The following is a 224,465-nucleotide window of genomic DNA, read 5'->3' on the forward strand; positions in this document are numbered from 1 at the left end:
TCCCTGGATCCTCCGACAGCCGCCCCGCAATGGTGCAGCCGCCCGAGCCCGCGCCCACGACGACGAAATCGAATGTGTCGGTCAATGTTGTTTCCCCCGTTTACCGTCATTCTGGGGCGCGCGAAGCGCGAACCCGGAATCTCGAGGTTCGCTTCGCCTCCCGGAACGGCACCCCGGCGTTTTCGGCCTTAATCTTGTTGCCGCAGGCTGGCCGTTTGTGGAACTTCTGGCAAGAGCGCGCGGAACGGCGCGGAAACTCGTCCATTCCCCTGTCACAAAGTCGAAAAAAAAACGTTCCCGCAGCCCTTTCCAAAGGCAGTCCGCCTTGATACATACCCCCCGCACCCGACGGGCATTGCCCCTCGGGTCGCCTTCCAAGGAAGCCTTTGGGACGGAAGCGAAAAGCCAGCGCGGCCAGCGCCGGCCCTCAACCGACCGTCCCCAGGATTTAACCGAAGGCGCGCAAAGGTTTAACGCGGGGTGGAGCAGCCCGGTAGCTCGTCAGGCTCATAACCTGAAGGTCATAGGTTCAAATCCTATCCCCGCAACCAAATTCGGATTGACCGGATCCGAGACGACAACGGCCCGCTTGATGCGGGCCGTTTTTGTTTGGCGATGGGATCGCCGCGCTACCTCGCCGCGGTCTGCCAGGCGAGTAGCCGCTGCTCGACCAGTGACATCGCAATCGACGTCAAATATCCGGTCGCACCGAGCAGGATGACGCCGGCGAAGAGGTCGGCGGACCGGAACGCGCGTGCCGAGAGCAGCACCCAGTGACCAAGGCCGTCGAGGCCGGCCAGGATCTCGCAGACCACCGAGAGGATCAGCGCAACCGTCAGGCTGAGCCGCATGCCCGCGAGAATATCCGGCAATGCCGAGGGCAGGGCGATCTTGGCGATGATTGCGGTGCGCGACATCTGCAGCGAGCGGGCGACCTCATAGAGCCGCGGCTCGACGGCGGCAAAGCCGTGGATGGTGGCGAGCATGATCGGCCAGATCGCGCCGAAGGCGATCACGAACAGCGCCATGCCTTGCGTCAGCCCGAGCATCGCGATCGCGACCGGGATGATCGCCGAGACCGGCAGGGGCCGCAAAAATTCCAGCGACGGCGCGACATAGGCGCGCATCATCCGGGACGAACCGATCAGCGCGCCAAGCGCAATGCCGGCGATCGAGGCGGCGAACCAGCCATAGGCCATGTGCTCCAGCGTGCCGATGAGCTTGCCCGCGAGATCGCCGCTGGAAAAGCCGCGCACCAAAGCGGCCCAGGCGCGGTCCGGACCGGGCAGGAACACCGGCGACACTAGCTTCAGATTGGCGACGAGTTGCCACGCCGCGATGAAGCCGGCTGCGACGAGGGCGCTTGCCAAACGCCAGAGGATCGCGGTGCGCTTCATGGATGGTCTCCGGCGAGCGCGGCGCGGCCGAACAGACGGCGCTGGGCGGCGATCAACAGCATGTTCAGCGCGTAGCCGATCGCGCCGATCCAGACGAGATAGGCGAGCATCAGGTCGGCGCGCAGGGCCTGCTGTGCCAGCATGATGCCGGCACCCAAGCCGATCGGGTTGATGGCGATCTCGACGGTGACCGCGACGATCAGGGCGATCCCGGCCGACAGGCGGAAGGCGACAAAGATCCGCGGCAGTGCGGCCGGGATCACGATCTTCGCGATCCGTTGCGGCGCGCTCAGCCGCAAGGCCCGCGACACTTCCATCAATCGCGGCTCGATGCTACGCACCGCGCTGCGGGTCATGATCAGCATCGGCCAGACGCAGGCGAACGCCACGATCACGATCTCCATCCGGTAGCCGAAGCCGAGCGCGATCAACGCAATCGGCAGCAGCGCGATCGAGGGAATCGGGCGGATCGCCTCGACCGTCACCTCCATCAGCCGGTCGAGCGGACGCGAAATGCCGAAGGCGATGCCGAGCGCAAGCCCGATGGCGCTGCCGATGGAAAGACCCGCGAAGGCAGCGAACAGCGTGTCGCGGGTCGCGATCGGGATCGAGAGATCGGCGAGCGCCGTGGCCAGCGCCGCGAGGATTGCGCTCGGCGGCGCCAGGCTGTCGCTTTGCAGATGGGTGAGGCGCGCCCAGAGCTCAAACGCCAGCACCAGCGCCAGCGGCAGCAGCAAGGGCTTGGTGCGATCGAGGCTCAATGCTCGGTCGCCTTGATGAAGTCGAACAATTGCCGGCGCAGCCGCAGGAATTCCGGATGCTCGCGGGTGGCGAGCTGGTCGCGCGGACGCGGCAGGTCGACGTCGAGCTCGATCCCGATCCGGCCCGGATGCGGCAAGAGGCCGATGACGCGGTCGCCGAGATAGATCGCCTCGTCGAGATCGTGGGTCACGAAGATCACGGTGGTCTCGCTCGCCTGCGTCAGCGACAGGACCTCGTCCTGCAAGCCCTGCCGCGTCATCGCATCCAGCGCGCCGAACGGCTCGTCCATCAGCAGGGTGGTCGGCTCCTGCGCAAGGCAGCGCGCGATCTGCAGGCGCTGCTGCATGCCCCCGGACATTTCGGCCGGATATTTGTCGGCATGGCCGGGCAGTCCGACCTTGCGCAGCAGCGCCTCGATGCGCGCGCCGCGTTCGCGCGCCGGCACACGCGAGGCTTCCAGCGCCAGCGAGATGTTTCCGGCCGCGGTCCGCCACGGCAACAGCGCCTTGCCGTAATCCTGGAACACGATCGCGACCTCACGCCGCGGCTCGGTGATCGGCTCGCCCTCAAACGTCACCGCGCCGCTCGTGGGGCGATAGAGACCTGCGGCGAGCCGCAGCGCCGTGGTCTTGCCGCAGCCGGAGGCGCCGACGATGCAGAGGAATTCGCCCGGCCGCACCTGAAGATCGAGATTCTCGATGATGGTCTTGCCGCCGAGCCGCAGCGTCGCGGCATTGAACGCGATCAGCGGTTTCTGCCGCCGCGCGGCGCGCGCCTCAATGAGCCTTGCAACGACGCTCATGATTGTTCCCCGCCCGCCTGCGGATAGACGAAATCGATGGTCGAGTGCAGATGCGCCGCCAGCATTTTTTGCGCGGCGGCCACGTCGCGGGCGAGCACGAGGTCGGCGAGCATCTGGTGACTGCGGATGAATCTCTCGCCGCTGTCGATGGCGCCCATCATCACGCGGCGGTAGCGGTAGGCCTGGTCGTAGAGGTCGGAGTGGGCGGCCAGCATGCGCCGCGAGCCGCAGGCGGCGAGCAGCGCGGTGTGGAAGCCCTTGTGCAGCCGGTCGAACTCCGCCGCGCCCTCGCGGAATTCGTCGCCGGTGCGCTCGATGTGTCGGCGCATCTGATGCAGCGCGCTGATGATGCCGGCCTCCCAGGCAGCATCGCCGTGGAGGATGGCGAGCTTGACCGCCTCGATCTCGACCGCCGTCCGCATGCAGGTGATGTCGGCGAGATCCTCGCGGCTGACCTCGGCGACGCGGAAGCCGCGCTGGCCGATGCCGACGATGAGGCCGCGCGACATCAACCGCGAAAGGCCTTCGCGCAGGGGCGTGGCGCCGATATCGTAACGTTGCACGAGGTCGAGGATGCCCAGCCGCGATCCCGGTGCGAGATCTCCCGCCAGGATGTCCTGCTCGATGAGGTTTGCGGCACGCTCGCTCAAGGTGCCGGCTTCCGTCGGCAGGCGTTCGAGAGTGCGCTCGGGAGCTGGCATCGTCGATATCCCTTAGTTCAGCACCAGTTTCGCGGTGTCGAGCTTCGATTGCAGCATCTTCTGCGACGACATCACCTCGATCCACCAGCTGAGGTTTTGCGGCTTGAGGTTCGGCTCGGACTGGTTCGGCGGCGTCGCCTTGACGAGATCGAGCGGCTGCTTGGTGAACTTGGCGATCGAGGCCGAGGCCTTCTCGCGGTCGCTGTTGACGATCGCGGCGGCCTCCGCGACGGCCTCGCGAAACTTCTTCACGGTGGCCACATTCTTCTCCGCCCAGTCGCGCGATGCGGCATAGAAGATGATCGGATCGGTGCGGCCGAGCTCGGCGCCGTACCGCGCGCCAACCGAGCCGAGCCCCGCATTGCTCATGCGCGTGACGAACGGTTCGGCCGTGAGCACCGCATCGACGCCGCCTGATTTGATGATGTCGGCCATGGTCGGGAAGGTGACCTCGACGAAATTGACGCTTTTGGGATCGACGCCTTTCTCGACCAGCCATTTCACGAAGAGTACGTGCAGGAAGGCGTTCAGGCCGGGCGCGCCGACCTTCTTGCCGATGAAATCCTTGGGATCCTTGATGGTGATGCCGTTGCGGACGAAGGCCGCGATCGCGGTGTTGGAGGTCGGGTTCATGACCGAGGCGCCGGCGATCGCGACGAGGTCGAGGCCGCCGTCCACGGCTTGCAAGAAGACGGTGGAGGTGGGGCCGCCGACCTGAATCGAATTCGACAGGATCGCCGCCGGGATGTTGGAGTTGATCGCGATCGGCGTCATCTCGACCTCCAGCCCGTGCTTTTTGAAGATGCCTTCGTCGACCGCGACCATGGCCGAGGCGCAGTCGGAGGTCGCGGTGCAGCCGATCTGGATCTTGGCCTGCGCCAGCGCGGGTGCCGTCAAGCCAGCAGACATCCCCAACACGAGACCTGCCAACATCGCTGTGATCTGCGTTCGCCCCACTGCGCTCCTCCTCATTTTATATTTTTCGTTCTTGTTTATCGATATTTTATCTGATCATATATTCGAAACGATGACAAGGGGTGCCCAAGGTGAAGCTCGCAACATTCAGATCGGCCGGTCAGGAGAAGATCGGAGCCGTCCACAGCAATGACAGCCAGGTGTTCGACCTCGTTGCCGCGGCCGCACGGGACGGCGGGGCCGATCCGGCCTTCGGCTCGATGCTGGCGCTGATCGACGCCGGGCCCCGTGCGCTGGATCGGGCCCGGGCTCTGCTGGACAAGCACGGCCAGGACGCGACGCTGTCGGCGGCGGTCAGCGCCGTCGACATCCTCGCGCCGGTGCCGGAGCCCAGGCAAATGCGCGACGGCATGTCGTTTCCCCTGCACATCCTGCAGGCGCCGCGCGGGCAGCTGAAGCTCGCCGCGCGTGCCAAGGGCGACATGGCAGAGTTGGCGCGCATCGACGCCGAGCCGCTCGGCGAATTGCCCGAGGTCTATCGCAAGCAGCCGATCTTCTACATCACCAACCGCTTCAGCGTCCGCGGCACCAACACCACAGTGAAATGGCCGCGCTACAGCAAGGTGATGGACTACGAGCTCGAATTCGGGATCATCACCAAGAACAAGGGCGCGAACATTTCCGCCGCGAAAGCCAAGGATCACATCTTCGGCTACACCATCTTCAATGATTTCTCCGCGCGCGACGCCCAGCGCATCGAGATGGAGGGACGGCTCGGCCCTGCCAAGGGCAAGAGTTTTGACGGCGGCAACGTGATGGGGCCCTGGATCGTGACACCGGACGAGATCGGTGATCCCTACAAGCTGAAGATGGAAGCGCGCGTCAACGGCGAGACCCGCTCGAAAGGCGTGAGTGAGGGCATGCTGTTTTCGTTCGAGGAGATCATCGCGCACGTCTCCCAGGACGAGACGCTGATGCCCGGTGAATTCATCGGCTCCGGCACGGTCGGCAATGGCTGCGGCCTCGAGCTCGGCTGGTTTCTCGAGCATGGCGATACGATCGAGCTCGAGGTCGAGAAGATCGGCATTTTGAAGAATCGCGTCGAGCGGCAAGAAACCTGAAGGGGGCGTCTGAAGGCGCGCTTGAAGCGACGCCTGACTGCCGCCAACGAGAACAATCAACGAGGAAGCGCCATGACGAGCAAGCTGATCGACATCTCCGTCCCCCTCCAGAACGACGTGCCGGCCGACCCGCCTGGCAATCATCCGACGATCCAGTACATCAATCATCAGCAGGGCCTGCCGCGCATGCTGCAGTTCTTCGATGGACTGAAGGCCGAGGATCTGCCTGATGGCCAGGGCTGGGCGGTGGAGCAGGTCAGCCTCTCCACCCACAACGGCACGCATCTCGATGCGCCCTGGCATTTTCACCCGACCATGAATCGCGGCGAGCGGTCCTGGACCATCGACGAGGTGCCGCTGGAATGGTGCTTCCAGCCCGGCGTGAAGCTCGACTTCCGGCACTTGCCGGACGGCTATGTCGCGACGGCCAAGGACGTCGAGGCCGAGCTCAAGCGCATCGGCCACGAGCTGAGGCCGCTCGAGATCGTCGTGGTCAACACCAGCGCCGGCGCCAAATATGGCCGGCACGACTACGTCACCTCGGGCTGCGGCATGGGCTATGAGGCAACCATGTACCTGCTCGAGCGTGGCGTGCGCCTGACCGGCACCGACGGCTGGAGTTGGGACGCGCCGTTCGTTCACACCGCGAAGAAATATGCCGAGACGAAAGACGCCAGCCTGATCTGGGAAGGCCACAAGGCCGGACGCCATATCGGCTATTGTCATCTCGAGAAGCTGCACAATCTCGAACAGCTGCCGCCAACCGGCTTCAAGGTGTCATGCTTCCCCGTGAAGATCGAGCGAGCCTCGGCCGGATGGACGCGGGCGGTCGCGATCTTGGAGGGGTAGACTAGGTTCTGGAGCCCGCGTTGGGCGCCCATGGCGTCAAAAGGTCGAGCCACCCCGCCCGTCGCTTGTTGGCTCTACCCTTGATGGAATCGAACCCGGTAGTCATGCGGCAGCACGTTCAGGCGGCGGCGGAACGCGCGGCGTAGATGCTCCTCGCTCTGAAAGCCTGCGCGCGCGGCGATTTCCTTGATAGGGGAGGCGGACTCTTCCAGCGCGCGCCGGGCAGCCTCGACGCGAAGCTCTTCCACCGCCTTGGCAGGGGTGCGGCCGGTCTTCTGGCGAAACACGCGCGCGAAGGTGCGCGGGCTCATACCCGCTCGTTCGGCGAGACTTTCGACACGCAAATCGCGGCCGAGATTTTCCTGCATCCAGCTCGAAATTGTTTCGAAAGCCCGGTCTTCCGAGGCCTGCATTGACAGCGGCACGCTGAATTGCGCCTGCCCGCCGGGCCGCTTGAGGAAAACGACGAGGCGGCGCGCGATGCGCATGGCCTCGCGATGGCCGAGATCGTCTTCCAGCAGCGTGAGCGCCAGATCGATGCCGGCCGTCACGCCTGCCGATGTCCAGATGCCGCCGTCATGCACGAAGACCGGATCGACCTGAACCGAAACGTCGGGATGCTTTGCGCGCAGCAGGTCACAGGAACCCCAATGGGTGACCGCGCGCCGCCCGCGCAGCAGCCCGGCCGCAGCCAGGATGAATGTGCCGGTGCAGACGGAGCAGACGCGCCTTGCCTTCGGCGCTGCCAGGCGAAACCAATCGACCAGCGCGGCTTCTGCAGCGGCGCGGTGGACGCCGGGACCGCCACCCACCATGAGGGTGTCGATGTTCTTGTGGTCGCAGTCAGCGAGAGCGGTCGTCATCACCTCCAGACCGGACGAGGTTTTGACCGACCCGCCTTTCAACGAGCAGATCTGCCAGACATAGGGCGCGCGCCCCGCTTTCGACGTTTCGCAGGCCAGTTCGAAGGCCTGTAGCGGTCCGGCAAAGTCGAGCAGCAGACAGTCGTCGAAAAGGACGAAGACCACGCGGCGGGGGGCGGAACGGGCCATTAGCAGCGCCTTGAGTAGGGAAGGCTTGGCAGGAATTGCGTGTGTTATGACATTTCGGCAAAGGCCCTCCGCTGTCAACATGGGTTATCCAACGGAGGAGGGCTCCATGTGCGGCAAGCGGATCGAGATCGGAATTCTGTACTATCCCGGGATGACGCAACTGGACGTCACCGGACCATTCGAAGTTTTTGCCCGTCTGCCGAACGTCCGCATGCACCTGCTGTGGAAGCGCCTCGAGCCCGTCGTCAGCGACGTCGGCCTGCCGCTGCTGCCAACCACGACCTTTGCCGACTGCCCGGATCTGGACGTGTTCTGTATCGGCGGCGGCCCGGGACAGGTTGCCACCATGGACGATGACGAGGTGATTGACTTCGTTCGCAACAAGGGTGGATCGGCGCGATACATCACCTCGGTTTGCGCCGGCTGTCTGATCCTCGGCGCAGCGGGCCTCATCGATGGATACAGGTCAGCCTGCCATTGGCTGATGAGCGACCAGCTTGCTGCCTTTGGCGCCATCGCTGTCGACGAACGCGTCGTGGTCGACCGCAACCGCATCTCCGGCGGCGGTGTCACTGCCGGTATCGATTTCGGTTTTCAGGTTGCCGCCGAACTCTGCGGCGAAGACGTCGCAAAGAACCTCCAACTGATGCTGGAATATCAGCCGCAGCCGCCGTTCGATATCACCGTGCAGAATGCGCCGCGTGAGCTGATATCCCGCATGCGCCGCGAGGCCGAACCTTGGCTGCAAAAGCGCGCAGCCGCGGTGCAAAAGGCGGTATCTAAACTGAAGGCGAAAGCAACGGCGGCTTAAGCTCGTTCGCAAACAGGGAGGAAAGCAACAGACGCTGTTAGAAAGGTGTTCGCATGAACTGGCACGGCCGCATCGCTACCCTTCTCGTCGTTGGTACTTTCATCGCATCTTTTCCGGCCACTCGCGCCGCCGAACTCTCCGGTGGCGTGGTGCGGATCGGCATCATCAATGACCAGACCGGGCCATTGTCGGATCTGTCGGGATCGGGCTCCGTCACGGCAGCCAAGATGGCGGCGGAAGATTTTCAGAAGTTGGTGCCGTCGATCAAGGTCGAGATTTTGGCCGCCGATCACCAGAACAAGCCCGATATCGGAGTCGGCATTGTCCGCAAATGGTTCGACGTCGACGGCGTCGACATGGTCGCGGACGTGTCCAATTCGGCCGTGGGGCTGGCGATCCAGTCGCTGGCGCGCGACAAGAACAAGATTGCGGTCTATTCGGCGGTGGCGACCACCGAACTGACGGGCAAGCAATGTTCGCGAAACGGCCTGGCCTGGCTGCACGATTCCTACAATCTGGTATCGGGACCGATCCGCACCCTGGTCAGCCAGGGTTACGACACCTGGTTCTTCATCGCGGCCGACTACGCGTTCGGCAAGAACATGGTGTCGGAATCGCAGCGCGTGCTGGCGGCGGCCGGCGGCAAGTCGCTCGGCGCGGTGTATCACCCGATCGGCAACGCGGACTACAGCTCGTTCATCCTGCAGGCGAAGGCCTCGGGCGCCAAGGCGGTCGCCTTCGCCAATGCCGGCGACCAGCTCGTCAATCTGATGAAGCAATGGAACGAGTTCGGCATGAACACGGGAAGCCAGAAGCCGGTGGCCGAACTGATGTTCGACACCGATGTTCATGCGATGGGCCCGAAAACCGCCAAGGGCCTGACCACGCTGACGGCATGGTACTGGGCGTTGGATGACGAGAGCAGGGCGTTCGGCCAGCGCTTCTTCAAGCTTCGCAGCGCCATGCCCACGGCACCGCAAGCCGCGGTCTATTCCGGCGTCAGCCACTATCTGAAAGCAGTCGCTGCCGTAGGCACGGATGCAACTGATCCAGTGCTGGAGAAGATGCGCGCGACGCCCGTCGACGACTTCTACGCACGCGGCGCGAGGTTGCGCGAGGACGGCAAGCTCGTGCACGACTTCTACCTGGTACAGGTGAAGGATCCGTCCGAGGTCAAGGCGCCCTGGGAGTACTATAACGTGCTCGAGAAAATCCCAAGCGGCGAAGTCTACGCTTCGCTGGCTGACAGCGAATGCCCGCTGGTCAAGCGGGGCAATTGAGGTTGGAGTGCCAAACCCGCGATCTGATGGATAATCGTGATCGCGGGCTTGGTCGGCGCGCATTACGGTGACGGTGCTGGACCGCACCCCTGAAGGGTGGAGTCCAGTGCACAAAATTGACCCGAACCAGCGCTCCAGACAGCGCGGCGTGCGGGAGTAGTGCACCGCCTCCGTAATTCCTTACGCCGAACGCAATGCTCCTGCCACGGACGGTTGGTCGAGCATCACCCAGAGCTGCAATCACCCGTTTCGCGCCAGGAAAACCGCAGAAGGCTCCACCTCGATGAGGAACTCATCTCTGGCAAGGCTTGGCACTCCAATCCAGGTCGTACACGGCGGATTGTCGCCGAACGCCGCCTTGAGGGCGCTGCTGATGGCTTTGCCTTCGTGGAGGTGACTCTGCTTGATGTAGAGCCGCAACGCACCCACCTGATCGAGTTTCGCACCGACCGATCCCAGCGCAACGCTAAGGTTTTCTAAGCTCTTGCTGAGTTGACGGCCGATGTCGCCAGCGCCAACGACGTTCTGTTCTGCGTCCCAAGCAACCTGGCCGGACACATACACAACGTCGCCAAACGGTGTGGGGACAGTCGCAACCTGCGCAAAGCCGTAGCGCAGACTATCGAAAGTTCCGACAGGAACATGCACCGATCGACTCATGAACGCTTCCCTTGGCCAGAGCGCCAGTCGGCGGCGCCACCAGTAGTAGAGCAGAAAGCCAGCAAGCGGCGAAACGCACGCCGGCCGGGTAGGCTCTCTTTTGTCGAAGGCAATCAATTAACTTGATCAAGAGGCGAATGACGGTGACAGTGTTGGACTGCACCAACTCCGACTGTGCATCGGCCAACGTCGGAGAAAGCAAAGCCCTAACGAGCCTCGACCGCAACTCGCTCGCCGGCGAAAGGCGCAGCCAGACCCCGGCCTGTCCGACCTTCTGCGATGATGCCACTATGCTCCTGTTTTGCCCGACGAAGCAAATCACGGGAGACGTCATTCGGAATGGCGGCAACGATCGCGGCCAATTCTCCTTGGCGCGCTTGGGCGAGCCGGACGGGCGAGTCAAACCACGATCCGTCGGCCTTTTTGGCTCTGAAATCGTGCCCGATCCCACTCCCCACCTAACCCATTGATCTTGCAACCACCGTCTACTGTGCATGGGGTTGTTTTCGCGAGTTTTGATCTGCGCGCGCTATTTGACGCCGCTGACAGCGCTGACTACGCTCCGCGGAACACGAACGAGCGCGGCCTTTGTGCCGAGCGAAAATTCCACGGGGAAGAAATGACCGGCGACATTGCAGCCACCATCTCGAAAGCGCGCGAGCATTCCATCGGCGATCTCCTGCGCCGCTCCGCAGGCCGCGAGCCGAACAAGCTCGCGGTGAGCTGCGGCGATATCGGCTGGAGCTTTGCCGAGATGGATGCGATCTGCAACCGGCTCGGCCGCGGCCTGCTCGGCCTCGGCGTCGGGAAGGGCGACCGCCTCGCCGTGCTCTCGCGCAACTCGCACGCCTTTGCGGCGCTACGCTTCGCGGCGGCGCGGATCGGCGCGGTGCTGGTGCCGATCAACTTCATGCTCAATCCGGACGAGATCAATTTCATCCTGAAGAGCTCCGGCGCAAGGCTGCTCGCGACCGGTCCCGATTTCGTCGGGCCGGCACGCGCGGCGAGCGCGAAGGATTGCGCGGTCGAGAAGATGATCTGGCTGCCGGGCGAGGATCCGGCCGCGGCGCCTGCCGACCTCACCACCTTCGATGATCTATTGCATCCCGACGGGTCGTTCCTGGACGCCTCGGTCGATAGCCGCGATCTCGCGCAGATCGTCTACACCTCGGGCACGGAATCGCTGCCCAAGGGCGCGATGCTGACCCATGAAGCCGTGATGTGGCAGTATGTCAGCTGCATCATCGATGGCGGCATGAGCGTGGACGACAAGTTCCTGCACGCTCTGCCGCTCTATCATTGTGCGCAGCTGGATGTGTTCCTGGGTCCGCAGGTCTATCTCGGCGCCTCCGGCGTGATCACGGGCAAGCCGACCGCCGACAACATCCTGGCGCTGATCCAGGCGCACAGGATCACCTCATTCTTCGCGCCGCCGACGATCTGGATCGCGATGCTGCGCTCGCCGAACTTCGACAAGACCGACCTGTCGACGTTGCAGAAGGGGTATTACGGCGCCTCGATCATGCCGGTGGAGGTGCTGCTCGAACTGCAGCGCCGGCTGCCGGCCGTAAAGTTCTGGAATTTCTACGGCCAGACCGAGATCGCGCCGCTCGCGACCGTGCTCCGGCCGGAGGATCAGCTCCGCAAGGCCGGCTCCGCCGGCAAGCCCGTGCTCAACGTCGAGACGCGCGTCGTCAACACGGCGATGGAGGATGTCAAGGTCGGCGAAGTCGGCGAGATCGTGCATCGCTCGCCGCATCTGCTCTCCGGCTATTACAACGATCCGGTCAAGACCGCGGCGGCATTCACCGGCGGCTGGTTTCATTCCGGCGATCTCGCCACGGTCGACGAGGAAGGCCACATCACCGTGGTCGACCGCGTCAAGGATATGATCAAGACCGGCGGCGAGAACGTCGCGAGCCGCGAGGTCGAGGAGATGGTCTATCGCATTCCAGAGGTCTCCGAAGTCGCGGTCGTCGGCCTGCCCGATCCGCGCTGGATCGAGGCGGTGACCGCCATCGTCGTGGTCAAGACCGGGGCAAAGCTCGACGAAGAAACCGTCATCAGACATTGCGCCGGCCATATGGCCCACTTCAAGGTGCCCAAGCGCGTGATCTTCGTGGACGCCCTGCCGAAGAATCCGAGCGGCAAGCTGCTCAAGCGCGAGCTGCGCCAGCGCTTCGTCGGCGGCGAGACGCTCGACAAGGCGGTGCAGAAGAGCTTTGGGACGTAGCAGGCGCCGTTCCGGCGCCGTCGCGCCGAACTCGCCTATTCGGCCTCGCCAGCCAGCTTCCTGACGTCGTCGGGCGTCGCTCCGAAACGGCGGCGAAACGCGCGATGGAAGTAAGAGACGTCGTGAAATCCGGCGAGGTGCGCGATCTCGATGATCTTGCGGCTGCGCATCGCAGGATTTCGCAGCAGTCGTTCGGCGCGCAGCAATCGTTGCTCCAGCACGAAGCCGCTATAGGTGATGCCGGCCTTCTCGAACAGTAACTGGATCGTGCGCGCGCTGATGCGGTGCGTGGCTGCAAGGTCGGACAGCGACAATGCGGGGCTGTCCAGCTGCGCCAGGATGTCGGACTTGAGCGCTTCGAAGCGCGCCGCCGCAAGGCCGCGCAATTGAGCCTCTTCGGCGGCATCGCCGCGTGCGCCGAGCATCAGGACGGCGAGGTCGAACAGGTGCTGCGAGACCGCATCGAGCTCCGCCGGCGCGAGCTTGTCCGCGTGCGCGTGCGCGAGGTCGTAATATCGCAGGAACATCGATGTGATCGGGTTGGCGCCGGAGATCGACCGCGCGATCAGGTCCTCGGCATTCGGGCAGGCGCGCAGCAGGGCCTTGCGGGGCAACAGTGCAGTCTGGAAATTGCCGTGCGCGATCTGGGTGATGCATGCACCCTTGATCGAGGGGTCGCCGATCGTGATGTCGCCGGCGGCGATCTCCAGCGGGCGTCTTCCCATGGCCCCGCTCAGCGCCGAATTGGGCGACATCGTAATGATCAATTCGTCGTTCGTCCCCAATGACACGAAAGACATGGGGGTGCCGAACGAGGCCGAGAGCCTGAGGCGGGGAAGAATGGCCGGCGCAATGACACGGTGAACTCGTCCTTCGCCCACCGGCACGAAATCGACGTTTGCCACCTGACGACAGAACTGCTCGCGCCATTGCTCATAGGCCGCACCGTTCGGGTCGCCATCGAATGAGAGCTGCGGCTGGGTCATCGATCGCCGGAACGCCAATTGCCGATTCATTGCGGTCCGCACTTTCGTCGGCGCGCCGGGGATGCGGCAACTGGAAAAGCGCCAGATTGCGCAAAAAACCACTCGCGCCTACGCGCTGAGCCAGCGACCAGGTGCCGCAGCCTGCTTATTGGGCAGATCGAAGGCGGGCACGTTGCGCCGCGACCGCCATACGGCGCTGTCGCTCAATACTTCTTCACCGCCGCACTGAAGGCCAGCCAAAGCGCGATCGACGCCAGGCCAAAGCCGCCGAGCAGCAGGAAGGTTGGCCCATAGCCGATCCATTGCGCGATCCAGCCGCCGAGAGCCGGGCTGAGGCTCGCGCCGACGCCCTGCACGGTGATCACGGCGCCCTGGCCGAGATTGATGCGGCCGGTGCCGTTGAGCGAGCGCGCGACCATGCCGGGGACGGCGACCGTTTGCAGTCCGGTGCCGATGCCGTCGAGCACCTGCATCGGCACGACGCCCCACCATCCCGTGACGAAGAAGGCGAGCACGCCGCGGACCGGCAAGAACATGAAAGACACCAGGATCACCGGCCAGTAATTGCGCTTGCTCGCGGCCTTCATCGCGATCAGCGACGTGACGATCATCACGCCCTGTGCGATCACCACGGTGGTTGCGACGAAGCTCGGGCCGTTGGCCTGTCCCTCGGCGACCGCGGCAAGTCCGTACAGCGGCACGATCGCGGCATTGCCGAGGTGGAACAGCGCGAGGGCGAGAGCAAGCACGAGCAACGCCTTGTGCTTCAGCAGCATCGTCATCGCATCCGGCGGCGCCTTGGAATCGTCCTCCTTGCTGCCGCGCGCGGCGCGATCGTCGATCGCCTTGGCTGGAATCATCAGCACGCAAGCGATCGCGATGGCGCCGAACAGGGCCGCCAGCGCGAACACGGCAAAATAGCCATACTTGTAGCCGAGATAGCCTGAGAGCGCGGCTCCGACCATGTTGCCGGCGTGGTTGTACGCCTGGTTGCGGCCGTTGAGCGCATTGAAGCCCTTCTGCTTGGCGATGCCGAGCGTGATGCCCGTGACGGCCGGCACGATTGCGGCGCTCGCCAGCGATTGCGCCACTTGCGAGAACGTCACCGCCCAGAAGTTTTGCGAGATCAGGATGATTGCGGACGCCGAGACAACGCAGATGCCGGGAATGATCACCCACAGCCGCTTGTTGCGGCTGGAATCGATGAAGCCGCCGATCGGAGTCGTGACCAGCATGCCCGCGACGTTGCCGATCGTCATTGCCGTGCCGATCAGGCCGGTCGCCCAGCCGCGTTCCTGAAGGAAGACCCCGACGAACGGCCCGATGCCCGACTGCATGTCGGCCATGAAGAAATTGAGCGCGAACAGGGGCCAGATGCGAGACGTTGAAGGGCGAGATGTCATCGAGACGCTGAACTTGATGCTGCCGATCGAATCGGATCTCGCATGATGCGGACTCGGCGGGCGGGTGCCCGGGCGGACCAGAACTTAACCTGCTCTCAACCCGTTGGTTCCGGTTGCTCTTGCGATCCGGCGAGTGCGACGTCATGTCTTGCAAGACTGGATCATGATGGATCAGCGCGATGCCCCTCTGGACCTGCGCAACCTGCGGCGCTCAATTCCCGGATAGCGGAAAACCCCCTGCGGCCTGTCCGATCTGCGAGGACGAGCGCCAGTTCGTCGGCTGGGACGGTCAAGCTTTCCTCACGCGCGAGGAGCTCGCGCGCAAGCACCGACTGGTGGGGCGCGACGATCTCGGCCTGACCGGGATCGGCATGGAGCCGAGCTTTGCCATCGGGCAGCGAGCGCTGCTGGTGCCCGACGGCGGCGGCTGCGTAATGTGGGACTGCATTCCACTCGCGAGCGACGAGGCCATCCATCACATCACAGCACTCGGCGGTCTCAAGGCCATTGCGATCTCGCATCCGCATTATTATGGCGCGGCCGCCGACTGGAGCGACAGGTTCGGCGGCGTGCCGGTCTATCTGCATGCCGACGATCGCGCCTTCGTCACGCGGCCTTATCCGGCGATCGTGCACTGGACCGGCGACAGCCATCGCGTCTCCGGCGACGTGCTGCTGCTGCGCACCGGAGGCCACTTCGCCGGCGCCACCGTGCTGCATTATGCGCGTGGTGCGGACGGCAAGGGCGCGCTGCTCACGGGAGATATCGCGCAGGTGACGATGGACCGGCGCTTCGTCAGCTTCATGTATTCCTATCCGAACTACATGCCGCTCAACGCCGCCGCGGTGCGGCGGATTGCGTCAGCCGTCGAGCCGTTCGCCTTCGATCGGATCTACGGCGCCTGGTGGGGCCGCAACATCGCCAGCGGTGCCAAGGCGGCGTTTGCTGCGTCGGTCGCGCGCTATCTCGCGGCCATCGCCTGAGCCGGGTTGCGGACCGGATTTATCTTGCCGGCCTCTAATTAGTGTACTATAAGTACATTATAAGACCGGCCGCAAACGGCGCATCTGCGGGGGTCGGCATGATCGATGCATCGAAGAAGCCGGTGAGGTCTAGCGGCCTCCGTGAGCGGGAGCTGAGTGCATGACGGCGCAGCGCGACTACGACATCTTCGACGCTGGCGACGTCACGCTCCAATCCGGGTCCGTGTTTCCCGCGCTGAAGCTCGCCTACAAGACCTACGGCACGCTGAGCCCGGCCAAAGACAACGTCATCCTCTATCCGACCTCGTTCAGCGCCCAGCACACCGACATTGAATGGCTGATCGGGCCCGACGGCGTGCTCGATCCCACGCACTACTTCATCATCATCCCGAACCTGTTCGGCAACGGCCTGTCGTCGTCGCCCTCGAACACGCCCGCGCCTTTCCCGGAAGTGAGCTATCACGATGCCGTCGCGGTCCAGCACCGGCTGCTCACCGAGCGCTTTGGCATCTCGAAGCTCGCGCTGGTCTATGGCTGGTCGATGGGCGGCATGCAGGTCTATCACTGGTCGGCGCTGCATCCGGACATGGTCGAGCGCGTCGCGGTCGTCTGCGGCAGCGCCCGCTGCGCACCCTACAACTACGTCTTCCTTGAAAGCGTGAAGGCCGCGCTCACGGCCGATCCCGCCTTCCGCGATGGCCTTTTCCTCGAAAAACCCGTCGCCGGCTACCGCGCCATGGGACGCGTCTATGCCGGCTGGGCGATGTCGCACGGCTTCTACCGCGACGAGCTCTGGCGCGAGGCCGGCTTCACTTCACTCGAGGATTATCTCGTCCGCGCCTGGGATGCGACCTTCGCGCGGCGCGATGCCAACGATCTTCTGGCGCAGATCGGCATCTGGCAGCGTGGCGACATCAGTCGCTGTGCAGCATTCGCCGGCGATCTCGATCGCGCGCTGGCCGCGATCAAGGCCCACATGCTGCTGATGCCGGGCGCGACCGACCGTTATTTCGACGTGCACGACAACGAGGACGAGCTCGGCAAGCTCGTCAACGCGAGATCGGCGGTGCTGCATCCGATCCCGTCGCTGCATGGCCATCGCGCCGGCAATCCCATCAACAATCCCCGCGACCAGGCCTTCATCAAGGCCGAGATCGCCGAGCTTCTCCGCAAGTAGGGCACGCAACCGACCATGAGCGACGCAACCATTCCGGACGCCGGCCATCGCCTGAAGCCCCTGACGCCCACCACGCTGCGCGAATTGTCGGTTCGCTCCAACATCAGAGGTGCGGTGCAGAGCCTCGGCCATTACAGCGTGATTGTGCTGGTGGGCGTGCTGATCTGGACGGTTTCGTCGAGCTGGGGCGCGCTCTGGGCGCTGCCGCTGATGGTGGTGCAGGGCTATGTCGTTGCCTTCCTGTTCATGGCGGTGCACGAGACCGCGCACAAGACGGCATTCAGGAGCCGGGGCCTCAATCTCGGCGTCGGCTATCTCTCGGCGTTCATCATCGGGCTGCCTTACGAATATTATTGTCTGTTTCACTGGGACCATCATCGCTTCACGCAGGACCCGGAAAGGGATCCCGAGCTGATCGTTGGCGTGAAGCCGACGTCCGACACCCAGCTTGCGCTCGCCTATAGCGGCCTGCTCCAGGTCGCCGGCCGTCTGCGGCTGATGCTCGGCCACGCGATCACCGGCAAGGTCGTCGTGCCATGGATTCCCGAGAGCAAGCGCAGCACCATCGTTGCCGAGGCGCGCGCCTATGTCGCGCTCTACGCCCTGCTGCTCGCGCTGTCGCTGTGGTTCTCTTCAGCGCTGCTGCTCTGGGTCTGGATCGTGCCGCTCGTGATCGGGCAGTTCTTCCTGCGGCCCTATCTCTACGCCGAGCATACCGGTTGCGACCGCACCCGCAGCGCCTTTCAGAACACCCGCACGACTTACACCGGTGCTATCGTCAAATGGTTCGCGTGGAACATGCCGTATCATGTCGAGCACCACGCTTATCCCTCGATCCCCTTTCACGCCCTGCCGAAGCTGAACGCGATCGTCGACGGCGAGATCGTCCATCGCGGCCGCGGCTACATCAGAACGACGCGCGAGACCTGGGCCTGGTTTCGCCGGCAGCGGCAGGCCGGCTAGCTCAACGCAAAACTCCGGCCGCGATGCGACCGGAGCTTTGTCGTGATATCGAGATATCAGTAGATCCCGTAGGCGCAGACGTTCACGACGCGCACGCGCAGGCCGTGACGGGTCCGGACCAGGCGCTCCTGATAGCAATTGCTGACGCCGGTGTTGAGGTAGATACCGCCAAAGCCCCAGCCGGGACCCCAGTGGTGATGACCATGATGGTGATGGAAGCCGCCGGCCGAGGCCGCGGTGGGGGCGAGAGCGGCAACGCCGAGCGAGCCGGCGGCGATCAGACCAAGTGCAAGCTTACGAAACATCTTCATTCTCCATTCGGCGCTAGGGCCATTGTTGCGTCCCTGCATTTCCGTCGAGACGAGACGCGATCGCGTTCATGGCAAGCGGGAAGAATCGTGTTTCAGGAATGTTTCGTCGGCTGCGGCAGAATGCGCCGCGATCAGGCTTTCTGCGCCGCGCGATAGCGCACGGCCATCGCCTGCGTCAGCTCGGCCATCTTGTCGCGGAGATCGGCCGGTTCAAGGACTTCGGCTTCCGGGCCGAGCCGCAGCAGTTCGGCCGCGGCATGCCACGATGTCTTTCCGACCGGCACGCGCGCAATGCGCCAGCCGTCTGCATCGGCTGTCTCCTCGAACTGCGTGCGTGCCTTGACATAGGGCTGGCTGAGCGCGTCGAGCAGCTTCACGCCGAACGGCGACAGGCGGACGATCGCGACATTGGGGTGCATCTCCGCTTCGAGCCGCAGCGTCGCGGCCCGCCAATGGGCGGCGAGGTCGAAGCCGGCCGGACGATCGAAGCGGTCGCCGAGGGCTGTGCAGTCGAGCACGCGTGCGACGCGATAGGTACGCACGCTGCCATCGACTTGTCCTGCGAGATACCAGCTGCCGCCCTTCAGCACGAGGCCGAGCGGCGCGACGCGGCGCTGCTTCTCAGCACGCCAGCTCTGGTACCGAATCCTGATCTGCGTCCCGCGCAGCACAGCGCCGGCGATGGTGCGCAGGTGCTTCGGGTCTTCCGCTTCACCGAACCAGCCGGGCGCGTCCAGGTGGAAACGCTCCTGCATCCGCCCGGCATCCTCACGCAAATTCGGGGGCAGTGCCGCCATCAGCTTGTTTTGGGCGGCGATCATCGCAGCATCGAGCCCGAGTGCGGCGGCTGGGCCCGGCAATCCCGCCAGGAACAACGCGCCCGCCTCGCTCTGCGACAGCCCGTTCAGCCGCACGCGATAGCCGTCGAGCAGCCGATAGCCGCCTTCCGCGCCGCGGTCGGCGTAAACGGGAACGCCGGACGCCGCGAGCGCGTCGATGTCCCGATAGATCGTGCGCACCGACACTTCGCAGGCCTCCGCGAGCTCGGGCGCGGTGACCTGTCCCCTGGCCTGGAGGGTGGTGAGGATCGACAGCATCCGACTCGCGCGCATGATCCCTTAGAGCATACCTGACACAAGATTTCAGGTATGGTCCGCTACAAGCAGCGCCATCGCCAGCCGGCCAGATGGAGACTGCCATGACCGATCCAAACCGCATCACCCTGTTCTATTCGCCGCAGACGCGCGCCACCGGCACGCGCGTGCTGCTGGAGGAGCTGGCGGCACCTTACGATCTCCATGTCCTCAATATGAAGGCCGGCGATCAGCGCAAGCCCGCCTATCTCACCCTCAACCCGCTCGGCAAGGTGCCGGCGATTCGCCACGGCGAAGCGCTGGTGACCGAGCAGGTCGCGATCACCATCTATCTCGCCGACCTGTTCCCGCAAGCGGGGCTGACCCCCGCCCTGAACGATCCGCTGCGCGGGCCTTATCTGCGCTGGATCGCCTATTATGGGTCGTCGTTCGAGCCGGCCTTGATCGACAAGTTCATGCAGCGAGAGCCGGCGCCGATCACGCAATCGCCCTATGCCGATTACGATACGATGCTGGGTGCGCTCGAGGCCCAGCTGGCGAACGGGCCCTATCTGCTCGGCGAGCGCATGACGGCGGCCGACGTATTGTGGGGCGTCGCGTTCAGCTGGACCATGATGTTCGGCATCGTGCCGAAGAAGGATGTCTTCGTCCGCTATGCGGAGCGCATGACGGCGCGGCCGGCGTTCCAGCGCATCAATGCCGCAGATGCGGAGATGGCGGCGCAGCATGCCGCCGCGGCGGGTGGATGAGAGGGCGTCAAAATCGCGGTGCCCGCTTGTCGGCGAACGCCTTGATGCCTTCCTTGATCTCGTCGCCGCGCATGCTGTCGCGGTGGCGCCGGTCGGCGGCGCCTTCATCGAGCTCGCCGCGGGCGAACTCGTTGATCGCGCGCTTCATGCCGCGCATCGCTTGGGGGGCGTTGCCGGCGAGGATCGCAGCGAGCGTGTCGACCTCCTCGTCCAGGAATTCCACCGGCACCATTGTGGTGAGATAGCCGATGCGCAGCATCTCCGGGGCGTCGATCTTCTGCGCGGTGAGGAACAGCTTCTTCGCATTGTCGACGCCGAGGCGGGTCACGTAGCGCTTGATGCCGCTCGGGTAGTAATGCAGCCCAAGGCGCGCCGCCGGCATGAACATTTCCGCGGTATCGACGCCGACGCGGAAATCGCAGGCGAGTGCGAGGTCGGTCGAGCCGCCATAGACGCCGCCATTGAGCCGGCAGATGGTCGGCACGCCGAGATCCTCGAGCCGGTTGACGACGGCCTCGAAGGCCGAGCCCGCGCTCTGCTGCTCGCCCGCGCTGACCGCGCGTTCCGCGACCGAATTGAGATCGTAGCCGGCGGAGAAGGCGCGCCCGGTTCCGGTCAGCACCAGCACGCGAATATCGGGATCGGCCTCGACCCGGTCGAACAGTCTCGTCAGCTCGTCGAGATCCTCCGCCTGCAGCCGGTTGAGATGTTTCGGCCGGTTGAGGCGGATGGTGGCGCGGGCGCCGATGATTTCGAGCAGGGGGCTAGATGCTGCGTCGGCTGTGTCCGACATTCTCGTCTCCGTTGTCGGCGCCAAAGTGCCCGCCCGGGCGGAGGCCGTCAACGACGGCGCCGGTCGTTTGCCGCGCCGCTGCAGCGGGCCTGCCGTCCACGCCGCCGTCCCTGGCGGGGTGCCTTACCTGAAATGTGGCGGCTCGTCGTAGCCGCGGCGGCTGCTGAAGAACAGCAGCACCATCAGCCCGACGCCGACAATGACGGAAAACCCCGCGCCCAGCGCCAGTGCCACATAGCCTTCCGTTGGGATCGGCTCACCTTCGACCGCCATTGCGGAATAGGCGAAGTAGCCGGCCGCCGCCAGCATTGCCAGAAGGAGGATGATGAGGAGTGCACGCATGCCGCGTTCTCCGGTTGCAACCAGAAACCAACGGTTGCGGGTGGGCAGGGGTTCCAGACTGGCTGGCGATCGGACGGGTAGCCTCCGTCTCGTGCCCCGGACGCGGCGCAGCACGAAGTGATGCACCGCAGGACCGGGGTCCATGTGGTCACGGATATTGTGCCGGTTCCTGGGTCCGGCTCATCGCTGGGATGCCTTCGGCATTGCAGCTTGTCCGGGACACGACAACGGTGGGGGCGGCTGTCAGGCGCTCTGGGCGGTCTTCACCACCACGACATTGCTGTCGTCTGACGGAGCCGGGCCGGCATCGCATACCGTCTTGTCGGCTTCGCCGGCATGACGTTTCAGATAGTCGCGGCGCATGCCGATCTCGTCACGGACGAATTCGTAGCCGAGCTTGAAGGTGTCGAGCCCGTCGGTACTGATCGTGCCGTCCCTGAGGCCGATGACGGCACCGCGCAAGATGGTCTCGAGCTCATCCTGGAGACATTCGAGCTGATCCAGCGAATGGGCGTGCTCGATCCGCTCGCCGATGTCGAGGATGGCGGTCGAGAGCTCGCTGGCCTTCTCCGGCGCGATGCGGGTGATCTTGGCGTAGATCGCGGCGAAGATCGAGCCGATGACGCTGAGCGCTGCGGCGGCCAGATACATCAAGTCGCTGTACTTATCCATGAACGACTTGGTGTCGTCGTTGATGTAGTCGGCGGCGCCCCGATGCGCGACCACGAAGGCGTCCTTCTCGACCGAGGCAGGCTCGATCCTGGTGGCAAAGCCGTTGTCGAGCCCGAGCGCCGCCTTGTTCTCGTAGACGATGCGGGCGAGCTCGCCGGCCGTGCTTGGGGACATCCGGGATTGCGCGACCAGCAGCCATTCGAGACCGATCGTGTCGAGATCGTCGTCGGGAATCTGCGGGGATGTCGACACCGAGCCGGCTGTCACAGTCTCGTCGGAAATGCCGGGAAATTTGCGCGCCAGCGTCTTGGCTTCTTCGATGGTTTTCAGTGTGAAGCCGCCGCGCTTGGCGGCTTGCTCATAGGATTTGTCCCGGACCGCCTTCGAGGCGTGGACGATCGCGATCACCGCGCTGAAGCCGTTTGCCGGGGCGAACAGCTTGTCGAGCGTCGCGCCCTGCGGCGCCATCTGGATCTTCGCAGCCTCAGGGCCATCGGGGACGTCGAGGATGCTGCGGACGAAGGCGAGCGAGGATTCGTTCTCGGCGACGACCGCGACCTTCTTCTTCTTCAATTCGGCCAGCGACTTGATCTTCTTGTTGCCGGGACCGAGCAGGAGCACGAGATCATGCTCGAGGATCGCGAGCGTGCGCGCCCGCAGCGGCACCTTGGCGTCGGTGCGCAGCACGGCGAGGTCGGCCTGCCTGCGGTCGAACTGCGCGAGCGCCTTGGCATTGTCGGCGTTGTTGACGATGTTGATCCGCAAGCGCGAAGCGTTGTTCTTCAGGAGGGCGGCGAGCTTGGCCGCGAACAGCGCCTCATCGCTGTTGGGGCCGCCGACGGCAAAGGTCAGCGTCTCCGAATTGTGCACCAGCGTGCGGCCGGCCCAGACGGTGGCGAACGACAGCAGCAGGGTCAGCACGACGTAGAGGAGAACCTGCTGCTGGTTGGTCTTGATCACCTTGGGGCGCCGGGGCGGCGGCATGGTCGGCGATGCGATGGGGCCTTCGGTACTCATGGCGGCACTCTGGCCTTATCGTTTGGCTGGCGGCGGCGCGTGGCTTGGAAGCGCGGCGGGCCCGGTAATTCGTAAACGCCTGAAAAAAGAACGATATTCCCGATCGCCGATGATAGCGCGAAGGCAGCGGAATGCAAATTTCGAGCCGGAGGTAACCTTAGTCGATATGTCCGCGGCGATTGGCCATCCTATCACCGGTTAGCCACACTTGGCGATTTTCCGGTTCCACCCGGCTGCATTCCGCCGCGGGAGATGTCATAAATTGCGCGTCCCGGCGATTTGACCGGTCCAAGAAGAAGTTGCGCTGAACGCTCCAATTCTTCTCGTCACGTCAATGAGGGCGTCAGCTTTGTCGTTTCCACCCATGTCATCGGCGATTCCGGTTGAAGCGCTCATTGGCTGGATGTTGCTGCTCACCTTCAAGCACGTCATCGCCGATTTCGTTCTTCAAACCGCCTGGATGGCGCACGGCAAGGATCAGAAGCATGGCTGGGCCCTGCCGCTCCTGGTGCACTGCCTGGTCCACCTTGCCGTCGCGCTGCCGCTGATCGTGATCGTGGCGCCACGATTCTGGTTCGTGGCCTTCATCGACTTCCTGATCCACATCACGATCGACCGCGCCAAGGGATACGTCTCCGCCAATTTCGGCGTCGACCTCGCCCATCCCTGGTTCTGGACGCTGATCGGCGTCGACCAGGCGCTGCACCACCTGACCGGCTTCGGCCTCGCGATCTTCATGGCGGCGAACTGAAGGTCGCCTTTGGGCCTTTCGGGGAGAGGCAATCGCCATCAGCACGAGGGATCATCATGCCCGGGCTTGTCCCGGGCCTCCACGTTCTTCGTGCCTCCTGGCTTTCCGTGAAGGGTCGGGACAAGCCGGGCCATGACGCCGCGGAAGTCTTTGAAAACCCCACCAAGGCGTCCCACCGATTCGCGGCGGACGCGCAACCACCCCGGGTGACTACCGGGCAGCGTGGTTAACCTTTCGTTAGAGAATTGCGCTGCATCTTCCTTACACGAGGGAGAACTGCAATGTTTTCAAGCCGCGACGCCTTTGAAAGCGATTTCTGCCCGGTCCGCGACGAGCTCCTTGGCGAGATGTATCGCGCCAGCGAGAGTGGCCTGCCGAGGCTGGTTGAGAGTGTTTCCCCTGACGTGCGCGCCAGGCTGGCGCTGTTCTGCTACCGCCGTAGCCATTTGCACTCGCTGGCGGTCGCGATCGCAGCGAGCTGCAGCGAGCGCGACCTGATCGAGAATGGCGGCCGCGTCGGCTCGACGCTCTTCGCGCTGTCGCGCGAAGGCACCGCGAAAGCTTCGACGTCGCTGACGGGTGGGCGCAAGCCGATCACGCTGTCGACCAAGCCGCTCTCGGTGCTCGCACCGCTCGATGACGAGCTCGACGACGAGATCGGCGAAGCCGTCCCCGCCTAAGCGGCCTCGATAACGGGCAGGCCGAACTTCCGCCGCGCCATCGCGCATTCGGCGTCACCAGGCATGCAGGTGCGGCACACCTCCGGCCGCACGTCATAGATGCCGCAGGCCGTCATCCTTCCGATCTCGCCTTGCAATGCCGCGCAGCGATCGCCCTCGCAGCGCATGCCCGATTGCCGGTCGTTGACGAGCGCCTCCGGGATCAGCGCAAGCTCCTCGTCGCTCTCGATCGAGAAGCGCGGCCAGTTCTGCGAATAGCCGCAGCAGGCGCCGCAGCCCTGGCAACAGCTCGACAGCTCGGTCTCGTCCATCGTTCTCACGTGTCCTTCGGCGGACCCCACACCAGGCTCTGCCGCCATCTCGCGCGCAGCACGTCGCGCCGTTCCGGATATTTCTCGTCGAGATAGGTCGCCTCGACCACGCGGTCGGTGCGGAAGCTGCGGAAGTCGCCGCGCAGCTCGCACCAGGCCGCCAGCAGCCGCACGGCTTCGAGATAGCCGACCGAGATCGGCCAGATCATGCGCTCGCTGGGGCGGCCCTGTTCGTCGCGATAGCGCAGCATGATCTTCTTGCCTTCGTGGATCTGGGTCCGGGTGCGCGCCATGTCCAGGCGGTCCGGTTCCCGGTTCCAGCTCGGACGCGCCCGGCTCGCCGGCTCCAGTACGAAGGGGCGCAGGCGCTCCGGGACGGTATCGGCGATCTTGGCCATCAAGTCTTCGGCCGCGCGCGCCAGCGCGGAATCGGCGTGGCCTGCGACCCATTGCGCGCCCAGCACGGCCGCCTCGATCTCGTCCGGCGTCAGCATCAGGGGCGGCAGGTCGAAACCCTTTTCGAGGATGTAACCCATGCCGGCTTCGCCGCGGATCGGCACGCGCTGGCCGATCAGGGTTGCGATGTCGCGATAGATGGTGCGCTTCGAAGTCTCGAGCTCGGCCGCGATCGCGTCTGCCGTCAGCGGCTTACGCGTGCGCCTTAGCACCTGGATGATTTGAAACAGCCGGTCGGCGCGTCTCATGACAATTCTCTTCTCGAACGACGGATCAGAAATCGGCGCGCGGCTGCTGACAGGATGTTGGCAGCAGGGGGGTTCTATACCGGGACAACACATCGACTGAAGAGGATTTGTCCATGATCATTCCAACCCATTTCGGCCAAGCCGGTCCACTGTGGCGGGCGCAGCTGTGGCACGGCCAAATGTTGCGGGCTTGGGCGTTTGGCCGCCTCGTTCCGCTCGATCTCATGGCCGTTGATCTCCGATTTGCGCTCGCAAGCGTGGTGACACGCTCGCTGAACCATGCCGCGGATGCGCTGGTCCGCCATCTGATGGGCCGCGCCTGGCGCGGGGCCCGCTTCGCAGAAGATATCACGGCTGCTGCCACCATGGTGGCAGCAGCCGGCCGCTAGGTTCCTTCCACTCGTTCGACAGGTTCAGGAGAGCTTGCATGATCACGCTTTACGGCTTTGGCGCCGGCTTCGGCCTGCCGGAAATCAGCCCCTTCGTCACCAAGACCGAGGTGCAGCTCAAGATGGCGGGACTGCCTTATCGGAAAGAGCGGGCGATGCCGCCGGCCTCGCCCAATGGGCAGCTGCCCTTCATCGACGACGGCGGCGAAGCAGTGGCCGATTCCACCTTCATCCGGGCCCATATCGAGCGCCGCTACGGCTTCGATTTCGATGCCGGCCTCACCTTGGCCGAGCGTGCGCAGGCCTGGGCGTTCGAGCGCATGATCGAGCACCACGTCTATTGGGCGCTGGTGGGCGCGCGCTGGGTCGATCCGGTCAATTTCGCCAAGGGGCCCGCGCATTTCTTCGACGGTGCGCCGGAGCACAATCGCGAGAAGCTGCGCGAGGACGCTCAATTCCGCGTCGCCGAGAACTATCTGCTCTCTGGCCTCGGCCGCCATGCGCCGGATGACGACGTCGATCTTGCCGTGCGTTCGCTGTTCGCGCTGTCGGTGCAGCTCGGCGACAAAGCCTTCCTGATGGGCAACAGGCCCTGCGGCGTCGATGCCACTGCGTTCGGTATGCTCGCCGGCGTCCTCTCACCGTTCTTCGAATCCGCCTTGCGCGAGCGGGCCGAGGGATTTCCGAACCTCACCGCCTATGTCGACCGCATGATGGACGACTATTATCCGGAATTCGCCTGGACGCCGCTACGGCAGGCGGCGTAGCCGCGGTGCATCGGCTGACTCGGTGCAACCTCTCCCGCTTGCGGGAGAGGTCGGCGCGAAGCGCCGGGTGAGGGTTTTCTCCTCTAGGGGGTTTCTCCGTAAGTCTCGGAGGGTCCCAACGTGGAGGCACCTCTCCCCAACCCTCTCCCGCAAGCGGGAGAGGGGGCGCACCGGTGCCGGAGCTGCAGCTCACTCCACTAACCAAAACAAAGAGCCGGCCCAGTGGGCCGGCTCTCGTTGTCTCGAATCTTGGCGACGCCTACTTCACCAGCGTGTACTTGCCGTCCTTCACCGTGAGCAGGATGCGCGAGCGCTCGTCGAGGCCGTAGCGGTCCTTTTCGGTGAAGTTGTAGACGCCCTGGCTCGCCGCCAGCTCCTTCTCCGTCAGCAGCGCCTGGCGGATGGCCTCGCGGAATTCCGGCGTGCCGGGCTTGGCCGTCTTCAACGCCGCCGGAATGACGCGCTTGAGGATCTCGAACGCATCAAAGGAATGGCCGGCGAACTGGCTGCGGCTGTTGGGGCCGTACTTTGCCTCGTAGGCGGAGTTCAGCGCGAGGCCGGGCTTCTTGGTCAGCGCGCTGTCCGGCTGTTCCTCGGGGGCCATCACGGGACCCGAGGCCATCAGCACGCCTTCCGCTGCTTTGCCGGCAATGCGGATGAAGTCCATGCTGGCGGCGCCGTGGGTCTGGTAGATCAGGCCCTTGTAGCCGCGCTCGCGCAGCTCGGTCTGCGGCAGCGCGGCCGCGGTGCCGGACGCGCCGACCAGGATGGCGTCGGGATTGGCGGCGACGAGCTTCAGCACCTGGCCGGTCACCGAGGTGTCGGGACGAGCGAAGCGCTCCTCGTCGACGATCGTCATCCCCATCGGCACGGCCTGCGCCTTCAAATCGTTGAACCAGAGGTCGCCGTAGGAATCGGAATAGCCGATGTAGCCGAGCGTCTTCACGCCCTTGGCCTTCATGTGATCATACAGCACCTTGCCGACGATCGGAATCGGCTGCGGCATCGCCACCGACCACTTCATGCGCTCCGGCGTGATCGGGAAGGGCGCCAGACCGAAGTGCGGGATACCGGCCTCGTTGGCGACGTTGGAGACCGCGATGGTCGGCGGCGTCAGCGCCGAGCCCATGATGATGTCGGCCTTGGATTCGGTGACGAAGCGGCGGGCGTTGGTGGTAGCGGTGGTGGGATCGCCGCCGTCGTCGAGCACGATCACCTTCAGCGGCACGCCGCCGATCTCCTTCGGCACGAATTCCAGCGCGTTGCGCTCGGGAATACCGAGTGCCGCACCTGGACCGGTCGTGGTCGTGGTGATGCCGATGGTGACTTCGCTGGTCTGGGCCAGCGCGGGCAATGCCGGCAGGGTCAGCGCAGCCGCAGTGATGGCAGCGGTTAAATAAAAGCGTTTCATCTATTCCTCCCTTGACGTGTTTATCTGAAAGCAGAAATCGGGGGGTAATTCAGCCCCCTCTTTTGGTGATGCGGCGATTTAGCTTCCCGTGAACTTGGCTACCATTTCCGCCGGGAACGGTGCCGATTTCAACTTGTCTGGGTTAACGGGATCGCGGCCGACCAGGACGCGGGTCTCGAAACCCTCGATCGCGAGCGCCTCGCCCTTGTAGACGTTGTGCTTCACCTCGAAGCTCGAGCGCTTGATGCTCTCGATCTTGGTTTCAATGGTGATCCAGTCGCCATAGGTCGAGGGGATGTAGAACTTGGCACGCGTGTCGACCATGGGTATGCCCACCAGGCCGTATTTGCGGACCAGGTCCTGCTTGGAGAAACCGGCGGCCTCGAACAGGGTCGAGGTCGAATCGTCGAACATCGCGAAATAGCGCGGGTAGTAGACGATGTTCGCAGGGTCGCAATCGCCCCACTGGATCTGGACCTCGCGCCGGTTCACGAACATCTGGCTGGCCTTGCTCGACGAATCTACTTGGGCGCCATGCGCAGCGAACCGTCGAGGCGCACCACTTCGCCGTTCAGGTAGGCATTCTCGACCATGTGCAGCGCGAGCGCGGCGAACTCGTCGGCCTGGCCGAGCCGGCGCGGGAAGGGGATGGCGGCGGCGAGCGAGTCCTGAGCCTCCTGCGGCAGGTTCGCCAGCAGCGGCGTCAGGAACAGGCCGGGGGCGATCGTCAGCACGCGGACGCCGAACTGCGCGAGCTCGCGCGCGATCGGCAGCGTCATGCCGACGATGCCGCCCTTGGAGGCCGAATAGGCGGATTGGCCGATCTGGCCGTCATAGGCGGCAACGGAGGCGGTGTTGATGATGACGCCGCGCTCGCCGGTCGCCTGCGGCTCAAGCTTGGACATTTCGGTGGCGGCGAGGCGCAGCATGTTGAAGGTGCCGATCAGGTTGACCTTGATCACCTTGTCGAAATCCGAAAGCGCCATCGGGCCGTCGCGGCCGACCACGCGCTTGGCGACGCCGATGCCGGCGCAATTGACCAGCACGCGCGCCGGGCCGTGGGCCTTGGTCGCCTGCGCGATCGCGGCTTCAGCGGAGGCGGCATCGGAAACGTCGCAGGTGACGGCCACGCCCTTGATCTCCGCCGCGACCGTTTCGGCCAACTTGGTGTTGAGGTCGCACACCGCGACCTTGGCGCCCTGCGCCGCCAGTTTTCGCGCGGTGGCCGCGCCCAGTCCCGATGCGCCGCCGGTGACGATGGCTGCCTGATCCTTCAACAACATGGCGTTCTCCTTTGGCGATATTTTTCTAGGTGACCGATATCACACGGTTCGACGGATTGGCAGCGTAGAGCTCCTCGATCAGCTCGCCGCGATGCTCCAGCACTGCGCGCTGGTTGATCGAGCCCTTGTCGGTGACTTCGCCCTTGTCGATCGAGAGCGGCGTGTCCATCAGGATCGCGCGCGTGATCCGTGTCGAGGATCCCGTGGCCTGGCCGAGGAAACGGGTCAGACGCTCGCGGAACGCCTCGCGCACCAGGCGGTCGCGCGTCGCGACGACGAGATCGTCGGGCGGCAGCGTCGGGTTGATCAGCCGGCAGCCGTCGAGATCGAGCACGACCAGCGCGGAGATCTCGTCGCGATTGATGCCGGCGATGACGACGTCGCGCACCAGGGGCGCGCAGGCCGCGGTGAGGCGCGCGCGCAAGGGGCCGACGCTGACCCAGGTGCCGCTCGCGAGCTTGAAGTCCTCGCTGACGCGGCCGTCGAAATCGAAGCCGGCGTTGAAATCATCGGGATCGGCGGGCTTGAGCGCATCGCCCATCTTGTAAAATCCTTCCTCGTCGAAGGATTTTGCCGTGATGTCGGGTTGGCGCCAGTAGCCGGGCATCACGTTCGGCCCCTTGGCGCGCACTTCCAGCTTGCCGTTGTTCGGCACCAGCTTGGCGTCGTTGCCGGAGACGGGCAGGCCGACATGGCCGGAGCGGCTGGTGCGCGGATTGACCGACATGAAGAACGGCGCGGTCTCGGTCGCGCCGAGACCGGTCAGCATCGGCACGCGATAGCCCTTCTCCTTCGCCGCGAGCTCGTCGAGGCTGTCCCAGACGAACGGCGACAGCGCCGCGCCCGAGAAGAACATCGCATGCAGCCGGTCGAAGAACTTGGCGCGTAGCCCCTGGTCGTCGCGCAAATAGGGCAGCAGCGATTCGTAGCCCTTGGGCACGTTGAAATAGACCGTCGGTGAAATTTCCCGGAGATTGCGCACGGTCTCCTCGATGCCCCCAGGCACCGGCTTGCCGGCGTCCAGATACATCGAGCCGCCGTTGTAGAGCGTCAGGCCGATATTGTGATTGCCACCGAAGGTGTGATTCCACGGCAGCCAATCGATGATGACCGGCGGCTCGTCCTTCAGGAAAGCGAGCGTCTCGCGCAGCATCACCTGATTGGCGCAGATCATACGCTGGGTGTTGACGACGGCCTTGGGATTGCCGGTCGAGCCCGAGGTCAGCAGGAATTTTGCGATCGTGTCAGGGCCGATCCTGCCGTGAACGTCGTCGAGATCGCCACGGATCGGCGTCGCCATCAGGTCGGCGAGCAGGGTCACGTCGCGGCCCGGCACGTGGCCATAGGACGCGGCGATCTCGGTGCCGAGCGAGACGTTGGCGGCGAGCGCATCGGCGAACTTGTCGGCATCGTCGGCGAAGACGAGGCCCGGCGTCAGCAGCTTCATCAGATAGGACAGCTTGCCGTAATCCTTCGACACCAGCGAATAGGCCGGCGACACCGGGCAGAACGGAACGCCGGCATAGAACGCGCCGAACGCCAGGAGCGCGTGGTCGATCGAATTACCGGAGAGGATGACGACCGGCCGCTCGGCCGACAGGCCGCGCTGGATCAATGCGGAGGCGATGTGACGGCTCGCGGTGAGCAGCTCGGCATAGGTGATCTTGCGCCAGCCGCGGCCGCCTTCGCGCTCGGCCATGAAGACGCGGTCCGGCGTCGTCGTGGCCCAATGATGCAGGCGGTCGGTGATGCGGACCGGATAGTCGCCGAGCGGCTGCTTTGGCCGCAGGTAAATCGTGCCGTCGTCGCGCCGCTCGATGTTGACGACGGGATCGCCGAACGAGATGGGCCGCAGCGGGAAATTGCTCGCGCCGCGCTCCATGCCGGAAGAGGACGGCTGGGCGCTCATGACTTTACGCTCATGATTTGGGCTTCACCTTCGCGGTCTTGTGCTCGAGGAATTCGCGGATCCGCCGCTTGGCCTCCTTGTCGCTCTGCGCGACGGTGGCCATCAGCGACTCCATCAACAGGCCGGTCTGCGGATTGGCCTCTGCGATCATCGGCAGCGCCTGGAGCACGGCAAAATTCGTCAGCGGGGCGTTGGACGCCACCTTGGTCGCAAGCTCCAGCGCTTTGCCGAGCCCGTTGCCGGCCTCCGTCAGATATTGCGCAAAGCCGTAGGACGCGCCCTCGGTCGCGCTGTAGACGCGTCCCGTCAGCATCATGTCCATCATCCGGGCAACGCCGATCAGCCGCGGCAGCCGCACCGAGCCGCCGCCGCCGACGAAAATGCCGCGCTGCCCCTCCGGCAGCGCGAAATAGGTCGAGGGCTCGGCGACGCGGATATGGGCCGCGCAGGCAAGCTCCAGCCCGCCGCCGATCACGGCGCCCCGCAGCGCTGCGATCACGGGCACGCGGCTGTACTGGATGCGGTCGAACACCCGGTGCCACATCTGGGAGTGCAGGAGCCCGCCGGTGGCGTCGTGCTCGGTCAGCTCGGAGAGGTCGAGGCCACTGGAGAAATGGTCGCCAATACCGTGGATGACGACCGCGCCGATATCCTCGGGCAGGTTCGCAAAACACTCGCCGATTTCCAGGATGATGCCGTCATTGAGCGCATTGCGCTTGGCCGGCCGGTTCAGACCCACGGTCAGAACCCGGTCCGCCCGCTCGATCCTCAAAAGCCCGGAGGGACCCGCATTCGCGGTCTCGGCGTTTCCTTGTGTCATTTGCGTCCTTGTCAGAATAGTTATGTTGTATAACGAATTTTGGGGGAGTCAAGGTGGGGCAAGGCCAGGTGGCCGTGACCCCACCCTCCCGGGAGGCCGAGGCGAGCGCAGGGCTATCGCATTTGAGATTTCCCTGCGGCCATCCTTCGAGACGCCCGCTTGAGGCGGGCTCCTCAGGATGAGGTCGGAGTGCGCGGCAGCAGTTTCAACGGGCACTGACGCCGATTAGCCTCATCCTGAGGAGGCGCGTCAGCGCCGTCTCGAAGGACGAGGCGTGCGCGCAGACCGCCGCCACAAGTCATATGCGATAGCCCTGGGGGCGAGCGAGAAAGCGGTGCAGGCCTACTCTCGCGTCACAAACTTCGCGAACGCATCGGCGTAATCCGGATGCCAGCGCGATAATGGCGGGCGGTTCTCGACGATATCGCCGGCCGCCCAGAGCATGCGCTTCTCGTCGAGCGCGCGCGGCACGTCATTGTCCGGGCAGAGAATGTAGAAGTCGCCAGCCTCCAGCCGCGCCAGCATGAAATCGACCGTCTGCTCCGGCGTCCAGGCGCCGGCCGGCTTCTCGGTGCGTCCCTTTGCGGTCAGGCCGGTGAAGACGAAGCCCGGGATCAGCAGGTGCGCCGTGACGCGACAGTCATTCGTGTTGCGCAACTCGTGCTGGAGCGCCTCGGTGAAGGCCTTCACGCCGGCCTTGGAGACGTTGTAGGCGGGATCGCCGGGCGGCGTGGTGATGCCCTGCTTGGAACCGGTGTTGATGATGAGGCCGCGCCTGCCACGGGCGATCATGTTTGGCGCGAAGATGCGCGAGCCGTTGATGATGCCCCACATGTTAACGGCGATGATGCGTTGCCAATTGTCCGGCGCGTCGAACAAGGTGCTGCCGGGCTGAATGCCGGCATTGTTCATGAGGACGTCGGCGCCGCCGAACCGCTCGTGGACGGCGCGCTCGAGTTCCGTCACGCTCTCGATCCTGCTGACATCGACGGCCGAGGTCATGAAGTTTGCGGCCGATGTTACGGATGACAATTTTGTTGCAGCTTCTGCCAAGCGTGTCTCGTCGACATCCGCGATACACACCTTCATTCCAGCGCGCGCAAATGCCGCGGCGGCGGCAAATCCGATGCCGGCTGCGCCACCCGTGATCACGGCAACATTGTCCTTGACGATGGCGGGATGTGACATCGAGCGTCTCCGTGGAAAGCCTTCAGCCGAGCTATAGCATGGCAGCCGTGCGACCCTGCACAAGTCGGCATGGGAGGTCTTCGTTCCCCGCTGCCTTTACGCCTATCAGGCGCGGCTGTATCCTCGGCCGAACGATCCCGCCCAGATCGAACCAATCAATCACCTGACAGGGAGTGCAGCCATGGCTGTGTCGCAGGCTATTCCGATCACGCGCCATCCGTTCGCCAACGGGTCCTACAAGCAGATGCTGATCGACGGCAAGTGGGTCGATGCAGCCTCGGGCAAGCGCTTCGAGACCCGCAATCCCGCCACCGGCGAGCTGCTCGCAACCGTTGCCGAAGGCGACAAGGAAGACATCGATCGTGCGGTCGCGGCCGCGCGTCGCGCTTTCGAAGGCCCGTGGAGCAAGGTCAAGCCGTTCGAGCGGCAGAACCTGCTCCTGAGGCTCGCCGATCTCGTCGAGAAGAATTTCGACGAATTGTCGCAGCTCGACACGCTCGACATGGGCGCGCCGCTGAGCCGCACCCGTGCCTACCGCCTGCGCGCCGTCGGCATGCTGCGCTATTACGCCGGCCAGACCACCGCGATCCACGGCGAGACCATCGAGAACTCGCTACCCGGCGAGATATTCTCCTACACGCTGAAGGAGCCGATCGGCGTCGTCGGCGCCATCATCCCGTGGAATGGACCGCTGACCGCGACGATCTGGAAGATCGGACCGGCGATCGCGACCGGCTGTACCGTGGTGCTCAAGCCCGCCGAAGAGGCGCCACTGACCTCGCTGCGCATCGCCGAGCTCGCGATGGAAGCGGGCATCCCGCCCGGCGTCATCAACGTCGTGCCCGGCTATGGCGAGACCGCGGGCGCGGCGCTCGCCTCGCATCACGACGTCGACAAGGTCGCCTTCACCGGCTCGCATGTCACGGGCCAGTCGATCATCCGTGCCTCGGCCGGCAACCTCAAGCGCGTCTCGCTCGAGCTCGGCGGCAAGTCGCCGGACATCGTGTTCGCCGATGCCGATCTCGACGCCGCCGTGCCCGGCGCGGCGATGGCGGTGTTCGCCAATTCAGGGCAGATCTGCAGCGCCGGAACGCGCCTGTTCGTCGAGCACTCGATCTACGACGAGTTCGTCGGCCGCGTCGCCGAGTTCGGCAAGAAGCTGCAGGTCGGCAACGGCCTCGATCCCAACGTGCAGGTCGGGCCGCTCGTCTCCGAGCAGCAGCTCGAACGCGTCACCGGCTATCTCGACATCGGCCAGAAGGAGGGCGCGAAGGCGCTTGCCGGCGGCGGACGGGTCACCGAAGGCGCGCTGTCGAAGGGCTTCTTCGTCTCGCCGACGGTGTTCGCGGGTGTCGAGGACAACATGCGCATCGCGCAGGAGGAGATTTTCGGCCCCGTCATCTCCGCAATCGCGTTCAAGGACATGGACGAGCTGGTCAAACGCGCCAACAACACCACGTTCGGCCTCGGCTCCGGTCTGTGGACGCGCGACGTCAGCAAGGCCCATGCGGTGGCGAAACGCTTGCGTGCCGGCTCGGTGTGGGTCAACTGCTACCAGGCGATGGATCCGGCCGTGCCGTTCGGCGGCTACAAGATGAGCGGCTACGGCCGCGAATCCGGCAAGCAGCACGTCGAGGAATATCTCAACGTGAAGGCCGTCTGGATCAAGACGGCGTAAGGCCGGCTCTCCTTCGCCTCTCCCCGCTTGCGGGGAGAGGCGGAATTCGCGCAACGCGCGGATTCCGGGTGAGGGGGACTCTCCGCGAGTCCACTCTCACCGCGATTGCCGAGGCAGCCCCTCACCCCAACCCTCTCCCCGTAAGAACGGGGAGAGGGAGAACAACCACCGCCTTCAGGCGGTCAGTCTCCCTCACAATCATCTGCATCCTTTCAAAGACATCCGGGGACCACATGAAATTCGAAGCCTTGTTCAAGCCGTTGCAGGTCGGTCCCTACCAGCTCGCGCATCGCGTCGCGATGGCGCCGCTAACGCGCATGCGGGCCGAGCGCGACACTTTCGCGCCGCGGCCACTCAACGCCGAATATTACGGCCAGCGTGCGACGAAGGGCGGCCTGATCATCGCCGAAGCCTCGCCGGTGCTCTCGCACGGCCGCGGCAATCCGGCGACACCCGGCATCTATTCGGAGGCGCAAGTCGCGGGCTGGCGCAAGGTGACGGATGCCGTGCACGCCAAGGGCGGCATCATCTTTCTCCAGCTCTGGCATGTCGGCCGCGTCTCTCATTCCTCCTTCCACGGCGGCGAGCTGCCGGTTTCGGCCTCGGCAATTCCGATCAAGGCCGAAGGCATGAAGGCGATGACGGCCGACGGAAAGATCGCCGACTACGAGACGCCGCGCGCGCTGGAGACTGATGAGGTGAAGGGCATCGTCGAGGCGTTCCGGCAGGGTGCCAAGAATGCGCTCGCCGCCGGCTTCGACGGTGTCGAGATCCACGGCGCCAACGGCTATCTGCTCGAGCAATTCCTGCAATCGCGCAGCAACCAGCGCACCGATCAATATGGCGGCGGAATCGAGAACCGTGCGCGCCTTCTGCTCGAGGTCACGCAGGCGGCGATCGACGTCTGGGGCTCGAACCGTGTCGCTGTGCGGCTGTCGCCCTACGGCATCGCCAATGATTCCGGCGAGCCCGATCCGATGCCGCTCTATACCCATGTCGTGAAGGCGCTCGAGAAGCTGGGTTTGGCGTACCTGCATTTCATCGAACCGCGCTCCAGCGGTTCGGGCCGCGCCGAGGTCAACTGGCAGAACGTGCCATCGGCGATGGTGCTGTTCCGTCCGCTCTACAGCGGCGTGCTGATGACGGCCGGCGGCTTCACCGGGGAGACCGCGAATGCGGCGATCGCCGACGGACATGCGGACATCATCGCCTTCGGCCGCATCTTCATCTCCAATCCTGATCTGCCGCGTCGTCTCGAGCACGGCTACCCGATCACGCCGTATAATCGCGCGACGTTCTACAGCGGCGAGGAGAAGGGGTACACGGATTATCCGGTGTATGACGAGCTGACGCCGGCTTGATCTGTCATTCCGGGGCGCGACGAAGTCGCGAACCCGGAATCCATCGGGCCGCATACCTGGACGTGGGATGGATTCCGGGCTCGATGCTTCGCATCGCCCCGGAATGACGAGCTTGCTTCGCTGCGCTAGCAATGACGACGGAGAGACGTCCATGGCCAAAGCCGCAGCCGCCGCAGGGATCGCCACCGGCCAATGCCTCTGCGGCAAGGTCGCCTTCGAGATCGACGTGCCCGCGCGCTGGGCCTGGCACGATCATTCCGCTGCCAGCCGCCGCGCCCATGGCGCGGCCTACGCCACCTATGTCGGAAGCTGGAAGAAGCGCTTCCGCATCACCTCAGGCAAGACCGCGCTGACCCGCTACGAGGACAAGGCGACGAAGATCGCGCGCAGCTTCTGCTCGCATTGCGGCACGCCGATCATGTACGAGCGCCCGCGCGGGCCGCACATGGTCAACATCCCGCGCGCCCTGTTCAACGAGCGCACCGGCCGCCAGCCGCTCTATCACATCGCCATCGAGGAGCTGCAGGAATGGGCCTATACCGGCGAGCCCCTGGTGCCGCTGAAGGGCTTTCCCGGCGTCGTCTGGCAGCGCTCGAAAAGGAAGAAGCGCGCTGGCGGGGACGACCCGTTCGAACTCGGGCGGGAGGAGATGTAGCGCCTCTCCCGCGCAACGCAGCCATGACCGCGCTTCCTTGCGCCTCTGCCAGCATCTCGGCCATCATGCTTTCGGTCCTTGCGGCAACGGTCCGCTCCTGGAGGAAACATGAAGAACAAGATCACCGGCCGCTCCGCCTTTCTCGCGCTGCTCAAGGACGAGGGCATCACGCATCTGTTCGGCAATCCTGGAACCACCGAGCTGCCGATCATGCATGCGCTGAAGGACCATCCCGATCTCACTTATGTGATGGCGATGCAGGAGAGCCTGGTGGTCGCGATCGCCGACGGCTACAGCCGCGCTTCGGGCAAGCTCGTCGCCTGCAACGTTCACGTCGCGCCCGGCCTCGGCAACGCCATGGGCTCGCTCTACAACGCCCAGTTCACGGGCACGCCGATGATCCTGACGGCGGGCCAGCAGGAGCAGGGCCACGGTCTGATGGAGCCGGTGCTCTATGGTCCGCTGGTGCGCATGGCCGAGCCGCTGGTGAAATGGGCGGTCGAGGTGACACGGCTGGAGGACCTGCCGCGCATCGTGCGCCGTGCCGCCAAGGTGGCGATGACGCCGCCGACCGGGCCGGTGTTCATCTCGCTGCCCGGCGACATCCTCAACAGCGAAGCCGGGATCGATCTCGGCCGCTCCACCCGCATCGATGCGCGCACGAAACCGTCGGACGAGGCGCTGAAGGCCTTTGCCGCACGCCTGCTCAAGGCTGAGCGTCCCGTGATCGTCACCATGGACGAGGTGGTCAAGAGCGATGCTTTGACGGAGGCGGCTGAACTGGCCGAGCTGCTCGGCGCTGCGGCCTATCAGTCCTCGACGCCCTACGGCTCGCACTTTCTGTCCGAAAGCCCGAGCTTCGTCGGCACGCTCGCGCGCGTGCAGAAGGTCGCCCGCGATACGCTCGCGCCCTACGATCTCTTGATCGCGCTCGGCGGCGATCCCTTGCGGATGTCGGTCTATAGCGAGGTCGATGCGCTGCCTGAGGGCCTCGGCATCGTGCAGATCGGCCTCGTCGATTGGGAGATCGCCAAGAACTACGGGGCCGAGATCGCGCTGAAGGCGGATCTGAAGGAAACGCTGCGCGCGCTGATCCCGGTACTCAAGGAGATGGGCGGCGCAGCCCTCGCGAGCCGCGCCAAGCAGCGTCTCGCCGAGCTCGCGCCGAAGAACTGGACCGCGCGCCGCGCGGCGCTGGTCGAGCAGATCGGCAAGAGTGCCGGCCGCACACCGATCGATCCGGACTTCCTCGTGCTGCAAATGGTCGAGGCGATGCCTGACAACGCCATCCTGGTCGATGAAGGTCTCACCTCCAGCCGCCAGATCACGGCCCTGCATCCGCATCGCGACCGCTACGGCTATCACGGGCTCGCCTCCGGCGGCATCGGCTGGGGCCTGCCGGCCTCAGTCGGCGCCAGCATTGCCAATCCCGATCGCCCCGTGGTGTGCTTCTCCGGCGATGGCAGCGCGATGTACTCGATCCAGTCGCTCTGGACCGCGGCGCATCACAAGCTGCCGCTCAACGTCGTCATCGCCAACAATGGCGGCTATCGCATCATCAAGCAGCGCCTGCTCGCCTTCCACGGCGATGACAATTACGTCGGCATGGATTTCGTCAATCCGCCGGTCGATTTCGCCGGCGTCGCCAAGGCACTCGGCTGTGAGGCGATCAAGGTCAGCGATGTCAGCGAACTGAAGGCAACGCTGACGTCAGCGTTCAATCGGCCGGGAACCAAGCTGATCGAGGTGATGGTGGACGGGAAGGTGTAGCCCCGCAGTCGTCCCCGCGAAGGCGGGGACCCCATACCGCGTGATCTATCGACTGCGGCTGGTAGGCGTATCGAGCTCCCGAGTCTTCGCCAAACTACTTCCTGTGGTTATGGGTCCCCGCCTTCGCGGGGACGACAGCCTGGCTGTGGCGCGATCTTCCGCCTACCCCTTCTTCCCCACGCGATACTCCGCCGCGGGATGCGGCGCGTCGAGGCGCGCGCGGCCCTCGCCGAACAGTTTTTCCCGCAACGTGCCCTTGGCGTACTCGCTCTTGTACCTTCCGCGCCGCGTCAGCTCGGGCACCAGCATGTCGGCGATATCCTCGAAATCGCCGGGCGAGATCGCGAACGCGACGTTGAGGCCGTCGACATCCGTCGCCTCGAACCATGCTTCGATCTTGTCTGCGACCATCTCGGGCGTGCCGACCACGACCGGGCCAGCGCCGCCGATGCCGACATGCTCGATGACGTCGCGCACGGTCCAGACGCGGTCAGGGTCGGCGCGGGTCACGTTGTCCATCGCGCTGCGGCCGGCATCGTTCTGGACGTGGCGCACCTGCTGGTCGAGGTCGTAGCCGGAGAAGTCGACGCCGGTCCATCCCGACATCAGCGCCAGCGCGCCTTCTGGGCTGATGTGGCGGCGGTAGTCGGCGTATTTTTCCTTCGCCTCGGCTTCCGTCCGTCCGAGGATGATCGTCATCATCGAGAACATCAGGATCTCCGCCGGATCGCGGCCGAGTGCGGCCGCCTCCTGCCGGATCGCGGAGACGCGCGGCGCGATCACCTTGGCTGACGGTCCCGACATGAACACGCACTCGGCGTGCCTGGCCGCGAACTGCCGGCCGCGCGGCGAGGTGCCGGCCTGGTACAGCACGGGCGTGCGCTGCGGCGAGGGCTCACTGAGGTGAATGGTGTTGTTGATGCGGTAGTTCGCGCCCGCATGATTGACGCGATGAACTTTTGCCGGGTCGGTGAAGATGCCGCGCTTGCGGTCGCGCAGCACGGCATCGTCTTCCCAGCTGCCTTCCCAGAGCTTGTAGACGACCTCCATATATTCGTCGGCGATGTCGTAGCGGTCGTCGTGCCCGGTCTGCTTGTCCTTGCCGGCACCGCGCGCGGCGCTGTCGAGATAGCCGGTGACGACGTTCCAGCCGATCCGCCCCTCGGTGAGATGATCCAGCGTCGACATCCGCCGTGCGAACGGATAGGGCGGCTCGAAGGACAGATTGCTGGTGACGCCGAAGCCGAGATTTTGCGTCACCGCCGCCATCGCCGACAGCAGCAGCAGCGGCTCGTTCGACGGCGTCTGCGCTGCATTGCGCAAGGCTGCGTCAGGGCTGTTGCCATACACGTCGTAGACGCCGAGTACGTCGGCCAGGAACAGCCCGTCGAAACGGCCGCGCTCCAGCGTCTTGGCGAGATCGGTCCAGTAGGGCAGGCGGTTATAATCGGCGGTGCGGTCGCGCGGATGGGTCCACAGGCCCGGTGATTGGTGTGCGACGCAATTCATCGCAAAGGCGTTGAGCCTGATCTCTTTGGCCATGCTGGTCCCTCGGCGCCCTGTACTGAGCGCTCTTCGAATGATAGATGTGCGCCCCAACTTGGCGAAGTTCTTGCATATTCTTGGTCCTTGGCAAGGGCCAAGAATAGAAGGCTTGCGCTTGGCAAGGCCAAAGTCAGCGTCGCAGCTGCGCTTGGCAAGTCAGTCTCAAGGAAGCAAGAACGAAAATCCCAAGAGAGCTACAAGAGAACTACAAGAAACCATCCAAGTCCCCGCCACTTTCGAGGGCCAACCCATGTCGGGTAAGGTCCTTCGTCTCACAGTCTCGAAAAGCAAGCATGACCAGAGCCGACGCCATCGCCCGCGCCCGTGAGGATTTCAAGTCCGGCGCGTTCCTCGCTGAACTCGATCGCCGCGTCGCCTACAAGACCGAGAGCCAGAATCCGCAGCGCGGCCCCGAGCTGCGCGCCTATCTGGAGCAGGAGATGCAGCCGGCTTTCGCCGCGCTCGATTTTTCCAGCCGCATCGTCGAATCCCCGAGCGGCAAGGCGCCGTTCCTGTTCGCCGAGCATCACGAGAGCGCGTCTGCGCCGACCGTGCTGGTCTACGGCCATGGCGATGTCGTCGACGGCATGGAAGGCGAGTGGCGTGATGGCCGGGATCCCTGGCGCACCAATGCTTCCGGGACGCGCCTCTATGGCCGCGGCACCGCCGACAACAAGGGGCAGCACAGCATCAATATGGCCGCGCTGCGTGCGGTGCGCGAGGCGCGCGGCGGTAAGCTCGGCTTCAACGCCAAGTTCATCATCGAGATGGGCGAGGAGATCGGCTCGCCCGATCTCGGCAAGGTCTGCGATCTCCATCGCGACGCGCTCAAGGCCGACCTGTTCATGGCCTCCGACGGGCCGCGCCTCTCGGCCGATCGGCCGACCCTGTTTCTCGGCTGTCGTGGAGGCATCCGCATCCATCTCGACGTGAACTTGCGCGACGGCGGCCACCATTCCGGCAATTGGGGCGGCGTGCTCGCCAACCCCGCGACCATCCTGGTCAACGCGATCTCCACCCTGGTCGACGGCCGCGGCCGTCTCCAGCTCGATGCCTTGAAGCCGCCGCGGCTGACCAACCAGATCCGCTCCTATCTCGCCGACGTCGAGGTGGTGCCGACTGCGGACGAGCCGGCGCTGGCCGAAAATTGGGGCGAGGAGGGTCTATCGGCCGCTGAACGGCTCTACGCCTGGAACACGCTGGAAGTGCTGGCGATGTCCTCAGGCAATATCGAGAAGCCGGCCAACGCGATTCCGGGCCAGGCCAATGCCGTGCTGCAACTGCGTTTCGTGGTCGGGACGAAGGTTGAGGGGCTGATCGACGCTGTCCGCGCGCATCTGGTCGGACGCGGTTTTCCGATGGTCGAGGTGCGCGCGGCGCAGAGTTTTGCTGCATCGCGCACCGATTTCGACAGCCCGTGGATCAAATGGGCGGCGGATTCGGTGCGAGAGACCACCGGCAAGGCGCCGGCCGTGCTGCCGAATTTCGGCGGTTCGCTGCCCAACGACGTGTTTTCCGAGATCCTGGGACTGCCGACGATCTGGGTGCCGCATTCCTATCCCGGCTGCTCCCAGCATGCGCCCAATGAGCACATCCTGCTGCCATTGACCGAAGAGGCCTTGACGGTGATGGCCGGGCTGTTCTGGGATCTCGGCGAGTTGCCAAAGCCACCGACTGGCCCGTTAACCTGAGCCGATAATCCAGCCGAAAGTTACATTCTAATCCGGCCCGATTTGTGCTTGCATCCGGGCCGCATCATCCGAAAGGGGAAGAAAAACGTGAAACATTTCCGTCACATCGGGCTCGCGCTCGCCGCGACCCTCGTCGTCAGCCAAGCCGGGGCCCAGGAGCTGACCGGCACGCTGAAGAACATCAAGGACACCGGCGCCATCACGCTCGGTTTCCGCGATTCCTCGATCCCGTTCTCCTATCTTGACGACAACCAGAAGCCGGTCGGCTTCGCGATGGACATCTGCTACAAGATCGTCGACGCCGTGAAGAAGGAGCTCAAGCTCGACAAGCTCGAGGTCAAGCTCAACCCGGTGACCTCGGCGACCCGTATCCCGCTGATGGCCAACGGCACCATCGACCTCGAATGCGGCTCGACCACCAACAATGCCGAGCGCCAGAAGCAGGTCGCCTTCACCAACACCCACTACCTGACCGCCAGCCGCTATGTCTTCAAGAAGTCGAGCGGCCTGAAGTCGATCGATGACCTCAAGGGCAAGACCGTGGTCTCGACCGCCGGCACCACCAACATTAAGCAGCTCACCGAAGCCAATGTCGCCAAGGGCCTCGGCGCTAACATCATTCCGGCCAAGGATCACGCCGAAGCCTTCCTGATGGTCGAGACCGACCGCGCGGTCGCCTTCGTCATGGACGACATCTTGCTGGCGAGCCTCGTCGCCGGTTCGAAGAACCCGGACGACTACGTTATCTCCAAGGACGCGTTCTCCAAGCCCGAGCCCTACGGCATCATGCTGCGCAAGGACGATCCCGCCTTCAAGAAGGTGGTTGATGCGGCGACCGCCGCGCTCTACACCTCCGGCGAGGCCGAGAAGATCTACAACAAGTGGTTCACCCAGAAGATCCCGCCGAAGGGCCTGAACCTCAACACGCCGATCTCGGCCGAGCTGAAGAACGAGTTCGCCAAGCCGACGGACTCGCCGAACCCGGACGACTACAAGTAAGATAAAACCTCGATTTTTCGATCGGGATCATGTCCGGCCACTCTTGACACCAGGGTGGCCGGACATTTGCATAGGCGCTCAAGACGTCCAATGACGGGCGCGTTCGCGCGGGGGACACGTGAACTACAACTGGAACTGGGGAATCTTCTTCCAGCCGAATCCGATGGGGACCGGCACCTACCTCGACATGCTGCTGTCGGGGCTGGCGCTGACCCTCAAGACCGCGGCGCTGGCCTGGGTGATCGCGCTGATCACAGGCTCGATCGTCGGCGTCATGCGCACGCTGCCGTCGAAGGGCGCCAATTGGTTCGGCTTCGCCTACGTCGAATTCTTCCGCAACATGCCGCTTCTGGTGCAGCTCTTCCTGTGGTTTTTCGTGCTGCCGGAAATTCTGCCGAGGGCGGCCGGGCTGTGGCTGAAGCAATTGCCGAACGCGCCGTTCTGGACGGCGGCGATCGGGGTCGGCTTCTTCATGTCGGCGCGCGTAGCCGTGCAGCTGCAGGCCGGCATCTCCTCGCTGCCGCGCGGGCAGAAGATGGCGGCGACTGCGCTCGGCCTGACCACCGTGCAGGGCTATCGCTACGTGCTGCTGCCGATGGCCTTCCGCATCATCCTGCCGCCGCTGACGTCTGAATTCCTCAACACCATCAAGAACACCGCCGTCGCCATCACCATCGGCCTGCTCGAGCTGACCGGACAGGCGCGCTCGATGCAGGAATTCTCTTTCCAGGTGTTCGAGGCCTTCACCGCCGCGACCATCCTCTATCTCCTCGTCAACGCCGTCGTCGTGACCGCGATGCGCTTCCTCGAGCGCTGGGTTGCGATCCCCGGCTACATCACGGGGAAATAAGCGATGCTCGGCAATCTCGATTTCGACGTCATCCGCCGCGCGCTGCCGTATCTGTTCTACGAGGGCATGACGTTCACGCTGACGCTGACCTTCCTCGCAGCTCTCGGCGGCCTAGTCTTCGGTACGGCGCTCGCCCTGATGCGCCTGTCCGGATTCAAGATTCTGGGCCGCATCGCCGGCATCTATGTCGACTTCATGCGCTCCCTGCCGCTGGTGCTGGTGATCTTCTGGTTCTACTTCCTGGTGCCCTATATCGGGCAGTGGGTGACAGGCGCCTCGCGTCCGATCAGCGTCGGCGCGTTCACGTCCTCGCTCGTCACTTTCATCATGTTCGAGGCGGCATATTTCTCCGAGATCATGCGCGCCGGCATCCAGTCGATCTCGCGCGGCCAGCCGGCCGCGGCGAGTGCGCTGGGGCTGACCTACGCCCAGAGCATGCGCTACGTCGTGCTGCCGCAGGCCTTCCGCAACATGCTGCCGGTGCTGATAACGCAAACCATCGTGCTGTTCCAGGACACCTCGCTGGTCTACGTCCTGTCGATCACCGACTTCCTGGGCGCGGCGAGCAAGGTGGCGCAGCGTGACGGCCGCCTGGTCGAAATGTATCTGTTCGCCGCCGTGGTCTACTTCACCATCTCCTGTATCGCGTCCTACGGCGTCCGCCGCCTCCAGGCGCGCATCGCCATCATTCGCTAGGGCTCCCCGCTCATGATCGAAATCAGCCACGTCAACAAATGGTACAGCCCCACCTTCCAGGTGCTGACCGACTGCACCACCAATGTCACCAAGGGCGAGGTCGTCGTGGTCTGCGGCCCCTCCGGCTCGGGCAAGTCGACGCTGATCAAATGCGTCAATGCGCTGGAGCCGTTCCAGAGCGGCGACATCCTCGTTGACGGCACCAAGGTCAACGACCCCAAAACCGATCTGCCGAAGCTGCGCTCGCGCGTCGGCATGGTGTTCCAGCATTTCGAGCTGTTTCCGCACCTCAAGATCATCGACAATCTCTGCTTGGCGCAGGAGAAGGTGCTGGGCAGGGGGCATGACAAGGCGCAGGCCAAAGGCATGCAGCTGCTCGAGCGCGTCGGCTTGAAGGAGCAGGCGCAGAAATTCCCGGCGCAGCTCTCCGGCGGCCAGCAGCAGCGCGTCGCCATCGCTCGCGCGCTCGCGATGGATCCGATCGTGATGCTGTTCGACGAGCCGACCTCGGCGCTCGATCCGGAAATGGTCAGCGAGGTGCTCGACGTCATGGTCGATCTCGCCCGCGAGGGCATGACCATGATGGTCGTCACCCACGAGATGGGTTTTGCCCGCAAGGTTGCCAACCGCGTCATCTTCATGGACCGCGGCGAGATCGTCGAGGACGCAGCAAAGGACGATTTCTTCGGCAAGCCCCGCAGCGACCGCGCGCAGAAGTTCTTGTCGAAGATTCTGTCGCATTAACTCCTCTGTCATTCCGGGACGCGCCTTGGCGCGGGCCCGGAATCCATAATCACCAGCCGGGGTTATGGATTCCGGGCTCGTCGCTTCGCGCCGCCCCGGAATGACAAATAGAGGGATGATCCGTCCCTCTAACTGGCGTATAAGCGCGCCAAATTCCCCCTCCCAGGAGACCTGCCTTGGACTCGATCGCCTACGTCAACGGCTCATTCGTCCCGCTCTCGGAAGCCAAGATCTCGGTGCTCGATCGCGGCTTCCTGTTCGCTGACGGCATCTACGAGGTCTCGGCCGTGCTCGACGGCAAGCTGGTCGACAATGCTTCGCATCTGGCGCGGCTGGAGCGGTCCGTCGGCGAGATCAAGTTGAAGCTGCCGGAGACCATCGAGCGCATCACCGAGCTGCAGAAGGAGCTGATCGCGCGCAACAAGCTCGTGAACGGCCTCGTCTATCTCCAGGTGACGCGCGGTGCCGACAAGGGGCGCGACTTCCCGTTCCCCAAGGCCGACGTCAAGCCGAGCCTGGTGATGTTCACGTCCGAGAAGGACATCATCAACGCCGCGGTGGCAAAGTCCGGCATCAATGTCATCACGGTGCCCGACATCCGCTGGGAGCGCCGCGACATCAAGAGCGTGGCGCTGCTGGCGCAGGTGCTGGCAAAGCAGGCCGCGGCGGAAGCCGGCGCCGGCGAAGCCTGGATGCTGCAGGATGGCTATGTGACCGAAGGCGGCTCGTCCACGGCATTCATCCTGACCAAGGACGACGTGATCGTCACCCGCCAGAACTCCAACGCGATCCTGCCCGGCTGCACCCGCAAGGCCGTGATCGCGCTTGCCGAGGAGCGCCAGCTCCGCGTCGAGGAGCGTTCCTTCACGGTCGCCGAAGCGCTCGCCGCCAAGGAAGCCTTCATCACCAGCGCATCCTCCTTCGTGCAGCCGGTGGTCGCCATCGACGGCAGGACGATCGGCGACGGCAAGCCCGGCCCGATGGCGACGCGTCTGCGCGAGATCTACGTGGACTTCGCCAAGGCGACGGCGGTGTAAGCGGCATACGTGGCTGTCGTAGGGTGAGCAAAGGCGCGGTTGCGCCGTGCCCACGCCTTCTCACGTTTTTGCTGAAGAATGGTGGGCACGCGTACGCTTTGCCCACCCTACGAGACTGTCCGTTGCCGTCGGTTTAAGCCACTGACGCCTTCACCTTCACCGGATGCACGGCGCGGAATGCGATCGCGATCCTGTTCCAGGCATTGATGGCACCGATCAGCATGGTCAGGTTCACCGTCTCCTCCTCGGAGAACTGCGCACGGACCTGTTCGTAAGTCTCGTCGGGCGCATGCGTCTCTGAGATCAGCGTCACCGCTTCGGTCCAGGCGAGCGCGGCGCGCTCGCGGTCGGAATAGAGCGGGGATTCGCGCCAGGCATTGAGCAGGTAGATGCGCTGCTCGGTCTCGCCGCGCTTGCGGGCGTCCTCGGTGTGCATGTTGATGCAGAAGGCGCAGCCATTGATCTGCGAGGCCCGGATCTTGACCAACTCGATCAGCGATTTCTCGAGGCCCGTCGACTGGATCTGCGCCTCCAGCGCCATCAGCGCTTTGATCGTATCGGGTGCGGCCTGATAGTAGTTCATGCGGGGCTTCATGGTCGTTCTCCTTTTCGTTGGTTGATCAGTGGGCTCCGCCGGCCGAGACCTGGCCAGGCTTCTTCAGAAAGAATACGGCGATGAGAGCGACGATCAGCGCCATGCCGAGCAGGTAGAACGTGTCGCTGAAGGCGAAGATGAAGGCCTGCTTCTGTACGGTATGGCCGATCGCGACATAGGCGCGATGCGCGGCGTCCGCACGGTCGATAACGCCGTGATTGACGAAATATTGCGTGAGCTGCTCGAGCCGCGTTCGTGTGGCCTCCTCGAACACAGAGACCGACTGCATCAGCACATTGGAGTGATATTGCTCGCGCTTGGACAGCACGGTTTGCAGCAGCGCGATGCCGACGGCGCCGCCGAGATTGCGCATCATGTTGAACAGGCCGGAGGCCGAGCCCGCATTCTCCGCTTCGATGCCTGCGGTCGCGACCGCCGACAACGGCGGCATCACCAGCGCCTGGCCGATGGCGCGCACGATATTGGGCCACAGCAGCTGGTCGGCGGCATAGTCGTTGGTCATGTTGATGTTCATGAAGTTGGATGCTGCGAACAGAACGAAGCCGACGCCGATGATGATCCGCGCATCGAACTTCTGCATCAGGCGCGGCACCAGCGGGATCAGCACGAGTTGCGGCAGCCCGGTCCAGGCCAGCACCATGCCGATCTGCTCGGCATTGTAGCCCTGAATACGCGCCAGATATTGCGGCAGGATGAACACGGAGCCGTAGAGTGCAATGCCGAGCAGGAAGTTCGCGAGCATGCCGAAGCCGAAATTGCGACGCACGAGCAGACGCAGATTGAGCAGTGGCTTCTTCACCGTGAGCTCGATGATCAGGAATGCCGTCAGCGCAACAGCGGCGATGATCGAGAGCTTGACGATGAACGGCGAGCCGAACCAGTCGTCCTTGTTGCCTTCCTCCAGCACAGTCTGGAGCGCGGACAGGCCGATCGCCATGGTGATGATGCCGGCCCAGTCGCCCTCGCGAAGCAGCGCCAGCTTCATCGGCTTGGGCTCGAGCGCGTACCAGAGCATGCCGACCATGATCGCGCCGGGAACCAGGTTGACGTAGAAGATGTATTGCCAGCCGAAATTCTCGGTGAGATAGCCGCCGATGGTCGGGCCGATCGCCGGCGCGAAAGTCGCCGACAGCGCGAACAGCGCAAGGCCGACCGGCTGCTTGGCGCGCGGCAGCAGCATGATGATCAGCGTGAAGGCCATCGGGATCAGCACGCCGCCGGTGAAGCCCTGGATGGCGCGCAGCACGATCATCTGCGACAGATCCTGCGCCAGTGCGCAGGCCGCGGACAGAACCAGGAACAGGATCGCGTTGGTGAGCAGATAGATGCGGATCGAGAACACCTGCGCGAGCCAGCCCGACAGCGGGATGACCACGATCTCGGCGATCAAATAGGAGGTCGAGATCCAGCCGCCGTCGTCGATGCCGGCGCCGATCGCGCCCTGAATGTCCGCGAGCGAGGCGTTGACGATCTGGATGTTCAGAACCGCCATAAAGGCGCCGAGCGTGGCGCCGATCACCGCGATCCAGGTCTTTGTCGACACCGCCGGCGCGGCGGATGCTACGGGGGCGGGAAGATTGGCGGAGGTGGCGTTGAGGGCCGGTTGGAGCGTGCCCATGGCTTCAACCCCCATTCGCGCGGGACGTATTGTCGGCAAGGCGCTTGGCCGTCTCGCGCTCGGCCAGCACCGTCTGTTTGGTGTCGACGGTCGGTACCGCGGACATGCCGGGCCGTAGCAAGCCGGTGAGGCTGTGGTCGTCGAGGACGATCTTCACCGGAACGCGCTGCACGATCTTGGTGAAATTGCCGGTGGCGTTGTCGGGCGGCAGCAGCGCGAATTCGAGCCCGCTCGCCGGCGACAGGCTGTCGACATGGCCGCGCAGGGTGGTGTTGCGGAAGCTGTCGACGTGCAACTCGACCGGCTGGCCCGGCCGCACATGCGTGAGCTGGGTCTCCTTGAAATTGGCGACGACGTAGACGGCGTCGAGCGGCACCACCGCCATCAATTGCGTGCCGGCCTGCACGTATTGGCCGACACGCAAGCTGCGGGCGCCGACCGTGCCGTCCACAGGCGCGGTGATCTCGGTATAGGACAGGTTCAGCGCCGCCTGCTGCGCGACCGCGCGGGCGCGTTCGAGCTGGGCGGTGGCCTGAGCGCGCTGGGTGGTGAGCACGTCGACCTTGCGCTGCGCGGCGACGAGGCCGGACTTGGCATGCTGCAATTGCGCGCTGCTGGCGCGCAGCGCCGCGTCGGTCTGCTGCGCGCGCTGGATCGTGCCGGAGCCCGACTTCATGAGGTCGTCGTAGCGGACGCGCTCCTCCTGCGCGAATTTCAGATTGGCTTCTGCAGCTGCGACGTCGGCGGTGCTCTGTTCGATGATCGGCTGCTGCAGTTCGAGCTGGGCGTCGATGTTGCGGACCGAGGCTTCGCCGGCGGCGACGTCGGCTTTCGCCTGATCGAGCGCCGCCTTGAAATCGCGGTCGTCGATCTTGGCCAGCAGCTGGCCCGCCCGAACCTTCTCATTGTCGCCGACCAGCACCTTGGCGATGTAGCCGGAGACCTTCGGCGCGACGATCGTGGAGTCCGCCTTCACATAGGCGTCGTCGGTGGATTCGAGGTAGCGGCCGTTGGTCCAGTAATCGTGTCCGTAGTAGGCCATGGTTGCAGTGCCTGCGAGCAGCGCGAGCACCAAGGCCGCGCGCCGGACCCTGTTCCGGGCTGGCATAGCGGGCGGCGCCTTGGCGTAATCGCGCGTGATTTCAGTGGCTTGCTGGAAGGTCTCGGCGCGGGGCATTTCGGACATTGCAGTCTCCTGTCGGCTCGCTGAGACTATCGGTCTTGCTGGCCCGGATGATAATCGGCTAGATTCTGGAAGGATTATCCATTCAAGGTGGATAATCTGAGCGGTCACCCTGGTTCGTGATGTCTACCGGGTCAGGCGAGCGGCTACGCCAGCGCGATTGCCGCGCGATTGCTGCTGAGGCGCACATCCCAGTCAAGGAAAGCCATGGATCGATTGACCAGCCTCGAAGTGTTCAGCCGGGTGGTCGAGACCGGCGGCTTCTCCGCGGCAGCCCGCAAGCTCAACATGTCGACCACCATGGTGAGCAATCACGTGCAGGCATTGGAAGACCGGCTCGGGGTGCGGCTGCTTCACCGCACCACGCGCAAGGTCAATCTGACCGAGATCGGGAAGGCCTATTACGACCGCTGCGTCCAGATTCTCGCCGACATCGAACAGGCCGACGACATCGCGAGCGAATTGCAGTCGGTGCCGCGCGGCACGCTGCGCATTCACGTCGCCACGCACATGGTGCCGTTCGTCGCGCCGATTGCGGCCAAACTGCTGTCGACCTATCCGGAGCTCAAGATCGATCTGCGCATGGGCGAGGCCGAGGTCGACCTCATCGAGGAAGGCTATGACGTTGCCCTGCGCATGACACAGCCACCGGATTCAAGCCTGATCGTGCGCAGCCTTGCCACCTGGCGCCACGTGCTGTGCTGCTCCCACGATTACATCGAGAAGCACGGCCGGGTGCAGAAGCTCGACGAGCTCACCGGGCACAATTGTGGTCGGCACTTGAACTATCCGTTCGGCGACGAATGGCGCTTCCTCGATCGTAAGGGCACGCCGGCCTCGGTGCGCGTCTCCGGCAGCTTCGTCACCAATAGCGGAGAAGCGCTGCGCGAGGTCGCGCTGGAGGGCGCCGCAATCTGCCTGATGGCGGGGTTCCTCATTCAGGATGATCTCGAAGCCGGCCGCCTCGTGCGCCTGTTGCCGGAATATCGGACGGTCGAGCTCTCCATGAACGCGGTCTATCCGCATCGTCATCATCTGTCGGCGAAAGTGAGGACCTTCATCGACCTGCTCGTGCACCACAGCGCCGAGCAGCAGAAGCTGATCAACCCGTATTCATGAGACCTTTCACCGCCGGCTCCACGTGCGGCAGAAAGCGTGTTGACAACGCCGAGTTGTCTGCAACAATACAACCTGAGATATGAATGATGTATTTGGGGCCGAGGCAATCGGTTCGATCCTTTTTTGATACGACGTTTCGTCCAGGCCAGGTTTCTAGCTTCTCCTCTTCCATCTGTTGCTCTTCCATGTTTGACGGATCGACCGGCGGCAAGCCGGTCAACGTTCGCTTGCGTGAGAGCTTCGCAAGGGATTGGCGGCATCATCCTGTGATGGAGCTGGATGGCTTGATCTGGCCCGACTGCCGCTCTAGGGAGGCTTCGATGACCATTGCCAGAGCAGGATGGATTGCGACTTTGCTGCTCGGCCTCGTGATGGCGGGTGGCGTGCAGCCTTCTCCTGCTGCGGCCGACGATGCGTGGCCGGTCAAGAACAAGCTGATCGGCAAGGACGGAGGCAAGTCGAAGGATGTCAGCGGCATCGCCTGCACGACCGCTGATGGGTTTCCCCGTTCGTGCCTCGTTATCGACGACAATCTCCAGGGCGCTCAATTCATCGAATTGACCGACGGCAAGCTCGTCGCCGGCAGCCCCGTGAAGTTGATCAACAACACGTTCAATGGCAAGGCGCTCGAACTTGATGGCGAGGGCGTCGCCTTCTCCAAACGGCAGTATTACGTCATCGGCTCGCATGGTCATCCGCGGGACAAGGACCACAAGCTCGACCCCAAGAAAGATGCCGATAAGATTCGGGCCAGGATTGCCGCAAGCAGCCAGATCGTTCGGTTCCGCACGACGGGGGCAGATGGCAATGCGTCGGGCCTCGAGCGTACGGGGCAATTGCGAGAGGTCATCGCGGCCGAACCTGCGCTTCTCGAGTTCATGGATATCAGGCTGGAGAAGAACGGCTTGACCATCGAGGGCGTGGCGATCAAGGACGATCGGACGTTGCTCGCAGGATTCCGGGGCCCCGTCTTGAACGACAATCGCGCCGTCGTCCTCTCGGTAGAGATAGACGCGCTGTTCGGTGATCGAAAAAGCACGACTCACCGGCTGTTCCGACTTCCGCTCGGTGACAACAGGGGTGTACGCGATCTCGCCGCGTTCGGCGATCGCACCCTCATCCTGGCCGGTCCTGTTGCGGACGGGCCGGGAGCCTACGCAATATATTCTTGGGACGGAGCGTCCGAGACCGTACGGCTATTGAAGGAACTCCCGTTCGATCCAAAGCGAAAGCCGGAGGGACTGCTGCCGTTGGGCGCGACTTCCGCCGGACTGCGGGTCCTGATCGTATTCGACAGCGATAAGGAAGGTACCCCCACCCCCATCGAAATACCACGATGAAAGGGATCGGACCTCCCCGCCTTGTCCAGCCGGTCGAACGAACGAGGCGCCACCTTCCAGCATTTCCGGAGGGAGTCCGTCAGCGAGCCGGTGGCGGCAAGCGCCCGAACGCAGCCTCGAGCGCCATGCCGATCGCGAGCAGGCGGGGATCGCTGCCGGCGGGGCCATCGAGCTCAAGCCCGATCGGCAATCTGCTGCTGGCGCCGAGCGCGATCGGGATCTGGATGCCGGGAATCCCGGCATTGCTGCCTGGGTCCGTGTTCTGAATGAACAGGCCGAAATTCTCGAGGCTGCTGGACTCCGGATTGGAGGGAATGGCGACGCGCGGCGTGGTCGGGAAGGCGATCGCATCGAGCCGGTTGTCGGCAAAGCTCCCGGCGTACAGCGCCTGCAGCGCGGGGCGCGCAATCTCGATCGCGGCGTCGTAGATCGGCTTGGCGTCGACCAGGGTGCCGTCGGGACCAGGCAGCTTGCGCGGGATCACCAAGCCGTCATAGGTGCCCTTCACATCGGCGCTGGCGATCTGCTCCGCCAGTGCCGCGATGGAGAGGCCGGTGCCGGTGTGCCTGAGATAGGCGACCAGATCGTCATAGGCCTCGTACAGCGCGACGGGAAAGCTGACCTGGGCGTCGAGCTCTGCCAGTTGCGGCATCTCGATCCCGACGACCGTGACGCCTTGCACCTTCATTTTCGCGACGGCTTCCTGGAACGCGGCCTCGGTGTCGGCATCGAGATTGGCCAGCATCGATCTCGCGAGGCCGACGCGGACCTGCGTCAGATCCGCCGGCGCAAGCGCATCGCCACCGGCGATGACGCGGTCGAGCAGCGCGACATCCGCTATGGTCGCAGCCATCGGGCCTGCGGTATCGCGGGTGTGCGAGATCGGTGCGATGCCGTCTTGCGGGTAGCGGCCGACCGTCGGGCGCAGCGAGGCGCATCCGTTCAGGGCGGCAGGCACCCGCACCGATCCGCCGGTGTCCGTGCCGAGCCCGCCGGCGACGATCCGTGCGCCGATCGCCGCGCCCGTGCCTGACGAGGAGCCGCCGGCGATCAAAGTGCGATCATAGGCGTTGCGCACGCCGTACTCGGCGCCGGTCTTGAACGCGGTGTTGTAGCCGGAGATGCCGAAGGCGAGCTCGTGCATGCTGGTCTTGCCGATGATGACCGCCCCGGCATCGCGCAGCTTTGTCACGACAGGCGCGTCGGCCTTCGGAATGTAATCCTTCAGCGCCGGTGTGCCGGCACTACAGGGCAGTCCCGCGACCTCGATATTGTCCTTGATCACGATGGGTACGCCGCCGAGCGGCTTTGTCTTTTCGCCTGCCGCGTCGAACGCGGCCGCGGCCTTCAAGGCGCCGGCTTCGTCCAGGGTGACAAAGACATTGAGTTCGGCGTTGGCCTTGGCGCGGGCCAGGGCTTCCCGGGTGAGTGCGGTGCTCGTGAATGTCCCGGCGGCGAGGCCGGCCGCGGCCTCGGTCAGTGTCAACTGGTCGAAATCCATGATGCATCACCCGATCGCAGGAGGCCATCAGAGCGTCCCTTAAGGAGCAGAGGCTGAAGCGTCCGCGGCGCCGCGTCAACCGGTGGCGTGCATCCTTGCCGGCGATGGCGTGTCCAGTTCGGCGAGCAGCCGCTCGACGTCGGCCTTCACCTTCAAAATCGCGATGTCCTTCACCGGGCCATAGCCGCGGATATCCATCGGGCCTTTGGCGATCGCCACGAGATTTGGCAGATGCGCCGCATCGAGCTCGCCCAGCATCCGCTCGATCAGGCCTTCATACCAGGCGATCAATTCACGCTCCGCGCGCCGTTCCGCGGTGTAGCCGAACGGATCGAAAGGCGTTCCGCGCAGTGCTTTCAAGCGCGCGAGCATGGCCAGAGGCACCTGAATCCACTGGCCGAAGGCGCGTTTGCGCGGACGTCCCCGTGCATCGCGCCGCGACTTCAGGAACGGCGGGGCGAGGTGGTACTGGATGCTGAAGCCGTCCTCGAATTCACGCTTCAGCTCGTCGAGAAAGCCGCTTCGCATGTGGAGCCGCGCCACCTCGTACTCGTCCTTGTAGGCCATCAGCTTGAACAGGCCGCGAGCGACCGCCTCCGTCAGCGCCTCACTGTTCAGCTTGGCCTCGGCATTGCGGACCTTTCCGACCATCGCCCGGTAGCGCGCCGCGTAGGCGTCGTCCTGATAGGTCGTGAGGAACTCGGCGCGCCGGGCAATGATCTGGTCGAGCGTCTCGGCTTCAGGTGCCTTGTCCGAGGTCGGCAGAAAATCCGGATCGGCAGCGGCGATCCGGCCCCAGGCAAAGGCCTGCTTGTTGCGCTCGACCGCGACGCCGTTGAGCTCGATCGCGCGGAGCAGCGCCTGCAGCGAAACAGGGACGAGACCGCGCTGCCAGGCAAAGCCCAGCATGATGATGTTGGCGTAGACGGCATCGCCGAGCAGGCGCTCGGCCAGCGCATTGGCACTGAACGTGTCGAGATTGTGCTCGCCGATGACCTGACCGATTGCGCGCAGGCGGCTTGGCGCAGCGAGATCGGCGTCGCGGAAGCGGACCACGTCGCCGGTCGGCATTTCCGCGGTGTTGACGGCGGCACGGGTGCCGCGGCGATATGTGCCTGAGGCCTTGGGCGAGGAGCTGACGACGAGGTCGCAGCCGATCAGCGCATCGGCCGCGCCCTGGTCGATGCGGACCTGGTGCAGCGCCTCAGGGCTCGCGGCCAGGCGAATGTAGCTCAGCACAGGCCCGAATTTCTGCGCAAAGCCCGTGAAGTCGAGCACCGAAACGCCGCGGCGTTCCAGATGCGCGGCCATGCCGATCAGCGCGCCGACGGTGATCACGCCGGTGCCGCCGACGCCGGTCACCAAGAGATCGTAGGGCCGCTCGAGCGTTGCGGGCGCGGGCAGGGGTAGTGTGGCGGCGCGGTCGGCCGCGTCGATATGGCTCGCGCTCTTCGTCCGCCGCGTCGCGCCTTCGACCGTGACAAAGCTCGGGCAGAAGCCGTTGAGGCAGGAAAAATCCTTGTTGCAGGCCGACAGATTGATCTGCCGCTTGCGGCCGAACGGCGTCTCCTTCGGCTCGACGCTGAGGCAGTTGGATTCGACCGAGCAGTCGCCGCAGCCTTCGCAGACGAGGTCGTTGATGTAGGCGAAGCGCTTGGGATCGGCCATCTGCCCGCGCTTGCGCCGGCGCCGCTTCTCGGTGGCGCAGGTCTGCTGGTAGATCAGCACCGAGACGCCGGGCACCTCGCGCAGCTCGCGCTGCACGGCATCCATCTCCTCACGCGGATGGATGGTCACGCCGGATGGCAGGTCGGCCGGCCTGAATTGCGCGGGATCGTCCGACACCAGGGCGATGCGCTCGACACCTTCGGCGCGGACGCTGTGGGCGATGGCATGGACGCTGACGGGCCCATCGACCGGCTGGCCGCCGGTCATGGCGACCGCGTCGTTGAACAGGACCTTATAGGTGATGTTGGCCTTGGCCGCGATCGCCTGCCGGATCGCCATCGAGCCGGAGTGATAATAGGTGCCTTCGCCGAGATTCTGGAACACGTGCTTGCGGCCGGTAAATCGCGATGAAGCAGCCCAGTTCACGCCCTCGCCGCCCATCTGGATCAGCGAGGAGGTCTCGCGGTCCATCCAGCTCGCCATGAAGTGACAGCCGATGCCGGCGAGCGCCTTCGATCCTTCCGGCACTTTGGTCGAGGTGTTGTGCGGACATCCCGAGCAGAAATAGGGCGTGCGCGTCGCGCCGCTGACATTGATCGTGCGCGCGGCTTCCGGCATCAGGGCGGCCGCGCGCGCGGCGAGATTGAGACCCGGAAACATCGGATCGAGCCGGCGCGCGAGCACGTTCGCGAGCGCGCGAGGCGACAATTCGCCGATCCAGGAGATCAGCCGTGCGCCGGTTTCGTCGTGCTTGCCGACCATGCGCTCGGGCTTGCTGCCGGGATAATCGTAAAAATATTCCTTGAACTGGCTCTCGATGATGCCGCGCTTCTCCTCGACCACCAGGATCTCGCGCTTGCCCTTCACGAACTCCATCGCGTCGTGCAGCGCCAGCGGCCAGACCATGCCGACCTTGTAGACGTCGATGCCGAGGCGGCGGCAGGCGGCTTCATCGAGGCCCATCAGCCGCAGGGCTTCCATCAGGTCGAGATGCGCCTTGCCGGTGGTGACGATGCCGTAGGTGGCGTTGGGGATATCGTAGATGTGGCGGTCGATCGGATTGGCCTTGGCAAAGGCGTAGACGGCGTGCTTCTTGGCTTCCAGCCGTTCCTCGATCTGCGGGCCCGGCAAATCGGGCCAGCGATAGTGCAGGCCGCCGGGCGGCGGCGTGAAGTCTGGCGTGCGGAAGAGGCGCGGCGGGCGCAGCGCGACGGATGCGCCTGATTCCACGATCTCGGAGATCGCCTTGAAGCCGACCCACATGCCGGAGAAGCGGCTCAGCGCGTAGCCATATTCGCCGAACGCCAGATATTCGCCGACGTCCGAGGGGTGCAACGTCGGCATGAACCAGCTCATGAAGGCGACGTCGGACTGGTGCGGCATCGAGGAGGAGACGCAGCCATGGTCGTCGCCGGCGACCACCAGCACGCCGCCATGCGGCGAGGAGCCATAGGCGTTGCCGTGCTTGAGCGCATCGCCGGACCGATCGACGCCCGGGCCCTTGCCGTACCAGAGCCCGAACACGCCATCGACCTCGCGGTCGCCTTGCGTCTCGACCTGTTGCGAGCCGAGTACAGCTGTCGCCGCGAGGTCCTCGTTCACGGCGGGAAGGAATTCGATGCGGTCCTGCTTGAGCCGCTGCTGGATGCGCCAGAGCTCGAGATCGATGCCACCGAGCGGCGAGCCGCGATAGCCGGAGATGAAGCCGGCGGTGTTGAGCCCGGCCGCACGGTCTCGTCGCGCCTGGTCGAGTGCGATGCGGACGATGGCCTGCGTGCCCGTGAGGAAGACGCGGCCCTCCTCGCGTTCATAACGATCGGAGAGCTCGTAGGTGTCGAGTGACGGAATGGCGTCCATGGCGGACCTCGCGCGGCATCCTGCCCAGTGATGGAAAGTTATGCCCGGGCCGCTGGTAGGTCTTACCTATTTATCCCTTCTGTTACGGAAATTCGGTACAATTTTGCATGCAGGCGCGCAATCTGGTAGATCTGCTCGAACTGGAGCCTCCCATGATCGAAGAGCAGGATACCCGCATTCTCGCCCATCTCCAGCGAGATGGCCGCGCCACCAACCAGCAACTCGCCGACGGGGTCGGCATGTCCACCTCGGCCTGCTGGCGGCGGGTGCGGGCGCTGGAGGAGAGCGGCGTCATCCAGGGCTATGCGGCGCTGGTCGCGCGCGAACGGGCAGGCTTTGCGATGTCCGCCATCCTCCACGTCTCGCTGGAGCGGCACGATGCGAAGTTCGTCGATGAATTCGTGGCGAGGGTCACGAAGCGCCGCGAGGTGCTGGAGTGTTTTGCGACCACCGGGGACGCCGATTATCATTTGCGCGTCGTCGTGCAGGACATGGCGGCCTACAACCGCTTCCTCGACGAGTTCATGTTCCGCATCCCCGGCATCCGTTACGTCCGCAGCAACGTGGTGCTGAAGGAGATCAAGACCAGCGTGGCGCTGCCGTTTTGAAGGAGGTGCTACGGCACCGCGATATCAACCTCCCGTAAACCAACACAGGCTGCAAAGTGGTAACTGAACATGCCATTCGTAGGCGGTTCGGCGTCGCAGCGGTATTCCGGTCAGTTTTGTCGCGCTCGTTCGCAACTCGTTCACTTTGATCGACGGTTTGCGCCGCGCAATAACGACCACTTAGGCGATCGCCGCGCATAAAGGTCCCGGGATAAATAGGCAGAAATGCCTGGGAGCTGAGATCGTGCCGACGACACTCGCGCGCACCTTTGCGGCGTTGAGCGCCATCAATGAAGCGATCCTGTACGCGAGATCGCCGGAGGAACTGTACCAGAAGGTCTGCGACGCCGGGTTTTCGAGCGGGGATTTTCTGGCCGTTGCCGTTTTCCTGGTCGAGCCGGACGGCCGAAGGCTGCGCTACGCGGCCGGTTGTGGCGATGACGTTGCGCGGCTCCGCTCGATCGTGATCACGACGGAAGCCGGCACGCCAGAAGGAGCCGGCGTCGGCGGCGAGGCGTTTCGCGATCAGAAGCTGTGCGTCAGCAACGACTATCTGAACGATCCGCGCTCGCTGGCGTGGCGCGAAGGCGCCGCCAAGGCGCATATCGGTGCGGCCGCGGCGCTGCCGCTGCTCTGCAATGGCAAGAGCGTCGGCGTATTGTATGTGACGCGGAGCGAGGCCAACTCGCTGAACGAGCAGATGGTGTCACTGTTCGAGCGCATGTCGGCGAACATTTCCTACGCGCTGGACAATTTCGCCCGTGAGACCGCGCGGCAGACCAGCGAGCGGGCGACGCGGCGGCTCAACCGCATGTTCGGCGCCATCAGCGCCACCAACGAAGCCATCCTGCGCGCCAAGACCGAGCGGGAGCTATACCAGCTCGTGTGCGACGCTTCGGTCCACAGCGGCAAGTCGCTGGCGACCATCGTGCTGCTTCGCGAGCCGGACTCGCACTGGATGAAGCCTGTCGCCGCCACCGGGCAGAACCTCGATCTCGTCACCCAGGCACGCTATTCGGTCGATCCGGACAATCCTTACGGCAAGGGTATCTCGGGCGAGGTGTTCCGGACGCAGAAGGCCATTGTCGAGGACGATCTCGCCAGCCGCACCAGGGGCACGCCGTGGGAGCAGGCCAACGTCAACACCGGCGTCGCCGCCTGCGTGGTCGCGCCGTTGATCAGGCACGGCGAGAGCGTCGGCGTGCTGCTGTTCTTCATCAGCCGGTCCTGGGCCAAAGACGAGGAGATCGTCGCGCTGCTGCTGCGCATGGCCGAGAACGTCTCCTTCGCGATCGAGAATTTCGGCCGCGAGGCCGAGAAAGCCCGGATCTCCGCCGAAGAAGAGTGCCTGGCGCGCATGTATGCAGCGCTCAGCGCCACCAACGAGGCGATCCTGCGGGCACGGTCGCGGGCTGAGCTGTTCGACCTCGTCTGCGAGGCGACCGCAACGGGAGCAAAGTTCACCTCAGCCACCGTCGCGCTGGTCGACGATCGGACCGGGCTGCTGCGCGTCGTCGCCTGCTACGGCCCGAATGCGGATCAGGTTCGCAGCTTCACGTTCTCCACCTCCGACCAGGTGCCCGAAGGGCGCGGCTTGACCGGCACCGCGTTTCGCACGCGCCAGCCCGCCGTCAGCAACGACGTGCTCGCCGACGACCGCATTGCGCCCTGGCAGGCCAGCGCCCGCCGCACCGGCATCGCATCCTCTGCGGCCTTGCCGCTGTTCAACGGCGACCGGGTCGAGGGCGTCTTTCTGTTCAACTCCCCGGAGCGCGGCACCTTCACGCCGGAGCTCGTCGAGCTGCTGCGCAAGCTTCAGGCCAACGTCGCCTTCGCGCTCGAAAGTTTCGACCGCGCCGACGAGAAGGCGCGGGCGGACAAGCAGCGCAATCGTCTGAGCGGAATGTTCGAGGCGCTGAGCGCGACCAATGAAGCCATCATGCGCGCCAAGACGCGCGAGGAGTTGTTCGAGGCGGCCTGTCAGGCGGCCGTGCTCGGCGACCTGTTCGCCTCGGCGACGATCGGCATCATCGACGAGGCACGCGAGCTCGTCCGCGTCGTTGCCGTCAAGGGACGCTTGCAGGAGCGCATGAGCGGGCGTACCTGCATCATTTCCGCCGATCATCCCGAAGGCCAGGGCATCATCGGCACTTCGCTGCGGACGTGCCGGCCCAGTGTGATGAACGATTATCTGAACGAGCCGCGCTCCGCATATTGGCGCGCGCAGGCCATCGAGGATGGAACGCGGGCTGCGGCGAGCTTCCCGCTTCTGAGAGCGGGACGGGAACCGGTCGGCATTCTGCTCTTCCTCGCACCGGAAGAGAATACGTTCACGCCCGATCTGGTCGAACTGCTCGGGCGGCTCGCGGAGAACGTCTCCTTCGCACTCGACAATTTCGAGCGCGCCGAGGAGAAGGCCCGCACCGAAGCGCAGAAGGAGCGCCTGACGCGCATGTTCGCGGCCCTGAGCGCGACCAACGAGGCGATCATGCGCGCGAAGTCGCGGGCCGAGCTGTTCGACCTCGTCTGCCTTGCGGCGTCGAACGGCGCCAAGTTCACCTCGACCACGATCGCGCTGGCAAGGGCCGGCAGTGATCGGCTGGAAATCGTAGCGAGCGCGGGCCCGTCCGCCGACACCACCCGTAATGTGCGGCTCTCCGTCGATCCGGAGCGGCCCGAAGGACGTGGGATGAGCGGCACGGCGTTCCGCACGCGCCAGCCCTGCATCAGCAACGACTATCTCAACGACGGCCGCGTGAGCGCCTTCCACGCCATCGTGCGCGGCGACGGCGCGCGGTCGGGGGCCGCGTTTCCGCTGATCGCGCATGACCACGCGGTCGGCGTCATGATCTACATGTCCACCGAACCGGCGACCTTCACGCCCGAATTCGTCGACCTGCTGCAGCGCCTCGCCGACAACGTCTCCTTCGCGATGGAGAATTTCGATCGCGCCGACGAGAAGAACAAGGCCGACGAGCGCATCGAATACCTCGCCTCGCACGACAGCCTGACCGATCTGCCGAACCGCGAGACCTTCAACGCCCTGCTGCGCGAGGCGATCGATGCGGCGCAACGCCACGATCACCGCTTTGCGGTGCTGTTCATCGACCTCGACCGCTTCAAGGTCATCAACGATTCGCTGGGTCACGAGGCGGGCGACCTGCTCCTGCTCGAGGTGGCGAACCGTCTGCGCGGCGCCCTGCGGGCGAGCGACGTGGTCGCGCGGCTCGGCGGCGACGAGTTCGTAGTGATCCTCGACCAGTGCGGCGAGATCGAGGACGTCCAGCGCATCGCCACCGGGCTGCTCGCCGCGCTCGCCGAGCCCATGCAGCTGGCCGGCCACGAGTGCCATTCCACCGCCTCGATCGGCATCGCGATGTATCCGGCCAACGGCTCCGACGCCCAGACGCTGACCAAGAACGCCGACATGGCGATGTATCTCGCCAAGGAGGACGGCAAGAACGGCTATCGCTTCTTCTCCAACGAGGTGAAGACGCAGTCGATCGAGCGGCTGTCGCTGGAGAGCGCGCTGCGCCGCGCGCTGGAGCGCGAGCAGTTCTCGCTCAACTACCAGCCCAAGGTGGACATGGCGACGGGTCAGATCACGGGCGTCGAGGCGCTACTGCGCTGGGCGCATCCTGATCTCGGCAACGTCTCGCCGGCACAGTTCATTCCGCTTGCGGAGGAAACCGGGCTGATCGTGCCGATCGGCCGCTGGGTGCTGGAAGAGGCCTGCGCGCAGGCCATGGCCTGGCAGCGCCGCGGCCTGCTGCCGCTGTCGATGGCGGTCAACCTGTCGCCGCGGCAGTTTGCCGACGAGCATCTGTTGCAGGACGTCGACGAGGCGCTGGCGGCCTCCGGCATGTCGCCGGTGCTGCTCCAGCTCGAGGTCACCGAGAGCATGATGATGCGCAATGTCGGCCGCGCGCTCAAGGTGCTCGACTCCATCCAGAGCCGCGGCATCCGTCTCGCCATCGACGATTTCGGCACCGGCTATTCGTCGATGTCGCTGATGAAGCACTTCCCGATCGACACGATCAAGATCGACCGCTCCTTCGTGCGCGACCTGCCGCAGGATTCGGAGGATCAGGCCATCGCGCAGGCGATCATCAGCATGGGCAAGGCCCTCGGCATGACCGTCGTCGCCGAAGGCGTCGAGAATGCCGAGCAGGAGGCGTTCCTGCGCGCCCATGGCTGCGACGAGATGCAGGGCTTCCTGATCTCCAAGCCGCTGCCGGCGCGGCAGATGGGCGAGCTGCTGCGGCCCATGGCGCTGCCCGTCGCGCCGCCGCTCCAGCCGGAAGCGGCCGGCGAAGACGCAGCCTCAGGGCTGAAACGCGCCGTCGTCTGACGGCTGCGGGTGCAGCTCGCGCACCTCGTGCTCTTCCCCCTCGGTCTTGCTCGGAAAGTCCTGGGGACCGGTCAGTGACGTCTGCTCGGTGAACAGCGCGAGAATGGCGCGCGCGCCCTCGGCGAAGCTCGTCCCTTCGCTCACGTTCAACGCGCAGCAGCTTGTTGCGCTCATCGGCTCCTGGTCGTCGACCACGGCCATCGCGGGCCCCCACCACCAGGCGGGCGCGGGCGAACGCTCGTCCTGCGGCACCACATGCCAGCGGACGAACTCCTCCATCACGCGCTCGAATTCCAGGCGGACAGCCTGATGCATGTGGTCGATGCTCCCAGAATCGCGTCCGACGACGGGTCGACACGCTGACTTGATCGTCACGTCGTTCGGAAAAATCGGCTCGTGCAAGCGAGCCGAACCATGCAGGCCGACGTCGTCGTCGGCAATGCGGAACGTGCGGCTGCCGGCAATGTGCCGGCGCAGCCGCGATGGTTCATTCTAGCCGCTGCAGGGCACGGCAAGCAAGCGATTGGAGCCGCGATTGCCTAACGCGGCCTGAACGGATGCGCCTTCTGATGCCAGGCCCAGGCCGTGCGGACGATCGTCGGCAGGTCGGAGTGACGCGGCACGAAGTTCAGCACCGTTCTTGCAGCAGAGGGATCGGCGACCAGAAAGGTGGGATCGCCGGCGCGGCGCGGCTTGATCGTGTGCGGCACCTCGCGCCCGGTCTCCTGCCTGATGGCGTCGAGGATCTCGCGCACGGAAAAGCCGGAGCCGGTGCCGAGATTGAAGCTGCCGCCGGCATGGCCTTGCTCCAAGAGCCTCAAGGCCGCCACATGCGCCGCCGCAAGGTCCGTGACATGGATGTAGTCGCGGATCGCGGTGCCGTCGGGCGTGTCGTAATCGTCGCCGAACACCGCGAACTCGACATGGCCCTGAAGCGCCATCATCGCGCGGGGAATGAGGTGGGTTTCGTTGTCGCGCAGCTCGCCGATGCCGCCGGCCGGATCGGCGCCGCTGGCGTTGAAATAGCGCAGGCAGAACGCGCCGAAGCCATAGGCCGTGCGGTAGTCGGCGAGCATGCGCTCGATCATCAATTTCGACGCGCCGTAAGGATTGATCGGCGCGCAAGGAAAGTCTTCCGGCAGCGCCTTGGAATCGGCGTTGCCGTAGACGGCGCCGGTCGAGGAGAACACGATGCGATGGCAGCCCGCGTTGCGCATCGCCTGCAGCAGCGACAGCGTGCCCTGGACGTTGTTGATGTAATATTTCTGCGGGTCGGACATGGATTCCCCGACGAGGCTCGCCGCCGCGAAATGCATCACCGCCGTGATCTTGTGGTCGGCGAAGGCGCGCGCCAGCGCCGTGCCGTCGAGCAGATCGCCCGTCACCAGCGGGCCCGATACGAAGCTGCGATGACCTGTCGAGAGATTGTCATAAACGACGGGCTGATAGCCGGCGGCGGACAATGCACGGCAGGCATGCGAGCCAATATAGCCAGCGCCCCCGGTGACGAGGACGGTCGGTCGGTCGGTCATGTCGTATTCTGCTCTTCTCTTAACGGAGGGGCCGGTTGCGGCTGAAGAGAAGATAGAGCGCGCGGGGGTTGGTGGTCAAATAACGCCAGAGCAGACGGCGCGGCTCGAGCAAGGTGCGCCAGGCCCATTCGAGCCCGATCTTCTGCATCCATTGCGGCGCGCGGGAACGACTGCCTGACAAGAAGTTGAACAATCCGCCGGATGTCTTGATGACGCCAACATTGGTCAGATGCGGCGTGAATTCCTTCACGAATGCCTGTTCGTTGGGCACACCGAGCGCGACCCACAGATAGTCCGGTGCCAGGGCGTTGATCTCCTCGACCTTGGCACGCAGCGCCTCGCCGCGCAGATAGCCGTGGCTGTGCCCGACGATCTTGAGATGTGGATACATTTTCTGGACGTTCGCGACCGCCGCGGCGTTCTCGGCCTCGCTTGCGCCGAACATGTAGAAGGTGCGGCCGGCGGCTTCGGCCTTGCGCGCGACGACGTGGAACAGGTCCGTGGTTGCGACGCGCTCCGGCAGCGGGAACCAGGATTGCAGCTTTGAAGCGGCGACCAGCGGCTGTCCGTCGGCGTTGATCAAATCGGCGGCACGGAACAGCTGCTCGGTCTGCGGCTCGGTCGAGCAGCGCGCCAGCACCTCGCCATTGGCCGAGGTCAGGAACAGCGGACGGCCGATGCGATGGTCGGGATTCGTCGCCTCGATCATGAAATCGGCGGTCTCTTCCAGGTCGATCGCGGCCATGCGAAGTCCGCCGACGGTGATTCTCGGCACCTCGGCAGTTGCTGCCCGTCCGTCGAGGTTGACGCGGCGCTCAAGCATATTGTCTGCCTCGCTGGCGCGTTTGCATTGCAGGGGTGAGCTCGTCGAGCACGACGCCGACGAGCTTGCGCTCGGCCGGGCCGAGCGCGGCTAGGATCTCTTCCAGGCTGTCGTTGATGTCGAGGCTGGTCGGCAGCACGGCCACCAGCGAGTCGACGTCCTCAAGCAGCTTGCGGCCGCCGGCCGCGAGCGGAATGGCCGGGCCGTCGAGGATCACGAGATCATAGCCGCCCGCGGAATGGGCCTGCACAATCGCCTTGTGGATGGCATCGGCGGCTTTGCCGGCGTCGCCGTCGGCGGCCGGCAGCACCGAGATGCCGTTGACCGTCTTGATCTCGCGCGCGTCCTTGCTGCCGATCGAGAGCCAGCCGAGCCTGCTCGGCTCGCTCTTGCCTGGACGGATGACCCTGTTCGTGAGCGAGCGCGCCTGATGGTCGGCATCGATCATCAGCACGCGGGCGCCGTCGCGTGCGGCCGCCAGCGCGAAGTTCAGCGCGGCCACGCTGCGGCCGCTGGTCTTGCCGGTGCCGACGAGCGCGACGACCGGGATCGCCTTGCCGCCGGCGCGCCGCGTTACCGCGGCGCGCATGTCGCGCCAGGCGTTGAGCAAGCTCGTCATGGGAAAGCCGGGGCGCAGCGTCGGCCAACCCAGCCGCGTGAGATCGACGCCGCCGCCGGTGGGAAGTATGGCGCCGAGCGTATGGATGACGTCGGCCTCCTGGAAGCGTGCGATCAGCGGCTTCTCGATCATTGGCTGCTCGACCATCGAAGGCTGCAGCGGGGGCGCGGCAAGTTCCGGCATCGACGGCGCAGCTTCAGGAGCGCGCGGGGCCTGGCGCGGCTGAGCAACCTCCGCAGCGCGCGGGAGCTCCGGTGCTCGGGACGCCTGCGGCGCCGGCGAGCGCTCACGCCGGGCGGGTGTCGGCGTCGCGGGCGCGGCTGCACCGGCGAAAAGCAAATCTGCCACGACGAACCAGCTCGACGCCGCGATCGCCCCGAAGATGAAGCCGATCATGGCGAACAGGCTCATGGCTGGCGGGAACGAGCGCCGCTGCGGCACCGTCGCCTCGCCGATGACGCGGGCGGCCGAGGTGTTCAGGCTCTCCTGCTCCTCGGTCTCGCGGGAGCGCTTGAGAAAGGACTGATAGACGTCGCGGCTGGCATCGGCTTCGCGCTCGAGCTCGCGCAGGCGCACGGCGGCCTGGCTGAGCTGGACGCTCTGCCGCTTCTGCGCTTCCAGCGCGCGGTTCAGCGAGGCCTCGAAGTCGCGGGCGCGCGTCAGATCGTTCTTGGCGGACTGGGCGAAGCGGTCGATCTCCTCGTTGATGGTGCGCTTGAGGTCCTCGACCTGCTTCTCGGTCTGGCGCAGCGCCGGATGGCGCGGCCCGAGCTCACCGGCCTGCTCCGCATATTTCTTCCGGGCGTCGGCATATTGCGCGCGCAAATTCGCAATGGTCGGCGATTGCAGCGCCTCCGGAATCGCGCCGGCATCGGCAGCGGTGCGGCGGCTCGCCTCGATCTGGTCGAGCCGCGCCTGCGCGTCCATCGTCGCCGCGCGGGCCGCGGAAAGCCGCTGGTTGCTGGCGGAGAGCTGCTGATCGCTGATCAGCGCATCCTGGGTGCCGACGAAATTGTTCTGGGCCTTGTAGGTCGCCAGCGCGGTCTCGGCGTTACGCAGCCGGTCGCGCAGCTCCTTCAGACGGCTGGAGAGATCGTTGGTGGCGCGCCGTGCCGCCGAAGCCTGCGACTTGCGGGATTCGGAGAGATAGGCATTGGTCAGCGTGTTGGCGAGCATCGCCGCCTTGGCGGGATCCGTCGACCAGACCTCGATGTCGACGATGAAGCTCTTCTCGGTTTTGCGGATCGCGATGTGCTTGTTCAACGCATCGAGCGCCGCGAGCTCCACTTCCCTCTTCTCCGCAGCGGAGGGCGCGCGCGGTTGCAGGCCGATCAGGCCGAGCAGCGACGACATCAGGCTCCCAGCCTCGCCGCCTCCGAATTCCGGATCCTTGTCGAGGCCGGCCTGCTGGATCACCTGGAGCAGCACGCTGTTGGAGGTGATCAGGCGCGCCTGACTCTCCACCACCATGGCCATGCCGGTGACGTCCTGGGCCCGGGGCGTGAGCTCGCGGTCGACGAGCTGAAGCTCGCGCGGGTCGACATAGAGCTGAGCGGTGGCGGTGTAGCGGGGCGTCACGCTCTTGCCGATCGTGACGGCAAGCGCCGCACCGAGCAGGGCGGCCGCGGCGATCGCGACCTTCCGCCGCCAGAGCAGATTGGCGAGCTCCAGCACGTTGAAGCCGGCCTGAGGCTTCCGTTGCGCGGCCTCCGGTCTGGCTCGATCGATCGGCTGGCTATAATCAAGCATGATCCCCAGCTTTCATTCCAAGTGCCGCGGGCTGAGGGGTTACTCTTCGCTTTACGCCACGCACCCGGGATATAGGTGCCCAATCAACGCAACAGGGAAAATTAACCATACTCATTGAGGGACTATTCACCGAAATGGCAAACAAAGCGTTTAAGCGCATGCCATCCCTCGGCGCCTTCCTGTGAACCTCGCGATACCCGCTCCTTAACGGTTCGTTACCGCGCGCAGCATGGCCGCGAGCCGTCGTTCGTCCGTTGATGGGCCGCGCACGTGCCATCGCCGTCAGATCCTCCGAAGGATGACGTGATAGTCGCCGCGGCGGACGTCGGTGCCGCGCGGCAGCACGGCGTTGAGCACCGCGGCCCCGGCGTCGACCAGGGCCGCAAACAGCGGCTTGCGCCGGCGCATCTCGGGATAGCGCGGACTCTCGACCTCACGACGATAGATCATCTCAAGGCCGTTGGCGGCCGCGAATGCTTCCAGCCGCGGCAACGTCACCAAGGGATGGAAGAACGTCGGGAACGGCGGCTCGCCCGGCAGGCCGGCGTCCTTGATGCCGCGGATGTGCCGGTAGAACCAGACGTGAAACCAGTGCGGCGAATATTTGGTGACGAACCCGGAGAGCGAGCGCGGATTCGGCGCGCCGATCAGGATCATCCCGCCGCGCCTCAGCGCATCGCGGAAGTTCAAGAGCGCGGCGTCGACATGGGGCAAGTGCTCGATCACGTTGTAGCAGATCACGAGATCGAAGGTCTCGCGGGCGAAGCTGTAGGTCTGGACGTCGCCGAGGATCGCCTCGTCGGCGTAGGTGTTATTGCGGACCTGGTCCTCGTCGATGTCGACCACGGTGACCTTGCTGCGGCTCAGCAATTCCGGTGGCAGAACGCTGCACGAGCCGCCGCCCGCCTCATAGATCGCGAGGCGGCCCTGCGGGAGCTCGCGGCACAGCACGTCGTGGACGGCGAGCAGGCTGTCGCGGGCTTCGCCCGGAACGAGATCATGGAGCGCCTCGGCATATGGTGCAGCCGCGGGGAATTGGATCGCCGTGGCTGTCGCGAAATCGATCGGGGCTGGCTTGTTCATGGATTCTGACCGCGCTTGTTCTATTCAAATTTACAGGAAAAAATGCGCCTGCCCGAAGAGCAAATCCGATGCCGCACCGTCTCACCGGTCGCAGTGCTTACGGCCCGGTTAATGCGCATGCGCATTAACTACGGTATTGTTCATGTTGGAGCGTTGTCGGCGCATGGACCGCCAATTGCAGCACGACGCGCGGCGAACTTGGTGGCTATGTGCCGCGCGGCAGCCGTTCATTTTGAAACGCATCTGTCCCGCGGCGATGTGCCGTCGTGGGACGCGCGATCGAAGCAGGGATTCTTCAATACATCTCGGACATCTAGATCTCATGACATTGATCCCGACAGACCTGTCTGCGGCCCGGATCGCGGATGCCGTGCGCGATCCCAACCGGGAGATCGTGGCGAGCTCTCGCGTCATCGACCTGTCGGTCGGCATCGTCGTCTGCGTTCCATGCTTCCGTCGTCCGCAACACCTGCGCCTGACGCTGGAGTCGCTCGCGAACCAGCGCACCCCGCGTTCCTTTGCCGTCGTCATGGTCGAGAACGATGCGGTGCGGCGCGAAAGCGCGCCGGTTGCCGCGGAGTTCTTGGCCGATGGGAGGCTTCAGGGCGTCTGCCTGATCGAGAAGCGACAGGGAAATTGCCAGGCGATCAATGCTGCCTTCGAGACGGCGCAGCAGCTGTTTCCCGCCGCCACCCGTTTCCTGATGATCGACGACGACGAGATCGCATCAAGCGACTGGCTCGAACTGATGGTCCGCACCGCGGAGGCGACCGGCGCCGAAGTGGTTGGCGGGCCGGTGCTGCCGGTCTTCGACGACGACAGCAAGCCCTGGCTTTCGCGTCATCCCGCCTTCTGTCCCGCCTACGACTACAGCGGTGCGGTGCCGCTGATCTACGGCTGCGGCAATTGCCTGATCACGCGGGCCGCCTTCGAGCGGTTCGACCGTCCCGCGTTCGACCTGCGCTTCAATTTTCTTGGCGGCGGCGATTGCGATTTCTTCGTGCGGTGCCGTGACGCCGGTATGCTGTTCCACTGGACGGCGGAGGCCGTCATCACCGAGACCGTGCCGCGTAGCCGCACCAGCCTCGGCTGGATCGCAAAGCGCGGCTTGCGCATCGGCGCGATCAATTATCGTGTGCAGTACAAAGCCGCCCCGAGCGCAGCAGCGCGGGCGCGGGTGTTTGCGCAGATGCTGGGCCGCTTGCCGCTGTCGCTGCTTCGCGGCGCCGCCTTGTTGCCGTCGTCGAAAGCCGTCGTCGCGATGCATCCCGTGATGGTTGCGTTTGGCGCCGCCCTGGCGGCCCTCGGCCTCGAGCCGAAGCCTTACGAGGCCTCGAAGATCGCGTCCTGACGCGGCGAGGATTAGATACCGAAACGGGCGAGGGCGACCCGGATTGCCGAGCGTGGCAGCGATTTGAGCGACTGCCGGCCGATCATCGCGACATAAGCGAACGCCTGGCGATACCTGCCGAAGCGGACCGCTTGCATCGCCGAGTAGGTGACGAGATGAATCTCGGCGGCAAGGCGCAGCCCGGCTGTCATGTGCTCGGGCAATCTCGCTAGGATCAATCCGTCATCGAACACCCGCGCGATGGCCGGGAAGAAGTCCTTCGGCGTCCGGACCGCGGCGTTCATGGTGTTGGTGGTGTGAAGACGATAGTCGAGCAGCAGCTCTGGCGCGAACGCGAACTCCCCGATGGCAGCGAGGCGGCACCAGCAATGCCAGTCCTCGCAATATTTGAGGGACGTATCGAAGCCGCCGATGGCACGGAAAGCTTCCGCGCGTGCGAGCGCGATGCCGCCATTGACGATGAAATTGCCGGCGGCGAGCCGCGTCAGGACGTCTCCGGACGGCTTCCGGCGCCCCTTCAAGAGGCCGCGCCGGCCGATCTGGCGGCCTTCGCTGTCGATGGTGTTGTAATCGCCATAGACGAGAACGGCGCGCGGCGCGCTACGCGCTGCAGCGAGCAGCGCCGCTACCGCGCCGGGGCGCAGGCGGTCGTCGGCATCGAGGAAGAGCAGCCACTCGCCGCTTGCCTGTCTTGCGCCGAGATTGCGTGCGGCCGATACGCCCGCGGAATCGTTGTGGAACAAGTGCAGCCGCGGGTCACGCATGCCGCGGACGATCGCAACGGTTTCGTCGTCCGAGCCGTCGTCCACGACGATCACCTCGGTGACCTCGCGCTGCGCCAGTGCGCTGGCAAGCGTTTCGCCGACATAGGCCGCAACGTTCTTGGCGGGAATGACGACCGATACCGATGCGCTCGATCCGACCTGAAGCGGCAAGCGCGCGGGCGCTGCCGCGGGGGAGGCGGCTGGCAGTTCGAGAACCTCTTCGGCGGTGATCAAGCTACGGCTCGCCTTTAATGATCCGTTAACCAGGACCCATGTGCCGCGCTGGTAACGCGCGCGATCTACAAGTCCAGCGTGCGCGCATGATACTCGCATTGCGCTCGAGCGGTTGCCGAGAAGGCTCGTGTGCCGCCGGTTTCGTAGAATAACGTTAAGCCGCTGGCATTAAGCCTGTGGCAAATTTGGAAGAGTGCGGCGGCCTGTCCCGTGCGAGAATACGCATCGGAATGCCGCGGATGGAATCCCGTGCCCGCAAACAGGTTCGAACACGCCCCCGATACGATGATCCTGAACCTCTTTTACGAGGACAAGGATGACCGCTGGTTTCCGGGCGACCGGCATCTGCGTCGAATCGCCCGCCGGTTGTTGCTCGGCGAGCCGCGCATGAGTGGCCAGCTGCGCGTGTTCCTCAATCTCTGTTCGGGGCTCGACCGGCTCGGCATCCGCTACCGCGTCAACGATTACGGTTACATCGCGGAACATCCCGACGAGCTTGCCTGTATCGTCGGGCGCACGTTCCTGCTCGACAAGTTCCTATGGAAGAACCCGATCCTGCTCGGCGCAGCCGTCCACAATCATCCGCTCGACGACCCTGATCTATTCAAGCGTCTGCCGGTGAAGAAGGTCGTGGTGCCCGGTCCCTGGTACGTCGATATGTACCGGCCATATTGGCCCGAGACCGAGGCCTGGCCTGTCGGCATCGACACGAATCTCTGGGCGCCGTCGGCTCGAGCGCAAAAGACCGTCGATGTCTTGATCTACGACAAGGTCCACTGGGACCGCGAGCGCTACGCGTCGGAGATGATTGAGCCCGTGCGCGCCCGGCTCGTCAAGGAAGGCCGCTCGTTCACGGAGCTGCGCTACGGCAGCTACAAGGAAGCCGATTTTCAGGCGGCGCTCGCGCGTTCGCGCGCGATGATCTTCCTGTGCCAAAGCGAGAGCCAGGGCATCGCCTATCAGCAGGCCTTGTCCTGCGGCGTGCCGGTGTTTGCCTGGGATCCGGGCGGGCCATGGCGCGACCCCGACTATTATCCGCATCGCGTGCAGTTCGCGCCGGTGTCGTCGGTGCCGTACTGGGACGAACGCTGCGGGGTCAAGTTCACCGACATCGCCGGCTTCGAGACGGGCTGGGACAATTTCTGGGCCGGGTGCACCGCGGGCGCGTTCGATCCGCGCGGCTACATCCTGGACAATCTCACGCTGGAGCAACGGGCGCTGCAATATTACGAGATCGCGCGGAGCATCATGCGGCAGCCCGCGATGTCGCAGACCTCCGCAAGACCCGTTGACGAAGCCTCGGAAGGGTTGAGCCGCGACCCCAAGCTTCACTGGCGTTACCGAATGTCTTGAGCCATGGACCGCAGTGCCGCCAACATGACCGATGTCGAGGCCCGATCGTTCGGCCATATCCTGCGTGATCGCCTCGCAGGGCTCGATGCCGTGCAGGTGGCGCGCTGCCTCGTCGCGGTCGGGGCGCTGCTGCTGGTGCTGGTGACACTCGATCCATTCCCGGACCTGCGCAATCCCGACGTCACCATGATCGTCGGCGGACGAATGGCGCTGACCTATATCGCCTGGGGCCTGCTGGCTGCGGTCGCTATCCTGTGTGTCGCTGCCACCGATGCGCTCGCGCTGAAGAGCCTGGTGACGCCGCTGCATCTCTGCCTGCTGGTCTGGCTTGTGATCAACATCGTGTTCTCCGAAAGCCGCGGCGTTTCGATGCAGCGATTCGTGCTCACGGTTAGCGTGACGTCGCTCGCCATCGTGTTGCCGTTGCTGCCGCCGACGCGGCGCAGCTTCAACCTTTGCCTGGGCGGCGCCGCGCTCGTGCTGCTCGCGCTGTGCTATCTCGGCGTCTTCCTCGCGCCGCAATATGCGGTCCACACGGCGCTCGACGTCACCGAGCCGCAGCTTGCCGGCGACTGGCGCGGCAGCTTTGGCCACAAGAATATCGCCTCCGCCGTGATGACCATCCTGGTCTATGTCGGCATCTACCTGTCCGCCGTCGGCTCGTTCGTGATGGGGCCTGTGATCGCCGTGCTGGCCGGCACCTTCCTGATCTTCACCGGCGGCAAGACGTCCTCGGTGCTGTGCCTTGCGATCTACGTGCTCGCTTCGCTGGTCTATGTCACGCCAAGCCTGTGGCTGAAGCGGCTCATCTGCTTCGTGCCGCTGGTTGCGATGAACCTGTTGACCGTCGGCAGTGTCGTCAGTCCGGTGCTGGCGGCGATGACACGGCTGCTTCCGCTCGATCCCACCTTCACCGGACGCTCCGCGATCTGGGACTTCGCGCTCGCGGCCGTCGCGGAGAAGCCGATCATCGGCCACGGCTATTCTGCGTTCTGGGACGACGTGAGTGCGCGGGCCACCGCGGAAGGAGCCGAATGGGCGACATCGGCGGCGCACAGCCACAATAGCTACCTCGATCTCGCGGTCACGATCGGTCTGCCGGGGCTGCTGCTGGTGATCCTCATCTTCGTGCTCGCCCCGCTCCGCAATTTCCAGACGGCGCAGGCTCACAGCCGCAGTGGCGCACTGGCCAAGCTGTTCCTGACCGTGTGGCTGTTCGGCCTGTACTACGGTGCCACCGAGACCTTCCTGCTCGAACGACAGAATCCGATCTGGTTCATGTTCGCGCTGGCGGCGGCCGGCCTGCACTTCCTGGCGAGGTTCCAATGCATCGAGCAGACCGAGCCCCGCGCATGACCTTCCTCAGCGTTGATCAGCCCGATGATCTTGCGTCCAGCGCGTCGGCCATCGCGGTCGATTTCCTGCGTGACTGGCGGCACGCGGCCTCGCGCCTGAGCGCCGGGCACCGCACCGCCTTCCAGCATGCTAACTGGCTCGGCGCCTGGTACGAGTCGTTTCACGACGTCGCGCCACTGATCGCCGTGATCTCCGATGCTGCCACCGGCAAGGACATCGCAGTCGTGCCGATGATCAGCCATGTCAGGCGCGGCATCCGCATCGTCGAGTTCGCGGACCTCGGCGTCTCCGACAACAACGCACCGATCCTGGCGCTCGATGCCGCGTTGGACGCGGGAACGGCGGACGCGATCAACACAGCGCTGATCGGCGCGTTGCGCGCGCTGCCCGACCGTTTCGATCTGCTCCGCCTGAAGAAGATGCCGGCGGAGGTCGGCGGCAAGCCGAACCCGCTGGTATCGCTCGGCCGGATCGGATCCTCCTCGCTCAACGGCAATCTCGTGTTGATGGGCGACGACTATGGCGGCTATCAGGCCGCGATCAAGCGCCTGCAGATGCCGCGCTGCTGGCGGGTCTTCAGCCGTCTTGCCGGTGCGCGGTTCGAGATCGCCGCCGATGTCGGGCGTGCGCACGAGCTGTTGGACGTGATGGATCTCCAGCAGCAGGCACGCATGCAAAAGCTCGGCTCGCGGTTCGTTCTCAACGACGAGACCCATGCGCGATTCTATCGCGAGGTCGTCCGCCGGGGCCTCGCGGGAGGTCATGCCATGGTCTCGGCACTGGTGTGCGAGGAAGGCATTGTCGCCACCGCGCTCGGCGTCAAGCATGGCGCGACCTATGTCCTGCTGCGCATCAGCCATGGCGGCGATCAATGGTCGAGCTGCTCGCCGGGTCTGCTCGTCACCGAGCGCACCCTGGCGGCGCTGCATGCGCAAGGCCTGCGCCGTTTCGACCTCAGCATCGGCAATCAGGACTACAAGCGGCGCCTCGGCGCCGAGAGGGTGCCGCTGACCGATGTCAGCGTCGCGCTGTCCTGGCGCGGTCTGCCCTTCGCCTGGCGCGATCACGCCGCGCAGGGCCTTCGGCGCTATCCGAAGCTCGCCTCCCTCGCGGCGAGGGCGATGGGCAAGGGAGCGCGCTGACGGGCGCCGTCTGTTTCGCCATCACCTCGGAAGGCCCGCCCGGAAAGCATCCAGCAACGCGCGTCCTTGCGGCCAGTCGCCGAGCCCGCTCGCGGCATTGATGTGGCCGAGCGCGCCCGGCACGATCAGGCCGGACTGCCAGTCCTGCGCCCGCCGCCGTGTCACTTCGACGGCTCCATATGGATCATTCGTGCTCGCGATGATCAGCGCGGGAAAGCGCAACGCGCGGCCGGGGACCGGCTTGAACGCTGCGGCCTCCGCGGGAAAATGGCCGCCATCAGGATCGGGCACGGCGACCAGAAAGGCGCCCGCAATCGCGGAAGGGAAGCGCGCGGCCCAGTGCGCCACCAAAAGGCAGGCGAGGCTGTGTGCGACCAGGAGGGGCGGCCTGGCGCAGCGCGCGACCACGTGCTCCAGGGCTTGCTCCCAGTCGTCGAGCTCCGGCTGGTCCCAGCTCGCCGGCTGGAATCGCGTGAAGCGCGCGTCAGCGCGCTCCCATAGCGTCTGCCAGTGGGTATCTCCGGAGCCGCCGAGCCCGGGCAATGTGATGATGTCGTGCATGAACGTCCCGTGATATCTGAGTTGACCGCAGTGTGACCGATCGCGGTCCTGCATCACATGGCAAGTCATCGGCGAAATCGACCATCTGCCGATGATCTCAAGGTGGAACGGAGAATTGAGTTTGGATCGCTTCGGGAGCATCGATGCCAAGGATTTGAAGATCCTCGAGGCGCTGCAGGCCAATGCGCGCGTACCGTTGTCCGAGCTCGGCCGTTCCGTCGGGCTGTCCCAGCCGGCCGTGTCCGAACGCGTCAAGCGGCTCGAGGAAGCCGGCATCATCGAGGGCTATGGCGCCCGCATCAACCCGCGCGCTCTCGGGCTCGGCCTGATGGCGCTGGTGCGCCTGCGCACCTCGCACGAGCACATCAAGACCTGCCTCAAGCGGTTCAGCGAAATCCCTCACATCATCGAAGTCTATCGCGTCACGGGCGATGACTGTTTCGTGCTCAAGGTGCTCGTTCCGGCGCCGGAGGATCTCGAGACCATCGTGGATCGCATCGCCGGTTTTGGCGCTGTGACGACCTCGCTGGTGCTACGGAGCGAACCCGTGCGGCCGATCGGCAAGGACCTCGTCAGGAAGAAAATGGAACGGAGTTGAGGCGTGGCTACGTCACGGCGCCGTCACAAAAGGCCGCGATTGCGCAAGCCTTCCGATGATCGTCCTCGTTGTGTTATCGTCGCTTCCATTCCGCGGAGGCGACATGGAAGACCGTTCGGCAAAATATCGTGCATTCTATGCGCAGTTGATTTGCGGTGCTGCGAAGGCTGCAGACCCTCGCCTCGAACAGGCCTTTCGGACCATCAGGCGCGAGCCGTTCGCCGGGCCCGGGCCGTGGTCGATCTGTCTCGGCGGTCATCCCTATGTGGTCACGCCTGACGATGATCCCGCCTTCCTCTATCAGAACGCGCTGTTGGCGCTGGACCCGGCGCGCGGTCTCAATATCGGAATGCCCGGTGCGCACGCCTACTGGCTCAATGGCTGCGCCGTGAAGGAAGGCGAGACCGTGGTCCAGATCGGCGCCGGCAGCGGCTATTACACCGCAATTCTCGCGCATCTCGTCGGTCCCGACGGTCGCGTTCACGCCTATGAGATCGATGAACGTCTGGTGGGACTTGCGCGCGACAATCTGAAGGACGTCGCCCATGTGGACGTGCGCGGACGCTCGGGCATCGCGGCGGATCTGCCGGAGGCCGACGTGATCTATGTCTGCGCGGGCGCGGCGCAGCCGGCGGCGGAATGGCTCGATGCGCTGCGGCCCGGCGGGCGGCTGGTGTTTCCGCTCGCGCCCGAAGGCATGTACGGCGGCATGTTGATGATCACGCGGCCGGATGACGGTGCGATCTGGCCGGCGAAATTCCTCAGCCGCGCCCAATTCATCGGCTGCGCGGGATTGCAGGATGCCGAGGCCGGCGGGCGATTGGGCGAGGCGTTCACGAAAGGTTGGGAAGGGGTGCAGTCGTTGCGGAGAGAGGGCGTCCCCGACGAGACATGCTGGTTTGCCGGCGAGGGCTGGTGGCTTTCGACGGCGCCCGCACCTCTACCGACGGAGCCGGTTCGGCCTCACGCCGACATCACGCAGATTTAGCGGTGACCGTATCCCAATTCCGGATTGGGGCGGCATTCCCCGACTGAGAATGCCGCCCGGGTTGCATCAGCCATGCAGCTTTTTGGCGGTCTCCGCGATCTGGCGGCCCTGATAACGCGCGCCGGCAAGCTCGTTGGCGCTGGGCTGGCGGCTGCCGTCGCCGCCGGTGATCGTGGTGGCGCCATAGGGCGCACCGCCCGTGACCTCGTCGAGCTTCATCTGGCCGGCAAAGCCGTAGTTCATGCCGACCACGACCATGCCGAAATGCAGCAGGTTGGTGATGATCGAGAACAGCGTGGTCTCCTGGCCGCCGTGCTGGGTCGCGGTGGCCGTGAAGGCACCGCCGACCTTGCCGTGCAGCGCGCCCTTGGCCCAGAGCCCGCCGGCCTGGTCGAGGAAGTTCGCCATCTGCGAGGCCATGCGGCCGAAACGGGTGCCGGTGCCGACGATGATCGCGTCGTAATTGGCGAGGTCCTCGATCTTGGCGACCGGCGCGGCCTGGTCGAGCTTGTAGTAAGAGGCTTTCGCGACCTCGGCCGGCACCAGCTCGGGCACGCGCTTGATGTCAACGGTCGCGCCGGCCTCGCGCGCGCCTTCGGCGACGGCATTGGCCATCGCCTCGATATGGCCATAGGCGGAATAATAGAGGACGAGAACTTTGGTCATGGTGGTCTCCGTTGGGATTGGGTGAGGTGATTGGTTGCTTGTTCGTCACGCCGCGTCGACGAGCACGAGCTCGGAATCTTCGAGCGCCGTGATCTTCAGCTTGGCCTCGTCGCGGATCGCGGCGCCGTCGCGGGCATTGACGCGGACGCCGTTGACCTCGACAACGCCTGCCGCCGGCACCAGGTAGAGATGCCGCGACGTCTGCGGCTCATACTCCGCGCTCTCGCCCGCCTTCAGCGTGGTGGCGAGCACCCGGGCATCGGCGCGGATCGGCAGTGCGTCCGTGTCGCCCGCAAAGCCGCTCGCGATGGTGACGAGCCTGCCGGAGCGGTCTGCCTTCGGAAACGGCTTCGAGCCCCAGGTCGGCTGTCCGCCGCGCATCGCCGGCTCGATCCAGATCTGGAAGATCCGCGTCCTGGTCGGCTCGAGATTGTACTCGGAGTGGCGGATGCCGCTGCCGGCGCTCATCACCTGCACGTCGCCCGCTTCGGTGCGGCCCTCGTTGCCGAGGCTGTCCTGATGGGTGATCGCGCCCTCGCGCACATAGGTGATGATCTCCATGTTGGCGTGGGGATGGGCGGGAAAGCCGGTGTTCGGCGCGATCTCGTCGTCATTCCACACCCGCAAGGCGCCGTGGCCCATGTTGTTCGGGTCGTAATGGCCAGCGAACGAGAAATGATGCTTGGCCTTGAGCCAGCCGTGATCGGCGCCGCCGAGCTTTTCGAAAGGTCTGAGTTCGATCATCTGTGCAATTCCTTGATGTCGGATTGACCTGTTGGATAAGCCTTCGCCTGTGGTATAGAAATAGAAACTGTCGAAACGCATTGTTTCCTTAAATGCCCCATCAGGACCGGCTGCCATGGCAAAACTTCCAGATTTCGAAGCGCTCGCGATCTTCGCCAAAGTCGTGGAGCTGCGATCATTTGCGGGGGCTGCGAGCGAGCTTGGGATGTCCAAGGCCACGGTGTCCAAGGCGGTCACGCGATTGGAGGAGCGGCTCGGCGCGCGGCTGTTCAACCGCACCTCGCGCCGGCTCGCGCTGACCGATGCCGGCCACAAGCTGGCCGAACGCGCGACGCGCCTCTTGGCCGACGGCGAGGCCGCTGAGAACGAGGCCTTGGCGCAGTCGGTGGCGCCGCGCGGCCTGGTGCGGCTCGCCGTCCCCATGACGTTCGGCATCAAGGCGGTGGCGCCGCTGCTGCCCGAGTTCTTCCAGGCCTATCCGGAAGTCTCCGTCGATCTGCATTTGAGCGATGCGACCGTCGACCTGATCGGCGAAGGTTTCGACATGGCGGTGCGGATCGCGCGGCTGCCGGACTCTTCGCTGATCGCGCGGCGGCTCTTCACCATGCCGCGCTACACGGTCGCCGCGCCGTCCTATCTCAAGAAGCACGGCCGGCCGACGCACCCGATGCATCTCGCCGCGCACAAATGCTTCAGCTACGCCTATCTCTCCACGCCCAACGCCTGGCACTACACCAATTCGGCCGGCGAGCAGGCCAGCGTGCGCCCGGGCGGCCAGCTTCGCGTCAACAACGGCGAAGCCGTGATGCCGGCGTTGATCGCGGGGCTCGGCATCGCCGAGCTGCCGGAATTCATCGTCGGCGAGGCGATCTCGTCGGGCGAGGTCGAAGTCATCCTGAAGGACTGGAAGCAGGCCGAAGGCGCCGTGCACCTCGTTACCCCGCCCGGCGGCCCCCGCCCCGCGCGCGTCGAAGCGCTCGCCGATTTCCTGGCAGCGAAGCTGCCGGGCACATGCAAGCGGCGGCCGCGCGGGAAAAGCAAAGCGTCGTAGGAGCGCGCGCGGCTTCAACGCTCTCCGTCATTGCGAGCGCAGCGAAGCAATCCAGCATGTCTCCTCGGAGAGATTCTGGATTGCTTCGTCGCAAGAGCTCCTCGCAATGACGAACTACGACACCTTCACGCCATGGATCGCGACGACGCGCAGGCTTGGCTTCAGCGTCCCCTCCAATTGCGCCTTCAATTCGTGAACGCGTGGGTCGCTCGACCGCGCCGCACACACACCATATTGATGGACGGATCGCGCCAGCGCGCGCCGCGCTTCCGGCGTTCCCGTCAATTCGGGCGTCGAAAGCCGCAACACGATCGCTGCGAGATTCACCAGCATCTCGTCCAGCGCAACGTCGATAGTCGCCAGATTCCGCATCATCCACTCTCCCTGGGAAGGCAACAGCGGGCCCGGACATGCGTTCCTGAAGGAGCCCGATATGGCTAACGGTTCGTAAACGTCTTGTTCTTGCCGCCTGGCGCGTTAGCCTGGCAGCGAAACAAGAAAATCAGGCGAGGGCAAATCATGGATCGACGCGGTCTCTTGCGTGCGGCTGCGGCATTGCCGCTGACGGAGTTTTTGCCCAGGCAGTTTGCCAAGTTGAAGAAACGCTAGGGCCCTCGCGTTGCGGTCATGAACTTTGTTGTCTATACCCGCGCCGCGTTCTGTTTCCTGCTTCCCGTTTCTCAACAACCCGACGACCGCTACATGATGCTTCGTCTTATTTGCCTCTTCCTCTTCGCACTGTGCCTGGCCGGCCCCGCGCAGGCGCAAACCAACCAGCCGGCGACGGTTGCCAAGCCGGCAAAGAACGCGCCTCCCAAGCCGGCACCTGCTTCGCAGTCCACGCCGCAAGCTGCAGGACCGTGCGTCGGCGTGATATCGCTGCTGGGCGATCGCTTCATCGTGAAGAAGATCGGCGTGACCGTGTTCGGCAACGAGAACAAGGAGGTTCCGGTCGACGGTTTCGGGCTCGATGACCTCGTTGTCGAACGTGTGAGGGCCGCGGTCGGCTCTGGTTTTGTCGTCCGCAGGATCGCTGCCGATAGATCCGCATTCAGTTCCTACGATCCCGGGCTTGGCATGTTCGTTCGCAGCGACAAGGCCGGCGCCATCGTCCGCCAAGTTGCCGGTCAGGCCGGATGCAAACGCTATGTCGTCGTGATCAAGGGAATACGCCAGGGTGGATTCTTCGGCATCGGTGTCATGAAGGTCAGCCCGCTGTACGACATCGCCGACATCTACGCGGTCATACGGATCTACGTTCATGACGGGCAAAGCTTCGATATTCTGAAGAGCGGCGAAGGCTCGATCAGCGGAAGCAACTTTATGACCGGGCCGCCGACGCTGCGTATCGATTGGGCGCAGTGGCCAGAACCGCCGGAAGCCGCCAACAATCCAGTGATGCGCGCGTCGACGCGGCAACTGCTCGGCAACGTCCTCGACAAGAGCCTGCCCACCCTGTTGCAGTCGCAGTAGTTGGGGAGATGCGGCCAACCGGCCGCCCCCTCCAGGCCCCGCCGGGGAGGGTGCAAGCGCACGGCTATCGCAACACAATCCATTCCGGTTAGGCTGCCTCCCAATCACGAAAACAATCGGGGAGGTACCCACCAATGAACCGCCGCGAACTTCTGAAGGCCGCTGCCGTGCTGCCCCTAGCACAGGCCGCTTGCTCTCGATCAAGCTTTGCCCAAGCTCTTTACCCCTCGCGCAACATCACCATGATCGTTCCGTTCCCGGCCGGCGGACAGGCCGATCTCGCTGCGCGACCGGTCGCGACGGCATTGGAGCGGATCCTCGGCAAGCCTGTGATCGTCGACAACCGGGCGGGAGGCGGCGGCGGATCGGTCGGCAATGCCGCGGCCGCGCGTGCCGAGCCCGACGGTTACACGCTGCTGATGACGCTGTCCTCGCTCGCGGTGCTCCCCGAGGCCGACCGGCTGTTCGACCGACCCGTCGCCTACGAGGTCTCGCAGTTCATGCCGATCGCGCGCGTGCTCGCCGATCCCACGCTGCTCGCGGTGCCGGCCTCGGCGCCCTGGAGAACCGCGCAGGATTTCGTCGAGGATGCGAAGAAGCGGCCGGGCCAGATCGCCTATGGCTCGTCCGGGCCGTACGGCACGCTGCACGTGGCCATGGAGATGTTCGCAAACAGCGCTGGCATCAAGCTGCTGCACGTGCCGTTCCGCGGTGCAGGTCCTGCGCTGACCGCGATCCTCGGCGGCACCGTGCAGGCGATCGCCGCCGCACCTGGCACGCTGAAGCCGCAGGTCGAAGACGGCAGGCTGCGCGTGCTCGGCAATTGCGGCGCGCAGCGCATCGCGAGCTTCCCTGATGTGCCGACCTTCCAGGAGCTCGGCTACAAGGATGTCGAGTTTTACATCTGGGCCGGGCTGTTCGCGCAGAGCGCTCTCCCTGCGCCGATCGCGATCCGCCTGCGCGAGGCGATGACGCAAGTGATGACGAGCCCTGATGTGCTCAAGGCATTCGAGACCTCGGGCAGCCTCGTCGCCTATCAGGACGCGCCGGCCTTCTCTGAGTTCGTCGCGACCGACAGCAAGCGGCTGATCGCGGCGGTGAAGAAGATCGGCAAGGTGGAGTAGGGCCGTTCAGAATTCGCTGCGGACCAGGCCGCGCAGCGTGTGACGGTCGTATCCCGGCGCGAACGCGCCCTCGTACGAGGCCTTGAACGATGTCGCGGTCGTCAGGTCCCACCGGATTTCGGCGCCGGCAAGCGCCACCGTGCGCGCGCGCTCGACGCCGGTGATCGCGAACGGAATGCCGGGTGCGCCCTCCAGCGCCGCCGTCGTGGTTGCCGCGCTGCCGGTAAACTCATGACGAACGGCAATGGTCGCGCCGAACTGTGCCGCGTGGCCATTCGGCATCATCATGCGCTGGCTGCCGCGCAGGCCGGCCGTGCCATAGCCGAGGTCGAAACTGCCGCCTCGCACCAGCTGATTGACCCCCGGCGCACCTGCCTCTGAAAAACTGCCCTGGCGTGTCGCGTACCAATCAGCCTTGGCAAAGGGCTCGGCGACAAGACCCCATCCGGTCTGGAACGGCCGCGAGATGCCCAGCGAAGCGGCAAAGGTGTTTGCACGCGAGGCGGCAGTTGCCGTCTCGCCGAGGAACGCGATCGTGCGCGAGGAGTCGAGCGCCGCAAAGGAATAGCTGATCGCCGATGCGAGATTGAAGCCGCCGGCTTCGCCGCGCGCGTAGACGCCGGCATGCCCGGCATTGGCCTCGATACGGTCGGCGCGGCCGGTCATTCGCAGTTGGCCGGTCGATGCGCCGACCGCGAGGCCTGCCGTAAAGCCCGGCATGTGCCAGAGGTCGGCACCGAGCGCGGCGCCGGCGATGGTCGTGTTGGTTCCGAAGGCAATGTCGCTCGCGGCCACCTTGTCCCAATTACCATAGCCGCCAAACCAGACGCTCTGCATCGGCGCCGCGCGGCGGCGGTTCAACGCCTTGCCGATCGGGTCCCTGGGCTCCGGCGCGTAGGCGGACGCGGTCATCCGAACGGTCTCGCCGCGCGACTGCGTCCCGGCATTCCACATGAAGCTCTGGAACATGTCGGCCTGATCCGCAACGAAGCGGCGTCCATCGGCGTGGATTTGACCGGCCAGGTCGTCGAGGCCGGCCTTGATGCCTGGCGTATTGAGCGCGGCGAGTGTGTTGATCGCAGTGGCCAGCGGTCCCGATGCGCCGCCGAGCTGTACCTGGTCGAGTGCGCCGGCCACCGCGGCCTGGTTCGGCGTCAGCCCCGACAACGTTCCGAAGCCGCCGATCTGCTGCAGCAGGAAGTAGACGTTGTTGGCGTCATAGCTGAGCTGCCCTGTGACTAGCGGGCTGCCAGAGCTCGTGAGCGCGGCGAACGTGCCGCTGACGCCGCCCGCCGCCGTGAGGATGGTGTATTGCGTGTTGGCGATAAAGCCTGCGCCGAGCGGCACGATCTGCACCGTACCGCCGTTGAGCGTGGCGGTCCCGGTCGCTGCGATCCTGTGGGACTGGCCGCCGGGGTTGATCTCGACCTGGAAGGTCGAGCCGGCATTGAAGGCGACGTTGCCGTTGACGTTGAGCGTCCCGATCGAATTGCCGGGCGCGACCATGCCGCCATTGTTGACGACGAGTCCGCCGACGGTGCCGGTGCCGCCGAGATAGCCGCCATTGATCGTGACGACCGAGGGCAATGTGCCGTTCACGACCAGGCCGCCCGCGTCCACTGTCGTCGCGCCGTTGAAGGCGGTGGTGCCGGTCAGCGTCCAGACGGAGTTGCCGTTCTTCTTCAGTTGCTCGAACTCGTCATATTGCAGGCCGGGGCCGAGATTGCCGAGGTCGAACATGGCGCTGCCAATGCTGCCGAAGTTCAGCGTATCGGTACCGCTCCCGCCGCGAACATTCCCGGTGATCGTCGCGCCCGGCGCGAGGCCGAGCTGATCATCGCCGCCATTCAGCTCGATCGCTCCGCTGCCGCCGCCCGAGATGGTGCCGGCGTTGAAGATGGTGTCGCTGCCGGAAGAGCCCTGGATGGCGAGGAAGAAGCCGCCGGAGATCGTGCCGCCATTGACGAGCGAATTGCCGCCGGCGATGAATTGCACGCCGGTATGGCCGCCGCCGATCGATCCGCTGTCATAGACGAGGACGACATTGCCGCTCGACGTCCCGCTGATCCGCAGTCCCGTCGTGTTTCCTCCGGTGCCGACGGCCGTCCCGCGAATGTTGAGGAGGTTGTCGTTCGAATTGTCGATGACGATGGCTGCTTCGGCGTTGCCCGTACCCTCCGCGATCGCACCGGCGGCGACCGTCACATTGTTGTGGGTCGATCCGTTGGAGAGCAGGACCGCTCCGCTGGAGGTCGAGACTGTCGCCTGATTGTTGACGGTGACATGCGAGGCGATGGTGGCGTCGAAAACGATCGCAGGTATGCCGGCGCCGGGCAGCAGCGATGTCGTGGTGCCGTCGCCGACATTGACGGTGACGTTGGTGCCGCCGGTGGCGTTGATGTGATCGGTGTTGCCGAGGCCGGTGCAGGTTGCGACATCGCCCGAATTGAGCGCGCCGATCGTGCCGGTGCCTGCCACGGTGCAGGCGGCGCGCGCCGGGCTGGACGTCAGGACCGGGAAGGCAAGCACGAGGGGCGCCAGCGCGGTGGTGACCAGTAGCTTGCGGCGAAAGATTGCGGCCGTGGCGACGTTTTGCGCACAGACCGGTCTTGCAGTCGGCATCGACATTCCCCTCATTGCAGCCCATTGCTAGCGGGAGCGCCGTCATGATTCTTGGCGTCAGGCGAAATGCCTTATGGCGAAAGGCGCAAGAGGCCGGTTTGCTTCTGCCCTGTTGCTGGGGCGCCACGGACCAAGGCGTTAGCGGGAGCTGCCATGGTTCCAGTCGCGCTTTTCACATTTTGTTGTTGGTCCAGAACAAGCTCGCGTCTCATTGATTGAAGAGAATTCGAGAGACTTGGGAAGGATCTGGACATGCGAACAGAGCGGATCGCGCTAGGTGTGGCGCTTGCGGTCGGCGGCATCATGGCGCACAGCGCTGCATCCGCGCAGGAATACCGCGGCACGATGGAACAGCAGATGGCCTGCACACCTGATGTGTGGCGCCTGTGCAGCGATCAGATTCCCGACGTGAACCGCATCGTGGCCTGCTTGCAGCAGAATACGCCACAGCTCTCGAGCGGCTGCCGTGCGGTGTTCCAGTCCAGCAACCAGATGCCGCCGCAGCAACAGGTTCCGCGCGGCCGGGCCGCACCGCCACCACGCTACATTGCTCCGCCGCCTCCACAGCGGCCTTACGACGAGGACGAATAGCGCCGCTCAGGGCCTGTGCTCGCAGACGTCGACCCATTCAGCCGCGGTCAGCTCGGCCATCCGCTCCGGTGTGATGCGCACCGCGCTATGGGTCGAGCCGGCAGCCGGCACGACGACGTCGAATGCCTTCAGCGAGATGTCGCAATAGATCGGCAGCGGCGACTTCAGGCCGAACGGGCAGACGCCGCCGACCTCGTGTCCGGTGATGTCGGCGACTTCCTCCAGACCCAGCATCTTCGGCTTGCCGCCGAACTGCGCCTTGACCTTCTTGTTGTCCATGCGCGAGGTGCCGGCCGCGACGATCAGGATCACGCGCTCGCCGATCCGCAAGCTCAGCGTCTTGGCGATCATTCCCGGCTCGACGCCATAGGCCTCGGCCGCCAGCGCCACGGTCGCGGAGCTGATCGGGGATTCAATGACGGAGATGTCGGGGGCATTCTCGGCGAAGAAGGCGCGAACGGATTCCAGGCTCATTCCGGGCAGCTCATTCCAATCTTACAGGCGGGCGACGACCCCTAAGCGATTCCCGGCAGCTCGGAGAGGGCGCGGACGCGATGATCCGGCTCAAAGCCGAGCTCGTCCATCTGGGTGCGGATCGCCTTGAACATGGTGAGCGGTGCCACGAGTTCGTTCTCGACGCAAGCCAGCGCCATCGCTTCGGGCGTCACCCGCTCGATCCAGGCAACCTTCAGTCCGAACGATTTTGCCCCGGCGGCGTCCCAGGGATTGGAGGAGACGAACAGAACCTCATCAGGCGCGGTGCCGAGCACCTCGCTGATCAGCTCATAGGCCTGCGGGTCCGGTTTAAAGACCTTCTTCGCGTCGACGCTGATGGTGGCATCGAGCAGGGCATCGAGCCCGGAATTGCGCACCAGCGCATTGAGCATGTCCGGGCTGCCGTTGGAGAGGATGGCGAGCTTGCGCGGTCTCAAGGCCGCGAGCGTTTCCGCCGCATCCGGATAGAGATCGAGATGCAGATACTTCTCGATCACGCGCTCGAACGTCTCGTTCTCATATGCCAGCCCGAGCACGCGCAGCGTATAGGCGAGCGAGTCGCGGGTAACAGCGTCAAAATCCTGGTAGCGCCGCATCAGCGAGCGCAGCCAGGTGTATTCGAGCTGCTTGATGCGCCAGACCTGCGTGATGATCGCGCCATAGCCCGGAAATGCGTCCTCGGTGACGTCAGCGACTGATTGGATGTCGTAGAGCGTTCCATAGGCGTCGAAGACGACGGCTTTGATGGGCATCGGCTGTCCTTCCGGGCGGTCTGGTGACAAGAGCTCCCCTTGCGCTTCAATTCCGGCACCGCTGTTCGAGCTGATCTACCCCAATTTCCCCGGAAACGATCCTTGGAACAAGCTATCATTCTTGCATCATCGGCCGAGGCTCTGCCCGTAGGCGTCGATGGCTGAGAGACCCTTGCGCTCCTGCCTTCACAGCCAGGGAGCGCAGCAGTCCTAGCATGTGCTCCGGTGGCTCACGTGGAGAGCGGCTCGGGGCGCGGGCGGGCTTGGCCTAACGCCGTTAGGCTGTAGTCCACCCGCGGCGCACTTCCTTCCAGTCGAAGTCGGTTCGTCCGATCGACGCAGCTTTCTAAGACTATTCGCCGCCGCAACGGTCCGAAGAGCGCGCTCGGTAAGTTTCACACCATTCAAATCTTTCCTGCTTGCACTTCGGAACCAATCGGTCTATATTGCGTGGATCATGCCCGGCAATTCTCAACTCCCCGTAGGTCGCCCCCGTGAGTTCGATGTCGATGAGGCGATAAGGCGCGCAATGCAGGTCTTCTGGGATCGCGGCTATCACGATACATCGTTGCCTGACCTCCTTGACGGAATGAAGCTTTCGAAGGGCAGCTTCTACAAGGCTTTCGGCGATAAGAAATCTGTCTTTCTGCGCGCCCTCAAACTCTATACGGACGAGGGCGTGCGGAACGTCGAAGAAGTTCTTCGGTCGGATCCTTCGCCGAAGGCGGCAATCCGCAACGCCTTGGTACGGTATGCGGATTTGTCTTCTGGAAGCAAAGGTGTTCGCGGATGTTTCGGGGTATTGACCGCTACTGAGATGTTGCCTGGAGATCCGGACGTCGCAGACCTGATCAAGCGTCTTTTCACCAGGCTTCAAGTCCTGTTCGCTGCCACGGTAGCGAAAGGGCAAGCCGCCGGCGAAATCAAGAACCGTAGCGACCCTGGTGTTATAGCGCACTTTATCGTCTCCCATGCCCAGGGCATGAGGGTCCTTGGAAAAGTTGGATCACGTCGCGACGAAATGCTGAAAAATATCGACCTCCTGATGGAAACTGTTTTTTAAAGCGTAATTAGGAACCAATCGGTCTCTATTTCAGTTGCATCGAAGGTCGGCTTTGCGGCCTTAGGAGGTGAAATGCTCGAAGATCTCACAAGAGAAACGGCGGCGCGCCCGCGGCGATGGCTTGAGCTGAGTGTGCCGTTGCTGGTCGCGTATTTGCCGCCAAGGGATTTCTCTCGTCGGCATGGCTTGGCCTTCCATTCGAGATGGTTGGAGGCTTCGGCGTCACTCATGCAACTCGTCATATCCGGTTAGACGCGCATAAGTTCGGGAAGCGAGATGACGAACTCACACGCAATCCTTGCACGCCTCTCAGTGATCGGTGCAATGGCGGTCCTTCTATCGGGCTGCGCCAGTAGCAGCGGTCTGGTTGAGAAAGAAATCAGCAGAACGTCTGCCTCGTACGCGCAGCTGATCGATGGACTTCACACAATACCAGCGGTCGACATATCCGGCATCGATTCAGCGATGCCGCGCCAGCGCGTGGACTATCCAACGGGTGAGCCGGCCGGGACGATAGTTGTAGATACGGCTGCTCGTCACCTCTACTTGGTGGAAGGTGGCGGGAAGGCCATGCGCTACGGCATTGGGGTTGGCAAAGAGGGTCTTGCCTTTGCGGGCACTGCTACCATTAAGCGGAAGGCAGAATGGCCGCATTGGAGTCCGACTAAGAACATGATGGATAGGGAGCCGGCGCGGTATCGACATCTCGCCAGCGGAATGGCGGGCGGCCTTGGCAATCCGCTTGGTCCCCGCGCTCTATATCTTTATCAGGGCGATCGGGACACATTGTTCCGCATTCATGGAACGATCGAGCCAGAGACAATCGGCGGCGCCGTTTCAAGCGGATGCATTCGACTGATCAACCAGGACATCGTCGATCTTTATAGCCGGGTGAAGATCGGAAGTCGCGTCGTCGTTATTCAGGGCAGCAGAACGCGGGCTCCCGATGCTTGAAGCTGTGCCGCTAGGAGCTCCAGCAAAGCTGTCCCGGCCTGCCCCGGCAGAAGCACTGGTCGATCATGCCGGACATGACGGCTCTCGACGGCGCCAGCGTGGCGTCGGCTGAAACAACTAGGAGAAGAAGCAATGAAAACCTGGCTCATCACAGGCTGCTCCAGCGGCTTCGGCCAGCGGCTCGCGCTCGCTGCGGCACAGCGCGGGGATCAGGTCATCGCGACGGCGCGCAATGTCGAGACGATCGAGGAATGGCAGAGCCTTTCGAGGGCCGCATGATCACTCTACCACTCGACGTGACCGATGCGGCGGCAGCCAAGGCAGCGGTCGAGAAGGCGGTCGAGACCTTCGGCGGATTTGACGTGCTTGTGAACAATGCCGGCTACGGACTGTTCGGCGCGATTGAGGAAGGCACGCCCGAGGAATATCGGCCGATGTTCGAGGTGAACGTGTTCGGTCTGGTCGAAATCACCAGAGCCGCCCTGCCGGTCCTGCGACGATCGGGCGGAACGATCGTCAACATGTCGTCCGGCGCGGGCATCGCGGGCGGCGGTGGCGCGGGTTATTACAACGCGGCCAAGTTTGCCGTGGAAGGGATTTCCGAAGCGCTCGCCGGCGAGCTGAAGCCCTTCGGCATTCGCGTGCTGATCGTGGAGCCTGGGCCGTTTCGCACCGATTTCCTTGGCCGTTCGATCACGATGGCCGCCAACGAGATGCCGGAATACGCCGCGAGTTCGCGCAAGCATTATCGCGAAACCAACAACGGCAGCCAGGCGGGCGATCCCGACAAGGCGATCGCCGTGCTCCTGCAGGCAGTCGACGCCGATGACGCCCCGCTTCATCTGCCGCTCGGTCCGATCGCACACGCGATCGCCGAGCGAAAGCTCGCAACCTTCCGCAACGATATCGACGCGTGGCGCGACATCACGATCGCCACCGATTTCGACCGGCCCTGAGCGCTGGCCATGAGCTCTGTTTGAGCGTCAACATCTGACTGGAAAGCGACCATGATCGCAGCTTTGAAGGGGTTTACCCAGCAACTGGTGCCGGTGAATGGAATCAAGATCAACGCCGTCACGGGAGGTTCAGGCCCGCCGATCCTTCTGCTTCACGGCTGGCCGGAAACATGGTGGGAATGGCACAAGGTGATGCCGCTGCTGGCCGAGCACTTCAGCGTGGTGGCCATGGATCTGCGCGGCGCGGGCTTTTCCGACTGCCCGATCGACGGCTATGACAAAGCGACAATGGCGCGCGACGCGCATGAAGTGATGGTTGCCCTTGGGCATGAACGCTACGCCGTGTGCGGACATGACATCGGCGGGATGGTGGCCTTGCCGCAGGCCGCCAACCATCGGGAGGCTGTTACCCAGCTGGCCGTCCTCGACGTTCCACTTCCCGGGTGGACCGGATGGGAGGCGACCACCGCAAGGCTCTGGCACTTCAGCTTCCATATGAACCGGGACCTGCCCGAGCGCCTGATTCACGGCCGTGAATATGACTACGTTTTCACCTTTATGGCTGAGCGGTTCTACGACCACGGCACCTTCAACCCGGCGGACATCGAGATCTACGCCAAGGCGATGGCGCTTCCTGGCCGCACGCGTGGCGGCATGGAATGGTACCGCACCCTCGCCGCCGATCATGCGACTGCGCTCGAGTACAAGAAGCAACCGCTCGAGATGCCGGTGCTTGGCCTGGGTGGGGACCAGCGCTTCGGTGCGCAGATGGTGCCGATGCTCAAGGAGTTCGCCACCGATGTGAGGGGCGGCTCGATCGCGCGGTGCAGCCACTATGTCGCGGACGAGCGGCCGAATGAAGTCGCAGCCGCTCTGATCGAGTTTCTCAGGGCTAGTTGAAATCGGCGTCCGCGCCCTCATGGGGGAGGATACCGCAAGCTGCGGGCGAACTGCGCCGGAGCGATCGCGATGGATCGAACGAAAAAGCAAAGGAGACTTGTCATGACCACACCCGTCATTCGCGGCGTCAATCATATCGGCATCACGGTGCCCGACATCGAAGCAGCAAAATCGTTCCTGGTGGAAGCTTTTGGCGGCCAGGTGATCTACCAGTCCTTCGGACCGCAGGATCCGCCGCGGCAGGGACCCGAATTCGAGCGGGCCGTCGGTGCGTTTGCCGGAACGGTCGTGCGTGCGCAGGCGATGGTCAAGATCGGAACCGGACCCGATATCGAGCTCTTCGAAATGCACGGCCCCGAACAAGCTCAGCCGATCCGCGCGAGCGACTTCGGCATCACGCATTTCGCGCTCTACACCGACGACATCGACGCGTCTGTCGCGTGCTTCGAGAAGGCGGGCGGAAAGTCGCTCACGGCGCCGCGGGCAATCCCCTATGCGACTGAAAAAGGCCCGGGCAACAAGGTCTGCTACTGTCAGATGCCTTGGGGCACGACGATGGAATTCATCACCACGCCGGATCGTATGCCCTACCACGATCAGACGGACTTGCGGAGGTGGCAAGACCAGGATTGAGAGGAGCGGGGTGAGCACCGGCTTGAACAGTCGACATACCAGATGCATGGCCTGGCTCGGCGCCGGGCCAGCGTACCCTTCGGGACAGCGGTCCATCGGGGCCCGTTGCCTTATCCGAGATATGCGCCCGATCCGGCGGAGCGAGGTGACACCGGGCGATTTCCAATGGTTTGGGTTGAATCGGGTAGCGGCGCTCCTTTGCCTGCGAAGGGGCGGAACGACCGACATGTCGATCGTGATCATGAATAGCAGCGGCCGCCGCGTCCCAAGTGCGAACATGGCGCAGGGTTCTATAAGTTTACAGGCAATGTCGATGAGTGAGAAAGCCGGTCCATGACAAATGCAACAATGGTAGTGATCTGCAGCGGCGGCACGTATTTCGATCGTGACTATTATGTCGATGTGCACCTGCCGTTGGCACTCGCAAGCTGGCAGAAGCATGGCCTCGAAAGTGCCGCCGCCTTCTTCCCCCGAGACGCCGATGCGGCAGATGTTTCCGTGGGAATTTATCGGTTTCGCGATGAGGCTGCGCTTCACGCTGCGCTTGCATCCGCCGAAACAGACGCAGTTATGTCCGACGTCCCCCGGTTTACTGACGCCAACGTCTCCCGAATTGTCGGAGCCCCGCTCTGATTGCTTGCTGTCGCAATGCATAGTTCGGTCACACATCGATTTCGACAGATCAGGATCCCGCCCCACTGATCGGAAAAGGTGGCATTGACGCCTATCGAGTGCTCAGTGCCGCCCTTGCGCTTCACTCAGCGCACCTTCGCTTGTGGCCCAAGCGGACTCCGGCTGAGCTGTGGCAACATGCTGCTATCAGGGGCGTAGCAGACCCCGCACGAAGCGCAGCGCAAGCTAGCCAGTCGGCTGACGTCCTGGCCGCGGCCAGGTCGCCCTTTCAGCAAACACCCGGCTGACCTCCGCCATGTGCTCGGTGCCCCATGTGCAGAGCGGCACCAGCGCCTCGGCGAGGCTCTGGCCCAGAGGCGTGAGGCTATAGTCCACCCGCGGCGGCACCTCCTTGTAGTCGGTCCGCTTCACCAGGCCATCGGCCTCCAGCTCCTTCAGCTGCTGGATCAGCACCTTGTCGCTGACGTCGCGTATGGCGCGCCGGAGTTCGCCGTAACGGGTCGGTCCGTCCTGGGCGACGAAGTACAGGATCAGCGGCTTCCACTTGCCCGCGACGACCCGCAAGGTCGCATCGAGGCCGCACGTGAAGCCGGGCAGGTTCGGCGTGCAACGTTGGACGTCTGCTTGGGCTTGCGCTGGCGAGGAGATGAGGTCTGAACGATCTGACGACATTTTTCGGGTACTTACCAAAAGGTGCATACTTGTGTTTAGGTAGGTACGCCGCCAGCTCAGTGCAACCTCAATGAAGGGAGCACATCATGAGCAGACTACAAGGCAAGACGGCGGTGGTGACGGGCGGCGGGACTGGCATCGGGCTCGGAGCCGCCAAACGGTTCGTCGATGAAGGCGCGTTCGTCTACATCTTCGGGCGGCGGCAGGCGCAGCTCGACGCTGCGCTCGCGCAGCTGGGGTCCTCGGCGCGCGCCGTGAGGGGATCGGTCACCGATCTGTCCGACCTCGACCGACTCTATGCGACGGTGAAAGCCGAACGCGGCAATGTCGACGTCCTGTTCGCCAATGCCGGGACCGGGGCGTTTGCGCCGCTCGGCGAGATCACGGTCGAGCATTACGATCACATCTTCGACGTCAATGTGAAAGGATTGGTGTTCACCGTGCAGAAAGCCCTGCCGCTGATGCGGAGGGGATCGTCCATCATCCTGACCGGCTCGAGCACGGGCGTGATGGGAACGCCGCAATTCAGCATCTACAGCGCAACCAAGGCGGCAATCCGCAATCTGGCGCGGAGCTGGGCGCTGGACCTGCGCGGCACGGGCATCCGCGTCAACGTGCTGTCGCCGGGACCGACCAGGACCGAGCTGGCCCTGGAGGTGGTGGGCGAGGAAGCATTCGATGCACTCGGCAGCTCGACGCCCATCGGGCGCGTCGGTGACCCCAGCGAGACCGGGGCAGTGGCCGCATTCCTGGCGTCCTCCGACAGCAGCTACATGACCGGCGGTGAGGTCTTTGTCGATGGAGGCCTCGCGCAGGTCTGAGGCTCTTAAGCAAGAGGGCTTCGATCACAGGGATCGAAGCCCTCAATGCGGTGCGCAGATCGTTGAGCGCCTATTCAGATCCCCAATAGCTTCCTTGCGTTCGCCTTCAGCACCTTCGGCCGGATCTCGTCGCGGATCTGGATCTTGGCAAAGTCCGACAGCCAGCGGTCCGGCGTGATCACCGGCCAGTCCGAGCCGAACAGCATCTTGTCCTGGAGAATCGAGTTGATGTAGCGCACCAGGATCGGCGGGAAATACTTTGGCGACCAGCCCGACAGGTCGATGTAGACGTTCGGCTTGTGGGTCGCGACCGAGAGCGCCTCTTCCTGCCAGGGGAAGGATGGGTGGGCGAGAATGATCTTGAGGTCGGGGAAATCGGCCGCGACATCGTCCATGTACATCGGGTTGGAATATTTCAGCCGCATGCCCATGCCGCCGGGCATGCCGGAGCCGACGCCGGTCTGGCCGGTGTGGAACAGCGCGATCGCGCCGCCATTGTTGATCTCTTCGTAGAGCGGATAGGCCATGCGGTCGTTGGCGTAGAAGCCTTGCATGGTCGGATGGAATTTGAAGCCGCGTACGCCGTATTCCTCGATCAGCTTGCGCGCCTCGCGGGCCCCGAGCTTGCCCTTGTGCGGGTCGATCGAGACGAAGGGGATGAGCACGTCGAGATGCTCGGAGGCGATCTCCAGCATCTCCTCGTTCTTGTAGCGGCGGAAGCCGGTCTCGCGCTCGGCATCAACAGGGAAGATCACCGCGGCGATGTTCTTGGAGCGGTAATAGGCCGCGGTCTCCGGCACGGTCGGCGGATGCTTGTGCGGCGACTTGAAATACTCCGCCATCTGCGCCTGGAAATCGTCGTAGCCGTCGTCGGGATGGGTGCCGCAGGGCTCCTCGGCATGGGTGTGGATGTCGATGGCGACGACTTTGTCGATATCAGGCAGCTTCAGCTTCGGCATGGGTGTCCTCCCGACGGGTTGCCGAATTGATTATAGGATATAACGAATTTGGCAAGGCGCTGGTGGCGGCGAAAGCGCAGGTAGCGACAGTCTTTGCCGGGCCTGACCTCCAATGGGCCGGATCGGGCCGATCCGGCCGCTTCTACTGTGCATGGGGTTGTTTTCGCGATTTTGCTCGTTGGGAGCCTGGCAGTTAACATTGACATGACCTCCCGCCATGCCTTAAGAACCGCTCCGTCCCGGGCGGTCGGTCCGCCAGCGGGAAAAATCTCATTTTGCCACATTCGCGCGTGCCGAAACGGTAGTGCCGAACACGGCCTTTCGAACGTTCAGGATTCTGCCATGAAGGTCCGTAACTCGCTGAAATCGCTGCGCGGTCGCCATCGCGCCAACCGCCTGGTCCGCCGCAAGGGCCGGGTCTATGTGATCAACAAGGTGCAGCGCCGCTTCAAGGCGCGCCAAGGCTGATCTGAGCGGCTGATCACGCCCCGCCGGGAGCCTTCGCGCGCCCCGCAAGATCACGGTCTCACACGAGTTTGACGCCGCCTTTGCTTTGCAAGGGCGGCTTTGCGCGTTTAGACTTCCACCATGGCAGTGAGATTCCGTTTCGCGCGCACCCTGTGTCTGGCCCTCGTGCTGGGAACCGCCGGCCTTGCGCCGGCGGCCCTGGCCCAGCAGGTCGAGCCGCCCGGCAAGCAGAAGAAGCTGCCGGAGGCGCCGTCAAAGCTGCCGAAGGTCGACCGCAGCAAGAATCTCGATTTCCTGTTCGGCGCGCTAAAGGCGGCGCCCGACGAGGCCAGCGCCAAGCATGTCGAGGCGCGGATCTGGGCGATCTGGCTGCAGACCCCGAGCGACACCGCCGCGCTCCTGATGTCTCGCGCCAAGACCGCCGTCGATGCGAAGAAGATCGACGTCGCGATCAAGCTCCTGGATTCGATCATCAAGCTCAGGCCCGATTACATCGAGGCCTGGAACCGGCGTGCGACGCTCTATTACATGCAGAACGATTATGGCCGCTCGCTCGCGGACATTCAGCAAGTGCTGATCCGGGAGCCCCGCCATTTCGGCGCGCTCGCCGGCCTCGGCATGATCATGCAGGAGGTCGGGGACGAGAGGCGCGCGCTCGAGGCCTACCGCAAGGCGCTCGCCGTCAATCCGCACCTGGAAAAGATCCCCGACCAGGTCAAGGCGCTGACCGAAAAGGTCGAAGGCCGCGACATCTAGCTATAACTCGATCATTTCTTGAGCGATCGCGGCCGGCGCGGATTAACCACGATCCGAGCCGGGGCGTTGCAAGGACTATTGCGGGGCCTGTTGCAGGCCTACCTGCATGGCAGGAGCGAAAGCCATGAAGGATTTGATGGTCGCAGCGACGTTGCTGCTCGCGTCGGGGACGGTGAGCTTCGCCGACGGACTGTTCTGGGTGGTCGGCAACCGTGCCACCGGCAAATGCGCCATCGTGACCAGCAATCCAGTCATCATTGGCGACATCTGGTTCGGCGACGGTCCCTACAAGTCCAGGGCCGATGCCAAGCTTGCGCGCTCGACGATTCGCGTCTGTCCCCCGGTCACGCCCGAGGAAGAAAAGCAGGAGGAGGGGGCGAACTAGGCTGCGCTTAATGCAGCACGCTGCTGCCGCGCTCGACCAGGCCGCGGTCGGCGGCTGCGGCGTAGGCCTTTGCCAGCTCGGTCTCGAGATGCTCGTTGATCAGGAGCAGCGCCCGCACCGCACCGCGCAGGTCGCCGTTGCAGCTCGCGACGATTTCGTCGATTGCAGTATCGTTCGATCTGAAGCTCATCGAAATTCTCCGGTTCAAACCAGGACAATCCTGCCGGTCTTTCCCGCATCCCCCTGATGTTGCGGGGAGGATCGGCGCCCACCCGCGCCTAGATGGCGGAACCGACCATGGCGATTATATGGAAGCTGCGATGACGCCCGCATGAAGCTGGTCCGAAGCTTGCGTGCGGCTTTGAATAGCCCTGATTTCATTGAGTTTTCTCGATCGGCAATTATGCACATATCCACAGCCCCTGCATTTTCAGTGGAAGCGCGCACCGCCGGCGGCGAAACTGCCGGCCGAGCAGACCCGTAACTGCCCCGTGCCCAGGATCACCCGGATTCTCTCCATGATCGTGATGTCAGTCGTGACGGCGCTGGTCCTGCTGGCGCTGCTCACGCAGGCCGGAATCGTCGCCGTGCAGCGGGCCTTTCCGCCGCAGGGGCGCATGGTCGATGTCGAGGGCGCCGCGCTTCACGTCGTCGAGATCGGCCCGCGCGAGGCCGCCCCGCCGATCGTGATGCTGCACGGCGCGAGCTCCAACCTCGAAGCGATGCGGCGGCCGCTCGGCGATCTCCTCGCCCGGGATCATCGCGTGATTCTGATCGACCGCCCCGGCCATGGCTGGAGCACGCGCGCAAGCCGGCAGGATTCGACGCCGCAGATTCAGGCGCGCATGATCGACGAGGCGCTCGGCAAGCTCGGGATCGATCGCGCGGTCTTCGTGGTGCATTCCTGGAGCGGCGCCCTCGGCGCGCGGATCGCGCTCGATCACCCGCGCCGCGTGGCAGGTCTCGTGATGCTCGCGCCCGTCACGCATCCCTGGCGCGGCGGTGTCGGGCGCTACAACGAGATCATCGCAACGCCCGTGATCGGCCCGCTGCTCGCCTACACCATCACGCTGCCGCTCGGCTATTTCATCACCGAAGCCGGGGCCCGCAACGTGTTCCTGCCGCAGACCATGCCGGATGGTTTCGTGCAGGACTCCGCGACGCCGCTCTTGCTGCGCCCGCGCGAGTTCATCGCCAATGCCTATGATCTGGTGACGCTGAAGGAGTCGGTCGCCGCGCAAGTCGCGCGCTATGGCGCGATCACGGCGCCTGTTACGATCATCGCCGGCGAGCCCGACAAGACGGTGAGAACCAATATCCACGCGCGTCCGTTCGCCGCGGCGGTGTCGAATGCAAAGCTGATCGTGCTGCCCGATCTCGGCCACATGGTGCAGAACGCCGTGCCGGATCTCGTGAAGGCGGAGATCGAGACGATGATCGGAAACATCGCCCCGGCGCAGGCGGTCGCCGACTAAAGCGTTTTCGAGCGAAGTGGAAACCGGTTCGCGCGAAAAAACGTGTCAGAACAAGAAAGCCAGAGCTTCGATTCTGGTCCGATCAGAACCGAAGCTCTAGCGTCCGCCTCGTGCGCTTACTGCTTGATCTTCCCGTCCTTGTCGTATTGGGCAAGGAAGGCCCAGAGATTGTTGATCTCGGTCTCGTTCTTGATGCCGGCGAACGCCATCTTGGTGCCGGGGATCTTGGCCTTGGGATCCTTGATGTATTCCTTGAACGTGGCCTCGTCCCAGGTGATGCCGGAATTCTTGTTGGCGTCCGTGTAGCTATAGCCCTCAACCGCGCCCGACTTGCGGCCGTTGAGGCCGTTGAGCTCCGGGCCAACCTTGTTCTTGGCGCCTTCGCCGATCGCGTGGCAGGCCAGGCACTTGTTGAACGATGTCTTGCCGGCCGCGACATCCTGCGCCATCGCGGCGGGTGCGGTGGCAATGACGGTGAGGATTGTCACCGCGCCGAAAGTCAGTTTTGTCATAAGTGTGCTCTTCGTCTCTTCCCGGGTCAGATGGAGGGTCGTGGTTTTGGCAGGTCCGGTGCAAGTGGACAAGCCGCGAAACTCTGACAGGTTTCCTGCTAGCAGACTTGCCCCAGAGAGAACTTGCGCTGCAACAAAGCAATGCGACCTTCGGAGGACCTACCCAAAGTCCGCAAGACATGATTGATTTGCCGAGATAATTCCATCCGTCGGACGAAGGCTTCTTAAAATGGCCATCATGATGCCCGCAAGCGACCAGGCCGTGCTGGCGCGTCGCAGCGAAATCGTCGCCGCCTTGCGCGCAATCGTGCCGGGCGAGGGCGTGATCGACAGCCTCGCCGAGATGCGGGCCTATGAATCCGACGGGCTGACCGCCTATCGGCAGCCGCCGATGGTCGTGGTGCTGCCCGATACGACCGAGCAGGTCTCGCTCGTCCTGAAATATTGTGCCGCGCAAGGCATCAAGGTGGTTCCGCGCGGCTCCGGCACCTCGCTGTCCGGTGGCGCGCTGCCCCTCGAGGACGGCGTGCTGCTCGGCCTCGGCAAGTTCAAGCGCATCCGCGAGATCGATTTCGACAACCGCGTCGTCGTCACCGAGCCTGGCGTCACCAACCTCGCAATCAGCCAGGCGGTCGCCCATGCCGGCTTCTATTACGCGCCCGATCCGTCCTCGCAGATTGCCTGCTCGATCGGCGGCAACGTGGCGGAAAATTCCGGCGGCGTGCACTGCTTGAAATACGGCATGACCACCAACAACGTGCTCGGCTGCGAGATCGTGCTGATGAGCGGCGAGATCCTGCGCATCGGCGGCAAGGGCTGCGAGAATCCCGGCTATGACCTGATGGGCGTCATCACCGGTTCCGAGGGCCTGCTCGGCGTCATCACGGAGATCACGGTGCGCATCCTGCAGAAGCCCGAGACGGCGCGCGCGCTGATGGTCGGCTTCGCGCAGGTCGAGGCGGCCGGCGAATGCGTGGCGCGCATCATCGGCGCCGGCATCATCCCCGGCGGCATGGAGATGATGGACAAGCCCGCGATCCACGCCGCGGAGGCCTTCGTCCATGCCGGCTACCCGCTCGATGTCGAGGCACTGCTCATCATCGAGCTCGACGGGCCCAAGATCGAGGTCGACGAGCTGATCACGCGTGTCGAGACCATCGCGAGAGGCTGCGGCTCGGTGACGCTGCAGATCTCCAATTCCGAGGCCGAGCGCAACCTGTTCTGGGCCGGCCGCAAGGCCGCATTCCCCGCGGTGGGCCGCATCTCGCCTGATTATCTCTGCATGGACGGCACCATCCCGCGCGGCGCGCTGCCGAAGGCGCTGGCGCGCATCCGCGAGCTCTCGGAAAAGTACCAGCTCGGCTGCGCCAACGTGTTCCACGCCGGCGACGGCAATCTGCATCCCCTGATCCTCTACGATGCCAACAAGCCCGGCGAGATCGAGCGCGCCGAAGCCTTCGGCGCCGATATCCTGCGCGCCTGCGTCGAGTTCGGCGGCGTGCTCACCGGCGAGCACGGCGTCGGCATCGAGAAGCGCGACCTCATGCCCGACATGTTCAGCGAGATCGACCTCAACCAGCAGCAGCGCCTGAAATGCGCCTTCGACGCGCAGGGCCTGCTCAATCCCGGAAAAGTATTTCCGACCCTGCACCGCTGCGCCGAGCTCGGCCGCATGCACGTCCACGCGGGCAAGCTGGCGTTCCCGGATTTGCCGCGGTTCTAGGTCGCCTACTGCGCCAGCGCCAGGATGCCGCCGGCAAATGCGTGCCACGCCGCCGTTTCGCTGACCGGCCAGTTGAGCACCTTCACCGCCAGAAGCGCGAGCGTGCCCGTGATGTATACCGGATGCACGCGGCCCTCGGCGCGCCAGTCGCGCACCATGGCGACGACGAGCAGAAGGGAGGCGACCACAGCAGGCGCGATCGTCACGGGCACCGGCGGCGGGCCGGACGGTCCTGATGGTGCGAGGAAGGTCAGGAACCAGCGCGCGATCGCGGCGTCGAGGATCGAGACCGCCGCGAGCAGCATCAGGCGCTTGTGAACCTCGAGCCTGCGCGTGTTCATGATGGCGAGCGCGAACACCACGGCAAAGAATGTGATGCCGCTCAGCGGCACGATCGAGAAGGCGATGCCTGCATCGGCCTGTCCGAGCGCCGCGGCGTTCTTCATCGAGGTCACGGACGCGAAGAAGCCAGAAATGACCATCGCGGTCGCAAGCGAGACGCCGACGATGCCGAACGAGCGGTGATTGACCACACGGCCGGAGGCTGCGAGCCAGGTCTGGAGCACGAAATAAAGCGACCAGGTGAAGAACAAGAGTCCGTGAAAATGGATCACCGGGCTTGCGGACAATGTCCGGTGAGCGAGCGGCACCCAATAGGTCGGTGCGAAGCCGAGAAAGGCAGTGGCGGCGCAGGCGAGCGCCATGTGGAGATAAAAATATCGTGCAGGCGACGCATCACGCGCGCGTACACGACGGTCGTCAATCAGGGTCGTCATCAGGGGTGAGTCTGGAGAGGCGGGGTTTGGTTCAAGCTGCGGGATGCTGCGTGTGACTCGGCGCACATTGCAGAGCGCCCAAACTCTTGTCGGGACGACAGCGGAGAGACATCATCCGCCGGCGCTCAATTCTGCGCGATCGAGCTCCTCCTCGAGCCGATGAAACGCATCGTCGCCGATCACCTCGGTGGCGCGCAGGTCGAAGATCGCCTTGCGCGCGGCCTCGATAGCGCGGCGGCGCAGGGGATCGGCGGGCAGTTCGCCGTTGCTGATGCCGCCGTTGGGATCGGTCTCGGCCTGCATCAGGATGGCGCGATATTCGAGCCGCAGGATTTCCCCCTCCTCCGACGGATCGCTCTCGATCGCATCGAGCGCGGCGCGATAGGCCACGGCGCGGCCGCGGGCGACCTCGATGCCGACGGGATCGTCGTCCTTGAGGTTGAAAGCGAGGATCAGCGGCCGCAGCGTCAGGCCCTGGATCACCAGCGATCCCAGCACCACCGCAAACGCGATGAAGACGATGAAGTCACGATAGGGAAAGTTTTCCGGCAGGGCAAAGGCGGTGGCGAGCGTGACGAGGCCGCGCATGCCGCACCAGGAGATGATGAGCCCGCCCTTGGGCGAGGCCACCTGCTGCGGATCCTTGGGATGATAGAGCCCCTGCGCGATCAGCACCCGCAGGCTCGTGCGATAGAACGTCACCCAGAAAAGGCGTACCAGGATCACCGTAAGCAGGATCCAGGCGGCGGCCACGCAATATTCCCAGCGCACGTCCGCATCCAGCCGCGTCCAGATCGGCCGCATCTGCATGCCGATCAGCATGAAGGCGAGCACGTTGAGCACGAACACGGTCGTCTCCCACACCGCATAGGACGGCACCCGCAGCCGCGCCGGGATGCGCGCCGGTGCGGTGCGCGCGACCGTGATGGCGTAGACCACGATGGTGAGGATGCCGGAGAGACTGAGATGCTCGGCGGCGATCCAGACCATGAAGGTGGTGGCGAACTGCACGATGATGGCGCTCGGCGCCTCCGTCACCCGCTCCATGAACAGCGGAATGATGCGGCCTGCGGCCAGACCAGCGATGACGCTGCCGACCAGCGCCAGCGCCATGGTCGGGGCGACCTGGCTCCAGGTCAGATGCTCGGTGGCGACCGCGCCGACGGCGATGCGATAGATCAGCAGCGCGCTGGCATCGTTGAGCAGGCTTTCGCCCTCCAGCACCTTGACCATGCGGTGGGGCAGCTTGACCTGGCTCAGGATCGCAACCGCAGCGGCCGCATCCGGCGGCGCCACGATGGCGCCGAGCGCGACCGCGGCGGCCCAGGGCATGTCGGGCATCAGCCGGTGCGCGACATAGGCCACGGCGGCCGTGGTGAGGCCGACCGCAGCCACCACCAGGGTCGAGACCGGAACCCAGTTCTTGCGAAGGTCGCGCAGCGACGTGTCGAAGGCGGCATCGAGCAGGACCGGCGCGACAAAAAGGGCAAGGGCGAGGTCCGGCTCCAGCGTCCAGGACGGGCTCGACGGCACGAAGGCGATCAGCGCGCCGCCGATGGCGAGAAAGGTCGGGTAGGGCACCTTGATCCGCCGCGCCAGCGCCGATAAGCCAACCGCGCCGAGCAGCAACACAATGATCCATTCGAATGTCGACACGATGATCCCCGAAGCCGATTTCAGCGGCGCCACAAGCTAGCACCAATCCGGCCGTATGATGGATAGTGCGGCTTCAAGGCAAGAGCTTAACATCGACGACAAGGCTTCGACTGCAACGCATGCGTTTTCTCATTCAGCTGATCGGCGCCGGACTGCTCTATGCGCTATCGTTCGCCCCGGCCGATGCCGCGACCGGCGGCGAGCCGGTGGCTGTGACGCAGGTCGATGTCGCGCCCTGCCTCGCCGCGGCCGCAGCCGATGACATGGACAAGGCCGCCACTGCCTGCGCCGAAGTGATCGACAACGAGAAGACGACGAAGGCCGATCTGATCAAGGCTCTGATCGCGCGCGGTGCGCTCTATGCGCGGCACAATCAGGTGGACCATGCCATCGCCGACGACAGCCGTGCTCTTCTGCTCGATCCCGGCCTTGCCGACGTCTTCAATGCGCGCGGCGAACTCTGGCTGAAGAAGGGTGACAAGCCGAAGGCGGTGCAGGATTTCGGCGCAGCGCTCAGGATCGATCCGAACCACGAGAAGGCCAAAGCCAATCACAAGGCGATGGCGCGCGAGATCGAGCGGATCGGCGCGCAGATGGCGGTCGCCGGCAAGCCCAGCTTCAATTGCGGGCGAGCGCGTCGGGCGGTGGAACGGGCGATCTGCGGCAATCGCGAGCTCGCCGATCTCGATCGCGAGGTCTTTGCCTCCAATGCCCGTGCGATCCGGGAGGCGCGCAATGCGGCCGAGGCCAAAGCGCTCCAGCGCGAGCAGGTCGAGTTCATCGCGCGCCGCAATGCCGATTTCGGCCGGCCGGGATACGACCTGAAGAAGGCGATGCAGCAGCGCTTGCAGCGGCTGAACGGTGTGGATGGATATTGAGATTTTCGCCTCTCCCCGCAAGCGGCAGGGCAATCGCATTTGAATATTGCAGGGGTCGTCATGCCCGGGCTTGTCCCGGGCATCCACGTTCTTTGTGCCCTGTGAAAAGGCGTGGATGGCCGGGACGAGCCCGGCCATGACGCTGTGGAGACAGCCGGTGCCCATAGCCACATCTCATATGCGATAGTCCTGCCCAAGCAGGGCGAGGGAGAGCCGGCAGCGCTCCGTCCCTCCCAGGCCCGGTTTGAACCCATCGCTTGCCAGCTGCGACAACGGTGAGAACCCGACGTCACGGAGCCCTATGTCATGTGCGGCACTCACGCCTCCGCGCAAGCGCTTTCGCCTGCCAAAATCTCGCTTCGCGCCCTCTTTCTCGGCGCGGCCATGAGTTTCGTTCTCGCGGCTCCCGCCGCGGCGAGCACCGAGTGCGTGCTGGGAAGCAAGGCCGCCCCGGTTGAGTTGATCTCCGCGTGCAGCGCCATCATCGACCAGACCGCCAATTCGGCCGCCGAACGCAGCGCGGCCCTCGTCGTCCGCGCCGAAGCCAATGCGCAGACCCTTGGAGGCCAGTCACAGGCGCTGCGGGATCTCGACCGCGCCATCGCGCTCGACGGCAAGAACGCGAAGGCCTGGCGCGTGCGAGGCGATCTCCTGCGCGAGGCCGGCGGCGATCTCAATCGCGCCGCGGCGGATCTGACCAAGGCGATCGAGCTCGACCCGCAGGATGCCGAAGCTTACGAGCTGCGCGGCGTCGTCTACACCAATCAGCGCCGCCTCGACCGCGCACTCGCCGATTACGACCAGGCGATCAAGCTGAAGCCGGACGATGCGCAAGCCTGGTCCGACCGTGGTGTGGCCTATTATCTCGGCGGCGACAACGAGAAGGCGATCAGAAATTTCGACGAGGCGCTGCGGCTCGATCCCGACCGCGCGCGCACCTACACCAACCGCGGCGCGGCCTACAAGAAGCTCGGCCAGCTCGAAAAGGCGGTCGCCGACGACGGCGAGGCGATCAGGTTCGACCCGAAGGTGCCGGAATATTACGACAACCGCGGCCTGACCTATGCTGCGATGGGCGAGTACGACAAGGCGATTGCCGATTACGACCAGGCGATCCGGCGGGAACAGCGCGCCAACTTCCTGACCAACCGCGGCGACTCCTACCAGTTCAAAGGCGAGCTCGGGGCGGCGCTGAGCGACTACGAGGCTGCGCTGAAGCTCGATCCGAATTTCGCGAAGACCTACAACAACCGCGCGGTGCTCTACAAGAAGATGGGCGAGCGCAAGAGGGCGCTTGCCGATTATGAGACGGCGCTGAAGCTGGATCCCGGCAACGAGAATGCAGCGAACGGCCGCCGCAGCATGATTGCCGAGATCGCCAGGTTCGGCGCGGCGTCGCCGGGCCCAATGCATGCGCGCTCGGCCGACGATAGCGGTCCGTCCTTCAAGTGCGCCACCGCCAAGCGTGAGGTCGAGAAAGTGATCTGCGCCGATCCGCAGCTCGGCGTGCTCGACCGTCAGATCGCCGAGACCTATGAACGCGTGCTGAGGGCTTCCAAAGGACGTTCCGCTAGCGACCTGCGCAAGAACCAGCGCGAGTTCCTCACTACGCGCAATGCGAGCTTCCGCCGCCCCGGGTACGATCTGAAGAGGATCATGCAGGACCGCTTGCAGCGGCTGAACGCGATGGAGAGCTGAGAGGCTCTTCTTCGCCTCTCCCCGCCTGCGGGGAGAGGCCGGAATTTGCGCCAGCAAATTCCGGGTGAGGGGACTCTCTGCGAGTCCAATTTGCACGATGATTGCGGATGCAGCCCCTCACCCCAACCCTCTCCCCGTAAGAACGGGGAGAGGGAGCGCACCGCCCGTGCCGCAGCCGCGCGCCTCCGCCAAAAAACCTATCCTTTTCAGCTTGAACCGCGGCCCGTTCCCGGGAAAATGGCTCCAAACAAGGCCGGCAATTGATCCTGGTCATGGCGGGGCGCCTGTCCTGCCACGAGGTTCAAGCCAGGTGAATCAAGGGAACGGGAGCGCGGGAATGAATATCCAGGGCAAAAGCAGCTATCATGAAGTCCATGCGCGCTCGCTGGCCGATCCCGAGGGCTTCTGGGCCGAGGCGGCGAAGGAGATCGACTGGATCGAGCCTGCGACGAAGGTCTTCGATCCCTCGCAAGGAACCTACGGCCGCTGGTTTGCCGGCGGCGTCGTCAACACCTGCTACAACGCCCTCGACCGCCACGTCGAGCGCGGCCGCGCCGACCAGGTCGCGCTGATCCATGATTCGCCGCTGACGGGCTCGGTCACCAAGCTCACCTATGCCGAACTGCTGAACGAGGTCCAGGCGCTCGCCGCAATCATGCAGGATTTCGGTGTCGCCAAAGGCGATCGTGTCATCCTCTATATGCCGATGGTGCCGGAGGCGGTGGTCGCGATGCTCGCCTGCGCGCGGCTCGGTGCGGTGCACTCGGTGGTGTTCGGCGGCTTTGCCGCGAAGGAGCTTGCCACCCGCATCGACGATGCGCAGCCCAAGCTGATCCTGTCCGCCAGCTGCGGCATCGAGCCCGGCCGCATCGTGCAGTACAAGCCGCTGCTCGACGAGGCGATCAAGCTTGCCAGCAGCAAGCCGAAGGCCTGCATCGTGCTGCAGCGTCCGCAGCTCACCTGCGAGATGACGCCGAGCCGCGATTACGACTGGGCCAGCCTGCGCCGCAAGGCGCTGAACGACGGCAAGCGCGCGGCTTGCGTGCCTGTCGCCGCGACAGACCCGCTCTACATCCTCTATACCTCGGGCACAACAGGCGTGCCGAAGGGCGTCGTGCGCGACAATGGCGGGCATCTCGTCGCGGTGAAATGGTCGATGTTCAACCTCTACGGCGTCAAGCCGGGCGAGGTCTGGTGGTGCGGCTCCGACATCGGCTGGGTGGTCGGCCACAGCTACATCGTTTACGGCCCGCTGCTGCATGGCGCGACCACGATCATGTACGAGGGCAAGCCGGTCGGCACGCCCGACGCCGGCGCGTTCTGGCGCGTGATCTCCGAGCACAAGGCGGTGGCCTTCTTCACCGCGCCGACGGCCTTCCGCGCCATCCGCAAGGAAGACCCGGAAGGGAAATTCATCCGGCAGTACGACCTCTCGAAATTCCGTACCCTGTTCCTCGCCGGCGAGCGCGCCGATCCGCCGACCGTGGAATGGGCGGAGCAGCAGCTGAAGGTACCGGTGATCGACCATTGGTGGCAGACCGAGACCGGCTGGTGCATCGCCGGCAATCCGGTCGGCCTCGGCATGCTGCCGGTGAAGCACGGCTCGCCGACGGTGCCGATGCCGGGCTATCAGGTCGATGTCGTCGACGAAGCGGCAAAGCCGGTCGGCCCCAACACCATGGGCTCGATCGTCATCAGGCTGCCGATGCCGCCGGGCTGCCTGCCGACGCTGTGGAATCAGGACGCGCGCTTCAAGGAGGCTTACCTGAGCGAATTCCCCGGCTATTACAAAACCTCCGACGCCGGCTACAAGGACGAGGACGGCTATGTCTTCGTGATGGGCCGCACCGACGACATCATCAACGTCGCCGGGCATCGCCTCTCCACCGGCGGCATGGAGGAGATCCTGGCCTCGCATCCCGATGTCGCCGAATGCGCCGTGCTCGGCGTCAAGGACGCGATCAAGGGCGAGGTGCCCTGCGGCTTCCTGGTGCTGAAAGCGGGCGTGAAGCGCCCGCCGGCCGAGATCGAGAAGGAGATCATCGCGCTGGTGCGCGACAAGCTCGGCCCGGTCGCGGCGTTCAAGCTCGCCATCACCGTCGGCCGCCTGCCCAAGACGCGCTCCGGAAAGATCCTGCGCGGCACCATCAAGAAGATCGCCGACGGCGAATCCTGGACCATGCCGGCGACGATCGAGGATCCCAAGGCACTCGACGAGATCGGCGAGGCCCTGAAGGGACGGATGTGAGGCGAAGCCTCATCCCGGGGCGGGAAGGGCGTTGCTTCACCGCTCTCCACTGTCATCGCCCGCCCGTGCGGGGAACGACAGCGAGCGTGGAACGGCGTCCAGGGACTTACAATCTCCGCATTCCGCGCTAAACAGGGCCGGCCGATAGGGAACCTCGTATGCCACTTGCCGCCGCGCCACGCCTGCTGACCGCCTTAGCTCTCGCCGTCGCTCTCTCCGCCTGCTCGGCACGCTACCAGAATCCGGTGGCGGCGGGCGGCGATGATGACGACGCCGTCTGCCAGAGCCGCGGCTATGCGCAGGGCTCGCCGGATTACGTGGCTTGCCGCAAGGACCGCGACGTCCAGCGCAACGCGGCCACCGCGCGCGCCGACCGCCGCCAGCGCGATCTCGGCGAGTACATGCTGAACAACCCCGTGCGCCCGTGATGTGAGCTGCGGCACTATGCTGCCGCGCCACCCGCTTCGCATTCGCGGTTTCCGTGACACATCTGCAACGCCGGGGCCAAATCGCGTCGCGATAGTCCTGGTTTGATCGGCATCAAATCCTTCACCATTCTCTTTCTGCTCTGACGCTGATGTCGCGCAACGACGCGTCGACATGGTTGAAGGGGATTGAAAATGGATGGAACGATAAGAAACTTGGCGCGGGTCGCGACGCTCGGCGCGATGCTCGTGGGCACTTTTGCATCAGTGCAGGCGGCAGATCTGCCGGTCTACAAGAAGGCGCCGGTGCCGGTGGAGGCGTTCAATCCGTGGATGATCCGCCTGCGGGTGCTCGGCGTATTGCCGGATGCGGGCGGGAGCACCGTCAATGTCGCGGGCGTGCCTTCGCTGTCGTCGCCGAATTCAGGCCTGTCGATCAGCGACCAGGTCGTCCCCGAGCTCGACATCAGCTATTTCTTCACCAAGAACATCGCTGCCGAATTGATCCTGGGCGTGACCAGGCATTCGATCAGCGGCACCGGCTCGCTCGCGAATCTGCCGATCGGCAAGACCACGCTGCTGCCGCCGACGCTGACGCTGCAATATCACTTCGACCAGTTCGGCGCGTTCAAGCCGTATGTCGGCGCGGGCGTGAACTACACCGTGTTCTTCAACAATTCCGCGGCCAATGCGCCTTCCGCGATCGCCGGTCCGCCCGCGATCGTCGCCACCACCACCAACCTGCACGTCAGCAACGCCTGGGGCGGCGCCGTCCAGTTCGGCTTCGACTACATGATCGACCGGCACTGGGGTCTCAATGTCGACGTCAAGAAGCTCTGGCTGCGCCCGAACTACAGCGCCATCGTCTCCGGCCTGCCGGTCACCGGCACCGCGCATATCGATCCGTGGCTGGTCGGCGCGGGTGTGACCTACAAGTTCTGACCTGAAGCCCAGCTCGGGCGTACAAACAAAACGCGGCAGGTTTTCCTGCCGCGTTTGCGTTGATGGTGGATGAACGGGAGGAATTACTCCTCCTCGTCCTCGTGCTTCTTGCCGCCGAGCGTCTTCAGCTTGGCGAACACGGCGTCGACGTTGAGGTCGTCGCTCGACTTCTCCGCGGGCTCGTACTCGTCCTTGCGGGTGGTCTCGGATGCCGGCAGCAGGGTGGCGCCGCCATAGGCTGCGTCGATCGGCTTCTCCTTCGCCGCGCGCTGCACCTCGAAATCGAGCTCGATCTGCGAGCACAGGCCGAGCGTGACCGGGTCGATCGGGGTCAGCGCCGAGGTGTTCCAGTGGGTACGGTCGCGCACGCTCGCGATCGTGCTCTTGGTGGTGCCGACCAGGCGCATGATCTGGGCGTCCTTGAGCTCCGCATGGTTGCGCAGCAGCCAGAGGATGGCGCTCGGGCGCTCATGGCGGCGCGAGACCGGGGTATAACGCGGGCCCTTGCGCTTGGGCTGGGGCGGCAGCACCACCTTGCTCTCCTGGAGGCGGAGCCGGTAGTCCGGGTTCTTCTCGCCCTTCTCGATTTCCTCGCGGGTCAGCTGGCCATTGGAGAGGGGATCCATGCCCTTGATGCCCTGGGCGGCGTCGCCGTCGGCGATGGCGCGCACCTCGAGGGGATGCATCTTGGTGAAATCGGCGACCTGGTCGAAGGTCAGCGCGGTGTTGTCGAGCAGCCAAACGGCGGTCGCCTTGGGCATCAGAGGTGCGTTGCTCATGGCAAATCTCCTTTGTGCTTCGCCCACCCCTCTGGAGGCGAAACCGGTGGTCATCAGCGATGACAGGGAATTCGCGCTATATAAGCCCGGAGGGGGTAGCCATGCAATGGTTCTGCTATAGATAGTGCCTTGACACCGCCCGAAAGGGGGCCCAATTCCCTTTGAACCGCTGTAAGGTTCAAGCCGACAGTTTTAAGCCAAATTCCCATCCATCGACCGCCCCGGCAGAACGCGATCGGGTGATTCGGTCCCGAGATCGCTCAATGTCAGCCAAACCAGACCTCAAGATCGTGCTTTGTTCTCCCCGCGGCTTCTGTGCCGGGGTGGTCCGGGCGATCGACACCGTGGAACGGGCGCTCGATAAGTACGGCGCCCCCGTCTATGTTCGCCACGAGATTGTGCACAACAAGTACGTCGTCGATGGGTTGAAGAAGAAGGGCGCCATCTTCGTCGAGGAGCTCGCCGAAATCCCCGAGAATACCACCGCCCCGGTGGTGTTCTCGGCCCATGGCGTACCGAAATCGGTTCCGGCCGACGCCCAGTCCCGCAACCTGTTCTCGCTGGATGCGACTTGCCCGCTGGTGACCAAGGTGCATCGCGAGGCCGCGATCCATTTCAAGCGCGGCCGCGAGATATTCCTGATCGGCCATTCCCACCATCCCGAGGTAGTCGGTACGCTCGGCCAGCTGCCGCCCGGCGCAGTGACCCTGATCGAGACCGCCGAGGATGCCAAGACCATCACGCCGAAGGACCCCAACAACCTCGCCTTCGTGACGCAGACCACGCTGTCGATCGACGACACCGCGGAGATCGTCGCGCTGCTCAAGGAACGCTTCCCCAACATCAACGGGCCGCACAAGGAAGACATCTGCTACGCCACCACCAACCGCCAGCTCGCGGTGAAGAAGGTGGCGCCGGTGGTGGACGCGCTCATCGTGGTCGGTGCTCCCAACTCGTCGAACTCGCAGCGCCTGCGCGAGGTTGCCGAGCGCGAGGGCTGCAAGATCGCGGTGCTGGCGCAGCGCGCCGCGGACCTCGACTGGACCAGGTTCGGCAACATCAAGAGCCTTGGCATCACCGCTGGCGCGTCCGCGCCTGAGGTGATCGTCGAGGAGATCATGGACGCCTTCGCCGAGCGCTACACGCTGCACGTGGAGACGGTCTCGGCCGCGGAAGAGAACGAGTTCTTCCCGTTGCCGCGTCAGGTGCGCCCCGAAGCTGCCGCCGAGTAGACCTTGATGGCGGTCTACACCGACGTCGCCGCCGACGAGCTTGCGGATTTCCTGAAGCAATACGATCTCGGCGAATTGCTCTCCTACAAGGGCATCGCCGAGGGCGTCGAAAATTCCAACTTCCTGCTGCACACAAGCAAAGGCTCGTTCATCCTCACGCTGTACGAAAAGCGCGTGGCAAGGAACGATCTGCCGTTCTTTCTCGCGCTGATGACGCATCTGGCCGAGCACGGCGTCAATTGTCCGCTGCCTGTGAAGGCAAGAGACGGCGAGGCGCTGCGCGAGCTGGCAGGCCGGCCCGCAGCGATCATCACCTTCCTCGAAGGCGTCTGGCCGCGCAAGCCGAACGCGACCCATTGCGCCGGGGTCGGCGAGGGGCTGGCGAAGATGCATCTGGCAGGCGCGAATTTTGCGATCAAGCGCACCAATGCGCTCTCGGTTTCCGGCTGGCGGCCGCTGTTCGACGCAGCTTCAAGCCGCGCCGACGAGGTGCAGCCCGGTCTGCGCGAATTTCTTGCCGCCGAACTTGATTATCTCTCGAGCGGCGTCTGGCCGAGCAACCTGCCCGAAGGCGTGATCCACGCCGACCTTTTCAACGACAACGTCTTTTTCCTCGGCGACAAGCTCTCGGGGATCATCGACTTCACCTTCGCCTGCAACGACATGCTGGCCTATGACGTCGCGATCTGCCTCAACGCCTGGTGCTTCGAGCCGGATCATTCCTTCAACGTCACCAAGGCGCGTGCCTTCCTCAACGCCTATGGCCGGGTGCGCAAGCTGAGCGAAGCCGAAGAGGCCGCGCTGCCGCTGCTGGCGCGGGGCGCGGCGATCCGCTTCCTGCTGACGCGGCTGGTCGACTGGCTCAACGTGCCCGCAGGCGCGCTGGTCAAGCCGAAGGATCCGCTCGAGTATGTCCGCAAGCTGCGCTTCCATCAGAGCGTGACGAGCGTGCGCGATTATGGGCTGATGCCGTCGGGGCTGGTGGCGTGAGCGAGCTACCCAATGTCACGATCTATACCGACGGCGCCTGCTCCGGAAATCCCGGGCCGGGCGGCTGGGGCGCGATCCTGAAGTTCGGCGACAAGGAGAAAGAGCTGAACGGCGGCCAGCCGCACACCACCAACAACCAGATGGAATTGATGGCGGCGATTTCGGCGCTCGAAGCGCTGAAGCGGCCGTGCACGGTCGACCTCTACACCGACAGCCAGTATGTCCGGCAGGGCATCACCGGCTGGATCTTCGGCTGGAAGCGCAACGGCTGGCGCACCGCCGACAAGAAGCCGGTGAAGAATGTCGAGCTATGGCAGCGCCTCGACGCAGCGCTGAAGCAGCACGAGGTCCGCTGGCACTGGGTCAAGGGCCACGCCGGCCACCCCGAGAACGAGCGCGCCGACCAGCTGGCGCGCGACGGCATCGTCATGGCGCGGTTGCAGCAGCGGGTGAGGGAGTAGGGGGCGCCATCGTCGCCTCATTCACCACTGTCATCGCCCGGCTTGACCTGGCGATCCAGTACTCCGATACGTTTCTGATTCAACCGAGAAGCCTCGGCGTACTGGATGCCCCGCCTTCGCGGGGCATGACAGCGTCATGTGTGGCTAAGACCGGTGGCGCCTCACAGCTGCCCGAGCAGCGTATCGCCGCCGGAGACCTCGACCTTGCCGGGCATCGCCTCGAGGTTCAGCTTCTTGACCACGCCGTCCTCGATCAGCATCGAATAGCGCTTGGAGCGGATGCCGAGGCCGTTGGCGGAGGCGTCCAGCTCCATGCCGATCGCCTTGGTGAAGTCGGCATTGCCGTCGGCGAGGAAGACGGCCTCGTCGCGCTGGTCGGTGTCGCGCTTCCAGGCGTTCATGACGAAGGCGTCGTTGACGGAGACGATGGCGATGGTGTCGACACCCTTGTCCTTCATGGCATAGGCGTTGAGGAAGATGCTCGGCAGATGCATCTTGTGGCAGGTGCCGGTATAGGCGCCGGGGACCGCGAACAGCGCCACCTTCTTGCCCTTGAAGATGTCGTCGGTGGTCTTCACTTGCGGGCCTTCCGCCGTCATCACGCGGAATTTCGCCTCGGGCAGCTTGTCGCCAATCTGGATCGCCATCGTCAGTCTCCCTGAAAATCGGTCCCGCTTTTTAGACCGGGCGGCGGGCCTGCACAATATTGCCAGTGGCGGAAGCGGCGAGGATGGCGGCCGTTCACCGTGATGTCATCAGCCGGCAAAACCGCCGCCGTCGAGGAAGGCCTGCTCCTCCTCGGTGGTGTCGCGGCCGAGGAGACGGTTGCGGTGGGGAAAGCGGCCGAACCGCGCGATGATATCGGCGTGGTCGCGCGCGTATTTCAGGCTTTCGGTATTGTCGGTGTTTCGAAACAGCGCGACGCAATGCAACTGGTCGGCCAGGTGCTCGGAATGCATGAAGGGCAAATAGAGGAATTCCAGCAGGAGGGGATCGACCCTGCGATCGACGCCGCGCGCGATGGCGCGGCGGGCGACGTCGCGCGCCTGTGCGTCGCTGGCAAAGGCCTGCGGCGTGCCGCGAAACATGTTGCGGGGAAACTGGTCGAGCACGATGACGAGTGCCAGCACGCCGTCGTCGCTTGTCTCCCATGAGGCAAGCTCGCCGGCGGCTGCCTTCTGCCACAGCGAGAGAAAGCGGCGTCGTATCTCCGCATCGAAATCATCGCTGCGCTCGTACCAGCGTTGGCGCCCGGCCTCTCGCCAGAAGGCGAGAACGCCTGATGGCGTGATGTCGCGGGCGTCAGCCATGAATGGAGGCGCGCCTTACGCCGCCTCCGCCTTCTTCTCGTCGCGCAGCTGCCGACGCAGGATCTTGCCGACATTGGTCTTCGGCAGGTCATTGCGGAATTCGACGTGCTTGGGCACCTTGTAGCCGGTGAGCTGGTCGTGACAGAACTTGATCACGGCATCCGCCGTGAGGTTCGGATCCTTCTTCACCACGAAGGCCTTCACCGCTTCGCCCGACTTGGAATCGGGGATGCCGATCACGGCGCATTCGAGCACGCCTGGATGGCTCGCGATGACTTCCTCGACCTCGTTCGGATAGACGTTGAAGCCGGAGACCAGGATCATGTCCTTCTTGCGGTCGACGATCTTGATATAGCCCTTCTCGTCCATCACGCCGATGTCGCCGGTGCGGAAATAGCCGTCCGCGGTCATCACCTTGGCGGTCTCTTCCGGCCTGTTCCAGTAGCCCGACATCACCTGCGGGCCCTTGGCGCAGATCTCGCCCGCCTGGCCGAGCGGGACCTCGTTGCCCTCGTCGTCCCGGATCGAGATGTAAGTCGACGGCACGGGGATGCCGATCGAGCCGGCGAACTCGGTCGCAGTCGGCGGATTGCAGGTCAGGACAGGCGACGTCTCCGACAGGCCGTAGCCCTCGGCGATGCTGCAGCCCGTGATGTTCTTCCATTGCTCGGCAACGGGGCGCTGCACCGCCATGCCGCCGCCGTTCGAGATCTTCAGCTTGGAGAAGTCGAGCTTCTTGAAGTCGGGATGGTTCATCAAGGCGTTGTAGAGCGTGTTCACGGCCGGGAAGGTGTTGACCTGGTATTTCGCCAGCTCCTTGATAAAGCCGGGGATGTCGCGCGGGTTCGGGATCAGCAGGTTGCAGCCGCCGGCGCGCACAGCCAGCAGATAACAGGCCGTCAGCGCGAAGATGTGATAGAGCGGCAGCGCGCAGACGATCATGAGCTGCTCGACATGCGGCGGCGAAGCGAGCGCCGGCTGCAGCCAGGCATCGTTCTGCAAGACGTTGGCGACGATGTTGCGATGAAGCAACGTGGCGCCCTTGGAGACGCCGGTGGTGCCGCCGGTATATTGCAGGAAGGCGACGTCACCGGGCGACAGCTTCGGCTTGTTGAACGTCATGCCGCGGCCGGCGGACAGCGCGTCGTTGAAGGAGACCGAGCCCGGCAACGACCAAGCCGGTACCATCTTTTTGACCCGGCGGACGACGAGGTTGACGATCACGCCCTTGAAGCCGAGCAGGTCGCCCATGCTGGCGACGATGACGTGCTTCACCTGCGTCTTCGCGATCACCTGCTCGACGGTGTGGGCGAAGTTCTCCAGCACGATGATCGCTTCGGCGCCCGAATCCTTCAGCTGGTGCTCGAGCTCGCGCGGCGTATAGAGCGGGTTGACGTTGACCACCGCGAAACCGGCGCGCAGCACGGCGGCCGTCGCGACCGGGTATTGCAGCACGTTCGGCATCATGATGGCGATCCGCGCGCCGCGCTGCAGCCCGCGGCCCTGCAAGTAAGCGGCAAGCGCGACCGACATCTGGTCGAGGTCGCGATAGCTGATCGACTTGTCCATGCAGATGAATGCCTTGCGGTCGGCGAACTTGGTGAAGCTCTCCTCCAGCAGGTCGACCAGCGATGCGTATTGCGTCGGCTCGATATCGGCAGGCACGCCGGGCGGATATTGCTTGAGCCAGATGCGCTCCATGGAAGACTCCCCTCATTGACCAGGGCCCGTTGTTCTCGGGCTTGCCTCGTTGTCGCCAGTATCCAGCTTGCCGGAACGGGTGGCAAGCCGTCGTGGCTTAGGGCAAAGGTCGGGCCGTCGCTACTGGAATCGTCGCAAAACGGTGCTGCCGCAGGTGCGAAGCGGGGCTGCGGTTTAGTGCCGAGCGGCGTTAACTGTTGTTGGCCGGCTTGGCCGCGGCGGGAGGCTTCGTCGCGGCGGGGGTCGTCGCTGCCTTGGGCTTGGCGGGCTTCGCCGCCTGATCGCCGCCGGCCGAAGGCTTCTCGGCGGGCTTCGCCACGGCATCCGGCTTGGTCGCGGCATGCTTGGCGCCAGCCGGCTTGGTTGCGGCCGGTTGGGGCGTGGCCGGCTTGGCCGCCTTGCCGTCAGTCGGCTTGGCATCCGGCTTGGCCGCCGCGGTCTTGGTGTCCTTGGGCTTATCGGCCGGCTTGTCGGCGGCGTCTGGCTTCTTGGCGACGCGCGGCTTCTTGGCGCGCGGCCTGGACGCGGCCTGCTGGTCGGCATCGGCTGCCACAGCGGCAATCAGGGCGGTGCCGGTGCGGGTCGGGCCGGTATAGACCGGCACGGGCTCGGTCGGCGCCGCAGCCGAGGCCATCAGCTCGGAAGCTTTCATCAGCGGCGGCTGCAGGCCCGCGGTGAAGAAGGTGAACTGGGCCGCGCCGCCGGTGGCGGAGCCCGATCCGGTCGCGCCGCCACTGGCCGCAATCAGCGCATCGTCGTCGTCGCTGGCCGGCCGCTTGCGGTTGGGTCCGCACATCTCGTCGCGCAGGTTCGGCGGCGTGGCATCGACCGGCACGAGATTGTCGACCGTGCCGAGCGAGGGGCGCAGCCAGGTGAGGTTGTCCGGAGCGAAGCCACGCTCCAGCAGCTGCGCCGCCTTCACCGCGCGTGCCGTGCCGGAGTTTGCACCGAGCACCACCGCGATCAGCCGGCGGCCGTTGCGCGTGGCCGAGGCGACGAGGTTGTAGCCGGAGGCGCAGATGAAGCCGGTCTTGAACCCGTCGGCGCCGGGATAGCGGCCGATCAGCTTGTTGAAATTGCCGGTGACGCGCTTGCCGAAGCGGATCGCCGGGATATGCATGTAGTACTCGTATTCCGGCAGGTCGCGCAGGAAAGACCGCGCCAAGATGCCGAGGTCGCGCGCAGAGGTGATCTGGCCTTCGGCGGGCAGGCCGTTTGGATTGACATAGCTCGTCTGCGCCATGCCGAGCTTCCTCGCGGTGTCGTTCATCACCGCGGAGAAGCCGTCGACCGAGCCGCTGACGCCTTCGGCGAGCACCACGGCCATGTCGTTCGCCGACTTGACCATCATCATCTTCAGCGCGTTGTCGACGGTGACTTGGGTTCCCGGGCGGAACCCCATCTTCGATGGCGATTGCGAGGCCGCGGTCGGCGACACCGTGAGCAGCGTGTCGAGCGTCAGCCTGCCGTCCTTGACCGCCTTCAGCGTCACATAGGCGGTCATGATCTTGGTGACGGAGGCCGGGTACCAGGGAAGGGTCGCGTTTTCGGCCTGCAGCACCTTGCCGCTGTCGGCCTCGATCAGCAGGAGCGCTTCGGCGCTCGCCGTGCGCGGCGCGAGCGTCGCGGCACAGGCGAGCGTCGCAGCGAACAGGTTGAACAGGGATTTGCGAAGCAGCGGGCGAAGGGCGTGCACTATCCGATTCCGGTCCTTGGAGATCCGCCTGATACGGCCGGTTCTCGTGATCTGATTGTCGGTTCTGAAATCCAGCGCCGCCGCTTGCGGCGTCGCAAACCTATACCGGCTGGTGCGTCGAGAATAGGGGGATCGGCGCGGTATTCCGCAACGAAGTAGGCCGAATTTCGACGGTCCTCTCGGGACTTGCTAGGGGGATTTGGCAGCTGTCGCGGCAGCCTCGGCGGCCGTCACGCTGGCCCGTGCGTTCTCCTGCACCATGAACTGGGCCTTGGCCATCTCGGCAAAATGGCCGCCTTTGGCCACGAGTTCATCGAAAGTTCCGGTTTCGATCACCCGTCCATTCTCGAACACCAGGATCCGCGTGGCGTTTCGGATGGTGGAGAGGCGATGGGCGATCACGAAGGTGGTGCGGCCCCTCATCACTTCGTCGAGAGCGGCGTTCACCTTGACCTCGGTGACTGCGTCGAGCGCGGAGGTCGCCTCGTCCAGGATCAGGATCGGCGGGTCCTTGAGCAGGGCGCGGGCGATCGAGAGCCGCTGCCGTTCGCCGCCGGAGAGCATGCGGCCGCGCTCGCCGGCATTGGTCTCGAAGCCGCCGCTGCGCTCGATGAATTCGAGCGCCTGCGCGCGCTCCGCCGCCTTGCGCATCTCGGCCTCAGTCGCATCCGGCTTGCCGACGCGCAAGTTCTCCGCGATCGAGCGGTTGAACAGCAGCGCTTCCTGGAACACGACACCGATGTTCCGCCGCAGCGAGGTCAACGTGACGCCGCGCACGTCCATGCCGTCGATCTTGATGACGCCGGATTGCGGATCGAAGGCCCGGTGCAGGAGCGCAATCGCGGTGGACTTGCCGGCTCCGGTCGGGCCGACCAGCGCAATGGTCTGGCCCGGCAGCGCGGTGAAGGTGAGGTCCTCGATCGCCGGCCGCTTGCCGTCATAGGAGAACGTGACGTCGTGGAACTCGACGAGGCCCGACAGCCTGCCGGCATCGATTGCGTCGGGCCGGTCGTGCACCGCGGGCACGGCGTCGAGCACATTGAAGAACTCGCGCAGCCGCGGAGCTTCCATGAACACGTTGTTGATGAAGCTGACCACCTGCTCGAGCTTCTGGATCAGCAGCGTCGCGAAGCTCACGAACATCACGATCTCGCCGACCGAGGTCAGGCCCTGGTCGTGCAACGCGATGCCGAGGGTGAAGATCGCGAGCACCGTGATGGTGGTGGAGGCGCGCGTGATCACCGTGACCAGCGCCCACCACGACAACACCGGCATCTGCGCGGCCAGCAGCTCGTCGGCGACCGAGCGCAGCCCCTTGACCTCGGATTCGACGCGCACGAAGCTCTGCACCAGCGCGACGTTGCCGAGCGCATCAGACGCGCGCGCGGAGAGCTCGCTGTAGTGCTCCTCGACCGCCATCTGCATGCCGAAGGTCCTGCGCACCACGAAGGTGGTCAGCGCCGTGAAAACGATGCAGAGCACGAACAGGAGGATCGCCAGCCGCCAGTTCAGGTAGAGCGACAACGGCAGCAGCACCAGGACCGAAAGGATCGCGGCAAAATGCTCGCGGAAAAAGCCGAGCCACAGCCGCCACAGCGCGTCCGTGCCGTTGAGCATGACCTTCATCAGCCGGCCGGAATGGGTGCCGGAGTGGAAGGTCAAGGGCAGCTGCAGGATGTGCTCGAAATAGTCGGTCAGCACCGCCTGGCGCTGACGATGCGAGAGCCGGTCGGCCTGCAAGGCCACCAGCGCGCTGCAGACGATGGTGAACAGTCCGAACGCGACCCAGGCGACCAGGAACGGCCAGGCCGAGCTCGAGCCGGCCACGGTCTTGCCCGAGAGCACGTCGACGATCCGGCCGAACAGCACGGGCTCGGCGAACTGGGATCCCGCCAGCAGGAGGTTGGCGACCGCGAGCAGCCAGCCCAGCCGCGCCTCCTTGCCGAGCAACTCGAGAACGCGGGTGTAGAGTCGGAGAATGGACATGCGGGCGGGGGACTCGGTGACGACGGAGCTCACATTCTAAGCAGGGACCGCCGCGAGATACAGCGCAAGCTTTCAGTTTTGCTCAGTTGATCAGCCGCTCTGCCAGCGGCGGCAGGAACTGGCCGTCGAAGACGTCGCGAGCCGTCGGCCGTTTGCGGAATTTGAAGTCCCGCGCGATCTGATCGATCGAACGTTCCAGGCGCGCCGGCTCGACGCCGCCGAGGCCGTTGCGCTTGACCTCGTCGGTCAGGATATTGTCGGCAAGGACCGCGTGCAGGCGCTTCAGCTCCAAATTGCGGTCGCCGTCGTCGATGCGGCTCGCGGCCTCCTCCGCCGCACGCGCCGGCTCCCTGGCCGTCGCGGTGATGCCCGCAATCAAGGCGCGGACGAAGCCTTTCACGGCATCCGGCTTCGCTGCGGCGAAGGCGGTGTTGGCGACCACGGCAAAGCCGTAGGCCTCACAGCCGTAGTCCGCATAGCGCAGCACGACGAGATCGGCTTCGGGTACGCCGCGATCGCGCAGGTTCACCGCCGAGAGATAGCTGAACCCGGCGACGGCATCGACCTGTCCTGCGGACAGGATCGGCTCGCGCACCGCGGCACTGATCTTGTGGAATTTGACGTGCGATGCCTTGATGCCGTTCTGCTGCGCCAGCGCCGGCCACAGCCGCATCGACAGATCGCCGTCGGCAACGCCGACGGTCTTGCCGTCGAGGTCGGGCAGGAGACGGATGCCGCGGCTTTTGCGCGCGACGATCGCGTAAGGCGCGCGGTCGAACAGCACGAACACGGCCTTGACCGGCGCCGCGTCGTCCTTGTCACGAAAGCGTATCAGCTCGTTGATGTCGACGAGCGCGAGCTCGCTGTCGCCTTTGGCGAGCCGTGCGAGCGCCTCCGGCGATCCGCTCGCGCTGTTGAAGGACACGTTGAGATGCTCGGCGCCGAACCTGCCGTCCTTCGCCGCAAGGAAGAATGGCGCCATGCTCGCATCGATAGGACGGTCGAAGGTGAAACGGATGGCGGTCGAGGGAGTGCCGCTCTCGGCCGCAATTGCTTCGCGCACGGTCGATGCGGCGAACGAGATTGCAAGGGCCAGCAGGCACTGAAGGGCGATCGTCTTGAATCCGGACATCGGTCGCGCCGGCCCCGCATTGTTATGGTTTCGTGACGCTTGGCAAGCGCCGGCCCGCGACGAACGTGCGCGCGCGAACATGAACGGCGGATGAGCGGGCTTGCGGCATCGTTACGCAACCCCGTTCAGCTTGTGTTGGGATTGGGGAACCTACTTAGGTGGTGAGTGTTTGACAGACATCAGCCTGTCGTCAGGCACAAATCGAGGTCCCAAGGAGGGTCCAGATCATGTTTGACAGCCTTTCGAAGTTCGTCGGCCGCAAGGCCGTTCTGGCCACGGCCGCCGTGGTGGCCCTGACTGCCGCTGCACCCACCGCCTCTTACGCTGGCGGTCGTCATTGGCATGGCGGTGGCGGCGGCGCCGCTGCTGCCGCGATGTTCGGCCTCGCCGCGACCGGCCTCGCGATCGCAGCCAGCCGCAATGCCTACGCCTATGATCCGGGTCCGGGTTACTATTACGAGGGCGGCCCGGTCTATTACAGCGGCCCCGGCTATGGTCCCTATTACTACGACTCGGGCCGCCGCTACACCTATGGCGGCTACAAGAACCCCTGCGCCCACGGCTATTCCGGCTACAGCTGCTATTGACGGATCGGCCATTCTGATCGACGAACAGGCCGTCGCGCTTGCCGCGGCGGCCTGTTTTTTGCTTACATTGCCGCGTGTTAACACGCCGGCCATTTGTTTCGAGTAGTTTTGCGTACCATGAGTGATTCGCTTGAGCGGCTATATCTGGCTGTGCTCGCGGCCAGAGACCTTGATCCGGCAACATCGCGCACGGCCCGGCTGTTTCAGCGTGGGCCCTCAAAAATGGCAAAGAAGCTCGCCGAAGAGGCCATCGAAGTCGTCATCGATGCGGTCAATGGCGATAGCGAGGCCGTGATCCGGGAAAGCGCCGACCTGCTCTACAATCTCACCGTGCTGTGGGCTTCGGCCGGAGTGCGCCCCGAGGACGTCTGGCGGGAAATGACGCGGCGGGAGGACATGCTCGGAATTGCCGAGAAACTGCCGAAGTCGCCGCCGAAATTGCCCAAAGTCGCGTCACCGCGCATGGCCTCGCGGCGGCCTATTGTCGCGCTCGACGGCCGTGCCGCGCGCAAGCGCCACTAGAAACGTCACAAATCGCTCAAAAACTGGCGATGGACAAATCCGTCCCATGGTGCTTCATCGCGGCGCCATGCTGAAACGAATGTACGACTGGTGCATCGACGCCGCCCACAAGCCCTATGCGCTCTGGATCATGGGCATCGTGTCCTTCGCCGAAAGCTCCTTCTTTCCGGTCCCGCCGGATGTGATGCTGATTCCGATGTCCCTGGCGCGGCCGCAGCGCGCCTGGTTCTATGCCGCGATCTGCACCGTGACCTCGGTGCTCGGCGGCGTCGTCGGCTACGCCATCGGCGCGCTGCTGTTCGACTCGGTCGGCCAGTGGCTGATCCAGGTCTACGGCCTCGCCGACAAGGTTGACGCCTTCCGCGCCTCCTATGCGGAATGGGGTGCGGTCATCATCCTGCTCAAAGGACTGACGCCGATCCCCTACAAGCTCGTCACCATCACCTCGGGCTTTGCCGGCTACAACATCCTCCTGTTCGTCCTGTGCTCGATCGTCGCGCGCGGCGGACGCTTCTTCGTCGTCGCGATCCTGCTCAACCGCTACGGTGACTGGATCCGGGTCAGGATCGAGCGGCATCTCGGATTGTGGGTCGCGCTCGGCGCGATCGTGCTGGTGCTCGGCTTCGTTATCGCCATCAAGCTGATCTAGAGCCGCGGCGCTTTGCCGCCGCGCCGGCTTCGGCTACGGTTGTCGTCATGATGGTTCGATCCGGCAATCCGGCGGCACGGCATGGGACGCTGATGTCGACAGCGCTGCTGCTGCTGCTGCTCGCTGCCGGAGGGACGGCCCGGCCGCAATCCGCCCCGCCGGCGCTCGGCCTTCAGCAGCAGGGAGCGCAGGCCGGCCCGTCGCCATCGACGCCCGCTCCCTCGGCGCCTCCGGCGCGCGAGGAGAATCCCGGGCTGATCAACGAAATGGGCAAGCTGTTCGACAAGCTGCCTTCGATCCTGCCGCCGATCAAAAGCCCCAGTGAAACCATGGACGACCTGTCGCGGCTGGCCAAGCCTTCGACCATGGTGTCGGGGCGCGTGATCTGCCCGGTCTCTGCGAACGGCGCGCCCGACTGCAAGCAGGCGGCCGACCAGCTCTGCCAGGGCAAGGGCTACAAGGAAGGCAAGAGCCTGAACGCCGACTCCGCGGAAAAATGCTCGGCCAAGGTCCTGATCCCGGGCCGGCAACGTAAACCGGACGACTGCCGCACCGACACTTTCGTGACCAGCGCGCTGTGCCAGAACTGAAGGCCGGCGCGCGAGAACCAAGGAGCGCCCATGAGCCGCACGGAGCAGGACTTCCTCGGACAGCGTGAGATCGCCGACGACATCTATTACGGCGTCCAGACCATCCGGGGTAAGGAGAACTTCCACATCACCGGCATTCCGATGAACCAGGAGCCTTACTTCGTGAAGGCGCTCGGTTACGTCAAGAAGGCCGCCGCGATGGCCAATCGCGACCTCGGCGCGATCGACGCCAAGGTCGCGGACGCCATCATCCTCGGCTGCGACCGCGTCATCGCGGGCGACATGATGGATCAGTTCGTCACCGATTTCATCCAGGGCGGTGCCGGCACGTCGACCAACATGAACGCCAACGAGGTGATCGCGAACCTCGCGCTGGAATCGCTCGGCTTTGCCAAGGGCGACTACCAGCACGTCAGTCCGAACGATCACGTCAATTACGGCCAGTCCACCAACGACACCTATCCGACCGCCTTTCGGCTGGCCCTGATCCTGCGGCTCGAGAGCTACATGACGGCGTTGCGTCAGCTCCAGGAAGCTTTCTTCGCCAAGGGACGCGAGTTCGAGCGGGTGCTGAAGATGGGCCGCACGCATCTGCAGGACGCGGTGCCGATGTCGCTCGGCGCGGAATTCCGGGGCTGGGGCACCACGATCGGCGAGGAGGTCGACCGCATCTCGGAAGCGCGCGCGCTGCTGCGCGAGATCAATCTCGGCGCCACCGCGATTGGCACCTCCGTCACGGCGGCGGTCGGTTATCCCAAGCTCGCCGTCCGGCACCTCAGCGCGCTCACAGGCGTCGATTTCATCCTCGCTGGCGATCTCGTCGAGGCGACCTCCGACACCGGCGCCTATGTGCAGCTCTCCGGCGTTCTCAAGCGCACGGCCAGCAAGCTGACGAAAATCTGCAACGACATCCGCCTGCTCGCTTCCGGTCCGCGCGCGGGCTTGAACGAGATCAACCTGCCGCAGCTTCAGCCGGGCTCCTCGATCATGCCCGGCAAGGTCAATCCGGTCATTCCCGAAGTCGTCAACCAGACCAGCTTCCTCGTCATCGGCCTCGATACCACGGTGACGCTGGCGGCAAGCGCCGGCCAGCTCCAGCTCAACGTGATGGAGCCGGTGATCTCGTTCGCGCTGTTCTTCTCGATCCGCACCATGGAGCGCGCGGTCAACAGCCTGCGCGAGAATTGCGTCGTCGGCATCACCGCCAACGAGGAGCACACCCGCAACATGGTGCTGAACTCGCTCGGCATCGTCACGGTGCTGAAGCCGCTGCTCGGCTACAAGCAATGCGCCGAGATCGCGCGCGAAGGCTACAAGACCGGCAAGTCGCTGCACCAGATCGTCGTGACCGAACGCAAGCTGCTGACTCAGGAGAAGTGGGACGAGATGTTCTCGTTCGAGCGGCTGATCAACCCGGATTTGATCGGGTAGGCGGTCGCTGTCATTCCGGGGCGCGCGAAGCGCGAGCCCGGAATCCATTTCGCCACGCGTGCTGACGCCCGATGGATTCTCTGATGCGCAATCGCGCATCATAGCTGGACGCTCCGCCTCGTCCCGGAATGACGGGTGAGGAATTCCGCTGCTTGGAATTGCGGCAATGGCCTCCGCTGCGGCGCCAAAACGCAATACTTGACAGTGGAAAGATTGCCTTGTTGGTATGGCTCCCAACTTCAATTTGACCGGCTGAGAGGATCGTACCGCAATGTCCATGCCTGCCTTGTTCAAGGGGCGCCTGTCGATCCCCGTGATCGGCTCGCCGCTCTTCATCATCTCGGTGCCCGATCTCGTGATCGCGCAGTGCAAGGCGGGTGTGGTCGGCTCGTTTCCGGCGCTGAATGCGCGGCCGCCGGAGCTGCTGGACGAATGGCTGGCGCGGATCACCGAAGAGCTCGCGGCCTATGACCGCGCTCATCCCGACAGGCCGTCGGCGCCGTTCGCGGTCAACCAGATCGTGCACAAGTCGAACAACCGGCTCGACCACGACATGCAGCTCTGCGCCAAGTATAAGGTGCCGATGATCATCTCCTCGCTCGGCGCCCGCGAGGAGCTGAACCAGGCCGTGCACGGCTGGGGCGGCATCGTCTTCCACGACGTGATCAACCAGAAATTCGCGCACAAGGCGATCGAGAAGGGCGCCGACGGCCTGATCCTGGTCGCGGCCGGCGCCGGTGGCCATGCCGGCACCATCTCGCCGCTGGCCTTCGTGGCCGAGACACGAAAATGGTTCGACGGTCCGATCGCGCTGTCGGGTGCGATCGGCAACGGCAACGCAATCCGCGCAGCGCGCATCCTCGGGGCCGACTTCGCCTATATCGGTTCGGCCTTCATCGCGACCAAGGAGGCCAATGCGGTCGAGAAGTACAAGGAGATGATCGCGGGCTCGAGCGCCGACGACATCGTCTATTCCAATCTCTTCACCGGCGTGCACGGCAATTATCTGAAGCCCTCGATCCTGGCGGCGGGCATGGACCCCGAAAATCTGCCGACGTCCGATCCCTCCAAGATGAACTTCGGCACCGACGCCTCCGGCGAGCGCGCCAAGCCGAAGGCCTGGAAGGAGATCTGGGGAAGCGGCCAGGGCATCGGCAGCATCGACAAGGTCGTGCCGGCGGCCGAGCTGATCGCGCGCTTCAAGAAGGAATACGACGAAGCGATCGATCCGCCGTTGTGATCGCACCCAGATCGAGTGCTGCATGCCCCCCATTTACCGCGTCGACGGCAACGACGTCGTCACCAGCCCCGATGCAGCCGGCCCCTGGGACCGGCGCATGCAGCACGGCTCGGCACCGGCATCGCTGGTGACATGGGCGGCTGAGCGCATCCCTGCGGCGGTGCCGATGGATGTCGCGCGCGTGACCATCGATCTGATGCGCCCGGTACCGGTGGCGCCGCTCACGATCGCCACCGAAATCTTGCGCGAGGGCCGCAAGATCCAGCTCTGCGGGATCAAGCTGGTCGCCGACGGCGTGCAGGTGGTCGGCGCCACCGTGCTCAAGATCAGGCGCCAGGCGCTGACGCTGCCCGACGAGGTCGAGGAACTTCCGGTCACGTTGCCGTCGCCGGAGGATTCATTGGTCGAGGACGGTCATGCCGCCACCAGCCCGTTCGTGCGATCGGTCTCGATGCGCGCCGCGCGCGGCCGCTTCGGCCAGGCCGGCGCCGGCGCGATCTGGTTTCGTGTCGACCATCCGCTGATCGAAGGCGAGGCCGTCTCGCAGGCGATGCGCGCCGTGGTCGCCGCCGACTTCTCCAACGGCACCGCCTCGACGCTCGATTTCCGCGCCTGGACCTACATCAACGCCGACCTCACCGTGAGCTTTGCGCGCCAGCCGGTCGGCGAGTGGATTTTGCTCGACGGCGATTCCTGGATCGGCCCCGACGGCGCGGGCCTTGCGATGTCACGCCTCGCCGACCGCCAGGGCTATTTCGGCCGCGCGGTGCAGAGCCTCGTGATCGAGAAGCGGTGAGAGGCGCTATGTGCGATCAGCCGGGCGATGACACCGATCGTGTGAGAGCTATCTCGCGCATCGCGGGATTGAACGGCAGACTTCCGCCGCCGCGGAAGGGATGCAAGGTCGTGTTCGACCAGGGCATCCTGCCAGTTCACACACCGTAGAAGATCTTGATCCCCCACAGCACCACGATGATGGCCGTGATCAACGTGATCGCGGCGACTGCACTTTCCACGGAAGCGACTCTCATTTCACTCTCCGCTTCCCAGCCCCGTCAGCGGTCTAGTTGATTCCCTGATTCGCCGGCAATTGCGCGGGCATCGCCGTCGCAGACTCCGTTGCGGGCTGTGGTGCCGAAACAACAACGACACCGTAGAATTCCGGAGTATTTACCCCACCATCCGGTCCCGCCCGCTCCAGAAGCCCGCACGCAGCACCTTCTTGTCGACCTTGCCGACCCCGGTCATCGGCAATTGCTTGACGAATTGGATCTGCTTGGGCGCGTGCGCCGAGCCTTTTCGCGTCTTCACCAGGTTGATCAGCTCGTCCGGATCGGGCTTCGTCCCTTCACGCGGGACGACGATGGCGGTGACGGCTTCGCCCCATTTCTCGTCGGGAATGCCGACGACCGCGACCATCGCCACGTCCGCGTGCTGCGACAGGACGTCCTCGACCTCGCGGGGGAAGATGTTGAAGCCGCCTGAGACGATCATGTCCTTCTTGCGGTCGAGGATGAACATGTAGCCGCGCTCGTCCTGACGTGCGATGTCGCCGGTGTGGACCCAGCCGTTCTTCAGCGTGTCGGCGGTGATATCGGGCCGCTTCCAGTACTCCGCCATCACATGCGGCGCGCGCACGCAGATCTCGCCGGCCTCGCCCGTCTTCACCTCTTGGTCGTTGTCGTCGAGGATCTTGACCTCGCAGGCCGCGATCGGGAAGCCGCAGGACAGGAACAGCTCCGGCCGCTGGGGATCGTGGTCGGCCTTGCGCAGCACCGAGACGGGATAGCATTCGGTCTGCCCGTAGAGCTGCGAGAACACAGGGCCGATGCGTTCGATGCCCTCCAGCAGTCGGCTCGGCGACATCGCGGAGGCGCCATAGAGCACGAGCTCGAGCGAGGAGAGGTCGGTCTTGCCGAGCGCGGGCTGATCGAGCAGCACATAGATCATGGTCGGAACGAACAGCGTGAAGTTGATGCGCTCGCGTGCGATCGTTGACAGCACGGCTTCGGGATCGAAGCCTTTCAGCATGTGCACGGTGCCGCCGCGCATCAGGGTCGGCAGCACCTTCGTGCCCGCGACATGGCTGATCGGCGCGACCGTGAGGTAGCGCGCAGCCTCGGGGATCTCGAAGTCGGCCAGGATCGCGCCGGCGGCGCCGGCATTTTCGCGGTGATAGCGCAGCGCGCCCTTGGATTTTCCGGTGGTGCCGCCGGTGTAGTTCAGTGTGGCGAGATCGTCGGAGCTGGCGAGGCACTGTGCGCTGGCGTGCCCCGCACTCTCGACTGCCGCCAGCAGATCGACGCCGTAGCCGGCCGGTCCCATGTTGAAGACCGCCTTGAGCCGGCCGGCCTTCGCGGCGAGCTCGCCGCCGCGGTCGCGGAAGGCGGCCGCATCCACCACCAGCATCTCGGCTTCGGAATCCTCGAGCTGAAACAGCTGGTCCTCCAGCGAGCCCAGAGGGTGGAGCCAGGTGATGCAGAGGCGGGCCAATTGGGCGGCGACGCCGGCGCACCAGCTGTCGGCGCGGTTCGCGGTGAGGAAGGCTACGCGGGCGCCGGGCTCCAAGCCGAGCCGCATGAACACGCCCTGGATCCGTCCGATCAGGTCGATGGCACCCCGATAGCTCAGCGATCCCTCGGGCCAGGCGAAAGCAATGCGGTCGGGATAGCGCGACAGCGCCCGTAGCGTCTGCGCACAAGCCGGGGATGATGCGTGGAGCGGATCAGGCATATGTTTCCTCGTTGCTTTGTCACCGGCTTATGGCGTGCCAATGTTGCTGACGACGCTAGCACAGAGACTGCGGGAGGAAACCACAAAGCCCGCGCGAGGGAGGCATGCATGCCATCAGATCGACTGCAACGCTTCCGCGATCGTCTTGCTCTGCCGCTGATCGCGGCGCCGATGTTTCTGGTATCGGGCGTCGAGCTCATGGTTGCAGCCTGCCGCAACGGGGTGATCGGCAGCTTTCCCACCGCGAATTGCCGTGGCGCGGAACAGCTCGATGAATGGCTGACCGAAATCAAGCTGCGGCTGCGGCAGCATGAAGATCAAACCGGGCGAAAGGCAGCGCCACTTTGCCCGAACTTGATCGTCCACCGCTCCAATGCGCGGCTGGAGCAGGATCTCGCCGTGCTGCTGCGGCACAAGCCGGAGATCGTCATTACGTCGGTCGGCTCGCCGGCGCCAGTCTTGAAGCTGCTGCACGACGCCGGCGCGCTGGTGCTGGCGGACGTGGCCTCGATCCGCCATGCCGAACGCGCCGCGGAAGCGGGGGCGGACGGGCTGGTCCTGCTCACTGCCGGTGCCGGCGGCCAGACCGGCTGGCTCAACCCGTTCGCCTTCGTCCGTGCGGTGCGCGCATTCTACGACGGCATCATCGTGCTCGCGGGCGGAATTAGCGACGGTCGCGCGCTGCGTGCCGCCGAAGTGCTCGGCTGCGATCTCGCCTATATGGGCACGAAGTTCATCGCGACGCGTGAGAGCATGGCGGACGAGCGTCACAAGCAGATGCTGGTCGAGAGCAGCGCCGACGACATCTTGCTCACCACCGCGTTCACGGGCTTGCAGACCAGCATGCTGAGGCCATCGATCGCGGCCGCCGGGCTCGATCCCGACAATCTGCCGGCGCGCGGCGCGATCAATATCACTGAGGATATCGACGTCGCCGCCCGCGACAGCCGCCCCAAGCGCTGGCGCGATATCTGGAGCGGGGGGCATTCGACCTCGGGTGTCACCGATGTGCTCGCGGTCGAGGATCTCGTTGCGCAGACCATCGCCGAATATCGGGAAGCGGGTGGGCGGTAGCGTCGTCGCCTCTCCCACAGGGGATCGGGCAGGGTTAATCCCGCATGCCTCCGGCCCATCCCACTTAACGGCGGATTAACCATCGCCAGCCAAGAATCCCTCTTGTGGCCGCCAATCAGGACGAGAGGGACAGGCGATGGACTTCAATTATCTCAACGGCAAAACGGCTGCGACCCTGGACGAGATCCGCGTCCGCGTCGCCCATGCGCTGGCCCGCCACCCGCTGTGTCGCAACGTCCGGTTTGACATCGTCAGCGTCCCCCGGACCCGCCGCGGCGGCAATTGGACGGTGACGCTGCAATCGGTCGAGCCGCGCGCGGTCTGGGAAGCCTCGGAGATCGTCGCCGACATCCAGGATGCCTATGACCTTGCGGCAGCAGCCTGATTTCGTTGGGAGTTTCCGGGCGATGTCGCCTTAGTCCGCGCGATTGCCGCCGCAATAGCACGGTTCAGCCTTAATTATCGCCCAGTTTCCGGGCAGTGATCACGTGGACTTGAAGTCGGACGCGGAGAGACGTTTGTCCAAAGCCATCACCATCGTCGCGCTGACCTGTTTCCTCGTCCTCGGCGCCGCCACCACCGCCATCCTCGGCCGCGACAGCGTTCCCAGCGTCAGCGCCGCGATGATCGCCGAGACGCCCCCAGCCAAGCCGCTCGCAACCAACCGCGCCGCCAAGGCCGACCGTCTGGTTCCGACGCTCGCGCTGGCCTCGGCCGCGATTGAGCCGGTCCAGGTTGCCGCCGACAAGCTGGCGCAGGCACCGGTCCTGACCGAGCCGCTGCGTCAGGCCTTCGCCGCCGCCACCCCCTCCGATTTTCCGATGCCGAAGCCGAGCGCGCACGAGGCGCCCGCCGCGACCGAGGTTCCGGCCGTCGAAGTTCCGGCCAAGCCGAAAGTCGTCGCCAAGCCGCAGCCGCAAAAATCCTACTCGCTGCTGTCCGACGTGCAGATCGCAGGCATCAGGGATCGCCTGAAACTCTCCTCGTCTCAGGAATATTACTGGCCCTCGGTCGAGACCGCGCTGCGCAACGTCGCGCGCAAGATCCAGGCGAACAGGCTGTCGAATCCGAATGCACCGCCCAGCGCACAGATCGATCCGAATTGCGACGAGGTGCAGCAGCTGAAGTCGGCCGCGATGCCGCTGTTGTTCCAGCTTCGCGACGACCAGAAGGAAGAAGTGCGCAAGCTCGCTCGCCTCATCGGGCTTGAGAAGGTCGCGCAGCAGATCTGACGCACGCGGTTCCTCGTCGAGGAGCGGCGGCTTATCAGGAACATCTGGCAATCCCCACGCGTTGCCCGCTCCGAAAGAGGGAGTGGACAAATGCGCGCCTCGACAGCCTATTTTGTCGGTGCCGGAACCATCGTCGCGGCCATCGCCATTGGTCTCGGTGGCGGCATCGTCGCCGGCAACATCATGAATCCGGTTGCGTCAAAACAGGGGCCGGACACCAGCAAGATGGCGCAGCGCGCGGCAAGTCCCACGCCGGCCAGCACCAACGCTCCCTCCGAGCGCGTGAACTATCTCACCGGCTCGCAAGCCTTCGGTGCGATGATCGCCGCGCCCGCACAGGCCGAAGCAAAGTCTGAACCCGCAAAACCCGACACGCCAACCACGCAGGCGAATGTCGCACCGGCGCCGCAACCCTCGCAAGCCGCTGCAGTCGAGCCGCCGAAGCCCGCCGCTGCGCCACAGGCCGCAAGGCCTGCCGAGCAGCAGGCCTCGACCGAGCCGTCGTCCTTACCGAATAACGCCTATGCCAAGGCAAGGGATTCCGATGTGAAGCGCGCCGCGTCCGAACGGCGCCGAGCCGAGCGTCGCGAGCGCTGGGCCGAGCGCCGCTATTATTACGAGTCCCGCGAGCCGCGCGGCCTGCGCGACCGCACCGATTGGGATGACGTCGCGCGCAACATCCGCGAGGATTCCGATGCGCGCGATTACGCGGGGCGGTCGCGCAGCGGCTTCCCGCAGATCAGGCTGTTCGGGCCTGACGACGATTAGCACCTGACACGGGGATCAAGCGGAGCGGTCGCGCCAGCGACCGTCACGTCATTCCGGCGCGCCGCAACCCCTCGAGATAGTGCGTACGATCCTCTTCCCGCAGCATCGGCAGCTCGCGCGTGATCCAGGCCAGCGAGACCTCGGGCTGGGTGCGGCGCAGGCCTTCCAGGGCGGATGCCGCGAGGGCGGGATCGCCGACCATGCCGGCGGCGGCCGTCAGCACGCGGTGGGCGCCGACGAAATCCCCGCGCTGGCGCATCGATTCCCGAGCCATCTGCACGGCGCCCGCGTAGTCGCGGCCGACGAACCGGGCATAGGCCGCAACCCCGCAATAGATCGCCGCGAGCGGGTCGCGCGGGCTCAGCCGCAGCGCGCGGCGGGCGGCGGCATCGCCGTCCTGCCATCGTCCGGCATAGCACAGCGTCACGCCATGAAAGGCATGCGCCATCGCGAAATTCGGATTGAGCCGCAAGGCCAGCTCGAATTCAGCCAGCGCGTCGTCGAACCGACGGCGGAACAGATAGGTGTAAGCAAGGCCGTGATGGGCCCAGGCATCCTCGCGATCGGCCTCCACCGCGGCGAGCGCCGCACGTTCGGCGACCGGCATGGTGGCAGCCATGTCGGCCCAGCCCATATGCGCGCCGAAGATATGGCTGGTGGCGAGCAGGCCGAGCGCCTTGCCATAGGCGGGATCGACCGCCACCGCTTCTTCCAGCAGCTTCTGCGCGGCGGCATTGTCCTCGCGGGTGATGCGCCAATAATGCGACAGCGCGCGCATCACGAGGTCCCATGCATCCAGGCTGCCCGGCGGCTTCTGCTGGGCCCGGAAGCTTTCGGCAGCATAGAGCTGCGGCTCGATGGCGGCGACGATCGCTTCCGTGATCTCGTCCTGCACGGCGAAGATGTCGGCGAGCTCCCGGTCGTAGCGTTCGGCCCAGAGATGGCTGCCGGTCGAGACGTCGTTGAGCTGGGCCGAGATGCGCACCCGTTCGCCGCTCCGCCGCACGCTGCCCTCGACCACGTAGCGCACCCCGAGCTCCCGCGCGACCTCGTGGATGTGCACGGCGCGGCCCTTGTAGACGAAGGAGGAGTTGCGCGCGATGACGAAGAACCAGCGCAGCTTCGACAGCGCCGTGATGATGTCCTCACTGATACCGTCGGAGAAATAATCCTGCTGGACCTCGCCGCTCATATTGGTGAAGGGCAGCACAGCGATCGCGGGCCGCTCCGGCAGCGCGAAGGTGGCCTGGGACGGGGCGATCCGGACCGGCTCCGGCGCGACCGCGCCGATTTGTGTCTGGACGTCGCCGACGAAGCGAAAACCCTTGCGGGTGATGGTACGGATCAGCGACTGGCTCGCGCCATCGTCGCCGATCGCCTTGCGCGCCGCGTTGATCCGGCTGGTCAGGGTGGATTCGGAGACGCTGCGCCCGTGCCAGATCTTGTCGATCAGCTCGTCCTTGCTGACGACCCGGTCGCGGTTCTGCATGAGGTGGACGACGAGGTCGAAAACCTGCGGCTCCACGGCAATGGGAACCTGCTCGCGGCTCAGCTCGCGCCGGTCGGTATCGAGAAGGTGGTCCCGGAACAGAAACTGCACGTCGAAAACTCGGGCCTCATTGCGAAATCGGGCAAACAAACAAAATGAAATTTGGGTCGAAAGATCGTGTGTCTGCCGAAGGGGGCGTTTGGTTCATCGCAATCGCGTGATGGCAGCCATGTGGTTTTCCGGGGGAATACATCCGCGACTAGAATGTTGCGGTCGGGGCCGCCGAGATCTCCCACCGCAATCATCCCGTCATGTTGAGGTGCGGGACGCAGGCTGTGAAGCAGCCTCCGAGGCCTCCGCTTCGCTCCGGCACCCAAAATAACGGGCAATGGGCGCGCGCTTGCCGGGCAGGACGAATGTGTGGCGAAACTGCGAATGTCCATTGCCGAGCTGCGCAGCCTGCGTAAGCTGTCGCCCACACAAAACACCAATCATAAAGAATCGCCCATGCCTGCTTTCCCTGCCGCCAGCACTGTGATCGACTCCCTGCTGTTTCGCGACGCCTTCGGTACGCCTGAGATGCGCGAGGTGTTCTCGGACGTCGCGACGGTCGCACGCTATGCCGAGGTCGAGGTGGCGCTGGCGAAGGCGGAGGCGAAGTGCGGTGTGATCCCACACGAGGCGGCCGCAGCGATCGCGGCGCGGACCGACATCGGCGCGCTCGACTTCGATCTGCTCAGGCAGGAGACCGATGTCGTCGGCTACCCGATCCTGCCTTTGGTGCATCAAATGGTGAAGCAATGCGGCGAGGCGGGCCGCTACGTGCATTGGGGCGCCACCACGCAGGACATTATGGACACCGCCGTGGTGCTGCAACTGCGCGCCGCGCTCGAGATCGTCGAACGTGACATCGCCGAGCTGCGCAAGATCCTCGCCGATCTGTCGAAGCGCCATCGCAACACGGCGATGGCGGGCCGCACCCATCTGCAACAGGCGCTGCCGGTGACCTTCGGCTACAAGAGCGCGATCTGGCTCGCGATGTTCGACCGCCACGCCGAGCGGCTGGCGCAGCTGAAGCCGCGCGTGCTGGTCGGTCAGTTCGCCGGCGCGGCCGGTACGCTGGCTTCGCTCGGCGACAGGGGGTTCGAGGTGCAGGAGGCGCTCTGCAACGAGCTGAAGCTCGGCGTTCCCGCCTCGACCTGGCACGTCGCGCGCGACGGCTTCGCCGAAGCCGTGAACTTCCTTGCTCTCGTCACCGGCTCTCTCGGCAAGATCGCGCTCGACATCATGATCATGGCCTCGACCGAGTTCGCCGAGGTCTACGAGCCCTTCGTCAAGGGGCGCGGCGCCTCCTCGACCATGCCGCAGAAGCGCAACCCGATCTCCTCGGAGCTGATGCTTGCGGCCTCCAAGGCGGTGCGCCAGCACGCCGGCCTGATGCTCGACGCCATGGTGCAGGATTTCGAGCGTGCCACCGGCCCCTGGCACGCGGAATGGATGGCGATTCCCGAAAGCTTCGTGCTGGCCGCCGGCGCGCTGCACCAGGCGAAGTTCGCGCTCGCGGGCCTCATCGTAGACGAGGCGAAGATGAACGACAATCTCGCCATCAGCCGCGGCCTGATTGTGGCCGAAGCGGTCATGATGGGCCTCGCCCCGCAGATCGGCCGGCAGGAGGCGCACGACGTCGTCTATGACGCCTGCCGTCAGGCCAACGAGAAGGGAATGACCCTTGCTGACGCGCTATCCGCAGATTCACGGATATCGAGCCACATCGATCGTGCCACAATCGAGGCGCTCACTTCACCGAAAAATTACCTCGGCCTTGCGCCCGCCATGGTCGACCGGGTGCTGGCATCGGCAACGCGTTGAAAACCAAAATGCGTGAAACTGCGTATCTTTCCAAGGGCGCAAGACGCTCGCATACTTGTGCCCCGCGATGCTAGACTTAAATTGAGTGAGCGACTTTCGGCAGAGGGCCCGGCATGACTGATCAACGCAATCCTTCCACTCCCATCGATCCGGCGAAGCTCGACCGACTGGCCGAGGTGGCGGTGAAAGTGGGCCTGGGCTTGCGGCCGGGACAGGATCTGCTTCTGACGGCGCCCGCGATCGCGCTGCCGCTGGTGCGGCGGATCGCCGTGCATGCCTACAAGGCCGGCGCCGGCCTCGTGACGCCGATCCTGTCGGACGAGGAGATGACGCTGGCGCGCTACCGCCACGGCCACGACAACAGTTTCGATCGTGCCGCCGGCTGGCTCTACGAGGGCATGGCCAAGGCGTTCTCCGACAACACTGCACGGCTTGCCATCGTCGGCGACAACCCGATGTTGCTGTCCGGCGAGGATCCTTTCAAGGTGGCGCGCGCCAGCAAGGCCAATTCGATGGCCTATCAGCCTGCGCTGGAGAAGATCGTCAATTTCGACACCAACTGGAATATCATCGCCTATCCGAGCGCGTCCTGGGCGAAGCTGGTGTTCCCGAACGATCCCGAGGACGTTGCGGTCGGCAAGCTCGCAGACGCGATTTTCGCCGCGTCCCGTGTCGATCGCGAGGACGCGATCAGCAATTGGGCGAGCCACAATGCGGTGCTGCGCGAGCGCACCAACTGGCTCAACGGCCAGCGTTTCCGCGCGCTTCAGTACTCGGGTCCCGGCACCGATCTTACTATTGGCCTTGCCGACGGCCACGAATGGGAAGGCGGCGCCTCGCTGTCCAAGAACGGCATCAGCTGCAACGCCAATATCCCGACCGAAGAGGTCTTCACCACGCCGCATTGCCGCCGCGTCTACGGCCACGTCGTGAGCTCGAAGCCGCTGTCCTATCAGGGCACGCTGATCGACAACATCGCGGTGCGGTTCGAGGACGGCAAGATCGTCGACGCCAAGGCCTCGCGCGGCGCCGAGGTGCTGAACAAGGTGCTCGATACCGACGAGGGCGCGCGGCGCCTCGGCGAGGTGGCCTTGGTGCCGCATTCCTCGCCGATCTCGCAGAGCGGGCTGTTGTTCTACAACACGCTGTTCGACGAGAACGCGGCCTCGCACATCGCGCTCGGCCAGTGCTATTCGAAATGCTTCGTCAACGGTGCCCAGCTCACGCCGCAGCAGATCGCGGCGCAAGGCGGCAACCAGAGCCTGATCCATATTGATTGGATGATCGGCTCGGCCGAGACCGACATCGACGGCATCTTGGCCGACGGCAGCAAGGTGCCCGTCTTCCGCAAGGGCGAATGGGCGAAGTCGTAATCTAGATTTTGGTCCAATAGGCAGTCCAGGACGTGGTCAACCTCTCCCCGCTGGGGAGGGGTGAACGTCCTCGCGTCAGTCTTCCCCCTCACGCCGCCGCGTTGCGCAGGGTCGGGCTGTTGTCGATGCTGAAGCGGTTGAACAGCGTCGTGAACGGGCTGCCGTCGGTGGCCCGCACGATCGCGTCGGACGCCGCCACCGCCTCGTAGAGCGCGCCAACCGGATCGTCCGCGTCCGCCAGCGCGAGCGCGCCGCGGATCTGTTCGCGGGCCTCGCTGACGTCATCCTCGTCTTGGAGCCTTGCCTCCAGCGCATCCGCCGCGCGGCGCATCTCTGCAAGGTCGCCGCCCCCGGAGAATTTGAGGATGTCGCGCCAGTAGGGACGGGCAACGACAAGCTGGATCAATGCATCGAAACTTTCCGCGATGATGCCCGCGCGGCCCTCTGACGAGACATAGAGCACATTCTGCGACGGCAGCAGCACGAACGCGCTGCCGGAGCCGTCACTGCCGATGTGCCGCGGGCTTTCGACGCCGTCGATGGTGAACCAGGGCTCCTCGTCCGGTTCGAAGGAGACGTCGAGACTGCGGAGCCTGGCGACGACCTCGCTGTTGGCTGTCAGAATCTCCGGCGTGAGGGGCATCGGTGCGGCTCCTTCCCAAGACTTCGCGCACTTTGTCGCACCCCGGACAAGCTAGGTTCATATGTGCGAATTCGCAGAGGAAATCGTGACGTTAACCGTATCGCACCCGCAACTCGGGGCTGATTGTCGAGTGCCATGTAAGAAAGAATTAAAAGCAGCCTACTAGCGTCCCAACTTCTTTCGAAGCAATCCGGGCCGAGACCCGGCCATTCATATTTAAATCTTCTGGGGAAGCAGATGTCGCGCACATTGATTGAAATCGGTAGTTGCAATGTGGACCTCGAGCTGCGGCCGATCGAGCCGTCCTGGATCATCGAGGGCAATCCGGTATCCCGCTCCCGCGTCTTGTCGACCAGCGCCGACGGCACCGCGCAGACAATCATCTGGCACTGCACCGAAGGCCGCTTCAACTGGTACTACGACATCGACGAGACGATCATGATCATGGAAGGATCGATCGTGCTCGAGAGCGACGGCATGCCGCCCAAGCGCTACGGCCCCGGCGACGTCATTTTCTTCCGCGACGGCGCGCATGCCAAATGGCATGTCGAAGGCCACGTCAAGAAGATCGCCTTCTGCCGCAAGACCAATCCGGTGATGATCGGTTTCCTGATCCGCGTCATCAACAAGCTGAAGAAGATGTTCGCCTCCACCGGCGAGCGCCGTCCGGCCTCGCTGATGGGCGCCGGCTAAGCGGACACCAGGGTTTCAAGGACGCTTCCCAGCGGCCACGACGAAGAGGGGTCGGGATCAAGGTCCCGGCCCCTCTTTTCATCATGACGGCAGCTCGAGCCGGTAGACGTCGATCGCGGTCTGCGAAAACAACGCCGTCTTGTCGGCCTCGCTCAGCTTTGAGGTGATACGCTTGAAGGCGTTGAAGATCACCTGGTAGCTGCACTGGCCCTTGTCCGGGGGGAAATTGCTTTCGAACATCGCGCGCTTCGGGCCGAACGCCTCGATGCAAGTCTCGACATAGGGCCGCCAGGCCGCGGCAAGCTCCTCGGATGTCGGCGGCCTCTCGCGCAAATGGAAGTCGTAGCCAAGCAGGCACATCGCGAGACCACCGAGCTTCACCACCACATTTTCGCATGTCGCGATCTCCCGGATCGAGGCGCGCCATTGCGCAAACACCTCCTCGCGCCGGCCCGCGAAGCGGCCGGTTCCGACCGGGCCGCCGCAATGGTCGAGCACGATCCTGGTGTCGGGGAAGGCGCGCGCCAGCGCCGTGAGCTCGCCAATCTGCGGATGGAACAGCCAGGCATCGAAGCTGAGCTTGAGGGGCGCGAGGCAGGCAAAGCCTTTGCGGAAGGTCGCGTCCTGCAACAATCCCTTCGGCCTGTTCGCATACATGCCAGCGACGACAGGATCTTCGTCCCAGGCCGAGGAATGCCTGATGCCGCGAAAGCGGCCGTTGCCGGCGGCGATCTCGGCTTCCAGCACGCCCTTCGCGGCGTCGCCGAGCAGCAGATTGGCATGGCTGACAATGCCGGCGCAGATCGCGGCCTTGCCGTAGCCGCCGCTCGCACTCATGGCGGCGACGCCGTTGGCGAACTCGACCTCGCCAACGGGCCGGAACGCCTCGGGCCCATGCGCGCGGTACATCGAACGGCAGTCGACATAGACGGTGGCGATGACGTTGTGACCGGAGGCGATGTCGGCGGCCATCTCCTCGATCAGATAGCGGTGCCCGCGATTCCACAGATGATGATGGGGATCGACGATCGGCCGCAAGGGATCGATGATCTCCTCCCGATGCAATGCCAGCCAGTCCTCACGCGGATCGACGAACAGCCCGCTCGTGTTGGCGGGTACACCGCTTGCTGCCATCGGCCTTCGCTCCCTGATGTTTTGTGTCGGGAGCCTAGCACCTCATTTCCGCATGCAGCAGCGCGCCTTGCGCAACCGCACCCATCATCACGAGCAATGCGGTATGCTCGTCAGCCCGTCCGCCGTCTTGCTCTTACTTCGACCATCAGCCGCCAGTCCACTGCCGTGGCCGGCTTGACCTCCCCACGCCAACGGAAGGAGTCCCCGGTAATCTCAGTAAAGCTCCAGCGCGTCAGCTCGCCGGATTCGGTCGTGCCTTCCTGCACGATGTCCTCGCCGCGGGGACGGCCGAGCTGCTGCCGGAACACGCGGCGGCCCGGATCGAACCAGGAAATCCGCCACGCATCCATGGCCGGATCGTAGACGCGCAGCGTGGTGCCGTACCAATTGCCGGCGATCGGAAAGGCTGCGCTGCCCGCCGGCCGGGGAATGATCCAGACGTCCTGCACCGCACGGCCTTCCAGCACCCAGCCGAAATGGATTTCGCCCGGCGCGGTGTGGCTTCTGCCGTCCGCTCCAAAGGCGGCGATCTCAGCGTCCCAGTCGCCGACGAAACGGCCGTAGAGCTGAAGCGCGGCCGCGTGCTCGGGATGCGGTGCGCTGGCGTGAAGAAGTCTCGCAAAGTCGTTCATGTTGCTCTCCTGCTGCGGAGGATTCAGCACGGATGAGCCGCGGGCGACTTGGAGAAAATTGCCGTCGGTCGTCAGGTCTTGCGCAGCGACAGATGTCTCATGGGACGATCGGCCTCCGCCTGCGTCGACCGATTGCTCGAGCTCTCAGCACGCCAGATGGCGACAACGGCGACAATGACGAGACTCGCGCCCACGAGCATCATGCGAGAGAACGGCTCTCCGAGCACGAGGGTGCCGAGCAGCACCGCGATGACCGGATTGACGAATGTGTAGGTCGAGACCAGGGAGGTCGAGACATTCTCGAGCAGCCAATTGTAGGCGGCGAAGCCGATGACGCTGCCGGAGACGATCAGCCAAAGAGCTGCTGCAACGGACGTCATCGAGACCTCGCTCGGTCTAAAACTCTCCAGTTCGCCCGTGAGCCAGCTGATCGCGAACAACACGGCGCCCCCAATCGATAGCTGCATGCCCGACAGCGCGATCGCGGATGCTTGATGCGACATGCTGCGCGACAGCACGGTGCCGATCGACCAGGACAGCGCCGCAGCGAGCAGCCAGACGATCGGAAGCATGCTGATTCCGGCCTGCTCGGCGTTCTGCCATGCTACGAGCCCGACGCCCACGAAGCCGGGGACGAGCGCGAGCAGCGCGATCGGCCGCGGGCGCTGATCGCCCGGAAAAAGCGTGTCCGCCAGCAGGATCCAGAACGGAATCGTGGCGAGCACGATGGCGGCGACGCCGGACGGAACCGATTGTTGCGCGAAGGCGAGAACGCCGTGGCAGCCGACGAAGAAAAGCAGCCCGCAAAGGCCTGCCTGCAACCATGTTCGGCCCTGGGTATTCGCGACATGCCTGCCGCTGAAGGCGAGCAAGATCATGCCGCCGCATAACGATCGAACTGCCATCAGCAGAAACGGCGGTATCGATTGCAAGCCAAGCGTGATGGCGAAATAGGTGGAACCCCACAGGAGATAGATGGCCGCAAACGAGCCGATGACCAGGAACCGTCTGCTCATGATTGCTCCGACTGAGGTGGGTCTTGGAGCAACCAAGTCGTTGACGGGTGATGCGTTCCGGTTCTGAGTCAGACCCCGTCGAGGATGATCACCGTCGGCTTCGTCGGCAGCGTATCCCGTGACATCCGGAACGAGCGCTCGGCGCGCCGGTCGATCTCGAACTGCTGGCCGATCCGGCGCATGAAGTCGTCGAGCGGGGTGGCGAAGCGGTGCATCGGCAGCACCACCGAGGCGCGCAGCCGCTTGGTGATCTCGGAGATGCCGTCGAGCGTCATGGTATAGGTGCCGTCGATCGGCACCATCACGATGTCGAGCCGTCCGATCTGGGCGAAATGGCTGTCGTCGAGCTTGTGATGGAGGTGGCCGAGATGGCCGATGCAGAGGCCGGCTGCCTCGAAGATGAAGATGGAATTGCCGTCGCGGATCATGTCGCTGCCGGCATCGTCGCCGTAATAGCGGCGGATGTCGGTGGTGACGTTGCGGATGAAGGTGTCGCTGATGCGCTGCGACACGATCGCCGGCTTGCCGTCCTCGCTCCAGCCATGCAGCACGTGGGGAATGCGCTTGTCCGGAAAGAGAGTGTAATGAGTGCTGTGCGCCCGGTTCATGGTGACGACATCGGGCAGTCGCCCGACCTGGTAGGCGCCGCTATAATCGGTGGCGATGCGCAAGCCGGCGGGCGTGTCGATGAAATAGGTGGAATGGCCGGCATAGGTGATCTCGACCTCGGGCGCAGCTGCAGCCTGCCTGAAGACGACCGGCATGATCCGCGGCGCCGCGTTGGCCATCGCCAGGCATTCGCTGCGCAGTGGTTGCTGGGCCAGGGCAGGGGTCAGGTATGCGCTGAACAGCGCGATAGCCGCCAAAACCAGTCGTCGCATGGATCCGTCCCCGATGACTTCACAGCGAAGTCTAGCGTGCAATGCGGAGCATCGCCAATGGGCTGCGATCAACAGCGCGTCAGTGTCGCACCTATTGCTCGCGCTTCGGGCTGAACTTCCAGGTGACCGCGACGAGGCCTGCGGTAATCAGGCCGCTGATGAGGCCGGCCAGGGGAAGGGCGAGCAGCAGTGCGGCGGTGGCGGCCCAGCCGATCGAGGAAAAGGCCTCGGCGAAGGTTGCAAGCCGCGAAGACGTCTGACGGCGCCGGAATTGGCTGCGCCTTGCCTGCACCCGGAACCAGAGCTGGATCGCGGTCGCCGAGGCCGCGCTGATGATGATCGCACCCGCGCTGATTGCGGCCTGGGATGGCGAGGCAAAGGCCAGCGCCGCGAGCAGCGGAGCGAAGATTGCGGCAATCGCGATCAGCACCACCTCGATCTTGGCACGGATGATGCCGGACGGCATCAAGGGCGCGGTCGCGACCAAGTCAGGCGCGTCCTCGCCCGAGATCGTCAGCCAGGCGAGTCCGCCGGCGAGCTGTCCGGCCGCCATCACGATGACGGGTGTGATCAGTGTCAGCGCCGCGGAGCTGTCGGCGAAATTACGCCAGAGCAGCAGCGCCGGCGGCACCAGATAGAGCAGCTGCATCAAGGTCTGCGAGATCAGCCATGGATCGCGCCACAGCAGCATGAATTCCTTGCGACGCAGCGCCTGCTGGCGCGATCCGCCGCGGAACGGGCGCTCCTTGGCACGGACGCGGCCGGACGTGGCGTAGGCCGCCGCATCGATCGCGGTGTCGGCAAAGCGGTGCGAGAAGATCGCCATCACGCCGCCGAGCATGACCAGAGCGAGCGCGAGAAGCAGCGCTAGCGCCTCGCTGTCGCCCATCGCTGCCCGCGCCGGCCACCACCAGATGCTGTCGACGTCGGGGGCGTAGGCGGCAACGCTGCCCGAGGTCAGGATGGTGAAGCGCGACAGCGTGCCGTAGGACATGATCGCGGCGACCTGAAGCGCGATCACGAAACCCGCACCGATGATGGCGGCGAGGATCTGTGCGATCAGGCGCGTCCGCGCCGGGCCGATCAACCGGAACAGGAGAATGGTGACGGCGATCGCGATCGCCGCCGCGGACAGGCCCATCGCAATGACGACGCCGAAGGCCGCCAGCCAGCGCGCGCCGCCGCCGATCACCAGAACGTCGATGAAGGGCGTCGAGAACAGCAGCGCCAGCACGGTGACGGTCAGCGCGATCGCGGCGATGCGGACCGAGAACGGATTGGCCAGCCGCGCCGGCGAGGACATGATCAGGTCGAGATCGGCGCGGGCGTAGAATACCCGCGTCACGGATTCGATCGCCTGCGACAGCATCAAGGTCCAGGCGAGAAAGATCGTCGCCGAAATCACGATCAGAGAGGATTTGTCGAGCGGCAACTGCAGGTCGGCGAAACGGCCGATCACCGCCCAGGCCGGCAGGTGGAGCAGCGCGGCGAAGCACATGAGGCCGATGATTGCGGCGCGCGCCCGTTTGCGCCGCCCGCCCGTCATCATGGCGAGCCATTCGCGCCAGGCGAGCCGCAGCTCGTGCCGGGCAAACCAGGACAGCGCGGTGGCCGAGCTCATGCCGCTTCCTGAAGCGTCACCAGCGCGATGAAGAGGTCTTCCAGGCTGGTGTCGGCATGGCCGTTCTGGTGGCGCAGCTCGGTGAGCGTGCCTTCCGCGACCAGGCGGCCGGAGGCGATCACGCCGATGCGGTCGGCCATGCGCTCGGCGACTTCGAGGATATGCGTGGTCATGATGACGGTGCAGCCGGCGCGGACACGCGCGCTGAGCAGGCCCTTCACATGGCGGGCGGAAACCGCATCGAGCCCCGTCAAGGGTTCGTCGAGAATGATGAGGCGGGGATCGTGCACCAGCGCCCCTGCGAGAGCGACCTTCTGGCGCATGCCCTTGGAAAAGCCCTCGCAGCGCTCGTGGCGGTGCGCCTCGAGGCCGAGCGAATCGAGCAGTTCCTCGGCGGCCGGTTGCGAGATCGACGGCGCGATGCCCCAGAGGCCGGCGACGAATTCGAGATATTCGAGCGGGGTGAGCTTGTCATAGATCATGGGCTCGTCGGAGACCCAGGCCATCACCTGCTTGGCGGCGACGGGGTCTTGGAGCGCATCGATGCCGAAGATCGAGACGGCGCCGGCATCGGGCCTGAGCAGGCCCGCAACCATGCGTAAAGTGGTGGTCTTGCCGGCGCCATTGGGGCCGACCAGCGCGTAGAATTCGCCGGCGTGAATGGTGAGATCGAGGCTGTCGACCGCCAGACGGTCAAAACGCTTCGTTAACCCTCGGACTTCCAGGGCCGAGTTGTCCGGCTTCATGACGGCCACACCATCCGGTTTGCATCGCCCGCGACCATGACCCGAAGATGTTTCGGCACCGTGAATCGCACTGCCGCAAATTCCGCCAACCGGATTGGACTAAAGGCAAGGCATCCCGACAAGTCACCGTTTGTTGACAGCGCGCGGGCGTTCAGGCTGAATTGATTCCGGACAAATGGCGCTAACGCGGCGAAACGACTGCGTAGCGACTGGACACAAGATGCGGCAAGGCGGCCTCGAAGAACGCCGGTTGCATCGGGGAGGACGCGCGTCAATGCTGGATTTCGTTCAGCAGCTGGTCAGCGGTGTTGCGCTCGGCTGCGTCTACGGCCTGATCGCGCTCGGCTTCGTGCTCGTCTACAAGGCCACCGAAGTCGTCAATTTTGCCCAGGGCGATCTGATGATGCTGGGCGGTTTCTTCGCCTTCACCTTCATCGGCATGATGGGCCTGAACTACTGGATCGGCTTCGCCGGTGCGGTCGCCGCCATGGCGCTGTTCGGCATGCTGGCCGAGCGCGTGGTCGTGCGGCCGATCCTCGGCTATCCCCAGTTCTCCATCATCATGGTCACGATCGGTCTCGGCTATTTTCTGCGTTCGGTCGCGGGGATGATCTGGGGCACCGACGACCTGAAGATCGAAACGCCGTTCAGCCAGGGCGTGCTGCGCATGGGCTCGCTGGTGCTCGCCTACGACAAGCTCTCGGTGATCGCAGCGACGATGATCCTGTGCACCCTGCTCTGGCTGTTCTTCAACAAGACCACGCTCGGCACCGCCATGCGCGCCAGCTCCGAGAACATGCTGGCGGCCTATTACATGGGCATTCCGGTCAAGCGCGTGGTGGCGGTGGTCTGGGCGATCAGCGCGGCGGTCGCGACCTGCGCCGGCGTGCTGCTGGCGCCGATCACCTTCATCCACTCCAATGTCGGCCTCGTGCTCGGCTTGAAGGCGTTTCCCGCCGCCGTGCTCGGCGGTTTCGGCTCGATCCCGGGCGCGGTGGTCGGCGGCGTCCTGATCGGCGTGATCGAGAGCATGGCCGGCTTTTACCTGCCCGAGGGCTGGAAGGACGCCGCGCCTTACATCGTGCTGCTCACCGTGCTGCTGCTGAAGCCCGAGGGCCTGTTCGGCCTCCACGTCCGCAAGAAGGTCTGAACGCCATGCGCTTCCTGTTCAAGACCGACTACGAGGACGACATCAAGCTGTTCCCGCATTCCGGCTACGTCGTCACCTACGGCGTTCTGCTCGCGCTGCTGCTGATCGCGCCTCACGTGCTCTCCAGCTATCTGATGAGCCAGCTCGTCTTCGTCTGCATCTATGCGATCGTCGGCGTGGCGCTGCTGATTCTGACCGGCTTCACCGGCCAGGCCTCGCTTGGGCACGCGGCGTTCCTCGCCATCGGCGCCTACACGGCGGCGTACTTGCAGAAATACAACGTGCCGTTCCCCGTCTACTTCCTCGCCGCCGGGCTGTTGACCGGCATCATCGGCGCGATGGTCGGCTTTCCGGCGCTGCGCCTCACCGGCATCTATCTCGTCATCGCCACCATCTCGTTTGCCCTGATCGTGGAGGAGATCCTGGCGCGATGGGAAAGCGTTACCCACGGTAACGAGGGCATGCGGGTCAAGACGCTGTCGCTGCTCGGCGTCGCCGTGCCGCGCGACAGCCCGACCTTCTATTACCTCTGCCTTGCCGTGCTGGTGCTGACCATCGTCGGCACGCTCAATCTACTACGTTCGCCGACGGGCCGCGCCTTCGTCGCGATCCGCGATTCCGAGACGGCGGCGCGCAGCATGGGCGTCAATGTCGCGCTCTACAAGGTGAAGTCGTTCGCGATCTCGGCCGCGATCACCGGCTTTGCCGGCGTCCTGTTCGCGCACAAGCTCTCCTTCATCTCGCCGGAGATGTTCACGCTTCAGCTCTCGATCGAGTTCATCATCGTGATCCTGATCGGCGGCACCTTCAGCCTGCACGGCGCCGTGCTCGGCGCGATCTTCATCGTGATGATCGACCCGTTCCTCACCTATCTCAAGGACGACATGCCCGGCATCATCGCCGGCATTGCCGCGACATTCGGCGCCGGCGCGGCGACTGCGGGCAATATCGAGGCGAAGGTCGCGGCCTTCGCCTCGCTCAACGGCCTGAAGGGCGCGATCTACGGCATCATCATCGTGCTGTTCGTGCTGTTCGAGCCGCTCGGGCTCTACGGCCGCTGGCTCAAGATCAAGCTCTTCTTCCAGCTGTTCCCTCTCTACAAGCGCGCCACCTTCAAGCGGCAGAAGATCTACGTGAAGTCGGAGCGCAATCGATGAGCTATTTCCGCGCCGAGAACCTGTCGCTGCATTTCGGCGGCCTCAAGGCGGTCGATGCGGTCTCGTTCGCGGTGGAGAAGGGCGAGATCCTCTCGATCATCGGGCCGAACGGAGCCGGCAAGAGCTCGATCTTCAACCTGATCTCGCGGATCTACCGGCCGACCTCGGGCCGTATCTTCTTCGAGGACCAGGACATCACCGAGCAGCCGCCCTACGACATCGCCAAGCTCGGCATCGCCCGTACCTTCCAGAACATCGAGCTGTTCGAGAACGCGACCGTGCTGTCGAACCTTCTGGTCGGCCGCCACCGCCATTCGACCACGCAGCTGTGGCAGGAGCTCTTATTCCTGCCGAGCGTGCGGGCCAACGAAAAGGTTCACCGCCGCCGGGTCGAGCAGGTCATCGAATTCCTCGACCTCGAACCCTATCGCGACAAGCTGATCTCGGGCCTGCCTTACGGCGTGCGCAAGGTGATCGAGCTGGCGCGCGCGCTCTGCTCGGAGCCGAAGCTGATCCTGCTGGACGAGCCGTCCTCGGGTCTCAACGTGGAGGAGACCGGCGACATGTCGTTCTGGATTCGGGACATGAGGACCGAGCTCGGTATCACCGTGCTGATGGTCGAGCACGACATGTCGCTGGTCAACCGGGTCTCCGATCGCGTCATCGCACTGAACTACGGAAGGGTGCTGGCGATGGGCTCGCCCGCTGAAGTGCAGCAGCACCCCGACGTCGTCGCCGCGTATCTGGGAGCCTGACCGATGGATGCCGCTGCGCCCCAGGATATCATCCTCAAGCTCTCCAACATCGAGAGCTATTACGGGCCGATCATGGCGATCCGCGGCATCTCGCTGGAGGTGCCGCGCGGGCGCATCGTCACGCTGCTCGGGGCCAACGGGGCCGGCAAGACCACGGTGCTGAAGACCATCTCCGGCATCCTCGATCCGCAGAAGGGCGCGATCGAGTTCATGGGCAAGCCGATCCAGCGCATGGAGGCCGACCGCATCGTGCGGCTCGGCCTCAGCCACGTGCCCGAGGGGCGCGAGGTGTTCCCGTTCCTCTCGGTGCGCGAGAACCTGATGATGGGTGCCTATCCGCGCAAGGACCGGGACGGCGTCGCGGAGGACATGGAGCGCGTCTACGGCTATTTCCCGCGCCTGAAGGAGCGCATCAACCAGCCGGCGGGCCAGCTCTCCGGCGGCGAGCAGCAGATGCTCGCGATCGGGCGCGCGCTGATGAACCGGCCGACGCTGCTCTTGCTCGACGAGCCCTCGCTCGGCCTGTCGCCACTGCTGGTGAAGGAGATATTCACCATCATCCGCCGGGTCAACGAGGAGCAGGGCATGTCGATCCTGCTGGTCGAGCAGAACGCCAAGGTGGCGCTGGAAACCGCCCATTACGGCTATGTGCTGGAGATCGGCCGTATCGTGATGAACGATACCTGCGACCGCTTGATGCATTCCCAGGACATCCAGGAATTCTACCTTGGCGCCAAGGAAGCCGGCGCGCGCGGCGAGCGGCGCTGGAAAAAGAAGAAGACGTGGCGGTGAGGACGAGCTGGCAGTAAGATGAGCTTGCCCAACGTTGAGCAAAGACCGGCTGGCAAGGCAGGCAGCGGAGGGAAGGCGACAAGGAGGAGAGGTGCATGGCCCGACCGGCGGTGCTGACGGTCGCTGATACGATCGCGAAGAGCTTCTTGCGCGCCGCCGAGACGCGGGGCGACAGGCCGGCGATCCGCGAGAAGAAGTTCGGCATCTGGCAGCCGACGAGCTGGCTAGAATGGCTGGAGATCTCCAAAGAGATCGCCTACGCGCTCCGCGCCGTCGGCTTCATGCCCGGCGAGGTCGCCTCCATCATCGCCAATGCCGTGCCCGAATGGGTTTATGCCGACATGGGCATATTGTGCGCCGGCGGCGTCTCCAGCGGAATCTATCCGACCGATTCTTCGTCCCAGGTCGAGTATCTCGTCAACGACTCCGCCACGAAGGTGATCTTCGCCGAGGACGAGGAGCAGCTCGACAAGATTCTCACCTGCCGCGCGCGATGCCCCAGCTTGCAGAAGATCATCGTGTTCGACATGGAGGGCCTCAGCGGTTTCTCCGACGACATGGTGATGTCGCTGGACGAGTTTCGCGCGCTCGGCCGCAACCACATGGTCGGCCGCGAAGCGCTGTGGCAGGAGATGATCGACAGCCGCAGCGCCGGCGATCTCGCGGTCCTCGTCTATACGTCCGGCACGACCGGCCCGCCGAAAGGCGCGATGCACGCCAATCGCAGCGTCACCCACCAGATGCGACACGCCAACGACTTCATACCTGCGCGAGAGGACGAGAACCGGCTGGTCTTCCTGCCGCTCTGCCACGTCGCAGAGCGTATCGGCGGCTATTACATCTCGGTCGCGCTCGGCTCGGTGATGAATTTTGCCGAGAGCCCGGAAACCGTGCCTGACAATCTGCGCGAGGTGCAGCCGACCGCCTTTCTGGCCGTGCCGCGCGTCTGGGAGAAGTTCTATTCCGCCATCACCATCGCGCTGAAGGATGCAACGCCGCTGCAGCAATGGGTCTATCGCCGCGCCATCGGCATCGGCTACCGCATGGTCGATTGCCGGCTCGAGGGCAGGGCGCCGCCGCTATCGCTGCGCATCGCCAACCGCATCGCCTACCTGGTCGCGTTCCGCAACATCCGCCGCATGATCGGACTCGACCGCTGCCGCATCGCGTTCACCGGCGCAGCCCCGATCGCACCGGAGCTGATCCGCTGGTATCTGGCGCTCGGCATCGACATGCACGAGGTCTACGGTCAGACCGAGAATTGCGGGGTCGCAACCATGATGCCCGCGGACAAGATCAAGCTCGGCTCGGTCGGCACCGCGGTGCCCTGGGGCGAGGTCGCGCTGTCGCCCGCCGGCGAGATCCTGATCAAGGGCGACTTCCTGTTCATGGGCTATTTGAACCAGCCGGAGAAGACCGCAGAGACGATCGATTCCCGCGGCTGGCTGCACACCGGTGACGTCGGCACCATCGACAATGAGGGCTTCGTGCGCATCACCGACCGGATGAAGGACATCATCATCACCTCGGGCGGCAAGAACATCACGCCGTCCGAGATCGAGAACCAGCTCAAGTTCTCGCCCTACATCTCCGACGCGGTCGTGATCGGCGACAAGCGGCCCTATCTCACCTGCCTCGTGATGATCGACCAGGAGAATGTTGAGAAGTTCGCCCAGGATCACGACATCCCCTTCACCAATTATGCCAGCCTGTGCCGGGCGAGGGAGATCCAGGACCTGATCGGGCGCGAGATCGAGCATGTCAACGGCAATTTTGCCCGCGTCGAGACCATCAAGAGGTTCTACCTGATCGAGCGCCAGCTCACGCCCGAGGACGAGGAGCTGACGCCGACCATGAAGCTGAAGCGCGGCTTCGTGAACAAGCGCTACGCCGCCGAGATCGAGGCGATGTATCGCGAGCGTGCGGTGGCGTGACGAGTCGGTCCATTTCGAGAAAGCGAAGGAGCTGTGGCCCCGCCCTTCGTGCAATACGGGCCTTTAGGAGAGGAGACGTCAATGTCGAAATCGTTCAGCGCATTCGGCCTTGCTGTGGGTGCCGTGGTGCTCACCTGTCTGCCGGCCGCAGCGCAAACCAAGGTCACCAACGAGGGCATCTCGGCAACCGAGATCGTCATCGGCACTCACCAGGACCTGTCAGGCCCGATCAAGGGGTGGGGCGTTCCGGTCGCGAACGGCATGAAGATGGCGGCCGAGGAGATCAATGCGGCCGGCGGAATTCACGGCCGCAAGATCCGGCTGGTGGTCGAGGACAGCGGCTACGATCCGAAGAAGGCCGTGCTGGCGTCGCAAAAGCTGATCGAGCGCGACAAGATCTTCGCGATGGTGGGGCCGATGGGATCACCGACGGTGCTCGCCGCGCAAGACATCCTGTTCGATGCCGGTGTCCTGCAGCTGTTCCCGCTGACGGCGGCCGAATTCACCTTCAAGTTCGATCCGGCCAAGCCGCAGGAGCGTCTGAAGTTCAACAATTTGCTGCCCTATGTCGAGAGCACGCGGGCTGCGGTGAAATACATGATCGAGTGGAAGGGCTTCAAGAAGCCCTGCATCATGCATCAGGACGACGAGTACGGTAAGAACGTGCTCGATGGCTTCAATCAGCAGCTCACTGCCATGAAGGCGCAGCCGGCCTCGATCACGAGCTACAAGCGCGGCGCCTCCGATTTCAGCGCGCAGATCGCCAAGATGAAGTCAGATGGCTGCGACCTCGTCGTGCTCGGCACCGTGCTGCGCGAGACCATTGGGGCGATGACCGAAGCCAAGAAGCTCGGCTGGGACGTCACCTTCCTCGGGGCCACCCCCACGAACGTGATGGAGGTTCCTGCGCTGGGTAAGGACGCCGTCGAGGGTCTCTATGCTGCCAGCGGCTTCGAGATTCCTTATGAGGACACCGCCAAGGGCAAGGTGAAGGATTGGCTCGTCAACTACAAGAAGATGTTCAACGCCGACGCCAACACGCAAGCCATCATCGGCTACAATGCCATGATGACTTTTGCGTTCTATGCCAACAAGGCCGGCAAGGATCTCACCGGGCAGAAGATGCTCGATGCGCTCGAGTCGGGCGAGAAATTCCTCGACATCTTCAACTCGCCCCCCACCAAGTTCTCCAAGACCGACCACCTCGCCAACACCATCACCCAGGTGCAGCAGGTCAAGGGCGGCCGCTGGGTGCTGGTGAAGGACAATCTGATGTTCTGATGCTCTTCGCCTCTCCCCGCGCGCGGGGAGAGGCCGGAATTTGCGCAAGCAAATTCCGGGTGAGGGGGACTCTCCGCGAGTCCGTCTCTCACCGTCTTTGCCGAAGCAGCCCCTCACCCCGACCCTCTCCCCGTAAGAACGGGGAGAGGGAGAAGGGCCTCTACGATCCTCCGCCCGCGGTGCCCGAATTCACCGGGGCGAGTTCGTCTTCCCGGCAGCGCCAGCCGTCGGCGGCTTTGACGAAGGCGAAGGTTCGCTGGACCCTCAGCCGGCGCGTGACGTTGAAGACGTCTGCTGGGCGCGTCTTGTTGCCGGCTCCCTGCTGCGGCCGACCCGTCGTGGCGTCCCAGCAGGTGCCGGTGCAGATGGAGGCGATCCTGCTGCACACGGTGAAGGGAGCGAGCACGGCCATTTCGATTTCGCCCGTGACCTGTGCCTCCTGGTCGGTCACCTGGCTGTCGAGCGCATAGACGCGGTTGATGCGCAGGAAGTTGCCGCAGGAATTGGCCGCATGAATCCGCGCGGCGCAGAAACTCGACGGCGTCGGCGTCGGGAATGCGGGCCGCGACCTGCCGGCCGAACACTTTTTTGGGATCGCCCTTCGCGGCGCGGATTTCATCTGTCTTGCGCTTCAAATGGTCGGCGAGACAGTCCTCCGCGGATTCCAGCTCCTGCAGCGGCACGTTCTCCTTGCCGACCAGATTGCATTTGCGGTCGCGCTCGCGCGTCCACCGTCCATATTCGGCGAAGGCAAAGCGTGCCGCAGTCGGGTCCAATTTGCCGATCAGGCCGAGCACCTGGCCGTTGAGCTCGGTTTCGGCAAGCGTCAGCGAGGGGTCTGCGCAGATCACCGCGCCCGCAGCAGTGTTGGCCGCAAGGCAGTCGAAATCCGGATCGCGAACGATCGCGGCGCGCTCCTCGGTGACCTTGAGCAGGCACGCCTTGACGGTCTCGAATTGGTCGGGGCGGATCGCGGTCTGGCCGACGATGCCGCAGCTGAGGTTGCGTTGGCGGACCCAGATCGCATTCTCCTCGATAGCGGGCAGGCGATCCGGCAGGCGGGCGAGCCGCTCCTCGATCGCGATGCTCAGCTTCTCGGCGGCGGCGGCAAGCGCGGCATCACCGCAGAACAATTGGTTGCCGGGGTCGCGAATCGGCTGGCAGTTGTTCCTGGCAAACAGCGGCAGCCTGTCGGCGATCGCGCGGTCGGATTGCGCGGACGCGGGCACCGCCGGCAATGCCAGCAGCGCAAGCACAGACAGCACGATGAATCGCATTCCAAGTCGCCCCCGCACGGAAGGCCCCATGCTAGCGTCTGGTCTTGCGCGGTGAAATGGGTTTGTGGGGACGAGCAGTGGAAGGTCTGTAGCCCGGATGGAGTGCAAGCTTAATCCGGGGCCGGTGCGAGTGGTAAGAGTCCCGGATTTTGCTGCGCTCTATCCAGCTACGAACAATCAACGTGCCTCGGCGGCCGCCATCGAGACCTGCACCGGCTCGTCGACATATTTCAGCACGGCCGACTGGTGGAGCACGAACAGTGGCTGATAGCTCCGCGTCGCGTCATCCTTGACCATCGCCATGCGGCGATTGTCCAGCATCAGCCATTGCCCGTCGAGCTTTGCCGCGGCAATTGCGTGCGCCTCGCCGGCCCTGACGTCTCGCACCACGACGATGCGGAGGTCCTCAGAGGCAATTCCCGCCAGCCGCAGCGCGGCCAGCTTGGCGATGGCATAGTCCTCGCAATCGCCGGTCCCGCGCGCGAAGGTCGAAAGCGGCGAGCTCCAGACGTCGTCGGTGCCATCATTGGCGGCATGGATGGCGAGATTGATGGCGCGGTTGACCTCGCCGAGCCGCGCGCGACCGTCGCGGGCGCGGGCGTGGTCGACTATGGCGAGCAGCTCGAGCGCTGCCGGTGAAGCGCAATTGTCCCGGTCGCCGTCGCACAGCGCGAGCTGCACCATGTCGTCGTCGAGCTTGTCCTTCAGCACGGACCATCTCTGCTGCAGGCTACCGGACGAGATGGCGAAGGCGAACACGCCGAACGGTTCGGCGGATTTGCGCACGAGGACGCCGGCGCCGGGCGACAGCAGCGTGCCGGCGCGAAGCTCGGCGGCCGATCCGAGCAGGATCAAGCCGCACATGACGAGGATTGCGCGCCAGGCGCGCGAGCGAGCAGCGGTCTCCATCTGACATCCCCTTCCCAGGCTTCACGAGATCCCCCTCGATCTCGACGTGCCGGGCTTTGTTGCTTTCGCGGAGATAGTGCGAGACGGGCCGTTTTGTTCTGCTTAACGCGCCCGGCAGGGGTTCCAAAACCGGGTGACAGGCTGAAATGGGCCTACCGAAATTGCGTAAAATTTTACGATTCGCCGGCTAGGAGGTGTCGCGTTGCCGCGAAATGGAGCCAATTGCAGACACAGGTTGTGGCAGTGCCGAATCCGGATCCTATGGCTAACAACCCCCATTTCATGGGGTTCTGTTAGATAGGTCACAGATTTAACTCCGTATTTGCCGCAGGATGCTGCGGGAGCTCGCGAAGGAAAGATGATGAAAGTATCTGCTTCGTAACTATACAGCAGGTTACTTTGGATGACTGGAAATGCGTGGAAACAGGCTGAATTCGACATACGAATATTTGAGAAATTACTTTCACTCCTCTGTCGCGGCGGCACGCCGTGGGGCCTCCCGGGGCCAAGTGATGCGAAATCACACAAGCAATAGATGGTATCGCTAAGGACTTGCTAATGCTATGCAAGCTTAGGCGGTCGATACTTACTTAAATTTTAACCCTTTATACGGTGCCCGGTTGAATTACGCTGGCCAATTTGACGGCGCGATTTCTTTGGACGGCCAGGGTTCCCGCTCGCCCGTCGGGGCAAATATCGATTCTTTTACCGCAAAGGCGAACGGTCACGTGCCCGACGGCGCGTTCGTCGTTCCCGACCCCAATCTGATCTTCAACGGCGAGTTCAAGCGTGCCGGGCTCGACCTTGTGCTGTCCCACGACGGTCATGAGTTCGTCGTTCACGATTATTTCAGGGGCGACAAGCGCGCCGCGCTCGCTTCGCCCGACGGCGCCCACCTCAGCGGCGACGTCGTCAACGCCCTCACCGGCCATGTCCAGGTTGCCCAGGCCGCGCCCGGTGCCGGTGCGGGCCAGGTCATCGGTCACGTCACCAAGCTCGTGGGAAGCGCGACCGCGATCCGCAACGGCGTCTCGGTCATCCTGAACAATGGCGACAACGTCGAGAAGGGCGACGTGGTCTCGACCGGGGCCGACTCGACGCTCGGCATCACCTTCATTGACGGCACCGTGTTCGGCCTGTCCTCCAACGCGCGGATGGTGCTGAACGAGATGGTCTACGACCCCAACGGGTCGAACAATTCCTCGCTGCTCAGCCTCGTCGCGGGCACCATCACCTTCGTCGCCGGCGAAACCGCCAAGCGCGGCGACATGAAGGTCGACACGCCGGTCGCCACCATGGGCATCCGCGGCACGGCGGTGCTGACCCAGATCAACTTCGTCGTTCCCGCCGGCGGCGGCGATCCGCAGCCGCAGGCGAGCTTCCAGGTGCTGGTCGAGCCGAACGGCACGACCGGCTCCTACATCCTGTTCGACAAGGTCACGCTGCTGCCGATCGCGACGGTCAACCAGGCCGGCCAGATGATCCAGATCAGCGGCGGCAACGTCTCGATCACCAATGCACTGATGTCGCCGGAGGTGCAGAAGCTGATCACGGACGTGTTCACGCTGAAGTTCACCGACAACAACACCAACACTAAGCTGACCACGAACTACACCGATACGATCACGCCGTTCGGCTATGAGGTGTTACTCAAATCGTCGTCCGGCCCTAGCGCCACCGCAACATTCGTCAATCTCAATCCGCAGGGATCGGAGACGCCCACCACCTCCACGCCGCTCATCGTACGCATTCCCGGCCAGCCGATCGCGCAGAGCTTCGACGCGAGCGGCAACGTGAAGACGGCGTTCGCGTTGACGGAGCGTGCGGACACGACCGGCGACACGCGCGCCGACACGATTTCCGGCGTGATCAGGTTCGTCGATCAGAACCTCGGCGACCGGCCGACGGTGAGCATCAGCCTCGCCGAGGCGCCGAACTACGTCTACAAAACTGCGGGCCAGAACGACGTCACCGGCTCCCTCTCGGAGCTCCAGAAGCAGGACATCGCGGCGACGCAGATCCAGATCAGCGTCGTCCCTGACCCCGCCAACAACAACAACGGCTCGGCGGTCTGGACCTACACGATCCCCGACCACGTCTTCGACTTCCTCGCCGCCGGCGAAACCCTGACGCTGACCTACATGGTCCGCGTCGACACCAATTTCACGGTGAACCCCGAGTCCAGGTTCATCCCGATCACCATCACGATCACGGGAACGAACGACAAGCCTACCGTTGCGACGTCAGGCGGCACCGTTATCGAACAGGTCGGGACCGGCAACGAGGCGCTGGACATCATCACGGGCACGGTCACCTTCACCGACGTCGATCTGACGGACCGGCCGATCGTGAGCGCGGCGCTCTCATCCGTCGAGCCGTTCAAATATCTCGATGCCGAAGGCAACGATATCACTGCGTCCCTGACGCCGGAGCAACTCGCGGCGATCGCTGCCGTCAAAGTGCCGCTGACCGTGGTTCAGGGTGCCGGAAACAGCAACAACGGCACGGCCACCTGGACCTACAGCGTTCCCGACCATCTCTTCGACTTCCTGGCCGAGGACGAGAAGCTGATCCTCAACTACGTGGTGCAGGTCGATGACGGGCACGGCGGCGTCGTCAGCACGCCGATCACCGTGTCCATCGACGGTGCGGACGTCAATGTCGAGGGCACCAACGACGTGCCGACGATCGTCGAGGACTCGACGACGCCCACCGGAGAAGTGACAGAGGATACGGCGGCAACCCTGACGGCGAACGGCACCGTCGCCTTCAACGACCCCGATCTCACGGATACGCACACTGCCAGTTACGTCCTGAAGTCGACGACGTCGAACGCGCATCTGCCCGGCTTCGGCAGCGGCACCTCGCATATCGGGACCTTCGCGCTGACCGCGGTGAGCGAGAGTCCGGGTGTCAGCACGCGCGGATCAGTGGGTTGGACCTTCACGCTCAACGACAACGATCCGGTGCTGCAGTCGCTGGCCGAAGGCCAGACCATCACCCAAGTCTACACCGTGACCGTCGACGACCATCACGGTGGCACCGTCACCCGGGACGTCACGGTCACCATCACCGGCACCAATGACACGCCGACCATCACGAGTGATGCAGACGCTGCAAAGGGCAGCGTCACCGAGGATGCCTGCGCGACGCTGTCGATCGAGGGCACGCTCGCGATTCAGGATCTCGATCTGATCGATACCCACACCGCGCAGGCCGCATTCAAGTCGGCGACGTCGAGCGCGCATCTGCCGGGCTTCGATGGTAATGCGCCGCTCGGCACCTTCACGATCGATTGCGAGGTCGCGGAGTTCAACACCGATACCGACAACAGCGCGACGCTGGGCTGGCACTTCAGCCTCGACAACGACAATGCGGTGCTGCAATCGCTGGCGCATGGCCAGACCATCACCCAGGTCTACACCGTCACCTTTACTGACGATCACGGTGCGCAGGTCTCCCAGGACGTCACTGTCACGATCAACGGCGCCAACGACGCGCCGACGATCACGAGCGATCCCGAGGCGGCAACGGGTGCGGTTACCGAGGATGACGGCGCCTCGCTGACGACCAGCGGTACGCTGGCGATCCAGGACGTTGACCTGATCGACACCCATACGGCGCAGGTGCAGTTCAAGTCATCGTCCGTCAGTTCGGCTCTGCCGGGATTCGAGGACGACAGCACGAATATCGGCACCTTCTCCATCGGCGCGGTGTCCGAATCCAACGCCGACACCAGCACCGGCGCGACGCTCGACTGGCACTTCACGCTCGACAACAACGATCCCGTGCTGCAGTCGCTGGCGGAAGGGCAGACCATAACTCAGGTCTACACCGTCACCTTCAAGGACAATCACAACGCGACTGTCACGCAAGACGTCACCGTCACCATCACCGGCACCAACGATGCGCCGACCGTCTCCTATGTGACGTCCGACTACATGAACTTCGACGGTGCGACCATCGCGGTCGGCGACGTACCGACGGTCGCCACCGACGACGTGACGCTGGACGGCTGGGTGAACTGGAACGGAGACGCTGCCTCCGCCAGCCAGGTCTTGTTCTACAATGGCAATACCTCGACCACCGGTTTCGGCCTCATGGGCACTGTCATCAGCGGCAAGCTGGAGATCGCGATTCTCGAGGGCGGCGTCGAGATCCAGGATACCGGCTTCGCGCTTACTGCGGGGCAATGGCATAACCTCGCCTTGACGCGTGACGACGGCATCTTCACGCTTTATGTCGATGGCAACGCCGTCTATTCCCACAGTGGCGGCGTCAACGCGATCGCTGGCGCTCAGGAGCCGTCCTACATGATGATCGGAGCGGCGAGCGGCAGGTACGCTCCGGGCTTCGGTACGCAAGGCTTCACCGGCTCGATCGCCGATGTCAGCGTCTGGACCACCGCACTCACGCAGGCGCAAATCCAGTCGTACGACTTCACCGCGCTCACCGGCAACGAGGCCAATCTGGCCGCCTATTATACGCTTGGCGACGGCAGCGGGAGCACGGCCTCCAACACGGTCAACCCAACCAAGAGCCTCGCCATTGAAGGTGATGCGGATTGGGCCAGCGGGACCTCCGGGCCGGGCGGCGCATTTGCCGATCTGACGGAGACCAATGGCGGCCAGCTCTCGCATGGCGTGCTGGCGGTCTCCGACGTCGACGCGACCGATCACGTCACGGTATCGGTCGATGCGGTGCAGGTTAAGCTCGACAACGTGTTGCAAACGGGCAGCGTCGGCGGGCTGTCGCATGCCGATCTCCTGAACTATCTGACCGTGCCGTCCGGCGACATTCTCAACGGCACGGCGACCCACGCCCAGTTTACCTGGCAATTCAACTCGGCCGGCCAGGCCTTCGACTTCCTCGCCGCCGGTCAGACGCTATCGCTGCAATACACCATCGTTCCGTCGGATGCTCAGGGCTTTGGCACTAGCGCGGTCGTGACCATCAACATCACCGGCACGAACGACGCACCGACGCTGTCCGATCTCCACATCGGCCCGCTCACGGACACCGCTGACGACGACACCTTCTCCAATCTCACCGGGCAACTGGCGGGGACCGACGCCGACAGCGGTGAGACGGCGACGCTGACCTATGCCGTCCTCAATTCAGATCACCAGGCGGCCACGACGGTCGCGGGACTCTACGGCTCGCTGACGGTCAATTCCAACGGCAGCTATAGCTACGTTCCGAATGATGCTGCGATCAATGCGTTGGCGGACGGATCGTATGTCGATACGTTCACGGTCCAGACCACGGATATCCATGGTGCGACCGACACGGCAACGCTCAAGGTGAACGTGACCGGTGCGGACGACGGTGCGGGCCCGGTCATCAACACCGAGAGCTTCCAGGTCGAGCACATCACCGAGAACAGCAACGAGATCATTACCGACCTCGTCGTCATGGACGCCGATCCCGGCGCTGCGACGGACACTTTCACGGTCACGCTGTCGACCGCGAATCCGGACGTCAGCCTCGCAAGTGTTTATCCGACGACCGGCACGCTCGAGCAGATCAACACCGCCCTCGCGCAAGGCGCGGGCATCGTCTACGAGCCGACCGGCGCTGATCCCGAGGCGGGACTGCCAGCCACCGATCAGATCACGCTGACCGTTGCCGATTCGGCGGGCCGCTCGGACACCGTGAACTTCATCTTCGTCGAAGGAGCCGAGAGCCAGGGCATGACCCTGCAAGGTACCGCCGGTAAGGACGTCATTTTCGCGACCGAGTCGAGTGATACGCTGATCGGCGGCAGTGCCAAGGATCAGTTCGTATTCGCACCGGCCTCGTCGCAGGATTCGGTTCAGCACACCGTGAATGATTTCGAGTACGGCCTCGACAAGCTCGACCTGCGGCAGTTCAGCGGCATCAGCTCCTTGAACGACCTTGCCCCGACCGCCGCGCAGGATGGCGGCACGTTGCTTACGCTGGATAGCCACGAGACGATCCTGCTCAAGGGTGTCGCCGTCGCGAATCTCCAGTCCAGCGATTTCATCTTCGGCACTCACGTCGGCTAGTGGAAGCAGGCGGCGCTTCCGGTTTGCACCTCGACCGCGGCAAAAAATCCATAATCCTCAGCACTCGGGGAATAGCCAATCGCACGCCGACGCTTCATGATCGGTGCGCCCGGCATGATCTGGGTCAGGAAGTCTGACTGGCATGAAGCGTTTCAAAATCCTGCGGCGGTGGTTTGCGCAGAAGTTCGGCCTTGCGCGACTGATCTGCCTTGCGCTGCTGGTCTTGTTCGCGGGCGCGCGCCTGTGGGATCCGCCGCCGATCCAGGAATTGCGGCTGCGTACCTTCGACATGTTTCAATTGATCGATCCGCGCGAGAAGGCGGCGCGGCCGGTCGTCATCGTCGATATCGACGACAAGAGCCTCACCAGACTCGGACAGTGGCCGTGGCCGCGCACGCGCATCGCCGACATGGTCCAGAACCTCACCAAGAACGGCGCGGTGGCGATCGGCTTCGACATGGTCTTCTCCGAAGCCGACCGGCTCAACCCGGAGCAGGTCGCGAGCCAGATGCGCTATCTCGACGACGCGACCCGCGCCAAGCTGCGTGAGCTGCCGAGCAACGATCAGATCCTCGCCGACGCGATCAAGCGCTCGCACGTCGTGCTGGGCGAGACCGGGCTTCCGGAGGTCTTGTCCGAGCTCGACAAGTCGCTGCCGTTCACGGGGGTTGCAACGGTGGGGGAGGACGGGGCCGAGCGTTTCCTGTTCGAATTCCCCGGCTTGCTCCGCAACGTGCCGGTCATCGAGAGGGCCGCGGCCGGCCGCGGCCTGTTCTCGATCCGGACCGAGCGTGACGGATTGATCCGCCGCGTGCCGATGATCATGCGCGCCCAAGGCAACATCATGCCCTCACTCAGCCTCGAGATCCTGCGCGTCGTCACGGGCACGCCGACCCTGCTGGTCCGTACCGATAAGACGGGCATCAAGTCGATCCGCCTCAAGGGTTTGGAGGTTCCGACCGACAAGAACGGTCAGCTATGGGTGCACTATGCCCGCCGGGATCCTTCGATCTACGTCTCCGCGGTCGACGTGCTCGACAATGCGGTGCCGCCCACGAGGTTTGCCGGCAAGCTGGTGCTGGTCGGCACTTCCGCGGGCGGCTTGAACGACATCAAGACCACGCCGGTGTCCCGGGCCATGCCGGGTGTCGAGATCCATGCCCAGGTGCTGGAGGGCGTGCTGAGCCGCGCGGTGATCTCGCAGCCGAACTATGCCCTGGGCGTCGAGCTGATCGCGGCGCTGATCATCGGCCTGCTCGTCATCATCTTCACGCCGAATCTCGGCCCCGTCCGCCTCGTGCTGGTGGGCGCGGCCTTCGCGGCCATCCTGATCGGCGTGTCCTGGTTCTCCTACACGCAGCACCGCTATCTCATCGACTTCACCTATCCGCTGCTGTCGACGACCGCAGTCTACCTGACGCTGATCTTTGCGAGCTTCGTGCGCGAGCAGCGTCAGCGCGTGCAGATCCGCGGGCAATTCGCGCAATACATGTCGCCTGTGCTGGTCGAGCAGCTGGCGCAGTCGCCGGAAAAGCTCGTGCTCGGCGGCGAGGAACGCGAGATGACGATCATGTTCTCCGACGTGCGCGGCTTCACCACGATCTCCGAGAGCTACAAGCACGATCCGCAGGGGCTGATCGAGCTGATGAACCGCTTCCTGACGCCGCTGACCGACGTCATCATCGACCGCAAGGGCTATATCGACAAGTACATGGGCGACGCCATCATGGCGTTCTGGAACGCGCCGCTCGACGACGCCGAGCACGAGATCAACGCCTGCGAAGCCGCGATCCAGATGCTCGAGCAGATCGACGAGGTCAACAAGGAGCGCGAGCAGGAGGCCGCCGACGGCGGTCACGTCTATATCCCGCTCAATGTTGGCATCGGTCTCAACACCGGCATCGGCGTGGTCGGCAACATGGGGTCCGACCTGAAGAAGAACTATTCGGTGCTCGGCGACAGCGTGAACCTGGCCTCGCGCCTCGAGGGCCAGTCGAAGGCATACGGATTTCCGATCATCGTGGGCTCGCGCACGGCACTCGCTGCCAAGGAGAAATTCGCGATCCTCGAGCTCGACTTCATCATGGTCAAGGGCAAGACCGAGCCGGAAGTGATCTACGCCATCGCCGGCCGCGAGGACGTGATGCATTCGGCCGCGTTCCAGCGCCTGCGCAACATCACCATCGAGATGCTCGGCTGCTACCGCAGCCGCGACTGGCAGGGCGCCCTGGATGCCATCGAGCGCGGCCGCAAGAGCGAGGACGCCGACACGCTGGAGAAGCTGTTCAGGCTTTACGAGGCGCGGATCAAGGATTTCCAGATCGATCCGCCGCCGGAGGGCTGGACCGGCGCCTATGCCCTGCTGACCAAGTAGTCGTCACGGTCACCGCTCGTGCAGGGTGGGCAAAACATAGCATGCCTACCATATGCAGGTGCATCGAGGTAAGTATGGTGGTGGGACGGCGCTTGGCGCCTCTGCCCAACCAAAAGAAAAAAGGGCGAGCTGAGTGATGGACGCACAAGTCAGACAGAACGACCGCATCGGGGTGCTCGAAGAGCTCCTCAACGAGCGCTACTCCGTTCGCGCATTTCTCCCCAAGGAGGTCGATCGCGCCACCATCGAGCATGTGCTGGCGACCGCGCAGCGCACGGCGTCCTGGTGCAACAGCCAGCCCTGGCAGGTTATCATCGCCAGCGGCGAGGCCAAGGAGCGCTTTCGCAAGGCGATCTACGCGGAGGCCTCGAAGGGCCTCGGCGATGACTACGACTTCACGCCACCGCGCGAATATGTCGGGGTCTATCTCGATCGCCGCCGCGAGAGCGGCTTCCAGCTCTACAACACGCTCGGCATCGCCCGCGGCGACAAGGCGGCCTATGCCAAGCAGGCGCTGGAGAACTACAATTTCTTCGGCGCACCGCATGTCGCCATCATCCACACCAACGAGCCGCTCGGCATCTACGGTGCGATCGATTGCGGCGCCTATGTCTCCAACTTCGTGCTGGCGGCGCAGGCGCTCGGGCTCGGCACCATTCCGCAGGCCGCGCTGGCGCGGCATTCCGGCCTGATCCGCCGCCACTTCGATCTGCCCGATGATCGCCGCGTTGTCTGCGGCATCTCGTTCGGCTATGCGGACCATGCGCACAAGGTCAACAGCTACCGCACCTCGCGGGCGAGCGTGGCCGAGACCGCAACCTTCGTGGATGTGTGATCGTGACGTGAGCCGGACGCATCGGTGTCAGACGCGCGCGCGAAGACAGCCGTGGAAGCGGCCGTCTTCGTCTCGTTCCGGTGCGATTGACGGCGGCGGTCAGCCGCCGCTGCCGCCGATCACGGCCCGCACAGTCTCGTCAGGCCCAAAATCCTCGGCGCCGTCGACATAGAGCAGCGCGGCGAGCTTCGAGCGGGCGCGGTTCACGCGGCTCTTGATGGTGCCGACTGCGCAGCCGCAGATCGAGGCAGCGTCCTCATAGGAGAAGCCGGACGCGCCGACCAGGATCAAGGCTTCACGCTGATCCTGCGGAAGCTTGTCGAGCGCGGTGCGAAACTCCTCGAATTCGAGGTGCGCATTCTGCGAGGGCTGGGTCTTCAGCGTCTTGGCGTAATTGCCCTCGGCATCTTCGACCTCGCGCCGCCGCTTGCGATAGTCCGACCGGAACAAATTGCGCAGGATCGTGAATAGCCAGGCCGGCAGGTTGGAGCCGGGCTGGAACGAGTCGATGTTGGCGAGCGCACGCAGCAGCGTCTCCTGGACCAAATCGTCGGCGCGGTCCGCATTGCCGCTGAGCGAGATGGCGAAGGCGCGCAGACTGGGCACGGCCGCCAAGATGTCGTTACGCAGGGAGTCCGTGAGAGGCATTAATCCCTCCCATTGTTGTTGTCGTTGGATCCGCCCTCATTTTCTACGTGGGGTGACGCTCCCGGCGCATCAAGCTTCTTGATCAGTTCTGCGAACCGATCCGGAACCCCCTGTCGCACGACATCGTCGTACATGGCGCGCAACTGGTGCCCGATCCGGGATTGAATCTCCGGAGTCAGGCCTCCCTTGCCGGGGGTCGTGCTTCTGCTGGCTTGAGACTTGAGATCTTTCATGACCTGTTCCACGTTTCCCCGAGTTAAGTGACTGTAAAATCGAGAAGTTTTCTCAACCGGGAGCCGTTCCCTGGATAGGCACAATTCCAGCTGCGCCAAAAAGTTCCCAGCTTGGCGGAACTTTTGTTGTCGTGAGGCGTAGACAGCCCAGCAGGGGAACCTGGGCCCCCCGCGTGATGCCTGACCTCAGGATTGGACCTCAAGGTTGGCCCAAAGACGAATGGAGTGGGGATGTCCCGTTCACAGGTAGTTGCTGAACACTTGCCGTTGTTGCGCAGGTACGCGCGGGCTCTGACAGGCAGCCAGGCCTCCGGTGACGCCTATGTCGCCGCCATGTTGGAAGCCATGCTGGGCGATCCGTCGGTGCTCGACGAGAACCATGGGCCCCGGGCCGGCCTGTTCCGGCTCTTCACCCAGATCTGGAATTCAGTCTCGATCAACGACGATGCCGAGGTGACGACCTTGCCGATGCCGCCGGAACGGCGGCTGTCGAACATCACCCCGCTGCCGCGCCAAGCCTTCCTGCTGCTCTCGCTCGAGGGCTTTTCGGAAGAGGAAGTCGCCTTCATTCTCGGCACCGATGTTGCCGAGACGCGCCGTCTTGCAGACGCAGCCGGACGCGAGATGGCCGCCGAGATCGCCACCGACGTGCTGATCATCGAGGACGAGACCTTCATCGCCATGGACCTCGAGAGCCTGGTGAAGAATCTCGGCCACAACGTCGTCGGCGTCGCGCGCACCCATGCCGATGCGGTGGCGCTGGCCAAGAACAAGCGGCCCGGCCTGATCCTTGCCGATATCCAGCTTGCCGACGGCTCGTCCGGCCTGGACGCCGTCAACGAGCTCCTGCGCACCTTCGAGGTGCCGGTGGTGTTCATCACCGCCTATCCGGAGCGCTTCCTCACCGGCGAGCGTCCCGAGCCGGCGTTCCTGATCTCAAAGCCGTTCCAGCCCGCGATGGTATCGGCGGTGGCGAGCCAGGCCCTGTTCTTCCAGCGCAACTCGCGCAATCGCACGCCCAAAGCGCCTGCGGCGTAACAAGGCGCCTGCGGCCGTCCCAATAGCGAAGTCCGGCGTGCCCAAGGCACGCCGGATTTTTTTCATGCCGCCGGCCCGCTTGACGGGCGCTGAATTCGCCGCCCATAGCTCATGTAGCAGCTGCGCGTGCGACCACGCCAATCGGAGACGTGCCCATGGACCAGCAACTCCTCGATCGTCTCGCCATCCGCGATCTCGTCGAGAACTGGGCGGTGTGGCGCGATGCCGGCGACTGGGAGCGCTTTGCCACGGTTTGGCACGAAGAAGGCTGGATGTCCGCGACCTGGTTTCAGGGGCCGGCCCGGGATTTCATGCGGGTCAGCCAGGAGGGTTTTGCCAGGGGCGTGCGCATCCTGCATTTCCTCGGCGGCACCAGCATCGATCTTGCGGGTGCGCGAGCGATCGCGCAGACCAAGATGACCATCTCGCAGCGCGGCCTCGTGCACGACGTGCTCTGCGACGTCGTCTGCACCGGACGCTTCTACGATTTCCTGGAGAAGCGGGACGACCCATCAGGTATCGGCAAATGGGGCATCGTCCGCCGCCAGCCCATCTACGAGAAGGACCGCATCGACCAGGTCGATCCCGCCGCGACGCTTCGGCTCGACCAGGATGCGCTGGCTGCACTCCCCGAGGGCTACCGCCACCTCGCCTACATGCAGGAGCTGATCGGCTACAAGGTGAAGCGCGACATGCCGGGCCTGATCGGCCCCGAGGTCGAGAAGCTCTATGGCGAGGGCCGGGAGTGGCTGGCAGGAAAGGCGAAGTAGGCCCCAGATAAAAGTAAGGCGCGACTGGCATCACCACAGTCGCGCCCTACGTCGCCGGCTTATGGGGCAGGGGGGAATAGCCGGCTGCTGAGACGACTCCTGTGCGCGAAAGTCGTTCCAAGGCGCGCGAAATATTTTGCCGTCTGCTGCATTTTTCGCACACGGTTAAGTGATCGTAGCTGTCGAGAACCCCCGATCCTGCGGCGGCGTTGTTCCCGTGCCCGCCATGGGGCGAGGGATCGGCAGCCATGTCACAGATTCAAAAGGTTTTTTTGAGCGCAATTGCGGTCGTCGCCACCCTCGGTGCCGTGCAACTGGCCTCCGGGCATGATCTCGCAGACCGCTGGCAGGCGGTCGCCGACCTCCCCAGCCACGGTTCCACCGTCGCGGTGGGTCACAACGTCAACCGCACCGCCAAGGCAGACCGGCTTGCAGAGATCAAACCGGCAGCCGTTCCCACCCGTACCGTCTCGATGCGGCTGAACGACCTCGCCGATACGTCGGTGCTGCTGCGGGTCCCCGCCGTGATCGAGACCGGCAATGCCAAGACGCCGGTGCTGCTCCAGAACCAGAAGAAGCCTCGCAACAAGCCGACGATCGCCTGTGAGCCGATGGTCAGCTCCCTGACCGAGGTCGCAAGGCTGCTCCAGCCCGGCCGCTGCGTGACCTGACCCCCTTCTCCGCGAGGGGTGGTTTGGCGGACCCAGACTTCACATCCTCTTGATCCGCCATTGCCTCGCGCTATATCCGGGTTCCCTCCCTTTTGTTTGACCGGGTAAGCGCATGACGACGTCAGATACGGCTGTGCATACGCAGCCTTTCCAGGCCGAAGTTTCCGAACTGCTGCACCTGATGGTGCACTCCGTCTATTCGGAAACCGACATCTTCCTCCGCGAGCTCATCTCCAACGCCTCCGATGCCTGCGACAAGCTGCGCTACGAGGCCATCGCCAGTCCCGCCCTGCTGGGCGAAGGCGACGCACTCAAGATCCGCATCGTCCCGAACAAGACGGCCAAGACGCTCACGATCGCCGACAACGGCATCGGCATGGAGCGGCAGGAGCTGATCGACCATCTCGGCACCATCGCCCGCTCCGGCACCAAGGCGTTCGTATCCAAATTGAAAGAGGCCAAGGACGGGCTCGGCCTGATCGGCCAGTTCGGCGTCGGTTTCTATTCCGCCTTCATGGTCGCCGAGAAGATCGTCGTGATCAGCCGCCGCGCCGGCGAGAGCGATGTGTGGACCTGGACGTCCTCCGGCGGCTCCGGCTTCGAGATCGCCCGTGCCAGCGACGAGGAAGCGGCGCGCCTGACGCGCGGCACCGAGATCGTCCTGCACCTGAAGGACGATTCCAAGAAATATCTCGAGACCTACGAGATCGAGCGTATCGTCACCGCCTATTCCGACAACATCCTGTTTCCGATTGAGCTCGTGCCCGAAGACGGCGAGCCGCGCCAGATCAATTCGGCGAGCGCGTTGTGGCAGCGCTCCAAATCCGAGCTCACGGCTGACGATTACAAGAAGGCCTATCAGCAGATCGCCTCTGCCTTCGACGATCCCGCGATGACGCTGCACTACCGCGCGGAAGGACGTTACTCCTACGCCGTGCTGCTGTTCGCGCCCTCGACCAAGCCGTTCGACCTGTTCGAGCCGAACCGCAAGGGCCGCGTGAAGCTCTACGTCCGGCGCGTCTTCATCACCGACGATGCCGACCTCTTGCCGGGGTACCTGCGCTTCATCCGCGGCGTGGTCGACAGCGAGGATCTTCCGCTCAACATTTCGCGCGAGATGCTCCAGAACAATCCGCAGCTGGCGCAGATCCGCAAGGCGGTGGCGACGCGTGTGGTGTCCGAGCTCGAAAGCCTTGCCGACAAGGACCCCGAGAATTTTGCCAAGATCTGGGACGCCTTCGGCGCGGTGCTGAAGGAAGGCATCTACGAGGATTTCGAGCGGCGCGAAAAGCTGCTCGCACTGTCGCGCTTCACCACCACGTCGGGCGAGAAGCGGTCGCTGAAGCAGGTCATCGCCGATTTCAAACCGAACCAGACCGAGATCTATTATCTCGTCGGCGACAGCATCGAGCGGCTGAAGTCCAATCCGCGGCTGGAAGCTGCGACCGCGCGCGGCATCGAGGTGCTGCTGCTGTCGGATCCCGTCGACGCGTTCTGGACCTCGATGCCCTCGGATTTCGAAGGCAAGCCGCTGAAGTCGCTGAGCCAGGGCGATCTCAATCTCGATTTGATTCCGCGTATCGACGATAAGGACGAGGCGAAGAAGGACGAGCCGGCTGCGGACGAAGCAGCCACCATTGCGGTGATCAAGGCCGCGCTGGGCGAGCGCGTCAGCGACGTCAAGGTCTCGACGCGCCTGACCAGCTCGGCCTCCTGCCTCGTCGCCGACAGCCAGGGTCCGAGCCGCGAGCTCGAGCGCATCTTGTCGCAGCAGAACCGCGGCATGAAGACCAAGCCGATCCTCGAGATCAATTTGCGCCATCCGCTGGTCACCGCGGTCACCAAGGCGCAGGCTGGCTCGACAGTCGTCGACGATATCAGCCTGCTTCTGCTCGAGCAGGCGCAGATCCTGGACGGCGAATTGCCGGAAGACCCGGCGGCGTTCGCGGCACGGCTGAACCGGCTGGTGTTGCAGGGGCTCGGCGGCTAGCGCTGCCTCGCAGCATCATTCGGACCGCCAGGTTGTCATATCGCTCATCGCGCAACGCCTCTGGCGCTGCGCGTCTCACTCACCTTGACGTCATCAGGTCTCAGGAACAGTCGCGGACGGCGAGATGTTGTGTCATATGAAGCGACGTCACCAGTTCGAGGATTTCCCATGCGCTTGTCATTCCTCACTCTTACCGCGGTCTTCACGCTGCTGGGCGCAGCGGATGCCAGCGCGCAGCGATACGATCCGGCCTATCCCGTCTGCATGCACCGCTACGTCGGTGGCGGCCCTGGTGGCGGAGGCAGTGACTATTTCGACTGCTCGTTCACCTCGTTGGAGCAGTGCCGCGCCACGGCCTCGGGCCTTGCTGCGACCTGCGACCTCAATCCCTATTACGCCTTCAACGAGTCGCCGCCGCCGCGCCGGCGTCCCAAGAAGGTGCACTGAGGCGAACGGGACCAAGCCCGGGACTTCTGCATTCATCGCTCTTTCGACCTGGTCACACCCGTCGGCGCGCTGCCGGCGGGTGCGACCTTGGCTGCGCGCTGCCGACCGTTAATCGCGCCCTAACCGGGTTTTACCTTGTCTCTTAACGCCTGGGTCAGGGCGCGCGGGCTATACTGCCGGAAACCGCAGATCGCCCGAAAGAGTGAACAATATGACCACCGGCGTCATCGAGCAGCCGAAAGCCGCGCGCGCACCGTCGGCCTCCAAGATCTGGTTGAGGGCGATCGAGCTCACCGCGCGGATCGAAACGCTGCCGGGCCGCCTGTTCGCCGACGTCGTCGACGATTGGGCGCAGCGCCAGCCTAACCGCGTTGCTCTGGTGGCGGACGAGGCAAGCCTCGATTACGAAGGCCTCTCGAAGAGGATCAATCGCTACGCCCGCTGGGCGCGCTCGCTCGGCCTGTCCAAGGGCGATACCGTTGCGCTGATCATGCCGAACGGCATCGATTATATCGCGGCCTGGCTCGGCATCAGCCGCGTCGGCGGCGTGGTCGCACTGATCAACACCAAGCTCGTCGGGCAATCGCTCGCGCACTGCCTTGATGTCGCGAAGCCGATGCATGTCATCGTTGCGCATGAGCTAGCGGGGGTGCTGGACAGCGCGGCACCTCATCTGAAGACGGCGGCAAAAGTCTGGACGCATGGCGATAGCCGCAGCGAACGTGCGATCGACGTCGCGCTTGCCGTTCTCGACGACGGCCCGCTATCGCCGGAGGAGCATGGCGAGGTCACCATCGACGACCGTGCGCTGCTGATCTACACCTCCGGCACCACCGGCCTGCCGAAAGCGGCCAGCATCAGCCACCGCCGCATCCTGAATTGGGGGTTTTGGTTCGCTGGCCTCACCGGCGCGACGCCGCAGGATCGGCTCTACGATTGTCTGCCGCTGTTCCATTCGGTCGGCGGCATCGTCGCGCCGTGCAGCATTCTGGCCGCCGGCGGTTCGGTAGTGATCGCCGAGAAATTCTCGGCCTCGCATTTCTGGTCCGACATCGTCCGGCACGACTGCACGCTGTTTCAATATATCGGCGAGCTCTGCCGTTACCTGCTCAAGGCCGCGCCTTCGGAATACGAGAATCGGCATCGCCTGCGGCTCGCCTGCGGCAACGGGCTGCGCGGCGATATCTGGGAGGATTTCCAGGCGCGCTTCGCCATTCCGCGCATCCTCGAATTCTACGCCGCGACCGAAGGCAATTTCTCGCTGTTCAACGTCGAGGGCCAGCCGGGTGCGATCGGCCGCGTCCCGGCGCTGCTCGCGCACCGCTTTCCTGCCAGGCTCGTCAAGCTTGACCCCGATAGCGGCGCGCCGCTGCGCAATGAAGAGGGCTTCTGCATCGCCTGCAGCCGCGGCGAGGCCGGCGAAGCCATCGGCCGCATCGGCACCGCGGACGAGGGCGGTGGGCGCTTCGAGGGCTACACCGATGCCGGTGAGACCGAGAAAAAAGTCTTGCGTGACGTCTTCGTCAAGGGCGATGCCTGGTTCCGCACCGGCGATCTGATGCGGATGGACGACAAGGGATTTTTCCATTTCGTCGACCGTATCGGCGACACGTTCCGCTGGAAGGGCGAGAATGTCGCGACCTCCGAGGTGAACGATGCCGTGCGCGATTTCATTGGCGTCGTCGATGCCGCCACCTATGGCGTCAGCATTCCCGGCGCCGACGGCCGGGCCGGGATGAGCGCGATCGTCGTGAACGAGGGCTTTGACATCAGCGCGCTGCCCGCCCATCTCGCGCAACGCCTGCCGGTCTACGCCCGCCCGCTCTTCATCCGTATCTCGCGCGAGCTCGACGCCACCGAGACCTTCAAGCAGAAGAAGGGCGAGCTCGCCCGCGAGGGATTTGACCCGGCCGCGGTCGCCGATCCGCTGTTCATGCTCGACCCGATATCCGGCGTCTACGTCGCGCTGGACGCGGAGACATATGCGGCCATCTCGGGCGGTACGATCAGGCTGTAGGGCAACCAAAATCGAGAGATAGGTCCAATTTTATCTGAATTGTCCAAGAAGCCATTTACTTCTGTCGGGTAAACAGACCGCGATGGGGAGGCGGTCAGCAAGAGCCGCCGCAACAACGAGATCGATAACAAAGCGAGCCAGCCATGTCGGTAAGGTCAAAGGTCATTGAAGCGATTCAGCAGATCGCCAAGGAGCAGCACGTCACGCTTCCCGCCCTCTCGGACGATCTGTCCCTGCATGAGACGGGCTTCGACTCGCTCGCCTTCGCCATCCTGGTCGCCCGCCTCGAGGACGAGACCGGCGTCGATCCCTTCACCATTTCCGAGGACGCAGCGTTCCCCGCCACGGTGGGCGATTTCGTGCGGGCCTACGAAAATGTCCCCGCGTGAGATCTTTGCACTTCGCGACCATCTTGGCGCGGAGCTGAAAGGCCGCACCATCTCCGATGCGCATGATGTCGTATCGCTGACGGGCATCCTGTCGCACACTGTTCTGGGCGGGCGGCTGCACGAGCTCTCTGGCCGTGCCGTGCTGCTCAAGCTGTCGGACCAGCTCCGGTCCGGCCTTGCCATGATCGAGCTCGACGGCATCGCCCGCCGCATGCTGTTGTGTCCGCCGGACCTCAACCCGGCGCATCTCGACGCCTTGATCGCGGATGCCGGGATCGATGCCGTCGTCACCGACGAGCCCGAACTCTGGGCGGCGTCCGGCGTGCCGCTGGTCGTCACCGCGCAATTGCCGCCGCAAGCCGCCGCGCCGGCCAAGACCGCGCGCGGCACCGAATGGCTGATGCTCACCTCGGGCACCTCGGGGGTGCCAAAGATCGCCGGCCATACGCTGGAAGCGCTGACCGGCGCGATCGTCGCCGAAGGCCCATCGCGCGGACCTGCACCGGTCTGGGCAACGTTCTACGACATCCGCCGCTATGGCGGCCTGCAAATCTTTCTCCGTGCCATCCTCTCCGGCGGCTCGTTGGTGCTGTCCGATCCCCATGAGGCGCTCGCCGATCACGTCGCGCGGCTGAAGGCGCGCGGTGTCTCGCATATCTCCGGCACGCCTTCGCATTGGCGCAAGCTCCTGATGAGCGGCTCGGCCGCCCAGTTCGCCCCGGCTTACGTCCGTCTCTCCGGCGAGATCGCCGACCAAGCCGTGCTCGACGGCCTGAAGGCGGCATTCCCCCATGCGTCCGTCGGCCATGCCTATGCCTCGACCGAGGCCGGCGTCGGGTTCGCCGTCAATGACGGGCTGGAAGGCTTTCCGGCCGACTATCTCGGCAACCGCAACGGCGTCGAGATGAAAGTCGTCGACGGCTCGCTGCGCATCCGCTCGACGCGCACGGCTCATGCCTATATCGGCCGCAACGCCTCCGCGCTCACCGACGACGACGGCTTTGTCGACAGCGGCGACATCGTCGAGCTGCGCGGCAACCGCTATTATTTCGTCGGCCGGCGCGGCGGCATCATCAATATCGGCGGGCTGAAGGTCCACCCCGAGGAGATCGAGGCGGTGATCAACCGCCATCCGGATGTGCGGATGTCGCGCGCGAAGTCGCGCAAGAGCCCGATCACCGGCGGCATCGTCGTCGCGGACGTGATCCTCACCGAGGGCACCGATCCGGCGCGCGCGAAAGAGATCCGCGACCAAATCCTGGATCTGTGCCGCGCCCAGCTCGCATCCCACAAGGTGCCGGCGGTCCTCCGCTTCGTCGAGGCGCTCGACGTCACCCCGGCCGGAAAACTGGCGCGCACCGATGCATAATGTTCTCGTCACCGGCGGCAGCCGCGGCATCGGGCTTGCGATCGGCAAGCGCCTTGTCGCGGCCGGCTTCAACGTCATCGCGGCGGCGCGGCGCGAAAGCGAAGAGCTCAAGGCGGCCATCGCAGCCGCCGACGGGCGCCTGCATTTCCGTGCCTGCGATCTTGCCGTGATCGATGCAATCCCGGCCTTCGCAAAGCTCGTGCGCGACGAATTCGGCCCGATCTACGGCCTCGTCAACAATGCCGGTCTCGGCACCGAAGGCCTGCTGGCCACCATGCACAATTCCGAGATCGAAGCGCTGGTGCAGCTCAACGTGCTGTCGCCGATCATCCTCACCAAATATGTGGCGCGCCAGATGATGGCCGACGGCGCCGGCCGCATCATCAACATCTCCTCGATCATCGCGACGACAGGCTATAACGGCCTCTCCGTCTACGGCGCGACCAAGGCCGCCGCGACCGGCTTCACCCGCTCGCTGGCCCGTGAGGTCGGCAAGCTCGGCATCACCGTGAACGCGATCGCGCCGGGCTTCATCGACACCGAGCTCACCCACAATCTGTCTGAGGAAGGCCGCAAGCGCATTGCGGGCCGCAGCGCGCTGCGCCGGCTGCCGGAGACGGATGACGTCGCGCGCATGGTGGAATACCTTTTGGGCGAAGGCGGCCGCAACGTCACCGGCACCGTGTTCACCATCGATGCCGGGAACACGGCGTAGACGGAACCCGGCTGCCACAATTGCGTTGATCGTGCGCAATGACAGCCAGCCGGATTTGGTCGTAAGATGCCCCGCAATCGATTGGTTTACGTCAATCGATCTGCCCTAAACGAAGGGGAGCAGTCGATGGCCACTTCAGACATGACCGCTTCAAGCCGGGCCCTGAAAGAGCCGGTGCGTGTGAAGTCGGATGAGGTCCGCTGCCCGCCGATGTCGCATCAGAATTCCGGCGATCACGGCCACGAGGCGTATCCGCAGCAATTCGTGCGCCTGATCGGCTGCCACGACGTCCCTGCATCCCAGCTGCGCAAGCGTCAGGACGAGAAGCTGCACTAGCCGCTCACGGCCGCTGCTTCGGCAGGTCGAATCGTTCGTGTGAAAATTCCGGCGGCCCTTCGGTGAGGCGGCGAATGCGGCGCTCGCGCTCATCTGGCGGCAATGCCGGATCGAGCAGTAACTCGATCTCATGCACTGCGATCTCTTCGATCTTGGTCGCGTCCGATACGACCGGGTGCGCGGGCGCGGAGACGGGGAGTGCCAACTTCAGCCCCAGCTCGATCAGCTTGCAGATCGCATTCGAGCGGGTCAGGCGGTGAGCTTCAGCCCAGGCATCGACCGCCTCCGTCAATCTTTCCGGCATCTTCACCGCGCTGATCGGGTCGACACCCGTGCGCCGGCGGACCGGAGAGGTGGAGTCCTTGCTGCTGAAGTCGGACACCTCGATTTTCCCATGCAACCCCTTGGAGCCGACCGACGATAGCCGCTCTCCCCGGATGGCCGTTTGATGCCGATCAATGATCCCGCCGAGGCATTGCAAGGCGGCCGCATCTTGTTGTCCGGGCCACTTTCGGCCAATGATCGAAAGGGGGCGCGAGCAGCGAACCCGGATCGATCCTGCCACGTATCTTGCTTCGCATTCCAACAGTCCGGCAATCCCGATGAGCTCAGGCGAGTCCTTCTATGGCGGCATTCCCGTCTTCCGAGGCTTCACCAGCCTGATGGATCCTGCGCTTTATGCGCCGCTGCCGGACGACTGGAGCATCGGTGTTGCCGATATCGTCGATTCGACCAAGGCGATCGCGGCGCAGCGCTACAAGGCCGTGAACATGGCCGGTGCCGCCGTGATCGCGGCGGTGACCAATGCGCTGCAGGGGCGGGAATTTCCCTTCGTGTTCGGCGGCGACGGCGCCAGCTTCGCGGTGGCGCCAGATGACGTCGAGCTTGCCCGCCAGGCGCTGGCTGCGACCGCAACCTGGGTGCGCGAAGACCTCGATTTGACCCTGCGCGTCGCCTTGGTGCCGGTCAGCGTCATTCGCGCACAGGGCCTCGATGTGCGCGTCGCCCGGTTCGGGCCGTCGGCCAACCTGTCCTATGCGATGTTTTCGGGCGGCGGGCTCGCCTGGGCCGACGCCGCGATGAAGCGCGGCGAGTTTGCCGTCGAGGAGGCGCCTGGCGGCACGCAGCCGGACCTCTCCGGCCTGTCGTGTCGTTTCGAGGTGATGCCGGCGGCGCGCGGCCTGATCCTGTCGGTGCTGGTGATGCCGGCGCGCGGCGTCGATCCGCAGGCCTTCCGCAAAGTGATCGAGGACATCATTCATCTCGTCGAGCGCAGCCCGGAGGGTGGCCGGCCGGTGCCGCCGCAGGGGCCCCCGTTGAAATGGCCGCCGCAGGGCGTGGAATTCGAGGCCCGAACCAGGCGCGGGGGGCCGCTGCTCGCGCGCAGAGCCAGCGTACTGGCCTATACGCTGTTCGCTTATTTCATCATGCGCTTCGACATCAAGATCGGCGGTTTCGTGCCCAGCCTCTACAAGCGCCAAGTGGTCGAGAACTCGGACTTCCGTAAATACGACGACGGCCTGCGCATGATTCTGGACTGCACGCCGCAGCTCGAGCGCGCCTTGAACGATCGTCTCAAAGCCGCCGCGCGCGAGGGCATCGTGCGCTACGGCCTCTACCAGCAGGACGCTGCGATGATGACCTGCTTCGCGCCGTCGGCGCTGCGCAGCGATCACGTCCATTTCATCGACGGCGCGCGCGGCGGCTATGCCTCGGCGGCGACGGCGTTGAAGGCGATGATGGCAGCGGGTTAGCGCCCCGCGCGCGTCCAGGTCTCACCGCCGCAGAGCGCGCCGACGCAGCCTTCGACCCGCAGCGCGTCCGCGCCAGTCAGGCTGATGTTGCTCGCATAGGTGCTGCCGTCGTCCGCATTGTAGATCTGGCCCGACCATTTGTTCGGTCCCGTCGGCTCCATGCCGCTGAACAATGGCAGGCCGATCATCGGGCGCCTGGCGAGCGCGGGATTGGGATTCTTGCTGTCGGTGGCGGGCTGGCCGGTCGCGCTGTCCATGGGCTCGCGCAGCCAGACGATGTGGCCGCAGATGCCGCCGCCGCATTTGCTGATCTTGACGCGTGCATCGCCCGCCTGCGTGAGCCAGGTCCCGTCGGCGCTCTGCGCATGGGCGGAAGGCGCACCGATCAGCGCAGCCAGAATGACGGTGAGAGCGACGAATCTGAATGTCATGGAGAGGAGCCCTGGAATGGAGGCGACTCCATAGCAGCAAATCGAGCGCGCGCAACGCCCGAGGGAATCACATCTCTGAGCTTATCTGGCGGCGCTTATTTGCCTGCGATCATTTGCCCCAGCGCGCGAATGCGACCGAGGCGGCGGTCGAAAGCCCGAACACGACCATGGCGCCCCCGACCAGCGCGAACAGGGTCCAGGCCGGAGCCTGCGCGGTCATCAGTCCGATGCCGCCGATCGCGACGATCAGAAGCCGTGCCGTCGAGGCGAGCACGGGCCCGCCGACGCGTGCGGCGCCTTGCGAGGAGAAGTAAAGCGACACGCCCATGCCGAAGAACACGAAGGCCGGACCGGCCCAGTGGAAATAGCTGTGCGCTGCGGCGGTGACGCCGGGATCGCGGGTGAAGAGCCCGACCCACAGTGACGGCGCGAGCGCAACGACGAGACCGATCAGCCCCACCGTGAGTCCCGAGGCGGCAGCTGCGGTCCAGGCGACACGCCGCGCGCGCTTCACATGCCCGGCGCCGATCGCCATGCCGACCATCGGCACCGAGGCGATGCCGAAGGCGAAGGTGATCGGGATCAGCAGAAATTCCAGCCGCGAGCCGATACCGTAGCCCGCCAGCATCTCGGTGCCGAAGGTCGCGAGGATCTTCGTGAAGATCAGAATGGTGAGCACGGTCTGCAGCGGCGACAGGCAGGCCACCGCGCCAACTTTGAGAATGTCCAGGAACATCGCGCGCTCGAAATGAAAGGCGCGGACATCCAGCGGCAGCCGGCTGCGCCCCGACAACAGATACCAGATGAAGAAGATCGCCGCGCAGCTGAACGCGATCAGCTGCCCGCTCGCCACGCCCGGCATGCCGAATTGCGGCACTCCGAACAGGCCGAGCCCCAGCGTGCCGCCGAGCACGATCTGCAGCGCGCTCGCGCCGATCAGAATCATCGAAGGCAGGCGCATGTCGCCGGTACCGCGGATCACCGAGGCCAGCGTGTTGACGAGCCAGATCGCGACCGCGCCGGAGAACAGCACCTGCGAATAGCCGCTGGCCTCCTCGAGCACGCGCTCGCGTCCGCCGAGCAGCGCGAAGAAGGAGCGGCCGAAGGCGAGCATCATCACCGTGAAGAACAGCCCGCCGCAAAGGCCGATGATGGCGGCATGCAGCGCCAGCGTCGCGGCGCGGTCGCGATCCCCTGCGCCGAGAGCGCGGCTGATTGCGGACGAGACGCCGCCGCCCATCGCGCCCGCGCTCATCATCTGCGTCAGCATCGCGAACGGAAACACCAGCGCGATCGCGGCGAGCGGGATGGTGCCGAGCCGGCCGATATAGGAGGTCTCAGCCACTGCGACGAGCGTGCTGCCGACCATCGCGATCATGTTGGGGATCGCGAGCCGCAGCAGCGTCGGCAGGATCGGCGCGGTCAGGAGGCTCGCGATGGGGGAGGCGACCGGCGCAACCGGCGGGACGGCATCTGCGGGGGCGTCGATCGTCATGTTCACCGGGCGGAAAATTAAATGATGACCGACATATTATAAGAGAATGAGCCGGCCGGCGCAGCCCTGGCTCACGCAGGGCTCACCACGGCAGGCCGCATAGGTCGATGGTGCCCAGCGTCGGCGCGCGCACGATGTGGAAGACATAGGGCGCCATGTAGGTGAACCGAATCCGCCCTTCCGGCTGTTCGCAATAGACCTCGCCTTTGAACGGCAGCCAGCTCCGGGCCTCGTAGAACGCGAAATTGTGCGGCTCGCAGACCAGTAGGGCGAACCGAACCGCCTCGTTGGCGCGCATGGTATGCACCGCCGCGTCGATCGCCACGGTCGCATAGCCACGGCCGCGCTGGTCCTCGCGCGTCGAGACGCCGCCGATGCCGCCGATATGAACCTTCTGTCCATTCCAGGTGATGGTGCGGAAGTAGATGCCGACATGGCACACGAGACCATCCTCGGGCGTCTCGACCAGCACGCGGAGATCGGCATTGGCCCATTTGACATGAGCCCAGGGCTTGCCTGCGACCAACTGCGGTGCCCAGACCGCCTGAAGTAGCGGCTCGGCCCTCGGCCACGAGGCGTCGCCGTTCAATATGTCGATCTCGATGCTCATGGCCTCGTCCTCCACAGCTCCGCTTCTTCGCGCGTTTGTTCTGTCTTAAGCGCCTCAAAGGCAATGATATTTTACAGCGAACCGCAGGTCTGATCACGGCGGCCGGGTTGCGGCGAATTTGTGCATTCAAGCAGGACGCGCCAAGTCACGCCTTTTCGCAAATTCTGAGGTATTTAATGGCCGCGGAACCTTCTATAAGGGGTGACCGTTAGAACTCGTTCCCCACCAGTTGCGGACAAGAAGCCATGACCTTTACGCTGCCCCCACTTCCTTACGCCTATGACGCCCTCGGCCAGTACATGTCGAAGGAGACGCTGGAATATCACCACGACAAGCATCATCAGGCCTACGTCACCAACGGCAACAACGCGCTCAAGGGGACCGAATGGGAAGGCAAGTCCCTTGAAGAGATCGTCAAGGGCTCGTTCGGCAAGAACCCCGCGGTGTTCAACAACGCCGGCCAGCACTACAACCACATCCACTTCTGGAGCTGGATGAAGCCCAATGGCGGCGGCACCAAGCTGCCGGGCAAGCTCGAGAAGAAGATCAACGAGGACCTCGGCGGCTTCGAGAAGTTCAAGACCGACTTCCAGGCGGCCGGCGTCGGCCAGTTCGGCTCCGGCTGGTGCTGGCTCCAGGTCAAGAACGGCAAGCTCGAGATCTCCAAGACGCCGAACGGCGAGAATCCGCTGGTGCACGGCGCCACACCGATCCTCGGCTGCGACGTCTGGGAGCACTCTTACTACATCGACTATCGCAATCGCCGTCCCGACTATCTCAAGGCGTTCGTCGAGAACCTCGTGAACTGGGAATACGTGGAGTCCCTGTTCGAGAAGGCGTGACAGGTGTCATTCCGGGGCGCGCGAAGCGCGAGCCCGGAATCCATTTTTCTGCTCGGGTGACGCCCGATGGATTCCGGGTTCGGCGCTGACGCGCCGCCCCGGAATGACAGAAACAAAGGCGGTCGCAGGCGCGACCGCCTTTTTGCTGTGCGGAATTGCCCTGCGTGGCGCGCGCATGGGTCTGTCGTCACACCGTTTGCATCGGGGGAACACCGCCCTTAATCAGGACGGGCATCACCCTCGAGCGACTCTAGCCCGTTGTCAGAACCTTCCCCGAACCATCCAGCGCCTTCCGGCGACGCGGAATCCGAGCCGCGGCCGGGCCGGGTCCGCAAGCCGATCGGCTGGTCGACCATCATCATCGCAGCTCTGGTGGCGGTGAGTGCGGCACTGGTCTGGCGGCGGGACGGCACCGACGGCGTTCTGGACATCCTCACCCACGATCTCTCGCTGTTCTCGGGCATCCTGCCGCGCGTGCTCGCCGGCTGCCTGCTCGGGGCCTTCATCTCGGAGATCTTGCCGCACGAGAAGGTCTCGCGCTCGCTCGGGCCGAAATCCGGCCTGATGGGCCTGCTGATCGGCACCGCCTTCGGCGCGATTCTGCCCGGCGGTCCCTTCACGGCCTACCCGGTGGCGAGCGCACTGCTCGCGGTCGGCGCCGATTTCGGCGCCACCATCGCCATGGTCGTGAGCTGGACGCTGATCGGTTATGGCCGGGCGGTCGCCTGGGAAATCCCGATCATGGGCACCGATTTCACGCTGTGGCGGATCGTGATCTCGCTGCCGCTGCCGGTGCTCGCCGGCGCCCTCGGCCGCTTCGTCTATGTCAGGCTCTATCCGAAGCCGCTCGCGAAGGACGACGAGAGTTGAGCGCAGCGCTTCTGATCGACATCCTGCTGTGGGGCTCGGTGCTCGGCGTCGGGCTGATCGCCTTTCGTCGTGGGCGCCCGGTGTTCGTGGCCTCGCTGCGCGAAGGCACGATGGATTTCGTCAACATCGTGCCGCGGATTGCGCTTGGCGTGATCGGCTCCGGCTACATCGCCGCCATCATCCCGCAAGAGGTGATCACCGGCTGGCTCGGCCCTGATAGCGGCTGGCTCGGGGTTGCCACCGCCGTGGTCGCCGGCGCCGCCACGCCCGGCGGTCCCGTGGTCGGCTTCTCCATCGGCACCGTGGCGTTGAAGTCGGGGGGCGGGGTGCCGCAGGTGGTTGCCTATGTCGTCGCCTGGGCGCTGTTCGCCTTCCAGCGGGTGATCTTGTGGGAGATCCCGTTCATGCCCGCCCGTTTCGTCTGGTTCCGCTGCGCCGTCTCGGTGCCGTTCCCATTCGTGGCAGCCGCCATCGCCATGGTGATCGGCAAGCCCTGAGCCGCGATGTCAGTCCCGCCGTGGACAGGCGTAATGTTATAATATAACGTCCGCAAATGGCTCCCGCCGCGTCCCACGCCCACCAGCACGACCATGCTCATGGCCATTCCCATGGTCACGGCCATGGACATTCGCACGGGCACGATCACGCCCACGCCCATGTCCACGATGCGACCTCGCCGCATCCGGCCCAGACCGCGCCCTGGTCGATCCTGCGCATGACCATGGCGGGCCGTCTCGCGGCCGCGCTCGCGGTCTGTGCTGTGCTGTGGGGCATCGTCTTGCTGGCGATGAGGTGACGATGGCAGCGCTGCACTTTCACAACGTCACGCTCGGCTATGACCGGCACCCCGCCGTGCATCATCTCAGCGGCGAGGTCGCGCCGGGCGCGCTGGTCGCCGTGATCGGCCCGAACGGCGCCGGCAAGTCGACGCTGTTGCGCGGCATCGTCGGCATCCTGAGGCCGCTCGACGGCACGATCCATCTCGGCGGGCTCGATGCCCGCGACATCGCCTATCTGCCGCAGAGCGCGGAGATCGACCGCAGCTTCCCGATTTCGGTGTTCGATTTCGTCGGCACCGGGCTGTGGCGTGGCGCAGGCCTGTTCGGCGGCATCGGCAAGGCCGCGCGCGACAAAATTCTCCGGGCAATCGGAGCCGTTGGCCTCAGCGGTTTCGAGAACCGCCCGATCGGCACGCTCTCCGGCGGTCAGATGCAGCGCGTGCTGTTCGCCCGTGTGCTGCTCCAGGATGCCAGCCTGATCGTGCTCGACGAGCCCTTCAACGCCATCGACAGCAAGACCACCGCCGATCTGCTCGCGCTGGTGAGGCGCTGGCATGGCGAGGGTCGCACCGTGCTCGCCGCGCTGCACGACATGGAGATGGTGCGCAATCATTTCACCGAAACGCTGGTGCTGGCGCGCGGCCCGGTCGCGTGGGGTCCGACGGCGGAGGTGCTGACGCCGGAAAATCTGCTGGTCGCGATGCGGATGTGCGAGGCCTTCGACGACAGCGCCGCGGCCTGCGCGGCCGATGATATCAGCTCGCGGGCGGCCTGATATCCGATGCTCTATGACGCGCTGATCGGTCCGTTCACCGAATTCGAGTTCATGCGGCGCGCGCTCGCCGCGGTGATCGCGTTGGCGCTGGCGGGGGCGCCGATCGGCGTGTTCCTGATGCTGCGCCGGATGAGCCTCGTCGGCGACGCCATGGCGCACGCGATCCTGCCTGGCGCGGCGGTCGGTTTCCTGCTCTCCGGCCTCAATCTGTTCGCGATGACGGCCGGTGGCCTGGTCGCCGGCTTTGCCGTCGCGATCCTCGCTGGCGTGGTCGCACGCTCGACCGGGCTGAAGGAGGACGCCTCGCTCGCGACCTTCTATCTCGCTTCGCTTGCGCTCGGCGTCACCATCGTCTCGATCAAGGGCACCAACATCGATCTCCTGCACGTGCTGTTCGGCAACATCCTCGCAATGGACGATCAGACCCTGCTGGTGGTCGCCTTCAACGCCACGGTGACGCTGCTAGTGCTCGCGGTGATCTACCGCCCGCTGGTGATCGAGAGCGTCGATCCCCTGTTCCTGCGCACCGTGAGCCGCGCCGGTGGCCCCGCCCATCTCGCCTTCCTCGCGCTGGTCGTCATCAATCTCGTCAACGGCTTTCAGGCGCTGGGCACGCTGCTGGCGGTGGGGCTGATGATCCTGCCTGCGGGCATCGCAAGGTTCTGGTCGCGCGATCTCACCGCGATGATCTGCATCGCCGTCATTGCTGCCGGGGTCTCCGGCTATGCCGGCCTCGTGCTCTCATTCCAGACCCGCGTGCCCTCGGGTCCCGCGATCATTCTGGTAGCGACGGTGCTCTACATCGTCTCCGTCCTGTTCGGCCGCGTCGGCGGCATCGTCCGGCAGCTGTTTCCCGGCCGGCATCTGGAAGCATGACGATGCGGCTCATCCTGGTTTGTGCGCTGTTGCTGATCGCCTCGCCGCTTGAGGCCGCGGAGCGGCTCAACGTCGTCGCGAGTTTCTCGATCCTCGGCGATTTCGTCCGCAATGTCGGTGGCGACCGCATCAACCTGACGACGCTGGTCGGGCCCGACGGCGACGTCCACGTCTATACGCCGGCCCCTAGCGATGCCAAGCGGGTCGCGGCGGCGAAGCTCGTCATCGTCAACGGGCTCGGGCTGGAGGGCTGGCTGCCGCGCCTCGTGCAATCCGCAGGCAGCAAGGCCAAGGTGATCACCGCGAGCGCCGGCATCGTGCCGCTGAAGCTGGGCTCGGCCGCTGATCCCCACGCCTGGCAGTCTATCCCGAACGCCAAGATCTACGTCACCGACATTGCGAGCGCGCTCGCCACGGCCGCTCCTGACGATGCAGAGTTCTTCCGCGCCCAGGCCAAGGCCTATCTGGAAAAGCTCGAAACGCTGGATCGCGAGGTCCGCGACGCTGTCGCAAAAATCCCGCCGGAGCGGCGCAAGGTGATCTCCACCCATGACGCCTTCGGCTATTTCTCCAGCGAATACGGTATCCGGTTCATCGCCCCCCGGGGCGTCTCCACGGAGAGCGAGCCGAGCGCGCGAGATATCGCCGCCATCATCGGCCAGATCAAGGCTCAGAAAATCCCGGCCGTGTTCCTTGAAAATATCAGCGACGATCGCCTGATCCGGCGGATCGCCGCCGAGACCGGCGCCAGGGTCGGTGGCACCCTGGTTTCGGACGGTTTGACCGGCGAAAAGGGCCCTGCACCCACTTACATTGACATGGTCAGGCACAATATAAAGGCCCTGACCAGCGCGCTTGACCATTAGGGCAGGGGCCACCCCGCCTCGCGTCGCGCGAAAAAGCCTTGAAGTCCGGAGTTGTTATGTCTGACGCGACCTCCCAGAAGATTCCCGTGACCGTGCTGACCGGCTATCTCGGCGCCGGCAAGACCACGCTGCTCAACCGCATCCTGTCGGAGAACCACGGCAAGAAATACGCCGTCATCGTCAACGAATTCGGCGAGATCGGCATCGACAACGACCTCATCATCGGCGCCGATGAGGAAGTGTTCGAGATGAACAACGGCTGCATCTGCTGCACCGTACGAGGCGACCTCGTCCGCATCATGGACGGCCTGATGAAGCGCAAGGGCAAGTTCGACGCCATCATCGTCGAGACCACCGGTCTTGCCGATCCCGCCCCCGTCGCGCAGACTTTCTTCGTCGATGAGGACGTGCAGAAGAACGCCCGGCTCGATGCGGTCGTGACGGTCGCCGACGCCAAATGGCTGTCCGACCGTTTGAAGGATGCACCAGAGGCCAAGAACCAGATCGCCTTTGCCGACGTCATCGTTCTGAACAAGACCGACCTCGTCAACAAGGGCGAGCTCGCCGAGGTCGAGGCCCGCATTCGCGGCATCAATCCCTATGCGAAGCTGCATCGCACCGAGCGCTGCGCGGTGGCGCTGGCCGACGTGCTCGACCGCGGCGCATTCGACCTCGACCGCATCCTCGACATCGAGCCTGACTTCCTGGAGGCCGACGATCATGACCACGATCATGATCATCACCACCATCACGGCCACGATCACCATCACCATGATCACGGCCACGGCCTGAAGCACTATCACGACGAGGAGATGCAATCGCTCTCGCTCAAGACCGACAAGCCGCTCGATCCCAACGTGTTCATGCCCTGGCTGCAGAACCTGGTGCAGGTCGAGGGCGGCAAGATCCTGCGCTCCAAGGGCATCCTCGCCTTCCACGACGACGACGATCGCTACGTCTTCCAGGGCGTCCACATGATGCTGGAGGGCAACCACCAGCGGAAGTGGAAGGAGGGCGAGCCGCGCGAGAGCCGCCTCGTCTTCATCGGCCGCGAATTGCCCGAAGAGGCGATCCGCAAGGGTTTCGAGAGCTGCATCGTCTCGTGATGAAGGAGTTTACGCCCACGCCCGAGTCCGCTTCGATCGTTTCCGTCACCGACCGCGTCAAGCCGATTACGCTCGGCATGGCAGTGACCTCGGTGCATTTCCTGAAGGATCGCCCCGCCTTCGTCGGCGGCGAGGAGAACGTCGCATTCGTCGATGCCAATTGCGAGATTACCACGGTTGTCGTGCATAGCGGCGGGATTCTCTCGACCGCCTCCGACGGCAAACGCCTCGTCATGGGCGGCGACGACGGCAAGGTCGTCTCGCTCGATGCCAAGGGCGAGGTGACGCTGCTCGCCACCGATCCCAAGCGGCGCTGGATCGACGCGGTGGCGCTGCACGCCGACGGCGCCTTCGCCTGGTCGGCCGGCAAGACCGCGACCGTCAAGAGCGGCAAGGCCGAGGAGAAGTCGATCGACGTGCCCTCGACGGTCGGCGGCCTTGCCTTCGCGCCGAAGGGCCTGCGGCTCGCAATCGCGCATTACAACGGCGTGACGCTGTGGTTTCCGAACATGGCGGGATCGGCCGAATTCCTGCCTTGGGCCGGCTCGCATCACGCGGTCACCTTCAGCCCCGACAACAAATTCCTGGTCACCGCCATGCACGAGCCGGCGCTGCACGGCTGGCGGCTCGCCGACAACAGGCACATGCGCATGACCGGCTATCCCGGCCGCGTCCGCTCGATGTCGTGGAGCGCCGGCGGCAAGGGGCTGGCGACCTCGGGCGCCGACACGGTGATCATCTGGCCGTTCGGCAGCAAGGACGGTCCGATGGGCAAGGAGCCCGCGATGCTCGCGCCGCTGCAGGCGCGCGTCTCCGCGGTCGCCTGTCATCCCAAGAACGACATCCTCGCCGCCGGTTACAGCGATGGCACCGTGCTGATGGTCCGTCTGGAGGATGGCGCGGAGATCCTGGTCCGCCGCAATGGCACGCCGCCGGTGGCCGCGATCGCCTGGAACGCCAAAGGCACGCTGCTGGCCTTTGCCGACGAAAATGGGGACGGCGGTCTGCTCAAGCTTTAATCTGTCATGGTTCCCGCCGTATAGGGAACCATGCGATTTCTGACGACCTTCCAGCTTGCCGACTTTGGCGACACCCTGGTCAGCCTGATCACGGCTTTCGTGCTGGGCACACTGATCGGCGCCGAACGGCAATACCGCCAGCGTACCGCGGGGCTGCGCACCAACGTGCTGGTCGCGGTGGGCGCTGCCGCCTTCGTCGATCTCGCCATGCAGCTGGACGGCGCCGACGGCGCGGTCCGGGTGATCGCCTATGTCGTCTCCGGCATCGGCTTCCTGGGGGCCGGCGTCATCATGAAGCAGGGCATGGACGTGCGCGGGCTCAACACCGCGGCGACCCTGTGGGCCTCGGCCGCGGTCGGCTCCTGTGCCGGCGCCGACATGATCGCACAGGCGGCCGCGCTGACCGTGTTCGTCATCGCCGGCAACACCATGCTGCGCCCGCTGGTCAACGCCATCAACCGCATCCCGCTGAACGAGAAGGCGCTGGAGGCGACCTACTATTTCAAGCTCGCGGTTGCGGCCGACGCCTTGCCCGACATGCGCGACCGCCTTGTCGACAAGCTCGAAGCGGCGAAATATGCCGTGGCCGATATCGAAGTCGCCGAGATCAGCGAGGGCATTCTGGAGATCGCCGCCAAGCTGGTTGCGACTGCGGTCGACCCGAACGAGCTGAACGCGGTCGCGACCGATCTGCAGCATCTGCCGGGCGTGCGGCATGCAACCTGGGAAGTCAGCACGACCGAGTAGCGCGGCGTTTTGGCGCGTGCCGGTGCGTTCCGCGCGTTTTCGGTTCCGGAACCCGCGCGCCCCAGTTTCGTTGATTCCGCGAACAAAGGCGGTGATCGACATGCCCGGCCGAGATGACAAACGTACACTGAAGCTCAACCTGACAATCGCCGGTGCGCTGTTCGCAGCAGGCGTTGCGGTGTCGGTGATGTCCCTGGCGCAAATCCGCGCCGAAAGCCGCATGCAGCTGGCGCAGGCGACGCCCCCGCTCCAGGGCACCCCGTCCGACGAACAGAGCAAGGTGCCCGCGGAGGCGAAGCCCGGCGGTGATCGCCCGACCACGCCGGCCCCCGAGCCGGCACGGCCGGAGCCGCAGACTCAGGGCGCGGCTGGTGCGGCCAAACCGGCGCTGCCGCCGGCCCCGGCCGAGAAGATCGCGCCGCCGATGGAGAAGAAGTAGTTTTTCCGGTCATTCCGGGGCGCGCGAAGCGCGAACTACGGTGCGCAATTGCGCACCGGAGAATCCATTTACCTGCAGAGTCTGCCGCCCGATGGATTCCGGGCTCGCGCCAAGTGGCGCGCCCCGGAATGACGGGCGGAGAGAGCCCGCCTCACCGCACCAGAATATTCCGGAACTGCCAGGGATCGCTGGTGTCGATGTCCTCCGGGAACAGTCCCGGACGATCCGTCAGCGGCGTCCAGTCGGTATAAAAGCCCTTCACCGGGCCGAGATAGGGCAGCTGAATTTCGAGCAGGCGCTCGAAATCCATCTCGTCGGCCTCGACGATGCCTTCGTTCGGGTTCTCCAGCGCCCAGACCATGCCGCCGAGCACGGCGGAGGTCACCTGCAGGCCGGTGGCGTTCTGGTAGGGCGCGAGCTCGCGGGTCTCTTCGATGGAGAGCTGCGAGCCGAACCAATAGGCGTTCTTGTCATGGCCGAACAGCAGCACGCCGAGCTCGTCGATGCCGTCGACGATCTCGTTCTCGTCGAGGATGTGGTGCTTCTCCTGCATCTTCCCGGCGCGGCCGAACATTTCATGCAGCGACAGCACGGCATCGTCGGCCGGATGGTAGGCATAGTGGCAGGTCGGCCGGTAAATCGCCTTGCCCGACGCATCGCGCACGGTGAAGTAATCGGCGATCGAGATCGACTCGTTGTGGGTGACGAGGAAGCCATACTGGGCGCCGCGGGTCGGGCACCAGGTGCGCACGCGCGTGTTGGCGCCGGGCTGCATCAGATAGATGGCAGCGCCGCAGCCGGCTTCATGGGTGTGCGCATTCTCGGGCATCCATTTCTCGTGGGTGCCCCAGCCGAGCTCGGATGGCTGCATGCCTTCCGACAGGAAGCCTTCCACCGACCAGGTGTTGACGAAGACGTCCGGCTCCTTCGGCTTCTTCGAGCGCTGGGTGTCGCGCTCGGCGATGTGGATGCCCTTGATGCCGGCCTGCCGCATCAAATCCGCCCATTCGCCCTTGGTCTTCGGCCTGGGTGCATTGAGCTTCAGATCGGTGGCGACATTGAGCAGCGCCTGCTTGACGAAGAAGGAGACCATGCCGGGATTGGCGCCGCAGCAGGAGATGGCCGTGGTCGAGCCGGCGGGACGGGCCTTCTTGGCGGCCAGCGTCGTTTCGCGTAGCGCGTAATTGGAGCGCGCTTCCGGACCCTTCGAGGAATCGAAATAGAAGCCAAGCCAGGGCTCGTTGACGGTGTCGATGTAGAGCGCGCCGAGCTCGTTGCAGAGCTCCATGATGTCGGTCGAGCCGGTATCGACCGACAGATTGACGCAGAACCCCTGGCCGCCGCCCTCGGTGAGCAGCGGGGTCAGCACCTCGCGGTAATTGTCCTTGGTCAGCCCTTTCTGGATGAAGCGGACATTGTGCTTCTCGCAAAGCGCCTTGCGGCCCTCGTCCTTGGGGTCGAGCACGGTGATGCGGGACTTGTCGTAATCGAGATGCCGCTCGATCAGGGGCAGCGTGCCTTTGCCGATGGAGCCGAAGCCGACCATGACGATGGGGCCGGTGATCTTCGCGTAGATCTGCGAGGGAGGGCTCATGGGATGGATTCTCCGGAACGTGCTGGCAGTGAGGGATGGATCAGGCGCTGCAGCGCTTGTCAGATGCTGCGGCGCTTGGCGGTGACTTCAATCTCGACCTTCATCTCGGGCCTCGCCAGGGCAGAGACGACCAGCAAGGTCGCCGCCGGCCTGATGTCGCCGAGGACCTCGCCGCAGACGGCGAAGTGGGCATCGATATAGCTGGCGTCGGTCACGTAATAGGTCGCACGGACGATATCGGCCATCTCGAATCCGCCCTCCTTCAGGGCGGCGGCGATGGTCTTGAAGCAGTTGCGTGACTGGCTCGTGACATCTGATGGCATCGTCATCGTGGTGTAGTCATAGCCGGTCGTTCCCGCGACGAAGGCGAACTCGCCGTCGATCACGGCACGGCTGTAGCCGACGGACTTCTCGAGCGGGGAGCCGGTGGAGATCAGGCGACGGGACATGGTCATGGGCCTCGACTGAAGGGGGTGTTTCGCGGGGTTAAAGGGCGTTTCCGGCGCCTGCGCAACCCCAAAGGAACGGGCCTCGCGCAGGCGCGGCAGGGCGTTGCCGCTCAATGCGGCTGCGGTCGTCGCTACACGAGCGATCCCTCAGGCCGCGTGCGCCTCAGGCGCGCGAACCGACCTCCGTTTGGGCAGGGCCGCGCCGGTCGGGACGATCATCCCGGCGGCGCCATCAAGCGCGCCATCAGTGAACTCGATCGCCAGCAGGCGGTTGCGCTCGAACGGGCCGGGCAGCGACAGCTCGGCGGTCTTCTCGGCTGTGAAGCCGAAGCGGGCGTAATAGGGGGCATCGCCGAGCAGGATCACGGCGCCATGCCCGCGCGCCCGGGCGGCAGCCAGCGCTTGTTGCATCAGCGCGGCGCCGATCCCGAGCTCGCGGCAGGCAGGGTCGACCGCCAGCGGTCCGAGGACCAGAGCGGGCCTGCCTCCGGCGCTGACATGCCACAGCCGCACGGTTCCCACGAGCTTGCCCTCGCGCATCGCCGACAGGGCAAGGCCTGCAGCGGGCGCGCGTCCGTCGCGCAGGCGCTGGCAGGTGCGGCCATGGCGGTTCTCGCCAAAGCAGGCATCGAGCAGCGCTTCACGCGTCGCGACGTCTCCAGCACGTTCCGCACGGATCACGAACGGAGCGGCTTTCGAGGTGAGGGCAACTTGCGGCTTCCGAGGAGCAGTCATGGCACGTCAGTCCCCGCTTGAACCGGCGGGCGCACAGCACGCCTGTCCAAGACGTCGTCAGAAATCGAGATGTTGGATGAGGAGCCGGCGGACCGGCTCCCGGGTTCGTCAGGCCTCTGGAAAAGAGAGGCGGATCAGATGTGGTACGTCCGCAGCGGCGGAATGCCGTTGAACGCCACCGACGAGTAGGTCGACGTATAAGCCCCGGTGCCTTCGATCAGCACCTTGTCGCCGATCTCGAGCGTCACCGGAAGCGGATACGGGGTCTTCTCGTACAGCACATCGGCGCTGTCGCAGGTCGGACCTGCGAGCACGCACGGGGTCATGTCCGCGCCGTCGTGACGGGTGCGGATGGCGTAGCGGATCGACTCGTCCATGGTCTCGGCGAGACCGCCGAACTTGCCGATGTCCAGGTACACCCAGCGCACCTCGTCCTCATCGCTCTTCTTCGAGATGAGCACGACCTCGGATTCGATGATGCCGGCGTTGCCCACCATGCCGCGGCCCGGCTCGATGATGGTCTCCGGAATCTGGTTGCCGAAGTGCTTGCGCAGCGCGCGGAAGATCGAGCGGCCGTAGGTGACGACCGGCGGCACGTCCTTCAGGTACTTGGTCGGGAAGCCGCCGCCCATGTTGACCATGGACAGGTTGATGCCGCGTTCGGCGCAGTCGCGGAACACCTGCGAGGCCATCGCCAGTGCACGGTCCCACGCCTTCACCTTGCGCTGTTGCGAGCCGACATGGAAGGAGATGCCGCACGGCTCCAGGCCCAGGCGCTTGGCGAGGTCGAGCACCTCGACCGCCATCTCCGGGTCGCAGCCGAACTTGCGCGACAGCGGCCACTCGGCGCCGGCGCAGTCATAGAGGATGCGGCAGAACACCTTCGCACCGGGAGCGGCGCGGGCGATCTTCTCGACCTCGGCGGCGCAATCGACCGCGAACAGGCGAATGCCGAGCGCGAAGGCGCGAGCGATGTCGCGCTCCTTCTTGATCGTGTTGCCGAAGGAGATGCGGTCGGGCGTCGCACCCGCAGCCAGCGCCATCTCGATCTCGGCGACCGTGGCGGTGTCGAAGCAGGAGCCCATGGACGCCAGCAAGGCCAGCACTTCCGGCGCCGGGTTCGCCTTGACGGCATAGAACACGCGGCTGTCGGGCAGCGCCTTGGCGAAGCTCTGGTAATTGTCGCGCACGACCTCGAGGTCGACGACGAGGCACGGCTCGGTGTCGAGGCCTTCGTTGCGGCGGTTGCGCAGGAATTCCTGGATACGTTCGGTCATGGCACTCTCCAACGGTCCCAGCGACGGGAGCCGTATCAACGTGACGTCTGATGAGAGTGCTTCGGCCGCATCGCGCGATGGAGGCGCGCTGGGGCCAAAAAACTCAAACCAGACTGTGCTGCCGTGGATTGGTTGGGAGAGTTTCCCGCCCGCTCACCTGGCAATGAAGGACAAGCCTTTTCAGTAGCCCGCGCCGGCGTTGGACTGCCGGTAGAGACCAAAAAAGCCCGATCCGTCGTTGCTTTAAGTCGCGTCCCCCGTTGAGAGCGGGGTGCGCCGGTTCGCCTCCGGCTGCCAGTCACGGTTGCAAAGAGCGAAGTCACCTTCGACATGGCATCTCTTTGAGAGAGATGCTGGGCGCTCCGGGTTTGCTTCGGTCGCTCGACGTTTCAGTCTCGACTTCCGCACTTCCGAAGAGCCCCTCGGCTTCTTCACCCCTTGGCGGCTGTCCGGCCTCTTGTCCGGATACCTACCGACTGACACACGACCACAGGCACGTGCGAAATTGGGCAAGTCCGCACATAAGCGTTTTGACTCTGGTTCGCAAGAATTTTTTTAGGCTGCGGACAGGATTGCCTAACATCTGCTTGCGCACTGTTGCGCGAGCGACGCGGAAGATGAACGCGCGTTAAGTTTTCGCCGCGCAGCGCGTGCTGCCCACGCGCGAGACGCGTCAGCCGCGCTTGGTGAAGGGCTCGATGCGCTGAGCGCCGCGGATGAAGGCGGTCATCACGAGCACGCCGAGTGCGAACAGCACGGCCTGCAGGATATGGGCGCCCTGGTCGCCGAGCCCGAACAGGATCGCAAGCGCCCAGCCGCCGGCAAAGGCCGCGCCGAACACCTCGGCGCCGATCAGGATGGCGGCGCTGATGACGGTGATGACGCTGGACCAGACGATCTGGCGGGACGATGAGGAAGGCGCGTTCATGGTTTCAGAGAGTCCTGGCTTCGAGGGCCGCAATCTCCCCGAAAAGGAGGCTGGGGGCAAGGGCAAACGGCCCAAAAAAGCCCCACGCGTGCTATAGCTGGCCGCAACAATCGAGCCACGAAATCCGGGACTTGTGATGTCAGAACCCCGCCAAACTACGGACGCCGAGACCAATCCGCTGCTGAAGGCCTGGGTGACGCCGTTCGCGACCCCGCCCTTCGACGAGATCAAGCCGGAGCATTTCCTGCCGGCCTTCGAGCAGGCCTTCGCCGACCACGCCGCCGAGATCGCGGCGATCACCAACGATCCCGCGGCGCCCGACTTCGCCAATACCATCACGGCGCTGGAGCGCTCGGGCAAGCTCCTGAGCAAGGTCGCGGCGGTCTTCTACGACCTCGTCTCGGCGCATTCCAACCCGGCCATCCTGGAGATCGACAAGGAGGTCTCCTTGCGGATGGCGCGGCACTGGAATCCGATCATGATGAACGCCGTGCTGTTCGGCCGCATCGCCCATCTGCACGAGAACCGCGCGGGTCTCGGTCTCACGCCCGAGCAGCTCCGTCTGCTGGAGCGCACCTACACCCGCTTCCACCGCTCCGGCGCCGGCCTCTCCGAGGAGGCCAAGACGCGGATGGCCGAGATCAACGAGCGGCTGGCCCAGCTCGGCACCGGCTTCAGCCACCATCTGCTCGGCGACGAGCAGGACTGGTTCCTGGAGCTCGGGGAGTCCGACCGCCAGGGCCTGCCCGAGAGCTTCGTCGCCAGCGCCAAGGCTGCGGCGGAAGAGCGCGGCATGGCAGGCAAGGCCATCGTCACGCTGTCGCGCTCCTCGGTCGAAACGTTCCTGAAGAGCTCCGCCCGGCGTGACCTCCGCGAGAAGGTCTACAAGGCCTTCATCGCGCGCGGCGACAACGGCAACGCCAATGACAACAATGCGACCATTGTCGAGATCCTGAAGCTGCGCGAGGAGAGCGCCGGGCTCCTGGGCTATCCGACCTACGCCGCCTACCGGCTCGAGGATTCCATGGCCAAGACGCCAGACGCGGTGCGCGGCCTGTTGGAGCGGGTCTGGAAGCCTGCCCGCGCCCGCGCGCTTGCCGACCGTGACGAGATGCAGGCGCTGATCACGGAGGAGGGCGGCAATTTCAAGCTCGCCCCTTGGGACTGGCGCTTCTACGCCGAGAAGCTGCGTCTGCAGCGCGCCAATTTCGACGATTCCGCGATCAAGCCGTATCTCGGTCTCGACAACATGATCGCCGCCGCCTTCGACTGCGCCACGCGCCTGTTCGGCGTCACCTTCGAGGAGCGCAAGGACGTTCCGGTCTGGCACCCGGACGTCCGGGTCTGGGAGATGAAGGGGCCGGATGGGAAGCACAAGGCGCTGTTCTATGGCGACTACTTCGCCCGGCCGTCCAAGCGCTCCGGCGCCTGGATGACCTCGCTGCGCGACCAGCAGAAGCTCGACGGCGACGTCGCGCCGCTGGTTCTCAACATCTGCAATTTCGCCAAGGGCGCCGGCGGCGAGCCGTCGCTGCTGTCGCCCGACGATGCCCGCACCCTGTTCCACGAGTTCGGCCACGGCCTGCACGGCATGCTCTCCAACGTGACCTATCCCTCGCTGTCGGGCACCTCCGTGTTCACCGACTTCGTCGAGCTGCCGTCGCAGCTCTACGAGCACTGGCAGGAGCGGCCCGAGGTGCTGCAGAAGTTCGCCCGCCACTACCAGACCGGCGAGCCGCTGCCGGACGACCTGCTGCAACGCTTCCTCGCCGCGCGAAAATTCAACCAGGGCTTTGCCACGGTCGAGTTCGTCTCCTCGGCGCTGGTTGACCTGGAATTCCACACCCAGCCGGCCGCCGCCGCGCAGGATGTCCGCGCCTTCGAGCGACGCGAGCTGGAGAAGATCGGCATGCCCGAGGAGATCGCGCTGCGTCATCGCCCCACGCAGTTCGGCCATATCTTCACCGGCGACCACTACGCTGCCGGCTATTACAGCTACATGTGGTCGGAGGTGATGGACGCCGACGCCTTCGGCGCGTTCGAGGAGGCCGGCGACATCTTCGATCCCGCCGTGGCCAAGCGCCTGCACGACGACATCTATTCGTCGGGCGGATCGGTCGATCCGGAAGCCGCCTACGAGGCGTTCCGCGGCCGCCCGCCGGAGCCGGATGCGCTGCTCCGCCGCCGCGGCCTGCTCGAAGACGCCAGGGCGGCCTGATGAACATGCGCGCCCTGTTCGGATGCCTGCTCGCCGCCGCGATGTCGCTCGTATCAGGTGCGGCGAGCGCGCATCCCCATGTCTGGATCACCGCGACCAGCGAATTGCTCTATGCTGCCGACGGCAGCGTCACCGGCGTGCGCCACGCCTGGACCTTCGACGACATGTTCTCGGCCTATGCGGTGCAGGGGCTCGAGAGCAAGACCAAGGGCGCATACACAAGCGAGGAGCTGAAGCCCCTGGCGCAGACCAACGTCGAGTCCTTGAAGGAATACGCCTACTTCACCTTCGCCAAGGCCGACGGGAAGAAGGAGCGGTTCCAGGAGCCGGTCGACTATTTCCTCGACTACAAGGACACGGTGCTGACCCTGCACTTCACCTTGCCGCTGAAGAATCCGGTCAAGCCCAGGCAGCTGGTGCTCGAAGTGTTCGACCGTTCCTTCTTCATCGACTTCCAGATGGCCAAGGACAGTCCGGTCAAGCTGGTCGGTGCGCCCGCGGGGTGCCAGATGAAGCTGGAGCGGCCGAACGACGGCACCGCGAGCGCGCAGAAGCTGAACGAGCAGACCTTCCTGAACGGTGAGAACTCGAATTTCGGCATGATGTTCGCCAACAAGATCACGGTGGATTGCCCTTGAAGCCGCAACTCTCTCCGCTCGCACGTGGGCTGCTCGCCTCTGCCGCTGTGCTGCTGGTCGTGGCTGTGACTGATGCCGCGCTTCATGATCTGCTCGCGCAAAACCCGTTCGGCGCGCCGCGGCCGGCGCAGGCGGCCGAGCCTGAAGCGAGCGGCCTCATCGGCTGGCTCCTGGCCAAGCAGTCGGAATTCTATCGCCAGATGTCGGCAACCATCCGCGCCGCGAAGTCCGATGGCTCGGCGGTGTGGACGCTGCTGTTCATCTCGTTCGCCTACGGCATCTTCCACGCCGCCGGTCCCGGCCACGGCAAGGCGGTGATCGCCTCCTATCTGGTCGCCAACCGCGAGACGGCGCGGCGCGGCATCGCGCTGTCCTTTGCCTCGGCCCTGATGCAGTCGCTGGTCGCGATCCTCATCGTCGGCATCTCGGCCTGGCTGCTGAATGCGACGGCCAAGACGATGTGCAAGGCGGAAGGCGTGATCGAGATTGCGAGCTACGCCCTGATCGCGCTGTTCGGCCTGCGCCTGGTCTGGGTCAAGGGCCGCACCTTCATCCGCGCATTTCAGGCCATCCAGCCGGTGCCGGCGATGGCGGGCGTGCCGCACGACCATGATCACCACCATCATGATGCGCATGATCATCATCACCACGATCACGGCCATGATCAACACCATGGCCACGGCCACGCTCACCATCACCACGGGCACGACCACGTCCACGACGAGCATTGCGGCCATTCCCACGGACCCACGCCAAGCGAACTCGCCGGCCCCGGCGGCTGGCGGCGCGGCTTCGCTGCGATCCTGACCGTCGGCATCCGCCCCTGCTCGGGCGCAATCCTGGTCCTGGTGTTCGCGCTGGCGCAGGGCCTGTTCTGGGCAGGGATCGCCGCGACCTTCCTGATGGGGTTGGGCACCGCGATCACGGTGGCGGCCATTGCTGTCGTTGCCGTCTCCGCCAAGGACATTGCCGCCCGCCTCAGCGCCGGACGCGACGGCGGTGGCGCGCTGTTTATGCGCGGCATCGAGTTCGGCGCCGCGAGTCTGGTCCTGCTGTTCGGCGTCGGCCTCCTGTTCGGCTACATTGCCGCCGAACGGACCACGTGTTTTTGAGGCGATAGATGTCGCGCGAACACTTCTGGTTCTTCCATCCGTTCCGGGTGCGCTATTCCGAGATCGACGGCCAGGGCGTCGTCTTCAACGCGCATTATTTGACCTATTTCGACACTACCATCACCGAATATTTCCGCGCGCTCGGCTTCGACCAATATGCGGATGCAAAGGCGAGCGGCATCGATTTCCACGTCGTCAAATCGCTGATCGAGTACAAGGCGCCTGTTAGGTTCGACTGGGAGCTCGACGTCGGCGCGCGCGTGGCGCGGATCGGCAATTCGAGCCTCCTGTTCGAGCTCGCCATCTTCCGGAAGGGCGGCACTGAGGCGCTGGTAACCGGCGAGATCGTCTGGGTCTACACGGACCAGAACACCCATCGTCCGGTCACGATCCCGGCATCAATGCGGGCACTGATCGCGACGCGAGAACGCCATCTTTCGGCGTGAAGCCGCTCACACCGGCAGAAACCGCTTCAATGCCGGCATGAAGAAGATGCCGAGATTGATCGCAAAGCCGATGCTCCAGAGGATCGAGCGCAGCGTCGGGCGGTTGCCGAGATACGTCAGCACATAGGCAATCCGCACGATCAGGAACAGCGCCGCGAGCTCGTCGATCAGCCGCTGCGGCGCTTCCCTGTATTCGGCGAGCAGCACCGCGAACGCAAAGAACGGAAACGTCTCGATGCCGTTCTGGTGCGCGCCGAGCGCGCGTTGCGACAGGGCGTCCTCATAGAAGGCGGGGTCGCGCGGCCGGGAATTGTCGAAGCGGCGAAACCTGATCCATTTGACCGTGACGATCGTCGACAGATAGAGCAGCAGCGCCCCGAAGACGCACCATTCCGCGAGTGTCATCCTGCCTCCCCCCGCTTGGGTGCGACCCTAGCGAACCCCGGCTCATCTTGACAAGTTCGGACCAACGCGCGACCCAACCAGTCATGAACAGCGTCCTCCCCCTCGAGACCGCGAAACCGGCCACCCGATCCGCCCTACCGCGCGTCGGCGTGCTCCTGATCAATCTCGGAACGCCCGATACGGCCGATGCTCCGGGCGTGCGGATCTACCTCAAGGAGTTCCTCAGCGACGCCCGCGTCATCGAGGACCAGGGCCTGATCTGGAAACTGGTGCTGAACGGGATCATTCTGCGCAGCCGTCCGCGCACCAAGGCGCTCGACTACCAGAAGATCTGGAACAATGAGCGGAACGAGTCGCCGCTGAAAACCATCACGCGCTCGCAAAGCGACAAGCTCGCGGCCGCCTTGTCGGACCGCGACAACGTCGTCGTGGATTGGGCGATGCGCTACGGCAATCCGTCGATCAAGTCGGGCATCGACGCGCTGATCGCGAAGGGCTGCGAGCGTATCCTGGCCGTGCCGCTCTATCCGCAATATTCGGCCTCGACCTCGGCGACCGTCTGCGACGAAGTCTTCCGCGTGCTCGCGCAGCTGCGGAACCAGCCGACTCTGCGGGTGACGCCGCCCTACTATGACGACAAAGCCTATATCGAGGCGCTCGCCGCCTCGATCGAGGGCCATCTGGCGACGCTGTCCTTCAAGCCGGAGCTGATCGTGGCATCCTTCCACGGCATGCCGAAAGCCTATGTCGACAAGGGCGATCCCTATCAGCAGCACTGCATCGCGACGACCGAGGCGCTGCGCCGCCGGCTCGGCATGGACGAGACCAAGCTGCTGCTGACCTTCCAGTCGCGCTTCGGCAACGACGAGTGGCTGCAGCCCTATACCGACAAGACCATGGAGCGGCTTGCCAAAGAGGGCGTGCGCCGCATCGCGGTGGTGACGCCGGGCTTTTCCGCCGACTGCCTGGAGACGCTGGAGGAGATCGCGCAGGAGAACGCGGAGATCTTCAAGCACAATGGCGGCGAGCAGTTTTCCGCGATCCCCTGCCTCAACGACAGCGGACCGGGCATGGACGTGATCCGCACCCTGGTGCTGCGCGAGCTCCAGGGCTGGATCTGATGGGCGTCCCATGAACCGCCGCCGGTGCCTGGCGCTTCTGGGGATGCTCGCGGCGCTGCCGGCCCCGGCCCTGGCGCAGCAGCCGAACGCGACACGGCGGCTCGGCGTGCTCTCGGTCACGGCTGCTGAAGATGCGATCGGCCAGACGCGCAGCATGGCCCTGGTCGAAGCGCTCGCCGGCCAAGGCTGGAAAGAGCGCGACAATCTCAAGATCGATTGGCGCAACGGCGGCGGCGAGCGCGCCCGCATCGCGCAGCTCGCCGACGAGCTGATCGCGCTCAAGCCCGACATCCTGCTTGCGGTCGGCACACCCTCGGTCGAAGAGCTGCGCCGGCGCACCACGACGATCCCGATCGTGTTCGCCGTCGTCACCGATCCCGTCAGCCAGGGCTTTGTCGAAAACCTCGCGCATCCCGGCGGCAACCTCACCGGCTTTACCGATTACGATGGTCCGCTGGCCGGCAAATGGCTGGAGATGCTGACGCAGGTCACGCCGAAGGTGTCCCGCGTTGCGGTCGTCTTCAATCCCGCCACCGCGCCGTTTGCGCCCCTGATGCTGCGCACCATCGAGGACGCCGCACGGACGCTGCGCCTGACGGTCGAGCCCGCGCCCGTCCGTGACGCCGTCTCGATCGGGGCGCTGGCTTCCAGGCAAGACGGCGCCATCCTGGTCCTGCCGGACTTCTTCACCATGGCCAACCGCGCGCAACTGCTCTCGGCGATCGCACAGGCGCGTGTGCCCGCGGTGTTCTGGAGCCGTACCTTCGTCGACGAAGGTGGGCTGATGTCCTACAGCACCGACAGCGTCGAGCAGCTTCGCCGCGCCGCGGACTATATCGATCGGATCCTGAAGGGCGCACGGCCGGCCGACCTGCCGGTGCAGAATCCCACCAAGTTCGAGCTGGTGATCAACCTGAAGGCGGCGAGAGCGCTCGGCATCACGCTTTCCCCGGGCCTGCTTGCAATTGCGAATGACGTGATCGAATGAACCCGTCCGTGACGGACGCCTCGCCCGAATTCGTTAATCTCCGCCGCTAGAGCATGATCCGGAAAAGCGTGAAGCGGTTTTCCGAAAAGATCATGCTCAAACAATGACCTAAAGCGCGATGACGATTCATCATGATCGCATCGCGGTTCAGGCCTGCGCCCGCGCGCTTTCAAGAGCCTGTCGCAAATACAAATCGCGACCGTTCTCTTGCTGTGCGTCTTGTGTGGAATTGCTCCGATACCGACGTGAATTGCGACCGCTGAACCGGTAGGATCGTGATCCCGACCAATGACAGCGCCGGAAAGGGCTTTTTCCTGACGTCTTGTCCCGGCTTGGAGGAGATATGAGCGGCTTCGACATTTTCGCGATTGTTCTGGTGTTGCTCGTCATCGTCACGCTTGTCGCCGGCGTGAAGACGGTGCCGCAGGGCTATGACTGGACCATCGAGCGGTTCGGCAAATACACCCAGACGCTGAGCCCCGGGCTCAATTTGATCGTGCCCTATTTCGATCGCGTCGGGCGCAAGATCAACATGATGGAGCAGGTGATCGACATTCCCGAGCAGGAGGTGATCACCAAGGACAACGCCACCGTGACGGTGGACGGCGTCGCCTTCTATCAGGTGTTCGATGCCGCCAAGGCGAGCTACGAGGTCGCCAACCTGAACCAGGGGATTACGGTGCTCACCATGACCAACATCCGCTCGGTGATGGGCTCGATGGACCTCGACCAGGTGCTGTCGCACCGCGACGAAATCAACGAGCGCCTGCTCCGCGTGGTCGATGCCGCGGTCTCGCCCTGGGGCGTCAAGGTCAACCGCATCGAGATCAAGGACATCGTGCCGCCCGCCGACCTGGTCGAAGCCATGGGGCGGCAGATGAAGGCCGAGCGGGTCAAGCGCGCCGACATTCTCGCGGCCGAAGGCCAACGCCAGTCCGAGATCCTGCGCGCCGAGGGCGCCAAGCAGGGCCAGATCCTCCAGGCGGAAGGCCGCCGCGAGGCCGCCTTCCGCGATGCCGAGGCGCGCGAGCGGTCGGCGGAAGCCGAGGCCAAGGCCACGCAAATGGTCAGCGAGGCCATCGCCAAGGGCGATGTCGCTGCGCTAAACTATTTTATCGCCGACAAGTATATCAAGGCATTCGGGCAACTGGCCGACTCGCCGAACCAGAAGGTCATCATGCTTCCGGTCGAAGCGATGAGCATGCTGGGCTCGCTCGCCGGCATCGGCGAAATTGCGAAGGCCACGTTCGGGGAGAGCGCGGTGGCCGCGGCCCGCCGCGGCGGCTCGGTACCGTCGTCGGGCCCGACGCCGCCGTCCGTGCCGCAGCAGTAATGGGACTATTCACAGAGGTCTTGTCATGACCGACATGTTCGTATCGCTCGGCAACTGGAACTGGCTGATCCTCGGCTTCATCCTGATGGCCCTGGAGGTGCTGGCGCCCGGCATCTTCCTGTTCTGGCTTGGGCTCGCTGCGCTGTTGGTCGGCCTGATCTCGTTCGCGGCTGCAATCTCCTGGCAGATCCAGCTCGTGATGTTCGCGATCTTTGCCGCCGCTGCCGTGCCGGTCTGGCGCCGCCTGGCCAAGCCGAAGCCGGACGCCAGCGCCAGTCCGTTCCTCAACAAGCGTACCGAAGCCCTGCTCGGCCGTGAGTTCACGCTGGAGAAGCCGATCATCGACGGCACCGGCACCGTGCGCATCGGCGACACGGTATGGCGCGTGGCTGGGCCCGATACGCCGGCCGGCACGCGGGTGAAGGTGGTACAGGTCGACGGCGCGAACCTGACGGTCGCCGCGGCGTGAGGACTTTTCCCCTCTCCCCTTGCGGGAGAGGGTGGCTCGCCGCAAAGCGGCGAGACGGGTGAGGGGTGTCTCTCCGCGATAGCTAAGCTGAGTTCGTGGAGAGAGACCCCTCATCCGGCGCTTCGCGCCACCTTCTCCCACAAGGGGAGAAGGAACACCAGCGCGTGGCAACGAGTGATGCTCACCTTCTCCATCGCTCCGCAAACCTGTGCAGTGGCATGAAGGTCTCGCACAATTCCCGGCCCAGCGGTGTCAGTCCGTAACCTCCGCCGTCGCCCAGCTCCACGAAGCCCGCCTCGCGCAGCTCGGTCAGCCGGGCCTGCAGCACCGTGGGCGAGGCCTCGTCGCAGGCGCTGCGCAGGGCGCGCGAGGTGAGGGGCTCTCCGCGCAACTCCCACAAGATCCGCAAGGCCCAGCGCCGGCCGAGCAGGTCGAGCAAAGCCATGATCGGCCGTCCGGTGCGCGAGCCGCGGACGCGGCGTTCTGCTGTTGTCGCCCGTTTCGCCATGGTCACCTCTTGCGTCATGCTACGGATAATGTAGCGTAGTGCTACGGTAAATGTAGCAACGGAAATCGCTCATGTCCCAGGCCTCACCGCGCATCGCCCCGCTCTCGCCGCCTTATCCCCTGGACATCCAGGCGCAGTTCGACCGCATCATGCGCGGTGCGCCGCCGCTGGTGCTGTTCCGGGTGATGGCGGGCCATGACCGCGCCTGGGACAAGTTTCGCGCGGGCGGGCTGCTTGATCCGGGGCCGCTCTCGCTGCGCCAGCGTGAGATCGTCATCGACCGCACCTGTGCGCTGAACGGATGCGAATACGAATGGGGCGTGCATGTCGCGATCTTCGCCGGGCCGGCGAAGCTCACCGCGGAGGAGGTGCGTGCGACGGTGCTGGGTGATACGAATTCGGCCCTTTGGTCGCCGGCCGAGCAGGCGCTGATCGCAGCCGTCGACGCGCTGCATCATCGCGCGACACTCGCGGACGAGGAGTTCGCCGCGCTGTCGACGCATTACGACGAGGCGCAGATACTGGAGATCATGCTGCTGTGCGGCTTCTATCGCACGGTGTCGTATTTGGCGAACGGGCTGCGCTTGCCGCTGGAGGAGAACGCGGCGCGGTTTCCGGCGCCGCTCTAGCGGCCGTCATTGCGAGGAGCGTCTCATCCTTACCGTCATTCCGGGGCGCGCGAAGCGCGAGCCCGGAATCCATCGGGCAGCGACCTCGGGGTGAATGGATTCCGGGTTCGCGCCAAGTGGCGCGCCCCGGAATGACGGGTGAAGCGGGCTGCGCGCCCTACGCCACGCCCGCGCGCAGCAGATCGTGCAGATGCACGATCCCGACCACCTTGCCAGCTTCCGTCACCAGCAGCGAGGTGATCTTGCGGGTGTTCAGCACCTCGATCATCTCGGTCGCGAGCATCGAAGGCGGCACGGTCTTGGGCTGCTTCGTCATGATCTCGTCGACGGTCACCGTCAGCAGATCGGGCCGCATGTGGCGGCGCAGATCGCCGTCGGTGATGATGCCGACGGCCTCGCCCGCATCGTTAACGATGCAGACGCAGCCGAGCCCCTTCGCCGACATCTCGACCACGGCTTCCGACATCTCGGTGCCGAGCGGCTTGAGCGGAATCTCAGCGCCCGTGCGCATGTAGTCGCGGACGAATTTCAGCATCGCGCCCAGCTTGCCGCCGGGGTGGAAATGCGCGAACTCCAGCGCGGTGAAGCCGCGTCCCTCCAGCAGCGCGATCGCGAGCGCGTCGCCGATCGCGGCCTGCATCAGCGTCGAGGTGGTCGGCGCCAGATTGTGCGGGCAGGCCTCGCGCGCCTTGGGCAGCTCGATCACGAGGTCGGCGGCCTGGCCGAGCGAGGACGACGCGCTCGAGGTCACCGCGATCATGGGGATCGCAAAGCGCGCCGAATAGTTCACGAGGTTCTTCATCTCCGGCTGCTCGCCGGACCAGGACAGCGCCAGGATGACGTCGTCGGGCGTGATCATGCCGAGGTCGCCATGACCGGCTTCGGCGGCGTGCACGAAGAAGGAAGGCGTGCCGGTCGAGGCCAGCGTCGCGGCGATCTTGCGGCCCATATGGCCTGACTTGCCGAGCCCGGTGACGATGACGCGGCCCTTGGCGTTGCGGATCAGCTCGACCGCCTTGGCGAACGGCTCGCCCAGCGGGCCGCGCAGCGCGCTAGCGAGCGCATTGATGCCGCCGCTCTCCGTCTCCAGCGTGCGGAGCGCGGATTCGACGCTATCGGGAATGGAGCCGGATGATTGGGTCATCAGCGGTTTCGAGCTCGGCATGGTCGGGTCCAGGGAGGAGGGGCGTTCGCCCATTGGCGCCTGCTTAGCACGCCCCGATCAGCGAGGCGACGCGCGGCCGGATGCCCTCAACCGGTCATTAACCATAATTGTTTTAACTCCATTAACGATGGTTCTCGCCAGTCGGCGGGGATGATCGAGAAAGTGTTTGATTTCGTTGGGGTAATTCCATCGTGGGGTCGTCTCCAGGCAGGGGCCGGAGCAAGGTCGCGCATTTCCTGCGCGCCTCTTTGCCGTGCCTCGCGCTGACCACCCTCGCAAGCGGCCCGGCGGCGGCCCAGGGGCTCACGCCCGACCTGTTCAATCCCAACCGCGGCGCCTTCGCTTCGCCTGAGACGCTGCCGACCCGCCGCACCGCCGGCGTACCCCAGGCGCCCTCCGATGCCTTGCCGAAACTGCCTGATCCCAACGCCGACCCGCGCCAGCGCCAGCAGGCGCCGGCGAGCTCGCGTGTCGGTCAGGTCCCGACCTACGGCCTGCCGGCCGCCACCGGCGCGAGCGGCTCCGGCTACGACTCGCTCAACCGCAAGCGCCAGCAGCCCAAGCTCTATCCGGGCCAGCCGAAGCCGAAGCGCGCCGCCGGTCCCGGCTCACCGCCGCCGCCCGCAACGCCGGCCACGACGCTGGGCCCGCCGCGCATCGCGCCACCGCCCTCCGAGACCGCGCACAAGGTCCCGGTGCCGGCGGCGATGGCGGGCAACGTGCCCGGCCAGCCGCTGCGCCGCCGCCTCAGGGCCGATGACGATCCGTTCGGCGCGGTCGGCGATTACGCCGGCAGCTTCCTGATCAAGGGCGGGCTCGAGCTCTCCGCCGGCTACGACAGCAATCCGACGCGCCTCAACAGACCGGTCGGTTCGCCCGCCTATGTCATCGCGCCCGATCTGCTCGTGGTGTCGGATTGGGAGCGCCACGCACTGGTCGCCGATCTGCGCGGCTCGTTCTCGGGCTACACCAACGACATGCCGGCGACGATCAACGGCTTGGCCTCGCCGTCGCCGGTCGAGGCCAATCGTCCCGACTTCAACGGCCATGTCGATGGCCGCCTCGACGTCACCCGCGATTTCAAGCTGACCTCGCAGCTGCGCCTGCGGCTCGCCACCGACAATCCCGGCAGCCCCAACGTGCAGGCCGGCCTGCAGAGATATCCGGTCTACGCCGCCTATGGCACGACGCTCGGCTTCGACCAGACCTTCAACCGCTTCCAGGTCGCGGCCGGCGCCACCATCGATCGCACCGCCTACACCGATTCCAAGCTCACCGACGGCTCGACCTTCAGCAACGACGACCGCAACTTCAACCAATATGGCGGCGTCGGCCGCTTCTCCTACGACCTCAAGCCCGGCCTAAAACCCTTCGTCGAGATCCAGGGCGACACCCGCGTCCACGACCAGGCCGCCGACCGCAACGGCTATTTCCGCGATTCGAACGGCGGCTATGCCAAGGTCGGCTCGTCGTTCGAGTTCTCGCGCATCCTCACCGGCGAGATCTCGGTCGGCTATTCCGCGCGCAGCTACACCGATCCGCGCCTCAGCCAGCTGGCAGGGTTTCTGACCACGGGCTCGCTGATCTGGAGCGCCAGCGGCCTCACCACGGTGAAGTTCTTCACCGACACGCAGATATCGGAGACCACGGTCCCCGGCTCATCCGGCGTCCTGGTGCGCACCTACTCCGCCGAAGTCGACCACGACTTCCGCCGCTGGCTCACCGCGGTCGGCAAGTTCACCTACGGCACGCTCGACTACCAGGGCCAGAACCGCAACGACAAGACCTACTCGTTCGAAAGCAATTTGATCTACAAGCTCAACCGCAACATCTGGGTCAAGGGCACCCTGCGCCACGACATCCTGGATTCGAACTTGGCGGGCTCGAGCTCGCAGGGCACGGTGGTGCTGCTCGGGGTGAGGCTGCAGAATTGAGGCGCTTGTTAGCGCGTCGCACGAGACGAAGCCGAAAGGCGCGGCTCTCTCCAATTGTCATTCCGGGGCGCGCCACTTGGCGCGAGCCCGGAATCCATCGGGCGTCTGGGTTGGTGACGAATGGATTCTCAGGTGCGCAATTGCGCACCATAGCTCGCGCTTCGCGCGCCCCGGAATGACATCTCAGCGCGGCAAATCCGTCTTTCCCATAAGGAACGTATCGATCGACCGCGCGCACAGCCGGCCCTCGCGGATCGCCCACACGACGAGCGATTGCCCACGCCGCATGTCGCCGGCGGTGAACACGTTGGGGCGCGAGGTCTGGTAGTCCAGCGTGTTGGCCTTGACGTTGCCGCGGGGGTCGAGCTCGACCGCGAGCAGCTTCAAGAGGCCCTCGTGCACGGGATGGACGAAGCCCATCGCGAGCAGGACGAGCTCGGCGTCGAGCTCGAACTCGGTGCCGGCGATCGGCTTGAACTTGTCGTCGACGCGGACGCAGTGCAGCTTCTTGACCTGGCCGTTCTCGCCCGAGAACTTCTGGGTCAGCACGGCGTATTCACGGACGGCGCCTTCGGCCTGGCTCGACGAGGTCCGCATCTTCAGCGGCCAGTTCGGCCAGGTCAGGCCCTTGTTCTCGCGCTCGGGCGGCGCGGGCATGATCTCGAGCTGCGTCACCGAGAGCGCGCCCTGGCGCAGCGAGGTGCCGATGCAGTCGCTTCCCGTGTCGCCGCCGCCGATGACGACGACGTGCTTGCCGCCGGCCAAAATCTCCTGGACGCCGCCGAGCGGCTCCTCGGAGACGCGGCGGTTCTGCTGCGGCAGGAAGTCCATGGCGTAGTGGATGCCGGCGAGCTCGCGGCCGGGGATCGGCAGGTCGCGCGGGGCTTCCGCACCGCCGGTCAGCGCCACGGCGTCGTACTCGTTGAGCATCTCGCGCGGATCGACGTTGCCCTCAGCGCCGACATGGCTGTTGTAGTGGAAGGTGACGCCTTCAGCTTCCATCTGCGCCACGCGGCGGTCGATGACGCCCTTCTCCATCTTGAAGTCGGGAATGCCGTAGCGCAGCAGGCCGCCGGCCTTGGCGTACTTCTCGTAGAGGTGGACGTCGTGGCCGGCGCGCGCCAGCTGCTGCGCACAGGCCATGCCGGCCGGACCCGAGCCGATCACCGCGACTTTCTTGCCGGTCTTCACAGTCGCGACTTCCGGCTGGAGCCAGCCATTGTCCCAGGCGCGATCGACGATCGCGCATTCGATGGTCTTGATGGTGACGGGGTTGTCGTCGATGTTGAGCGTGCAGGACGCCTCGCACGGCGCCGGGCAAATGCGCCCCGTGAACTCCGGGAAATTGTTGGTCGAATGCAGGTTGCGCGAGGCCTCTTCCCAATTGCCCTGGTAGACGAGGTCGTTCCAGTCGGGAATCTGGTTGTTGACCGGACAGCCCGGCGTGCCCGGCGCGACCGAGCCGGTGCCGTGGCAATAGGGAATGCCGCAATTCATGCAGCGCGCGGCCTGGTCGCGCACCTCCTTCTCGGAGAGCGGAACGACGAATTCCTTGTAATGCTTCACGCGCTCGGCGACCGGGGTGTACTTGCGGTCGTGCCGTTCGATTTCCAGAAAACCCGTGATCTTGCCCATTAAACCCGAAGTCCCTGCCGCTTAAATTCGTCTTGTTGTTTCCTCACCGTCATTGCGAGGAGCGAAGCGACGAAGCAATCCAGTCTTTTTTCCGCGGAGAGATTCTGGATTGCTTCGCTTCGCTCGCAATGACGAGGTGTAATGCCTTACGCCCCGATCGCGATTTTCGGCTCGGCGTCCGCGTTGGCCGCCATCTCGCGCAGCGCGCGCCGGTACTCGACCGGCATCACCTTGCGGAATTTGGGCAGCCAGTCCTTCCAATTGGCAAGGATGTCGGCGGCGCGCTTGGAGCCGGTGGCTTTGGCGTGGCGCGAGATCAGGACGTGCAGCCGCTCGACGTCGGAGGCGAGCAGGTTCCTGAACACGTCGACCCGGCCATGCGCCTCGAGGTCGCCGGCATGGTGATAGGTGCCGGCGTTGATCAGCTCCTCCGACAGCACCGGCTCGAGCTCGACCATGCTGAGGTTGCACAGCTTGTCGAAGTCGCCGGCCTCGTCGAGCACGTAGGCGATACCGCCGGACATGCCGGCCGCGAAGTTGCGCCCGGTCTTGCCGAGCACGACCACGATGCCGCCGGTCATGTATTCGCAGCAATGATCGCCCGCGCCCTCGACCACGGCGACCGCGCCCGAGTTACGCACGGCAAAACGCTCGCCGGCGATGCCGCGGAAGTAGCACTCGCCCTCGATCGCGCCGTACATCACGGTGTTGCCGACGATGATGCTCTCTTCCGGCACGATGGCCGAGTTCCTCGGCGGCTTGACGATGATCTTGCCGCCCGAGAGGCCCTTGCCGACATAGTCGTTGCCTTCACCTTCGAGCTCGAAGGTGACGCCGTGGGCGAGCCAGGCGCCGAAGGCCTGACCTGCGGTGCCCGTGAGGCTGACATGGATGGTGTCGTGCGGCAGGCCGGCATGGCCGTAGATCTTGGCGACCGCGCCGGACAGCATCGCGCCTGCGGAGCGGTTGGTGCTGTTGATGGCGGCCTCGATCTTCACCGGCGCGCCGCGGTCGAGCGCTGCCTGCGCCTTCTCGATCAGCGTGCGGTCGAGCACCGCCTCCAGATGATGGTTCTGGCGCTCGGAGTGATAGATCTTCTGGCCCTTCTCTTCCTTCTGCTTGACGAAGAGCTTGGAGAAGTCGAGCCCCTTGGCCTTCCAATGCGCGACCAGCTTGGTCTGGTCGAGCAGCTGCACCTGGCCGACCATCTCGTTGAAGGTGCGGAAGCCGAGCGAAGCCATGATCTCGCGGACTTCCTCGGCGACGAAGAAGAAGTAGTTGATCACGTGCTCGGGCTGGCCGGTGAAGCGCTTGCGCAGGACGGGGTCCTGGGTCGCGACGCCGACCGGGCAGGTGTTGAGGTGGCACTTGCGCATCATGATGCAGCCGGCCGCAATCAGCGGCGCGGTGGCGAAGCCGAACTCGTCGGCGCCCAGCAGCGCGCCGATCACGACGTCACGGCCGGTGCGGAAGCCGCCGTCGACCTGGACCACGATGCGGCTGCGCAGCCGCTCGCGCACCAGGGTCTGGTGGGTTTCGGCGAGCCCGATTTCCCACGGCGATCCCGCATGCTTGATCGAGGTCAGCGGCGAAGCACCCGTGCCGCCCTCGAAGCCCGCGATGGTGACATGGTCGGCGCGCGCCTTGGCAACGCCCGCGGCCACAGTGCCGACGCCGATCTCCGAGACGAGCTTGACCGAGACGTCGCCCGTCGGGTTGACGTTCTTGAGGTCGTAGATGAGCTGCGCCAGGTCCTCGATCGAGTAGATGTCGTGGTGCGGCGGCGGCGAGATCAGGCCGACGCCCGGCGTCGAGTGCCGGACTCTTGCGATGGTCGCGTCGACCTTGTGGCCGGGCAGCTGGCCACCTTCGCCGGGCTTGGCACCCTGCGCCATCTTGATCTGCATCATGTCGGAGTTGACGAGATACTCCGTCGTGACGCCGAAGCGGCCCGAGGCGACCTGCTTGATCGCCGAACGCATGGAATCGCCGTTCGGCATCGGCTTGAAGCGGTCGGCTTCCTCGCCGCCTTCGCCGGTGTTCGACTTGCCGCCGATCCGGTTCATGGCGATCGCGAGCGTGGTGTGCGCCTCGCGCGAGATCGAGCCGAAGCTCATCGCACCGGTGGCGAAACGCTTGACGATCTCCTTGGCCGGCTCGACCTGGTCGAGCGGCACAGGCTTGCGCTTCTCTTCCTCCGCGTTCTTGATCCGGAACAGGCCGCGCAGCGTCAAAAGGCGCTCCGACTGCTCGTTCAGGATCTTGGCGAAGGCGCGGTAGCGCTCCTGCGAATTGCCGCGCGCGGCGTGCTGCAGCAGCGACACAGACTCCGCGGTCCACGCATGGTCCTCGCCGCGGCTGCGATAGGCATATTCGCCGCCGACATCGAGCGCGGTCTTGTAGACCTGCGCCTCGCCGAACGCGTCGGCATGGCGGCGCACGGCTTCTTCCGCGATCTCCCCAAGGCCGACGCCCTCGACGCGGGTGTGCGTGCCGGCGAAGAACTTGGCGACGAAGTCGGCCTTGAGGCCGACCGCGTCGAAGATCTGCGCGCCGCAATAGGACTGGTAGGTCGAGATGCCCATCTTGGACATCACCTTGAGCAGGCCCTTGCCGATCGACTTGATGTAGCGCTTGACGATCTCATAGTCGTCGAGCGAGCCGGGCAGGCGGTCCTTCATCGCGGTGATGGTCTCGAACGCGAGGTACGGATTGATCGCTTCGGCGCCGTAGCCGGCAAGGCAGGCGAAGTGATGCACTTCGCGCGGCTCGCCGGATTCGACGACGAGGCCGACCGAGGTGCGCAGGCCGGTGCGGATCAGGTGATGATGCACGGCGGCGCAGGCCAGCAGCGATGGGATCGGCACGCGGTCGGTGCCGACCATGCGGTCGGACAGGATGATGATGTTGACGCCCTCGCGCACCGCGCTTTCGGCGCGCGCGCAGAGCTCGTCGAGCACCTGGTCCATGCCCGCCGCGCCGAGACCGGCGTGGAAGGTGGTGTCCAGCGTGCGCGACTTGAAGTGCGACTCGGCCACCTCCGAGATCGAGCGGATCTTTTCCAGGTCCGCGTCGGTCAGGATCGGCTGGCGCACTTCGAGGCGCTTGGTCGTGGCCATGCCCTGCAGGTCGAACAGGTTCGGCCGCGGCCCGATGATCGAGACCAGGCTCATCACCAGCTCCTCGCGGATCGGGTCGATCGGCGGGTTGGTGACCTGCGCGAAGTTCTGCTTGAAGTAGGTGAACAGCGGCTTGGCCTTGTCCGACAGCGCCGAGATCGGCGTGTCGTTGCCCATCGAGCCTGCGGCTTCTTCGCCCGTGGCCGCCATCGGCGTCATCAGGATGGTGATGTCTTCCTGGCTGTAGCCGAACGCCTGCTGGCGGTCGAGCAGCGACAGGTTTGAGCGCACGCCTGTCGTCGGCACCTTCGGCAGGTCTTCGAGCACGATCTGGGTCCGCTCGAGCCACTCCTTGTAGGGATGGCTGGCGGCGAGCGAAGCCTTGATCTCGTCGTCCGGGATTAGGCGGCCTTGCTCGAGGTCGACCAGCAGCATCTTGCCCGGCTGCAGCCGCCACTTGGTGATGATCTGGTCCTCTGGGATCGTCAGCACGCCCATCTCGGACGCCATGACGATGCGATCGTCCTTGGTGACGAGATAGCGCGCGGGCCGGAGGCCGTTGCGGTCGAGGGTGGCGCCGATCTGGCGGCCGTCGGTGAAGGCGATCGCCGCGGGGCCGTCCCACGGCTCCATCAGCGCGGCATGATATTCGTAGAAGGCGCGGCGCTTCTCATCCATCAGCGGATTGCCGGCCCACGCCTCCGGAATCATCATCATCACGGCGTGCGGCAGCGAGTAGCCGCCCTGCACCAGGAATTCGAGCGCGTTGTCGAAGCAGGCGGTGTCCGACTGTCCTTCATAGGAGATCGGCCAAAGCCGGTTGATGTCCTTGCCGTAGAGCTCGGAGCTGACCGAGGCCTGGCGCGCCGCCATCCAGTTGACGTTGCCGCGCAGCGTGTTGATCTCGCCGTTATGCGCGATCATGCGGTAGGGATGCGCCAGCGACCAGGCCGGGAAGGTGTTGGTCGAGAAGCGCTGGTGCACGAGCGCCAGCGCGCTCTCGAAGTCCTTCTCGTGCAGATCGGGATAGTACTTGCCGAGCTGGTCGGCGAGGAACATGCCCTTGTAGATCACGGTGCGGCAGGACATCGAGCACGGGTAATAGCCGGCGAGGCCGCGGTCGCGGCGTTGGTAGATCGCCTGCGAGATCGACTTGCGCAGGATGTAGAGCCGGCGCTCGAACTCGTCCTCGGTCTTGGCGGTGCCGTTGCGGCCGATGAACACCTGCATGCAGGCGGGCTCGGTTGGCTTCACGGTGACGCCCAGCGAGGAATTGTCGGTCGGCACGTCGCGCCAGCCGAGCAGGGTCAGGCCCTCTTCCTTGATCTGGTCGGCGACGATGCTCTTGATGACGTTGCGCCAGGCGGTGTCGCGCGGCATGAACAGCGCGCCGATGGCGTATTCGCCGGGCGCGGGCAGCTTGAAGCCGAGCTCTGAGGCCTTGCGGCTGAAGAAGGCGTGCGGGATCTGCACCAGAATGCCGGCGCCGTCGCCGGCGCGCGGGTCGGCGCCGACGGCGCCGCGATGCTCGAGGTTGCAGAGGATGCTCAGCGCGTCCGAGACGATCTCGTGCGACTTCTTACCCTTGATGTTGGCGATGAAGCCGACGCCGCAAGAATCCTTTTCCAGGCTCGGATCGTACAGGCCTTCGGCTTTGGGGCGCGAATTGTGCTCTTGAATCGGTGAGGTGATCGGATCGGTCGTTTTCGAGGCGACCGTCGCCGACAGCTCTTCTGCCACGATGTTTGCGCGCTCGAATTGCGACCCGTTCATTGTTCCTGTCCTCTCCATGCGGCAAGCTGCCTCACCGCCATCTTCGGCGCACCTTGGGCGTCCCGCGGCACCCGCTCCTGGGCCACCGCTCGTCCTCTGCGAGCCGCATTTTCTTAAATTCAGGCCTAGGCGTTCTTCGTCCCCGAGAACGGCTTTGCCTGGTACCTTGCCGGCGCTCGAGAGCACCAGTTCTCGCTGCAATCCCTATGCCGGAACCGCAGGCAAAATTGAGACAGTCTTCCTGTCCTAACCATTACCTTGCCAAATTTTTGTCTAGCACACAAGCGCGCGGAAGTCCCGATTCCGCAGAAGTCAATCGATCGCTTTCCAAAAGTTGCGCAGCCCGGTTTTGAGGCAAACACGCCCTGATCCGGCCCCGGCGGCGCCGAAATCCCAAATGAAGCTTCGGATCAACCCTTCGGAAGGCGCGCCACGCCGCGAGAAGCGAAAGAGGGCGGCCACCGGAGGGCCTGACAGGAGCGTCTGGATCATGAAGTTTTTCACAGGATGTGTGGCCGCCGCCGTGCTGGCGCTGGGTGCCAGTGCGGGGCAGGCCCAGGTTCCCGCGAGCGGTATCGCCAGAGGGGCCGTCATCGCGGTCTCGGATTTCGACGGGCCCTATGCGCCGCCGGAAGCCGCCCCGCCGCCGCGCTACGGTTATGGCTACGAGGAGCGCGGCCCTGCGCTGGCCTTGTTGCCGCCGACCGAGGTTTACGCCGTGCTGCGCGAAAACGGCTTCTCGCCGCTCGGCATTCCGCGCCTGCGCGGCGGCGTCTACACCATCGCGGTGATCGACAGAAACGGCGACGATGGCCGGCTGGTGATCGACGCCCGCGACGGGCGGATCATCCGCTTCATGCCCGCCCCTGACGCCTATGGCATGGCGCCCGCCTATGACGAGCGCGCGGTCGCGCCCTACGGGCCGCAAACCGCACTGCCGCCGACCGTGGTCCGCGGCGGCCCGCCGCGCCCGCCGGCGTCGATCCCGCATGTGGCAAGCCGCGCCGTGCCGCTGCCGAAGGCCGCCCCGCGGCGCGCTGAGACGCCGGTCGCCGCGAAGCCGGCCGCGCCCACCGCGCAGCAGGCTCAGGCAGTGCAGGCCCAGCCGGCGCAGCAGGCCGCCGTGGTGCAAGCCAAGCCGGCCGAGGCCGCCCCGCAAGCAATCGCACCAACCGTCGGTCAGGCCCGGCCGGCTCCGACCATCCTGCCGACGCAGGACATGCCGGCTGCGCAGGGGCTGGACTAAGCGTCAGCGAACGGAAAGCGCCCGAGAATCTCTCGGGCGCTTTTGCGTGAACTGACCGCGTGTCAGCTCCGCGGATACCCCGCCGCATCCAGGATCAGATTCGCCACCTCCTTCGGATGCGACACCAGCGAGAGGTGGCCGGCATCGAGCTCGATCGTGGTGGCGTTCATGCGCTTGGCGAGGAAGCGCTCGAAATCGGGGTTGATGGTGTAGTCGTTCTTCGACACCGCGTACCAGCTCGGCTTGGAGCGCCAGGCCGCCTCCGTGGTGCGGCCGGCGAAGATCGAGGCCGCCGTCGGCCATTGCACGGCGTAGAGCTCCTTGGCCTGCGCCGGCTTCACGCCGTTGGCGAAGTACTTCAGGAAGGCCTCTTCCGAGAGCTTGGTGTAGCCGTCGCGCTCGACGATGCCGGCGCGCGCCGGCCCGGCCGGAAACTGCTTCGACAGCGCCACGAAATCCTCGTTCGCATCGGGCGCGCGTGCGGCGACGTAGACGAGGCCGGTGACCTTCGGGTCGGTGCCGACCTGGCTGATCACGGTGCCGCCCCAGGAATGCGCGACCAGCACCGTCGGCCCGTCCTGCTCGGCCAGCGCCCGCTTGGTCGCCTCGACGGAGTCGCTGAGCGAGGACAGCGGATTCTGCACGGCGGTCACATGCAGGCCTGCAGCCTGCAGGATCGGGATCACCTCCGACCAGCTCGAGCCGTCGGCCCAGGCGCCGTGCACCAACACGACGTTCTTCGCTTTGACCGTCTGCGGTGTCTGGGCATGAGCAAGGTTGAGAGGAGCGGCCAAAAGGCTCGCGGCGACGAAAAGGCTGCGCCAGAGTGACATGATCTTCTCCGTGTTTTTGGTTCGATGCCCAAAGGACGGAGAGCGAGGCGACGGTGTTACGCCATCACTGCTCTGTGATGTATTGCAACGAAAAAAACGCCCCGGGGCACCGGGGCGTTTTTCGCAACCTGGACGTCGCTGGGTTTGGTCGCCTGGCTCAGGCGGCCTGCGCGGCGGAGTTCTCGATCACCTGCGCCTTGGCGCCGGCGTTGATCGCGATCTGGCGCGGCTTCTTGGCCTCGGGAATCTCGCGGACGAGGTCGACATGAAGCAGCCCGTTCTCGAGCGAGGCGTCCTTCACCTGCACGAAGTCGGCAAGCTGGAAGGCGCGCTCGAAGGCACGCGCGGCGATGCCGCGGTAGAGCACTTCGGATTTCGAGTTCTCGTTCGCGACCTTCTCGCCCTTGATCGTCAGCGTGTTTTCCTTCGCGACGATGGAGAGCTCATCCTTGGCAAAGCCCGAAACCGCAACGGTGATGCGGTAGGCATTCTCGCCGGTGCGCTCGATGTTGTAGGGGGGATAACCGGGGCTGCCGTCCGAGCTGGCCTGGTCGAGCAGGTTGAAGAGACGGTCGAAGCCGACGGTGGAACGATAGAACGGAGTGAGATCGTAGCTACGCATGGTCAAGTCCTCCATTGAGCGACTGTTGGTAACCCGCCCGCCAATCGGGCCGGGCTTTAGTCTGTGTGCAGCCTGATGTTCCGGTTCCGAAACACTGGTAGCGGCCTGCACGAAGGTGATATGGGTGGAACGAGACGGCGTTCAAGAGGGCGGGACAGGCGCCTTTTCGGCGCTTTGGCCCCTTGATTTGCAGCACTTCCCGCCCAAGCACGCCCAATGACGCTGGTCTCGATTCCCGCCAATCCGGTCCCCGAAAACGTTGTCAGCGGCACCATCAAGACCCCTGATGGCGTCGAGCTGCGCTTTGCGCGCTGGGCGCCGCCGGCGAACCGTAAGGGCACGGTCTGCGTCTTCACCGGGCGCAGCGAGCAGATCGAGAAATATTTCGAGACCGTGCGCGACCTGCGCGACCGCGGCTTTGCGGTGGCGATGATCGACTGGCGCGGGCAGGGCCATTCGTCGCGCCGCCTGCGCGATCCGCGCAAGGGCTATGTGCGCGACTTCGCCGATTTCGAGATCGACGTCGAGACCTTCGTGCAGCAGGTGGTGCTGCCGGATTGCCCGCCGCCATTCTTCGCGCTCGCCCATTCCATGGGCGGCACGGTGCTGCTGCGGGTGGCCCATGCCGGCAAGCGCTGGTTCGACCGCATGGTGCTGTCTGCGCCGATGATCGACCTGCCCGGGCGCACCACCTCGCTGCCGGTGCGTGCGCTGCTCAAGACGATGCGCCTGCTCGGGCAGGGCGGCCGCTACGTTCCCGGCGGCAGCGACCGCCTCACCGGGCTCGAACCCTTCATCAACAATCCCTTGACCAGCGATCCCGTCCGCTATGCGCGCAACGCCGCGATCCTGGAGGAAGACCCGACGCTTGGCCTAGCCTCGCCGACGGTCGCCTGGGCCGATACCGCCTTCCGCGCGATGCACACCTTCAAGCGCGTGAACTACCCCTCCCAGATCCGCCAGCCGATCCTGATGCTGGCGGCCTCCAACGATACCGTGGTCTCGACCGCGGCGATCGAGGAATTCGCCTATCATTTGCGCGCCGGCTCCCATCTCGTGATCGCCGGTGCCAAGCACGAGATCCTCCAGGAGCAGGACCGCTACCGCACCCAGTTCTGGGCCGCCTTCGACGCCTTCGTGCCTGGCACGCCGCTGTTCAAGTGAGAAGAGATCGGGAGCCTCCACGAGGACGGTGAGAATCGGAGTCGAGGAGCGTCCTCATTCTCCGTCATTGCGAGGAGCTCTTGCGACGAAGCAATCCAGGCTATCTCCGCGGCGACAGCCTGGATTGCTTCGCTGCGCTCGCAATGACGAAGCAAGATTCTTTACAGCGTCTTCAGATACTCGATCAGGTCGTAGCGCTCGGCGTCGTCCTTGAACATGCGGCCGATGACGCCGGGGCGCTTCGACTCACCGTCCTTGCGCTCGAAGGAATGGCCGAGCACGCTGTTGCCCTGGATCGGCTTGCCGTCGGAGCCGGTCGCGGAGAACTCCGTTTCACCGGTCTTGCAGCGCTCGTTGGCGGTGACTGCGAAACCGACGCTGTCGGGGTCGTAGTCGCGGCGGCCCATGCAGAATTTTTGCGGACGCTCGTTCTGCGGCTTCAGCAACCAGTACAGCGAAGGCACCGAGCCGTTGTGCAGGTAAGGCGCAGTGGCCCAGATGCCGTTCAAGGGCCGGGCGCGATAGCGCGGGTCAGGCGCCGGATTGAGACAGTTCTTGCGCGCCATATTCCACATTTGCGCCCGTTCGGCCTCCGGGATCTTCTCGTCGTCCATCCATTTGCGGGCGACGAGATCGACCACCGTCATGAGCCCGAGTGCATAGACCATCTCGTTGGGCGATTTGCTCGCGGTCGGGATCTCGCACTGCCACCACGTCTGCAGGTCAGCCGTGTTGACTTTCAGAAAGCCGGGCACGTCGACGGTCCGCTTGCTGAGAACGAGGGACTGCTCGGGATCGGTCTTGATCTCGTCGAGCGGGATCGTCACCGCATTCAGCACCTTGCTGTCGCCGCTCGGCTCCCAGCGCTTCGACGACCAGAAGGCCGGGGTGTTGATGTCAGGCAGATGGCATCCGGAGCACATCTCCGCGTAGATGGCGCGGCCGCGTTCGACCCGATCGGGCTTCAGCTTCCAGGCATCGCCGAGGATGTGCGAGGGCCATTTCGGTGCGAGCAGGCCGCCGAACTTCGGACCATCAGCCGCCTTGAATGGATCGGGGCCTCTCAGCATGTCCTCGATCCAGCCGAGCGTCCTGATGTTCACCGAGGAGCGCCACAGCCTGTCCTGCGGATAGGCATCGGACAAATTGAGCAGCGCCGTCACGCCGAGGGCTTCGCCGGCGTTGCGGATCAGCGGCTGCTCGATCGAGGCGTCGTACTGGGCGAATTTGAACCAGGGCACCGTCCAGATCGCGGGATAGCTGACCGGCGCGTCCTGGGCGTGCAGGTTCTTCTCGAATCCCTTGACCCCGCTCATTGCGAGGTCCTGCGAAAACACCTGGTTGCCGATGCGGTTGAGGGCATCGAGCCGGCCGAACCCTTCCTCGGTGTCCTGCTGCTGCTTGCCGTCCCAGGTCGTCTTGCCTTCGATCGTCTTCTCGTAAGTCTTGGCCCAGTCGATCAGGAAGCTGCCGATCGTGCTCAGCTTCTGCTTGAGCGCGGCGCGGTCCGCCTTGCTGGCGTCGGGGCCGAGCACGCGATCGGCGAAACGCTGGAAGCGGAACGGGACGTACAGCGTGTAGGCGATCGACAGGCCGGTCGCGAGCTCGAGCTTCTTCAGGTCGGTCATCGCCGGGCCGCCGTCGAAACGGACGTCGATGCCCTGGTAATGGATCTGGCCGGTATGACAGGCGGCGCAGGTCAGTCCGATCATGTCGTCCTCGCGGCGGCTCGTCGCGGGATCGACCACGCCGGTCATGCGCGCGAAGCCGACCGGCAGGCCGTCAACGTTCTCCGCCGGCGTCCAGCGCGTCGACCAGTCCGACGCTTGCGTGGTCTCGTAGACATTGGCGTAGCCGAAGCGGCGCAGCGTCGCCGTGTCGGTCTGGATCGTCTGCGGGCTCGGGATGAAGCCGAAGCGTTCGAGATAGGCGCTGTCCTTGATCAGGCCCGGTTTGGAGAACAGGTGGAGCTGCGGCTGCTCCAGCGCCACGAACCACTCATAGGGCACCGGGAACGTCGCGGTGCCCTGGCTGGCGTGGTGGAACCAATGTCGGTCCTTGAGCGACCAGTTTTGCTCGAGCCAATAGGCAGCCTTGGTTTCGGGCATCGCCGGCAGGGGCGGCGGCAGGAGATTCACCAGCACGCCCTTCTGCGGCAGCATGGCACGAACCTGGTTGGGGAATTCGGCCACCGCGACCAGGGCGACGAGGCCGAGGCCGATGACGAACGCCGTGAGCGCGACCGCCCAGCGAAAGCGGAGCTGGCAGGACGACAGCAGCGGCTGCGATACGATCCGCTGATTGATGCGGTCGGGGAATTGGCGCTGTTCGAACAGCGTGCGCACGTCGGCCACGCTGAGATAGCGCTCTTCGCCCTGCTTGCCCTTGCCGATGATCTTCAAAAGGATGGGCCATTCGAACTTCATCAGCAGCGGGTAGTACCAGCGAGCGGCGCTGCCGGCGCGCTCGAGGTTGTCGCGCATGAAGGTCTTGATTTCCGCGGCGTTGAGGCCGGGCTCGCTGCTGCCGGTGTTCGGGTCGGTGTAGTTCCGGCCGAAGCTCGCGAGCCGCGCGATCTCGTCCTCGTCGATCTTGCCGTCGACGCCGAGGATGCGCGAGCCGGCGCCGCGCTTGTCCAGCGGGCCGCCGCGCAGCGCGTCGAGCTCCGCGCCCGAAAAGATGCTCTTCAGGATGTGCTTGACGCCGTTGGCGATCATCGCGACGCCGCGGACCTGGATGCGGGCCGAGACCTTCTTCAGCCCCGTCTCGCCGGTCGCATTGGCGATGGTCTGCGACAGCGTGTTGAGCGGGACGGTGCCGCCCTCGACGAAGCCTTCGCCGACGAGGCCGCGCAGGAACGGGCAGGGATTGTTCGGCGAGACTGGAATCGAGGGATCGAGGGGCGGCTTCGAAGCGGGGTGATGCATGGCCCAAATCCTGAAAGCAGCGAATCTTGAAAAAGCAGGCGCGCTGTTAGAGCGCGGAAAGTCCTAACAAACCGACAGCACGATATACTACTTCAGCGTGTGACGAGTGTGGCCCATTTCACTGTCGTGTCAACAACGAGCAGGCGGTCGCACCGGAACCACGTCGGGCCTGCGGCCCCCTTCGTTCAGGATTCGGCGGCCCGTTTGACGTCGCTCTGGACCAGCGTCAGCTTGCCGAGCGGCACGCCGGCCTTCAGCAGCCCCTCGCGATAATGGGCGATGTCCTCGGGCCGCTTCCAGTGGAAGTTGCGCAAGTGCCTGTCGACATTCAGCGTTGGATAATTTGCCATCAGCACGCGGGCAGCTTCGCTGGCCTCGTCGCTTGGCCCGAGCTGCGCCAACGCCGCGGCGCGGATCGCCAGCGCCTGCATGTGATTCGGGTTGATGTAGAGCTGCTCTCGCGCCCATGACAGCGTCGCGTCATATTGGCGCAGAAGGTAATGACTAAACGCGTTCAGCGCCGCCCATTGATAGCGCGGGTCGCTGTTGTCGCGTTGCGCGGCCATCGAGAACAGCTCGATCGCCTCGCGGTGCTCGCCGATCATGAAATGGCAGATGCCGAGCACGCCGCGCGCGCCATTGTCGTAAGGGTTGAGCGCGACTGCGCGCTTGGCGGCGTCCATTGCTGCCTCGTGATGACCCTCCAACGCGTGCGCCCAGGTCAGGATCGAGAACGCAAAGGAGGAGCGCGGATCCAGCCGGACGCTGGTTTCGGCGAGGCTCATCGCCTCGGCCCACATCTCGCGCGTGCCCTTGACCCAGCCGAACTGAATGCTCTGGATCTGGATCGTGGCGAGATAGGCATGCGCGATCGACAGCTTGGGATCGAGCCCGATGGCCTCGCGGAATAGGTCGACCGCGACGGCCAGATCTTCCTTGGTTTGCCGATAGTAATGCGACAGCCCCTTGAGGAAGCGGTCCCAGGCGGTGACGTCGGTCGAGAGCCGCGCCGGCGCCGAGGCCTCGGCACGGACGATCTCGGTGGCGATGGCGGCGGACAAATTGGTGGTGATCTCGTCCTGCATCGCGAACAAATCGCCGATGTCGCGGTCGTAGCGGCCGGTCCAGAGCTGCTCGCCGGTCTCCGGCGCGATCAGCTCGGCGGTGACGCGGATCTTGGCGCCGGCGCGCCGCACCGAGCCCTGGATCAGATAGGTGGCGTCGATCTCGCGCGCGATCAGCCGGGTGCCCACGTTCTTGCCCTTGAAGGCGAATGTCGAGTTGCGGCTCAGCACCCGATAGAAGGATTGCAGCGACAGCGCGTGGATCAGGTCCTCGGTGAGGCCGTCGGAGAAATATTCGTCCTGGGCGTCGCTGAGATTGGCGAAGGGCAGCACGCCGACGATGGCCGTGCGGTACTGCTGCGACAGCGCCGAGGCCTCACGGAGCTCGGGGGCAAGCGCCGGCGCGCCCTCGGGCGTCCAGGTAAAGACCCCGATCGCATCCTTGATGTTCTTGAAGCGATGGTTGCCGGCATCGGTCAGCGGCACGGCGAGATGCTTGCCCGCCTCCCGGTAGGCCTTGGCCGAGATCGCGAAGCCGCCGGGGCTCGCCACCGATTCCAGGCGGACGGCGATGTTGACATCGTCGCCGAAGACTTCGTCCTCGTCGGCGATGACGTCGCCCATGTGGATGCCGAGCCGGAACTGCATGGCGCGGTCGGCCGGCAGATGGCGGTTGCGTTCGGCCATCAGCGTCTGCATCGCGATCGCCGCCTCGGCGGCGCCGACGATCGAGGCGAATTCCAGCAGGAAGCCGTCGCCGGTGTTCTTCACGACGCGGCCGCCGTGATTGAGGATGATCGGATGGATCGCGGCACGATGGGCCTTGAAGGCGGCATGGGTGCCGGCCTCGTCGCTGCCCATCATGCGCGAATAGCCGGCGACATCGGCGCAGACGATGGCGGCCAGACGTCTTTCCATATCCTCAAAGCTCCAAGGGATCAGATGACCGGCCACAGCGTGGCGGTTGCCGCGAATCCCGCATTTCAAGAACCCCGCCTTTATAGAGCAGATGCGCCGCAGCGGAAGCATGATCCGCATTGCAAATTCGAGGTAAATCCTGCGCAATCCCGGCGGTGGACGGGAACGGGCGAACCGACTAAGCGGAACCAGGACCGCCAGGACGGCAGCGGAGGACCTTCATGCTGGGCATTCACGAGATCGGGCTTTTCATCCTCTCGGGCGTGGTGCTCAACATCACGCCGGGGCCGGATTCGGTCTATGTGATCGGCCGCAGCATGCAGATGGGCTGGCGGGGCGGCGCCGCTGCCGCCCTGGGCATCAGTTGCGGCTGCTTCGTCCATGTCGCGGGCGCGGCGATCGGGCTTTCGGCTCTGCTGATGGCCTCGTCCACGGCCTTTTCGATCCTGAAGCTGGTCGGCGCGGCCTATCTTGTCGTGACCGGGCTTCAGATGCTGTGGTCGCGCCCGACGCTGGCTTCAGACCTGGACGAGCCGGTGCGGAGCTCATTGCAGCGGGTCTTCCTCCAGGGCGTCTTCACCAACGCGCTCAATCCCAAGGTCGCGCTGTTCTTCCTCGCCTTTCTGCCGCAATTTGTCGCAGCGGATGCCCCGCACAAGCCGCTCGCCTTCCTGACGCTCGGCCTGATCTTCATCTTTACGGGGACGCTGTGGTGCCTGGTGCTGGCGGCGTTCGCCGCCAGAGCCGCCTACCGGCTGCGGCAGTCCGAGGGCGCGATCGCCTGGGTCAACCGCGCGCTCGGCGGCCTCTTCATCTATCTCGGCATCCGCGTCGCCATGCTGGAGACACGGTAGCTCCTTCTGGTGAATGAGAAGCGGTCCGATCGAGGCTGCGCTCGGGAGGTTTCGATGATCCGTGGAAGCTGTCTGTGTGGCACCGTGCGGTTCGAGATCGAGAAGGTGCGCGCGCTGACGCACTGCCATTGCGTCAATTGCCGCAAGCTGAGCGGCGCGGCCTTCGCCACCTACGCGCATGTCGATGCCGACAAGTTTCGCTTCGTGGCGGGCGAGGACATGACGGCATCTTACGAATCCTCGCCGGGCAGTATCCGCTACCGTTGCAGGACCTGCGGCTGCCCGACGCCGGGCAAGGCGAGCTATCTCCCGACCGTCAGCATTCCCGCTGGCCTGCTCGATGACGACCCGGAAGTCCGGCCTCGCCTCCACGTTTTCACCTCGTCGCGCGCGTCGTGGTGGACAATCCAGGACGACCTGCCCCAGCACGAAAAATGGGTGCCGGGCTACGGGCCGAAATCGTAAGGCGCTTAAGCGAATTCCTTCGCCAGCGCGCTCCCGGCGAGGTAAAGGCCGAGCAAGATCATCGCGATCAGGAACCAGCGGCGAAACGCCTCCGCCGGCATCCGCGCCCGCACCGATTGGCCGATGAACATGCCGGCAAAGGCCATGGCGAGTCCGATCGCGCCCGGCACGACATTGGCGGGCGTGAGCAGTCCGACCGCAGTCAAATTGAAGGCGAGCGCCAGCGTTGCGGTGGTGAAAAACACCCCAAGCGCCTGCACCAGCTCGTCCTTCTCCATGCCGATCGCCTGCATGAACGGCATCGACGGGATCACCTGCACGCCTGTTGAGGCCGAAATCACCCCGGTGATGACGCCGACCACGCCGCCGACCCATTTCTCGTTCTCGGGCGCGACGCGGAAGTGGAACTTGTTCAGTCCGATCACGGCGTAGACGACGAGCAGGGCGCCCAGCACGATCGTGCCGTAGCGCGCATGCGGCCCGGTCAGCGCGCCGGCATTGAGCCAGCAGCCGACCACGGTGCCGATCATCAGCGGCCACAGCCGCCGCAGGATGTCGCGCAAATGCGGGCCGACGAAGGTCTGCCAGATGTTGGTGACGATGGCGGGAACGATGACGATGGCGATGGCGCGGCTCGGCGCCATGCTCACGGCGAGCAGGCCCATCGACACCGTCGGCAGGCCGAGCCCGACCACGCCCTTGACGAATCCGGCGAGGAGGAACACGGCGGCGATGAGGATGAGCAGCGGGTCGATCATGCCAGCACATTGACCGAAGCCGCGCGGGCGCACAATCTGGAGGTTACGGAGAGAGCCTTCGGCCTCAACGAAGGCTCAGGGAGCTCAGGGAGACATCGCATGCGCTTCGACCTGGTCGATCTCCAGCTCTTCATCGCGGTCGCCGACCAGCGCAGCATCACCCGCGGCGCGGAGCGCTCGCACCTCGCGCTGGCCTCGGCCAGCGCGCGCATCAAGGGGCTCGAGGATGCGCTCGGCGTCGCGCTGCTCAAGCGCGGCCGCCGCGGCGTCGAGTTGACCGCGGCCGGCGAGAGCCTGCTCGATCATGCCAGGCTCGTGATCCATCAGATCGACGCCATGCGCGGCGATCTCGCCGGCTTTGCCAGCGGCGTGCGCGCCAGCGTGCATTTCCTCGCCAACACGTCGGGCCTGTCGGAGCATCTGCCGAAGGCGCTCGCCGGTTTCCTGCGCCAGCATCGCGACGTCGCCGTCGACATCGAGGAGCGCGAGAGCACCGATATCGCGGCGGCGATCACCGCAGGCGCCGCCGATCTCGGCTTCGCCGCCGAGCACGCGCTGCCCGAGCATATCGAGCGCTTTCCCTTCAGCGAGGATCGCCTGACGCTGGTGACGTCGAAACGCGGCCCGTTCGCCGGCCGCCGCCAGATCGACTTTCAGGAGGCGGGGGCTTGCGACTTCGTCGGCCTCACCAGCGCCACCGCGCTCCAGATGCACATCTCGAAGCACGCTGCGCGGCTCGGCATGCGGCCGCATTTCCGCGCGCGCCTGCGCGACTTCGACGCGATCTGCCAGATGGTCGCGGCCGATGTCGGCGTCGCCCTCGTGCCCGAGGCCGCCGCCCGCCGCTGCGCCAGGACCATGCCGCTCGCCATGGTCCGCCTGCGCGATGCCTTCGCCAACCGCCGCCTCGTGATCTGCGCGCGCAGCTTCAAGGCGCTGCCGAAGCCGGCCAAGCTGCTGGTGGAGCATTTGCGAGCCGAGGCGGTGTGAGGAGCTGTTACCCTCCCCTGGAGGGTCAGGGCAATCGCAATTGAATTTTGCAGAGGTCGTCATGCCCGGGCTTGTCCCGGGCATCCACGTTCTTTGTGCCGCGTGGAAAGGCGTGGATGGCCGGACAAGCCCGGCCATGACGCTGCCATAGCGGCATCTCATATGCGATAGCCCTGCCCTCCAGGGGAGGGTAAGACACCTACCTCGCCATCTCCGCTCCCGCGTCGGTGATGCAAGCCCTCCGCCCGCGCGCTACTGGTTCAAAAGCTTCAACGCTGCCTCGTGCACCCGTGCGTCGCCGGCGGCGATGATGCGGCCGCCGCCTTGGGCCGGCTTGCCTTCCCAGGTGGTGACGACGCCGCCGGCGCCGGTCACGATCGGAATCAGTGCCGCGATGTCATAGGGCTTCAGCTCGGTCTCGACCACGAGGTCGACGTGGCCCGCGGCAAGCATGCAATAGGAGTAGCAGTCGCCGCCATAGCGCGACAGCCGCGCGCTCTTCTCGATGTGGCCGAAGATGGCGCGGTCGCGCTCGTTCATCAGCAGCGGGCTGGTGGTGTAGGTCGTGGCCTCCGACAGCGAAGCGCAGCGGCGGACCTGGAGCCGGCGCTCGCCCGACGGCCCTTTATAATTGGCCGAACCGTTGTCGCCGGAAAACCGCTCGCCGATGAAGGGCTGGTGCATCATGCCGAACACCGGCGTGCCCTTGTGCAACAGCGCGATCAGCGTGCCCCAGATCGGAAAGCCACCGATGAAGGATTTGGTGCCGTCGATGGGGTCGAGCACCCAGACATAGTCGGCGTCCTCGCGCTCGTTGCCGAATTCCTCGCCGACGATGCCGTGCTGGGGAAAGTTGGCCTTGATCAGCCGCCGCATCACCGCCTCCGCGGCGCGGTCGGCCTCCGTCACCGGGTCGAAATCCTTGGTCTTGCTCTTGTCGTCGATCGACAGCGAGGTGCGGAAGAACGGCAGGATGGTTTCGCCGGAGGCGGTGGCGAGCCGACCGATGAAGGCGGAGAAGTCGATCACCGTCACAGGCGAAATCCTCGAAGCGAAGTTGGAGAGCTTGCCTCCTGCCTAGCTCAATTCGCCTGCCGCGTGCAGCGCTGTCTTGATGTTGCTCCCTGGTATTTTGGATGCCGGGGCGGGCTGCCCCATTCCAGTCATCTGCTGGCCAAATATCGATCATGGAGTTGAAATCTTAGTTCCGACCTTGCCTTGTTCGTATGCAAATGACTATCAACTCATTGAATTCGCTTATCAAAGAAACTGAATCTGGGTTTCCATAGAAGCAACTGAGCCATGTGCGATTTGCATGGGAAACCGCGCAAAAGCCCTTGCACTTTGTGCGGCGCGGTCGCATATTGTTGCGGTGCGGTAGCGCCTCGCGTTACCGCTGCCCTCCTTGGGCGTTTCCTCCCTAGACTTGGGCCGCTTGCGTCATTCGCGAGCGGCCCTTTTTTCTGAGCCCCGCCGTTTTCATTTGGGGCGCGCAAGCTTGCGAAGCGAAAACGCAGTCGCGCGCAAGGCCTCGTCGTTTCAGAGAAGAAGCTGCGTCCTATTCCGCCGCGGCCTGGAACGGGCCGAGATCGGCGAACGGAATCGTGGTCGCCAGCACGTCGGCGAGAACGCCGAAGTCGGAGGCCACTTGCGCAAAGCGAGCGCTGCGCTCGCGCCGCCGCTCGTCCATGTAGATCGCGCGGTTGAGCTCGAGCTGCACGGCGTGCAGGCCGCTCGCGGGATTGCCGTAATGCTCGGTGATGAAGCCGCCGGCATAGGGCTTGTTGCGGCCGATCGAATAGCCGAGCCCGCTCATGGTCTCCTCGACGCGATCGGGCAAGAGCGGCGTGCAGCTGGTGCCGTAGCGATCGCCGATCACGACGTCGGGCCGGCGCGGCTCGTCCCTGCTGACGCCGACCGACGGCATCGAGTGGCAGTCGACCAGCACCACCGTGCCGAACATCTGGTGCACCTTGTTGATCAGCCGGCGCAGCGCGCGATGGTAGGGCTTGTACAGCGTCTCGATCCGTCCCAGCGCATCGTCGACCAGAAGGCGGTCGCGATAGATCTCCTGGCCGTCGCCCACCACGCGCGGAATGGTGCCGAGGCCGCCGGCGACCCGCATCGAGCGCGTGTTGGCGAAGCTCGGCAGCCGGCCGGTGAACATGCGCGGGTCGAGCTCATAGGGCTCGCGGTTGACGTCGACATAGGAGCGGGGAAAGTTGACCCGCACCGTCGGAAAGCCGCGCGCGCTCAGATGGCCGATCAGCTCATCCATGAACGAATCTTCCGACCGTCGCAGCGTGGGCAGGTCGATCCGCGACGCCGCCAGGAATTCTTCAGGATAGGTCGAGCCGGAATGCGGCGAGTTGAAGATGACGGGCGCGCGCCATTCGGCAGGCTCGAAGATCTCGAAGGCTGGCGACATGTCGCCGTCAAAGCGGGTCATCTTCTCAGGCTTCGTCCCTTCGTGCCGCACGATCCGGACAAGCTCCGGGTCCAATGATTCGGCCGATCTCGCGGCTCTTATGTGTCGTCATTGTCCGGAATCGCAACCATTCTGCCAAGCGAAAAGATGTCATGGCCCCTTGGAACACGTCTTAACCGTGCAGGCATCGGGATGGGGACGCGCCGGTCCGGCTCGATTGATCTGGACCTCGTTCCGGTCCACAAAGAGCCGGCAGCGGGGCCGGCGCAGGGTTAAGATTTTCACCCCAAATTTACCCTCTGTCGGGCTTAGTGACCTCTGCTGATATCCTCTGGGGATTCGACGTTTCCTGCCATGCCAAAGATCCTGCTCGCCGAAGACGACAACGACATGCGCCGTTTCCTGGTCAAGGCGCTGGAAAACGCCGGTTTTCAGGTCTCGTCCCACGACAACGGCATGGCCGCCTATCAGCGGCTGCGGGAAGAGCCGTTCGAGATGCTGTTGACCGATATCGTGATGCCGGAAATGGACGGCATCGAGCTCGCCCGCCGAGCCTCGGAACTCGACCCCGACATCAAGATCATGTTCATCACTGGCTTTGCCGCGGTCGCCCTGAACTCGGATTCGGACGCCCCCAAGAACGCCAAGGTGCTGTCCAAGCCGGTGCATCTGCGCGAATTGGTCAGCGAAGTGAACAAGATGCTGGCGGCCTGAATCGGCCTCCTTCCGTCCTTGCGCCGGCTCCCCTGAGCCGTTATAGGGACCCCACCCGACACAAGTGGACTTTAGGGCACGTAGCTCAGCGGGAGAGCACTACCTTGACATGGTAGGGGTCACAGGTTCGATCCCTGTCGTGCCCACCACGCTTCGCCTTCGGCTTCGCGTGGCACAGCCTGGAAGATTGCGGCGAAGCGTGTCCGGCGTAGCTCGAAGAGCGAAGACGGACTGGTGCGGCTTGCTCGAAAGCTTCTAGCCCGTTGCAGCGACGCGCAATCCGGCCGCAGTTTCCCGGCCGCTGTCCCGGATGACCCTGCACTCCATCCGGGCTACAATGACATCTCCGACACGAGGCCGCCCATGACCGTGTCCGTCATCGAGCAAGCGAAGATCCAGGCGCAGGTGCTGGTGCCGCTGATCAAGACGTTGCAGGCCGAGCTCGGCGAGGCGCGCGCCAATGCGCTGGTGCGCAAGGCGCTCGGCGATCTCTATCGCGGCTTCGGCGAGGCGTTCTGGAAGGCCAAGAACGAGAGCAATCTCGGCAAGGCCGTGTCGTCGGCCTTCAAAGCTTATGCCCGCGACGATGCGCTCGCTTATGACGTGATCGAACAGACGGCGGACGCCTTCGCGTTCGACGTGACGCGCTGCGCCTATGCCGAGTTCTACAAGGCCCTGGGCGAGCCCGAACTCGGCTTCCTGCTGATCTGCACCGCGGACTTTGCGACCGCGGAGGGGTTCGGTCCCGACGTCAGGCTCACGCGCACGCAGACCGTTATGCAGGGCGCCTCTCATTGCGATTTCCGCTACCGCCGGGATGGAGGCGGATCACAGTGAGAGGAGCGATGCGGACGATCGGTCTCGCCATGGCGATGCTGGTGCTGATGGCGCCCCGCGCCGACGCCGCGATCGTCGGCTGGCAAGCCGAGCTCCAGCGCTGCCGCAGCTTGCGCCAGAACGTGGCGCCGCTGCTTCAGGCCGGCGAGGGGATCTCCGCCGTCGGCCGCTCCAGCAGGTCCGTCCGCCGCTGCATCTGGATCCAGCGGATGGCGGTGCGGAAGAAAATTCCCGGCGCGGAGGTGTGGTAGCCTGACCGAGCTCATGGCCCCGGCGTGACGAAGGCGGAGATGATCGTGCCGTCGTTGCCGAGCGCGATGTGCCAGTGCGAGGCTGCGCCACCCTGATGCCAGACGGAATAGACGTCCTGTCCTTGTGCGTTCACACCGAGGAATTCGATCGAGGTGATCGGACCCATTTCGGCAAGGCCCGGCTGCAGGCGCGGCAATTGCTTGCGTGTCGCCTCGGCCAAGTCGGCGCTCATCTCGCCGTAATTGGGCTGGCCCGATGCGACGCTCTCGATCAGACGGCGAAGCGCGGCTGCGGTCCCGGGATTGGCGGACCGGCTGCTCATACGAGACTCGATCGCGCGTTGGAGCTCTTGCGCCGTGCTCGTGTCGATGCGTGGCATGGTGTGATCGTTGCCGTGCTGGCGCAGGATCACGGCGGTAGGCACCCCATCCGGCCCGAGGGTGAACCGTAGCTCGACATCGATCTCCCGCGCGGCGAATTCTGTTTCGCCCACCGCGTAATATGGCGCCGAGCTTTGACCGCTCAGCCGTCCGGACAGATGGTCCTGTTCACGCGTCACGGTGAAGACGGCGCTATGGAATTGGTATGTTCCGGCATAACGATCC

At 64.7% G+C, this 224,465-nt stretch carries 212 protein-coding genes, 2 tRNA genes and 2 pseudogenes (2 of these 216 running past the window's edge); 123 read left to right on the forward strand and 93 right to left on the reverse strand.

The genetic code is table 11. From position 1 onward, the window contains the following. A protein-coding gene (locus I6F33_RS01765; protein WP_225140834.1) for a GMC family oxidoreductase crosses the window boundary here: on the reverse strand, positions 1-85 show its 5' end (the start). The gene continues 1,514 nt to the left of window position 1, outside the view; only the first 85 of its 1,599 coding nucleotides appear in the window; its start codon is at positions 83-85; the stop codon falls past the left edge of the window. Between the two features lie 389 nt (positions 86-474). Between I6F33_RS01765 and I6F33_RS01770 the strand changes: the two genes are divergently transcribed. After that, positions 475-551, forward strand: a tRNA-Met gene (locus tag I6F33_RS01770). Between the two features lie 78 nt (positions 552-629). Here I6F33_RS01770 and I6F33_RS01775 read toward each other — a convergent pair. The 5 genes from I6F33_RS01775 to I6F33_RS01795 are packed head-to-tail and all read right to left on the reverse strand — an operon-like array spanning position 630 to position 4,595. Continuing rightward, entirely contained in the window at positions 630-1,397 is a 768-nt protein-coding gene (locus I6F33_RS01775) for an ABC transporter permease (RefSeq protein WP_036020975.1), read from the reverse strand. Beyond that, positions 1,394-2,158, reverse strand: a complete 765-nt coding sequence (locus I6F33_RS01780) for an ABC transporter permease (protein WP_225140835.1) — start codon at positions 2,156-2,158, stop codon at positions 1,394-1,396. Before I6F33_RS01780 ends, I6F33_RS01775 begins: the two co-directional genes overlap by 4 nt. Next, on the reverse strand, positions 2,155-2,961 hold the full coding sequence (locus I6F33_RS01785; protein ID WP_225140836.1) for an ABC transporter ATP-binding protein: 807 nt from the start codon (positions 2,959-2,961) through the stop codon (positions 2,155-2,157). Before I6F33_RS01785 ends, I6F33_RS01780 begins: the two co-directional genes overlap by 4 nt. Continuing rightward, positions 2,958-3,662 carry a GntR family transcriptional regulator gene (locus I6F33_RS01790; protein ID WP_225135322.1) on the reverse strand — a complete coding sequence of 235 codons (705 nt, stop codon included), beginning with the start codon at positions 3,660-3,662 and terminating at the stop codon, positions 2,958-2,960. The genes I6F33_RS01785 and I6F33_RS01790 overlap by 4 nt, the downstream gene beginning before the upstream one ends. Positions 3,663-3,674: 12 nt before the next feature. Then, the gene (locus tag I6F33_RS01795; RefSeq protein WP_311735344.1) at positions 3,675-4,595 is read right to left on the reverse strand and encodes an ABC transporter substrate-binding protein; all 921 of its coding nucleotides are present in this window, start codon (positions 4,593-4,595) and stop codon (positions 3,675-3,677) included. 113 nt (positions 4,596-4,708) lie between these two features. Here I6F33_RS01795 and I6F33_RS01800 point away from each other — a divergent pair, with 113 nt between their 5' ends. Continuing rightward, entirely contained in the window at positions 4,709-5,698 is a 990-nt protein-coding gene (locus tag I6F33_RS01800) for a fumarylacetoacetate hydrolase family protein (RefSeq protein ID WP_225126623.1), read from the forward strand. A gap of 72 nt (positions 5,699-5,770) precedes the next feature. Continuing rightward, positions 5,771-6,547, forward strand: coding sequence for a cyclase family protein (locus I6F33_RS01805; RefSeq protein ID WP_225140837.1), 777 nt, complete (start codon positions 5,771-5,773; stop codon positions 6,545-6,547). Between the two features lie 74 nt (positions 6,548-6,621). On the opposite strand, the gene I6F33_RS01810 is transcribed toward I6F33_RS01805, so the two are convergent. Continuing rightward, the gene (locus I6F33_RS01810) at positions 6,622-7,599 is read right to left on the reverse strand and encodes a GlxA family transcriptional regulator (protein ID WP_225140838.1); all 978 of its coding nucleotides are present in this window, start codon (positions 7,597-7,599) and stop codon (positions 6,622-6,624) included. A 25-nt stretch (positions 7,600-7,624) separates the two neighbouring features. On the opposite strand from I6F33_RS01810, the gene I6F33_RS01815 reads away from it, so the two are divergent. Both I6F33_RS01815 and I6F33_RS01820 read left to right on the forward strand, forming a co-directional pair. Beyond that, positions 7,625-8,410, forward strand: coding sequence for a DJ-1/PfpI family protein (locus I6F33_RS01815; protein ID WP_225140840.1), 786 nt, complete (start codon positions 7,625-7,627; stop codon positions 8,408-8,410). Between the two features lie 53 nt (positions 8,411-8,463). After that, on the forward strand, positions 8,464-9,690 hold the full coding sequence (locus I6F33_RS01820) for an ABC transporter substrate-binding protein (RefSeq protein ID WP_225139415.1): 1,227 nt from the start codon (positions 8,464-8,466) through the stop codon (positions 9,688-9,690). Between the two features lie 240 nt (positions 9,691-9,930). Here I6F33_RS01820 and I6F33_RS01825 read toward each other — a convergent pair whose 3' ends face one another. Beyond that, positions 9,931-10,467 carry a RidA family protein gene (locus I6F33_RS01825; protein ID WP_225140841.1) on the reverse strand — a complete coding sequence of 179 codons (537 nt, stop codon included), beginning with the start codon at positions 10,465-10,467 and terminating at the stop codon, positions 9,931-9,933. A 502-nt stretch (positions 10,468-10,969) separates the two neighbouring features. Here I6F33_RS01825 and I6F33_RS01830 point away from each other — a divergent pair. After that, positions 10,970-12,583, forward strand: coding sequence for an acyl-CoA synthetase (locus tag I6F33_RS01830; protein WP_225140843.1), 1,614 nt, complete (start codon positions 10,970-10,972; stop codon positions 12,581-12,583). Positions 12,584-12,618: 35 nt separating this feature from the next. Here the strand turns inward: I6F33_RS01830 and I6F33_RS01835 are convergent, their stop codons facing one another. Together I6F33_RS01835 and I6F33_RS01840 are read right to left on the reverse strand one after the other, a co-directional pair. Next, complete coding sequence (locus tag I6F33_RS01835) at positions 12,619-13,569, reverse strand: AraC family transcriptional regulator (protein WP_057028309.1); 951 nt, start codon at positions 13,567-13,569, stop codon at positions 12,619-12,621. A 203-nt stretch (positions 13,570-13,772) separates the two neighbouring features. Beyond that, positions 13,773-14,972, reverse strand: coding sequence for an MFS transporter (locus I6F33_RS01840; protein WP_225140845.1), 1,200 nt, complete (start codon positions 14,970-14,972; stop codon positions 13,773-13,775). Between the two features lie 179 nt (positions 14,973-15,151). Between I6F33_RS01840 and I6F33_RS01845 the strand changes: the two genes are divergently transcribed. The 3 genes from I6F33_RS01845 to I6F33_RS01855 all read left to right on the forward strand — a co-directional run bounded on the left by I6F33_RS01845 (position 15,152) and on the right by I6F33_RS01855 (position 18,095). Next, the gene (locus tag I6F33_RS01845) at positions 15,152-15,955 is read left to right on the forward strand and encodes an MBL fold metallo-hydrolase (RefSeq protein ID WP_225140847.1); all 804 of its coding nucleotides are present in this window, start codon (positions 15,152-15,154) and stop codon (positions 15,953-15,955) included. A gap of 160 nt (positions 15,956-16,115) precedes the next feature. Next, positions 16,116-17,132: an alpha/beta fold hydrolase gene (locus I6F33_RS01850; protein WP_225140849.1), complete on the forward strand. Its 1,017-nt coding sequence runs from the start codon at positions 16,116-16,118 to the stop codon at positions 17,130-17,132. A gap of 15 nt (positions 17,133-17,147) precedes the next feature. Further along, positions 17,148-18,095, forward strand: a complete 948-nt coding sequence (locus I6F33_RS01855; RefSeq protein WP_225111540.1) for a fatty acid desaturase — start codon at positions 17,148-17,150, stop codon at positions 18,093-18,095. A 56-nt stretch (positions 18,096-18,151) separates the two neighbouring features. Here I6F33_RS01855 and I6F33_RS01860 read toward each other — a convergent pair whose 3' ends face one another. Both I6F33_RS01860 and I6F33_RS01865 read right to left on the reverse strand, forming a co-directional pair. Next, the gene (locus tag I6F33_RS01860; RefSeq protein ID WP_028138614.1) at positions 18,152-18,400 is read right to left on the reverse strand and encodes a hypothetical protein; all 249 of its coding nucleotides are present in this window, start codon (positions 18,398-18,400) and stop codon (positions 18,152-18,154) included. Between the two features lie 137 nt (positions 18,401-18,537). Continuing rightward, entirely contained in the window at positions 18,538-19,518 is a 981-nt protein-coding gene (locus tag I6F33_RS01865; RefSeq protein WP_225140851.1) for a YafY family protein, read from the reverse strand. 86 nt (positions 19,519-19,604) lie between these two features. On the opposite strand from I6F33_RS01865, the gene I6F33_RS01870 reads away from it, so the two are divergent. Next, complete coding sequence (locus tag I6F33_RS01870; RefSeq protein ID WP_225140853.1) at positions 19,605-20,249, forward strand: glutathione S-transferase family protein; 645 nt, start codon at positions 19,605-19,607, stop codon at positions 20,247-20,249. Positions 20,250-20,256: 7 nt separating this feature from the next. Here the strand turns inward: I6F33_RS01870 and I6F33_RS01875 are convergent, their stop codons facing one another. From I6F33_RS01875 to I6F33_RS01885, 3 genes are all read right to left on the reverse strand, one after another. Then, on the reverse strand, positions 20,257-21,042 hold the full coding sequence (locus tag I6F33_RS01875; RefSeq protein WP_036036286.1) for an enoyl-CoA hydratase/isomerase family protein: 786 nt from the start codon (positions 21,040-21,042) through the stop codon (positions 20,257-20,259). Positions 21,043-21,165: 123 nt separating this feature from the next. After that, positions 21,166-21,384, reverse strand: coding sequence for a hypothetical protein (locus I6F33_RS01880; RefSeq protein WP_035997220.1), 219 nt, complete (start codon positions 21,382-21,384; stop codon positions 21,166-21,168). A 243-nt stretch (positions 21,385-21,627) separates the two neighbouring features. Continuing rightward, complete coding sequence (locus I6F33_RS01885; protein ID WP_225140855.1) at positions 21,628-23,073, reverse strand: TAXI family TRAP transporter solute-binding subunit; 1,446 nt, start codon at positions 23,071-23,073, stop codon at positions 21,628-21,630. A 403-nt stretch (positions 23,074-23,476) separates the two neighbouring features. Between I6F33_RS01885 and I6F33_RS01890 the strand changes: the two genes are divergently transcribed. Together I6F33_RS01890 and I6F33_RS01895 are read left to right on the forward strand one after the other, a co-directional pair. Further along, the gene (locus I6F33_RS01890) at positions 23,477-23,824 is read left to right on the forward strand and encodes a DUF3307 domain-containing protein (RefSeq protein WP_050991738.1); all 348 of its coding nucleotides are present in this window, start codon (positions 23,477-23,479) and stop codon (positions 23,822-23,824) included. 281 nt (positions 23,825-24,105) lie between these two features. Beyond that, a complete protein-coding gene (locus I6F33_RS01895) occupies positions 24,106-24,504 on the forward strand; it encodes a hypothetical protein (RefSeq protein ID WP_035997226.1) in 399 nt (132 codons plus the stop codon). On the opposite strand, the gene I6F33_RS01900 is transcribed toward I6F33_RS01895, so the two are convergent. Both I6F33_RS01900 and I6F33_RS01905 read right to left on the reverse strand, forming a co-directional pair. Further along, entirely contained in the window at positions 24,501-24,815 is a 315-nt protein-coding gene (locus I6F33_RS01900; RefSeq protein ID WP_035997229.1) for a YkgJ family cysteine cluster protein, read from the reverse strand. The two genes, I6F33_RS01895 and I6F33_RS01900, sit on opposite strands and share 4 nt — an antisense overlap. Before the next feature lie 5 nt (positions 24,816-24,820). Next, positions 24,821-25,519: a YafY family protein gene (locus I6F33_RS01905; RefSeq protein WP_025033709.1), complete on the reverse strand. Its 699-nt coding sequence runs from the start codon at positions 25,517-25,519 to the stop codon at positions 24,821-24,823. Positions 25,520-25,632: 113 nt separating this feature from the next. Here I6F33_RS01905 and I6F33_RS01910 point away from each other — a divergent pair, with 113 nt between their 5' ends. Together I6F33_RS01910 and I6F33_RS01915 are read left to right on the forward strand one after the other, a co-directional pair. Further along, complete coding sequence (locus I6F33_RS01910; protein WP_035997233.1) at positions 25,633-25,908, forward strand: hypothetical protein; 276 nt, start codon at positions 25,633-25,635, stop codon at positions 25,906-25,908. Between the two features lie 38 nt (positions 25,909-25,946). Continuing rightward, the gene (locus I6F33_RS01915) at positions 25,947-26,675 is read left to right on the forward strand and encodes a glutathione S-transferase family protein (RefSeq protein WP_225140857.1); all 729 of its coding nucleotides are present in this window, start codon (positions 25,947-25,949) and stop codon (positions 26,673-26,675) included. A gap of 259 nt (positions 26,676-26,934) precedes the next feature. Here I6F33_RS01915 and I6F33_RS01920 read toward each other — a convergent pair whose 3' ends face one another. The 6 genes from I6F33_RS01920 to I6F33_RS01945 form a co-directional block, all read right to left on the reverse strand. Further along, positions 26,935-28,086 (reverse strand): ABC transporter substrate-binding protein, encoded by a 1,152-nt coding sequence (locus I6F33_RS01920; RefSeq protein ID WP_225126599.1) that lies wholly within the window; start codon positions 28,084-28,086, stop codon positions 26,935-26,937. A gap of 78 nt (positions 28,087-28,164) precedes the next feature. Further along, positions 28,165-28,584 carry a thioesterase family protein gene (locus tag I6F33_RS01925; RefSeq protein WP_157283120.1) on the reverse strand — a complete coding sequence of 140 codons (420 nt, stop codon included), beginning with the start codon at positions 28,582-28,584 and terminating at the stop codon, positions 28,165-28,167. A gap of 23 nt (positions 28,585-28,607) precedes the next feature. Next, positions 28,608-29,369: an SDR family NAD(P)-dependent oxidoreductase gene (locus I6F33_RS01930; RefSeq protein WP_036036313.1), complete on the reverse strand. Its 762-nt coding sequence runs from the start codon at positions 29,367-29,369 to the stop codon at positions 28,608-28,610. A 25-nt stretch (positions 29,370-29,394) separates the two neighbouring features. Continuing rightward, a complete protein-coding gene (locus I6F33_RS01935) occupies positions 29,395-31,278 on the reverse strand; it encodes a feruloyl-CoA synthase (protein WP_057028302.1) in 1,884 nt (627 codons plus the stop codon). 10 nt (positions 31,279-31,288) lie between these two features. After that, on the reverse strand, positions 31,289-32,098 hold the full coding sequence (locus I6F33_RS01940; protein WP_035997250.1) for a crotonase/enoyl-CoA hydratase family protein: 810 nt from the start codon (positions 32,096-32,098) through the stop codon (positions 31,289-31,291). Positions 32,099-32,440: 342 nt separating this feature from the next. Further along, a complete protein-coding gene (locus I6F33_RS01945; RefSeq protein ID WP_225140859.1) occupies positions 32,441-33,286 on the reverse strand; it encodes an SDR family NAD(P)-dependent oxidoreductase in 846 nt (281 codons plus the stop codon). 181 nt (positions 33,287-33,467) lie between these two features. On the opposite strand from I6F33_RS01945, the gene I6F33_RS01950 reads away from it, so the two are divergent. From I6F33_RS01950 to I6F33_RS01965, 4 genes are all read left to right on the forward strand, one after another. Then, positions 33,468-34,964, forward strand: a complete 1,497-nt coding sequence (locus tag I6F33_RS01950) for an aldehyde dehydrogenase family protein (RefSeq protein WP_225140872.1) — start codon at positions 33,468-33,470, stop codon at positions 34,962-34,964. A 233-nt stretch (positions 34,965-35,197) separates the two neighbouring features. Then, positions 35,198-36,325, forward strand: a complete 1,128-nt coding sequence (locus I6F33_RS01955; protein WP_036021039.1) for an alkene reductase — start codon at positions 35,198-35,200, stop codon at positions 36,323-36,325. A 151-nt stretch (positions 36,326-36,476) separates the two neighbouring features. Continuing rightward, on the forward strand, positions 36,477-36,980 hold the full coding sequence (locus I6F33_RS01960) for a GFA family protein (protein WP_036021041.1): 504 nt from the start codon (positions 36,477-36,479) through the stop codon (positions 36,978-36,980). Positions 36,981-37,088: 108 nt separating this feature from the next. Beyond that, positions 37,089-38,750 (forward strand): thiamine pyrophosphate-binding protein, encoded by a 1,662-nt coding sequence (locus tag I6F33_RS01965; RefSeq protein ID WP_225140875.1) that lies wholly within the window; start codon positions 37,089-37,091, stop codon positions 38,748-38,750. Between the two features lie 162 nt (positions 38,751-38,912). Here I6F33_RS01965 and I6F33_RS01970 read toward each other — a convergent pair whose 3' ends face one another. Continuing rightward, entirely contained in the window at positions 38,913-40,292 is a 1,380-nt protein-coding gene (locus I6F33_RS01970) for an LLM class flavin-dependent oxidoreductase (protein ID WP_225140877.1), read from the reverse strand. A gap of 296 nt (positions 40,293-40,588) precedes the next feature. On the opposite strand from I6F33_RS01970, the gene I6F33_RS01975 reads away from it, so the two are divergent. From I6F33_RS01975 to I6F33_RS02000, 6 genes are all read left to right on the forward strand, one after another. Beyond that, on the forward strand, positions 40,589-41,986 hold the full coding sequence (locus I6F33_RS01975) for a M20 family metallopeptidase (protein ID WP_225139403.1): 1,398 nt from the start codon (positions 40,589-40,591) through the stop codon (positions 41,984-41,986). 87 nt (positions 41,987-42,073) lie between these two features. Then, entirely contained in the window at positions 42,074-42,985 is a 912-nt protein-coding gene (locus I6F33_RS01980) for an amino acid ABC transporter substrate-binding protein (RefSeq protein ID WP_225111556.1), read from the forward strand. 118 nt (positions 42,986-43,103) lie between these two features. Beyond that, complete coding sequence (locus tag I6F33_RS01985; protein WP_035997279.1) at positions 43,104-43,835, forward strand: amino acid ABC transporter permease; 732 nt, start codon at positions 43,104-43,106, stop codon at positions 43,833-43,835. Between the two features lie 3 nt (positions 43,836-43,838). Continuing rightward, positions 43,839-44,531 (forward strand): amino acid ABC transporter permease, encoded by a 693-nt coding sequence (locus I6F33_RS01990; RefSeq protein ID WP_035997282.1) that lies wholly within the window; start codon positions 43,839-43,841, stop codon positions 44,529-44,531. A gap of 12 nt (positions 44,532-44,543) precedes the next feature. Continuing rightward, a complete protein-coding gene (locus I6F33_RS01995; protein ID WP_035997285.1) occupies positions 44,544-45,275 on the forward strand; it encodes an amino acid ABC transporter ATP-binding protein in 732 nt (243 codons plus the stop codon). A 176-nt stretch (positions 45,276-45,451) separates the two neighbouring features. Further along, positions 45,452-46,312, forward strand: a complete 861-nt coding sequence (locus I6F33_RS02000; RefSeq protein ID WP_225140879.1) for a D-amino-acid transaminase — start codon at positions 45,452-45,454, stop codon at positions 46,310-46,312. 133 nt (positions 46,313-46,445) lie between these two features. Here the strand turns inward: I6F33_RS02000 and I6F33_RS02005 are convergent, their stop codons facing one another. Genes I6F33_RS02005 through I6F33_RS02015 form a run of 3 tightly spaced genes read right to left on the reverse strand, consistent with a single transcriptional unit; the run spans position 46,446 to position 49,732 of the window. Further along, positions 46,446-46,907 (reverse strand): carboxymuconolactone decarboxylase family protein, encoded by a 462-nt coding sequence (locus I6F33_RS02005; RefSeq protein ID WP_035997291.1) that lies wholly within the window; start codon positions 46,905-46,907, stop codon positions 46,446-46,448. 25 nt (positions 46,908-46,932) lie between these two features. Continuing rightward, entirely contained in the window at positions 46,933-48,546 is a 1,614-nt protein-coding gene (locus tag I6F33_RS02010) for an MDR family MFS transporter (protein ID WP_225140881.1), read from the reverse strand. Between the two features lie 4 nt (positions 48,547-48,550). Then, positions 48,551-49,732: an HlyD family secretion protein gene (locus I6F33_RS02015; protein ID WP_225140883.1), complete on the reverse strand. Its 1,182-nt coding sequence runs from the start codon at positions 49,730-49,732 to the stop codon at positions 48,551-48,553. 204 nt (positions 49,733-49,936) lie between these two features. Between I6F33_RS02015 and I6F33_RS02020 the strand changes: the two genes are divergently transcribed. Beyond that, a complete protein-coding gene (locus I6F33_RS02020; RefSeq protein WP_035997299.1) occupies positions 49,937-50,848 on the forward strand; it encodes a LysR family transcriptional regulator in 912 nt (303 codons plus the stop codon). On the opposite strand, the gene I6F33_RS02025 is transcribed toward I6F33_RS02020, so the two are convergent. After that, positions 50,832-51,068: a hypothetical protein gene (locus tag I6F33_RS02025; RefSeq protein ID WP_225111562.1), complete on the reverse strand. Its 237-nt coding sequence runs from the start codon at positions 51,066-51,068 to the stop codon at positions 50,832-50,834. The genes I6F33_RS02020 and I6F33_RS02025 overlap by 17 nt on opposite strands. A 100-nt stretch (positions 51,069-51,168) precedes the next feature. Between I6F33_RS02025 and I6F33_RS02030 the strand changes: the two genes are divergently transcribed. Next, positions 51,169-52,188, forward strand: a complete 1,020-nt coding sequence (locus tag I6F33_RS02030; protein WP_225140885.1) for a DUF3616 domain-containing protein — start codon at positions 51,169-51,171, stop codon at positions 52,186-52,188. A gap of 79 nt (positions 52,189-52,267) precedes the next feature. On the opposite strand, the gene iaaH is transcribed toward I6F33_RS02030, so the two are convergent. Beyond that, positions 52,268-53,689 (reverse strand): indoleacetamide hydrolase, encoded by a 1,422-nt coding sequence (gene iaaH / locus I6F33_RS02035; protein ID WP_225140888.1) that lies wholly within the window; start codon positions 53,687-53,689, stop codon positions 52,268-52,270. 75 nt (positions 53,690-53,764) lie between these two features. Then, a complete protein-coding gene (locus tag I6F33_RS02040) occupies positions 53,765-57,214 on the reverse strand; it encodes an indolepyruvate ferredoxin oxidoreductase family protein (protein WP_225140890.1) in 3,450 nt (1,149 codons plus the stop codon). A gap of 152 nt (positions 57,215-57,366) precedes the next feature. Between I6F33_RS02040 and I6F33_RS02045 the strand changes: the two genes are divergently transcribed. After that, positions 57,367-57,822 (forward strand): Lrp/AsnC family transcriptional regulator, encoded by a 456-nt coding sequence (locus I6F33_RS02045; protein ID WP_036021113.1) that lies wholly within the window; start codon positions 57,367-57,369, stop codon positions 57,820-57,822. Positions 57,823-58,066: 244 nt separating this feature from the next. After that, on the forward strand, positions 58,067-62,173 hold the full coding sequence (locus tag I6F33_RS02050; RefSeq protein ID WP_225140892.1) for a GAF domain-containing protein: 4,107 nt from the start codon (positions 58,067-58,069) through the stop codon (positions 62,171-62,173). Here I6F33_RS02050 and I6F33_RS02055 read toward each other — a convergent pair. Beyond that, a complete protein-coding gene (locus I6F33_RS02055; RefSeq protein ID WP_225140894.1) occupies positions 62,147-62,488 on the reverse strand; it encodes a hypothetical protein in 342 nt (113 codons plus the stop codon). The two genes, I6F33_RS02050 and I6F33_RS02055, sit on opposite strands and share 27 nt — an antisense overlap. A 99-nt stretch (positions 62,489-62,587) precedes the next feature. Here I6F33_RS02055 and I6F33_RS38290 point away from each other — a divergent pair, with 99 nt between their 5' ends. After that, positions 62,588-62,716, forward strand: coding sequence for a hypothetical protein (locus I6F33_RS38290; protein WP_260344716.1), 129 nt, complete (start codon positions 62,588-62,590; stop codon positions 62,714-62,716). Here I6F33_RS38290 and galE read toward each other — a convergent pair. From galE to I6F33_RS02075, 4 genes are all read right to left on the reverse strand, one after another. Continuing rightward, positions 62,713-63,705 carry a UDP-glucose 4-epimerase GalE gene (galE, locus tag I6F33_RS02060; RefSeq protein ID WP_225140896.1) on the reverse strand — a complete coding sequence of 331 codons (993 nt, stop codon included), beginning with the start codon at positions 63,703-63,705 and terminating at the stop codon, positions 62,713-62,715. The genes I6F33_RS38290 and galE overlap by 4 nt on opposite strands. Before the next feature lie 19 nt (positions 63,706-63,724). Then, complete coding sequence (locus tag I6F33_RS02065; RefSeq protein ID WP_035997366.1) at positions 63,725-64,528, reverse strand: WecB/TagA/CpsF family glycosyltransferase; 804 nt, start codon at positions 64,526-64,528, stop codon at positions 63,725-63,727. Next, complete coding sequence (locus I6F33_RS02070) at positions 64,521-66,896, reverse strand: Wzz/FepE/Etk N-terminal domain-containing protein (RefSeq protein ID WP_225140898.1); 2,376 nt, start codon at positions 66,894-66,896, stop codon at positions 64,521-64,523. Before I6F33_RS02070 ends, I6F33_RS02065 begins: the two co-directional genes overlap by 8 nt. A 282-nt stretch (positions 66,897-67,178) precedes the next feature. Continuing rightward, a complete protein-coding gene (locus I6F33_RS02075; protein ID WP_109142329.1) occupies positions 67,179-67,979 on the reverse strand; it encodes a bifunctional 2-polyprenyl-6-hydroxyphenol methylase/3-demethylubiquinol 3-O-methyltransferase UbiG in 801 nt (266 codons plus the stop codon). Between the two features lie 322 nt (positions 67,980-68,301). Between I6F33_RS02075 and I6F33_RS02080 the strand changes: the two genes are divergently transcribed. Further along, positions 68,302-69,330 carry a glycosyltransferase family 2 protein gene (locus I6F33_RS02080; protein ID WP_225140900.1) on the forward strand — a complete coding sequence of 343 codons (1,029 nt, stop codon included), beginning with the start codon at positions 68,302-68,304 and terminating at the stop codon, positions 69,328-69,330. Between the two features lie 11 nt (positions 69,331-69,341). On the opposite strand, the gene I6F33_RS02085 is transcribed toward I6F33_RS02080, so the two are convergent. Then, positions 69,342-70,328, reverse strand: coding sequence for a glycosyltransferase (locus tag I6F33_RS02085; protein WP_225140902.1), 987 nt, complete (start codon positions 70,326-70,328; stop codon positions 69,342-69,344). Between the two features lie 249 nt (positions 70,329-70,577). Here I6F33_RS02085 and I6F33_RS02090 point away from each other — a divergent pair, with 249 nt between their 5' ends. From I6F33_RS02090 to I6F33_RS02100, 3 genes are read left to right on the forward strand one after another with little or no spacing between them, the layout of a single operon-like run. After that, positions 70,578-71,681 (forward strand): glycosyltransferase family 1 protein, encoded by a 1,104-nt coding sequence (locus I6F33_RS02090; RefSeq protein ID WP_225140904.1) that lies wholly within the window; start codon positions 70,578-70,580, stop codon positions 71,679-71,681. 3 nt (positions 71,682-71,684) lie between these two features. After that, a complete protein-coding gene (locus I6F33_RS02095; RefSeq protein WP_225140906.1) occupies positions 71,685-73,037 on the forward strand; it encodes an O-antigen ligase in 1,353 nt (450 codons plus the stop codon). Next, positions 73,034-74,179, forward strand: a complete 1,146-nt coding sequence (locus tag I6F33_RS02100; protein WP_225140908.1) for a GNAT family N-acetyltransferase — start codon at positions 73,034-73,036, stop codon at positions 74,177-74,179. The genes I6F33_RS02095 and I6F33_RS02100 overlap by 4 nt, the downstream gene beginning before the upstream one ends. Positions 74,180-74,200: 21 nt before the next feature. Here I6F33_RS02100 and I6F33_RS02105 read toward each other — a convergent pair whose 3' ends face one another. Continuing rightward, positions 74,201-74,740 (reverse strand): alpha/beta hydrolase, encoded by a 540-nt coding sequence (locus tag I6F33_RS02105; protein ID WP_225140910.1) that lies wholly within the window; start codon positions 74,738-74,740, stop codon positions 74,201-74,203. A 121-nt stretch (positions 74,741-74,861) separates the two neighbouring features. Between I6F33_RS02105 and I6F33_RS02110 the strand changes: the two genes are divergently transcribed. Further along, on the forward strand, positions 74,862-75,338 hold the full coding sequence (locus tag I6F33_RS02110; protein ID WP_225140912.1) for an Lrp/AsnC family transcriptional regulator: 477 nt from the start codon (positions 74,862-74,864) through the stop codon (positions 75,336-75,338). A gap of 103 nt (positions 75,339-75,441) precedes the next feature. Then, a complete protein-coding gene (locus I6F33_RS02115) occupies positions 75,442-76,326 on the forward strand; it encodes a protein-L-isoaspartate O-methyltransferase (RefSeq protein WP_225126564.1) in 885 nt (294 codons plus the stop codon). A gap of 66 nt (positions 76,327-76,392) precedes the next feature. On the opposite strand, the gene wrbA is transcribed toward I6F33_RS02115, so the two are convergent. Continuing rightward, complete coding sequence (gene wrbA, locus I6F33_RS02120; RefSeq protein WP_057028278.1) at positions 76,393-76,992, reverse strand: NAD(P)H:quinone oxidoreductase; 600 nt, start codon at positions 76,990-76,992, stop codon at positions 76,393-76,395. Between the two features lie 45 nt (positions 76,993-77,037). Continuing rightward, positions 77,038-77,736 (reverse strand): pirin family protein, encoded by a 699-nt coding sequence (locus I6F33_RS02125; RefSeq protein ID WP_225126563.1) that lies wholly within the window; start codon positions 77,734-77,736, stop codon positions 77,038-77,040. A gap of 115 nt (positions 77,737-77,851) precedes the next feature. On the opposite strand from I6F33_RS02125, the gene I6F33_RS02130 reads away from it, so the two are divergent. Continuing rightward, positions 77,852-78,787 (forward strand): LysR family transcriptional regulator, encoded by a 936-nt coding sequence (locus I6F33_RS02130; RefSeq protein ID WP_035997402.1) that lies wholly within the window; start codon positions 77,852-77,854, stop codon positions 78,785-78,787. Positions 78,788-78,901: 114 nt separating this feature from the next. Here I6F33_RS02130 and I6F33_RS02135 read toward each other — a convergent pair whose 3' ends face one another. Beyond that, positions 78,902-79,159 carry a hypothetical protein gene (locus tag I6F33_RS02135; protein WP_036021169.1) on the reverse strand — a complete coding sequence of 86 codons (258 nt, stop codon included), beginning with the start codon at positions 79,157-79,159 and terminating at the stop codon, positions 78,902-78,904. Positions 79,160-79,414: 255 nt separating this feature from the next. On the opposite strand from I6F33_RS02135, the gene I6F33_RS02140 reads away from it, so the two are divergent. Both I6F33_RS02140 and I6F33_RS02145 read left to right on the forward strand, forming a co-directional pair. Then, entirely contained in the window at positions 79,415-80,260 is an 846-nt protein-coding gene (locus I6F33_RS02140; RefSeq protein ID WP_146207665.1) for a hypothetical protein, read from the forward strand. Positions 80,261-80,394: 134 nt separating this feature from the next. Continuing rightward, positions 80,395-81,384, forward strand: a complete 990-nt coding sequence (locus I6F33_RS02145; protein ID WP_225140914.1) for a tripartite tricarboxylate transporter substrate binding protein — start codon at positions 80,395-80,397, stop codon at positions 81,382-81,384. Positions 81,385-81,390: 6 nt separating this feature from the next. Here I6F33_RS02145 and I6F33_RS02150 read toward each other — a convergent pair whose 3' ends face one another. Further along, positions 81,391-84,006: an autotransporter domain-containing protein gene (locus I6F33_RS02150; RefSeq protein ID WP_225140915.1), complete on the reverse strand. Its 2,616-nt coding sequence runs from the start codon at positions 84,004-84,006 to the stop codon at positions 81,391-81,393. Between the two features lie 252 nt (positions 84,007-84,258). Here I6F33_RS02150 and I6F33_RS02155 point away from each other — a divergent pair, with 252 nt between their 5' ends. Then, a complete protein-coding gene (locus tag I6F33_RS02155; protein ID WP_035997417.1) occupies positions 84,259-84,597 on the forward strand; it encodes a hypothetical protein in 339 nt (112 codons plus the stop codon). A gap of 6 nt (positions 84,598-84,603) precedes the next feature. Here the strand turns inward: I6F33_RS02155 and I6F33_RS02160 are convergent, their stop codons facing one another. Next, the gene (locus I6F33_RS02160) at positions 84,604-85,071 is read right to left on the reverse strand and encodes a YbaK/EbsC family protein (protein WP_225140916.1); all 468 of its coding nucleotides are present in this window, start codon (positions 85,069-85,071) and stop codon (positions 84,604-84,606) included. A 41-nt stretch (positions 85,072-85,112) separates the two neighbouring features. After that, entirely contained in the window at positions 85,113-85,844 is a 732-nt protein-coding gene (locus tag I6F33_RS02165) for a haloacid dehalogenase type II (RefSeq protein WP_225140917.1), read from the reverse strand. A 454-nt stretch (positions 85,845-86,298) separates the two neighbouring features. On the opposite strand from I6F33_RS02165, the gene I6F33_RS02170 reads away from it, so the two are divergent. Then, complete coding sequence (locus I6F33_RS02170; RefSeq protein ID WP_346657199.1) at positions 86,299-86,907, forward strand: TetR/AcrR family transcriptional regulator; 609 nt, start codon at positions 86,299-86,301, stop codon at positions 86,905-86,907. Here I6F33_RS02170 and I6F33_RS02175 read toward each other — a convergent pair. Next, positions 86,904-87,137 carry a hypothetical protein gene (locus I6F33_RS02175; protein WP_225140919.1) on the reverse strand — a complete coding sequence of 78 codons (234 nt, stop codon included), beginning with the start codon at positions 87,135-87,137 and terminating at the stop codon, positions 86,904-86,906. The genes I6F33_RS02170 and I6F33_RS02175 overlap by 4 nt on opposite strands. 46 nt (positions 87,138-87,183) lie before the next feature. Between I6F33_RS02175 and I6F33_RS02180 the strand changes: the two genes are divergently transcribed. From I6F33_RS02180 to I6F33_RS02200, 5 genes and pseudogenes are all read left to right on the forward strand, one after another. Further along, a complete protein-coding gene (locus I6F33_RS02180) occupies positions 87,184-87,861 on the forward strand; it encodes a L,D-transpeptidase (protein WP_225140920.1) in 678 nt (225 codons plus the stop codon). A 132-nt stretch (positions 87,862-87,993) separates the two neighbouring features. Further along, positions 87,994-88,817, forward strand: a pseudogene (locus I6F33_RS02185) (oxidoreductase). A gap of 51 nt (positions 88,818-88,868) precedes the next feature. Next, positions 88,869-89,717, forward strand: coding sequence for an alpha/beta fold hydrolase (locus I6F33_RS02190; protein WP_225140921.1), 849 nt, complete (start codon positions 88,869-88,871; stop codon positions 89,715-89,717). 102 nt (positions 89,718-89,819) lie between these two features. Then, a complete protein-coding gene (locus tag I6F33_RS02195; protein ID WP_225140922.1) occupies positions 89,820-90,350 on the forward strand; it encodes a VOC family protein in 531 nt (176 codons plus the stop codon). Between the two features lie 333 nt (positions 90,351-90,683). Further along, positions 90,684-90,983, forward strand: a complete 300-nt coding sequence (locus tag I6F33_RS02200; RefSeq protein WP_225140923.1) for a hypothetical protein — start codon at positions 90,684-90,686, stop codon at positions 90,981-90,983. 225 nt (positions 90,984-91,208) lie between these two features. Here the strand turns inward: I6F33_RS02200 and I6F33_RS02205 are convergent, their stop codons facing one another. Then, positions 91,209-91,580 (reverse strand): helix-turn-helix domain-containing protein, encoded by a 372-nt coding sequence (locus I6F33_RS02205; protein WP_225141297.1) that lies wholly within the window; start codon positions 91,578-91,580, stop codon positions 91,209-91,211. A 161-nt stretch (positions 91,581-91,741) separates the two neighbouring features. Between I6F33_RS02205 and I6F33_RS02210 the strand changes: the two genes are divergently transcribed. Then, positions 91,742-92,476, forward strand: a complete 735-nt coding sequence (locus tag I6F33_RS02210; RefSeq protein ID WP_225140924.1) for an SDR family NAD(P)-dependent oxidoreductase — start codon at positions 91,742-91,744, stop codon at positions 92,474-92,476. Between the two features lie 74 nt (positions 92,477-92,550). On the opposite strand, the gene I6F33_RS02215 is transcribed toward I6F33_RS02210, so the two are convergent. Beyond that, the gene (locus I6F33_RS02215; RefSeq protein ID WP_225140925.1) at positions 92,551-93,435 is read right to left on the reverse strand and encodes an amidohydrolase family protein; all 885 of its coding nucleotides are present in this window, start codon (positions 93,433-93,435) and stop codon (positions 92,551-92,553) included. 342 nt (positions 93,436-93,777) lie between these two features. Between I6F33_RS02215 and ykgO the strand changes: the two genes are divergently transcribed. From ykgO to I6F33_RS02230, 3 genes are all read left to right on the forward strand, one after another. Further along, on the forward strand, positions 93,778-93,903 hold the full coding sequence (gene ykgO, locus I6F33_RS02220; RefSeq protein ID WP_006611362.1) for a type B 50S ribosomal protein L36: 126 nt from the start codon (positions 93,778-93,780) through the stop codon (positions 93,901-93,903). Positions 93,904-94,023: 120 nt separating this feature from the next. After that, positions 94,024-94,659 carry a tetratricopeptide repeat protein gene (locus I6F33_RS02225; protein WP_057028269.1) on the forward strand — a complete coding sequence of 212 codons (636 nt, stop codon included), beginning with the start codon at positions 94,024-94,026 and terminating at the stop codon, positions 94,657-94,659. 124 nt (positions 94,660-94,783) lie between these two features. Next, positions 94,784-95,044: a hypothetical protein gene (locus I6F33_RS02230; RefSeq protein ID WP_225140927.1), complete on the forward strand. Its 261-nt coding sequence runs from the start codon at positions 94,784-94,786 to the stop codon at positions 95,042-95,044. A 7-nt stretch (positions 95,045-95,051) separates the two neighbouring features. Here the strand turns inward: I6F33_RS02230 and I6F33_RS02235 are convergent, their stop codons facing one another. After that, positions 95,052-95,234 carry a hypothetical protein gene (locus tag I6F33_RS02235; protein WP_028180446.1) on the reverse strand — a complete coding sequence of 61 codons (183 nt, stop codon included), beginning with the start codon at positions 95,232-95,234 and terminating at the stop codon, positions 95,052-95,054. Positions 95,235-95,562: 328 nt separating this feature from the next. Here I6F33_RS02235 and I6F33_RS02240 point away from each other — a divergent pair, with 328 nt between their 5' ends. Beyond that, complete coding sequence (locus tag I6F33_RS02240; protein ID WP_035997467.1) at positions 95,563-96,519, forward strand: alpha/beta fold hydrolase; 957 nt, start codon at positions 95,563-95,565, stop codon at positions 96,517-96,519. A gap of 116 nt (positions 96,520-96,635) precedes the next feature. Here the strand turns inward: I6F33_RS02240 and cycA are convergent, their stop codons facing one another. Next, on the reverse strand, positions 96,636-97,031 hold the full coding sequence (gene cycA / locus I6F33_RS02245) for a cytochrome c-550 CycA (protein WP_035997470.1): 396 nt from the start codon (positions 97,029-97,031) through the stop codon (positions 96,636-96,638). Between the two features lie 229 nt (positions 97,032-97,260). Between cycA and I6F33_RS02250 the strand changes: the two genes are divergently transcribed. Beyond that, complete coding sequence (locus I6F33_RS02250) at positions 97,261-98,754, forward strand: FAD-linked oxidase C-terminal domain-containing protein (RefSeq protein ID WP_225126540.1); 1,494 nt, start codon at positions 97,261-97,263, stop codon at positions 98,752-98,754. A gap of 5 nt (positions 98,755-98,759) precedes the next feature. On the opposite strand, the gene I6F33_RS02255 is transcribed toward I6F33_RS02250, so the two are convergent. Together I6F33_RS02255 and I6F33_RS02260 are read right to left on the reverse strand one after the other, a co-directional pair. Next, the gene (locus I6F33_RS02255) at positions 98,760-99,530 is read right to left on the reverse strand and encodes a hypothetical protein (protein WP_225140929.1); all 771 of its coding nucleotides are present in this window, start codon (positions 99,528-99,530) and stop codon (positions 98,760-98,762) included. Positions 99,531-99,641: 111 nt separating this feature from the next. Beyond that, entirely contained in the window at positions 99,642-101,219 is a 1,578-nt protein-coding gene (locus I6F33_RS02260; protein WP_225140931.1) for a sodium:proton antiporter, read from the reverse strand. 86 nt (positions 101,220-101,305) lie between these two features. Between I6F33_RS02260 and I6F33_RS02265 the strand changes: the two genes are divergently transcribed. The 5 genes from I6F33_RS02265 (at position 101,306) to I6F33_RS02285 (ending at position 107,377) form a co-directional block, all read left to right on the forward strand. Further along, positions 101,306-102,064 (forward strand): tetratricopeptide repeat protein, encoded by a 759-nt coding sequence (locus I6F33_RS02265; protein WP_109142345.1) that lies wholly within the window; start codon positions 101,306-101,308, stop codon positions 102,062-102,064. A 306-nt stretch (positions 102,065-102,370) separates the two neighbouring features. Further along, positions 102,371-103,762, forward strand: a complete 1,392-nt coding sequence (locus tag I6F33_RS02270; protein ID WP_225140933.1) for a tetratricopeptide repeat protein — start codon at positions 102,371-102,373, stop codon at positions 103,760-103,762. 337 nt (positions 103,763-104,099) lie between these two features. Beyond that, a complete protein-coding gene (locus I6F33_RS02275) occupies positions 104,100-106,010 on the forward strand; it encodes a propionyl-CoA synthetase (protein WP_225140935.1) in 1,911 nt (636 codons plus the stop codon). 158 nt (positions 106,011-106,168) lie between these two features. Further along, complete coding sequence (locus I6F33_RS02280; protein WP_035997494.1) at positions 106,169-106,438, forward strand: hypothetical protein; 270 nt, start codon at positions 106,169-106,171, stop codon at positions 106,436-106,438. A gap of 192 nt (positions 106,439-106,630) precedes the next feature. Beyond that, complete coding sequence (locus tag I6F33_RS02285; RefSeq protein ID WP_225126527.1) at positions 106,631-107,377, forward strand: OmpW family protein; 747 nt, start codon at positions 106,631-106,633, stop codon at positions 107,375-107,377. A gap of 83 nt (positions 107,378-107,460) precedes the next feature. On the opposite strand, the gene I6F33_RS02290 is transcribed toward I6F33_RS02285, so the two are convergent. Continuing rightward, a complete protein-coding gene (locus tag I6F33_RS02290; RefSeq protein ID WP_035997500.1) occupies positions 107,461-108,156 on the reverse strand; it encodes a DUF1013 domain-containing protein in 696 nt (231 codons plus the stop codon). A gap of 263 nt (positions 108,157-108,419) precedes the next feature. Between I6F33_RS02290 and ispH the strand changes: the two genes are divergently transcribed. From ispH to rnhA, 3 genes are read left to right on the forward strand one after another with little or no spacing between them, the layout of a single operon-like run. Further along, the gene (gene ispH, locus I6F33_RS02295) at positions 108,420-109,388 is read left to right on the forward strand and encodes a 4-hydroxy-3-methylbut-2-enyl diphosphate reductase (protein WP_036021214.1); all 969 of its coding nucleotides are present in this window, start codon (positions 108,420-108,422) and stop codon (positions 109,386-109,388) included. 6 nt (positions 109,389-109,394) lie between these two features. Then, the gene (locus I6F33_RS02300) at positions 109,395-110,378 is read left to right on the forward strand and encodes a homoserine kinase (protein WP_225140937.1); all 984 of its coding nucleotides are present in this window, start codon (positions 109,395-109,397) and stop codon (positions 110,376-110,378) included. Then, on the forward strand, positions 110,375-110,839 hold the full coding sequence (gene rnhA / locus I6F33_RS02305; RefSeq protein WP_035997507.1) for a ribonuclease HI: 465 nt from the start codon (positions 110,375-110,377) through the stop codon (positions 110,837-110,839). Before I6F33_RS02300 ends, rnhA begins: the two co-directional genes overlap by 4 nt. A gap of 161 nt (positions 110,840-111,000) precedes the next feature. Here the strand turns inward: rnhA and I6F33_RS02310 are convergent, their stop codons facing one another. From I6F33_RS02310 to I6F33_RS02335, 6 genes are all read right to left on the reverse strand, one after another. Further along, positions 111,001-111,486: a peroxiredoxin gene (locus I6F33_RS02310; RefSeq protein WP_028180275.1), complete on the reverse strand. Its 486-nt coding sequence runs from the start codon at positions 111,484-111,486 to the stop codon at positions 111,001-111,003. A gap of 108 nt (positions 111,487-111,594) precedes the next feature. Beyond that, positions 111,595-112,149 carry a DUF924 family protein gene (locus I6F33_RS02315; protein ID WP_036021216.1) on the reverse strand — a complete coding sequence of 185 codons (555 nt, stop codon included), beginning with the start codon at positions 112,147-112,149 and terminating at the stop codon, positions 111,595-111,597. A 15-nt stretch (positions 112,150-112,164) separates the two neighbouring features. After that, positions 112,165-113,850: a long-chain fatty acid--CoA ligase gene (locus tag I6F33_RS02320; RefSeq protein ID WP_036021219.1), complete on the reverse strand. Its 1,686-nt coding sequence runs from the start codon at positions 113,848-113,850 to the stop codon at positions 112,165-112,167. A gap of 190 nt (positions 113,851-114,040) precedes the next feature. Next, positions 114,041-115,546, reverse strand: a complete 1,506-nt coding sequence (locus tag I6F33_RS02325; RefSeq protein WP_225140940.1) for a D-alanyl-D-alanine carboxypeptidase family protein — start codon at positions 115,544-115,546, stop codon at positions 114,041-114,043. A 189-nt stretch (positions 115,547-115,735) separates the two neighbouring features. Continuing rightward, positions 115,736-117,532, reverse strand: a complete 1,797-nt coding sequence (locus I6F33_RS02330; protein ID WP_225140942.1) for a glucan ABC transporter ATP-binding protein/ permease — start codon at positions 117,530-117,532, stop codon at positions 115,736-115,738. Positions 117,533-117,614: 82 nt separating this feature from the next. Continuing rightward, positions 117,615-118,664, reverse strand: a complete 1,050-nt coding sequence (locus I6F33_RS02335; protein WP_225140944.1) for an ABC transporter substrate-binding protein — start codon at positions 118,662-118,664, stop codon at positions 117,615-117,617. A gap of 227 nt (positions 118,665-118,891) precedes the next feature. Here I6F33_RS02335 and I6F33_RS02340 point away from each other — a divergent pair, with 227 nt between their 5' ends. From I6F33_RS02340 to I6F33_RS02370, 7 genes are all read left to right on the forward strand, one after another. Next, the gene (locus I6F33_RS02340) at positions 118,892-119,251 is read left to right on the forward strand and encodes a hypothetical protein (RefSeq protein ID WP_225126523.1); all 360 of its coding nucleotides are present in this window, start codon (positions 118,892-118,894) and stop codon (positions 119,249-119,251) included. Between the two features lie 117 nt (positions 119,252-119,368). Next, on the forward strand, positions 119,369-119,773 hold the full coding sequence (gene hisE, locus I6F33_RS02345) for a phosphoribosyl-ATP diphosphatase (protein ID WP_036036484.1): 405 nt from the start codon (positions 119,369-119,371) through the stop codon (positions 119,771-119,773). A gap of 46 nt (positions 119,774-119,819) precedes the next feature. Then, positions 119,820-120,422: a YqaA family protein gene (locus tag I6F33_RS02350; RefSeq protein WP_081492862.1), complete on the forward strand. Its 603-nt coding sequence runs from the start codon at positions 119,820-119,822 to the stop codon at positions 120,420-120,422. 47 nt (positions 120,423-120,469) lie between these two features. Continuing rightward, positions 120,470-121,012 carry a hypothetical protein gene (locus I6F33_RS02355; protein ID WP_036021240.1) on the forward strand — a complete coding sequence of 181 codons (543 nt, stop codon included), beginning with the start codon at positions 120,470-120,472 and terminating at the stop codon, positions 121,010-121,012. Between the two features lie 30 nt (positions 121,013-121,042). Further along, the gene (locus I6F33_RS02360; RefSeq protein WP_035997546.1) at positions 121,043-122,443 is read left to right on the forward strand and encodes an aspartate ammonia-lyase; all 1,401 of its coding nucleotides are present in this window, start codon (positions 121,043-121,045) and stop codon (positions 122,441-122,443) included. 271 nt (positions 122,444-122,714) lie between these two features. Beyond that, on the forward strand, positions 122,715-123,683 hold the full coding sequence (locus tag I6F33_RS02365) for a nitronate monooxygenase family protein (RefSeq protein WP_225140946.1): 969 nt from the start codon (positions 122,715-122,717) through the stop codon (positions 123,681-123,683). 22 nt (positions 123,684-123,705) lie between these two features. Further along, positions 123,706-124,479 (forward strand): thioesterase family protein, encoded by a 774-nt coding sequence (locus I6F33_RS02370; protein WP_225126522.1) that lies wholly within the window; start codon positions 123,706-123,708, stop codon positions 124,477-124,479. 374 nt (positions 124,480-124,853) lie between these two features. Here the strand turns inward: I6F33_RS02370 and I6F33_RS02375 are convergent, their stop codons facing one another. Next, the gene (locus I6F33_RS02375; protein ID WP_225140949.1) at positions 124,854-126,416 is read right to left on the reverse strand and encodes an AMP-binding protein; all 1,563 of its coding nucleotides are present in this window, start codon (positions 126,414-126,416) and stop codon (positions 124,854-124,856) included. A 108-nt stretch (positions 126,417-126,524) separates the two neighbouring features. Between I6F33_RS02375 and I6F33_RS02380 the strand changes: the two genes are divergently transcribed. The 4 genes from I6F33_RS02380 to I6F33_RS02395 all read left to right on the forward strand — a co-directional run bounded on the left by I6F33_RS02380 (position 126,525) and on the right by I6F33_RS02395 (position 129,490). Then, a complete protein-coding gene (locus tag I6F33_RS02380) occupies positions 126,525-127,490 on the forward strand; it encodes a nitronate monooxygenase family protein (protein WP_225135449.1) in 966 nt (321 codons plus the stop codon). Between the two features lie 136 nt (positions 127,491-127,626). Continuing rightward, positions 127,627-127,875, forward strand: a complete 249-nt coding sequence (locus I6F33_RS02385) for a hypothetical protein (RefSeq protein WP_036021252.1) — start codon at positions 127,627-127,629, stop codon at positions 127,873-127,875. A gap of 133 nt (positions 127,876-128,008) precedes the next feature. Continuing rightward, positions 128,009-128,722 (forward strand): hypothetical protein, encoded by a 714-nt coding sequence (locus I6F33_RS02390; protein ID WP_192893067.1) that lies wholly within the window; start codon positions 128,009-128,011, stop codon positions 128,720-128,722. A 90-nt stretch (positions 128,723-128,812) separates the two neighbouring features. Continuing rightward, complete coding sequence (locus tag I6F33_RS02395; protein ID WP_225140950.1) at positions 128,813-129,490, forward strand: hypothetical protein; 678 nt, start codon at positions 128,813-128,815, stop codon at positions 129,488-129,490. A gap of 43 nt (positions 129,491-129,533) precedes the next feature. Here the strand turns inward: I6F33_RS02395 and I6F33_RS02400 are convergent, their stop codons facing one another. After that, complete coding sequence (locus I6F33_RS02400; protein ID WP_225140952.1) at positions 129,534-131,090, reverse strand: winged helix-turn-helix domain-containing protein; 1,557 nt, start codon at positions 131,088-131,090, stop codon at positions 129,534-129,536. Between the two features lie 396 nt (positions 131,091-131,486). On the opposite strand from I6F33_RS02400, the gene pcaB reads away from it, so the two are divergent. Further along, positions 131,487-132,848 (forward strand): 3-carboxy-cis,cis-muconate cycloisomerase, encoded by a 1,362-nt coding sequence (pcaB, locus tag I6F33_RS02405; protein WP_225140954.1) that lies wholly within the window; start codon positions 131,487-131,489, stop codon positions 132,846-132,848. A gap of 113 nt (positions 132,849-132,961) precedes the next feature. Further along, on the forward strand, positions 132,962-134,221 hold the full coding sequence (locus I6F33_RS02410; protein ID WP_225140956.1) for an aminopeptidase: 1,260 nt from the start codon (positions 132,962-132,964) through the stop codon (positions 134,219-134,221). 88 nt (positions 134,222-134,309) lie between these two features. On the opposite strand, the gene I6F33_RS02415 is transcribed toward I6F33_RS02410, so the two are convergent. Continuing rightward, the gene (locus tag I6F33_RS02415; protein WP_036036519.1) at positions 134,310-134,864 is read right to left on the reverse strand and encodes a hypothetical protein; all 555 of its coding nucleotides are present in this window, start codon (positions 134,862-134,864) and stop codon (positions 134,310-134,312) included. A 237-nt stretch (positions 134,865-135,101) separates the two neighbouring features. Between I6F33_RS02415 and I6F33_RS02420 the strand changes: the two genes are divergently transcribed. Continuing rightward, positions 135,102-135,557: a cupin domain-containing protein gene (locus I6F33_RS02420; RefSeq protein ID WP_035997581.1), complete on the forward strand. Its 456-nt coding sequence runs from the start codon at positions 135,102-135,104 to the stop codon at positions 135,555-135,557. 81 nt (positions 135,558-135,638) lie between these two features. On the opposite strand, the gene I6F33_RS02425 is transcribed toward I6F33_RS02420, so the two are convergent. From I6F33_RS02425 to I6F33_RS02450, 6 genes are all read right to left on the reverse strand, one after another. Continuing rightward, positions 135,639-136,691 carry an amidohydrolase gene (locus tag I6F33_RS02425; RefSeq protein ID WP_225140958.1) on the reverse strand — a complete coding sequence of 351 codons (1,053 nt, stop codon included), beginning with the start codon at positions 136,689-136,691 and terminating at the stop codon, positions 135,639-135,641. Positions 136,692-136,801: 110 nt separating this feature from the next. Beyond that, positions 136,802-137,323 (reverse strand): hypothetical protein, encoded by a 522-nt coding sequence (locus I6F33_RS02430; protein WP_225140960.1) that lies wholly within the window; start codon positions 137,321-137,323, stop codon positions 136,802-136,804. Positions 137,324-137,394: 71 nt separating this feature from the next. Beyond that, entirely contained in the window at positions 137,395-138,339 is a 945-nt protein-coding gene (locus I6F33_RS02435) for an EamA family transporter (RefSeq protein ID WP_225111607.1), read from the reverse strand. Between the two features lie 68 nt (positions 138,340-138,407). After that, complete coding sequence (locus tag I6F33_RS02440; protein WP_225111608.1) at positions 138,408-139,220, reverse strand: MBL fold metallo-hydrolase; 813 nt, start codon at positions 139,218-139,220, stop codon at positions 138,408-138,410. A 91-nt stretch (positions 139,221-139,311) separates the two neighbouring features. Next, positions 139,312-140,841, reverse strand: coding sequence for a permease (locus tag I6F33_RS02445; protein WP_225140962.1), 1,530 nt, complete (start codon positions 140,839-140,841; stop codon positions 139,312-139,314). Further along, the gene (locus I6F33_RS02450; protein WP_057028575.1) at positions 140,838-141,587 is read right to left on the reverse strand and encodes an ABC transporter ATP-binding protein; all 750 of its coding nucleotides are present in this window, start codon (positions 141,585-141,587) and stop codon (positions 140,838-140,840) included. The genes I6F33_RS02445 and I6F33_RS02450 overlap by 4 nt, the downstream gene beginning before the upstream one ends. Before the next feature lie 274 nt (positions 141,588-141,861). Here I6F33_RS02450 and I6F33_RS02455 point away from each other — a divergent pair, with 274 nt between their 5' ends. From I6F33_RS02455 to I6F33_RS02480, 6 genes are all read left to right on the forward strand, one after another. Beyond that, on the forward strand, positions 141,862-142,737 hold the full coding sequence (locus I6F33_RS02455; RefSeq protein ID WP_036021277.1) for a branched-chain amino acid ABC transporter permease: 876 nt from the start codon (positions 141,862-141,864) through the stop codon (positions 142,735-142,737). 5 nt (positions 142,738-142,742) lie between these two features. Further along, a complete protein-coding gene (locus tag I6F33_RS02460) occupies positions 142,743-143,894 on the forward strand; it encodes a branched-chain amino acid ABC transporter permease (RefSeq protein ID WP_036021279.1) in 1,152 nt (383 codons plus the stop codon). After that, positions 143,891-144,649, forward strand: coding sequence for an ABC transporter ATP-binding protein (locus I6F33_RS02465; RefSeq protein ID WP_035997604.1), 759 nt, complete (start codon positions 143,891-143,893; stop codon positions 144,647-144,649). Before I6F33_RS02460 ends, I6F33_RS02465 begins: the two co-directional genes overlap by 4 nt. Positions 144,650-144,652: 3 nt before the next feature. After that, positions 144,653-145,441, forward strand: coding sequence for an ABC transporter ATP-binding protein (locus I6F33_RS02470; protein WP_035997607.1), 789 nt, complete (start codon positions 144,653-144,655; stop codon positions 145,439-145,441). Positions 145,442-145,536: 95 nt separating this feature from the next. Further along, complete coding sequence (locus I6F33_RS02475) at positions 145,537-147,375, forward strand: long-chain fatty acid--CoA ligase (protein WP_109142366.1); 1,839 nt, start codon at positions 145,537-145,539, stop codon at positions 147,373-147,375. An 81-nt stretch (positions 147,376-147,456) separates the two neighbouring features. Beyond that, entirely contained in the window at positions 147,457-148,656 is a 1,200-nt protein-coding gene (locus I6F33_RS02480) for an ABC transporter substrate-binding protein (protein WP_035997612.1), read from the forward strand. 160 nt (positions 148,657-148,816) lie between these two features. On the opposite strand, the pseudogene I6F33_RS02485 reads toward I6F33_RS02480, so the two are convergent. Both I6F33_RS02485 and I6F33_RS02490 read right to left on the reverse strand, forming a co-directional pair. Next, positions 148,817-149,933, reverse strand: a pseudogene (locus tag I6F33_RS02485) (lysozyme inhibitor LprI family protein). Between the two features lie 177 nt (positions 149,934-150,110). Continuing rightward, complete coding sequence (locus I6F33_RS02490) at positions 150,111-150,842, reverse strand: transglutaminase-like cysteine peptidase (RefSeq protein ID WP_036021290.1); 732 nt, start codon at positions 150,840-150,842, stop codon at positions 150,111-150,113. Between the two features lie 728 nt (positions 150,843-151,570). On the opposite strand from I6F33_RS02490, the gene I6F33_RS02495 reads away from it, so the two are divergent. The 3 genes from I6F33_RS02495 to I6F33_RS02505 all read left to right on the forward strand — a co-directional run bounded on the left by I6F33_RS02495 (position 151,571) and on the right by I6F33_RS02505 (position 160,080). Then, the gene (locus tag I6F33_RS02495; RefSeq protein ID WP_225140964.1) at positions 151,571-156,871 is read left to right on the forward strand and encodes a VCBS domain-containing protein; all 5,301 of its coding nucleotides are present in this window, start codon (positions 151,571-151,573) and stop codon (positions 156,869-156,871) included. A 142-nt stretch (positions 156,872-157,013) separates the two neighbouring features. Then, on the forward strand, positions 157,014-159,245 hold the full coding sequence (locus I6F33_RS02500) for a CHASE2 domain-containing protein (RefSeq protein ID WP_225140965.1): 2,232 nt from the start codon (positions 157,014-157,016) through the stop codon (positions 159,243-159,245). 136 nt (positions 159,246-159,381) lie between these two features. After that, positions 159,382-160,080: a nitroreductase gene (locus I6F33_RS02505; protein ID WP_035997645.1), complete on the forward strand. Its 699-nt coding sequence runs from the start codon at positions 159,382-159,384 to the stop codon at positions 160,078-160,080. A gap of 99 nt (positions 160,081-160,179) precedes the next feature. Here I6F33_RS02505 and I6F33_RS02510 read toward each other — a convergent pair whose 3' ends face one another. Further along, positions 160,180-160,728 carry a sigma-70 family RNA polymerase sigma factor gene (locus I6F33_RS02510; protein WP_018316216.1) on the reverse strand — a complete coding sequence of 183 codons (549 nt, stop codon included), beginning with the start codon at positions 160,726-160,728 and terminating at the stop codon, positions 160,180-160,182. Next, positions 160,728-160,961 carry a NepR family anti-sigma factor gene (locus I6F33_RS02515; protein ID WP_025032292.1) on the reverse strand — a complete coding sequence of 78 codons (234 nt, stop codon included), beginning with the start codon at positions 160,959-160,961 and terminating at the stop codon, positions 160,728-160,730. Before I6F33_RS02515 ends, I6F33_RS02510 begins: the two co-directional genes overlap by 1 nt. A 231-nt stretch (positions 160,962-161,192) precedes the next feature. Here I6F33_RS02515 and I6F33_RS02520 point away from each other — a divergent pair, with 231 nt between their 5' ends. The 10 genes from I6F33_RS02520 (at position 161,193) to I6F33_RS02565 (ending at position 170,703) form a co-directional block, all read left to right on the forward strand. Continuing rightward, positions 161,193-161,999 carry a response regulator gene (locus I6F33_RS02520; RefSeq protein WP_035997648.1) on the forward strand — a complete coding sequence of 269 codons (807 nt, stop codon included), beginning with the start codon at positions 161,193-161,195 and terminating at the stop codon, positions 161,997-161,999. A 155-nt stretch (positions 162,000-162,154) separates the two neighbouring features. Beyond that, positions 162,155-162,769: a nuclear transport factor 2 family protein gene (locus I6F33_RS02525; RefSeq protein WP_225140966.1), complete on the forward strand. Its 615-nt coding sequence runs from the start codon at positions 162,155-162,157 to the stop codon at positions 162,767-162,769. Positions 162,770-163,017: 248 nt separating this feature from the next. Further along, complete coding sequence (locus I6F33_RS02530; protein WP_036021311.1) at positions 163,018-163,440, forward strand: hypothetical protein; 423 nt, start codon at positions 163,018-163,020, stop codon at positions 163,438-163,440. Positions 163,441-163,552: 112 nt separating this feature from the next. Further along, complete coding sequence (htpG, locus tag I6F33_RS02535; protein WP_225140967.1) at positions 163,553-165,430, forward strand: molecular chaperone HtpG; 1,878 nt, start codon at positions 163,553-163,555, stop codon at positions 165,428-165,430. A gap of 168 nt (positions 165,431-165,598) precedes the next feature. Then, a complete protein-coding gene (locus I6F33_RS02540; protein WP_035997672.1) occupies positions 165,599-165,877 on the forward strand; it encodes a DUF3551 domain-containing protein in 279 nt (92 codons plus the stop codon). A gap of 202 nt (positions 165,878-166,079) precedes the next feature. Continuing rightward, positions 166,080-167,894, forward strand: coding sequence for a long-chain-acyl-CoA synthetase (locus I6F33_RS02545; protein WP_225140968.1), 1,815 nt, complete (start codon positions 166,080-166,082; stop codon positions 167,892-167,894). A 143-nt stretch (positions 167,895-168,037) separates the two neighbouring features. Next, positions 168,038-168,283, forward strand: coding sequence for an acyl carrier protein (locus I6F33_RS02550; protein ID WP_015688794.1), 246 nt, complete (start codon positions 168,038-168,040; stop codon positions 168,281-168,283). Further along, on the forward strand, positions 168,270-169,652 hold the full coding sequence (locus I6F33_RS02555) for a class I adenylate-forming enzyme family protein (protein WP_036036568.1): 1,383 nt from the start codon (positions 168,270-168,272) through the stop codon (positions 169,650-169,652). Before I6F33_RS02550 ends, I6F33_RS02555 begins: the two co-directional genes overlap by 14 nt. Then, entirely contained in the window at positions 169,645-170,367 is a 723-nt protein-coding gene (locus I6F33_RS02560) for an SDR family NAD(P)-dependent oxidoreductase (protein ID WP_036021322.1), read from the forward strand. The genes I6F33_RS02555 and I6F33_RS02560 overlap by 8 nt, the downstream gene beginning before the upstream one ends. 126 nt (positions 170,368-170,493) lie before the next feature. Beyond that, complete coding sequence (locus tag I6F33_RS02565; RefSeq protein ID WP_035997682.1) at positions 170,494-170,703, forward strand: hypothetical protein; 210 nt, start codon at positions 170,494-170,496, stop codon at positions 170,701-170,703. A gap of 4 nt (positions 170,704-170,707) precedes the next feature. Here I6F33_RS02565 and I6F33_RS02570 read toward each other — a convergent pair whose 3' ends face one another. After that, complete coding sequence (locus I6F33_RS02570; RefSeq protein ID WP_346657197.1) at positions 170,708-171,268, reverse strand: hypothetical protein; 561 nt, start codon at positions 171,266-171,268, stop codon at positions 170,708-170,710. Positions 171,269-171,305: 37 nt separating this feature from the next. Between I6F33_RS02570 and I6F33_RS02575 the strand changes: the two genes are divergently transcribed. Next, positions 171,306-172,457 carry a DUF3095 domain-containing protein gene (locus I6F33_RS02575; protein WP_225140969.1) on the forward strand — a complete coding sequence of 384 codons (1,152 nt, stop codon included), beginning with the start codon at positions 171,306-171,308 and terminating at the stop codon, positions 172,455-172,457. Here the strand turns inward: I6F33_RS02575 and I6F33_RS02580 are convergent. From I6F33_RS02580 to I6F33_RS02590, 3 genes are all read right to left on the reverse strand, one after another. Then, positions 172,454-172,888, reverse strand: a complete 435-nt coding sequence (locus tag I6F33_RS02580) for a DUF2147 domain-containing protein (protein WP_225111620.1) — start codon at positions 172,886-172,888, stop codon at positions 172,454-172,456. The two genes, I6F33_RS02575 and I6F33_RS02580, sit on opposite strands and share 4 nt — an antisense overlap. Positions 172,889-172,997: 109 nt before the next feature. Continuing rightward, complete coding sequence (locus I6F33_RS02585; RefSeq protein WP_035997689.1) at positions 172,998-174,383, reverse strand: MATE family efflux transporter; 1,386 nt, start codon at positions 174,381-174,383, stop codon at positions 172,998-173,000. Positions 174,384-174,465: 82 nt separating this feature from the next. Then, entirely contained in the window at positions 174,466-174,993 is a 528-nt protein-coding gene (locus I6F33_RS02590; protein WP_035997755.1) for a GNAT family N-acetyltransferase, read from the reverse strand. Positions 174,994-175,238: 245 nt separating this feature from the next. Between I6F33_RS02590 and I6F33_RS02595 the strand changes: the two genes are divergently transcribed. From I6F33_RS02595 to I6F33_RS02645, 11 genes are all read left to right on the forward strand, one after another. Continuing rightward, entirely contained in the window at positions 175,239-175,835 is a 597-nt protein-coding gene (locus tag I6F33_RS02595; protein WP_027573470.1) for a superoxide dismutase, read from the forward strand. A 258-nt stretch (positions 175,836-176,093) separates the two neighbouring features. After that, positions 176,094-176,705, forward strand: a complete 612-nt coding sequence (locus tag I6F33_RS02600; RefSeq protein ID WP_057028225.1) for a permease — start codon at positions 176,094-176,096, stop codon at positions 176,703-176,705. After that, positions 176,702-177,202 (forward strand): hypothetical protein, encoded by a 501-nt coding sequence (locus tag I6F33_RS02605; protein WP_036036588.1) that lies wholly within the window; start codon positions 176,702-176,704, stop codon positions 177,200-177,202. Before I6F33_RS02600 ends, I6F33_RS02605 begins: the two co-directional genes overlap by 4 nt. A gap of 56 nt (positions 177,203-177,258) precedes the next feature. Further along, positions 177,259-177,501 carry a hypothetical protein gene (locus tag I6F33_RS02610; protein WP_035997699.1) on the forward strand — a complete coding sequence of 81 codons (243 nt, stop codon included), beginning with the start codon at positions 177,259-177,261 and terminating at the stop codon, positions 177,499-177,501. 2 nt (positions 177,502-177,503) lie between these two features. Then, positions 177,504-178,259 (forward strand): metal ABC transporter ATP-binding protein, encoded by a 756-nt coding sequence (locus I6F33_RS02615; protein ID WP_225140970.1) that lies wholly within the window; start codon positions 177,504-177,506, stop codon positions 178,257-178,259. A gap of 6 nt (positions 178,260-178,265) precedes the next feature. Next, positions 178,266-179,135 carry a metal ABC transporter permease gene (locus I6F33_RS02620; RefSeq protein WP_035997704.1) on the forward strand — a complete coding sequence of 290 codons (870 nt, stop codon included), beginning with the start codon at positions 178,266-178,268 and terminating at the stop codon, positions 179,133-179,135. A gap of 2 nt (positions 179,136-179,137) precedes the next feature. Then, complete coding sequence (locus tag I6F33_RS02625) at positions 179,138-180,001, forward strand: metal ABC transporter substrate-binding protein (RefSeq protein ID WP_225141301.1); 864 nt, start codon at positions 179,138-179,140, stop codon at positions 179,999-180,001. A gap of 56 nt (positions 180,002-180,057) precedes the next feature. Further along, positions 180,058-181,107: a GTP-binding protein gene (locus tag I6F33_RS02630; protein ID WP_036036600.1), complete on the forward strand. Its 1,050-nt coding sequence runs from the start codon at positions 180,058-180,060 to the stop codon at positions 181,105-181,107. Further along, the gene (locus I6F33_RS02635; protein WP_225140972.1) at positions 181,107-182,126 is read left to right on the forward strand and encodes a WD40 repeat domain-containing protein; all 1,020 of its coding nucleotides are present in this window, start codon (positions 181,107-181,109) and stop codon (positions 182,124-182,126) included. Before I6F33_RS02630 ends, I6F33_RS02635 begins: the two co-directional genes overlap by 1 nt. Positions 182,127-182,156: 30 nt before the next feature. Continuing rightward, a complete protein-coding gene (locus I6F33_RS02640) occupies positions 182,157-182,873 on the forward strand; it encodes an MgtC/SapB family protein (protein ID WP_036021362.1) in 717 nt (238 codons plus the stop codon). A 100-nt stretch (positions 182,874-182,973) separates the two neighbouring features. Then, positions 182,974-183,312 carry a hypothetical protein gene (locus tag I6F33_RS02645; protein WP_225139359.1) on the forward strand — a complete coding sequence of 113 codons (339 nt, stop codon included), beginning with the start codon at positions 182,974-182,976 and terminating at the stop codon, positions 183,310-183,312. Between the two features lie 151 nt (positions 183,313-183,463). Here the strand turns inward: I6F33_RS02645 and I6F33_RS02650 are convergent, their stop codons facing one another. The 5 genes from I6F33_RS02650 to I6F33_RS02670 all read right to left on the reverse strand — a co-directional run bounded on the left by I6F33_RS02650 (position 183,464) and on the right by I6F33_RS02670 (position 188,295). Beyond that, a complete protein-coding gene (locus I6F33_RS02650; RefSeq protein WP_225140974.1) occupies positions 183,464-184,906 on the reverse strand; it encodes a homospermidine synthase in 1,443 nt (480 codons plus the stop codon). Positions 184,907-184,965: 59 nt separating this feature from the next. Continuing rightward, positions 184,966-185,355 (reverse strand): RidA family protein, encoded by a 390-nt coding sequence (locus I6F33_RS02655; protein ID WP_036036634.1) that lies wholly within the window; start codon positions 185,353-185,355, stop codon positions 184,966-184,968. 147 nt (positions 185,356-185,502) lie between these two features. Next, positions 185,503-186,090: a GNAT family N-acetyltransferase gene (locus I6F33_RS02660; RefSeq protein WP_035997718.1), complete on the reverse strand. Its 588-nt coding sequence runs from the start codon at positions 186,088-186,090 to the stop codon at positions 185,503-185,505. A gap of 134 nt (positions 186,091-186,224) precedes the next feature. After that, the gene (locus tag I6F33_RS02665) at positions 186,225-187,367 is read right to left on the reverse strand and encodes a type III PLP-dependent enzyme (RefSeq protein WP_035997723.1); all 1,143 of its coding nucleotides are present in this window, start codon (positions 187,365-187,367) and stop codon (positions 186,225-186,227) included. A gap of 673 nt (positions 187,368-188,040) precedes the next feature. Further along, on the reverse strand, positions 188,041-188,295 hold the full coding sequence (locus I6F33_RS02670; protein ID WP_035997726.1) for a hypothetical protein: 255 nt from the start codon (positions 188,293-188,295) through the stop codon (positions 188,041-188,043). A gap of 136 nt (positions 188,296-188,431) precedes the next feature. Between I6F33_RS02670 and I6F33_RS02675 the strand changes: the two genes are divergently transcribed. From I6F33_RS02675 to I6F33_RS02690, 4 genes are read left to right on the forward strand one after another with little or no spacing between them, the layout of a single operon-like run. Then, the gene (locus tag I6F33_RS02675; RefSeq protein ID WP_225140976.1) at positions 188,432-190,513 is read left to right on the forward strand and encodes a M3 family metallopeptidase; all 2,082 of its coding nucleotides are present in this window, start codon (positions 188,432-188,434) and stop codon (positions 190,511-190,513) included. Continuing rightward, positions 190,513-191,151, forward strand: a complete 639-nt coding sequence (locus I6F33_RS02680; RefSeq protein WP_036036611.1) for a DUF1007 family protein — start codon at positions 190,513-190,515, stop codon at positions 191,149-191,151. Before I6F33_RS02675 ends, I6F33_RS02680 begins: the two co-directional genes overlap by 1 nt. Then, a complete protein-coding gene (locus tag I6F33_RS02685; protein ID WP_225140978.1) occupies positions 191,148-192,263 on the forward strand; it encodes a nickel/cobalt transporter in 1,116 nt (371 codons plus the stop codon). Before I6F33_RS02680 ends, I6F33_RS02685 begins: the two co-directional genes overlap by 4 nt. Before the next feature lie 8 nt (positions 192,264-192,271). Next, positions 192,272-192,709 (forward strand): thioesterase family protein, encoded by a 438-nt coding sequence (locus tag I6F33_RS02690; RefSeq protein ID WP_035997736.1) that lies wholly within the window; start codon positions 192,272-192,274, stop codon positions 192,707-192,709. 6 nt (positions 192,710-192,715) lie between these two features. On the opposite strand, the gene I6F33_RS02695 is transcribed toward I6F33_RS02690, so the two are convergent. Then, complete coding sequence (locus I6F33_RS02695) at positions 192,716-193,114, reverse strand: MAPEG family protein (RefSeq protein ID WP_035997738.1); 399 nt, start codon at positions 193,112-193,114, stop codon at positions 192,716-192,718. Positions 193,115-193,197: 83 nt separating this feature from the next. On the opposite strand from I6F33_RS02695, the gene hemH reads away from it, so the two are divergent. From hemH to I6F33_RS02715, 4 genes are all read left to right on the forward strand, one after another. Beyond that, positions 193,198-194,235, forward strand: a complete 1,038-nt coding sequence (hemH, locus tag I6F33_RS02700) for a ferrochelatase (protein ID WP_225140980.1) — start codon at positions 193,198-193,200, stop codon at positions 194,233-194,235. A gap of 10 nt (positions 194,236-194,245) precedes the next feature. Continuing rightward, positions 194,246-195,223, forward strand: a complete 978-nt coding sequence (locus I6F33_RS02705) for an ABC transporter substrate-binding protein (RefSeq protein WP_225140982.1) — start codon at positions 194,246-194,248, stop codon at positions 195,221-195,223. 343 nt (positions 195,224-195,566) lie between these two features. After that, positions 195,567-196,556 carry an SPFH domain-containing protein gene (locus tag I6F33_RS02710; RefSeq protein ID WP_036021375.1) on the forward strand — a complete coding sequence of 330 codons (990 nt, stop codon included), beginning with the start codon at positions 195,567-195,569 and terminating at the stop codon, positions 196,554-196,556. Positions 196,557-196,581: 25 nt separating this feature from the next. Continuing rightward, the gene (locus tag I6F33_RS02715) at positions 196,582-197,025 is read left to right on the forward strand and encodes an NfeD family protein (RefSeq protein ID WP_036021378.1); all 444 of its coding nucleotides are present in this window, start codon (positions 196,582-196,584) and stop codon (positions 197,023-197,025) included. A 181-nt stretch (positions 197,026-197,206) separates the two neighbouring features. Here the strand turns inward: I6F33_RS02715 and I6F33_RS02720 are convergent, their stop codons facing one another. Further along, on the reverse strand, positions 197,207-197,533 hold the full coding sequence (locus I6F33_RS02720) for a helix-turn-helix domain-containing protein (RefSeq protein ID WP_035997791.1): 327 nt from the start codon (positions 197,531-197,533) through the stop codon (positions 197,207-197,209). 71 nt (positions 197,534-197,604) lie between these two features. Between I6F33_RS02720 and I6F33_RS02725 the strand changes: the two genes are divergently transcribed. After that, entirely contained in the window at positions 197,605-198,162 is a 558-nt protein-coding gene (locus tag I6F33_RS02725; protein WP_109142385.1) for a carboxymuconolactone decarboxylase family protein, read from the forward strand. A gap of 157 nt (positions 198,163-198,319) precedes the next feature. Here I6F33_RS02725 and I6F33_RS02730 read toward each other — a convergent pair whose 3' ends face one another. Continuing rightward, a complete protein-coding gene (locus I6F33_RS02730) occupies positions 198,320-199,327 on the reverse strand; it encodes an SIS domain-containing protein (RefSeq protein ID WP_036021423.1) in 1,008 nt (335 codons plus the stop codon). Between the two features lie 191 nt (positions 199,328-199,518). Here I6F33_RS02730 and I6F33_RS02735 point away from each other — a divergent pair, with 191 nt between their 5' ends. Next, complete coding sequence (locus tag I6F33_RS02735) at positions 199,519-201,261, forward strand: outer membrane beta-barrel protein (RefSeq protein WP_225140984.1); 1,743 nt, start codon at positions 199,519-199,521, stop codon at positions 201,259-201,261. A gap of 183 nt (positions 201,262-201,444) precedes the next feature. Here the strand turns inward: I6F33_RS02735 and I6F33_RS02740 are convergent, their stop codons facing one another. The 3 genes from I6F33_RS02740 to I6F33_RS02750 form a co-directional block, all read right to left on the reverse strand. Next, positions 201,445-202,896, reverse strand: coding sequence for a glutamate synthase subunit beta (locus I6F33_RS02740; protein WP_225139351.1), 1,452 nt, complete (start codon positions 202,894-202,896; stop codon positions 201,445-201,447). A 146-nt stretch (positions 202,897-203,042) separates the two neighbouring features. Beyond that, on the reverse strand, positions 203,043-207,788 hold the full coding sequence (gene gltB, locus I6F33_RS02745; RefSeq protein WP_225140986.1) for a glutamate synthase large subunit: 4,746 nt from the start codon (positions 207,786-207,788) through the stop codon (positions 203,043-203,045). A 312-nt stretch (positions 207,789-208,100) separates the two neighbouring features. Beyond that, positions 208,101-208,280: a hypothetical protein gene (locus I6F33_RS02750; protein WP_225140987.1), complete on the reverse strand. Its 180-nt coding sequence runs from the start codon at positions 208,278-208,280 to the stop codon at positions 208,101-208,103. Between I6F33_RS02750 and I6F33_RS02755 the strand changes: the two genes are divergently transcribed. Next, on the forward strand, positions 208,279-209,034 hold the full coding sequence (locus I6F33_RS02755; protein ID WP_036021424.1) for a hypothetical protein: 756 nt from the start codon (positions 208,279-208,281) through the stop codon (positions 209,032-209,034). The two genes, I6F33_RS02750 and I6F33_RS02755, sit on opposite strands and share 2 nt — an antisense overlap. A 62-nt stretch (positions 209,035-209,096) precedes the next feature. Here the strand turns inward: I6F33_RS02755 and I6F33_RS02760 are convergent, their stop codons facing one another. Then, on the reverse strand, positions 209,097-209,867 hold the full coding sequence (locus I6F33_RS02760) for an alpha/beta fold hydrolase (protein WP_036021395.1): 771 nt from the start codon (positions 209,865-209,867) through the stop codon (positions 209,097-209,099). A gap of 157 nt (positions 209,868-210,024) precedes the next feature. Then, positions 210,025-210,489, reverse strand: a complete 465-nt coding sequence (locus I6F33_RS02765) for an Hsp20 family protein (RefSeq protein WP_035997846.1) — start codon at positions 210,487-210,489, stop codon at positions 210,025-210,027. Positions 210,490-210,705: 216 nt separating this feature from the next. On the opposite strand from I6F33_RS02765, the gene I6F33_RS02770 reads away from it, so the two are divergent. Beyond that, positions 210,706-211,653, forward strand: a complete 948-nt coding sequence (locus I6F33_RS02770; protein WP_057028207.1) for an alpha/beta fold hydrolase — start codon at positions 210,706-210,708, stop codon at positions 211,651-211,653. Between the two features lie 161 nt (positions 211,654-211,814). Here I6F33_RS02770 and I6F33_RS02775 read toward each other — a convergent pair whose 3' ends face one another. Together I6F33_RS02775 and I6F33_RS02780 are read right to left on the reverse strand one after the other, a co-directional pair. After that, complete coding sequence (locus I6F33_RS02775; protein ID WP_225140989.1) at positions 211,815-214,580, reverse strand: di-heme-cytochrome C peroxidase; 2,766 nt, start codon at positions 214,578-214,580, stop codon at positions 211,815-211,817. Between the two features lie 185 nt (positions 214,581-214,765). Continuing rightward, complete coding sequence (locus tag I6F33_RS02780; protein WP_225140991.1) at positions 214,766-216,562, reverse strand: adenylate/guanylate cyclase domain-containing protein; 1,797 nt, start codon at positions 216,560-216,562, stop codon at positions 214,766-214,768. A gap of 221 nt (positions 216,563-216,783) precedes the next feature. Here I6F33_RS02780 and I6F33_RS02785 point away from each other — a divergent pair, with 221 nt between their 5' ends. Then, on the forward strand, positions 216,784-217,416 hold the full coding sequence (locus I6F33_RS02785; protein WP_225140993.1) for a LysE family translocator: 633 nt from the start codon (positions 216,784-216,786) through the stop codon (positions 217,414-217,416). Positions 217,417-217,470: 54 nt separating this feature from the next. Then, positions 217,471-217,881, forward strand: coding sequence for a GFA family protein (locus tag I6F33_RS02790; RefSeq protein ID WP_036021404.1), 411 nt, complete (start codon positions 217,471-217,473; stop codon positions 217,879-217,881). A gap of 5 nt (positions 217,882-217,886) precedes the next feature. On the opposite strand, the gene I6F33_RS02795 is transcribed toward I6F33_RS02790, so the two are convergent. After that, positions 217,887-218,639 carry a sulfite exporter TauE/SafE family protein gene (locus tag I6F33_RS02795; protein WP_036021408.1) on the reverse strand — a complete coding sequence of 251 codons (753 nt, stop codon included), beginning with the start codon at positions 218,637-218,639 and terminating at the stop codon, positions 217,887-217,889. 99 nt (positions 218,640-218,738) lie between these two features. Here I6F33_RS02795 and I6F33_RS02800 point away from each other — a divergent pair, with 99 nt between their 5' ends. After that, positions 218,739-219,629: a LysR substrate-binding domain-containing protein gene (locus I6F33_RS02800; protein ID WP_036036666.1), complete on the forward strand. Its 891-nt coding sequence runs from the start codon at positions 218,739-218,741 to the stop codon at positions 219,627-219,629. A gap of 252 nt (positions 219,630-219,881) precedes the next feature. Here I6F33_RS02800 and hisN read toward each other — a convergent pair whose 3' ends face one another. Together hisN and I6F33_RS02810 are read right to left on the reverse strand one after the other, a co-directional pair. Further along, positions 219,882-220,664, reverse strand: coding sequence for a histidinol-phosphatase (gene hisN / locus I6F33_RS02805; protein WP_035997821.1), 783 nt, complete (start codon positions 220,662-220,664; stop codon positions 219,882-219,884). Positions 220,665-221,187: 523 nt separating this feature from the next. Further along, positions 221,188-222,078 (reverse strand): N-formylglutamate amidohydrolase, encoded by an 891-nt coding sequence (locus tag I6F33_RS02810; protein ID WP_036021434.1) that lies wholly within the window; start codon positions 222,076-222,078, stop codon positions 221,188-221,190. A 333-nt stretch (positions 222,079-222,411) separates the two neighbouring features. Between I6F33_RS02810 and cpdR the strand changes: the two genes are divergently transcribed. From cpdR to I6F33_RS02830, 4 genes are all read left to right on the forward strand, one after another. Next, positions 222,412-222,771, forward strand: coding sequence for a cell cycle two-component system response regulator CpdR (cpdR, locus tag I6F33_RS02815; protein WP_007597092.1), 360 nt, complete (start codon positions 222,412-222,414; stop codon positions 222,769-222,771). A gap of 74 nt (positions 222,772-222,845) precedes the next feature. Next, a tRNA-Val gene (locus I6F33_RS02820) sits at positions 222,846-222,920 on the forward strand. A 214-nt stretch (positions 222,921-223,134) separates the two neighbouring features. Next, positions 223,135-223,608, forward strand: coding sequence for an L-2-amino-thiazoline-4-carboxylic acid hydrolase (locus I6F33_RS02825; RefSeq protein ID WP_225140995.1), 474 nt, complete (start codon positions 223,135-223,137; stop codon positions 223,606-223,608). Positions 223,609-223,616: 8 nt separating this feature from the next. Continuing rightward, a complete protein-coding gene (locus I6F33_RS02830; protein ID WP_225140997.1) occupies positions 223,617-223,859 on the forward strand; it encodes a hypothetical protein in 243 nt (80 codons plus the stop codon). Positions 223,860-223,870: 11 nt separating this feature from the next. Here I6F33_RS02830 and I6F33_RS02835 read toward each other — a convergent pair whose 3' ends face one another. After that, positions 223,871-224,465, reverse strand: partial view of a glyoxalase superfamily protein gene (locus I6F33_RS02835; RefSeq protein WP_249789814.1) — the 3' portion only. 263 nt of this gene lie beyond the right edge of the window; 595 of the gene's 858 nt are visible here — the last part of the coding sequence; the start codon falls outside the window, past its right edge; it ends in the stop codon at positions 223,871-223,873.

The organism is Bradyrhizobium sp. BRP20, from assembly GCF_020194215.1.
GTDB lineage: Bacteria > Pseudomonadota > Alphaproteobacteria > Rhizobiales > Xanthobacteraceae > Bradyrhizobium > Bradyrhizobium yuanmingense.

Excerpts from the sequence above, each read along its gene's own strand:
- I6F33_RS02095 (WP_225140906.1), top strand. The coding sequence starts at position 71,685 with ATGGACCGCAGTGCCGCCAACATGACCGATGTCGAGGCCCGATCGTTC.
- cycA (WP_035997470.1), bottom strand. The coding sequence starts at position 97,031 with ATGACAAAACTGACTTTCGGCGCGGTGACAATCCTCACCGTCATTGCC.
- I6F33_RS02080 (WP_225140900.1), top strand. The coding sequence starts at position 68,302 with ATGACATTGATCCCGACAGACCTGTCTGCGGCCCGGATCGCGGATGCC.
- I6F33_RS02130 (WP_035997402.1), top strand. The coding sequence starts at position 77,852 with ATGGCAAAACTTCCAGATTTCGAAGCGCTCGCGATCTTCGCCAAAGTC.
- gltB (WP_225140986.1), bottom strand. The coding sequence starts at position 207,788 with ATGAACGGGTCGCAATTCGAGCGCGCAAACATCGTGGCAGAAGAGCTG.
- I6F33_RS01990 (WP_035997282.1), top strand. The coding sequence starts at position 43,839 with ATGCTCGGCAATCTCGATTTCGACGTCATCCGCCGCGCGCTGCCGTAT.
- I6F33_RS02480 (WP_035997612.1), top strand. The coding sequence starts at position 147,457 with ATGTCGAAATCGTTCAGCGCATTCGGCCTTGCTGTGGGTGCCGTGGTG.
- I6F33_RS02180 (WP_225140920.1), top strand. The coding sequence starts at position 87,184 with ATGACGAACTCACACGCAATCCTTGCACGCCTCTCAGTGATCGGTGCA.
- I6F33_RS02255 (WP_225140929.1), bottom strand. The coding sequence starts at position 99,530 with ATGACGACCCTGATTGACGACCGTCGTGTACGCGCGCGTGATGCGTCG.
- I6F33_RS01860 (WP_028138614.1), bottom strand. The coding sequence starts at position 18,400 with ATGTTTCGTAAGCTTGCACTTGGTCTGATCGCCGCCGGCTCGCTCGGC.
- I6F33_RS02355 (WP_036021240.1), top strand. The coding sequence starts at position 120,470 with ATGATGGTTCGATCCGGCAATCCGGCGGCACGGCATGGGACGCTGATG.
- I6F33_RS02455 (WP_036021277.1), top strand. The coding sequence starts at position 141,862 with ATGCTGGATTTCGTTCAGCAGCTGGTCAGCGGTGTTGCGCTCGGCTGC.
- I6F33_RS01875 (WP_036036286.1), bottom strand. The coding sequence starts at position 21,042 with ATGTCGGACACAGCCGACGCAGCATCTAGCCCCCTGCTCGAAATCATC.
- I6F33_RS02235 (WP_028180446.1), bottom strand. The coding sequence starts at position 95,234 with ATGAGCTTCAGATCGAACGATACTGCAATCGACGAAATCGTCGCGAGC.
- I6F33_RS02750 (WP_225140987.1), bottom strand. The coding sequence starts at position 208,280 with ATGATCCAGACGCTCCTGTCAGGCCCTCCGGTGGCCGCCCTCTTTCGC.
- I6F33_RS01885 (WP_225140855.1), bottom strand. The coding sequence starts at position 23,073 with ATGAGTACCGAAGGCCCCATCGCATCGCCGACCATGCCGCCGCCCCGG.
- I6F33_RS02270 (WP_225140933.1), top strand. The coding sequence starts at position 102,371 with ATGTGCGGCACTCACGCCTCCGCGCAAGCGCTTTCGCCTGCCAAAATC.
- I6F33_RS02650 (WP_225140974.1), bottom strand. The coding sequence starts at position 184,906 with ATGAGCCCTCCCTCGCAGATCTACGCGAAGATCACCGGCCCCATCGTC.
- I6F33_RS02190 (WP_225140921.1), top strand. The coding sequence starts at position 88,869 with ATGATCGCAGCTTTGAAGGGGTTTACCCAGCAACTGGTGCCGGTGAAT.
- I6F33_RS02010 (WP_225140881.1), bottom strand. The coding sequence starts at position 48,546 with ATGGGCACGCTCCAACCGGCCCTCAACGCCACCTCCGCCAATCTTCCC.
- I6F33_RS02395 (WP_225140950.1), top strand. The coding sequence starts at position 128,813 with ATGCGCGCCTCGACAGCCTATTTTGTCGGTGCCGGAACCATCGTCGCG.
- I6F33_RS02425 (WP_225140958.1), bottom strand. The coding sequence starts at position 136,691 with ATGGCAGCAAGCGGTGTACCCGCCAACACGAGCGGGCTGTTCGTCGAT.
- I6F33_RS02420 (WP_035997581.1), top strand. The coding sequence starts at position 135,102 with ATGTCGCGCACATTGATTGAAATCGGTAGTTGCAATGTGGACCTCGAG.
- I6F33_RS38290 (WP_260344716.1), top strand. The coding sequence starts at position 62,588 with ATGCAGGCCGACGTCGTCGTCGGCAATGCGGAACGTGCGGCTGCCGGC.
- I6F33_RS02470 (WP_035997607.1), top strand. The coding sequence starts at position 144,653 with ATGGATGCCGCTGCGCCCCAGGATATCATCCTCAAGCTCTCCAACATC.
- I6F33_RS01970 (WP_225140877.1), bottom strand. The coding sequence starts at position 40,292 with ATGGCCAAAGAGATCAGGCTCAACGCCTTTGCGATGAATTGCGTCGCA.
- I6F33_RS02615 (WP_225140970.1), top strand. The coding sequence starts at position 177,504 with ATGGCAGCGCTGCACTTTCACAACGTCACGCTCGGCTATGACCGGCAC.
- I6F33_RS01955 (WP_036021039.1), top strand. The coding sequence starts at position 35,198 with ATGAAATTCGAAGCCTTGTTCAAGCCGTTGCAGGTCGGTCCCTACCAG.
- I6F33_RS02195 (WP_225140922.1), top strand. The coding sequence starts at position 89,820 with ATGACCACACCCGTCATTCGCGGCGTCAATCATATCGGCATCACGGTG.
- I6F33_RS02335 (WP_225140944.1), bottom strand. The coding sequence starts at position 118,664 with ATGTCCGGATTCAAGACGATCGCCCTTCAGTGCCTGCTGGCCCTTGCA.
- I6F33_RS02755 (WP_036021424.1), top strand. The coding sequence starts at position 208,279 with ATGAAGTTTTTCACAGGATGTGTGGCCGCCGCCGTGCTGGCGCTGGGT.
- I6F33_RS02595 (WP_027573470.1), top strand. The coding sequence starts at position 175,239 with ATGACCTTTACGCTGCCCCCACTTCCTTACGCCTATGACGCCCTCGGC.
- I6F33_RS01830 (WP_225140843.1), top strand. The coding sequence starts at position 10,970 with ATGACCGGCGACATTGCAGCCACCATCTCGAAAGCGCGCGAGCATTCC.
- I6F33_RS01785 (WP_225140836.1), bottom strand. The coding sequence starts at position 2,961 with ATGAGCGTCGTTGCAAGGCTCATTGAGGCGCGCGCCGCGCGGCGGCAG.
- I6F33_RS02145 (WP_225140914.1), top strand. The coding sequence starts at position 80,395 with ATGAACCGCCGCGAACTTCTGAAGGCCGCTGCCGTGCTGCCCCTAGCA.
- I6F33_RS01925 (WP_157283120.1), bottom strand. The coding sequence starts at position 28,584 with ATGTTCGTGAACCGGCGCGAGGTCCAGATCCAGTGGGGCGATTGCGAC.
- I6F33_RS02680 (WP_036036611.1), top strand. The coding sequence starts at position 190,513 with ATGAACATGCGCGCCCTGTTCGGATGCCTGCTCGCCGCCGCGATGTCG.
- I6F33_RS02695 (WP_035997738.1), bottom strand. The coding sequence starts at position 193,114 with ATGACACTCGCGGAATGGTGCGTCTTCGGGGCGCTGCTGCTCTATCTG.
- I6F33_RS01810 (WP_225140838.1), bottom strand. The coding sequence starts at position 7,599 with ATGGCCCGTTCCGCCCCCCGCCGCGTGGTCTTCGTCCTTTTCGACGAC.
- I6F33_RS02055 (WP_225140894.1), bottom strand. The coding sequence starts at position 62,488 with ATGCATCAGGCTGTCCGCCTGGAATTCGAGCGCGTGATGGAGGAGTTC.
- I6F33_RS02675 (WP_225140976.1), top strand. The coding sequence starts at position 188,432 with ATGTCAGAACCCCGCCAAACTACGGACGCCGAGACCAATCCGCTGCTG.
- I6F33_RS02655 (WP_036036634.1), bottom strand. The coding sequence starts at position 185,355 with ATGTCCCGTCGCCTGATCTCCACCGGCTCCCCGCTCGAGAAGTCCGTC.
- I6F33_RS01855 (WP_225111540.1), top strand. The coding sequence starts at position 17,148 with ATGAGCGACGCAACCATTCCGGACGCCGGCCATCGCCTGAAGCCCCTG.
- I6F33_RS02380 (WP_225135449.1), top strand. The coding sequence starts at position 126,525 with ATGCCATCAGATCGACTGCAACGCTTCCGCGATCGTCTTGCTCTGCCG.
- I6F33_RS02610 (WP_035997699.1), top strand. The coding sequence starts at position 177,259 with ATGGCTCCCGCCGCGTCCCACGCCCACCAGCACGACCATGCTCATGGC.
- I6F33_RS02515 (WP_025032292.1), bottom strand. The coding sequence starts at position 160,961 with ATGAAAGATCTCAAGTCTCAAGCCAGCAGAAGCACGACCCCCGGCAAG.
- I6F33_RS02315 (WP_036021216.1), bottom strand. The coding sequence starts at position 112,149 with ATGGCTGACGCCCGCGACATCACGCCATCAGGCGTTCTCGCCTTCTGG.
- I6F33_RS02125 (WP_225126563.1), bottom strand. The coding sequence starts at position 77,736 with ATGATCGAACTCAGACCTTTCGAAAAGCTCGGCGGCGCCGATCACGGC.
- I6F33_RS02620 (WP_035997704.1), top strand. The coding sequence starts at position 178,266 with ATGCTCTATGACGCGCTGATCGGTCCGTTCACCGAATTCGAGTTCATG.
- I6F33_RS01975 (WP_225139403.1), top strand. The coding sequence starts at position 40,589 with ATGACCAGAGCCGACGCCATCGCCCGCGCCCGTGAGGATTTCAAGTCC.
- I6F33_RS02810 (WP_036021434.1), bottom strand. The coding sequence starts at position 222,078 with ATGACCCGCTTTGACGGCGACATGTCGCCAGCCTTCGAGATCTTCGAG.
- I6F33_RS02350 (WP_081492862.1), top strand. The coding sequence starts at position 119,820 with ATGGTGCTTCATCGCGGCGCCATGCTGAAACGAATGTACGACTGGTGC.
- I6F33_RS02585 (WP_035997689.1), bottom strand. The coding sequence starts at position 174,383 with ATGACGATCGACGCCCCCGCAGATGCCGTCCCGCCGGTTGCGCCGGTC.
- ispH (WP_036021214.1), top strand. The coding sequence starts at position 108,420 with ATGTCAGCCAAACCAGACCTCAAGATCGTGCTTTGTTCTCCCCGCGGC.
- I6F33_RS02250 (WP_225126540.1), top strand. The coding sequence starts at position 97,261 with ATGGCCATCATGATGCCCGCAAGCGACCAGGCCGTGCTGGCGCGTCGC.
- I6F33_RS02800 (WP_036036666.1), top strand. The coding sequence starts at position 218,739 with ATGCGCTTCGACCTGGTCGATCTCCAGCTCTTCATCGCGGTCGCCGAC.
- I6F33_RS02500 (WP_225140965.1), top strand. The coding sequence starts at position 157,014 with ATGAAGCGTTTCAAAATCCTGCGGCGGTGGTTTGCGCAGAAGTTCGGC.
- I6F33_RS02365 (WP_225140946.1), top strand. The coding sequence starts at position 122,715 with ATGTCCATGCCTGCCTTGTTCAAGGGGCGCCTGTCGATCCCCGTGATC.
- I6F33_RS01850 (WP_225140849.1), top strand. The coding sequence starts at position 16,116 with ATGACGGCGCAGCGCGACTACGACATCTTCGACGCTGGCGACGTCACG.
- I6F33_RS01900 (WP_035997229.1), bottom strand. The coding sequence starts at position 24,815 with ATGGACGAGACCGAGCTGTCGAGCTGTTGCCAGGGCTGCGGCGCCTGC.
- I6F33_RS02580 (WP_225111620.1), bottom strand. The coding sequence starts at position 172,888 with ATGACATTCAGATTCGTCGCTCTCACCGTCATTCTGGCTGCGCTGATC.
- I6F33_RS02525 (WP_225140966.1), top strand. The coding sequence starts at position 162,155 with ATGGACCAGCAACTCCTCGATCGTCTCGCCATCCGCGATCTCGTCGAG.
- I6F33_RS01805 (WP_225140837.1), top strand. The coding sequence starts at position 5,771 with ATGACGAGCAAGCTGATCGACATCTCCGTCCCCCTCCAGAACGACGTG.
- I6F33_RS02505 (WP_035997645.1), top strand. The coding sequence starts at position 159,382 with ATGGACGCACAAGTCAGACAGAACGACCGCATCGGGGTGCTCGAAGAG.
- I6F33_RS01795 (WP_311735344.1), bottom strand. The coding sequence starts at position 4,595 with ATGTTGGCAGGTCTCGTGTTGGGGATGTCTGCTGGCTTGACGGCACCC.
- I6F33_RS02070 (WP_225140898.1), bottom strand. The coding sequence starts at position 66,896 with ATGCTTGATTATAGCCAGCCGATCGATCGAGCCAGACCGGAGGCCGCG.
- I6F33_RS02715 (WP_036021378.1), top strand. The coding sequence starts at position 196,582 with ATGACCGACATGTTCGTATCGCTCGGCAACTGGAACTGGCTGATCCTC.
- I6F33_RS02105 (WP_225140910.1), bottom strand. The coding sequence starts at position 74,740 with ATGCACGACATCATCACATTGCCCGGGCTCGGCGGCTCCGGAGATACC.
- I6F33_RS02165 (WP_225140917.1), bottom strand. The coding sequence starts at position 85,844 with ATGCCCATCAAAGCCGTCGTCTTCGACGCCTATGGAACGCTCTACGAC.
- I6F33_RS02640 (WP_036021362.1), top strand. The coding sequence starts at position 182,157 with ATGCGATTTCTGACGACCTTCCAGCTTGCCGACTTTGGCGACACCCTG.
- I6F33_RS02630 (WP_036036600.1), top strand. The coding sequence starts at position 180,058 with ATGTCTGACGCGACCTCCCAGAAGATTCCCGTGACCGTGCTGACCGGC.
- wrbA (WP_057028278.1), bottom strand. The coding sequence starts at position 76,992 with ATGACCAAAGTTCTCGTCCTCTATTATTCCGCCTATGGCCATATCGAG.
- I6F33_RS01910 (WP_035997233.1), top strand. The coding sequence starts at position 25,633 with ATGATCATTCCAACCCATTTCGGCCAAGCCGGTCCACTGTGGCGGGCG.
- pcaB (WP_225140954.1), top strand. The coding sequence starts at position 131,487 with ATGCCTGCTTTCCCTGCCGCCAGCACTGTGATCGACTCCCTGCTGTTT.
- I6F33_RS02410 (WP_225140956.1), top strand. The coding sequence starts at position 132,962 with ATGACTGATCAACGCAATCCTTCCACTCCCATCGATCCGGCGAAGCTC.
- I6F33_RS02445 (WP_225140962.1), bottom strand. The coding sequence starts at position 140,841 with ATGAGCTCGGCCACCGCGCTGTCCTGGTTTGCCCGGCACGAGCTGCGG.
- I6F33_RS02645 (WP_225139359.1), top strand. The coding sequence starts at position 182,974 with ATGCCCGGCCGAGATGACAAACGTACACTGAAGCTCAACCTGACAATC.
- I6F33_RS01880 (WP_035997220.1), bottom strand. The coding sequence starts at position 21,384 with ATGCGTGCACTCCTCATCATCCTCCTTCTGGCAATGCTGGCGGCGGCC.
- I6F33_RS02200 (WP_225140923.1), top strand. The coding sequence starts at position 90,684 with ATGACAAATGCAACAATGGTAGTGATCTGCAGCGGCGGCACGTATTTC.
- I6F33_RS02555 (WP_036036568.1), top strand. The coding sequence starts at position 168,270 with ATGTCCCCGCGTGAGATCTTTGCACTTCGCGACCATCTTGGCGCGGAG.
- I6F33_RS01930 (WP_036036313.1), bottom strand. The coding sequence starts at position 29,369 with ATGTTGTTGAAGGATCAGGCAGCCATCGTCACCGGCGGCGCATCGGGA.
- I6F33_RS02175 (WP_225140919.1), bottom strand. The coding sequence starts at position 87,137 with ATGAGTGACGCCGAAGCCTCCAACCATCTCGAATGGAAGGCCAAGCCA.
- I6F33_RS01790 (WP_225135322.1), bottom strand. The coding sequence starts at position 3,662 with ATGCCAGCTCCCGAGCGCACTCTCGAACGCCTGCCGACGGAAGCCGGC.
- I6F33_RS02770 (WP_057028207.1), top strand. The coding sequence starts at position 210,706 with ATGACGCTGGTCTCGATTCCCGCCAATCCGGTCCCCGAAAACGTTGTC.
- I6F33_RS02115 (WP_225126564.1), top strand. The coding sequence starts at position 75,442 with ATGGAAGACCGTTCGGCAAAATATCGTGCATTCTATGCGCAGTTGATT.
- I6F33_RS02225 (WP_057028269.1), top strand. The coding sequence starts at position 94,024 with ATGGCAGTGAGATTCCGTTTCGCGCGCACCCTGTGTCTGGCCCTCGTG.
- I6F33_RS02460 (WP_036021279.1), top strand. The coding sequence starts at position 142,743 with ATGCGCTTCCTGTTCAAGACCGACTACGAGGACGACATCAAGCTGTTC.
- I6F33_RS02415 (WP_036036519.1), bottom strand. The coding sequence starts at position 134,864 with ATGCCCCTCACGCCGGAGATTCTGACAGCCAACAGCGAGGTCGTCGCC.
- I6F33_RS01965 (WP_225140875.1), top strand. The coding sequence starts at position 37,089 with ATGAAGAACAAGATCACCGGCCGCTCCGCCTTTCTCGCGCTGCTCAAG.
- I6F33_RS02520 (WP_035997648.1), top strand. The coding sequence starts at position 161,193 with ATGTCCCGTTCACAGGTAGTTGCTGAACACTTGCCGTTGTTGCGCAGG.
- I6F33_RS02670 (WP_035997726.1), bottom strand. The coding sequence starts at position 188,295 with ATGAACGCGCCTTCCTCATCGTCCCGCCAGATCGTCTGGTCCAGCGTC.
- I6F33_RS02265 (WP_109142345.1), top strand. The coding sequence starts at position 101,306 with ATGCGTTTTCTCATTCAGCTGATCGGCGCCGGACTGCTCTATGCGCTA.
- I6F33_RS02475 (WP_109142366.1), top strand. The coding sequence starts at position 145,537 with ATGGCCCGACCGGCGGTGCTGACGGTCGCTGATACGATCGCGAAGAGC.
- I6F33_RS02635 (WP_225140972.1), top strand. The coding sequence starts at position 181,107 with ATGAAGGAGTTTACGCCCACGCCCGAGTCCGCTTCGATCGTTTCCGTC.
- I6F33_RS02510 (WP_018316216.1), bottom strand. The coding sequence starts at position 160,728 with ATGCCTCTCACGGACTCCCTGCGTAACGACATCTTGGCGGCCGTGCCC.
- I6F33_RS02045 (WP_036021113.1), top strand. The coding sequence starts at position 57,367 with ATGATCGAAGAGCAGGATACCCGCATTCTCGCCCATCTCCAGCGAGAT.
- I6F33_RS02775 (WP_225140989.1), bottom strand. The coding sequence starts at position 214,580 with ATGCATCACCCCGCTTCGAAGCCGCCCCTCGATCCCTCGATTCCAGTC.
- I6F33_RS02565 (WP_035997682.1), top strand. The coding sequence starts at position 170,494 with ATGGCCACTTCAGACATGACCGCTTCAAGCCGGGCCCTGAAAGAGCCG.
- I6F33_RS01845 (WP_225140847.1), top strand. The coding sequence starts at position 15,152 with ATGCCCCTCTGGACCTGCGCAACCTGCGGCGCTCAATTCCCGGATAGC.
- I6F33_RS01940 (WP_035997250.1), bottom strand. The coding sequence starts at position 32,098 with ATGACACAAGGAAACGCCGAGACCGCGAATGCGGGTCCCTCCGGGCTT.
- I6F33_RS02370 (WP_225126522.1), top strand. The coding sequence starts at position 123,706 with ATGCCCCCCATTTACCGCGTCGACGGCAACGACGTCGTCACCAGCCCC.
- I6F33_RS02625 (WP_225141301.1), top strand. The coding sequence starts at position 179,138 with ATGCGGCTCATCCTGGTTTGTGCGCTGTTGCTGATCGCCTCGCCGCTT.
- I6F33_RS02490 (WP_036021290.1), bottom strand. The coding sequence starts at position 150,842 with ATGGAGACCGCTGCTCGCTCGCGCGCCTGGCGCGCAATCCTCGTCATG.
- I6F33_RS02075 (WP_109142329.1), bottom strand. The coding sequence starts at position 67,979 with ATGAACAAGCCAGCCCCGATCGATTTCGCGACAGCCACGGCGATCCAA.
- I6F33_RS02760 (WP_036021395.1), bottom strand. The coding sequence starts at position 209,867 with ATGTCACTCTGGCGCAGCCTTTTCGTCGCCGCGAGCCTTTTGGCCGCT.
- I6F33_RS02730 (WP_036021423.1), bottom strand. The coding sequence starts at position 199,327 with ATGCCGAGCTCGAAACCGCTGATGACCCAATCATCCGGCTCCATTCCC.
- I6F33_RS02665 (WP_035997723.1), bottom strand. The coding sequence starts at position 187,367 with ATGACCGAACGTATCCAGGAATTCCTGCGCAACCGCCGCAACGAAGGC.
- I6F33_RS02030 (WP_225140885.1), top strand. The coding sequence starts at position 51,169 with ATGACCATTGCCAGAGCAGGATGGATTGCGACTTTGCTGCTCGGCCTC.
- I6F33_RS01995 (WP_035997285.1), top strand. The coding sequence starts at position 44,544 with ATGATCGAAATCAGCCACGTCAACAAATGGTACAGCCCCACCTTCCAG.
- I6F33_RS02375 (WP_225140949.1), bottom strand. The coding sequence starts at position 126,416 with ATGCCTGATCCGCTCCACGCATCATCCCCGGCTTGTGCGCAGACGCTA.
- I6F33_RS02150 (WP_225140915.1), bottom strand. The coding sequence starts at position 84,006 with ATGCCGACTGCAAGACCGGTCTGTGCGCAAAACGTCGCCACGGCCGCA.
- I6F33_RS02385 (WP_036021252.1), top strand. The coding sequence starts at position 127,627 with ATGGACTTCAATTATCTCAACGGCAAAACGGCTGCGACCCTGGACGAG.
- I6F33_RS01835 (WP_057028309.1), bottom strand. The coding sequence starts at position 13,569 with ATGACCCAGCCGCAGCTCTCATTCGATGGCGACCCGAACGGTGCGGCC.
- I6F33_RS02310 (WP_028180275.1), bottom strand. The coding sequence starts at position 111,486 with ATGGCGATCCAGATTGGCGACAAGCTGCCCGAGGCGAAATTCCGCGTG.
- I6F33_RS02160 (WP_225140916.1), bottom strand. The coding sequence starts at position 85,071 with ATGAGCCTGGAATCCGTTCGCGCCTTCTTCGCCGAGAATGCCCCCGAC.
- I6F33_RS02155 (WP_035997417.1), top strand. The coding sequence starts at position 84,259 with ATGCGAACAGAGCGGATCGCGCTAGGTGTGGCGCTTGCGGTCGGCGGC.
- I6F33_RS02215 (WP_225140925.1), bottom strand. The coding sequence starts at position 93,435 with ATGCCGAAGCTGAAGCTGCCTGATATCGACAAAGTCGTCGCCATCGAC.
- I6F33_RS01775 (WP_036020975.1), bottom strand. The coding sequence starts at position 1,397 with ATGAAGCGCACCGCGATCCTCTGGCGTTTGGCAAGCGCCCTCGTCGCA.
- I6F33_RS02300 (WP_225140937.1), top strand. The coding sequence starts at position 109,395 with ATGGCGGTCTACACCGACGTCGCCGCCGACGAGCTTGCGGATTTCCTG.
- I6F33_RS02785 (WP_225140993.1), top strand. The coding sequence starts at position 216,784 with ATGCTGGGCATTCACGAGATCGGGCTTTTCATCCTCTCGGGCGTGGTG.
- cpdR (WP_007597092.1), top strand. The coding sequence starts at position 222,412 with ATGCCAAAGATCCTGCTCGCCGAAGACGACAACGACATGCGCCGTTTC.
- I6F33_RS02100 (WP_225140908.1), top strand. The coding sequence starts at position 73,034 with ATGACCTTCCTCAGCGTTGATCAGCCCGATGATCTTGCGTCCAGCGCG.
- I6F33_RS02430 (WP_225140960.1), bottom strand. The coding sequence starts at position 137,323 with ATGAACGACTTTGCGAGACTTCTTCACGCCAGCGCACCGCATCCCGAG.
- I6F33_RS02465 (WP_035997604.1), top strand. The coding sequence starts at position 143,891 with ATGAGCTATTTCCGCGCCGAGAACCTGTCGCTGCATTTCGGCGGCCTC.
- I6F33_RS02795 (WP_036021408.1), bottom strand. The coding sequence starts at position 218,639 with ATGATCGACCCGCTGCTCATCCTCATCGCCGCCGTGTTCCTCCTCGCC.
- I6F33_RS02435 (WP_225111607.1), bottom strand. The coding sequence starts at position 138,339 with ATGAGCAGACGGTTCCTGGTCATCGGCTCGTTTGCGGCCATCTATCTC.
- I6F33_RS02285 (WP_225126527.1), top strand. The coding sequence starts at position 106,631 with ATGGATGGAACGATAAGAAACTTGGCGCGGGTCGCGACGCTCGGCGCG.
- I6F33_RS02240 (WP_035997467.1), top strand. The coding sequence starts at position 95,563 with ATGATCGTGATGTCAGTCGTGACGGCGCTGGTCCTGCTGGCGCTGCTC.
- I6F33_RS01895 (WP_035997226.1), top strand. The coding sequence starts at position 24,106 with ATGTTTTCAAGCCGCGACGCCTTTGAAAGCGATTTCTGCCCGGTCCGC.
- I6F33_RS01915 (WP_225140857.1), top strand. The coding sequence starts at position 25,947 with ATGATCACGCTTTACGGCTTTGGCGCCGGCTTCGGCCTGCCGGAAATC.
- I6F33_RS01820 (WP_225139415.1), top strand. The coding sequence starts at position 8,464 with ATGAACTGGCACGGCCGCATCGCTACCCTTCTCGTCGTTGGTACTTTC.
- I6F33_RS01840 (WP_225140845.1), bottom strand. The coding sequence starts at position 14,972 with ATGACATCTCGCCCTTCAACGTCTCGCATCTGGCCCCTGTTCGCGCTC.
- I6F33_RS01935 (WP_057028302.1), bottom strand. The coding sequence starts at position 31,278 with ATGAGCGCCCAGCCGTCCTCTTCCGGCATGGAGCGCGGCGCGAGCAAT.
- I6F33_RS02015 (WP_225140883.1), bottom strand. The coding sequence starts at position 49,732 with ATGTCCGAAATGCCCCGCGCCGAGACCTTCCAGCAAGCCACTGAAATC.
- I6F33_RS01950 (WP_225140872.1), top strand. The coding sequence starts at position 33,468 with ATGGCTGTGTCGCAGGCTATTCCGATCACGCGCCATCCGTTCGCCAAC.
- I6F33_RS02135 (WP_036021169.1), bottom strand. The coding sequence starts at position 79,159 with ATGCGGAATCTGGCGACTATCGACGTTGCGCTGGACGAGATGCTGGTG.
- I6F33_RS02780 (WP_225140991.1), bottom strand. The coding sequence starts at position 216,562 with ATGGAAAGACGTCTGGCCGCCATCGTCTGCGCCGATGTCGCCGGCTAT.
- htpG (WP_225140967.1), top strand. The coding sequence starts at position 163,553 with ATGACGACGTCAGATACGGCTGTGCATACGCAGCCTTTCCAGGCCGAA.
- I6F33_RS01920 (WP_225126599.1), bottom strand. The coding sequence starts at position 28,086 with ATGAAACGCTTTTATTTAACCGCTGCCATCACTGCGGCTGCGCTGACC.
- I6F33_RS02590 (WP_035997755.1), bottom strand. The coding sequence starts at position 174,993 with ATGAGCATCGAGATCGACATATTGAACGGCGACGCCTCGTGGCCGAGG.
- I6F33_RS02560 (WP_036021322.1), top strand. The coding sequence starts at position 169,645 with ATGCATAATGTTCTCGTCACCGGCGGCAGCCGCGGCATCGGGCTTGCG.
- I6F33_RS02275 (WP_225140935.1), top strand. The coding sequence starts at position 104,100 with ATGAATATCCAGGGCAAAAGCAGCTATCATGAAGTCCATGCGCGCTCG.
- ykgO (WP_006611362.1), top strand. The coding sequence starts at position 93,778 with ATGAAGGTCCGTAACTCGCTGAAATCGCTGCGCGGTCGCCATCGCGCC.
- I6F33_RS02690 (WP_035997736.1), top strand. The coding sequence starts at position 192,272 with ATGTCGCGCGAACACTTCTGGTTCTTCCATCCGTTCCGGGTGCGCTAT.
- I6F33_RS02660 (WP_035997718.1), bottom strand. The coding sequence starts at position 186,090 with ATGACTGCTCCTCGGAAGCCGCAAGTTGCCCTCACCTCGAAAGCCGCT.
- I6F33_RS02550 (WP_015688794.1), top strand. The coding sequence starts at position 168,038 with ATGTCGGTAAGGTCAAAGGTCATTGAAGCGATTCAGCAGATCGCCAAG.
- I6F33_RS02320 (WP_036021219.1), bottom strand. The coding sequence starts at position 113,850 with ATGGAGCGCATCTGGCTCAAGCAATATCCGCCCGGCGTGCCTGCCGAT.
- I6F33_RS01905 (WP_025033709.1), bottom strand. The coding sequence starts at position 25,519 with ATGAGACGCGCCGACCGGCTGTTTCAAATCATCCAGGTGCTAAGGCGC.
- I6F33_RS02450 (WP_057028575.1), bottom strand. The coding sequence starts at position 141,587 with ATGAAGCCGGACAACTCGGCCCTGGAAGTCCGAGGGTTAACGAAGCGT.
- I6F33_RS01870 (WP_225140853.1), top strand. The coding sequence starts at position 19,605 with ATGACCGATCCAAACCGCATCACCCTGTTCTATTCGCCGCAGACGCGC.
- I6F33_RS02720 (WP_035997791.1), bottom strand. The coding sequence starts at position 197,533 with ATGGCGAAACGGGCGACAACAGCAGAACGCCGCGTCCGCGGCTCGCGC.
- hisE (WP_036036484.1), top strand. The coding sequence starts at position 119,369 with ATGAGTGATTCGCTTGAGCGGCTATATCTGGCTGTGCTCGCGGCCAGA.
- I6F33_RS01945 (WP_225140859.1), bottom strand. The coding sequence starts at position 33,286 with ATGTCACATCCCGCCATCGTCAAGGACAATGTTGCCGTGATCACGGGT.
- I6F33_RS02230 (WP_225140927.1), top strand. The coding sequence starts at position 94,784 with ATGAAGGATTTGATGGTCGCAGCGACGTTGCTGCTCGCGTCGGGGACG.
- I6F33_RS02740 (WP_225139351.1), bottom strand. The coding sequence starts at position 202,896 with ATGGGCAAGATCACGGGTTTTCTGGAAATCGAACGGCACGACCGCAAG.
- I6F33_RS02765 (WP_035997846.1), bottom strand. The coding sequence starts at position 210,489 with ATGCGTAGCTACGATCTCACTCCGTTCTATCGTTCCACCGTCGGCTTC.
- I6F33_RS02440 (WP_225111608.1), bottom strand. The coding sequence starts at position 139,220 with ATGCGACGACTGGTTTTGGCGGCTATCGCGCTGTTCAGCGCATACCTG.
- I6F33_RS02360 (WP_035997546.1), top strand. The coding sequence starts at position 121,043 with ATGAGCCGCACGGAGCAGGACTTCCTCGGACAGCGTGAGATCGCCGAC.
- I6F33_RS02825 (WP_225140995.1), top strand. The coding sequence starts at position 223,135 with ATGACCGTGTCCGTCATCGAGCAAGCGAAGATCCAGGCGCAGGTGCTG.
- I6F33_RS02705 (WP_225140982.1), top strand. The coding sequence starts at position 194,246 with ATGAACCGCCGCCGGTGCCTGGCGCTTCTGGGGATGCTCGCGGCGCTG.
- I6F33_RS01865 (WP_225140851.1), bottom strand. The coding sequence starts at position 19,518 with ATGCGCGCGAGTCGGATGCTGTCGATCCTCACCACCCTCCAGGCCAGG.
- galE (WP_225140896.1), bottom strand. The coding sequence starts at position 63,705 with ATGACCGACCGACCGACCGTCCTCGTCACCGGGGGCGCTGGCTATATT.
- I6F33_RS02530 (WP_036021311.1), top strand. The coding sequence starts at position 163,018 with ATGTCACAGATTCAAAAGGTTTTTTTGAGCGCAATTGCGGTCGTCGCC.
- I6F33_RS02330 (WP_225140942.1), bottom strand. The coding sequence starts at position 117,532 with ATGTCCATTCTCCGACTCTACACCCGCGTTCTCGAGTTGCTCGGCAAG.
- I6F33_RS02290 (WP_035997500.1), bottom strand. The coding sequence starts at position 108,156 with ATGAGCAACGCACCTCTGATGCCCAAGGCGACCGCCGTTTGGCTGCTC.
- iaaH (WP_225140888.1), bottom strand. The coding sequence starts at position 53,689 with ATGGATTTCGACCAGTTGACACTGACCGAGGCCGCGGCCGGCCTCGCC.
- I6F33_RS01890 (WP_050991738.1), top strand. The coding sequence starts at position 23,477 with ATGTTGCTGCTCACCTTCAAGCACGTCATCGCCGATTTCGTTCTTCAA.
- I6F33_RS02710 (WP_036021375.1), top strand. The coding sequence starts at position 195,567 with ATGAGCGGCTTCGACATTTTCGCGATTGTTCTGGTGTTGCTCGTCATC.
- I6F33_RS02140 (WP_146207665.1), top strand. The coding sequence starts at position 79,415 with ATGAACTTTGTTGTCTATACCCGCGCCGCGTTCTGTTTCCTGCTTCCC.
- I6F33_RS02210 (WP_225140924.1), top strand. The coding sequence starts at position 91,742 with ATGAGCAGACTACAAGGCAAGACGGCGGTGGTGACGGGCGGCGGGACT.
- I6F33_RS02575 (WP_225140969.1), top strand. The coding sequence starts at position 171,306 with ATGAGCTCAGGCGAGTCCTTCTATGGCGGCATTCCCGTCTTCCGAGGC.
- I6F33_RS02280 (WP_035997494.1), top strand. The coding sequence starts at position 106,169 with ATGCCACTTGCCGCCGCGCCACGCCTGCTGACCGCCTTAGCTCTCGCC.
- I6F33_RS02005 (WP_035997291.1), bottom strand. The coding sequence starts at position 46,907 with ATGAAGCCCCGCATGAACTACTATCAGGCCGCACCCGATACGATCAAA.
- I6F33_RS02065 (WP_035997366.1), bottom strand. The coding sequence starts at position 64,528 with ATGCTTGAGCGCCGCGTCAACCTCGACGGACGGGCAGCAACTGCCGAG.
- I6F33_RS02790 (WP_036021404.1), top strand. The coding sequence starts at position 217,471 with ATGATCCGTGGAAGCTGTCTGTGTGGCACCGTGCGGTTCGAGATCGAG.
- hemH (WP_225140980.1), top strand. The coding sequence starts at position 193,198 with ATGAACAGCGTCCTCCCCCTCGAGACCGCGAAACCGGCCACCCGATCC.
- I6F33_RS02540 (WP_035997672.1), top strand. The coding sequence starts at position 165,599 with ATGCGCTTGTCATTCCTCACTCTTACCGCGGTCTTCACGCTGCTGGGC.
- I6F33_RS01960 (WP_036021041.1), top strand. The coding sequence starts at position 36,477 with ATGGCCAAAGCCGCAGCCGCCGCAGGGATCGCCACCGGCCAATGCCTC.
- I6F33_RS02830 (WP_225140997.1), top strand. The coding sequence starts at position 223,617 with ATGCGGACGATCGGTCTCGCCATGGCGATGCTGGTGCTGATGGCGCCC.
- I6F33_RS02020 (WP_035997299.1), top strand. The coding sequence starts at position 49,937 with ATGGATCGATTGACCAGCCTCGAAGTGTTCAGCCGGGTGGTCGAGACC.
- I6F33_RS02725 (WP_109142385.1), top strand. The coding sequence starts at position 197,605 with ATGTCCCAGGCCTCACCGCGCATCGCCCCGCTCTCGCCGCCTTATCCC.
- I6F33_RS02040 (WP_225140890.1), bottom strand. The coding sequence starts at position 57,214 with ATGGACGCCATTCCGTCACTCGACACCTACGAGCTCTCCGATCGTTAT.
- I6F33_RS02340 (WP_225126523.1), top strand. The coding sequence starts at position 118,892 with ATGTTTGACAGCCTTTCGAAGTTCGTCGGCCGCAAGGCCGTTCTGGCC.